At 40.2% G+C, this 230,686-nt stretch carries 195 protein-coding genes and 1 pseudogene (2 of these 196 only partly in view); 76 read left to right on the top strand and 120 right to left on the bottom strand.

All coding sequences use genetic code 11. The features are described 5' to 3' along the window. On the bottom strand, positions 1-2,099 hold the 5' portion of the coding sequence (locus tag BM192_RS12800; RefSeq protein ID WP_037440976.1) for a SusC/RagA family TonB-linked outer membrane protein. It extends 1,210 nt beyond the left edge of the window; only the first 2,099 of its 3,309 coding nucleotides appear in the window; its start codon is at positions 2,097-2,099; its stop codon lies beyond the left edge, outside the window. Positions 2,100-2,320: 221 nt separating this feature from the next. Between BM192_RS12800 and pdxA the strand changes: the two genes are divergently transcribed. The 13 genes from pdxA (at position 2,321) to BM192_RS12735 (ending at position 15,665) form a co-directional block, all read left to right on the top strand. Beyond that, positions 2,321-3,400: a 4-hydroxythreonine-4-phosphate dehydrogenase PdxA gene (gene pdxA, locus BM192_RS12795; RefSeq protein ID WP_037440972.1), complete on the top strand. Its 1,080-nt coding sequence runs from the start codon at positions 2,321-2,323 to the stop codon at positions 3,398-3,400. A gap of 119 nt (positions 3,401-3,519) precedes the next feature. Further along, positions 3,520-4,047 (top strand): YceD family protein, encoded by a 528-nt coding sequence (locus tag BM192_RS12790; protein ID WP_074589800.1) that lies wholly within the window; start codon positions 3,520-3,522, stop codon positions 4,045-4,047. Positions 4,048-4,065: 18 nt separating this feature from the next. After that, entirely contained in the window at positions 4,066-4,257 is a 192-nt protein-coding gene (gene rpmF, locus BM192_RS12785; RefSeq protein WP_073238280.1) for a 50S ribosomal protein L32, read from the top strand. A gap of 100 nt (positions 4,258-4,357) precedes the next feature. Continuing rightward, positions 4,358-5,296 carry a phosphate acyltransferase PlsX gene (gene plsX / locus BM192_RS12780; RefSeq protein ID WP_037440969.1) on the top strand — a complete coding sequence of 313 codons (939 nt, stop codon included), beginning with the start codon at positions 4,358-4,360 and terminating at the stop codon, positions 5,294-5,296. 13 nt (positions 5,297-5,309) lie between these two features. Next, complete coding sequence (locus BM192_RS12775) at positions 5,310-6,299, top strand: beta-ketoacyl-ACP synthase III (RefSeq protein ID WP_037440965.1); 990 nt, start codon at positions 5,310-5,312, stop codon at positions 6,297-6,299. 69 nt (positions 6,300-6,368) lie between these two features. After that, entirely contained in the window at positions 6,369-6,842 is a 474-nt protein-coding gene (accB, locus tag BM192_RS12770; RefSeq protein ID WP_037440962.1) for an acetyl-CoA carboxylase biotin carboxyl carrier protein, read from the top strand. 36 nt (positions 6,843-6,878) lie between these two features. Further along, a complete protein-coding gene (gene accC / locus BM192_RS12765) occupies positions 6,879-8,219 on the top strand; it encodes an acetyl-CoA carboxylase biotin carboxylase subunit (protein ID WP_037441045.1) in 1,341 nt (446 codons plus the stop codon). 82 nt (positions 8,220-8,301) lie between these two features. Next, positions 8,302-9,192 carry a twin-arginine translocase subunit TatC gene (tatC, locus tag BM192_RS12760; protein ID WP_037440959.1) on the top strand — a complete coding sequence of 297 codons (891 nt, stop codon included), beginning with the start codon at positions 8,302-8,304 and terminating at the stop codon, positions 9,190-9,192. A gap of 32 nt (positions 9,193-9,224) precedes the next feature. Beyond that, on the top strand, positions 9,225-9,662 hold the full coding sequence (rpiB, locus tag BM192_RS12755) for a ribose 5-phosphate isomerase B (protein WP_037440956.1): 438 nt from the start codon (positions 9,225-9,227) through the stop codon (positions 9,660-9,662). Positions 9,663-9,678: 16 nt separating this feature from the next. Beyond that, positions 9,679-11,301 carry a M28 family peptidase gene (locus BM192_RS12750; RefSeq protein WP_037443316.1) on the top strand — a complete coding sequence of 541 codons (1,623 nt, stop codon included), beginning with the start codon at positions 9,679-9,681 and terminating at the stop codon, positions 11,299-11,301. A gap of 115 nt (positions 11,302-11,416) precedes the next feature. Further along, complete coding sequence (locus BM192_RS12745) at positions 11,417-12,805, top strand: LutB/LldF family L-lactate oxidation iron-sulfur protein (RefSeq protein ID WP_037439266.1); 1,389 nt, start codon at positions 11,417-11,419, stop codon at positions 12,803-12,805. 5 nt (positions 12,806-12,810) lie between these two features. Then, positions 12,811-14,793 carry an alpha-ketoacid dehydrogenase subunit alpha/beta gene (locus BM192_RS12740; protein WP_037439264.1) on the top strand — a complete coding sequence of 661 codons (1,983 nt, stop codon included), beginning with the start codon at positions 12,811-12,813 and terminating at the stop codon, positions 14,791-14,793. A gap of 47 nt (positions 14,794-14,840) precedes the next feature. Then, positions 14,841-15,665, top strand: coding sequence for a hypothetical protein (locus BM192_RS12735; RefSeq protein WP_037439263.1), 825 nt, complete (start codon positions 14,841-14,843; stop codon positions 15,663-15,665). Here the strand turns inward: BM192_RS12735 and BM192_RS12730 are convergent. The 18 genes from BM192_RS12730 to BM192_RS12645 all read right to left on the bottom strand — a co-directional run bounded on the left by BM192_RS12730 (position 15,614) and on the right by BM192_RS12645 (position 33,494). After that, positions 15,614-16,198, bottom strand: a complete 585-nt coding sequence (locus BM192_RS12730; RefSeq protein WP_037439262.1) for a SprT-like domain-containing protein — start codon at positions 16,196-16,198, stop codon at positions 15,614-15,616. The two genes, BM192_RS12735 and BM192_RS12730, sit on opposite strands and share 52 nt — an antisense overlap. Before the next feature lie 109 nt (positions 16,199-16,307). After that, positions 16,308-18,425: a ferrous iron transport protein B gene (feoB, locus tag BM192_RS12725; protein ID WP_037439261.1), complete on the bottom strand. Its 2,118-nt coding sequence runs from the start codon at positions 18,423-18,425 to the stop codon at positions 16,308-16,310. Between the two features lie 5 nt (positions 18,426-18,430). Beyond that, positions 18,431-18,646, bottom strand: coding sequence for a FeoA family protein (locus BM192_RS12720; RefSeq protein ID WP_037439259.1), 216 nt, complete (start codon positions 18,644-18,646; stop codon positions 18,431-18,433). Between the two features lie 84 nt (positions 18,647-18,730). Then, positions 18,731-21,583, bottom strand: coding sequence for an outer membrane beta-barrel family protein (locus BM192_RS12715; protein WP_037439258.1), 2,853 nt, complete (start codon positions 21,581-21,583; stop codon positions 18,731-18,733). A gap of 138 nt (positions 21,584-21,721) precedes the next feature. Then, complete coding sequence (locus tag BM192_RS12710) at positions 21,722-22,153, bottom strand: VanZ family protein (RefSeq protein WP_037439256.1); 432 nt, start codon at positions 22,151-22,153, stop codon at positions 21,722-21,724. Between the two features lie 3 nt (positions 22,154-22,156). Next, entirely contained in the window at positions 22,157-22,537 is a 381-nt protein-coding gene (gene gcvH, locus BM192_RS12705) for a glycine cleavage system protein GcvH (protein ID WP_037439254.1), read from the bottom strand. 193 nt (positions 22,538-22,730) lie between these two features. Continuing rightward, positions 22,731-23,315, bottom strand: a complete 585-nt coding sequence (gene ruvA / locus BM192_RS12700) for a Holliday junction branch migration protein RuvA (protein ID WP_037439252.1) — start codon at positions 23,313-23,315, stop codon at positions 22,731-22,733. Positions 23,316-23,327: 12 nt separating this feature from the next. Beyond that, a complete protein-coding gene (locus BM192_RS12695) occupies positions 23,328-24,650 on the bottom strand; it encodes a lytic transglycosylase domain-containing protein (RefSeq protein ID WP_074964005.1) in 1,323 nt (440 codons plus the stop codon). A gap of 159 nt (positions 24,651-24,809) precedes the next feature. Next, complete coding sequence (gene gatA, locus BM192_RS12690; protein ID WP_037439250.1) at positions 24,810-26,240, bottom strand: Asp-tRNA(Asn)/Glu-tRNA(Gln) amidotransferase subunit GatA; 1,431 nt, start codon at positions 26,238-26,240, stop codon at positions 24,810-24,812. A 37-nt stretch (positions 26,241-26,277) separates the two neighbouring features. Next, the gene (locus tag BM192_RS12685; RefSeq protein ID WP_037439248.1) at positions 26,278-26,481 is read right to left on the bottom strand and encodes a Sec-independent protein translocase subunit TatA/TatB; all 204 of its coding nucleotides are present in this window, start codon (positions 26,479-26,481) and stop codon (positions 26,278-26,280) included. Between the two features lie 10 nt (positions 26,482-26,491). After that, a complete protein-coding gene (tatA, locus tag BM192_RS20650) occupies positions 26,492-26,932 on the bottom strand; it encodes a twin-arginine translocase TatA/TatE family subunit (protein ID WP_234797557.1) in 441 nt (146 codons plus the stop codon). 37 nt (positions 26,933-26,969) lie between these two features. Further along, positions 26,970-28,223, bottom strand: a complete 1,254-nt coding sequence (locus BM192_RS12675) for a murein hydrolase activator EnvC family protein (RefSeq protein ID WP_037439246.1) — start codon at positions 28,221-28,223, stop codon at positions 26,970-26,972. Between the two features lie 22 nt (positions 28,224-28,245). After that, on the bottom strand, positions 28,246-29,034 hold the full coding sequence (locus BM192_RS12670) for a lipoprotein insertase outer membrane protein LolB1 (protein ID WP_037439244.1): 789 nt from the start codon (positions 29,032-29,034) through the stop codon (positions 28,246-28,248). 41 nt (positions 29,035-29,075) lie between these two features. Then, positions 29,076-29,507, bottom strand: a complete 432-nt coding sequence (gene dut, locus BM192_RS12665; RefSeq protein WP_037439242.1) for a dUTP diphosphatase — start codon at positions 29,505-29,507, stop codon at positions 29,076-29,078. Between the two features lie 21 nt (positions 29,508-29,528). Next, positions 29,529-31,040: an oligosaccharide flippase family protein gene (locus BM192_RS12660; RefSeq protein ID WP_081857478.1), complete on the bottom strand. Its 1,512-nt coding sequence runs from the start codon at positions 31,038-31,040 to the stop codon at positions 29,529-29,531. 17 nt (positions 31,041-31,057) lie between these two features. After that, positions 31,058-31,336, bottom strand: a complete 279-nt coding sequence (locus tag BM192_RS12655) for an acylphosphatase (protein ID WP_037439240.1) — start codon at positions 31,334-31,336, stop codon at positions 31,058-31,060. Positions 31,337-31,366: 30 nt separating this feature from the next. Further along, the gene (locus BM192_RS12650) at positions 31,367-32,323 is read right to left on the bottom strand and encodes an NAD(P)H-dependent flavin oxidoreductase (protein ID WP_037439238.1); all 957 of its coding nucleotides are present in this window, start codon (positions 32,321-32,323) and stop codon (positions 31,367-31,369) included. 1 nt (position 32,324) lies between these two features. Then, positions 32,325-33,494 carry an amidohydrolase family protein gene (locus BM192_RS12645; RefSeq protein WP_037439236.1) on the bottom strand — a complete coding sequence of 390 codons (1,170 nt, stop codon included), beginning with the start codon at positions 33,492-33,494 and terminating at the stop codon, positions 32,325-32,327. 194 nt (positions 33,495-33,688) lie between these two features. On the opposite strand from BM192_RS12645, the gene rluF reads away from it, so the two are divergent. The 3 genes from rluF to BM192_RS12630 all read left to right on the top strand — a co-directional run bounded on the left by rluF (position 33,689) and on the right by BM192_RS12630 (position 36,627). Further along, positions 33,689-34,735, top strand: coding sequence for a 23S rRNA pseudouridine(2604) synthase RluF (rluF, locus tag BM192_RS12640; protein ID WP_037439229.1), 1,047 nt, complete (start codon positions 33,689-33,691; stop codon positions 34,733-34,735). A 101-nt stretch (positions 34,736-34,836) separates the two neighbouring features. After that, complete coding sequence (rlmN, locus tag BM192_RS12635) at positions 34,837-35,889, top strand: dual-specificity RNA methyltransferase RlmN (RefSeq protein WP_037439227.1); 1,053 nt, start codon at positions 34,837-34,839, stop codon at positions 35,887-35,889. Between the two features lie 231 nt (positions 35,890-36,120). Next, positions 36,121-36,627, top strand: coding sequence for a ComF family protein (locus BM192_RS12630; protein WP_083401134.1), 507 nt, complete (start codon positions 36,121-36,123; stop codon positions 36,625-36,627). A gap of 161 nt (positions 36,628-36,788) precedes the next feature. Here the strand turns inward: BM192_RS12630 and BM192_RS12625 are convergent, their stop codons facing one another. Further along, positions 36,789-39,575: a PAS domain S-box protein gene (locus BM192_RS12625; RefSeq protein ID WP_051759720.1), complete on the bottom strand. Its 2,787-nt coding sequence runs from the start codon at positions 39,573-39,575 to the stop codon at positions 36,789-36,791. Between the two features lie 20 nt (positions 39,576-39,595). Then, the gene (glyA, locus tag BM192_RS12620; protein WP_037439223.1) at positions 39,596-40,867 is read right to left on the bottom strand and encodes a serine hydroxymethyltransferase; all 1,272 of its coding nucleotides are present in this window, start codon (positions 40,865-40,867) and stop codon (positions 39,596-39,598) included. Positions 40,868-41,034: 167 nt separating this feature from the next. On the opposite strand from glyA, the gene dxs reads away from it, so the two are divergent. Further along, positions 41,035-42,963, top strand: a complete 1,929-nt coding sequence (dxs, locus tag BM192_RS12615; RefSeq protein ID WP_037439222.1) for a 1-deoxy-D-xylulose-5-phosphate synthase — start codon at positions 41,035-41,037, stop codon at positions 42,961-42,963. A 384-nt stretch (positions 42,964-43,347) separates the two neighbouring features. Here the strand turns inward: dxs and glmS are convergent, their stop codons facing one another. Then, positions 43,348-45,189 (bottom strand): glutamine--fructose-6-phosphate transaminase (isomerizing), encoded by a 1,842-nt coding sequence (gene glmS / locus BM192_RS12610; protein WP_037439221.1) that lies wholly within the window; start codon positions 45,187-45,189, stop codon positions 43,348-43,350. A gap of 345 nt (positions 45,190-45,534) precedes the next feature. Between glmS and BM192_RS12605 the strand changes: the two genes are divergently transcribed. The 8 genes from BM192_RS12605 to BM192_RS12570 all read left to right on the top strand — a co-directional run bounded on the left by BM192_RS12605 (position 45,535) and on the right by BM192_RS12570 (position 53,178). Continuing rightward, positions 45,535-45,846 (top strand): hypothetical protein, encoded by a 312-nt coding sequence (locus tag BM192_RS12605; RefSeq protein ID WP_037439219.1) that lies wholly within the window; start codon positions 45,535-45,537, stop codon positions 45,844-45,846. A gap of 276 nt (positions 45,847-46,122) precedes the next feature. After that, positions 46,123-48,261, top strand: a complete 2,139-nt coding sequence (gene katE / locus BM192_RS12600) for a catalase HPII (protein WP_037439217.1) — start codon at positions 46,123-46,125, stop codon at positions 48,259-48,261. A 13-nt stretch (positions 48,262-48,274) separates the two neighbouring features. Then, complete coding sequence (locus tag BM192_RS12595; protein ID WP_037439215.1) at positions 48,275-48,763, top strand: ankyrin repeat domain-containing protein; 489 nt, start codon at positions 48,275-48,277, stop codon at positions 48,761-48,763. Positions 48,764-48,913: 150 nt separating this feature from the next. After that, on the top strand, positions 48,914-49,540 hold the full coding sequence (locus BM192_RS12590; protein ID WP_037439213.1) for a hypothetical protein: 627 nt from the start codon (positions 48,914-48,916) through the stop codon (positions 49,538-49,540). Positions 49,541-49,598: 58 nt separating this feature from the next. Further along, the gene (locus tag BM192_RS12585; protein ID WP_051759719.1) at positions 49,599-50,399 is read left to right on the top strand and encodes a sensor histidine kinase; all 801 of its coding nucleotides are present in this window, start codon (positions 49,599-49,601) and stop codon (positions 50,397-50,399) included. A 73-nt stretch (positions 50,400-50,472) separates the two neighbouring features. Further along, entirely contained in the window at positions 50,473-51,009 is a 537-nt protein-coding gene (locus BM192_RS12580; RefSeq protein WP_037439210.1) for a hypothetical protein, read from the top strand. A 5-nt stretch (positions 51,010-51,014) separates the two neighbouring features. Next, positions 51,015-51,821, top strand: a complete 807-nt coding sequence (locus BM192_RS12575; protein ID WP_051759717.1) for a fimbrial biogenesis chaperone — start codon at positions 51,015-51,017, stop codon at positions 51,819-51,821. A 16-nt stretch (positions 51,822-51,837) separates the two neighbouring features. Further along, on the top strand, positions 51,838-53,178 hold the full coding sequence (locus BM192_RS12570) for a hypothetical protein (protein WP_037439207.1): 1,341 nt from the start codon (positions 51,838-51,840) through the stop codon (positions 53,176-53,178). Between the two features lie 26 nt (positions 53,179-53,204). Here the strand turns inward: BM192_RS12570 and BM192_RS12565 are convergent, their stop codons facing one another. The 4 genes from BM192_RS12565 to BM192_RS12550 all read right to left on the bottom strand — a co-directional run bounded on the left by BM192_RS12565 (position 53,205) and on the right by BM192_RS12550 (position 58,882). Further along, positions 53,205-55,982, bottom strand: coding sequence for a COG1470 family protein (locus tag BM192_RS12565; RefSeq protein ID WP_139218440.1), 2,778 nt, complete (start codon positions 55,980-55,982; stop codon positions 53,205-53,207). A 144-nt stretch (positions 55,983-56,126) separates the two neighbouring features. Continuing rightward, positions 56,127-56,735 (bottom strand): LuxR C-terminal-related transcriptional regulator, encoded by a 609-nt coding sequence (locus BM192_RS12560; RefSeq protein ID WP_051759715.1) that lies wholly within the window; start codon positions 56,733-56,735, stop codon positions 56,127-56,129. A gap of 155 nt (positions 56,736-56,890) precedes the next feature. Continuing rightward, entirely contained in the window at positions 56,891-57,280 is a 390-nt protein-coding gene (locus BM192_RS12555; RefSeq protein WP_074964002.1) for a response regulator, read from the bottom strand. A gap of 90 nt (positions 57,281-57,370) precedes the next feature. Next, positions 57,371-58,882 (bottom strand): sensor histidine kinase, encoded by a 1,512-nt coding sequence (locus tag BM192_RS12550; protein ID WP_074964001.1) that lies wholly within the window; start codon positions 58,880-58,882, stop codon positions 57,371-57,373. 199 nt (positions 58,883-59,081) lie between these two features. Here BM192_RS12550 and BM192_RS12545 point away from each other — a divergent pair, with 199 nt between their 5' ends. Then, complete coding sequence (locus BM192_RS12545; RefSeq protein WP_051760144.1) at positions 59,082-60,245, top strand: sensor histidine kinase; 1,164 nt, start codon at positions 59,082-59,084, stop codon at positions 60,243-60,245. On the opposite strand, the gene BM192_RS12540 is transcribed toward BM192_RS12545, so the two are convergent. Together BM192_RS12540 and BM192_RS12535 are read right to left on the bottom strand one after the other, a co-directional pair. After that, positions 60,231-61,454 carry a PAS domain S-box protein gene (locus BM192_RS12540; RefSeq protein WP_051760140.1) on the bottom strand — a complete coding sequence of 408 codons (1,224 nt, stop codon included), beginning with the start codon at positions 61,452-61,454 and terminating at the stop codon, positions 60,231-60,233. The genes BM192_RS12545 and BM192_RS12540 overlap by 15 nt on opposite strands. A 4-nt stretch (positions 61,455-61,458) precedes the next feature. Next, positions 61,459-62,367, bottom strand: a complete 909-nt coding sequence (locus tag BM192_RS12535; protein ID WP_037443403.1) for a nucleotidyltransferase family protein — start codon at positions 62,365-62,367, stop codon at positions 61,459-61,461. A gap of 105 nt (positions 62,368-62,472) precedes the next feature. On the opposite strand from BM192_RS12535, the gene BM192_RS12530 reads away from it, so the two are divergent. Then, complete coding sequence (locus tag BM192_RS12530) at positions 62,473-63,057, top strand: methyltransferase domain-containing protein (RefSeq protein ID WP_157282913.1); 585 nt, start codon at positions 62,473-62,475, stop codon at positions 63,055-63,057. A gap of 71 nt (positions 63,058-63,128) precedes the next feature. Beyond that, the gene (locus tag BM192_RS12525) at positions 63,129-64,394 is read left to right on the top strand and encodes a PAS domain S-box protein (RefSeq protein WP_074964000.1); all 1,266 of its coding nucleotides are present in this window, start codon (positions 63,129-63,131) and stop codon (positions 64,392-64,394) included. 13 nt (positions 64,395-64,407) lie between these two features. Here the strand turns inward: BM192_RS12525 and BM192_RS12520 are convergent, their stop codons facing one another. Next, positions 64,408-65,799 (bottom strand): undecaprenyl-phosphate glucose phosphotransferase, encoded by a 1,392-nt coding sequence (locus tag BM192_RS12520; protein WP_037441470.1) that lies wholly within the window; start codon positions 65,797-65,799, stop codon positions 64,408-64,410. A gap of 102 nt (positions 65,800-65,901) precedes the next feature. Here BM192_RS12520 and BM192_RS12515 point away from each other — a divergent pair, with 102 nt between their 5' ends. From BM192_RS12515 to BM192_RS12495, 5 genes are all read left to right on the top strand, one after another. Beyond that, positions 65,902-66,840: a glycosyltransferase family 2 protein gene (locus BM192_RS12515; protein WP_074963999.1), complete on the top strand. Its 939-nt coding sequence runs from the start codon at positions 65,902-65,904 to the stop codon at positions 66,838-66,840. Next, on the top strand, positions 66,837-68,225 hold the full coding sequence (locus BM192_RS12510; RefSeq protein WP_037441472.1) for a hypothetical protein: 1,389 nt from the start codon (positions 66,837-66,839) through the stop codon (positions 68,223-68,225). Before BM192_RS12515 ends, BM192_RS12510 begins: the two co-directional genes overlap by 4 nt. Next, positions 68,215-68,922, top strand: coding sequence for an acyltransferase (locus BM192_RS12505; RefSeq protein WP_037441474.1), 708 nt, complete (start codon positions 68,215-68,217; stop codon positions 68,920-68,922). The genes BM192_RS12510 and BM192_RS12505 overlap by 11 nt, the downstream gene beginning before the upstream one ends. Beyond that, a complete protein-coding gene (locus BM192_RS12500; protein WP_037441477.1) occupies positions 68,915-70,042 on the top strand; it encodes a glycosyltransferase family 4 protein in 1,128 nt (375 codons plus the stop codon). The genes BM192_RS12505 and BM192_RS12500 overlap by 8 nt, the downstream gene beginning before the upstream one ends. A 234-nt stretch (positions 70,043-70,276) precedes the next feature. Beyond that, positions 70,277-72,703, top strand: coding sequence for a TonB-dependent receptor domain-containing protein (locus BM192_RS12495; RefSeq protein WP_051759927.1), 2,427 nt, complete (start codon positions 70,277-70,279; stop codon positions 72,701-72,703). Between the two features lie 81 nt (positions 72,704-72,784). Here the strand turns inward: BM192_RS12495 and BM192_RS12490 are convergent, their stop codons facing one another. Then, on the bottom strand, positions 72,785-73,888 hold the full coding sequence (locus BM192_RS12490; protein WP_037441480.1) for a glycosyltransferase: 1,104 nt from the start codon (positions 73,886-73,888) through the stop codon (positions 72,785-72,787). Then, a complete protein-coding gene (locus BM192_RS12485; RefSeq protein ID WP_037441498.1) occupies positions 73,879-74,808 on the bottom strand; it encodes an SDR family oxidoreductase in 930 nt (309 codons plus the stop codon). The genes BM192_RS12490 and BM192_RS12485 overlap by 10 nt, the downstream gene beginning before the upstream one ends. Before the next feature lie 247 nt (positions 74,809-75,055). On the opposite strand from BM192_RS12485, the gene BM192_RS12480 reads away from it, so the two are divergent. The 4 genes from BM192_RS12480 (at position 75,056) to BM192_RS12465 (ending at position 81,468) form a co-directional block, all read left to right on the top strand. Beyond that, a complete protein-coding gene (locus BM192_RS12480; RefSeq protein ID WP_037441482.1) occupies positions 75,056-76,291 on the top strand; it encodes a glycosyltransferase family 4 protein in 1,236 nt (411 codons plus the stop codon). A gap of 80 nt (positions 76,292-76,371) precedes the next feature. Continuing rightward, entirely contained in the window at positions 76,372-78,021 is a 1,650-nt protein-coding gene (locus BM192_RS12475) for a capsule assembly Wzi family protein (RefSeq protein ID WP_037441484.1), read from the top strand. A 53-nt stretch (positions 78,022-78,074) separates the two neighbouring features. Next, on the top strand, positions 78,075-80,408 hold the full coding sequence (locus BM192_RS12470) for an SLBB domain-containing protein (protein WP_051759930.1): 2,334 nt from the start codon (positions 78,075-78,077) through the stop codon (positions 80,406-80,408). A 1-nt stretch (position 80,409) separates the two neighbouring features. Continuing rightward, complete coding sequence (locus BM192_RS12465) at positions 80,410-81,468, top strand: hypothetical protein (protein WP_037441486.1); 1,059 nt, start codon at positions 80,410-80,412, stop codon at positions 81,466-81,468. A gap of 39 nt (positions 81,469-81,507) precedes the next feature. Here BM192_RS12465 and BM192_RS12460 read toward each other — a convergent pair whose 3' ends face one another. Beyond that, positions 81,508-81,909, bottom strand: coding sequence for a hypothetical protein (locus tag BM192_RS12460; protein WP_037441488.1), 402 nt, complete (start codon positions 81,907-81,909; stop codon positions 81,508-81,510). Positions 81,910-82,243: 334 nt separating this feature from the next. Between BM192_RS12460 and BM192_RS12455 the strand changes: the two genes are divergently transcribed. Genes BM192_RS12455 through BM192_RS12445 form a run of 3 tightly spaced genes read left to right on the top strand, consistent with a single transcriptional unit; the run spans position 82,244 to position 85,712 of the window. Next, a complete protein-coding gene (locus tag BM192_RS12455) occupies positions 82,244-83,233 on the top strand; it encodes a helix-turn-helix transcriptional regulator (protein ID WP_037441489.1) in 990 nt (329 codons plus the stop codon). A gap of 4 nt (positions 83,234-83,237) precedes the next feature. Continuing rightward, positions 83,238-83,660, top strand: a complete 423-nt coding sequence (locus BM192_RS12450) for a response regulator (protein ID WP_037441491.1) — start codon at positions 83,238-83,240, stop codon at positions 83,658-83,660. A gap of 42 nt (positions 83,661-83,702) precedes the next feature. Continuing rightward, the gene (locus BM192_RS12445; RefSeq protein ID WP_051759932.1) at positions 83,703-85,712 is read left to right on the top strand and encodes a PAS domain-containing sensor histidine kinase; all 2,010 of its coding nucleotides are present in this window, start codon (positions 83,703-83,705) and stop codon (positions 85,710-85,712) included. Here the strand turns inward: BM192_RS12445 and BM192_RS12440 are convergent. From BM192_RS12440 to BM192_RS12365, 16 genes and pseudogenes are all read right to left on the bottom strand, one after another. Beyond that, complete coding sequence (locus tag BM192_RS12440) at positions 85,709-87,151, bottom strand: flippase (RefSeq protein ID WP_037441492.1); 1,443 nt, start codon at positions 87,149-87,151, stop codon at positions 85,709-85,711. The genes BM192_RS12445 and BM192_RS12440 overlap by 4 nt on opposite strands. Positions 87,152-87,168: 17 nt before the next feature. Beyond that, positions 87,169-88,917, bottom strand: a complete 1,749-nt coding sequence (locus tag BM192_RS12435; RefSeq protein ID WP_394364784.1) for a polysaccharide biosynthesis protein — start codon at positions 88,915-88,917, stop codon at positions 87,169-87,171. Positions 88,918-89,335: 418 nt separating this feature from the next. Further along, positions 89,336-90,574, bottom strand: a complete 1,239-nt coding sequence (locus tag BM192_RS12430; RefSeq protein ID WP_051760116.1) for a glycosyltransferase family 4 protein — start codon at positions 90,572-90,574, stop codon at positions 89,336-89,338. Positions 90,575-90,609: 35 nt separating this feature from the next. Then, complete coding sequence (gene wecB, locus BM192_RS12425) at positions 90,610-91,713, bottom strand: non-hydrolyzing UDP-N-acetylglucosamine 2-epimerase (protein ID WP_037443096.1); 1,104 nt, start codon at positions 91,711-91,713, stop codon at positions 90,610-90,612. 10 nt (positions 91,714-91,723) lie between these two features. Next, positions 91,724-92,767, bottom strand: coding sequence for a glycosyltransferase family 4 protein (locus tag BM192_RS12420; RefSeq protein ID WP_037443098.1), 1,044 nt, complete (start codon positions 92,765-92,767; stop codon positions 91,724-91,726). 3 nt (positions 92,768-92,770) lie between these two features. Then, complete coding sequence (locus tag BM192_RS12415; protein WP_139218439.1) at positions 92,771-94,843, bottom strand: glycoside hydrolase domain-containing protein; 2,073 nt, start codon at positions 94,841-94,843, stop codon at positions 92,771-92,773. Between the two features lie 2 nt (positions 94,844-94,845). Continuing rightward, positions 94,846-96,174: an O-antigen ligase family protein gene (locus BM192_RS12410; RefSeq protein ID WP_037443102.1), complete on the bottom strand. Its 1,329-nt coding sequence runs from the start codon at positions 96,172-96,174 to the stop codon at positions 94,846-94,848. Further along, positions 96,162-97,352, bottom strand: a complete 1,191-nt coding sequence (locus tag BM192_RS12405; protein ID WP_037443104.1) for a glycosyltransferase — start codon at positions 97,350-97,352, stop codon at positions 96,162-96,164. The genes BM192_RS12410 and BM192_RS12405 overlap by 13 nt, the downstream gene beginning before the upstream one ends. Further along, the gene (locus BM192_RS12400) at positions 97,349-98,572 is read right to left on the bottom strand and encodes a glycosyltransferase family 4 protein (RefSeq protein ID WP_051760118.1); all 1,224 of its coding nucleotides are present in this window, start codon (positions 98,570-98,572) and stop codon (positions 97,349-97,351) included. Before BM192_RS12400 ends, BM192_RS12405 begins: the two co-directional genes overlap by 4 nt. Position 98,573: 1 nt before the next feature. Then, entirely contained in the window at positions 98,574-99,719 is a 1,146-nt protein-coding gene (locus BM192_RS12395; protein ID WP_037443106.1) for a polysaccharide pyruvyl transferase family protein, read from the bottom strand. Positions 99,720-99,780: 61 nt separating this feature from the next. Continuing rightward, positions 99,781-99,930 (bottom strand): annotated as a pseudogene (locus BM192_RS21360) (DapH/DapD/GlmU-related protein); the annotation flags it as partial. Positions 99,931-100,247: 317 nt separating this feature from the next. Then, positions 100,248-101,693, bottom strand: a complete 1,446-nt coding sequence (locus BM192_RS12385; RefSeq protein WP_037443111.1) for an oligosaccharide flippase family protein — start codon at positions 101,691-101,693, stop codon at positions 100,248-100,250. Between the two features lies 1 nt (position 101,694). Next, positions 101,695-102,861, bottom strand: coding sequence for a non-hydrolyzing UDP-N-acetylglucosamine 2-epimerase (wecB, locus tag BM192_RS12380; RefSeq protein ID WP_316931014.1), 1,167 nt, complete (start codon positions 102,859-102,861; stop codon positions 101,695-101,697). A gap of 6 nt (positions 102,862-102,867) precedes the next feature. Further along, positions 102,868-104,169, bottom strand: coding sequence for a nucleotide sugar dehydrogenase (locus BM192_RS12375; RefSeq protein WP_037443113.1), 1,302 nt, complete (start codon positions 104,167-104,169; stop codon positions 102,868-102,870). A gap of 21 nt (positions 104,170-104,190) precedes the next feature. Beyond that, the gene (locus tag BM192_RS12370) at positions 104,191-106,560 is read right to left on the bottom strand and encodes a GumC family protein (protein WP_037443115.1); all 2,370 of its coding nucleotides are present in this window, start codon (positions 106,558-106,560) and stop codon (positions 104,191-104,193) included. Positions 106,561-106,570: 10 nt separating this feature from the next. After that, the gene (locus BM192_RS12365) at positions 106,571-107,251 is read right to left on the bottom strand and encodes a polysaccharide biosynthesis/export family protein (protein WP_234797556.1); all 681 of its coding nucleotides are present in this window, start codon (positions 107,249-107,251) and stop codon (positions 106,571-106,573) included. A gap of 320 nt (positions 107,252-107,571) precedes the next feature. Between BM192_RS12365 and BM192_RS12360 the strand changes: the two genes are divergently transcribed. Then, complete coding sequence (locus BM192_RS12360) at positions 107,572-108,240, top strand: tyrosine-protein phosphatase (RefSeq protein WP_139218438.1); 669 nt, start codon at positions 107,572-107,574, stop codon at positions 108,238-108,240. Between the two features lie 35 nt (positions 108,241-108,275). On the opposite strand, the gene BM192_RS12355 is transcribed toward BM192_RS12360, so the two are convergent. From BM192_RS12355 to BM192_RS12245, 23 genes are all read right to left on the bottom strand, one after another. Further along, on the bottom strand, positions 108,276-109,976 hold the full coding sequence (locus tag BM192_RS12355; RefSeq protein WP_037443120.1) for a capsule assembly Wzi family protein: 1,701 nt from the start codon (positions 109,974-109,976) through the stop codon (positions 108,276-108,278). Positions 109,977-109,987: 11 nt separating this feature from the next. Beyond that, on the bottom strand, positions 109,988-111,679 hold the full coding sequence (locus BM192_RS12350; protein ID WP_037443122.1) for a capsule assembly Wzi family protein: 1,692 nt from the start codon (positions 111,677-111,679) through the stop codon (positions 109,988-109,990). A gap of 8 nt (positions 111,680-111,687) precedes the next feature. Further along, on the bottom strand, positions 111,688-112,341 hold the full coding sequence (locus BM192_RS12345; protein WP_074963997.1) for a hypothetical protein: 654 nt from the start codon (positions 112,339-112,341) through the stop codon (positions 111,688-111,690). A gap of 51 nt (positions 112,342-112,392) precedes the next feature. After that, positions 112,393-113,358, bottom strand: coding sequence for an MraY family glycosyltransferase (locus tag BM192_RS12340; RefSeq protein WP_037443126.1), 966 nt, complete (start codon positions 113,356-113,358; stop codon positions 112,393-112,395). 5 nt (positions 113,359-113,363) lie between these two features. Continuing rightward, the gene (locus BM192_RS12335) at positions 113,364-114,242 is read right to left on the bottom strand and encodes an NAD-dependent epimerase/dehydratase family protein (protein WP_234797555.1); all 879 of its coding nucleotides are present in this window, start codon (positions 114,240-114,242) and stop codon (positions 113,364-113,366) included. Then, positions 114,239-115,234, bottom strand: coding sequence for a WaaS/CpsH family glycosyltransferase (locus BM192_RS12330; RefSeq protein WP_037443130.1), 996 nt, complete (start codon positions 115,232-115,234; stop codon positions 114,239-114,241). Before BM192_RS12330 ends, BM192_RS12335 begins: the two co-directional genes overlap by 4 nt. 11 nt (positions 115,235-115,245) lie before the next feature. After that, positions 115,246-116,379: an NAD-dependent epimerase/dehydratase family protein gene (locus BM192_RS12325; protein WP_037443132.1), complete on the bottom strand. Its 1,134-nt coding sequence runs from the start codon at positions 116,377-116,379 to the stop codon at positions 115,246-115,248. 33 nt (positions 116,380-116,412) lie between these two features. Continuing rightward, positions 116,413-118,722, bottom strand: coding sequence for a DUF4838 domain-containing protein (locus BM192_RS12320; RefSeq protein ID WP_037443134.1), 2,310 nt, complete (start codon positions 118,720-118,722; stop codon positions 116,413-116,415). A gap of 5 nt (positions 118,723-118,727) precedes the next feature. After that, positions 118,728-119,168 carry a DapH/DapD/GlmU-related protein gene (locus BM192_RS12315; protein ID WP_201771401.1) on the bottom strand — a complete coding sequence of 147 codons (441 nt, stop codon included), beginning with the start codon at positions 119,166-119,168 and terminating at the stop codon, positions 118,728-118,730. Positions 119,169-119,296: 128 nt separating this feature from the next. After that, positions 119,297-120,097: a glycosyltransferase family 2 protein gene (locus BM192_RS12310; protein WP_037443138.1), complete on the bottom strand. Its 801-nt coding sequence runs from the start codon at positions 120,095-120,097 to the stop codon at positions 119,297-119,299. A 2-nt stretch (positions 120,098-120,099) separates the two neighbouring features. Next, on the bottom strand, positions 120,100-121,182 hold the full coding sequence (locus tag BM192_RS12305) for a glycosyltransferase family 4 protein (protein WP_037443140.1): 1,083 nt from the start codon (positions 121,180-121,182) through the stop codon (positions 120,100-120,102). Positions 121,183-121,196: 14 nt separating this feature from the next. Beyond that, on the bottom strand, positions 121,197-122,237 hold the full coding sequence (locus BM192_RS12300) for an EpsG family protein (protein ID WP_074964010.1): 1,041 nt from the start codon (positions 122,235-122,237) through the stop codon (positions 121,197-121,199). A 38-nt stretch (positions 122,238-122,275) separates the two neighbouring features. Further along, entirely contained in the window at positions 122,276-123,190 is a 915-nt protein-coding gene (locus tag BM192_RS12295; RefSeq protein WP_037443144.1) for a glycosyltransferase family 2 protein, read from the bottom strand. Further along, positions 123,191-124,639 (bottom strand): flippase, encoded by a 1,449-nt coding sequence (locus BM192_RS12290; RefSeq protein WP_037443146.1) that lies wholly within the window; start codon positions 124,637-124,639, stop codon positions 123,191-123,193. It abuts the gene before it with no gap. 31 nt (positions 124,640-124,670) lie between these two features. Further along, entirely contained in the window at positions 124,671-125,771 is a 1,101-nt protein-coding gene (locus tag BM192_RS12285; RefSeq protein WP_037443148.1) for an LPS biosynthesis protein, read from the bottom strand. Between the two features lie 27 nt (positions 125,772-125,798). Beyond that, complete coding sequence (locus BM192_RS12280) at positions 125,799-128,396, bottom strand: SLBB domain-containing protein (RefSeq protein ID WP_037443150.1); 2,598 nt, start codon at positions 128,394-128,396, stop codon at positions 125,799-125,801. Between the two features lie 22 nt (positions 128,397-128,418). Beyond that, positions 128,419-129,555: a GDP-mannose 4,6-dehydratase gene (gene gmd / locus BM192_RS12275; RefSeq protein WP_037443153.1), complete on the bottom strand. Its 1,137-nt coding sequence runs from the start codon at positions 129,553-129,555 to the stop codon at positions 128,419-128,421. 158 nt (positions 129,556-129,713) lie between these two features. Next, positions 129,714-130,775 (bottom strand): dTDP-glucose 4,6-dehydratase, encoded by a 1,062-nt coding sequence (rfbB, locus tag BM192_RS12270; RefSeq protein ID WP_037443155.1) that lies wholly within the window; start codon positions 130,773-130,775, stop codon positions 129,714-129,716. A 2-nt stretch (positions 130,776-130,777) separates the two neighbouring features. Continuing rightward, on the bottom strand, positions 130,778-131,638 hold the full coding sequence (gene rfbA, locus BM192_RS12265; RefSeq protein ID WP_074963996.1) for a glucose-1-phosphate thymidylyltransferase RfbA: 861 nt from the start codon (positions 131,636-131,638) through the stop codon (positions 130,778-130,780). Positions 131,639-131,641: 3 nt separating this feature from the next. Beyond that, a complete protein-coding gene (rfbD, locus tag BM192_RS12260) occupies positions 131,642-132,493 on the bottom strand; it encodes a dTDP-4-dehydrorhamnose reductase (RefSeq protein WP_037441796.1) in 852 nt (283 codons plus the stop codon). A 153-nt stretch (positions 132,494-132,646) separates the two neighbouring features. After that, the gene (locus tag BM192_RS12255; RefSeq protein ID WP_037441798.1) at positions 132,647-133,306 is read right to left on the bottom strand and encodes a hypothetical protein; all 660 of its coding nucleotides are present in this window, start codon (positions 133,304-133,306) and stop codon (positions 132,647-132,649) included. Between the two features lie 60 nt (positions 133,307-133,366). After that, entirely contained in the window at positions 133,367-133,810 is a 444-nt protein-coding gene (locus BM192_RS12250; RefSeq protein WP_051759963.1) for a barstar family protein, read from the bottom strand. A gap of 5 nt (positions 133,811-133,815) precedes the next feature. Beyond that, the gene (locus tag BM192_RS12245; protein ID WP_051759965.1) at positions 133,816-134,169 is read right to left on the bottom strand and encodes a guanyl-specific ribonuclease; all 354 of its coding nucleotides are present in this window, start codon (positions 134,167-134,169) and stop codon (positions 133,816-133,818) included. A gap of 374 nt (positions 134,170-134,543) precedes the next feature. Between BM192_RS12245 and BM192_RS12240 the strand changes: the two genes are divergently transcribed. The 4 genes from BM192_RS12240 (at position 134,544) to BM192_RS12225 (ending at position 138,657) form a co-directional block, all read left to right on the top strand. Continuing rightward, positions 134,544-135,194 carry a DUF6266 family protein gene (locus BM192_RS12240; protein ID WP_037441800.1) on the top strand — a complete coding sequence of 217 codons (651 nt, stop codon included), beginning with the start codon at positions 134,544-134,546 and terminating at the stop codon, positions 135,192-135,194. A 26-nt stretch (positions 135,195-135,220) separates the two neighbouring features. After that, positions 135,221-135,508: a MerR family transcriptional regulator gene (locus BM192_RS12235; RefSeq protein ID WP_037441803.1), complete on the top strand. Its 288-nt coding sequence runs from the start codon at positions 135,221-135,223 to the stop codon at positions 135,506-135,508. Between the two features lie 291 nt (positions 135,509-135,799). Further along, positions 135,800-136,792, top strand: a complete 993-nt coding sequence (locus BM192_RS12230) for a PAS domain-containing protein (protein WP_037441805.1) — start codon at positions 135,800-135,802, stop codon at positions 136,790-136,792. Between the two features lie 119 nt (positions 136,793-136,911). Further along, positions 136,912-138,657 carry an ATP-binding protein gene (locus tag BM192_RS12225; RefSeq protein WP_081857524.1) on the top strand — a complete coding sequence of 582 codons (1,746 nt, stop codon included), beginning with the start codon at positions 136,912-136,914 and terminating at the stop codon, positions 138,655-138,657. 128 nt (positions 138,658-138,785) lie between these two features. Here the strand turns inward: BM192_RS12225 and BM192_RS12220 are convergent, their stop codons facing one another. Beyond that, positions 138,786-139,358: a hypothetical protein gene (locus BM192_RS12220; RefSeq protein WP_037441808.1), complete on the bottom strand. Its 573-nt coding sequence runs from the start codon at positions 139,356-139,358 to the stop codon at positions 138,786-138,788. A gap of 360 nt (positions 139,359-139,718) precedes the next feature. Here BM192_RS12220 and BM192_RS12215 point away from each other — a divergent pair, with 360 nt between their 5' ends. From BM192_RS12215 to BM192_RS12200, 5 genes are all read left to right on the top strand, one after another. Beyond that, the gene (locus BM192_RS12215; RefSeq protein ID WP_037441810.1) at positions 139,719-140,369 is read left to right on the top strand and encodes a DUF6266 family protein; all 651 of its coding nucleotides are present in this window, start codon (positions 139,719-139,721) and stop codon (positions 140,367-140,369) included. A 76-nt stretch (positions 140,370-140,445) separates the two neighbouring features. Continuing rightward, entirely contained in the window at positions 140,446-140,856 is a 411-nt protein-coding gene (locus BM192_RS20950; protein WP_051759967.1) for a hypothetical protein, read from the top strand. Next, a complete protein-coding gene (locus BM192_RS12210; RefSeq protein ID WP_037441812.1) occupies positions 140,775-141,353 on the top strand; it encodes a C40 family peptidase in 579 nt (192 codons plus the stop codon). Before BM192_RS20950 ends, BM192_RS12210 begins: the two co-directional genes overlap by 82 nt. Positions 141,354-141,666: 313 nt before the next feature. Further along, on the top strand, positions 141,667-144,726 hold the full coding sequence (locus BM192_RS12205) for a SusC/RagA family TonB-linked outer membrane protein (RefSeq protein WP_234797554.1): 3,060 nt from the start codon (positions 141,667-141,669) through the stop codon (positions 144,724-144,726). 11 nt (positions 144,727-144,737) lie between these two features. After that, positions 144,738-146,372, top strand: a complete 1,635-nt coding sequence (locus BM192_RS12200; protein WP_037441813.1) for a RagB/SusD family nutrient uptake outer membrane protein — start codon at positions 144,738-144,740, stop codon at positions 146,370-146,372. Positions 146,373-146,436: 64 nt separating this feature from the next. On the opposite strand, the gene BM192_RS12195 is transcribed toward BM192_RS12200, so the two are convergent. The 6 genes from BM192_RS12195 to BM192_RS12170 all read right to left on the bottom strand — a co-directional run bounded on the left by BM192_RS12195 (position 146,437) and on the right by BM192_RS12170 (position 158,530). Then, positions 146,437-148,857 carry a glutaminase family protein gene (locus tag BM192_RS12195; RefSeq protein WP_037441817.1) on the bottom strand — a complete coding sequence of 807 codons (2,421 nt, stop codon included), beginning with the start codon at positions 148,855-148,857 and terminating at the stop codon, positions 146,437-146,439. Between the two features lie 30 nt (positions 148,858-148,887). Next, complete coding sequence (locus tag BM192_RS12190; protein ID WP_037441819.1) at positions 148,888-151,164, bottom strand: GH92 family glycosyl hydrolase; 2,277 nt, start codon at positions 151,162-151,164, stop codon at positions 148,888-148,890. Beyond that, positions 151,158-152,963: a RagB/SusD family nutrient uptake outer membrane protein gene (locus BM192_RS12185; protein WP_037441822.1), complete on the bottom strand. Its 1,806-nt coding sequence runs from the start codon at positions 152,961-152,963 to the stop codon at positions 151,158-151,160. Before BM192_RS12185 ends, BM192_RS12190 begins: the two co-directional genes overlap by 7 nt. An 11-nt stretch (positions 152,964-152,974) precedes the next feature. Then, entirely contained in the window at positions 152,975-156,355 is a 3,381-nt protein-coding gene (locus tag BM192_RS12180; protein WP_051759969.1) for a SusC/RagA family TonB-linked outer membrane protein, read from the bottom strand. Between the two features lie 258 nt (positions 156,356-156,613). Continuing rightward, the gene (locus tag BM192_RS12175; RefSeq protein WP_051759971.1) at positions 156,614-157,846 is read right to left on the bottom strand and encodes a FecR family protein; all 1,233 of its coding nucleotides are present in this window, start codon (positions 157,844-157,846) and stop codon (positions 156,614-156,616) included. A gap of 84 nt (positions 157,847-157,930) precedes the next feature. Beyond that, positions 157,931-158,530 carry an RNA polymerase sigma factor gene (locus BM192_RS12170; protein ID WP_051759973.1) on the bottom strand — a complete coding sequence of 200 codons (600 nt, stop codon included), beginning with the start codon at positions 158,528-158,530 and terminating at the stop codon, positions 157,931-157,933. A gap of 148 nt (positions 158,531-158,678) precedes the next feature. Here BM192_RS12170 and BM192_RS12165 point away from each other — a divergent pair, with 148 nt between their 5' ends. After that, complete coding sequence (locus BM192_RS12165) at positions 158,679-159,272, top strand: HPP family protein (protein WP_037441824.1); 594 nt, start codon at positions 158,679-158,681, stop codon at positions 159,270-159,272. 2 nt (positions 159,273-159,274) lie between these two features. Here BM192_RS12165 and BM192_RS12160 read toward each other — a convergent pair whose 3' ends face one another. Genes BM192_RS12160 through BM192_RS12150 form a run of 3 tightly spaced genes read right to left on the bottom strand, consistent with a single transcriptional unit; the run spans position 159,275 to position 161,288 of the window. Beyond that, positions 159,275-159,895: a hypothetical protein gene (locus BM192_RS12160; protein WP_037441828.1), complete on the bottom strand. Its 621-nt coding sequence runs from the start codon at positions 159,893-159,895 to the stop codon at positions 159,275-159,277. Further along, positions 159,885-160,388, bottom strand: a complete 504-nt coding sequence (locus BM192_RS12155; protein ID WP_037441830.1) for an RNA polymerase sigma factor — start codon at positions 160,386-160,388, stop codon at positions 159,885-159,887. Before BM192_RS12155 ends, BM192_RS12160 begins: the two co-directional genes overlap by 11 nt. Before the next feature lie 3 nt (positions 160,389-160,391). Further along, positions 160,392-161,288, bottom strand: coding sequence for a TraB/GumN family protein (locus BM192_RS12150; protein WP_037441833.1), 897 nt, complete (start codon positions 161,286-161,288; stop codon positions 160,392-160,394). Between the two features lie 197 nt (positions 161,289-161,485). Between BM192_RS12150 and BM192_RS12145 the strand changes: the two genes are divergently transcribed. Together BM192_RS12145 and BM192_RS12140 are read left to right on the top strand one after the other, a co-directional pair. After that, positions 161,486-161,899 carry an OsmC family protein gene (locus BM192_RS12145; RefSeq protein ID WP_037442051.1) on the top strand — a complete coding sequence of 138 codons (414 nt, stop codon included), beginning with the start codon at positions 161,486-161,488 and terminating at the stop codon, positions 161,897-161,899. 63 nt (positions 161,900-161,962) lie between these two features. Beyond that, positions 161,963-162,943, top strand: coding sequence for an alpha/beta hydrolase (locus BM192_RS12140; RefSeq protein ID WP_037441836.1), 981 nt, complete (start codon positions 161,963-161,965; stop codon positions 162,941-162,943). A gap of 37 nt (positions 162,944-162,980) precedes the next feature. On the opposite strand, the gene BM192_RS20645 is transcribed toward BM192_RS12140, so the two are convergent. The 4 genes from BM192_RS20645 to BM192_RS20945 all read right to left on the bottom strand — a co-directional run bounded on the left by BM192_RS20645 (position 162,981) and on the right by BM192_RS20945 (position 168,280). Beyond that, positions 162,981-164,687, bottom strand: a complete 1,707-nt coding sequence (locus BM192_RS20645; protein WP_051759975.1) for an ATP-binding protein — start codon at positions 164,685-164,687, stop codon at positions 162,981-162,983. A gap of 194 nt (positions 164,688-164,881) precedes the next feature. Next, on the bottom strand, positions 164,882-167,299 hold the full coding sequence (locus BM192_RS12125) for a S9 family peptidase (protein ID WP_037441839.1): 2,418 nt from the start codon (positions 167,297-167,299) through the stop codon (positions 164,882-164,884). 141 nt (positions 167,300-167,440) lie between these two features. Next, positions 167,441-167,851, bottom strand: coding sequence for a GreA/GreB family elongation factor (locus BM192_RS12120; RefSeq protein ID WP_051759977.1), 411 nt, complete (start codon positions 167,849-167,851; stop codon positions 167,441-167,443). A gap of 279 nt (positions 167,852-168,130) precedes the next feature. Then, positions 168,131-168,280 (bottom strand): hypothetical protein, encoded by a 150-nt coding sequence (locus BM192_RS20945; RefSeq protein ID WP_157282874.1) that lies wholly within the window; start codon positions 168,278-168,280, stop codon positions 168,131-168,133. A gap of 189 nt (positions 168,281-168,469) precedes the next feature. Here BM192_RS20945 and BM192_RS12115 point away from each other — a divergent pair, with 189 nt between their 5' ends. After that, the gene (locus BM192_RS12115; RefSeq protein ID WP_037441842.1) at positions 168,470-169,825 is read left to right on the top strand and encodes an ATP-binding protein; all 1,356 of its coding nucleotides are present in this window, start codon (positions 168,470-168,472) and stop codon (positions 169,823-169,825) included. Positions 169,826-169,891: 66 nt separating this feature from the next. Here BM192_RS12115 and BM192_RS12110 read toward each other — a convergent pair whose 3' ends face one another. The 5 genes from BM192_RS12110 to BM192_RS12085 all read right to left on the bottom strand — a co-directional run bounded on the left by BM192_RS12110 (position 169,892) and on the right by BM192_RS12085 (position 176,835). After that, complete coding sequence (locus BM192_RS12110) at positions 169,892-171,319, bottom strand: SusD/RagB family nutrient-binding outer membrane lipoprotein (RefSeq protein ID WP_037442057.1); 1,428 nt, start codon at positions 171,317-171,319, stop codon at positions 169,892-169,894. 44 nt (positions 171,320-171,363) lie between these two features. Beyond that, positions 171,364-174,552 (bottom strand): SusC/RagA family TonB-linked outer membrane protein, encoded by a 3,189-nt coding sequence (locus BM192_RS12105; RefSeq protein ID WP_037441844.1) that lies wholly within the window; start codon positions 174,550-174,552, stop codon positions 171,364-171,366. 30 nt (positions 174,553-174,582) lie between these two features. Then, positions 174,583-175,818: a C40 family peptidase gene (locus BM192_RS12100; protein ID WP_051759979.1), complete on the bottom strand. Its 1,236-nt coding sequence runs from the start codon at positions 175,816-175,818 to the stop codon at positions 174,583-174,585. A 411-nt stretch (positions 175,819-176,229) separates the two neighbouring features. Beyond that, positions 176,230-176,526 carry a rhodanese-like domain-containing protein gene (locus BM192_RS12090; RefSeq protein WP_037441849.1) on the bottom strand — a complete coding sequence of 99 codons (297 nt, stop codon included), beginning with the start codon at positions 176,524-176,526 and terminating at the stop codon, positions 176,230-176,232. A 9-nt stretch (positions 176,527-176,535) separates the two neighbouring features. After that, positions 176,536-176,835 carry a hypothetical protein gene (locus tag BM192_RS12085; protein ID WP_234797553.1) on the bottom strand — a complete coding sequence of 100 codons (300 nt, stop codon included), beginning with the start codon at positions 176,833-176,835 and terminating at the stop codon, positions 176,536-176,538. A gap of 164 nt (positions 176,836-176,999) precedes the next feature. On the opposite strand from BM192_RS12085, the gene BM192_RS12080 reads away from it, so the two are divergent. Further along, on the top strand, positions 177,000-178,775 hold the full coding sequence (locus BM192_RS12080; RefSeq protein ID WP_037441854.1) for an aminopeptidase P family protein: 1,776 nt from the start codon (positions 177,000-177,002) through the stop codon (positions 178,773-178,775). Between the two features lie 99 nt (positions 178,776-178,874). Here BM192_RS12080 and rfbA (BM192_RS12075) read toward each other — a convergent pair whose 3' ends face one another. From rfbA (BM192_RS12075) to uvrB, 15 genes are all read right to left on the bottom strand, one after another. Further along, positions 178,875-179,735: a glucose-1-phosphate thymidylyltransferase RfbA gene (gene rfbA, locus BM192_RS12075; protein ID WP_037441857.1), complete on the bottom strand. Its 861-nt coding sequence runs from the start codon at positions 179,733-179,735 to the stop codon at positions 178,875-178,877. Positions 179,736-179,751: 16 nt separating this feature from the next. Further along, entirely contained in the window at positions 179,752-180,318 is a 567-nt protein-coding gene (locus tag BM192_RS12070) for a DUF3109 family protein (protein ID WP_037441860.1), read from the bottom strand. A gap of 3 nt (positions 180,319-180,321) precedes the next feature. Continuing rightward, complete coding sequence (locus tag BM192_RS12065) at positions 180,322-181,098, bottom strand: DUF3108 domain-containing protein (RefSeq protein WP_037442061.1); 777 nt, start codon at positions 181,096-181,098, stop codon at positions 180,322-180,324. A gap of 32 nt (positions 181,099-181,130) precedes the next feature. Continuing rightward, positions 181,131-181,646, bottom strand: a complete 516-nt coding sequence (locus tag BM192_RS12060) for a DUF2480 family protein (RefSeq protein ID WP_037442063.1) — start codon at positions 181,644-181,646, stop codon at positions 181,131-181,133. 64 nt (positions 181,647-181,710) lie between these two features. Beyond that, positions 181,711-183,798 (bottom strand): peptidylprolyl isomerase, encoded by a 2,088-nt coding sequence (locus BM192_RS12055; protein ID WP_317040251.1) that lies wholly within the window; start codon positions 183,796-183,798, stop codon positions 181,711-181,713. 136 nt (positions 183,799-183,934) lie between these two features. After that, positions 183,935-184,507, bottom strand: a complete 573-nt coding sequence (locus BM192_RS12050; RefSeq protein ID WP_234797552.1) for a hypothetical protein — start codon at positions 184,505-184,507, stop codon at positions 183,935-183,937. Next, the gene (locus tag BM192_RS12045; protein WP_037441865.1) at positions 184,507-185,832 is read right to left on the bottom strand and encodes a BamG family beta-barrel-assembly machinery protein; all 1,326 of its coding nucleotides are present in this window, start codon (positions 185,830-185,832) and stop codon (positions 184,507-184,509) included. Before BM192_RS12045 ends, BM192_RS12050 begins: the two co-directional genes overlap by 1 nt. Further along, entirely contained in the window at positions 185,816-186,571 is a 756-nt protein-coding gene (locus BM192_RS12040) for a type III pantothenate kinase (RefSeq protein WP_037441866.1), read from the bottom strand. Before BM192_RS12040 ends, BM192_RS12045 begins: the two co-directional genes overlap by 17 nt. A 107-nt stretch (positions 186,572-186,678) precedes the next feature. Beyond that, positions 186,679-187,521: a DUF6427 family protein gene (locus BM192_RS12035; protein WP_234797551.1), complete on the bottom strand. Its 843-nt coding sequence runs from the start codon at positions 187,519-187,521 to the stop codon at positions 186,679-186,681. Between the two features lie 168 nt (positions 187,522-187,689). Beyond that, the gene (locus BM192_RS12030) at positions 187,690-188,676 is read right to left on the bottom strand and encodes a glycosyltransferase family protein (protein WP_037441869.1); all 987 of its coding nucleotides are present in this window, start codon (positions 188,674-188,676) and stop codon (positions 187,690-187,692) included. A 1-nt stretch (position 188,677) separates the two neighbouring features. Then, a complete protein-coding gene (locus BM192_RS12025; protein ID WP_037442067.1) occupies positions 188,678-189,523 on the bottom strand; it encodes a UDP-2,3-diacylglucosamine diphosphatase in 846 nt (281 codons plus the stop codon). A gap of 370 nt (positions 189,524-189,893) precedes the next feature. Continuing rightward, positions 189,894-192,353: a hypothetical protein gene (locus BM192_RS12020; RefSeq protein ID WP_037441872.1), complete on the bottom strand. Its 2,460-nt coding sequence runs from the start codon at positions 192,351-192,353 to the stop codon at positions 189,894-189,896. 85 nt (positions 192,354-192,438) lie between these two features. Further along, the gene (locus BM192_RS12015) at positions 192,439-192,705 is read right to left on the bottom strand and encodes a DUF4834 family protein (protein ID WP_037441875.1); all 267 of its coding nucleotides are present in this window, start codon (positions 192,703-192,705) and stop codon (positions 192,439-192,441) included. Positions 192,706-192,935: 230 nt separating this feature from the next. Further along, entirely contained in the window at positions 192,936-193,133 is a 198-nt protein-coding gene (locus BM192_RS12010) for a YwbE family protein (RefSeq protein WP_037441876.1), read from the bottom strand. Between the two features lies 1 nt (position 193,134). Then, entirely contained in the window at positions 193,135-195,195 is a 2,061-nt protein-coding gene (gene uvrB / locus BM192_RS12005; RefSeq protein WP_037441878.1) for an excinuclease ABC subunit UvrB, read from the bottom strand. Positions 195,196-195,261: 66 nt separating this feature from the next. On the opposite strand from uvrB, the gene BM192_RS12000 reads away from it, so the two are divergent. Genes BM192_RS12000 through BM192_RS11970 form a run of 7 tightly spaced genes read left to right on the top strand, consistent with a single transcriptional unit; the run spans position 195,262 to position 201,180 of the window. Next, a complete protein-coding gene (locus BM192_RS12000) occupies positions 195,262-196,377 on the top strand; it encodes a DUF7033 domain-containing protein (RefSeq protein ID WP_037441880.1) in 1,116 nt (371 codons plus the stop codon). Continuing rightward, the gene (upp, locus tag BM192_RS11995) at positions 196,374-197,018 is read left to right on the top strand and encodes a uracil phosphoribosyltransferase (protein ID WP_037441882.1); all 645 of its coding nucleotides are present in this window, start codon (positions 196,374-196,376) and stop codon (positions 197,016-197,018) included. Before BM192_RS12000 ends, upp begins: the two co-directional genes overlap by 4 nt. Before the next feature lie 6 nt (positions 197,019-197,024). Beyond that, positions 197,025-197,714, top strand: coding sequence for a YjjG family noncanonical pyrimidine nucleotidase (locus BM192_RS11990; RefSeq protein ID WP_037441885.1), 690 nt, complete (start codon positions 197,025-197,027; stop codon positions 197,712-197,714). Between the two features lie 53 nt (positions 197,715-197,767). Next, the gene (locus BM192_RS11985) at positions 197,768-198,280 is read left to right on the top strand and encodes a DinB family protein (protein ID WP_074589666.1); all 513 of its coding nucleotides are present in this window, start codon (positions 197,768-197,770) and stop codon (positions 198,278-198,280) included. Positions 198,281-198,298: 18 nt separating this feature from the next. After that, the gene (locus BM192_RS11980; RefSeq protein WP_037441892.1) at positions 198,299-199,618 is read left to right on the top strand and encodes a flippase; all 1,320 of its coding nucleotides are present in this window, start codon (positions 198,299-198,301) and stop codon (positions 199,616-199,618) included. Beyond that, on the top strand, positions 199,615-200,262 hold the full coding sequence (locus BM192_RS11975) for a class I SAM-dependent methyltransferase (protein WP_037441894.1): 648 nt from the start codon (positions 199,615-199,617) through the stop codon (positions 200,260-200,262). Before BM192_RS11980 ends, BM192_RS11975 begins: the two co-directional genes overlap by 4 nt. Positions 200,263-200,268: 6 nt before the next feature. After that, entirely contained in the window at positions 200,269-201,180 is a 912-nt protein-coding gene (locus BM192_RS11970; RefSeq protein ID WP_037441896.1) for a glycosyltransferase family protein, read from the top strand. 4 nt (positions 201,181-201,184) lie between these two features. On the opposite strand, the gene BM192_RS11965 is transcribed toward BM192_RS11970, so the two are convergent. Next, positions 201,185-201,937: a class I SAM-dependent methyltransferase gene (locus BM192_RS11965; RefSeq protein WP_037442069.1), complete on the bottom strand. Its 753-nt coding sequence runs from the start codon at positions 201,935-201,937 to the stop codon at positions 201,185-201,187. Positions 201,938-202,078: 141 nt separating this feature from the next. On the opposite strand from BM192_RS11965, the gene BM192_RS11960 reads away from it, so the two are divergent. From BM192_RS11960 to BM192_RS11945, 4 genes are all read left to right on the top strand, one after another. Next, positions 202,079-203,353: a glycosyltransferase gene (locus tag BM192_RS11960; protein ID WP_037441898.1), complete on the top strand. Its 1,275-nt coding sequence runs from the start codon at positions 202,079-202,081 to the stop codon at positions 203,351-203,353. Between the two features lie 12 nt (positions 203,354-203,365). Continuing rightward, entirely contained in the window at positions 203,366-204,115 is a 750-nt protein-coding gene (locus BM192_RS11955) for a glycosyltransferase family 2 protein (RefSeq protein WP_037441901.1), read from the top strand. A 162-nt stretch (positions 204,116-204,277) separates the two neighbouring features. Further along, positions 204,278-204,841, top strand: coding sequence for a type 1 glutamine amidotransferase domain-containing protein (locus BM192_RS11950; RefSeq protein ID WP_037441903.1), 564 nt, complete (start codon positions 204,278-204,280; stop codon positions 204,839-204,841). 133 nt (positions 204,842-204,974) lie between these two features. Next, on the top strand, positions 204,975-205,238 hold the full coding sequence (locus BM192_RS11945) for a GNAT family N-acetyltransferase (RefSeq protein WP_051759981.1): 264 nt from the start codon (positions 204,975-204,977) through the stop codon (positions 205,236-205,238). A gap of 226 nt (positions 205,239-205,464) precedes the next feature. On the opposite strand, the gene BM192_RS11940 is transcribed toward BM192_RS11945, so the two are convergent. From BM192_RS11940 to typA, 4 genes are all read right to left on the bottom strand, one after another. Continuing rightward, the gene (locus tag BM192_RS11940) at positions 205,465-206,181 is read right to left on the bottom strand and encodes a 3-ketoacyl-ACP reductase (RefSeq protein ID WP_037441905.1); all 717 of its coding nucleotides are present in this window, start codon (positions 206,179-206,181) and stop codon (positions 205,465-205,467) included. A gap of 148 nt (positions 206,182-206,329) precedes the next feature. Beyond that, positions 206,330-209,602 carry a TonB-dependent receptor gene (locus BM192_RS11935; protein ID WP_037441908.1) on the bottom strand — a complete coding sequence of 1,091 codons (3,273 nt, stop codon included), beginning with the start codon at positions 209,600-209,602 and terminating at the stop codon, positions 206,330-206,332. A 56-nt stretch (positions 209,603-209,658) separates the two neighbouring features. Further along, on the bottom strand, positions 209,659-210,621 hold the full coding sequence (locus BM192_RS11930) for an MBL fold metallo-hydrolase (RefSeq protein ID WP_037441910.1): 963 nt from the start codon (positions 210,619-210,621) through the stop codon (positions 209,659-209,661). Positions 210,622-210,774: 153 nt separating this feature from the next. Beyond that, a complete protein-coding gene (gene typA, locus BM192_RS11925; protein WP_037441911.1) occupies positions 210,775-212,580 on the bottom strand; it encodes a translational GTPase TypA in 1,806 nt (601 codons plus the stop codon). A 234-nt stretch (positions 212,581-212,814) separates the two neighbouring features. Between typA and BM192_RS11920 the strand changes: the two genes are divergently transcribed. Further along, the gene (locus tag BM192_RS11920; protein WP_037441913.1) at positions 212,815-213,477 is read left to right on the top strand and encodes an NAD(P)H-binding protein; all 663 of its coding nucleotides are present in this window, start codon (positions 212,815-212,817) and stop codon (positions 213,475-213,477) included. A gap of 10 nt (positions 213,478-213,487) precedes the next feature. Here BM192_RS11920 and BM192_RS11915 read toward each other — a convergent pair whose 3' ends face one another. Then, entirely contained in the window at positions 213,488-214,285 is a 798-nt protein-coding gene (locus tag BM192_RS11915) for an alpha/beta hydrolase (RefSeq protein ID WP_037441915.1), read from the bottom strand. Between the two features lie 162 nt (positions 214,286-214,447). Here BM192_RS11915 and BM192_RS11910 point away from each other — a divergent pair, with 162 nt between their 5' ends. The 9 genes from BM192_RS11910 (at position 214,448) to BM192_RS11870 (ending at position 221,740) form a co-directional block, all read left to right on the top strand. After that, positions 214,448-215,161 (top strand): esterase family protein, encoded by a 714-nt coding sequence (locus BM192_RS11910; RefSeq protein ID WP_037441917.1) that lies wholly within the window; start codon positions 214,448-214,450, stop codon positions 215,159-215,161. Between the two features lie 59 nt (positions 215,162-215,220). Next, positions 215,221-216,243 carry an ATP-grasp domain-containing protein gene (locus tag BM192_RS11905; RefSeq protein WP_037441919.1) on the top strand — a complete coding sequence of 341 codons (1,023 nt, stop codon included), beginning with the start codon at positions 215,221-215,223 and terminating at the stop codon, positions 216,241-216,243. 35 nt (positions 216,244-216,278) lie between these two features. Next, positions 216,279-217,382 carry a carboxylate-amine ligase gene (locus tag BM192_RS11900; RefSeq protein ID WP_037441921.1) on the top strand — a complete coding sequence of 368 codons (1,104 nt, stop codon included), beginning with the start codon at positions 216,279-216,281 and terminating at the stop codon, positions 217,380-217,382. Between the two features lies 1 nt (position 217,383). Then, a complete protein-coding gene (locus tag BM192_RS11895; RefSeq protein WP_074589696.1) occupies positions 217,384-218,202 on the top strand; it encodes a type 1 glutamine amidotransferase in 819 nt (272 codons plus the stop codon). Positions 218,203-218,212: 10 nt separating this feature from the next. Then, positions 218,213-219,412 (top strand): hypothetical protein, encoded by a 1,200-nt coding sequence (locus BM192_RS11890; RefSeq protein ID WP_037441923.1) that lies wholly within the window; start codon positions 218,213-218,215, stop codon positions 219,410-219,412. 76 nt (positions 219,413-219,488) lie between these two features. Further along, positions 219,489-219,647 carry a FeoB-associated Cys-rich membrane protein gene (locus tag BM192_RS11885; protein ID WP_074589702.1) on the top strand — a complete coding sequence of 53 codons (159 nt, stop codon included), beginning with the start codon at positions 219,489-219,491 and terminating at the stop codon, positions 219,645-219,647. 11 nt (positions 219,648-219,658) lie between these two features. Then, positions 219,659-220,252, top strand: coding sequence for a Crp/Fnr family transcriptional regulator (locus tag BM192_RS11880; protein ID WP_037441925.1), 594 nt, complete (start codon positions 219,659-219,661; stop codon positions 220,250-220,252). 75 nt (positions 220,253-220,327) lie between these two features. Beyond that, on the top strand, positions 220,328-220,858 hold the full coding sequence (locus tag BM192_RS11875) for a YceI family protein (RefSeq protein WP_037441927.1): 531 nt from the start codon (positions 220,328-220,330) through the stop codon (positions 220,856-220,858). Between the two features lie 9 nt (positions 220,859-220,867). Continuing rightward, positions 220,868-221,740: a pirin family protein gene (locus BM192_RS11870; RefSeq protein ID WP_037441929.1), complete on the top strand. Its 873-nt coding sequence runs from the start codon at positions 220,868-220,870 to the stop codon at positions 221,738-221,740. Between the two features lie 48 nt (positions 221,741-221,788). On the opposite strand, the gene BM192_RS11865 is transcribed toward BM192_RS11870, so the two are convergent. From BM192_RS11865 to nuoL, 9 genes are all read right to left on the bottom strand, one after another. Beyond that, a complete protein-coding gene (locus BM192_RS11865) occupies positions 221,789-222,034 on the bottom strand; it encodes a hypothetical protein (protein WP_037441931.1) in 246 nt (81 codons plus the stop codon). Positions 222,035-222,100: 66 nt separating this feature from the next. Next, positions 222,101-222,580, bottom strand: coding sequence for a 2-C-methyl-D-erythritol 2,4-cyclodiphosphate synthase (gene ispF / locus BM192_RS11860; protein ID WP_037441933.1), 480 nt, complete (start codon positions 222,578-222,580; stop codon positions 222,101-222,103). A gap of 44 nt (positions 222,581-222,624) precedes the next feature. Next, entirely contained in the window at positions 222,625-223,335 is a 711-nt protein-coding gene (locus tag BM192_RS11855; protein WP_037441935.1) for a 16S rRNA (uracil(1498)-N(3))-methyltransferase, read from the bottom strand. 6 nt (positions 223,336-223,341) lie between these two features. Next, positions 223,342-224,667, bottom strand: a complete 1,326-nt coding sequence (locus BM192_RS11850) for a hemolysin family protein (protein ID WP_037441937.1) — start codon at positions 224,665-224,667, stop codon at positions 223,342-223,344. Further along, positions 224,667-225,218, bottom strand: coding sequence for an inorganic diphosphatase (locus BM192_RS11845; RefSeq protein ID WP_037441939.1), 552 nt, complete (start codon positions 225,216-225,218; stop codon positions 224,667-224,669). The genes BM192_RS11850 and BM192_RS11845 overlap by 1 nt, the downstream gene beginning before the upstream one ends. 6 nt (positions 225,219-225,224) lie before the next feature. Beyond that, positions 225,225-225,884, bottom strand: a complete 660-nt coding sequence (locus BM192_RS11840; protein WP_037441941.1) for a DedA family protein — start codon at positions 225,882-225,884, stop codon at positions 225,225-225,227. A gap of 45 nt (positions 225,885-225,929) precedes the next feature. Next, on the bottom strand, positions 225,930-227,303 hold the full coding sequence (locus BM192_RS11835) for an NADH-quinone oxidoreductase subunit N (protein ID WP_037441943.1): 1,374 nt from the start codon (positions 227,301-227,303) through the stop codon (positions 225,930-225,932). A gap of 4 nt (positions 227,304-227,307) precedes the next feature. Continuing rightward, positions 227,308-228,774, bottom strand: a complete 1,467-nt coding sequence (locus BM192_RS11830) for a complex I subunit 4 family protein (protein WP_037441945.1) — start codon at positions 228,772-228,774, stop codon at positions 227,308-227,310. Between the two features lie 21 nt (positions 228,775-228,795). Beyond that, on the bottom strand, positions 228,796-230,686 hold the 3' portion of the coding sequence (gene nuoL / locus BM192_RS11825; protein ID WP_037441947.1) for an NADH-quinone oxidoreductase subunit L. The gene runs 2 nt beyond the window's last position; the window shows 1,891 of its 1,893 coding nt (coding positions 3-1,893); only part of the start codon is in view: it crosses the right edge, with 1 base visible at position 230,686; its stop codon occupies positions 228,796-228,798.

The raw sequence follows: 230,686 nt of genomic DNA, 5'->3' as shown, positions 1-230,686 counted from the left end.
TAGGATGCAATGTTACCATTACCCAGCGAACCGTAGGATGCTCTCAACTTTAAATCAGATACAAGCTGGTCCGATACATTCCAGAAAGGCTCTTTATTGATTCTCCAACCCCCTGAAACCGATGGAAAAAATCCGTAACGCTGATTAGATGGGAATTTCGAAGACCCGTCATACCTGGCATTTACCTCTATCAGGTAACGATCTTTGAAGGAATAGTTCAATCTTGAAAATCCACCCAAAATTGCCCATTGCTCATAGCCGCCGCCAGTGGTGATAGATTGTCCAAGTGCAAGGTTTAAATCCGTTGCATCTTCAAAAATAAGTCCATTTCTTTGTACCGATACACGGTTATAAGTAGACTCTTCATAATTATAACCTGCCATTGCCTTCAGGTAATGGTCTGCACCAAACCTGTTTTCATACTCCGCATAAATATTGGTAGCCAGATACTTGGTTTCCTGCATATCGAAAAGCAAATCATTTGTCGCTGTTCCAACAAAAGAGGTTAAACCACGTGTGCTGCTATAAGGAACCTGAACTCTTTTTTGCTCTTTATCGTTATTCGTATTACGGAAAGTAAAATCTGCATTGACACGGAATTTATTATTGAAGAAATTACTCCTCAAGCTGGTAATATTTCTAAACACCTCCCGTTTCGTATCAATTCCGTTCTTCCCGTATATGAAATCTCCGATAGTATAAGCAGAGGCAAACGTTAGTGTACCGTCGGGATTAAATAAAGGAACTGTAGGTTTACCCTCGTCAGCGATGTTTCGCCAGATTCCTCCGCCTTCACCGACGTTGATCGGATTATGATACTTCATGATGGAATAATCTGCGTTGTTTTCTATACTCAACCAGGGAAATACCTGAACAGATCCGCGGGCACGAATATTTTTCATATCATAATCATCGCTGTTATACTTAAATAACCCTTCCTGCTTTAACATACGACCGGAAACCAGAAATGAAGCCTTATCGCTGCCACCGCTTACCGATAAGTTATTCTCAAGCGATGCCGTATTCTTTTTATACAATTCTGCATAGTAGTCAGTACTGCCATAATAAGTATACTCACCAGTAATCGGGTCTACTTCCACCTGGTTATAAGGCTGTCCGGATTCTGATCTTCTCTTAAATTCGTCCAGATATGCTTGTGAAAACTTCTGCGTCTTATTGGCATTCTGAGGAAAAGCTCCATCTCCGTTTATAAAAGCTTCGGCAAACATTTTCGACCAGGTATAACCGTCCGTTACATAGTCAGGAACCTGTAAAGGGCTTTTGATAGCGTAATTGGAAGAGTAACTAATGTTGGTACGTCCTTTAACTGCTTTCTTGGTTGTAATTAATACTACACCGAAAACTCCTCGCGCCCCGTAAATTGCAGCAGAGGCCGCATCTTTCAGGATTGAGACACTTTCGACGTCATTGGGGTTAAGTAAACTTGGATCACCTTCGAAACCATCTATAAGGACGAGTGCGCTACCACCCTGGCCGATTGAAGTTGTACCCCGGATATTATAACTTGGAGATTGAGTAGGTTTACCATCCATCATCTTAAGATTAAGATTGGGAAGCAAACCCTGCAGACCCTGGGTGAGGTTAGTAATTGGCCTGTTCTCTATATTCTTCGCCGTGATCTGATCTACCGCACCAGTTGAATTTTCCCGCTTCTGCGTTCCATAACCTACAACCAGTACTTCATTCAGCGATCCAGCCTCGCCTTTTAATACCACATTCAATGGTGTTGTTTCGCCTTCCCTGACCACAGTTCGCTCGTAATTCACCGTCGCATAGGAAATAAAACTAACGACAATATCGTACGTCCCTGCTGGTACAGTAATACTAAAGGAACCGTCGGGACTGCTTTGCACCGCCTTGTTTAATTGTTTAATGTGCACACTTGCCCCGGGCAGTGGTTCGCCTTTCTCATCAACGACCTTTCCACTGACTGTTCCGGATCCCTGCTTTGTTATTAAATAGGAAAGCCCCGGCGGATTCTCAGCTGCCATGGCAGGCACGGATACCGAGCTTACCAATAAGCATGCTGCAACGGCATACATTACATTTCTCTGTTTAAAGAGTAAAGGTTTTTTCATTTTCGCGTTCTTTAAAATATTTGCACTAAATAGTTTTAGCACACCTCAATCATAAATATTCCGCAAAACTACAGGCCCATTGTAAACCTGATGTTAACCTATTATAACCTCTAGACTCCGGATCAATAACATTTCCTGGAATGTTTAAAATCTCCACGCTTTGCAAAAACCACCGATCCTGTAATTTTTTCCGTATTTTGCGGACAAATTTCGATTTGAGCATGAGCAATAAGATTAAAATAGGTATTAGTATCGGTGATGTAAATGGTATAGGTCTGGAGGTCATTTTGAAGACTTTAGCGCATCAGAGCGTTTTAGACTTCTGTACAGTGATCGTTTACGGGCATACCAAAGTGGCTTCCTATCACAGGAAAGCGCTGGGCCTGGGAGATTTTAATTTCCAGGTAATCACTGACGCTGCATCGGCCAATCCCAAAAAAGCAAATATGATTAACTGCTGGGAAGAAGATGTGAAGATTGAGCTGGGCGCTTCTACTGAAACAGGCGGTAAATATGCCCTGCTTTCTTTGGAAAAAGCGACAGAAGATCTGGTAAGTGGTGCTATCGATGCACTGGTTACTGCACCGATCAATAAACATAATATTCAGTCTGAGAATTTTCAATTTGCCGGACATACGGAATATCTTCAGGAGCGTTGCGGCGCTAAAGACGTACTCATGTTCCTTGTTAGTGAAGAAATTCGGGTGGGTGTAGTCACCGGTCATATCCCGGTCGCACAGATTCCTGAAAAAATTACTAAAGAGGCTATTGTACAGAAGCTGCTTTTAATTAACCAGAGTCTGAAGAAGGATTTCTGGATCGAGAAGCCTAAAATTGCTGTCCTGGGATTGAATCCTCATGCAGGAGATAATGGTTTACTGGGTAAAGAGGAGCAGGAAACTATTATGCCGGCTATACAGACTGCTTTTGATAGTGGCGTAATCTGTTTTGGTCCTTATCCTGCAGATGGATTCTTCGGTAGTGGTACGTACAAGAAATTTGATGCTGTGCTGGCTATGTATCACGATCAGGGACTTATTCCTTTTAAGACCATTTCGTTTGGCCACGGCGTGAATTATACAGCAGGTATGAAGTTTGTAAGGACTTCTCCTGACCATGGCACAGGCTACGACATTGCTGGTAAGAACCTTGCAGATCCTTCTTCTTTCGTAGAAGCTATTTTTGCAGCAGTAGATATCGTGAGAAAACGCAGAGAACAGGAAGCGTTACTGAGTAATCAGCTTAGAACCGGCGGTAAAGTCATTGAAACAGCTTCCGACGTGAAGGATGATGCGAATTAGTTAGCGCTAAACGATTGACCTGATAAATCTTAATCAAGTTGGCCGGGCAATAATATTTGCAAAACATTTTATAAATGTCAAAATAATTCATACATTTGCGGGCTAAAATTTTGTTACAATTGAAACCTTTAAAGCAATTTTCAATTCCGTTTACAGGCTTAAAAATTGGCACACATCAATTTGATTTTGAGATTGATAACAGCTTTTTTGATGCTTTTGAATACTCGCTCGTTAAAAGCGGGGATCTTAAAGTAGATGTAGAACTGGATAAGCAGGAAACCATGCTAATTTTAAAAATCCGCGTAAGGGGAACAATAAAATTAGATTGTGACAAGTGTTTAGCTGAATTTGATTACCCTGTTGATGTAAGGGAAAGACAAATAGTCAAATTCGCTGAAGATGAGCTGGAAAGTGATGATCTGGAGATCATCGTCCTGAATAAAAAAGAAAGCAGCCTTGATATCGCTGAGATACTCTATGAGTTTATCAATGTATCAGTGCCTTATATTAAATTGTGCGAGCAGGCTGGTGCCACGTGTGACCAGGAAATGATAGCAAGACTGGAAAGTTTAGCTAACCCCGCTCAGCAGGAAGAAACAGATAACGATGCGGACCCGAGATGGGAAGCATTAAAAAAATTAAAATAATACTTAAATAAATCAGCAATGGCACATCCAAAACGCAAGATCTCTAAAAGCAGAAGAGATAAAAGAAGAACACACTATAAAGCGGTAGCTCCTTCTTTAGCTACTTGTCAGACAACCGGTGCAATCCATGTTCCACACCACGCATACAACGTTGACGGTAATTTATACTACAACGGTAAACTAGTTATTGAAAACACCTCAATAGGGTAATTTTCCTGAGAAATTGTTTGTGTTTTCAGCCGGTATAGGTTTATCTTAGGCGCTTGAAAAAAAAGGCAATAATGCTTTACTCACAAACTGATTTTTTACTATGAGAATAGGTCTCGATATAATGGGCGGAGACTATGCTCCCAAAGCAAATGTTTTGGGAGCAATAGCTGCTCATGAATTCTTATTGCCGAATGAACGACTCGTTCTCATTGGCGATACACAGCAGATTAAGCCGTTAATCGCTGAACAGGGTTTCAATCCCGATCACTTTGAATTCATACATACTGATGAAGTTGTAGGAATGGGTGAACATCCTACCAAAGCCATTACCCAAAAACCAAATTCCAGTATAGCTGTCGGTTTTTCCATGCTCAAAAAAGGCGAATTAGACGCTTTTGTCGGTGCAGGAAACTCTGGTGCAATGATGGTTGGTGCTGTCTTCAGTGTGAAGACAGTTCCCGGCATTATCAGGCCCTGCCTTTGCACAATCGTACCTAAGCTGGACGGCGGTCGCGGCTTAATGCTTGACGTAGGTGCCAATGCTGACTGTAAACCGGATACTTTACTGCAATTCGGTGTACTGGGCAGCCTGTACGCAGAAAATGTAATGCAGATCGATAATCCGAAGGTCGGACTAATTAATATTGGTGAAGAAGATGAAAAAGGAAATATGCTGAGTCTGGCTACTTTCCCATTAATGAAAGAATGCAATCTCTTTAATTTTGTTGGAAACATTGAAGGACGTGATCTGTTCAATCAAAAAGCCGATGTAATTGTCTGTGACGGGTTTACAGGTAATATTATGTTAAAGCTTGCAGAGTCATTTTATATCATGACCATCAAAAAAGGATTGAAAGACGAGTTCTTTGACAGGTTTAACTACGAGAATTATGGCGGAAGCCCTGTTCTTGGTGTAAATGCACCTGTAATTATTGGTCATGGTATCTCTACCCCTACTGCCGTAAAAAATATGGTATTCCAGGCGAGAGACATGATAACTACAGGTCTGGTAGATAAAATACAGGCCGCATTTAAATAAAATTAATCGAAAAATGAATAAGATTCACGCTGCAATTACTGCGGTTCAAGGTTACGTTCCTGAATATGTCCTTTCTAATCAAGAGTTAGAAACAATAGTAGACACAACAGATGAATGGATAACTTCTCGAACGGGTATTAAAGAGCGAAGAATATTAAAAGAGGAAGGCGCAGGCACTTCTGATATGGCTGTACATGCTGTAAACGGCCTGTTGAAAAAAAGAGGAATTACCGCAGAAGAAATTGATCTTATTATTTTCTGTACAACTACACCCGACCATCCTTTCCCGGCGACAGCCAACATCCTGGCCAACAAAATTGGTGCAGTGAATGCATGGGGTTTCGATCTTCAGGCTGCCTGTTCGGGTTTCATTTTCGGATTAACTACGGGTTCGCAGTTCATTGAGTCCGGCAAGCATCAGAAAGTATTGGTTGTGGGCGGCGATAAAATGTCTTCCATCGTTGATTATACCGACCGTGCTACCTGCATTATTTTTGGAGATGGCTGTGGTGCGGTATTACTGGAGCCTAATACAGAAGGTAATGGTATAATGGACGCTGTATTAAAAACTGATGGTTCCGGAGAACAGTTCCTACATCAGAAGGCTGGCGGTTCGGTTAAACCGGCTTCCCATGAAACTGTCGATCAGCGTGAGCATTTTGTCTACCAGGAAGGTAAAACCGTATTTAAATTTGCGGTAACCAATATGGCAGATGTAGCTGCGGAAATCATGGAAAGAAATAATCTGACTTCTGATGATGTAAAATGGCTTGTCCCTCACCAGGCTAACAAAAGAATTATTGATGCCACTGCTGCCAGAATGGGCGTGGGTTCAGAAAAAGTAATGATTAATATTGAGCGTTACGGTAATACAACCAACGGTACTATTCCTCTTTGTTTATGGGAATGGGAAAGTCAGTTGAAAAAAGGAGACAACATTGTTCTCGCTGCTTTCGGCGGTGGCTTCACCTGGGGTTCGGTTTACCTGAAGTGGGCTTATTAAAATACATAATAAAAACATTAACTTAGTGTCCTTAAAAAGACAGTAATCTTTTCAACAAAACACCAAAAAATGGATATCAAGCAAATTCAGGAACTCATTAAATTTGTTTCTCGTTCGGGCGTAAATGAAGTGGCAATTGAGCAGAAAGAGTTCAAAATCACTATCAAAACGAACCAGACACCGACCGTGATCAATACGACTGTACCTGTACAGACAGCACCTCAGGTTCTGCCTGCTGCACCGGTAGCACCACAGGCTACAGCTCCGGCTGCACCTGCACCGGCAGCTGATGACAGTTCCAAATATATCACAGTTAAATCTCCGATGATCGGTACTTTTTACCGCTCTTCAAGCCCTGATAAACCATCATTCGCAAATGTAGGTGATGAAATTACTTCAGGAAAAGTGATCTGTATTATTGAGGCCATGAAATTATTCAACGAGATTGAAAGTGAAGTTTCAGGCCGGATCGTTAAAGTTCTGGTAGAAAACGCTACTCCGGTAGAATATGATCAACCTTTATTTTTAGTAGAACCAATGTAATACTTGCCCCAGGCAGATTCACATTTTATCAAAGATATGTTTAAAAAAATATTAATTGCCAACAGGGGCGAGATTGCATTGCGCATTATTCGTACCTGTAAAGAAATGGGCATTAAAACTGTCGCGGTTTACTCTACAGCAGACCGGGAAAGTTTACACGTTCGTTTCGCGGATGAAGCTGTCTGCATCGGGCCTCCCCCGAGTAAAGACTCTTACCTGAGTATTCCTAATATTATTTCAGCAGCAGAATTAACTAATGCTGATGCAATACATCCGGGTTATGGATTTTTGTCTGAAAATGCAAAATTCTCTTCTGTTTGCAGAGATTACGGAATCAAATTTATTGGTGCTACTCCTGAGCAGATTAACTCAATGGGTGACAAAGCGTCGGCTAAGGAAACCATGAAAAAAGCTGGTGTTCCAACCATCCCAGGATCGCAAGGTCTGTTGCAAAGCGTAAAAGAAGGTATCGTTCTGGCCAATGAAATTGGTTATCCGGTAATTTTGAAAGCTACTGCCGGTGGCGGTGGCCGTGGTATGCGTGTGGTTTGGAAAGATGAAGATTTTGAGAACGCATGGGACAGCGCAAGACAGGAATCAGGTGCCGCTTTCGGAAACGATGGTTTATACCTGGAAAAATATATTGAAGATCCCCGTCATATTGAGATCCAGATTATTGGTGACCAATATGGTAAAGCATGCCATTTATCTGAACGTGACTGCTCTATTCAGCGTCGCCACCAGAAACTGGTAGAGGAAGCTCCTTCTCCGTTTATGACTCCTGAATTAAGGGAACGTATGGGCGAAGCTGCGATCAAAGGTGCTACTGCCGTTCAGTACGAAGGTGCAGGTACAATTGAATTCCTTGTAGATAAACACCGCAACTTCTATTTTATGGAGATGAACACCCGTATTCAGGTGGAGCACCCCGTTACAGAAGAGGTTATTAACTACGATTTGATCAAAGAACAGATTAAAGTAGCAAGCGGTATACCGATCTCAGGTAAAAACTACCTGCCGCATATGCATGCTATTGAATGCCGTATTAATGCAGAAGATCCGTTCAACAACTTCAGACCTTGTCCCGGAAAGATCACTAATTTCCATTCTCCGGGTGGTCATGGTGTACGTGTAGATACACATGTGTATGCAGGCTACCAGATTCCTTCAAACTACGATTCCATGATTGCCAAACTAATCTGTGTTGCACAGACGCGTGAAGAAGCAATCAGCACAATGGAGCGTGCTTTAAGTGAATTTGTAATTGAAGGTGTAAAAACGACTATTCCATTCCATTTGCAACTAATGAAAGACCCGAATTTCAGAGCTGGTAATTTTACCACGAAATTCATGGAAACTTTTGTTTTTTCTGAATAGAACAATCTAATTCTTATATTTAAAACCGAAATACCATTCTATTTAATTAGAATGGTATTTTTGTTTATACACAGAAAGCTACATGAGTGATAATAAAGCGCAGGACCTGATCGGGGCCATTAAAGAAAAAGGAAAGAAACTGGAAGCGGAGATGTCTTTCTTCGACCACATAGATGTATTAAGGAAGCATTTACTGCGATCACTGCTCGTTATTGTATTAATTACAATAGGCGCATTTTATTTCTACGACTTTATTTTCAACACAGTGATCATGGGTCCGAAAGACCCGAATTTCTGGACTTACCGCATGATGTGTAAACTGGTTGCGGCCTACCCTTCACTGGGTACAGAATTCTGCATCACCGAGATTAAAGGTAAAATTATTAATACAGAGATGGCCGGGCAGTTCACGCTGCAGATTAATTCCTGCGTAATGACAGGTGTGATCTTCGGTGTACCCTATATTCTGTTTGAGCTTTGGTTATTTATTAAGCCTGCGCTGCATGATAAAGAACGTAAATCGGCAAGTGGATTTGTATTCTTCTCTTCCCTGTTATTTTTAATCGGGATTATGTTCGGTTACTTCATTATTTGTCCGCTTTCCATCAACTTCCTGACTAACTTCTCCGTGAGTCCGATGATTGAGAACACGTTTACAATTGACTCCTATCTTTCTTCTGTAATGACCTTAACCATAGGTACAGGAATTATTTTTGAGCTGCCGGTACTGATCTACATCTTATCGCTGTTTGGTATCATGACACCAGCATTTATGCGTGCAAGCCGCCGTTATGCTATTGTTATAATCTTAATTATTGCAGCTATCGTAACTCCTACACCAGATATGGTAACCATGATGGTTGTTGCATTCCCACTGTTTATTTTATATGAACTGAGTATTTTCATCTCTGCCAGCATCGAACGTAAAAAGAATAAAGAATTATACGGAACAGTAAAAGCACCTTCCAACTAAACCAAAAAACCATTTATAATTTTTAACCTGTAATGCCCTTAAAAACCTTCAAAATCGCCATCGGTTCTGACCATGCCGGTTTCACGTACAAAGAAATGCTGAAAGAGTTTTTAGCTGATTTCCCGGTAACAGACTTTGGTCCGGCTTCTGCCAGCTCTGTTGATTATCCTGATTTTGCACACCCGGTAGCACTGGCGGTAGAAAGCGGTGAGGCGGAATTTGGAATCCTGATTTGCGGAAGCGGCAATGGTATAGCCATTGCAGCCAACAAACATCAGGGAATCCGTGCAGCAATCTGCTGGGAAAATGAGCTTGCAGCCTTATGCAGACAGCATAATAATGCAAATATTCTTTGTATTCCTGCCCGTTTTGTACGTCAGGAGCTGGTGCAGGAAATGGTGATGACCTTTTTACAAACTGAATTTGAAGGTGGCAGACATGCAGACCGTGTGAATAAAATATCCTGTTAACCCTGAATTATAAACTATGAACAAATCATTTTTAAGCACCAGTCTTGCTTTATTACTCTTTATCGGTGTTTCTGCACAGGATAAAACAGCAATAAAATTTAGCACGACGATCAACAAAGATCACGGCTATAAGCATTTATCAATACTGGCTTCTGATGAGTATGAAGGTCGTGAGACCGGTAAAAAAGGCGCCTGGATGGCCGCTGAGTATATTCGCAATCATTTTAAAAGCATAGGGCTTAAAGGGCCTGTCAATGGAGATTATTTTCAGCCGATAGACATGGTCAGCTACCAGCTTACGCAGACAGTATTATCTATCAACGGCGTAGCTAAAGAAGAGGGCAAGGATTTTGTAATTCCAACTTCCGGCGTCTCGCTGAAAGGTTTTGCCTTCCACGGTGACGATGTAGTTTTTGCAGGTTATGGCCTGAATAAAGATGGATATAATGATTTCGCCGGGATAGATGTAAAAGGTAAAGTGGTAATCATTTTCGCTTCGGGTGATCCAACGGCAAAAGGTGCTGCTGCCCCTGAAGACCGTGCAGCCAGAAGAAAAGCTATTTTAGCGCAACAGGCTAAAATCAAATACCTGGCAGACAATCAGGCATTGGCTGTATTACAGATTGACCCGACACTGGACAACCTGACCCCAGAATTAAAGGCTATGTATTCCGGCGCCGGCCAGGTAGGTCTCAAAACAGCAGAAAGAACAGCCAGAATGGAAAAAATGTCAACCTTCCCTTCTATCCTGATTTCTCCTGCAACTGCAGACGAGATCTTAAAGGCTGCAGGTACAACGTCTGCTGCTTTAAAAACTCAGATAGATACTGATGTTAAACCGGCATCACGTGCATTCCCTTTGACTGTTAGCGGCACTGCTGTTAAAGAAGAAGTAAAAATACGGGCAGAAAATGTATTGGGCTTCCTGGAAGGTTCTGATCCTGTTCTTAAAAATGAAGTATTGGTTATTACCGGCCACTACGATCACATTGGTTTAACCTTATCTGGTGAAGACAAAGTTAACAACGGTGCTGATGATGACGGATCTGGTACAACAGGTGTTTTAATGATTGCTGATGCTTTTGCAAAAGCCAAAAAGGCAGGTAAAGGTCCGAAAAGAAGTATCCTGTTCATGACGGTTGTCGGTGAGGAAAAAGGTTTATTGGGTTCTGAATGGTATTCAGAACATCCGGTATTCCCGCTGAATAAGACAATTGCCAACCTGAACATTGATATGATCGGCCGCGTAGATAAAGAGCATGAGCAAAATCCGGACTTCATTTATATTATTGGATCTGACATGCTAAGTTCGGATCTGAATGCAATCGGTATTAAAGCAAACGAGACTTATACAAAATTAAACCTGGACATGACCTATAATAACAGGACTGATCCTAACCAGTATTATTACCGTTCTGACCACTATAACTTTGCTAAACATGGCATCCCGGTAATTTTCTATTTTAACGGTGTACATGAAGATTATCACCAGCCAGGAGATGAAGTGGAGAAAATCCATTTCGACTTGTTAGCAAAAAGGGCACAACTGGTATATTTTACCGCATGGGACCTGGCTAACAGAGCCAAAAGACCGGCAGTTGATAAGAACGAAGACGGAACGCCTAAAACGGCCCAATAAATTAAACAAAAAAACCTGCCTCTAAACGGCAGGTTTTTTTGTTTAAGGTTCCCAAGAGAAGATAAAATTTTTATCTTGTTGTGCGTATAGTAACAATTTTATCTAAGTTTGAAACATGACGAAGATTGCTGAGGAGTTTTTGGTAAAGGCAGATGAAAAGGCATTTGATGTGGATCACCGCAATATAATTAACCACAATATTGGAAAATATAATGTGGCTGTTGAACGCGGTTTATCCAGGTTCGCAAACCTGGAAGCTTCCAAAAAGAAGGCCCATGTTATCAAATGGCGTGTAATGGAGAACCTGGACAAATTCCTTCCGGAATTTGAAGCCAACTTTCAACGTCGCGGAGGAAAAGTGATCTGGGCAAATGATGCGGCTGAAGCGCAACAGGAGATTTTAAATATCATCCGTAAAAATGGGGGTAAATCTGTCATCAAATCCAAATCGATGACTACCGAGGAAATTCATCTGAATGAGTTTCTGGAACAGCATGGGATTGATTCACTGGAAAGTGACCTGGGTGAATATATCGTTCAGCTTCTGGGGCAAAAGCCATATCATATTGTGACGCCTGCCATGCACCTGAGCAAGGAAGATATTGCCAAACTTTTTCATGAGAAATTCGGTACCCCACTGGATTACACACCGGAACAACTGACACAAAAAGCGCGGGAACTGCTACGCGAGAAATACCTGACTGCCGATATCGGTATTACAGGCGGCAATTTCCTGATCGCAGATACTGGCAGTATCGCCCTGACCGAAAATGAAGGCAACGCACGTCTGACAACAACATTTCCTAAAGTACATATTGCCATTGTCGGCATCGAAAAGGTTATCCCTACGATGGCCGACCTGGATCTTTTCTGGCCATTATTGTCCAGCCATGGAACAGGACAAAATTTAACGGTCTACAACACTATTCTGAGTGGCCCGAGACAGACACATGAGTCTGATGGTCCTGAACAGATGTATGTAATCTTGCTGGATAATGGCAGGACGAACCTACTGGCCCAGAAAGATCAGCGCCAGGCACTTTACTGCATCCGGTGCGGTGCTTGCCTGAATGCCTGCCCGGTATATAAAAATATCGGCGGCCATACTTATAATACAACTTACAGCGGACCTATCGGTTCTATCATCACACCGCATATGCAGGGTATGAAGGATTTTAAACACCTGAGTTATGCCTCCAGTTTATGCGGTAAGTGTTCTGAGGTCTGCCCTGTTAAAATAGACATTCATAAAATGCTCCTGCTAAATCGTCGCGACGCAGTAGAACAGCACGAAAATACCAAAACTGAAGATCTGAGCTGGAAAGTTTGGAATGCAGGAATGGCCAAACGTTCAAGAATGGATGTTTTTGGCGGCAAGATTAAAAATTTCTTCATGAAGCTTCTTTTCAAAAAGATGTGGGGAAAATACAGGGCTATGCCTGAAATAGCTGAAAAATCTTTCTCCAGCCAGTATCAGGATCACCAGAAAGCAAAAAATAAATAGGGATCATGTATTTCGACCGTAAAGATAAAAGCGATCAGACGCTGCTGGATTTCTATCAGCGCCTGCTTTTTCCCAGACTGGTCGAGGAAAAAATGCTAATCCTGCTCCGCCAGGGCCGTATAGGTAAATGGTTTTCCGGCATCGGTCAGGAAGCAATCGCTGTTGGCGCTACCCTGGCCATGGATTCTCAGGAGTATATTCTGCCAATGCACCGGAACCTCGGTGTTTTTACTACCCGGGATATTTCAATGCGCCGGCTAATGGCCCAGTGGCAAGGTAAAACAACAGGTTTTACCAAAGGCCGTGACCGGTCTTTTCATTTCGGCACTCAGGAACATCATATTATTGGAATGATCTCCCATCTCGGTCCGCAGCTCGCACTAGCAGACGGAATTGCCCTGGCCGACCTACTGAAAGGTAAAAAAAAAGCTACGCTCGTTTTTACCGGAGAAGGTGCTACAAGCGAAGGCGACTTCCACGAAGCACTGAATGTGGCCGCTGTCTGGAACCTGCCGGTTATCTTCCTCATCGAAAATAACGGATATGGTCTCTCCACTCCTGTCGCCGAACAATACCACTGCAAAAATCTGGTTGACAAAGCCGCAGGTTATGGAATGAAAGGGATTCAGATCGATGGAAATAATATCCTGGAGTTATACGATACAATCAATGCACTAGCTGTTTCCCTGCGAGAAAATCCGGAACCTGTACTGGTCGAATGTATGACATTCAGAATGCGGGGTCATGAAGAGGCCTCGGGTACCAAATATGTCCCTGCAGATTTACTGGAACAATGGGCAATCAAAGATCCGCTGAATAATTATGAGCGTTACCTGCTGGAAGAAGGAGTCCTCACTGAGCAGCAGGTTACTAAAATGAAAGTTGCTATGCATGCGGAAATTACATCGGGAATTGAACAGGCTTTTCTGGATCCTGAACCAAAAGCAGATCCTGATAGAGAACTCGCAGATATGTATGCCCCGGCATTGTCGCAGCCGGTTGCTCCACCTCAAAATGCACTAACTCCTAACCTTCGGTTCTTAGACGCTATTAGCGAAGCTTTAAGGATCGCTATGGAACAACATAGCAATCTGGTGCTGATGGGTCAGGATATCGCCGGATATGGCGGTGCTTTTAAAATAACCGCAGGACTGAGCGATTCGTTTGGAACTGCACGTGTACGCAATACACCGATTTGTGAATCGGCCATTGTCGGAGCCGGATTAGGTCTCTCCATAAATGGCTGCAAGGCGGTGGTGGAAATGCAATTTGCCGATTTTGTAAGCTGCGGATTCAATCAGATTGTCAATAATCTCGCTAAAACGCATTATCGCTGGGGAGAAAAAGCCGATGTTGTGATTCGCATGCCCACTGGTGCTGGTACTGGCGCAGGGCCTTTTCACTCGCAAAGTAATGAAGCCTGGTTTACCAAAACACCGGGGCTTAAAATTGTCTATCCTGCATTTCCACAGGAGGCTAAAGGACTATTGCTTGCCGCTATTGCCGATCCTAATCCTGTGCTTTTTTTTGAACATAAATCGCTCTACAGGAGATTGAGCGGCCCCGTGCCGGAGGGTTATTATACACTGGAGATTGGTAAAGCCATCCGCCGTAGAAATGGCACACAGTTTACACTGATCACCTATGGAATGGGTGTCCACTGGGCGATTGATTACCTGGATGCACATCCCGAACTTCAGGCGACTTTGCTTGATCTCTGCAGTCTGCAGCCCTGGGATAAAGCAGCCGTAAAACAGGCTGTGGCAGATACCGGAAGGGTGATTATTCTGCATGAAGACACTTTGAGCTCTGGATTCGGCGCTGAAATTTCTGCATGGATTGCTGAACATTGCTTTGAATTACTGGATGCGCCAGTGCTGCGTTGTGCCAGCCTTGATACAGCTATCCCAATGAATAAAAATCTAGAACACCAGTTTCTCGCTGCTTCCCAACTGGGACAAAAAATAGAGCAGCTCATGGCCTATTAGTGCATTGGCACGATAATAGACTGCTTCGTGATAATCACACACTGCACATGAAATTCAAGCTATTATCCGGTCTGGCAATTATTCTGCTTTTATTTTCTTCGTCCTGTAAGTATTTCCGGTCGAGCCATCCTCAGGCAGATATCCTGAGTGATGAAGTGGCCACCAATCTTAATGACAAGACTATTCTGAATTTTGCAGCTGGTATTGATCGTGAATTGCCCAAATTCAGAAAGCAGTTCAGCCTGATTTTCACTTCGGGTGATCTTTCTGTCTATACAGAAAAATACAGTGACTACAATAATAGTATGCTCTACCGGATCTACAGTAACAATGGAAGCCTCAATTCCTCTGTTAAAAGTTATTACTTCCGCGCGGACAGCCTCATGTTGATCAGGGAAAAAAGCAAATTCATGAATCAGGATGCGGAATTATTCAGGGACAGCAGAACTTACCTGCGCAACGGTATCGTTTTTGGCATGGATACCCGTACTGCCAGCTCAGCGGATGCTTTGCGTACGCTTCCTTTTTTACCGCTTTCTGCAGCTGAACTGAAACTGCGTGAGGATAATTTCGCAGATGACGTTAAAGGGATGAACGACGCGCTTACGGGTAAAGATAAATTTGAAATGGTATTTGATAATATCACAACTTATCCTGATGCCCGTTATATTATGCTGAAAAGTAAATCGCGAAGTAATTATAAGGCAGCAGTTCTGGTTGAACAAAAGGATACTTTCATTGACAGCCTGCTGAATTACCCCGGGAAATTCAGGGACACCCAGCTCAATTTTAAATGGAAAATAAACGATAAACAGGCTGTCTATGTACCCGTCTCTGCAATGAATACTTCTGCAAGCGGGCTGAATAAATAGATATTTCCATTGTCAAGGCATTCGCAACGATAACGTTTCCTCAATCTTTCCCCCTTTTTAAATCTTCTGCCGTCTTTAATGCGGAATACTGTATGGGTATCTAATTCTTCGAGCCTGGTATGGTCACCACGGCTGTCATATTTTTTTAAAGCACGTGATAAATGAAGATCTGTACAGCTGGAGGCAGAAGGATTGGTTAGATAAGTTGAAATTGCCTTTTCCAGGTCTTCCGGAAAAACCCGTTGTTCCAAAAATGGAATCATCATCTTTTTATAATTAGATTTCCACTCGGACCCATGTGGCTTTACCTTATGCTGAAATTCGTTCCAGGTTAACAGATGTGCGAATTCATGAACAGTGGTAACCAGAAATGCATACCGGTTGAGATTGTTATTTACAGAGATTTGATGTCCTGTCTGGCGAAAGGGGTGCCTGTAATCGCCGAGCTTAGTTGATCTGCTCTTCGAAATTTTAAACTCACACTGAAAATAATCGATCCATTTGGCGATCACCGGTGCGGCTTGTTCCGGCATGTACCTGGCTAAGACTTCTGCTTTTTCCAATTTATTTGTGCTTGATGAGCGATACTATTGTTTATGACCATGTTCCGCTTACAACGTAACATGGTCATAAAGATAGGATTTACCTTAATAACTGGTAGGCTATCAGGCTGGCAAAATAGGCTAATGCTGTCATATAAACTAATTGGATCATTGGCCATTTCCATGACTTAGTCTCGCGGTAAACAATTGCAACGGTACTCATACACTGCATTGCGAAGGCGTAGAAGAGCATAAGCGAGAATCCTGTGGCAAAGGTAAACAGTGGTAGTCCTGTATTGGCATCTGTTGCTCCTTTCAATTTATTTCTGATAGTTGTGGCTTCTTCATCTGCGCTGTCAACACTATAAATAGTGGCCATAGTGCCAACAAAGGCCTCCCTTGCAGCAAATGAGGTAATTAAAGCTATTCCTATCTTCCAGTCAAAGCCTAACGGTCTGATTGCAGGTTCTATAGTCTGGCCCAAGATACCTACGTAAGAATTTTCTAGTTTTTCTGCGGAACGATCACGCTCCAGTGTACTGATTGCTACGCTATCCTGCTGTAACTCGATTTTTTCGTATTTCTGATCAATTTTTTCAAAACGGTCTGAAGGACCGTAACTGGCCATAACCCATAATACTATAGAAATCGCAATAATTACCTTACCTGCTTCAAATACAAAAGTCTTAGACTTTTCATACATGGTTAACAGCACATTATTCCATCTCGGTTTCTGATAAACGGGCATCTCCATGATGAAGTATGATTTCTCTTTAGCCTTAATCAGGAATTTCATGACAAAAGCGACGAGTACTGCAGCTATTATACTAATCAGGTACATACCCATTAGCGTCAATGCCTGCAGGCTGATAAAACCGAGTACTTTTTCATCGGGAATAATCAATGAGATCAACAGGGTATATACAGGTAAGCGAGCAGAACAACTCACTAACGGCGCAACCATAATGGTGATAATTCTGTCCTTCCAGTTTTCTATATTCCTGGCACTCATGATAGATGGTACGGCACAGGCCAGACTTCCGATCATGGGAACGACTGACTTTCCGCTTAAACCGAATTTACGCATAATACGGTCCATCATAAAGGTAACCCTGGCCATATAACCGGTATCTTCCATAATGGATATCAGTGCAAATAGGATAGCGATTTGCGGAATGAAGATTACAATTCCACCTAAACCTGCCACAACACCATCCAATAACAGATCGGTGAGCATACCTTCCGGCAGGTGTTCATGTCCAAGGTCTGTTAAGCGTGCAAAACCCTCTTCAATCATATCCATCGGATAAGCAGACCAGGAGAAAATTGCATTAAAGACAAATAACAGAATGAGCAGGAAGATAGCGAAACCCCAGACTTTATGAGTCAGGACTTTATCTATCCGGTCACTCATAATGAATTTCTTCTGTGCACCAGTATCTGTAATAATACCGTTTAATATAGTACCCAGGTACCGATATCTGGCGACAGTTTCGGCAGTCTGTATTTTGGATGATTCAAAGTTATGTTCAGCTGCAATCTGGTTCAACTGCTGATGTTGCTCCGGGGTATAAATATCCAACTCGCTATGCTGGTGAAGCACCTGCAGCGCGAAATAAGGATTAGTTGTCTGGATTAATTGACCGGCTGCGGCAATGGCTTCGGGTGCTAAGACCTGAATATCTGTTCCCGGCTCTTGTGTAGGGATTGTCGGTGCATTAGCAATTGCATCTTTTAATTCTTTTAACCCGATATTATTTCTGGCAGAAATGGCTACAACCTGAACACCCAGATTTTTAGAAAGCTGATCGATGTCTATCGCAAGGCCTTCTTTTTTAGCCATGTCAGTCATATTCAGTGCTAAAATCACCGGGATCTGCAGGTCTGCAACCTGCGTGTACAACAGCAGGTTCCGGCGCAGATTGGTTGCATCGGCAACAAGTACAATCAGATCGGGATGACTGCGGTTCTCCCGGTCAGCCAGGATCTGGAATACTATACTCTCATCCTTACTTTTAGGATAGAGACTATAAGTGCCCGGCAAATCCACCACCTCAGCGGTTTTATGGTCACCAATTTTACAAAAACCTGTCTTCTTGTCGACGGTTATCCCGGGGAAGTTTCCAATCTTCTGGTTGAGCCCGGTTAATAGATTAAAGAGTGTCGATTTCCCTGTATTGGGGTTACCAACAAGTGCAATTTTCAGATCAGCAGCCAAATTTTCTAAGAGATTATAATTACAGATGCTTCATTTTTTCGTAAACAAAGCTGATATCCTGCAACCCGGATCGCGATAGGATCACCAAGCGGCGCAAAACGCTCCACTTCTACTATTTCTCCAGGCAAACAGCCCATTTCCATCAACTTTACTGACATTTCTAAATCTGTAAATGAGACAATTGTGCCTCTTTCTCCTGGAGTTAACTGTGAAAGGTTCATATCTTATATTAAGGCCGCAAGTTACCCTTTATCTATAATAAATACAAATAAGAACAAACCTTAGTCTGACTGGCCACTGAATTATTACATACCTCTTCTGCCACCACCAAAGCCACCACCGCCACGATTGCCTCCCGGGCCTTGCTGTCCGCCAGGGCCGTCAGATGGCCCCATGCGGTCGGTACGTTTGCCCCCCATCTGACTTAGAGAGTACGTAAATGAGAGCATTGCATACCGTTTCAGAACATTATACCTGATGTCTGTAATTGTATTATTTGACGAAGTTCTGGTAATTCCCTGATTCTGATTCAAAATATCATTCACCGCAAACTTGAATGTTCCACGGTTTTTAAAGAATTGCTTACTGATATAACTGTTAAGCAATGTATAATTGGTATCATACGCCTCACCTCTTCCGGTATTCTGATAGTAATCGACATCTACCGCTAAACGGATGTTTCCAGGAAACATATAGCTTACGTCAATAGTAGGATTAAGTGTATAATAAGTGGTATTGGCAGATGGTTGAGCTGAGTAAGTGGCCCGGTTAATGGAACCACCAATGCCAGCTGTCAAATCGAGTTTATCCATAGAGGATACCAGTCTGTACCTGTTGGTAACAGACACATCGTTGGTAATATTCTGAAGGGAGTTCGTGAAATTGACTCCTCTCGCATAGTTACCGCTTAAGTCTATATTCAGGTTGAGTTTGTTCCCTTTGATGATTGGCAAACCTAAGGAAGACCCTAAAGTCCCTGAATAAACGCCGTTGACGTTAACCGGTACAACTTCCAGTTTTCCAAAGTTCTCACTCGCCTGATCGGTTATGAGTGTACTGCTATTACCAAAGGCATTGAAAGTCTGGCTAAAGTTTGCAAAGACAAAAAGTGAACGGAATTTAGCAAAATCAAAATTATTATAAAATACGGTCAGATTATTACTGAAAGACGGTTTCAGATCTGGATTACCAATGGCTATACTTTGTGTGTTGGAATTATCCAGAATAGGTTGGATCTGGCTGATGCTCGGCTGCTGGGTATTTCCACGATAACGGATAACCAATCTTTTACTTTTACTGAAGTTATAGCGTAGCTGTGCTGTCGGAATAAAATTATAGAAGCTCTGGTTAAGCAGATTTCCGGTGGTCAGGTTATCATTTTTCCGATCTGTATGCTGTACGCCGACACCAACATTCCAGTTATATTTTGCACCTGTTTTATTTAGGCTGGTACCCAATGCATTGGTCATTGTCCGGTTTTCGTAGGTATTAGTATACGTGAAATCCGGAAGATCGTACTGACTGGTTAATGGGTTAAAATTAAAAGTCATACGCTCACTGCGATCGGTGCTGTACATATTCTGGTAATTGACTTCCAGGTTTAAAGTCTTATCCAGTGGCTCTGTATAAACTAATCTGGTGGTATTATTTAGTGATTTTGCATTCTGATCATTTAGTTGCCTGGTCTGCTCATTGGTTTCCACACCGCCATTAACCGTATTGTTCAATATATCATTATAGTTTGTAGCATCACTGTTATTGATACTGGTATTGACGTTTAGGGAAAGCGTACGTCCTGCTTTACTGAATTTTTTACGTAGTAACAGACTATTACTCAACGTAGGTGCTGTAGAATTAGTCCTGTAGGATTGTGTTCCTGTAGTTACATAACTTCCATAGTTATTCGTATAGATACTGTTCTGACTGAGGTCAGTTTCTGTATAAGTGACATTCGGCTGAACCCGGAGGGAAATTGTAGAGTCCAGTTTAGTGTCCAGCATGAAGTTAAATCTATGGTTTTTCTTGTCGGTCTGGCTGTTTAATGCTTCGTCAAAAGTGGTCCTGCTATCTCCTAGTAAGTTCTGTCTGAAACTTGTCTGCTGATTGTCTAATGCAGTTTTATTGAAAAAGTAACTGGCTGTGAGCTTTGTATCGTCTTTATAGATATCTGCAAAGTTTAATCCGATAGCGTTGGTTGTAGTAATTCCCTGCTGGCCGGCACCTGTATTTCCACCTCCCGGATTGAACCCCCCGCCACCGGATCTTCTTCCGCCACCACCACCACCGCCTGTGTTACCACCGCCGAAGCTTTGCTTGTTAACGTTATTAAATTGTCCAATCAATGAGAATTGCTGATCGTTTTTAAATTTATTGACATTCACACTCCCATCATAACGTCCATCCGTACCGCCACCGACACTGGAGTTACCGAAATAACCGTGCTTCATGTCTTTTTTAGTGGTTATATTAATAATTTTCTCCCTGTTACCGTCATCTACTCCTGTAAATTGTGCCTGATCGGATAGCAGGTCTATTACCTGAATCTTATCAATCATATCTGCCGGCAGGTTTTTAGTAGCCAGCAGAGGATCACTTCCAAAGAAGTCTTTGCCATCTACCCGAACCCTCGTCACTGTTTCACCCTGTGCTTTTACTGAACCGTCCTTAGCAACCTCTACTCCCGGAAGTTTCTTTAATACATCTTCAACAACAGCATTTTCCCTTACTTTAAATGCTCCTGCATTATATTCTACAGTATCTGTCTTAACGACTACAGGGGTTACTGCGCCAACAATTTCGACAGTTTTAAGGTCGAGACCGGTATTCTCCATCGACAGCGATCCGAGATTTACTTTCGGAGCGGCAACGGTTACGGTAAAATCTTTGTTTAAACTTTTCAGCCCGAGATAGGCTACAGAAACGCGATAAGAACCAGGAGCCAGTCCAGCTATGGTAAATGTCCCGTCGGGTTGGGTGTTAGTAACACCTGCAACGCTGGAATCAGTTAGGTTCTTAACTGCGACAGAAGCGAAATCAACAGCGAGTTGATCCTTTGAATTAACCACTTTACCGCTCACAGAGCCGTTCTTGGTTTGCGCGTAAATTGAAGAGCTGCTAATTAATATAAAAAGCAGAAGTAGGTTCCTGTAAAAATTCATTCTGTAGTCTCGTAAGGTTTTATTTTCAGACTACGAAATGGATAAATGGTTTGTTTAGTCCGTAGAAAATATTGAGTAACATTTTAAATACGTTTCAACACAGGAAAGAAAGGCCTTCAGCTCCGGGATATTTGAAATTTACTGACTGGTTTTTTTCGGGTGCAAATTGCCGTCTTTATCAAAATTGAACCTATGTAGCAAAACGTAGCTAAATACGCCCATAAAAACACCAATCATATCGCAACCAAGGTCCCACCATTCGGCAGAACGATAAGGAAAAAAGAAGTATTGGATAACTTCAACAGAAGCGCCCACGATAAAGGTCAACAAAATGATCTTAAAGATCGTAAGGGACCGGAAACTGTAATTATGCTGATTACTAATCTTTCCGTAAAACAATAAAATGGTTAGGACATAGAAAAATCCAAGGTGTACCAGTTTATCAAAACCTTGAAAGAAAATGCCCGAACCAGTGGATTCGGGCATTTTCATTGTACAAAGAATTAAGATGAACACCGTCCAAGCAAGCGCCCAGCGCTGATAGCTTAATGCTTTGAGTTTATTATTCATAAATTATGCGCCTACTAAAGCCTGATATGCTTCTGCAGTTAATAATCCTTCAATTTCTGATACATCAGCAATGTTTGCCTTTACCATCCAGCCATCTCCATACGGATCTGAATTCACCAGCTCAGGATTATCATTCAATGCAGCGTTAACTTCTGTGACTGTACCAGTGACAGGCATGTAAAGATCTGAAACGGTTTTAACAGCTTCTACAGTACCAAATACCTCATCTTTACTTACTTCTTCACCTACACTATTGATATCGATATAAACGATATCACCCAATTCGCGTTGCGCGAAATCTGTAATACCGATAAAAGCTTCATTACCATTTACTCTAACCCATTCGTGGTCTTTAGTGTACTTTAATTCTGATGGAAAGTTCATTTTCTAATATTTTGATTGTTCAAAGGTAATTATTATCCGTTGTATCGCAATTCTAATTCATCGTTATCCTTAAACTAAAAACAAAATCGCTTTAAGGGTTTTATTTATTATAACTAACCATATTGATCTGCTAAAATAGCTTAACGCTCAAATAGCGATTTAGTATATAATACGCTGATTTTTAAACCAGTTTTTATAAGTTTTTGAGTGCAATTTTGATCAGCTGTTCCACATTCAATTCATCCGTGGCATTTTTAATGGCCTGATCCAATGTCTTTTCAGCAGGAAGTTTCGCAAATCCCAACATCATCAGTGCAGAAAGCGCTTCTTCTCTGACCGTTGCATTTAAAGGAGCTGCGATAAGTGAACCTGTACCTTCTTTTTTCAGTTTATCCTGCAGTTCAAGAACCAGTCTTTGCGCAGATTTGACACCTATCCCTTTAATACGCTGAATTAAAGGTAAATCTGCATTAACAATTGCCGTCTGAATCTCCGCAGGTGTAATTGACGACAGCATCATTCTCCCCGTATTTGGTCCGATTCCGGAGACAGATATCAGATGGAGGAACATTCTGCGTTCACCCTCATCTAAAAAACCATACAAAGTATGTGCGTCTTCTTTAACATGCAACCAGACGAAAATTTTGCAGCGCTCTGCATCACCTAATGCTCCGTAGGTATTTAATGAAATATTGACATGATACCCAATTCCACCAGCTTCAACAACAATATAAGCAGGACACTTAAAAGTGAGCCTGCCATCTATATAATCATACATATCTTCTATTTTTTATAATACCCCGCCGTTTGCGGTTTTGGACTTACCCTTATAGGTAATGTACTTTTTCGATGTTCGCAATTCTTCTTTTTTTGCTACAGAACCCTTGGAAACAATAAGCCGCTGACCGGGAACAATCGTATTTCCCTTGAGATTATTCCAAACCTTAAGATCCTGAACTTCTACACGGTATTTGCCAGCAATCGCATGCAGGCTCTGTCCTGATCCTACTTTATGATAGACCGTCGCTTTCCCCTGGAGGTTACGCGAAGTATTCTTATTACGCTGCAATCTCCTGTCATCATTTGAAGCAAGTATTATGCGCGTATCTGCACTCACTGTGCTGTTATTTAATACGTCATAGATACCCGCAAATACGGCTGTATTTACCTTCGGCATAATAATACGCCGCGGAGTCTCAGAAGAACCATTTACAATCTTCTTTTTGTAAGAAGGATTCAAGGTGAAAAGATCGTCTTCGTCAATTTCCATAGCCTGAGCAAGTTCCGCCAATGAAACAAACCGTTCCACCTGAATTGTATCAGTCTTAATAGCGAATAAAGACTTCTGAGCTTTGATGTGATGCTGGTCTGCAAAATTCATTACGTAAACAGCTGCAATAAATGCAGGTACATAATTCCGGGTTTCTGCAGGAAGAAAGTTTCTGATTTCCCAAAAGTCACGACTGTTCGCCTTTGCAATGGCACGGTTTACATTTCCGGTACCACAATTATAGGCAGCAATAGCCAGCAACCAGTCACCGAGTTCTTTGTAAGCATCCCTAAAATAAGCTGCAGCTGCATAGCTTGCCTGAATGGGATCCTTCCTTTCATCGACAAAATTATCCATATTCAGTCCATAACCTTTAGCTGTACCAAACATAAACTGCCATAAACCGGTCGCGCCTACTCTGGAAATGGCATGAGAATTCATGGAAGATTCAATAATAGGAAGGAATTTAAGTTCTGCAGGCATATTATAAGCCTTTAGTGCATTTTCGAAAATTGGAAAATAATATTCAGACAGACCAAGCATTTTGCCCATCATGTCTTTACGTCCGCTGTAAACATCTATGTAACGCTGTACGGCTTCATTATAGGCGAGAGGGATCTGGCTTTGGATAGAATCAAGCCGCTTTTTATAGGTAAAGTTATAGTTATAGAACAGAGGGTTTTCCAGTACATCAGGCACTGCTGTCGTGTCGCCCTGATAAGCTGTCTGCAGTATACTAATCTTAGGAAGAGAGTCCAGTGCGGGTAATTGACGCTGAGCTTTCGCGGTAAGGGCGGCCATCAGACACAAAGAACCAGAAAGCAAAAGTACTTTTAGTTTCATAAGCTATTAAATATTTGTAGGAATGAAAGCTGTAAGAACCTTGAAATCCGGCCATAGAAAGGAAAACCATCAGTTGTAAGAATATTCTATCTGAAAATGAATATGTATCTGATGGTTTCATAGGCCTGTTCAAAACAGCTGTATTAATTAAAAATATGATTAGGTATAGGCTTCGGCTTTAAATCCGGCAGTAAAGGCAAGAAGAAGCCCCTCATTGAAGTGTTTTGCACTCAATTGAAGACTTAACGGCAAACCAGCCTGATTATTGCCAAGGGGAACGGCTATCGAAGGGATACCACTTAACGAGGGTAGAACTGTGAATATATCGGCCATATACATAACCAGAGGATCCTGCATATTTTCTCCGATCTTAAACGCAGGAGTTGGTGCAACTGGAGTAAGAATCAAATCGTAATTGGTAAATAATGCTTCTACCCGCTCCCTGATCAGACGTCTGACCTGCTGCGCTTTCTGGTAATAAGCATCGTAATAACCGGCGCTCAATACAAATGTACCTAGCATAATCCGCCGTTTCACCTCGGTACCAAAGCCTTCGGCTCTGGATTTTTTATATAAGCTATTTAGATTTTCAGCCTGCAGATTACGGTAACCATAATGCACACCGTCATATCTGGACAGGTTAGATGACGCTTCCGCCGCAGTAAGCACATAGTATGCAGGAACAAGGTAATCGAGCAGATCAAATGAGACTTCGTCTACCTGATGTCCCGCAGCTCTGAACCCGGCAATTGCCTGCAATATTGCATGCTTAGTTTCGGGATCAAGTGCCTCACTTTCCATCGTCTCTTTAAGGACCGCGATACGCTGTTTGCCAGGAGAATTCAGTTCTTCGCTGTAAACTGGAACTGACTTCGCAGAAACCGTACTATCGTACGCATCTGCTCCCGCTAAAATCTCCATTAACAGCGCTGCATCACTAACTGATGATGTTAGCGTTCCAACCTGATCGAAAGAAGAAGCATAAGCTATTACCCCATAACGGGAAATCCGACCATAGGTAGGTTTTAAACCGAAGCAACCGCAAAATGCTGCGGGCTGACGTACTGAACCACCTGTATCGGTACCTAATGCAGCCAGACAAAGATCTGCCTGAACCGCCACTGCAGAACCGCCGGAAGAACCTCCTGCAACCCTCTGGTTATCCGCCGCATTACGCACCGGACCAAAAAAAGAGGTTTCATTTGATCCGCCCATGGCGAATTCATCACAGTTAAGTCTGCCTATAATTACAGCGTCTTCAGCTAAAAGCCTGCTTACCACTGTAGAAGAATAAGGCGCTATAAATCCATCCAGCATTTTTGAGGATGCTGTTGTCTGATGGTCTTTATAAAGAATATTATCTTTAATCCCGATCACCATTCCAGCCAGACGCCCGGCTTTGCCAGCATTAATCTTTTCCTGTACAGCTACAGCCTGTTCAGTTGCAGAGGAGACAAACACTTCGTTGAAAGCATTGAGTTCCGGTTGTTCACGAATCTTATCCAGATAATAAGCCAGTAAATCGGGCATATTAAGCTGTTTACTTTCGATCAGTGATTGTACCTCCGTAAGAGATTTATACTTTTTCAAATTGTCAGGTGAGGTGAAATAGGTTTCCCGGTTAAGATTAAAGTGGTTTTTGTGTATTGTTGGTGTTTGATTCTACGGTTTCATCCGCACCATCTTTTCCATCTTTAAATTCTTTCACACCTTTACCTAATCCACGCATCAGTTCCGGAATTTTCTTACCGCCAAAAAGCAGCAGGACAACGACTAAAATGATTACGATTTCTGGAGTTCCCAGGGCTGCTAATATTGTTGTGTTTAACATGATATTTGGTTTAAATATTATTTTTCTGTGGTTCTGTTTCTGTAGTATGTTCCGCGGTGGCAGGAGCTGACGGATCTTCCGTTAAAGCATCCCCTTCCTGTACTGTACTTCTTGACATATCAACTGGTACTGCACCTTCCGGAGCTGGGTAAACAACCGGCTCTTCTGTTACCGGAGCAGTGGCTGCTGCCGTATACGAAGAAGCAGGAGTTTCATCCTTCTTCAGTTCATCATCAATATCCATCGCATTGATATTCCGGTGAATTTCTCTTTTGACACCTTCAGAAGCATCTTTAAAATCCTTAATTCCCTTACCAAGGCCTCTGGCCAGCTCAGGCAATTTCTTTCCTCCGAAAAGGAGTAAAACAACGGCCAGGATAAGCATGATTTCTCCGCCTCCCATATTTAAAAATTCTGTTATCGTACCTGAATACATATTATTAATTATCATTTATTATATACAAATATAAACATTTTAGCTGCAATTTTTATTTAGCTATCCAGGCCTCAGGATTCAGCTTTACCTGGCCTCTCATAATTTCAAAGTGAAGCATAGGGCCATCAGAGGTCGTGGCAACGGTACCGATAGTCTGACGCGTCTCTACTTTATCGCCTTTTGCAACATTTGCAGAACGTAAATTTTGATAGATAGTGAAGTAATCACCATGACGGATTGCGACTACGTAAATTCCTTGCATCATCGTTACAAATAAAACGTCGCCGCTAAAAACAGCCCGTACAGCGGCGCCATCTGCAGTCATTATATTCACTCCATCATTAGTATAACCTGCCTGTCCTTCCGTATGCCTGCCGAAGTTCTCTGTAATTGTACCAGATCCTACGGGCCATGGTAAACGGCCTCTGTTATTTTCAAATCCTGCAGAAAGCTTCGCAGCCTCCGGTGTAGCAGTCAAATAGTTTGTTGTCGTCTTTGGCTTCTCTGCAGGAGCAGGTTTATTGTCTGCTCTAGCTTTAGCTGCAGCAATCCTGGCTTCTTCTTCTGCACGTTTTCTTGCCAGAGCAATCTCACGCTGAATTGCATTCCGTATCTGCCTGTCTATTGCTGCCTGTTGTCTCTTCCGCGTAGCAATATCTTTACTAAATTGTTTTTCCTGCCTGCTGAACTTATTGAGTACTGAAGCCTGCTCAGTTTTGTTCTTAGCCAATTTATTCTGCTCATTCTCCTGTTCTTTCAGAAGATTACTCTTCTCTTTCAAACTTTTATCTAGAATAACGATCTTATACTTCAGGCTTTTTTCTGTACCCTGAATATAATCTGCCTGTTTCTTTCTATACTGACCGAACTGCTGCAGATACTTAATCCGCTTATATGCCTGATTAAAGTCACTCGCAGCGAAAATGAACATCATCTTATCATACGAGTTTCTGTTTCGCTGCGCAAATCTGATCATACCTGCATATTCTTTCTTCAACTGAGAAAGCTGGGTCTGTAAAGAATGTACGGTATTTGTGTTCTCATGGATTTCGCTATCAAGATTCTTGATTTCAGAATTGATCACGCCAATCTTACTCTGCATCAATCGAATCTTCGCATTCAGCGCATTAATCTCACCTAGAGTTAGTTTTTTACTCTGTGCGGCCTTATTCAGATTTTTCTGTAAAAGTTCAATTTCGCGCTGAATAGCTTCTTTCTTCTTTTTTAGTTGGGAACTGCTTTGTGCTACAGCAGAAGACGCAAACGTAACAAACAAAAGAAATAACAGTAATTTGTGTAGCTTCATTACATCAAAAGTATAAATTTTTTTAGTTTATTATCTCAAACCTCTTTGGAAGACTAAACGGAAAATCTAATTGAACATTGCGATCTATTTTTGTGAAGTCCAATGAGATATTGGTCTTTTTGTTACCGCTTTGCGAATTTATCCTCAATACCGTCGGCAAAACTGCATCGGTTACCTGCTGGTATTCTGAGTAGACGACCTTCATTGCCTGGCCTGCTTTGACATCATTAAGCAAAAGCTCCCCGGGTTTAAACAAAGTATTAAAAAGGATTGAGTAACCCAGTCCGGCTTGTCTTCCGTCAAGCTTAAAAACACCTGCGTCACTTTGAAGATCGACCTCGGGCAGCATAAGCTCAGCAATCGTATTGCCTGTAAGTACCGACTGTAGCATATTGAAGTTAAGCTGCGCTGTGCTAAAGCGATATAAATAGCTAAATGGTTTTCTGATTCCAACCGCCTGGATATTATTACGCACAAGAATACTATCGGGTGTAATCAATGCTCTGGCTACTTCAATACCTGCAATTGCCGTCAGGCTTACCCAGATCTTTTCATTCTTCTGAATACGTACTGTCATAGTTACCTGGTTTGAATTACCATTCATGTCCAGGGTAGCTTTGCCCCTCATAGATAAGGTATTAAATGGAATATCTTTCGAACGCAACATCCTGAGATTCTCCTCTTTCAACTTATTCACAGGCACTTTTGCCCCTTCATCAGGTACCTTCACTAATTGCTTTTTGGCCTTGCACGCAGTAAGCGTGGTAAAAACCAGTAGCAAAAGCCAATAATTTTTATGCACTATTCTCATCTTTTCCTCCCTTTAATCCTCCTCCCTTTCAGGAGAGCTGTTTATTTTCCGGTATGACCGTAACCGCCGGCTCCACGGTCTGTGTCCGACAGTTCTTCTACTGAATCCCACTGCACCGTTTCATGTTTTGCAATTACCATCTGCGCAATACGGTCTCCGTTTTGCACCACAAAATCCGTGTCAGATAAATTAATTAACAAAACTTTAATCTCACCGCGATAATCTGCATCAATTGTTCCGGGCGCATTAACAATGCTAATTCCATGCTTATAAGCCAAGCCGCTGCGTGGACGAATTTGAGCTTCAAATCCAACCGGAAGTTCAATATGCAGACCTGTTGGAATCAAAATACGCTGTAAAGGTTTAATTATAATTTCTGATTCAACAAAAGCTCTCATATCCATCCCTGCGGCATGAGCTGTTTCATACTGTGGCAAAGCCATTCCTGATTTGTTGATAATTTTAATCTGCATTATATATGTATTTAGTTCTTATTAATTCTGTTTTTTCCTGAACAGCAACGTCCGGAGCTGTTCTTTTTCTGCCCACCAGATAGCCGCCATAAAGGCTATCAGCATCGCATTTCCAATATAGATATTCCTATGGAATACCCAAAATGAGAGGATCACCAGTATCACTGATGTCAAAAGATAGATAATGATTCTTTTTAATTGATAGGGTATCGGATAATATTTCTGCCCCAGTACATAGGAGATGACCATCATACTGAGGTATGCAATCATAGAAACCCAGGCAGACCCCATATAGCTGAACTTTGGAATCAGTAGAAAATTTAGCACGATTGTTAACACGGCTCCTACCACCGAGATGTATAAACCGAAACGGGTCTGATCAGAAAGTCTGTACCAGATGGAAAGATTTGTATAAATACCCAGGCACACATACCCAAAAAGCAAAAAGGGTACCGCGGGCAAACCAACCCAATAACTGCCCGGATCGCCTTTACCCCGGACAATAAAATACTTAAGGATTTCAATATTAGCAACCAGCGCAACAAAAAGCAACGCCAGTACAATGACGAAATATTGAAGTATCATTGCATAGGTTTTCCGGGCATTGGCTTGTTTAGCATGGCTGAAGAAAAATGGCTCTGCCCCGAGTCTGAAGGCTGTAATGAAAATACTCATAAACATAGCGATCTTACAAACCGCTCCATAAATACCAACATCTACGTCTGCAATAGCTTTAGGCAGTAACTGACTAAGGACTATTTTATCGAGATTTTCGTTTACGATAAAGGAAAGATTGGCAATGAGTATCGGCCAGCTGTAAGAGAACATCTTTACAAAGAGTTTTTTATCGAATTTAAACCGCAGCTGAAGAAATTCCGGAAGCAGCATAATCATTGTTATCCCACTAGCCATCAAATTGGATATAAAAACATAACCCACCCATTTTGGTTGGTACCAGCTAGCTAACCAAACGCCCAATGCCCCATCCTGGCGGATAAGCATAGGAATAAGGAAAATAAAAATCAGGTTAAAGCCTACAAATCCGCCAATATTTAAAAATTTAATCAAACTGTATTTTAATGCTCTTCCGTCCGCCCTGATCTTGGCAAAAGGGATCACACAAATTGCATCGATGAACAACAGCCACACGAACAGTCGTATAAAGCCTTTGTATTCTTCAAGATTAGCGACAGTACCCCTATTAATCCAGCCGGCAATTAAATCGGTAAAGACTAAGCCACTGATGAGGAATAAGCCCGCAATAAATGCAATGCATATAAATGTGTTGTTATAAACCTCTTGTTTCTTATCCTCATATTTATTAAGGTAGCGGAAATAAGTCGTTTCCATCCCGAATGCAAGTATTGCATTGATCATAGAAGCATAACTGTACATTGTTGTGAAAATCCCGTAAACAGCCGGAGCATATACTTTCACGTATATGGGCGTTAGGATAAAATTGAGCAGCCTGGACAAGACGGTACTAATGCCGTAAACAGCAGTTTGACCCAGGAATTTCTTAATGACTGACACAGGCGGGGCTTAGATGTTTAGCGTTGTTTTTTAATAACCTCAAAATTACGATAGTTTTTGAGTTCAGCGGGTTCAGTTTCAACCTTTTCGATTATTGAACGGTCCGGACCTTCATTGCACCACTCCAAAAACACTTCCAGTAACGTATCGTCTCCTTCAGCCTCAATGTAAACGCTTCCGTCTTTCTCATTCTTAATAATTCCGCGAATCCCCATCTGATCGGCCACAACCTTAGTTGTATAACGAAATGATACACCCTGCACCCGGCCGGTAATTTTTATTCTTAAATGTTTCATTATTTTTAATTTCTAATCTATATGATGTTACTAGAGCTGGTTAAAATCCTGATTGCAAATCCTTTTTCTTGCCTCAAGGAATCCGCTCCAGATATCATTTAATATATCTGCGGCCGGTCTGATCTCACCTAGCATTGCTGATACCTGTCCGATCTCCAACTCTCCTTCTTTAAGGTCGCCTTCAAACATTCCCTTTTTAGCACGGGAACGACCAAGCAGGATGGCAAGTTCATCTGCATCTGCCCCGGCAGCTTCTGCCTGAGCAACCAGAACTGCAAATTCGTTCTTCAATAATCTTACAGGCACCAGCTTTTTTAACTGCAACCGGGTATCGCCTTCTGCTGAAGCGATTATACGTGCTTTAAATGCCTCATGTGCAGATGATTCTGCCGCCACAGCAAAAGCAGAACCTACCTGTACCCCGGAAGCACCTAATGCGAACGCCGCAAGCATACTTTTACCACAACCGATCCCTCCTGCAGCTATTACCGGAATCTTAAGCTTTGCGCATACCATCGGAATTAAACACAGAGTTGTTGTTTCTTCACGACCATTATGGCCACCTGCTTCAAATCCTTCCGCAATCACTGCATCTACACCACAAGATTCGGCCTTCAAAGCAAACTTCGTATTTGACACCACATGTACAACAGTCATCCCTTCTGCTTTTAACCGGGAGGTCCAGGTTGCAGGATTTCCAGCAGACGTAATTACAATTTTAATCCCTTCGTCAATCAATACTTGTATGAGAAGATCTATATCCGGATATAATAACGGCACATTTACACCAAATGGTTTGTCCGTCGCTAAAAAAGCTTTACGGATATGTGTCCGCAGTACTTCGGGATACATAGATCCTGCGCCAATAACACCCAGCCCACCAGAATTTGATACCGCCGCAGCTAATCTCCATCCACTGCACCAGACCATACCCGCCTGAATTACCGGATAACGGATTTGAAATAATTCGGTGACTTGTTTTATCATTTTATAAAATACGTTGAATCGCAGTCTCAGGCTGTAAAGTTCCTTCTTTCATATCGGTAATCAAATTAATTCCAGGCTTCTTTCCTATTTCAAAACTTCCCAACTGCTGATCAAATCCCAAAAACTTCGCACCATTCAGCGTCGCCCAACGAAGCAATTCATCAAAAGGTATAGCAGCCTGAAAATGTAAAGTCTTCATTTCTTCCAAAATACTTAACTGATGATTACTGCTTAGGCTATCTGTTCCCAAAGTTACCTTCAACCCTTCCTGTCTGAACAGCTTCAGATTGGGTAAACGTTTCTCTATATATAAATTAGCATTTGGACATAGGCACCAATAAATATCCTTTCCACTTTCTACAGCGAATTTTATATCCTGAGCACTGGTAAATGTATTATGCACTAATAATATCCGGACGTCGTCGGGCATTAAAGGCAAAAAATATTGAAGGGATGTGAGTTGCTGAGCTTGAAAAAAAGAAATGTCCAAACCCAAAAACTTGTAAAGGTCTAGGAAATGACCCTCTTTCCTTTGGAAGAACTGATTTTCTTCAGCTGTTTCCTGATTATGAATAGTGATGCATGTTGTATTACCTTCAGCACGGATAAGATCAAAAAGTGGTCTGGACACAGAATAAGGCGCATGTGGAGCAATAGCAGCTGTCAATGGCAGAAAATCTTGCTTAAGCTTCCTTACACGTGCAATAATTTCATCTGCCATAGCCGGGTTAAACCCCATGGTTTCTACAAAGGTCTGATAGTAAATAGCACTATCCATTTTTACTGACCTCGAAATCAACTGATTTGATATATCTCCCGCAGCGACAATACCATTTCTATACTGTTCTGCATCAGCCAGTTTCATAGCTTCTGATATTTCATTGTCATCGGCAGCTCTCTGCTCTATGATCTGCCGGACAAATCCGGGCAAACCTGTCCCTTCTTCAACCTTGCCCTTAAGATGCGAAAGCTCAAGGTGAACATGGGTATTCACCAGTCCGGGAACTAGCACTCCGTCCAGAAACCGGACATCTTCCAAATTCCTTTCCTTTGCCATACAGGCAGGAATAAGTTCAAGAATCCTGCCGTCATCATCTACCGAAATCACGCCATTCTCCAGTGGAGGGCTGCTAACAGGGCAGACTAAAGATGCCGATAAATAAATACTCATGCTGCAAATAACGGTTATTCTGCTGAAAGCTTAAAGAATGCACAATAAATATACTTCTTTATCAGATTCGTTTAATTAGCATAAAAAAGGTAAAAAATAGCATGTAAACACACTTATTCGTTAAACAACAGCTCATATACAGTAAATGCTGTATAAATTGATTATTTTTGCGAAATATTATTTTAAATAAAATTATGTCCGATCCTACAACCCGATTAAATAAATACATCAGCGAAAGCGGCCTGTGCTCTAGGAGAGCAGCAGACAGATACATTGAACAGGGAAATGTATTTATTAATGGAAGAAAAGCCAAGGTTGGAGACCAGGTCTTTTTTGGAGATGTAGTTTCTGTAAACGGACAAACTATTGAACCTAAAGAAGCAGAGAATTCAGTTCTGCTCGCTTTCAATAAACCGGTAGGGATAACCAGTACGACAGAAGCAGACGTAAAAAGTAATATAGTAGATTACGTTAATTATAGTGAACGCGTTTTTCCAATCGGAAGACTTGATAAGGATTCTCAAGGCCTTATATTCATGACTAACAACGGAGATTTGGTTAACAAAATCCTTCGTGCTGGAAATAGTCATGAAAAAGAATATGTCGTAACGGTCAATAAAACTATTACAGAACAGTTCCTTACAAATATGGCTAAAGGTGTTCCCGTATTAGGCGTGATGACTAAAAAATGTAAGGTTGTTAAAGAAAGTCCTTTCATTTTCAGAATCACATTGGTTCAGGGTCTCAACAGACAGATCAGAAGAATGTGCGAGCATTTCGGATTTGAAGTGACCAAACTGGAAAGAGTGAGAATTATGAACATCAGTCTGAAAGGTTTACCTGTCGGAGAATGGCGTGAGCTCACATCGGAGGAACAGGCCGAAATTAACCAGATGATCGCCAAATCAAGTGGAAGTGCAGCGCCAAAAAGAGTTGTAAAAAAATCAAAAGAAAAAGCAGTAGAGGAAGATTTGGTAAACGTTACGCCAAAATCCGGAAGAAAGCGCCCGTCAGCACCAGGAAAAGGTAAATCTATACCTGCCGGACGTACCGCAAGAGGTGGCAAAGGACCTTCTTCTCCTCGTTCAGGCAAACCAGCATCGGGTGGTTCTTCATTTCAAGCACCGGCAGCCGCAGCTACAGACTGGAATAAAAGCAACGGACCAAGCCGCAGGCCTGTAAAACCCGGTAAGGGCAGACAAGGCGCACCTGGTGCAAAAGTCAAAAGTCCAAAGCGCTAAGCTAAAAAACTGACATCCGGATTATTTATCAGCCCACTAAACTGGCTGATTACCTGCGTGTTTACTATTTTTATAATTATTTTTAAGTATTTTTGCATCAAATGGTTGCAACTACAAAAATCGATATTCGTTCTCTGGACCTTCCCGAATTACAACAGCATTTCGCGGAAATGAAAGAACCGGCCTACCGCGCTAAACAGGTTTACCAATGGTTATGGGAAAAATCTGCGCGTTCATTTGAAGAAATGAGCAACCTCTCTAAAGATCTTCGCAAGAAACTTGATGAAAATTATGCTATCAATGTCGTGTCGGTGCATCAGTCGCAATTCAGCAATGACCACACCATTAAAAATGCATTCCGTTTATACGATGGAAACATTGTAGAAGGTGTGCTAATTCCGATGGAAGAGAGAATGACTGCCTGTGTAAGTTCACAGGTTGGCTGCAGTCTTACCTGCAAATTTTGTGCAACTGGCTACATGGACAGAAAACGGAATCTCAATGCAGATGAGATCTATGATCAGGTCGTCCTTATTGACCAGCAGGCTAAACTCAATTACAAACTCCCGCTTACAAACATTGTATACATGGGTATGGGCGAACCGCTCCTGAACTATGCTAATATGATGAAATCCATTGAGCGCATTACCGCTCCGGATGGCCTGAATATGTCTTATAAAAGAATCACTGTATCTACTGCAGGTATCGCTAAGATGATCCGTAAACTTGGGGACGACGGTGCAAAGTTTAACCTTGCCTTGTCTTTACATGCTGCAGACGATGTAAAACGAAATGAAATTATGCCAATATCAGAACATAATTCATTGAAGGCACTGGCTGATGCTTTAAAATATTATTTCGCAAAAACTAAGAATCCTGTTACTTATGAATATATAGTATTCAATAATTTCAATGACGAAATTCAGGATGCAATGGATTTAGCCAGGTTCTGTAAACATGTTCCCTGCAAGGTAAACCTGATTGAATATAACCCTATTCAATTTGCGGATTTCATCAACGCAGAAGGAGATAAAATAGATGCCTTTGCAAAATATCTTAAAAGCCAGGGTGTAAATACAAATATCAGAAGAAGCCGCGGTAAAGATATTGACGCTGCCTGCGGACAACTGGCTGTAAAAGAAGAACAAAACTAAATGAGGTTAACATTATAATAAAAAGGGGCACTACATTCGTAGATGCCCCTTTTTACTTCTATATATTCTGACTTACTGGAACTCCTCTTGCCAAGATATTGCAGCGCATGTTCCATAGTATTGCAGACATCAGAAAGGCATATCTGCCTATACTGCTTGTACGACCTGCCCCTTACACGGTTTGAATTTTATAAAAACAACCCACTCTACAGATTATTCTGGGGTAGGGTTATGCTGCAGCAAGCCACTGCTTTACTATATTTTAAGCGATGCGGAAAAGCAAGAAAAATAATTCATCAATTAAAATATAAAGGTCAGTCGGACCTTGCTTATCAAATGGGTTTCATGCTCGGATTAACGATAAAACAATCCCATATATTCGAAGTCCCTGATTTTATCGTACCAGTGCCAGGCAGTGCCTCAAAAATACGAAGCCGCGGCTATAATCAATGTACATATATCGCTAATGGTGTGGCAGACGCCGCAAACAGTCATGTACGTGAAGATCTGCTTAAAACGGGAAAAAGTAAAAGCACACAAACCAGAAAAGGCCGGTACGCACGATACTTAAATGTAAAGGATGGTTTTATATCAAAAGCTGAGGAAAATCAGGAATTCTCCATCTTAATTGTAGATGACGTAGTTACCACTGGCGCAACACTGGAATCCTGTGCAAGAACTTTACAGGAAAGAGGCTTCAGTCGAATCAGTATTGCTGCCCTCGCCTGGACATCCTGATTCTGCATTACTCGCAATTAAAGTGCTACAATAAATAAAAAACCGGTTAACAGAATAAATCGTAATAAGTGCCGTTTATATATATGAGAGCGTTAATTTAGATGGTAAGGGTCGATATTTCTAATGGGAATATCGGCCCTTTATCCTTTTATAGGATAGCCTCAATCTTTCTGATAAAGAGGGTATTGTTCTGAAAAAACATCATACAGCAAATTCTTAATCTCATCAGGATTAAATGGTTTAAGAACATGTCCATTCATTCCGCATTCAATAAATTTAAAGTGATCATTTTTCAAAGTGGAAGCGGTAAGTGCTATAATCGGTAAAGATTTGTAATAATCTCCACGAATATCTCGTATTATACTCGTCGTTTCAAAACCGTCAATTCCCGGCATTTTTATATCCATAAATATCAGGTCAAAGTTTTCTTTCATGATCTTTTCAATGGCTTCGTAACCATTGATTGCAGATTCTACTTCTAGCCCCCATTTACTAAGAATTCTTTTCGCAATTAAAATATTGATGTCATTGTCGTCGACAACAAGAATCCGTCTGCCTATAAATATAGATATTCCGTTGTCCAAACCAGGTTGATCGGACTGTTCTGCAGCTTTATTAAAAGTAATTTCAAAGCTGAAGGTCGTACCCTGGCCTTCCTCACTTTCAACAGTTATTTCTGAATTAAAAAGCTTCAACAGTTTTTTGGTAATTGCGAGCCCTAATCCTGTTCCACCATACTTGCGGGATATATCCGTTTTAGCCTGCGTAAAAACCTCAAATATATAATGCTGTTTATCCTTAGGAATTCCAATCCCATTATCTTCTATTTCAAAACGCACTTTGACCTTTCGCTCATGATTTTCGAGCAGCATCATTCTCAACTGAACCACACCGTGATCTGTAAATTTAATAGCATTACCCAGAAAATTCATCAAAATCTGGTATAAACGGCTTTTGTCGCCGGTTAGCATATCAGGAATAGCAGGATCATATTTAAGCACCAACTCGTTTCCCCTCTTCCTGACGTTTACCTGTAAACTATTGATAATATCATTAGCTAGTGTTTTCAGGTTGAAAGGAAAGACTTCGAGTTCCATTTTACCTGTTTCCATCTTAGTAAAATCAAGAATATCATTTATGATATGCAAAAGGTTCTCCCCGGAGAATTTAAGCAAATTCAAGTCGTCAATCTGAGACGATTTGGGGTCGTTATCTAATAGTAAATGAGTCATTCCTATCACCGCGTTTAATGGCGTGCGAATTTCGTGGCTCATTACTGAAAGGAACATTTCTTTTGCCTGACTCAGCTTCAACGCTTGCTCCTTCGCTTCAATAGTCTCCTTTTCCACTTGTTTACGTTGCGTGATATCAGAAATCAGTTCGATCTGTCTTTCTACAACCCCCTTACTATCGATAATAGGTGTATTCGAGACAGACAGCCAGACAGCAGAACCATCTTTCTTCTCAGCAAGAACTTCGATAGTATAGCTTTGATTATTTTTGCTTTTAGCTCGCGCATCCGCTATCAGTTCCTGATCTTCAAAATGCGAGGAAATTACATCTCCCAGCATCCTTCCACGAAGTTCCTCCAAAGAGTAACCAGTTAGTCTTTCCAGACTCTGATTAACCCAGGTTATATTCCCTTCCTTATCCTGAAGGCTAACTCCTGTATCAGTCTTGCTAGCTACCAGCGAAAGTACCTGAAGCTCTTTTTCAGCTCTCTTTTTCTCTGTAATGTCAATAATAATTTCCACTTCGGTATCGACCTCGCCCTGATCATTCATCACGACTGTATTATATACAGATAACCAGATCTCTTGTTTGTCTTTCCGATAAGCCAACATGTCAATCGTGAAGGACTGCCGCTGCTCGGTCAGTTCTCTCACTCTTTCCAGAAGTGCTAAATCTGTATTGGGACCATTGATCATATCGCCAAGTCTTTTCCCTTTCAAATCTTCAAGAGTAAACCCTGTGATTTTTTCAAAAGCATCATTAACCCAGGTCACCCGGTTATTAGCATCGTTGATAATCACACCATTATTCACCTTACTAGCCACAAAAGATAATTTGGTCAGCTCCGCCTCTACTCTTTTACTTACAGTAATGTCCCGTCCATATATATAAAGGCGGTTACTTTTAGCGACAAGGTTCCAGCTGATCCATTTCACTGTATTCTTTTTAGTCACCAGACGAAAGTCAACTCTGAATTCTCTTTCCCTCCCTTTAAAAACTTTTCGGATGGTCTCAAGCATCAGCGGAATATCGTCTTCATAGCAAATATGAAGCGGATTCAAATTCATGGCCTCCTCAATATCATAACCCAGCAAGCTAGTTACAGCCTCATTGATATATCTGATTTTGCCATTAAAATCCATTACGCAGTGGATCTCAGGTGAAACCTTCGTTATTTCAAGTAATTCCTGAAAACGCCAGGTATTATAATCCAGTAATTGTTGCTTCTTAACCAGTTCAATTGTAACCATGACCTGACTAGCCAGACCCATTAGAATTTCTTTCTGATCTTCATGAAGTTCGCGGGGTTTGATATCAAACAGGCTAAGTGTACCAAAAACTTCGCCTTTGGCATCTGTCAATGGAACTCCTGCGTAATAACGAACAAATGGTTCCTGAGTTACCAGCCGCAGATTAGAGAATCTGTTATCTTCTAATGCATCCGGAACTTCAAAAAGCTCAAGGTTATTGAGTGTATAGCGGCATAGAAAATTTTCGATAGAGATATCCTGCGGGATAACGCAGTTCGAATATTTAACCCATTGCCTGTCTTTATCCAATAAGGTGATACAGACAATGGGTATATTAAAAATTGCAGACGTAAGCTGGGTTAGCCTTTCGAAAGATTTGTCTTCAGCAGCATATCCGGAACCCACTGCATCTGCAGCGTGTAAATTTCTATCGCCACCTGAATATAAACCTGAACTGAGAGACATGCTGGACCTGCAATTAATTATTATTTATAAAGTGGGAAATCGGATACCAGAGCAATAACCTGGCTTTTTACAGCTGCAAGGTGTGCTTCATCTTCAGGATTACTGATTACCTGATCGATAAGGTCTACAATTTTCTCCATATCTGCTTCTTTAAATCCTCTGGAAGTAATCGCAGCAGTTCCTACACGGATACCTGAAGTAACAAAGGGTGATTTGTCATCAAAAGGCACCATGTTCTTATTTACAGTAATATCTGCTTTTTCAAGTGCATTTTCAGCAACCTTACCTGTTATATTTTTATTTCGAAGATCGATAAGCATTAAGTGATTGTCTGTACCTCCTGAAATAATACCATAACCTCTGCTTACAAAAGCTTTAGCCATCGCCTGAGCATTGGACTGCACTTGTTTAATGTAAACCAGATAATCATCTGAAAGTGCCTCACCGAAAGCGATCGCCTTAGCCGCAATAATGTGCTCAAGCGGACCACCTTGTGTACCAGGGAATACAGCCATGTCCAAAACTGAAGACATCATTCTGGTCTCACCTTTAGGCGTTTTCAGTCCGAAAGGATTTTCGAAATCTTTACCCATCATTATCATTCCACCACGAGGGCCACGTAATGTTTTATGGGTAGTTGTAGTCACTATATGGCAGTGTGGTAGTGGGTTCTCTAACAATCCACGTGCAATAAAGCCGGCCGGATGAGAAATATCAGCCAACACCAAAGCACCAATTTTATCAGCTACACTACGGATAAATGCGTAATCCCACTCTCTGGAATAGGCAGATGCTCCACAAATAATTAGTTTCGGACGTTCTGCCAAAGCTACTTCTTCCAATTTTGCATAATCAATTCTACCGGTTTCTTTAACAACCCCGTAGAATAACGGTTGATATAATTTTCCAGAGAAATTAACAGGTGAACCATGTGTAAGGTGTCCCCCATGTGAAAGATCAAAACCCAGGATTTTATCTCCTGCCTGCAATACTGCCAGCATTACTGCGGCATTTGCTTGTGCACCAGAATGTGGCTGAACATTTACCCAAGCTGCATTAAATAACTGTTTAGCACGGTCTATTGCAATTTTCTCAACCTCATCGACAACTTCACAACCGCCATAATAACGTTTGCCCGGAAGACCTTCGGCATATTTATTAGTTAATACTGAGCCCGCAGCTTCCATTACCTGCTTACTCACAAAATTTTCTGAAGCAATCAGTTCAAGGCCATTTTCCTGACGGTCTAATTCCCTGTCAATCAAATCAAAAATTAAAGTATCTCGTTCCATTTATCAAAGTATATTTTCGTAAAATTAATCAATTTTTAGCTTAAAATAACAGTCAAAAAACGCATTTAATCAATTCGAATCAGTTCTGGCAACCTTATTGCCTAATAGTTTGCGGTTTTATTAACAATAATACCGTACTTTGTATATTGTTGTCTACTAAAAATTACATGGAAAACTTCAACTCTCCATTACTACCGAACATAAATTATCCTGCTGATCTTAAGCAGTATAAAGAAGAAGACCTGGAACAGATCAGTCAGGAACTGCGCCAATATATCATAGATGTAGTGAGCACGAATGGCGGTCATTTTGGTGCCAGTTTAGGTGTTGTAGAGCTTACAGTAGCCCTGCATTATGTATTAAACACACCCTATGACAAATTGGTCTGGGACGTTGGCCATCAGGCTTACGGACATAAGATTCTTACCGGCCGTAAGGATTTATTTCATACGAACCGGATCCTCAACGGTATCAGCGGCTTCCCGAAAATCTCAGAAAGCGAATATGATACATTTGGCGTAGGGCATTCTTCAACTTCTATTTCTGCAGCTTTAGGTATGGCTGTCGCATCCCATTACAAAGGAGAAAATGACAGGCAGCATGTAGCTGTTATCGGAGATGGTGCTATGACTGCAGGCCTGGCATTTGAAGGGCTCAACCATGCAGGGATTGAAAACTCTAATCTGCTGGTTATCCTCAATGATAACTGTATGTCCATTGACCCCAATGTTGGTGCATTAAAGGAATATCTAACGACCATTACAACGTCAAAGTCTTACAATCGCTTCAGAGATGATATTTCCAGTGTACTGATTAAATTATCGGAACTCGGACCTAACGCCCATAAATTTGTAAAGAAGATTGAGAAAAGTATTAAGGGTACTCTGCTCAAACAGAGTAATCTCTTTGAAGCGCTTAACTTCCGTTACTTCGGACCGGTAGATGGTCATGACGTTAAAAACCTGGCAGCTATCCTAAAAGATCTGAAAGATATTCCTGGCCCAAAACTACTGCATTGTGTAACTGTAAAAGGCAAAGGATTCGCGCTAGCGGAGAAAGATCAAACCAAATGGCACGCAGTCGGTCTGTTCGATAAAATTACTGGTGAGATTAAAAAATCTCTACCTGACAAACCTCAGCCACCAAAATATCAGGACGTATTCGGCCATACGTTGGTCGAACTCGCAGAACAAAATAAAAAAATAGTAGGTATTACACCAGCCATGCCTTCCGGTTCATCCATGAACATCATGATGAAAGCGATGCCTGAACGTGCTTTTGACGTCGGTATTGCCGAACAGCATGCAGTTACCTTCTCAGCTGGCCTGGCTACTCAGGGACTTGTTCCTTTCTGTAATATTTATTCCAGTTTTATGCAAAGGGCATATGACCAGGTAATTCACGACGTTGCTATACAGAACCTTAATGTTGTCTTCTGCCTTGACCGCGCAGGTCTTGCAGGTGCAGATGGTGCAACACATCATGGTGCTTACGACCTCGCTTACATGCGCTCCATACCAAACATGATTGTTTCTGCGCCTATGAACGAAGAAGAGTTAAGAAACATGATGTTTACAGCTCAACTGGAAGATCAAGGTCCTTTTTCTATTCGTTACCCAAGAGGAAATGGTGTGCTCACAGACTGGAAGCGCCCGTTAAAAGCGATGGAAGTTGGTAAAGGCAGGAAAATATGCGATGGTGAAGATGTCGCGATTCTTACGATAGGACATGTTGGCAATTTCGCTGTACAGGCCTGCAAAGAGCTAAATAGTGAAGGTATACATCCTGCACATTATGACATGCGTTTTGTTAAACCTCTTGACGAAGTTTTATTGCATGATGTATGCAAAAGATACCAGAAAATAATTACCGTTGAAGACGGTTGCCTCCAAGGCGGAATGGGTTCAGCAGTGTTAGAATTTATGGCTGACCATAACTATCATGTTCAGGTTGTACGTCTGGGAATTCCAGATGAATTCATTGAGCATGGAGAGCAGGCAGAGCTATGGAATATATGTGGTTACGATAAACAGGCAATTATGCAGACTATCCGCAAAATGACTGTAAGCAGAACAACCGCAACAATAGCATCCTAACTTATTTATCGGATTAAGACCAAAAAAGGTCGGAAAGAATTCTCTTTCCGACCTTTTTTCGTTCGCTGAAGAAGTATGGACATCTGCATTCACATTCGGATATTGTTAAAGCTTGAGACGGTATTGATAGGGTATTGATACGGTGTTGAGTCGGTGTTGATATACCCAATGACCGACTGAACACCCTATCAATACCGGCTCAATAGCCTTTTAGCGTAAAGCGAGCTAACCGGTATACTTATTTCAGGAATTAACAACATGGTTAAGGTCAGGCAGCTCTTAAATTCAAACATCGCTATGGCCTAAAGCCCTAATTGTGAAAAAAAAAAGAGGTCGATCATTTTATCAATGATGCGACCTCTTTAAAAATTTAGATTAGCTATACTATTCTACGGTAACAGATTTAGCCAGATTTCTCGGCTGATCTACATTACAACCTCTCATCAATGCAATGTGATAAGACAATAACTGCAATGGAATTGTAGCTAGCAGAGGCAAAAATGCTTCACTTGAGTCTGGAATTTCAATACAGTAATCAGCCATTTTACGAACTTCTGTATCGCCTTCGGTAACAATAGCGAGAACGATACCCTTTCTGGCTTTTACTTCTTGAATATTACTAATTACCTTTTCGTAAGAAGAGTTTTTCGTTGCAATAACTACAACTGGCATCTCTTCATCAATCAAAGCAATTGGACCATGTTTCATTTCTGCAGCAGGATAACCTTCAGCATGGATATATGAGATCTCTTTCAGTTTTAATGCACCTTCAAGAGCTACCGGGAAACCACTTCCACGTCCGAGGAAAAGACAATTACGGGAATCTTTGAACTTAGCAGCAATTTCTTCTATAAGCGCGTTTGATTCCAAGGCCTTCGCTACCTTATCAGGAATGCAGTCCAGTTCAGTTAGTAATTCAACTAATTTAGCCTGGGTTAAAGTACCTTTTTGCTGAGCCATATAGAACGCCATCAGCGTCAAGACCGTTACTTGTGCAGTAAATGCTTTTGTAGAAGCAACACCAATTTCTGGTCCGGCGTGGGTATAAACCCCTGCATGAGTCAAACGTGGAATAGACGACCCAACTACATTACAAACACCGAAGATGGTCGCTCCTTTTTCCTTAGCCATCTCTATAGCAGCCATCGTATCTGCAGTCTCACCGGACTGGGAAATTGCAATTACGACATCCTTCTCAGTAATAATTGGATTACGGTAGCGGAATTCAGAAGCATATTCAACTTCCACCGGTATGCGGGCATATTCTTCAATCAGATACTCGCCAACCAGACCGGCATGCCATGAGGTTCCACATGCTACGATAATAATTCTATCAATATTTTTAAGCTTATCAGCATACTCCTTTATACCACCTAGCTGCACCAAACCCTCATTAGGGTAGATACGTCCACGCATACAATCACGGATTGATCTGCTTTGCTCATATATTTCTTTGAGCATGAAATGTTCGTAACCGCCCTTCTCAAGCATGTCAAGTTTCATTTCAAGCTCCTGGATAACGGGTGTCTGAACTACGTTGTCTAATCTTTTCACCAACAGTTCCTCTCTGGTTACCAGAGCGATCTCGTTGTCGTTCATATAGATTACATTTTTAGTGTACTCTATAATAGGAGAAGCATCTGATGCAATGAAATATTCACCTTCGCCTACACCAATTACCATTGGACTTCCTTTACGGGCAGCAATTAACTGATCCGGATTATCCTGATCAACTATTACAATCGCGTAAGCACCAGTCACCTCCTGCAAAGCAAGTCTAACTGCTTCAAGCAAGTCAACATTTTCCAGTTTATAAATTTCTTCTATCAGGTGAATCAATACTTCAGTATCAGTATCGCTTTTAAATTCATGTCCCCTGGTTAACAGCTCTTCTTTAAGAACTGAATAGTTTTCTATAATTCCATTATGGATGATAGATAATCTACCATTATTGGATATATGTGGATGAGAATTCCTATCCGAAGGCTCACCATGGGTAGCCCAACGGGTATGTCCCATTCCAATAGTACCAGATTTATCTTTATCTGTACTGTATTTTTCAAGTTCAACAACTTTACCGGCTTTTTTGTAAATATTTAAGTCTCCGGCTTCGTTAATTAATGCAATACCTGCGCTATCATATCCACGGTATTCTAATCGCTTGAGGCCTTTCAGGACCACTGTCCAAGCCTGTCTATGTCCTATATATCCTACTATTCCACACATACTTTTATAAAAATTTTTGTAAAGCTAAACAATTCTAGAAATTCTGCTACTTCAAATTCAATGTTTTTTTTCAGGTATTTAAACCCTAATTTATCGATGTAACCCTACTGAAACACAGAAAGTTATTTTATTGCTACCTATATGGACAAAGTGTGGAATTTATCTACACCACCTTCCAAAATGGGCAACAATTAAACTACTGAATATCAAGTGTTTACTATAATTCTAGCAACAAGGCATTATTATGAACACTACGCTGGGCATAGCAACAATCATTTTAACCAATTGATGCCCTGTACACAGTAATCATACCAAAAAACAGGAATTCTATAAAAAACTACCATTATGAAAAATTTAATCTTAGGTGCAGCCATTTTAGCGTTTGCAGGAGTTTCTACAGTAAAAGCATCAGAAGTAAGTACACCTGTTGCTATTATTGCGCAGCAGGATAGCAGTACTAAAACTCCCGTTAAAATTGAAGAGCTTCCAGACGCAGTAAAATCAACCTTATCAGGAGACCAGTATAAAGACTGGGCACCCACAGGGGCTTTCAAAATAACGGAAGCAAATAAACCGACTTATTATCAGGTAGATGCAAAAAAAGGAGAAGAAACCGCTTCAATTAAAATTGGGGAAGATGGTGTAGTGATCCAATAATTTAAATCAAAATATACTATATCAGCAATTTAGGGTTTTCCACATTTCCCTGTGGAAAACGTGTTGATATCCACAAAAAGAAGGGCCGGTTGCATACGCAATCCGGCCCTTCACTATTTTTCATCGGTAGACATCACATTAACATAATTACTCTTCTAATGTTTCAATTTTGAAATAAATTTCAAACGTCTGTCCCATTCATATTATAATATTGAAAGATTTGAAACATTCCTTGTTATGGCTTTGTTAAGCAGCTGAACTCAAATCTCTTCGGTCATGAAAGAAAATGATAAAAAAAACAGTCAAAATGAAAAAGTTGATAAACTGCAACCCTTCTCGGAAAACGGTGATCAAGAGCACCTAAGTACGAACCAGGGCTTAAAGATTAATGACAATCAGAATTCTTTGAAAGCCGGCGAAAGAGGCCCGACTTTACTGGAAGACTTTATCATGCGTGAGAAAATTACGCATTTCGATCATGAAAGGATCCCGGAGCGGATTGTCCATGCAAGAGGATCAGGTGCACATGGAATTTTTGAGCTCTATGAATCACAACAAAACTATACAAAAGCCGGATTTCTAACAGATACCTCTCGTAAGACACCGGTATTTGTCAGGTTTTCTACTGTCGCAGGCTCCAGAGGTTCGACAGATCTGGCCAGAGATGTCCGTGGGTTTTCCGTTAAATTTTATACAGAAGAAGGAATTTATGATTTTGTAGGAAATAATATGCCTGTATTCTTCATACAGGATGCAATCAAATTTCCCGACCTGATCCATGCTGTTAAACCAGAACCACACAATGAGATACCTCAAGCAGCATCTGCTCATGATACTTTCTGGGACTTTATTTCCTTAATGCCCGAATCCACACATATGGTAATGTGGTTAATGTCGGACCGTGCTATACCAAGAAGTCTTAGAATGATGGAAGGATTCGGCGTCCATACCTTCAGACTAATTAACGAAGCCGGTGCATCTTCATTCGTTAAATTCCACTGGAAACCTTTATTAGGTGTACATTCTGTGGTTTGGGACGAAGCGAAAAAGATTTCAGGCAATGATCCAGACTTTCACCGCCGAGATCTGTGGGACGCGATAGAAAGTGGGACTTTTCCAGAGTGGGAACTAGGCTTACAGATTATATCTGAAGAGGATGAACATAAATTTGATTTTGACATACTGGACCCGACAAAATTAATTCCTGAAGAACTCGTTCCTGTAATTCCAGTCGGAAAGATGACTTTAAATAGAAATCCGGATAATTTCTTTGCGGAGACCGAACAGGTTGCTTTTCACCCGGGACATATTGTACCAGGCATTGATTTCACCAACGACCCACTCTTACAAGGTCGTTTATTTTCCTACACCGACACACAACTTTCACGTTTAGGCAGCCCAAATTTCCATGAAATCCCAATAAACAGGCCTATAAACGGTGTTCATAATAATCAGCGGGATGGCCATATGCGCCAAACCATTAATACCAGTAAAACCAGCTATGAACCTAATAGTATATCGGAAAACTATCCGGCGCAGGCTAAAGTTGCAGATGGTGGTTTCAGTTCGTATGAAGAACGAATAGATGCCCGCAAAATAAGAGCGCGAAGTGAAAGTTTCCGAGATCATTTCAGTCAGGCTAAGTTATTTTACAACAGCCAGTCTGAAGCTGAAAAAAATCATTTGACTGATGCCCTTCGTTTCGAACTTGGTAAAGTGGAAAGAGAGGAAATACGGAAAAGAATGGTGGGAATCCTTACACAAGTAGATTTAGAACTGGCTTCAAAAGTAGCTGAAGCACTCGGTCTGGAAGTGCCTTCAGGCCCAGAAAAACCTATTAATCATAGTGTACCTGCAGATGCATCACAAGAAGACTATGAAAGCAAAACGGGATCGAGTAAGATTAAAGTATCTGCTGCCCTAAGTATGGAAAACACAATAAAAGACACCATAAAAAGCAGACAAATTGCAGTTTTGGCTACTGATGGTGTAAATAGTGAGCAATTACAAGAGCTGATTAAAGCTGCTCAGGCGGGTTCCGCTCAGGCTAAGATAGTTGCTACTCACAACGGTCATATTAAAGATGACAAGGGCGTAATTCATAAGGTAGATTTTACATTTCTAACTACTGCATCGGTATTATTTGACGCAGTATACGTACCAGGTGGAAAATTAAGCGTAAATGCTATCAAGGCGGAAGCAGATGCACAGCATTTTGTAGTGGAAGCATTCAAGCACTGTAAAGCTATCGGATCGCAGGCCGAAGGGACTGAATGGATTAGCCAATTACTGCCAGATGGAAGTAATGGTAAGCCTGCCGGTGTTATCACAAATCAACCTGTACAGAAATTTCTTAATGCAGTGTCCCAGCACAGGTTCTGGGAAAGGGAGAAAAAACCAGATGTTCCAGCCTAATTAAATCTTTATCATGGGAAATTTAACAGATAATTTACTTCAGGCAGCAAGGATTGGTGACACACATTTTCTGCAGGCCATGATCACAAATGGGAATACAATAAATGTACATGACGCTAAAGGTTATACCCCTTTAATTATAGCCTGCTATAATAATCAGGCGGAAGCCGCCGCTTTACTTTTACAGTCGGGTGCCGATGTCAATTCAGTTGATGCCGGTGGCAATACTGCATTAATGGGCGTGAGTTTTAAAGGTTATGCAGAAATCGCAGAAATGCTCATTATGCATGGAGCAGATCTGAATATGCAACATGGTAATGGAGGTACAGCATTGATGTTTGCAGCCATGTTCGGAAGAAATGATATAATGGAAATCCTGCTAAGAAATGGTGCAAACCCAAATATTGTAGAATTCCGCGGTTTAACTGCACTGGACTTGGCAATCCAGCAAGGCAACCACGCGGGAGCGGAGATCCTTAGTCATACCGAAATCTATCATTAAATCAATTCATCCTTTAAAAATAAATAACATGACCAGATTAGAAATCCAACCGAAAAAATACAGAGGATACTTTTACTGGCTGATGGCCATAATTTTTATCGGTTTATTCGTCTTTTACTTTTACAGCAGAAATTTTTAACACCAGAAACTATGGAACAGGGTCAGCATCCGGAACTGGTTCAATTACTCGAAATCAGTAAAAGTGAATACGAAATTCGTGATGGACAACCAGATATTATCGGTTGGAAAGCTTTCAGCCCCGACGAATCTTTCGTCGGGGTTGTTACCGAATTACTAATTAGTACGACAGAGTCGATAGTCCGGTATTTGGTCCTTGATCTCAGTGACAACGAATGGGCTGCAGTTTCAAGATCAATTTGTTATCCTGTAGATTCGATTTTATTAGACGAACAAACTAGCAGGGTAATACTAGAATCGGTATCTGCCGTTTATCTTGATGAATTACCAGGATATGAACCTGGAAAACCGGTTCGTATACCCTTATCTTCTGAAAACACACCTTATCAATTAATTACCAGAACATATAATGAAGAGGCAACTGCAGAAGCGGCTGTTAAGTTTCTACTGGAGAAAAACGTATCACCATCTTCGATCCGGGTGACACCTTTCAATCCATTAAACAGCGTCACTGATTTGATGGGTAATACCAATACGGAATTTCTGGGAGATGGTTCAAGAGATGAGTATATACTAAGTGTAGCGGCAAGAAATGAAGCGGAAGCTGGTCAGTTAAATGAATGGTTAGATCGCTGCTAAAAGAATTTATCTTGAGATTGGGGCTCTCAGGTGGCAAGATGTTTGCCTCAATAAAGGTATGAATAACCCTAATATCAACCACACCGATCTCTCCCTGCTGGCTGTAAACTTCAGGGAATTTAAATCCAGAGCAAATCAAGACAGTGTAAAAGACCAGCTTATTCGGGAGCTAACCACCAGGAATCAATACCTGAACCAATTTGTTTACATCACTTCCCATAACCTCAGGGTACCATTAAAGAACCTTCGGGGGCTTCTTGACTTGCTTAATTTTGATTTATTAGACGAATATAACAGGGCTATTATTCAACTTTTCGGCGATTCCACTCAACATCTGGATGAAACAATCGAAGATCTGGTACACATGCTCAGTGCGCAAAACACCCCTATTCAACAAGCCGAGTTAGTTAGTATATCAGATTCTTTCGGAAAAGTATGTCTTGATTTCACCAAACAAATCCACACATTGGGAATTATTATACACACTGACTTTCAATGTGATACAATACATTTTACCAAAAGTTATATGGAAAGTGTATTAAATAATCTGATATCGAATTCGATTAAATATGCCCATCCTGAAAGGTTACTTGAAGTATCAATAACATCTATCTGCGGCCCAGGTAAAGAAGTTATTATAACTTTTTCAGACAATGGAGTTGGAATTGATATGGAAAAACATAAGGATAATATATTCGGGCTTAATCAACGTTTTCATACACACGTCGAAGGAAAAGGAATAGGCCTTTATATTACTAAAACTCAAATTGAGTCCTTAAAAGGCACAATTGAAGTAGAAAGCTGTGTAAATCAAGGAACTACTTTCAAAATTACGCTTCCTTCCTTATTCGATATGTAACATCAAAATGTGTCTTTAACGCCCAACTGAGAATATTGCAATTGATTAAATTTGTAGGTAAATAATATTTCCTATGAAAAAAATGTACTTATCATCCTTTGTCATTGCGATAGCTTTTACACTGTGCAGCATCAACTCCAAAGCGCAACAAACTGCGACCTCTGGACCAGTAGCGCTTACAATTTCAATTGAGGACGCAATCTCTATCACATTAGGCGGAACCCCGGCCGTATTGTTTGAATACAATTCTGCTGCGAGTTTCAATTCAAGCCCGAATGTTCCTAAAGTAAATCATTTCACGGTAGTTAGTAACAGAGCTTATACATTAGGGGTAAATGCAGACGCTCCTTTTACTCCGGCGACAGGTACTTCAGTTGTACCATTAAGTACCGTCCAAATATCTGTAACAGCAGCCAGACCTGCAGTTACAGGAACAACTACTGTGGCATTAGACCAAACTCTGGCTCAACTGGTTGCTACTGCACCGGCATCTACAGGAACAGAATTTGATATTAATTATAACATTCCAACATCTGCTTCTCAGGCTTTAATTACCGCAGCCGCTACAGATTATACTACCAACGTACTTTATACGGTAACGCAGTTATAGTTTCAATGAAATTATTCAAACTGCTTTCAAGTATTGGCCTTGTGCTTGCGTCCGCTTTGGATAGCAGTGCACAGGGCTTTTCAATTTCCCCGGCCCGTATATTTTTAACAGGTAATCCGGGAGAAACACTTAGTACTACCATTAATATCAGTAACTCTTCCGATCAGCAACTGTCCTTTAACACCAGGTTACAAGATTGGGATCGGGACAGTACGGGAACTAAAATTTACTACGCATCCGGAACAAAACCAAACTCCAATTCAAACTGGGTTTCACTAACTACAAACACAGTGACAATTGGCCCTGGAGAAACTATACAGGCTGCACTTACTATGCATGTTCCCAATGACGCCAGGGCGACGACTAACAGTATGCTGTTCTTTACGCAGATTGCACCCCAGGAGAAAAACAATGACCCTAATAAAAAAATTGGTATAAACGTATTAATGGAAGTAGGAGTTCAGCTCTATTACATACCGCCTGCATTAAATCATGGCGATCTGGAGTTTATTGATTTTCAAGATTTCGGTTTGAAGTCCGACTCTAAAGTCAGAAAAGTTGCTTTAAAAATTCATAATACCGGAGCAATTAATAAAGATGCTTTCGTGCGAATGGAATTGACGAATAAGGAGACAGGAGAAGAAATCAAGATAGCTGCTGTCCCATTGGCGATGTTACCTGAGGCAACGCAATGGGTATATATAGAATTACCTACAAACCTAAAAGGAAACTACTTGGCCGTAGCCTTACTAGATGCCGGAAAATCTTATGATCTTAAAGTTGCTGAAAAAGAAATTATATACACTCCTTAGCCTTATATACAGCCTTATGCTGACAAGTACGGCGATAGCACAGGTAACAATTAATCTTCCTGAATCTAGTATCCGCACACAATCAGACTATACAGCAGAGGCTATTGGCGGACCTTCTCTTAACGGTCTGCTAAGTCTGGTTCCCAATATAAATATAAAATCGAATCTTGCTAACTTCCCAATATCAAGCGGCGCTACAAGTATCCCTGCAGTACCACTCTCGCGTTTTTTCGTAAAAATTTATAGCATAGGTACACTCATATTATTGGGTTCAAGCGTTGAACAATTTCCTTCCAATACGGAGACCAAGTCAATTTACGGAGGGCTTGCGAGCGTATCTCCCGGACCTATCAAAAGTAACTACAGGGTTCAAATTGGGGGGTATGCATGGCATGCCGGGACCTTTTCGAACACAATTGTTTTTTCGTTAGCAGGTCTTCTGGGTTCAATTGGCACTCCAAATCAATTGATTAATATTGTCGTTCCTCCTTTTATTACCATGGAAACTACATCAGCGGACATCGCCTTAAACGTCAACACCTTAGATCAATTCAGGTCAACAGGCGTTACTGCAAATGGCAACTTAAATTATTTTACAACCGTCAATACTAATATTCGACTTAAAAGTACCGCTGCCAACTTTAGTTTCAATAAAACTTACCCGAACCTGCCTGTCCCCGTGAATGCCTCCACATTGCTTAATGTTAAGATCCCGACGTTTACTGCCGTCAATCCAAATACTGCCGATCAGAACGTCGCGACAAACGTAGTTGTTCCAATCGGCAACAAAAATCTAAATGCCCCTGCCTATACGATTACTGCAGCCAATTTGAAGACTAATTTTATTCAGGCAGGAATCTATACCCTCCCGATAACATATTCAATACCTCCGGTGACAACAAATGAATCAACAACGGCTTCAGTATCGGGCAATGCAACGGTTAACGTCGCAAGCATGTCAGAACTTATTATATCTCAACCTGCCGTCAAACTTATTTTTGGCAGTGCTAATGACTATAAAAATGGAGTTAGCGTAACAATGACCAATCATCTGAGGGTCAGCAGTACTGTTCCTTACGATATTACTGTTAAAGCTTCCGGAGCTACGCTCACATCTACCTCGGGTAATACCTTACCGGTAAATCTTATCAGGATAGAGGGAGCATCAGGTCAGTCGGGTATAACGCCCATCATATTATCGGCCACGGCTCAAAAACTAATGAATGCTTCAGCACCTGCCATAGACCGCCTTCTTAGTATCAAATACAGTATTCCATCTGCGCAGGCTGCACAGCTCCTCAATAAAGCAGGCGGCGATTATACGACAACAGTCACTTACACAATTGTCGCTCCCTAGAATCTCAGATATAGTTTATTGCCTGACTAAAAACGCGTCACACCTATCTTTCGGCGTTCATCAGTATAAATGAAAGTGAGTATATCCAATGGTGATCCTTTTAACGTAACCTCTTCAGCCGCGTTTTCAATAGAAAAAGGTAGACCCTTCGTTTCAATAGAGACCATATATTTATTTCTAGGCAGGTAGAATATAAAATTACCCCGGTCGTCCGTATAGGTTTGATGAACACGCCCGAATGGATCAGTTGCACTCACCTTTATTCCAGCAAGCACAGGAAAGTTATCCACATATTTATTTTTCTTCACGACTAACTTGCCTTGCAAAGCCTGTGTTTTTACAAGAGGTATCTGCAAGCTCTTATTTTTATCAGTAAATACGATTGTTGGCTCCTGCAAACTCCATCCTTTAGTATTATTTACGCTAATTACGTAACGTATTTTTTCTTCAACACCGAACTCAACATGCCCTTTTCTGTCCGTTTGTGCACTTTCTCCATTAATTTTCACGATTAATCCAGAAACATAAGGTTCGTCATTCTCTCTGATTCCATTTCCATTATGATCCTCAAAATAATTTAATTTTAGCTTTCTTAAAGCAGTGTTAATAGATCTTCCAAATTTTTTCTGTACTCCAAATCTCAACTGCCGGTAGTCAACATTAAAGTTATTCACATAGTTTTCCACAGGATTTTCCAAGTCTAACCGCTCTCCTCCAGCCGATGCATATTCCTGTCTGAAAATCCGCTGCCTGTTTACAGCATATTGCATCTCGGCTGTGATTATCCAGTTGTTTTTAAGCTCATACTTTGCAAAAGCGTTAGTTGTGTAATTATTATTGTGTGTATACCCATAATAATTATATAATGCAGAGAGGGCGAATTCTAATTTCCGCTCCCAGGCATAAATGCGAACATTCGGTCCGAAATTATACATTCTGTATTTCGTTTGGTTACCAATATTAAGTACATCTGTCAGATAATAAGGGTTAATCTGCATGGTACCTGTAAACCCAAGCAGGGGCATTGAGTAAGATGCGTTGATTTTCAATGAATGAAAAGGTGCCACCGGATTTCCCGACGTATTGAGATAAGTGTAACCATAATCGGCATTTACACTAACATTATATAATCCGCCTGTATAGCCCGTTAACAATTTCATACGGATAGAAGAAGCATCCCAGTCTGTATTTTCCGGATTTTTATATTCATATCCACTAGTCTGCAAACTTTGCCTCATCAGGTAAGGACTAAAATTCGTATAAACGGACCCTTTGCGGATTTGATAGCCCAGTCCGTAGTTATAAATTGCATTTTTAAAATCCCTAAACATTAGTATTCCTTCTTGCGGTTGAAATTTAGGCCGGTTAATCATTGCGTTACCAAAAACATATAAGCTTTTGTTACCCTCCTGGTCTAACTTCCAGTCTGCTCGCAGATCACTAAAAAACAAACCACGCTGTAAACCCGTAAAATATGGTGTACTGTAAAAACTATTAAAAGAGATATTAATATTATCAGTTTGACGCCGGTAATTAAATCCTCCGGAAGCACCCTGCTGGGCTTTAGTATTTTTTATAAAATTATGTTCAACCGTATAAGCAGCCTGTAAGGCTAATCTCTCTTGTCCAGATAAGATAAAGTCAGACCGAAATCCGATCTGATGAGCATTTAAACCGGTATAACGATCGTTGCTATAGATATATGAAGCCTTTCGCAAATTATTGCCCGGACTGTTCTCCTGATAATCTGCACCTAGAATCCGTGCCCCCTGCCTGTTGAAATTATTGCCGTTAAAAAGAAGATAATTGTTTTCCAATGCCATTGCCGATAGAACACCGCTTTGTGCTACACGCATATTGACTTTCAGACCCCGTCCATACAACTGAAAATCAGAGCTTTCGTAAATAGAGCCTGCTTTTATGCCCCAGGTTTTAGTCTGATAATCCAAATAAGAATCATAAACATTTACCGTTTTACTATCCTGCTGGCTATAACGATCCATGTTCAATCTGTATTCCAGGGTGGAACTACCATTAACCACAGTTTTACCATTTGTACGGAACTGAAAATAATCAGAACTACCATTAAGGTTACCATATAGAAGTGACACCGAATTAGGAGGATTAGATAATAGCGTACTGAACTGCCCCAGGTTTCTGGAGCTCGTGATACTGAATACTTTTAGCATCTTAACAGCTAATTGATTTCCAAGATCATCTATTGCTTTAATAGTCACAATAAAATCCTCTGAGCGTTTAAAGTTAGTTCGGTAGGCAGCCTCAAAAGGCAAGATCTGTTGTTCGCCAGGTTCAAGAGTCATACGCATAGTCTGTCCTGTGAACTCCAGGCCATCAGGAACACCACTAAGATTCAAAGTAAAAGTAAGCGGAACATATCCGTGATTGACTAGTCGCACCATAACCTGCGCACGGTCATTTAGCTGACTAAGGTAAACCTCATCCTGTTCGAGCCCTAAGCTTAAGCCCTCTGCGTCCGTAAGCTGCGTGTAAAAACTAGCATCGGATTGCATTAAAGATTTATCAGATGGAGCCGCACTGCGTAGACTTATGATGAAAGATTGCAGATTTTGTCGGATTGTCTGCCGGTTGGCCAGAAATTTCAGCGGGTATTTTTTGGCTTCACCAGCCTGTAGCACCAGACTGTCCGGTAAGCCAATAAGAGCCTTTGGCAAATTAGAATTCGGCCGGTCGTAATAAAGTACTGTCCGCTGACCACTCTCATTATGAACATTTAAAAAATTCGTGAAGGTTTGATCACTCTGTATACTGATTGTATCTCTCAAAAAAGCATATTTCACTTGTGCGGAGCCGTACAACCCGCTAAAAAGCAAAATAAACAGAAGGATTTTTGTTTTAGCGAAACCTTTCATCATCAAAGAACCGTCAACGCAAAACCAACATTTACAGCAAACTAAAATGCCTACCCGTCAGGAACGGTAGTGTGCGAGGAGCTCGCCCTTGCTGTTTATGTTAAGTTTCTTATAAGTTCTTTTGATATACTGACGAACGGTATCAAGAGAAATACCATATTTATAACCAATTAGCTTGTAGCTCAGTCCATTTCTCAATCCATCGACAATTTGCCTTTCCCTACGGCTTAAATTTGCCTGATAATCCAGACTCTGTTGTATTTGTTTCACCACTAACCGTGATACAGATGGACTGAACACCGAGCCTCCTTCATAGGTAACAACTATGGATGCAGCAACATCAGCGATGCTGGTTTCTTTAAGGAGGTAACCCATAGCCCCCACCCTTACGCATTCCAGCACACTTTCCTGATCTTTAATATCGCTATAAACAATAATATGAGTTTGAGGAAAACGCGCATAGATATAAGGAATCACTGCAGCGCCCCCACAGGATATATCAAGTAGGATTACATCCGGTCCTAGCGCCGGCTTTACAGTTTTGAGCTCATCTGTCGTTCCAACGTCCAGTGTAACCCGGAAATGCTGGTTATGTTGAAGTTCCAGTAAGCTTTTTATCCTGGATCTGCATTGCAGATTTAAATCGATAAGGCCAACTTTGATCATAAATTACGTTATTTAGTGCGAGACAATCTTGCGTTTGCCACTAAACTAAGCAATACTACAGGTCAAAGTATTATTCATTATGTTCATTAAATTAACGCAGGTTGAGAAGACTGAGCAGCCTTATTGCTGAGGTATCAGACGATCAAAATGAAACCCTATAAATTCTCCAGTATTTCAAGAAATTTTTCCTTCACAAGAGGTTTAATTATAAATTCGGTGACAACTGGAATACCTGCCGAACGATCCATTTCATATGGAGAAATGGAAGAAGATACAATGTAGAGTGGTACCCCGTCAAGAGGAAACCCGTCTAGCTTTTGGTATTCGTCCAGAAATTCCCAGCCATCCATAACCGGCATATTCAAATCCAAAAATATAACGTCAGGCAATAATTCGCTATTACCAGCAATATCTTGTAAATGAGAAATCGCTTGTTGCCCGTCAGCAAAGACCTGGACTGCAACATCTGCTGACACTTTCAAAATGGTCTTTTTTGTCAGAAAAACAAAAATCTCATCATCATCGATCAGCATGAACTTCTTCATATTCGTATTAATTATCAATTAGAGCATTAAGATACATATCATTTAGCTCAATAAGAATTTAGAGGCGACCTGTACATTGACGATTTTAGATTACAAGGCTTCGGAAGATTGATTAACAAACTCAATGGAGAATCTGGCACCCTGGTCAGGCTCGCTATCTACCCAAATAGTTCCCCCAATTGCTTCCACCTGTGTTTTGGTCATAAACAAACCCAACCCTTTTGCGCCAGGCCGGCGGTGAAACACTTTTCCAATTTTAAAGATATTATGCTTGTGCTTCAACAGGTCTATCCCTTGCCCGTTGTCCTGAACCGTTAAAACTATTTTATTCTTTTTAGCCTGTGTCAAGAGTTTTATTGACAAAGGCCTTTCGGGAGAATGATAGTGGATGGCGTTACTGATCAGATTATGAAAAATACTGGAAAGATACTTTTGCGGACAGTATAGAATCGGGGCATCTGAGAAATCTGCATGAATATTTCCATCAACTTTTTTAAGTTCGAAAAACAAGTTTCTTACAGTTTCACTAAGACAAGCGTTCAAATTCAGCTCATCCATCTTCAGATCCGTTTCCTGCCGAACCTGGATAGACTCCACCAATTCATTAAAAGTACTTTTCAGATTATCTATCACGGGTTCCATTTTCGAGATCAGCAGTTGCTGCTCACCCGGATCTTCCGATTCACGAATAAACTCCGTTAACATCCCCAGATTAATGAGGGGCCCTCTCAGGTTATGGGAAACAACATTACAAAAATCAATAGATTGCTTGTGCTGGACCGCGAGCTGCTCCATAATCTTACGCTGCTTGTTCTCCAGTTCTTTTCTTTCCGTGATATCTATTCCAAATCCTATAACCATTACAAGTTTTCCCTGATCGTCATTTACAGGAAACATTCTTCTTAGATGCGTCACTATGTTACCGTCGGCAGTTTTTTGATTTTCCTCCCAGCTAATCGTATTCCCTGTATCCTTAACTTGTTGAAATTGAGCCCGGCGTTCTATAGCTATAGCAGGGTCCCGCTTTCTGTAAACCGCGTATTCGAAATCGTCTTTTCCAATTATAAACTTCCTGAGTTCCTCATCTTTAATAGCACCAGGATTGGCAAATAGATACCGGTGTTCCGTGTCAAATACGACGATATCTGTAGGAATATTATTTAAGATACTTTCATAAAAGTCCCTAACGCTTCTATTAGCTACCGGAAGACGCATTTGCAGTAGGTAACCTAATTGTTTAGAAAGCAGTTTCAGTCCTTCCATCTGACCGGTTGTTAAATCCGTAGGTTGAGTAAAGGCGACTGTTAAATGACCTAGTAACAAATTTTCATTAAATTTTATAGGTTCCCTGTAAACTGAAGAATAGGATTTAAGTTGTTGATCAGCTCTTTCCAGATCAGCTATGTCAATTCCTGCGGCTGATTTACATAAATTTCTATCCTGATTTATAAAAGTTAGCGTTGCCGCCGGAGCTGCTGTAAGCAGACAAGCGAGCCGAACGATATTGTCGAATTCGTCCTCTGGTTCTGCATCTATAATCCCAAGTAAATGAAGAATAGCCGGGGTATTTGCTTGATCAGGAGTTGGAGACTGATTTATCATGGGCATTTTTGTATAAAACGGTCAACACAAAGCAAGTTATTGTTTTTTCTACAAATTTAAACCAGTTCCAAAACAAAGCACTGTTCATTTTGTTCAACAGAACGAATGTAGGGTCTGCAAGACTATTATTTTTGCAATCATTGTTCATAAAACAAGGAAATTATCAGTTACATTCGATAAATTAGAGTTTTAAAACGTTATGACACAAAACTTTAGGGATCATCCTTCAGCCGACAGCTCTCTCGGTGAGGAAGATATTGAAATGAATAATGAATACCTGACTCTCATGGAAAAATGCCGTGAAAAAGTCTTTCTAATAGATAAAAATGGTCAGATTACTCATTCTACTCAGGAAATCACTGCTCTATTCGGTTTTAGCAAGGCAGAATATCGACAACTTAAGATTATGAATATTGTTCACCCTGAAGATATCCAGCTTGCCGAAGAGCAAATGCGTCAGGTTTTAGCGGTATCTGGCAGAACAATTGAATACAGAATCAGGGTTTTAGATAATCGTGGAAGCTATCATTGGGTCGAAGGCCGGGTAACCAATTTACTGGAAGACGAGCAGGTAGGTGCGTTGGTCTCGCATTTTAGCGAAATTGACAAAAAAATCCATGAGGAAAAAGAGCAGGCGTTACTTATTCAAAACCTGACTAAGAGAAACCTTGACCTTAATCAGTTTGTTTATATTGTTTCCCATAACCTAAGAACTCCCCTATCTAACCTCTCCGGCCTGATTGACATTTTGGATATAGACCATCTTAACCAACATAATAAAGAAATAATTGATCTGTTCAAAACCTCGACAGAGAGACTCAACGAGACTATTACAGACCTCACTTATATTCTCAACCGGAAGAATGATCAAAGAGTTAAAATATCCAGGATAAATGTCTCTAAAATTATGGATAAAGTTTGTTCGTCATTTACCGAACAGATTGAAAATCTGCCAATTATTCTTCATTTAAATTTCACTAATAAACATGTACTGTTTAATAAAAGTTACCTCGAAAGCATATTGACTAATCTTTTGTCAAATGCTATCAAGTACAGGGATCAGTCCCGGACACTGGAGATTGGAGTTAGTCTCACGACCGACCAGAATGGAGAACGTGTACTGAAGTTTTCAGATAATGGTCTGGGAATTGACCTTGACACAAACCAGGATGAACTTTTTGGTTTGCACAAGCGTTTCCATAAACATGTCAATGGAAATGGGGTTGGTTTATTTATTACTAAAGCTCAGCTTACCTCACTAGGCGGAAATATAGAAGTAAGCAGCAAAGTTAACCAGGGTACGACATTTAGTATTACATTTTGCAATGACCTTATTAATCAGGATTTATTAGCTGAGTCCTGAACCATCTGCCTGGCCGATGATAGATTTGATGGCCATATTCAGTTTCTGAGATGAATCATTCAGAAAAGTTAAAGTTTCTTTAGTATCCTCTCCTGGATATTTAATCAAAAATTCGGTCAGACTCATAATATTGGCGAGCGGTGCTCTCACTAAATGACTCTGGATCCAGGCAATTTCCCGCAAATCCTGATTTTGCCGTTCAATTTCTTTGATATAATTAATACGTTCAGAAACATCTGTTGCAAGTACAAGCCTTGCTTCCTTATCTTCAAAATGAATCAGGTTTGTTTCAATTTCAACCGGAAAGACTTCACTGTTCTTTTTTCTATGGATTAGTATACCTGAATAATCCCTGTTACGGATCATGCTGGTTAAATCCATTAATTTACTATGCTCAGATTCCGGTCGTATATCAGTAATTTTCATGCTGAGAAATTCCTCTCTAGAATAACCATATTTTTCACATGCCGCGTTATTTACGTGCAAGAATCTGCTGGTTTCCATGTCAAATACGTACATCGGAACCGGATTAGCCTCAAAAGTATTTCTATAATACTTTTCTGAAGCATTTAATTTAACTGCCAGTGTAGCTTCCTTCTGGATAGTTTGCTCCAGCCCCTTCAGTACCTTGCTCACTAACATTACACTCAATAAGCTAACGAAAATCAAATTACCCGAATAAGAGACCCATAATGGCAGATCATAACTGTACAGCAATGGACTGTCGAAAATCTTATAGTAGATTACCAACCCAAATCCAGCACAAATCAATGCATTAACCCCCACCAGCCAGTAAGCTGCCGGGCGGGGGAAAATCATTGTTGAAAATATGGTCAGTACAATCAAGTAAAGCGCACCAGGACCTTCAGACCCAAGAAATGCGATGTACACGATGGCGAGCACATAAAGCAAAAAAAGCGCTATCACTTTTCTGGTCTGAATCATAATTTTTTTATTAAAAATTATTGGAATTAAAGTAACAACAAAAATAATATTGAAATACTGCACAAAATAACTCCCGGCAAAAAAGCTGTATGTCATCGACGAAACCATCACAATGATACTGAATATCAAACCATAGGTGATTGTGTTTGTGAATAACCTCTTTCGCCAGAACACATGATCCGCTTCCTTATGATCCGGATGAAGCAGTACAGCACTTTCTATTAATGCTTTAAATCTCCACCAATACTTTTTTAGACCAGTCATTTTTTTATATCCACAGATTTTGCGGATAAAGCCCTTTATCCGTTAGTTCCTGCAAAGCTGCTTTCACAACAGGCGCATCTTCTTTAAAAGTAACTCCAAACCAGATCGCCTGGGTAGGAATCATCTTAACAACTCCGTTTCCGGATTTTATCAATTCATCAGAAACTTCCGGAATCAAGAATTCTGCTTTGAGTTCATTCAAATTCTTGTCCAGGAACTTCTCATATTCTAAAGCCGACCAGTTCACAAAATCTGGTGTAAAACAGAAAAAGTTCATACTTACTTTGGTGTCAAGGGGCAGTTCAACATCTCCCTCCGGAGTTTTAGTAAATGCTTTACCCTCTCTCTTGTAAATCTCTCTTCTTTCAGTGATACCGGTCATTTCACCCGCAGCATTGACATGAATTTCTCCCCTTGTTACCGATCCATTATCGCTCAGCGTATTTTTCAGCTCGTAGCCAAGACAAGCATATACACCGTTGCTAACCGCGGTATTTAAAAAATCTGCGGCTTTCTCAAAAGCATCAAATCCATAAAAATCGTCAGCATTAATCACAGCAAAAGGCGCATCCAGAATTTCTTTGCAGCACAATAGTGCATGCGAAGTTCCAAAAGGCTTAACACGTTCTGCAGGAATTGCTCTGCCACCGCTATATTTTTCCAAAGACTGATAAACATACTCAGTCTCTATTCTGCCTTTCAATTTCGGCTCGATTACACCCTTAAATGCCTCAGCAAATTCCTCGCGGATAATAAATATTACTTTTCCAAATCCTGCTTTAATTGCATCATAGATGGAGTACTCCATAATCGTTTCACCCGAAGGGCCGAAAGATTCAGTTTGTTTGTTTCCACCGTATCTGCTTGCCATACCAGCAGCAAGTATTACCAGGGAAGGTTTTTTTAACGCCATAGAATGATAATTAAGTAAAATAAATATGCAAAAGTTACTCCATTTTTTTTGATTACGCGATCTTTGGCTTCTGAAAAGATGAATTCCTGGCCAAAAGCAGCAATTATGAATAAAGATATATTTTCCGGAGATGAAGCTTTTGACAGCTTATATTCCTTGAGGGCAAGGCAATTATCGGCCATTCACTGGACTCCAATGGAAATTGCTAAAAAAGCAGGCGCATTTTTATGTGCTGACGGCGGTAAGCATATTCTGGATATTGGCAGCGGTGTTGGTAAGTTTTGCATTATTGCTGCACATTTCAACAATGATTTCGTTTTCCATGGTATAGAACAAAGGAAGTCTCTAACAGACGAGGCATTAATTGCCCAAAAAGCAACAAACACCGGTAACGTAAACTTTATTCAGGGGAATTTTAACAACCTTAGAATGGAAGAATTCGACCACTTCTATTTTTATAATTCCTTCATGGAGAATCTCGATTATCATATCCCTATAGATAACCTTATTCCAACATCGGCAGAGATTTACACCGAGTATCTCCAGACCTTTCAGGATGTACTGGAAGACCGGAAACCGGGTACACGATTGGCTACCTACCATGCCGATGAACATTATATTCCCGGCAGTTATAAAAAAATAAACCATCGTCCGGGAAATCCACTAATCCTCTGGATTAAAAATAGTTAACTCGAAAAACGAACAAATACAACATTAAGTTGTTTTAAAATGACAATCCCAGCAGATTTACCAGATTCGCCATGAAACAACCTATATCACAAATTCCAAGAATTTGGTGGCTGCAGTATTTGAAATTTATCCGACATCGAATACCGGCCGTCGAAAATGGAGAATACTCCGGGTGGTCAGGATTGTCTTTTGTTTACGTTGTTGCATTTTCTATCCCTTTTTGTCTGCTTGCCATTGTGCCGAGAATCATTTACAGCCTTGGCAGGTCTGACCTTTACAACGCGCTTTTTGGTGCATTATTTCTGCTTTTTCTATTCTCTTTTTTATTAAATAAACGACCCGGCATTAACAGTAAGAAAGTCTTTTCTATAGGGATGATCTACCTGTTTTCTATTAATCTGCTTTTGCAGAACGGGACACAAGGACCCGGAATTTTATACGTTGTACTCGCCTCTGTTTTTTCTTCGATCCTATTCCACAAAAGCTATGCATATTATACTTTGCTGGTGAATGTGTTAATTCTATTTGTATTAGGCATGGACTTACGCTTGAATTGGTTCTCCTCTTACGTTTCGAGCGAATATGAACCGATCACCTGGTTTTTTTACAGCGCGAACCTGCTCTTCGTAAATCTTGCGTCGATTGTTCTTATACGCCGTGTAATTTCGCGTCTGGAAAGGATAATAAACAATGAAAATGAGCTTTTAGGACAGCTTGCAGATGAATCATTAGAAATTGCAGAATTAAATAACCGGCTTAAAGAATCAGAAGATTACTACAGATATTTATTCGCGTCCAATCCAATTCCAATGTACGTTTTCGATGTAGAAACATTCCATTTTATGCAGGTTAATGAAGCGTCTATTCAAATGTATGGCTATACCCGGGACGAATTGTTAACGATGACAATGTTGGATATCCGGCCACCGGAATACCGTGAATCAATTGAAGCACAGGTCAGGGAGGCTGGGAAAACCAAAGCACCCTATCTGACTCAAACTGTACATCGCAAAAAAGACAACACTGAGTTTTCGGTAGAAATCAGGAGTAATCCCATAGAAATCAATGGTCGCAAAGGAAGACTTGTTTTGGCCACAGATATCACAGAAAGACAACACTACATCAAAAGCATAGAAGCGCACAATAAACGACTGCAAGACATCGCCTGGATCCAGAGCCATCAAGTACGCGCACCACTTGCCAGAATCATGAGCCTGGTTACACTGCTAAAAGACATTGAGACTCAACCCGAAAGCCAGGAAATGTTAAATTATCTTGATATCTCTGCCAACGAGCTCAATGAGATCGTTACCAAAGTCATTCGTCGGGCAGAATAACTATAGAAACCCTTTAGGCGGCATTCTCATTACCAATGATCACATGCCATGCAGTTAGAAACACAATTTTCATGTCGAGCAGTAAAGACCAGTTCTCCAGATACCAGATATCGGCTTTCACCCGCTCCTCCATTGAATCCTGTGCGATAGTCTGACCCCGGAAGCCCTTCACCTGAGCCCATCCTGTAATTCCAGGCAACACGAGATGCCTCACCATAAACTGATCAATCAGTGCAGAGTATTCGGCCGTATGCTGCAGCATATGCGGCCTCGGTCCTACAACTGACATCTCGCCAAGAAAAACATTTATAAACTGAGGTAATTCATCAATACTATTTTTACGTATAAACGCACCCAGACGCGTAATTCGATCGTCCTTTTTCGTTGCCTGAACTAAATCAGCTTCGGCGTTGACAACCATGCTCCGGAATTTCAGACAATAAAAAGGCTCGTTGTCTTTACCCGATCGCAGCTGCCTGAAAAAGACAGGCCCGGGTGAACCAAGTTTTATCAATAAACCAAGCAATGGGATTACCCAGCTTAAAATAAAGATAATAACCAATGAAGAAATTAACAGATCAAAACCTCTCTTCAAAACCTGGTTAATCTTAATTTCCAGCGGCTCGGTCCTGGCACTCAAGATTGGAAGATGCCCAAACCACTGTACAGTTACGTTCTTTTTAAAGTAATCCTGAATGTCGGGCACCATTTTGAACCGGATCATTTCCCGGTCCGCTTCCCTCATCAACGAATGAATTTTTGGCAGACAGCTATCCGGCAGAACGCAGAAAACTTCCTTAATACGATTCTTTTTTGCGTACACGATTGCCTCATCCAGGTTACCCAATAAAGGTTGTTTTAAATCTATTGGAGAATTATCGTCAAAAAAGCCCACGACTTTATAACCGAGAATCATCTGCCCATCCATGTGTTTTTTTAACTCCTGACCTAGTGTATTGGCGCCAATAATAATTACAGGCTTATAATCAATTAGCTGTGCCCTCCATGCCCGTCTCCATAAAAGGAAGCCAATTTTACCGGTGAGAAACAGTATTGCGAATAATAAGAATGTAAGTAATATTGTCCTGCTGAAAACATCCAGTTCTGTGACTGTGACCATAAGCAGAACCAACACTAAACCAAATAACAAGAGCGAACCTAAAGCCTCTTTAATCGTCGGTATCGCGTCCTTAATAAACATATTACGGTACAATCCCGTAACCTGCGCCATATTAAACCAGACTACATTGGCCAGCATGATATGCAAAAACGAAATTTGAGGACGGTCCAGACTTTCCGGAAAAGTAAGCACAATAAAATAGCCGATAACCCCTGAAAGGTTGAGCAGAATTAAATCCAGGAAGATACCTATAGTCCTGTAATAGGCACCGTACTTATCGGTCATGAGATTGGAATATGCGCAAACTTACAATAAATATTTATTTCCTCGTGAGTTCAAAAGTATGTCGTTTTTGGCAATACGGTAGTTTTTGCAGAACTTTGAAACATGCCTAAGCCCGTTGCTCTGATCCTGCTGAACTGGAATACTCCTGAATATACGGCCAGTTGCATTACTTCCGTACAACAAAATTGCGACGCCGCAGATTACGATCTGATCATTGCAGACAACGGCTCTACCGATGGCTCACTAGGCAAACTCCGCACCCAGTTTCCCGATCTGATTTTTATAGATAATCAAACCAATCTCGGATATGCAGGTGGTAATAATACAGCATTACAATATGCATTAGACCATGGATATACCTATTCCCTGGTTATGAATAACGATACTACGGTAGGCCCCGGCATGATCAGGGGATTAATGAACCATCTCGATCAACATCCCCGGGCCGCAGCCGCACAACCTGCTATTTACTGGATGCATGAACCCGAAAAACTATGGAATGCCGAAGGACGTTTTCAACAGATAACTGGAAAAGTCTATGCAGTAAAAAAGCCAACCACTAAAGAGATGATCCTTGCAGAATGGCTTACCGGATGCTGTATTTTACTGAGGAATACAGTACTTAAAGAGTGCGGCCTGTTTAATTCCAGATTCTTTCTTTACTATGAAGACGTCGAATTATCATTCCGGCTCAGAGCTGCCGGATATGAGCTCCACTATCTCCCAAACCTGAGTATGTATCATGAGGCAGGAGCATCCGGAAAGGTAAGTGCGCAAAAAGAAGGAACACTCAACCCGGTAATTCATTATTATGTGAGCAGGAACCATCTCTGGTTTTTGCGCAAATATGGTAATCCCCTATTTTATCCCGTTATGTTTCTTTTTTACACACCATACTATACTGCGTTGTTAACCTATTTTTTGCTCCGGGGACGTAAAAAAAAGGCTTTAAGTTTATTTAATGGGCTGAAAGATGGATTATTCGAATCAGAAAAAGTAATTTGGCCAAAAATCGGCACTGCGCTTAAACCAAACTCATGATTGTTTTCCCACTGTTGTTCTTGTTATCTTTTATAATTGCAGTAAGAGAAATCATCAGGGGAAATACCCAGGAATTCCTGCTATTTCTGATTTTCGGGCTTTCTATCTATACCACAGCTATGTCCGTGGCCTTTATGATTGGGCTAAAAGATATCATTCCTGCATTTCAGTTCTTCAAAGAATTACTTATACTTACTGTCCTTGGCATAGGAATTATGAGCCTGCGGGAGAGACCTCGCTTTCATCTCATAGATTACCTGATCCTTTCCTTTTTACTTTACACATCTCTTTATGCAATTCTACCTTTGGGGGAGCAAAGTTTTGTGAACCGGTTAGTTGCGTTGAAAAGTACATCCTTTTTTGTAATTGTATACTTTGCTGGGAGGTTTTTCGACCCTAAAAAGATTTACGTTAATAAATATCTAAATTACATTGTACTGCTAACCATAGCTGCCGGAATTACGATATGCCTGGAAGTATTATTTAATCAGCACCTGCAAACCCTTACCGGATATGCAGACTACAGTTATTATTTCTTCAACTTTGAACCAAGTGGAAATTACGGGCTGAGCTGGACATTTGAATCCGAAGGCGGATTTAAACGCTTTGCAAGTTTCTTTGCCAATCCATTGGAAAATGCGGCAGCAACCTTACTCGCACTATGTGCAATCGGCGCATTGTATACCAGAGATGATAACCGCTTCATGCCAAATGTTTCCGGGTTACTTGCCCTCGCTTCGACCTTTGCCTGCATTACGTTTGCCATTTCCAGAGCCCCTTTTGCCAGTTATTTTCTCGTTATCTATATCTACGCATTACTTACGCGCAAAAAATATATCACGCACACCATTCACCTGGGTGTTGCAGCAGTCGCCCTGTACTTTATCTGGGTCCTGAGCAGCTTTGAAGACAAGGCAGATGGCATCGTTGAAGTCGTTATTAATACCCTTAACTTTAGTAACCCTTCAAGTGTCGGGCACGTTGTAGAGTGGATCCAGGGTATCGATGCGATGATCAGCAGCCCCTTTGGGCTTGGTTTGGGCACATCAGGACGTGTTGCCGGATCTTTGGGAGAGAACACCGGCGGAGAAAACCAGTTTATTATCATTGGCGTACAAGCAGGAATTCTCGCACTTCTATGCTATCTCTTTATTTATATAGGCTTTATCAGAACCGGGTTAAAATGGTTACCCGCACTTAGAGGCAAAGAGAGAAAAGTCTGTATGCTGGTTCTCTTATTGAAAATTGCGATCTTTATTCCTCTGTTAACCTCAGAAGTAGAGTCTTCATCTTATATATCCTATATGAATTGGTTCTTTTCGGGATTATTTATCAGTATTGTCATGCAATACTCCAAACCAAAGGAGATCCAACATGCTAATTGAGAAAATTATAAGAAGACTGAAGAACGACCCCGATTATAAATGGGAAAGTGTTTACAGCACCCGGGATCTCAGTATTATCAGTGGCCGGAGAGCTATACAAGTCATCAGAGGTATGTGGCAGAAAATATGGCTTAAGCGATCCTCGGGACTTCTTTTTATAGGAAGCCGCGTAAAGATCAGTCATGCCTATCAGCTTCAGTGCGGTAAGAATCTCATTCTCGAAGACAACGTTTTTATCAATGCCTTATCAGAAGAAGGAATTCAGTTCGGTGATAACGTTTCCATTGCACGCGATTCGATACTAATCTGTACCGGTGTCATTGCCCAAAGAGGTAAAGGCATTACTATAGGCAGTGGAACTGGTATCAATGCAAGGGCATATCTTGCAGGACAGGGCGGTATTACTATAGGAAAGGACGTCATCTTCGGACCCGATGTTAAAATATTCTCTGAAAACCATAATTATTCAGACCCGTTGCTTTCCATTAAAGCCCAGGGTGTAACCCGTAAAGGCGTTACTATCGGTGATAATTGCTGGCTTGGTGCCGGGGTCACTATTCTGGACGGCGTTAACCTGGGCCAGGGATGCGTCATTGCTGCCGGAAGTATTGTGAGCCGTTCTATTCCCGAAAACTCGATAGCAGCCGGCGTTCCCGCTAAAATTATTAAAAACAGAATAACCGGTGAACATGCATAAGAAACACTTGACTATTGGTGTCGACATCCGCGACCTCCAGACTGCAAAAACCGGAACCAGAACTTACCTCGAAGAGTTATGCAAAGCCCTGTATAAACTTTCCGGAGAAAATCTGACTATACATTTCCTGGATACCAAACTCAGCGCCGGACCCGGAGAATCAAAACTCTCTAAATACAGTAACCATTTTTTTTACCAACTCTGGAAACAAGTTGTTCTGCCACTCAAAGCTGCCAGGAAGCATTGTGACTTTGTACTTTGCACAGACAATTTTGTACCGCTTATCCACCTGGGGTACCAGACTGTGCCCGTTTTTCACGATGCATTTTTCTTTGAAAACCCAGAACATTATGGAAAACTCTGGCTCAGGCTTTACCATTTAACCGCCTTACCAGCTGCCCGTAAATCTGCATTTGTGATCACACCCACAGCCTATGCGCAAAAACAACTGGCACATTATACTAATATTCCGCAAGAGCATTTTAAAGTCGTTTACGAAGGTCCAAAAACACGTGTAAATCACCCTTCAGCAGCAGTCTTGCAACAATTCAGTCTCTTACCCCAACAATATATCCTGCATGTCGGATCACCATTTAAACGTAAAAACATTCCCGCATTGATCCGCGCATTTGCAGCTTTAAAAAAACAGAATCCCTCTTCAATAAAACTGGTACTTGCCGGTCCCGATCAGGGGCTGCAGGACAATACCGAATTCCTGCAAATTCAGCATGAAATCCAAAATTCAGATTATGCACAGGATATTATTATAACCGGCTATCTCAGTGAAGAAGAACTAGCTGGAATGTATACCTATGCCCTGTTCTATGTATTCCCATCGTTAAATGAAGGCTTTGGAATTCCGGTACTGGAAGCTTTTCAATATGGAATTCCAGTTATGGTTGCAGATAATACCTGCCTGCCTGAAGTAGGTGGTGATGCAGTCTTAACCTTCAACCCTAAAGACGATAACGACATTACGGAGAAGATGCAGTCTCTTCAGGAAAATGCGCAGCTCAGATCCACACTCATTCAGGCCGGAAAAACACGCCTCACCCAATTCTCATGGGATAAGGCAGCTGCAGAAATCATTCAGCTTTTTAACGAAAATCAGCGTTCTTAGCATCGCAGCCCCTTATATTCCGGCAACTAAATCATTTCTGTTTACTTTCTAAGATGTTAAATAATAGCGTTTAATGTTAAAAATTTAAGATGCATGTAACTTTTCTCAAAAGCCTTCGTCTTAATTACAAACGAACCAGAAAAGCTCAAGAAATTCACAGATAATTCACATTCAAGATAGGTATTGAATAAAAGATTATATAAAGTTCCTGCTTTTCAATAAACGCTTATTAAAATGAAAATATTTCTACCTGCCGTTCTTCTTATTTGTTATATTATTCCTTTAAAACTTAGCGCGCAGCAAAGTGCTAAGATCAGCGGAATTGTAAAAGATAATACACAAACAATTCCTTCCGCTACTGTCTTACTGTATTCAGCAAAAGACTCCAGCCTGGTAACTACAGCAATGACAGATATGGACGGTAAGTACAGTTTTAATGCCGCAGCCAATAAATATTATATCGTTGCAACCTCAGTCGGTTATTCCAAAGTAAGCTCTCCGGCTTTCGATTTTAAAGCCACAGCAGCCTATCAGGTACCTGCAATAACAATCGCCGAACTTTCCAAACAACTTAATGAAGTTTCAGTCACGGCGACTAAACCGGTTTTGGAACGCAGGGCAGATAAATTAATTTTCAATATAGATGCGACACCATCATCCGCAGGACTTACCGGACTAGAGATTCTTAAAAAGGCACCTGGGGTAACCGTAGATCAGAATGATAATATCGCGTTAGCCGGAAAAAGTAATGTCCTGGTTACTATAGACGGAAAACAATCTTACCTCAGTGGTGCAGATGTGGTTAACCTGCTTAAGTCAATGCAGAGCAGTCAGATTGAAAGTATAGAGATTATCAATAATCCCGGCGCGAGATATGAAGCTAATGCTACCGGTGGTATTATTAATATCAAAACCAAAAAGAGCAAGACAGAAGGATTTAACGGAAGTCTGAATGCGGGTACCGGATTCAACAAATATCTGAATGGTAATGGCGCATTAGACCTGAACTTCCGTAAAAAGAACTTTAACTTATTCGGATCTTATGGTTACTATCGCAATAAAGAAGAACAATATACTACCATCGACCGAAAAACAGCTAGTATCACAAATCCGGTTTACTTCAGTCAAAGAAATAAAGATACCTCGGTTTACGAATCCAATAACTTCAAGATCGGTACAGACATCTTTCTAACTAAGAACCATACGATCGGTGCATTGTTCAAAGGAAATATCAGTAACTATCACTCCAACGGGTTCAGTAAAGTAAACATCGGAAGATCTTTTACCGAAACCGACTCTCTGCTCAGAAGTACTGCAACCAATATAAATCCACGTAAAAATTACTCTTACAATATTAACTATAAAGGAGTGCTGGATACTGCAGGTCAGGAAATTACTATAGATGCCGACTATTCAAAAAACATCTCCGATGACGATGCGACGAATAGCAATATCTTCTATAACCCTAATGGAAGCTTTTATAAGAACGGTGAAATTTACAGAAGTTTCGCACCATCAAATATTGATATCAAGGCACTTAAAGCAGATTACACCTTACCTATCAATAAAAAATACAAACTCGATGCAGGATTTAAACTGTCCGATGTGAAGACCGATAACGACTACGTTTATGAGAACCGCGCAGAAAACGGCTGGGCATTTGACGCTGGAAAAAGTAACCGGTTTAAATACGATGAAAAAGTGAATGCTGCTTATACCACGTTCAATGCAACCTTCGGGAAATCATCAATTCAGGCAGGCTTGCGTTTGGAGAATACACATTCAACCGGCAATTCAATTACTCAGAATCTGGTTACCGACCGCAAATACACAGACCTGTTCCCATCCTTAAGTTTATCACAAAACTTCAATGCAGATAACGTATTGAACTTCTCTTACTCCAGAAAGATTAACCGCCCGAATTACAGAAACCTGAACCCTTTCGTATTCTATCTGGATCAATATACTTATAACCAGGGTAATCCTAACCTGACACCAGAATACTCCAATAACCTGGAAGCCTCTTACCTATATAAACAAAAATATAGTGTCGCTTTAAATTACAGCAGAACAACAGATGTCATCACACAAGTTTTATTACAGGATGAAGTCAGGAAATCTATGTTCCAGACCGTATTAAACCTCGCATCAGAACAAGTTGCTTCCTTAACGCTGAACTTCCCGGTTAAATTAACTGAGTGGTGGAATATGAATAACAACGTATTAGGCTATTACAAAGAAATTAAAGCGCCAGGATTAAGCGGTTCCAATCTGGACTCCAAACAATTCAGTGCTAATATTTACGCGCAGAACAACTTTACCATTACCAAGCTAATCAGCGCAGATGCCGGTATAATGTATAGCACACCGCAAATTCAGGGTGCATTAAAACTAAAGAGCATGTTTAATACCGATGCAGGCCTCCGTTATAACTTCCCTGACAAATCAGGAAATATCAAACTAGGTGTGAGCGATGTGTTTCATACACAAAAACCAAGAATCAGCAGTACACTTCCTGGAAATGACTACTACCTGGAACAATATGGTACCACTACAAGTGTGAGATTAAGCTTCACTTACCGTTTTGGAAAAATGAGTGTAAAATCTGCAAGAAACAGAAGTACAGGGTCAGATGACGAACAAAAACGTCTGAATAAATAGATAAATAAACCCTAAGCAAAGCAAAACGGGAATCTTTTAAAGAGATTCCCGTTTTTTTTATTTTCATTAAATTTTATCTGATTAGCTTCTTTCGAAGATACGTACATGCTCGTCGGCTACGTGCTCCCAGTTAAAGACTGACAGTGCACGCGCCTGTGCTCTTAAAGCAAGCGCCTGCATCTCTGGGTAATTATCCTCAGCAAAGTTAATTTCTTCTGTTAACGAAGCTATATTCCCTTTTTTAAACATACGCGCAGTATCCTGAACAGCATATTCATTCTCCTCAATATCACTTACAATAAGCGGTACACCTAATCCCATTACAGAAAGCACAACAGGAGAAAGACCCTCCACATCAGAGGCCTGGATATAACAGTAAGCATTTTTCATTAAAGTATTAACCTCATCTCCGTATAGAAAACCCGGGAAATAAACACGGTCATTTGCCAGATCAGTCAATTCCTTTTCATAAGGAGAAGGATTCGGAGAACCACCTATCAGCACCAGCTTCTTTTTACTAGAAGATGCTGTAAAACCCGGAATCAGGTAATGAAGCCCTTTATCAGGAATAAACCTGCCCACAAATAAATAGTAATCACCCGGTGTCAGGTTCAGTCGGTGCAGAATATCATTATTTTCAGGCCAGGCGGCAATTTCACTTCCGAATGGAATGAAAGCAAAAGTCTTGCGGAAGCGGTCTTCGAATAATTTTTTAGCAATAACATTATCGAATATCACCTCGTTAGGCAGATATGCGGTCATATATGCAGAAAACTGAAGATATAGCTTAGCATACCAGGACCATTTGTCCCTCTTCCAGTCGACGCCATCCTGGCTAATAAAAACCTTTTTACCAAACAATCTTAAAGGCAATGCCCAGATACTGTTTCCGCCGTTTTGGATGTGGACAATATCAGCTGTATTATTCCAGATGATATCACAAGTAGATTTGAAAGAATGGAGCAACGTATCAAAACCACTTCTTTTAATAGTTTTGATTGTTTTAATCTGTACACCTTTGTATACATTAATATCTACAAACACGTCCGGATACTGTCTGTTATAAGCAACAACCTGATGGCCCCTGCTTACCAGCCTTGGAAAAAGTTCCAATGCAAATTTATCAGCACCAGCGGCGCCCTTTGCAGGTGGAACAGATCTGAATCCGAAGGCAGCTATACGCATTTGCTACTCTCGAAGTGCTCTTTCACAAAGTCTCCGAAATAGTCGTTGACATACTCATCCAGAGCCACTTTCCAGTCACGCATTTTATTCATATCACGCAGATCAAGCTTTTTGTTGATCAATCGTTCTGAAGGCGGACGGGGTGCAAAATAAGTATCTTTAAAATAGTCAGAAGTCACTTCATGGATAGTCACCTCGTCCTGGAGACCCAGAATCCGAACCAGTTCTTCAGCAACCTCTTTACGGCTGGTTTCACCATTGCAGACCAGGTTATATAAACCCCAGTACTCTTTTTCAAACAGCAGCTTTACATTTTTTGCAAAATCAACCGTGAAAGTCGGTGTACCATCCTTGTCATTCACAATATGCAGGTCACGGGTACCCGTAGCCAGCTGTTTTATAATTTTATTGATGAATTTTTTATCTTTTTTAGGACCGCCTCCCATCATCCAGCCAGCACGGCAGATAATGTATCTTTCTGCATGTTCACGGACATAACGCTCTCCCATATATTTGGAACGCGCGTAATGGCCAAGCGGATTAGGCTCATCCCAGTCGTCGTAGAAATCTTTTTTACCGTCAAAAATTCCGGCAGTACTGATATATAAAACAGGGATTTGAAGCTCGTTTGCGATAATTACTGCGTTTTCAACCGCAGTAGTATTAGTCAGATAAGTATCATCAAGATTAACTTCGCAATATTCTAGATCTGTGTAAGCGCCTAAATGGAAAAGAAAGTCAGGTTTAAAATCGACTACATCTTTTTTATAATTATCAAAGTCTCTGAAATCAAGCAGACTAAGCCAGTCTTCATTTACATCTTTGTCCGTACATTTAATATCGTATTCTTCTTTGAATACGCGGTAAAAAGCTTCACCCAGCATTCCGCCTGCACCAGCGATATAAATTTTTTTCTTCATTACGAAATTAAGGTCATTTGGATCAATATCATAACCACGATCCAATGGCGAATCTAAAATATTGAGTCTTATCGTCCTTCCAAAATTAGCGTTTTTTTTTAATCATTAAATACTATAGTAGCAATTACGATCAAAAATGTATTATTTCTTCAATAATTTGATTAAATCAGGCATCTTTGGAGATCATTTTCATCCACACAGGTATAAAAATTATGCCATTTTTTCTCAATAAGTATAAATAAGACATATGAATATACTTGTCGCAAACTGGACATGGTATCCGAGCGGTGGTGACTGGACATACGTAGAAAATATAACCAGGCAATATATAGCTCATGGACATCAGATTATTCCTTTCTCTATGCAGGACGAAAGGAACTTCAGCAATGCATATTCACCCTTCTTTATTAGCCATATAGACTATAAAAAGGTCAATAAGGCCAGTCCCGGTGCTGCCTATAAAGTCATTAAAACAAGTATCTGGTCAAAAGAGGCGCAGCAGCAACTTGAGAAATTACTCGATACTGTTAAAATAGATTTTGCGCATATCAATGTCATTCATCATTATATTACGCCAATTATTCTTAAAATATTAAAAGAAAGAGGAATCCCGGTTATCTGGACTTTACACGAATACACACCTATTTGTCCGGAGAGCACTTTTATAAGTCATGGTCAGATTTGTGAAAAATGCAAAGGCGGTGCCTTTTATCATTGTATAACCAATAAATGTAAGAAAGGCTCCTTACCTGCAAGCCTGGTTGCTGCTACAGAAAACTATGTACATGCAGCATTGAATTGCTATCAATATGTAGATCACTATGTATGTCCTTCCGAGTTTTTATATCAGAAATTTCGCTCATTTAACTTCTTTCCAGAAAAACTGGTACAACTTTATCATGGGTACGATTATGCAGAAGTTGAAAGCGCAACCAGAAACCTTGGTCCGGCACCGGCTCAGAAGTATATTGTATTCGCAGGCAGGCTGGAAAAGATTAAGGGACCCTATACATTAATTAAAGCCGTAGCTAACCATCCCGACATCCAGCTCAGATTAATTGGAACAGGGACGCAGGAAGCAGAACTCCGGCAATATGTAGCAGAGCAGCAATTAACGAACGTCACCTTTTTAGGGAAATTGAAAAGAGCGGAGACACTTAAAGAAATTGGAAACGCAACATTTTTAGTTTGCCCCTCAGAATGGTACGAGGTGCTGGGTTTCACCGTAGTTGAGGCAATGGCGATGGGTAAACCCGTTATCGGTTCAGCAATCGGAGCTATTCCGGAGATGGTTATAGAAGGTAAAACAGGCATGCTTTTCCCACACGGAGACGTCACTGTTTTATCCGGTAGAATTCGCGAACTCTACGACAGGCCAGAGCAGATTGAGGAGATGGGAAAAAATGCTAAAACACACATACACAACCTGATCAACTCAGAAAAACACTATGCCGGATTACAAAAATTGATACCCGGACTATAAATAAATTTACGTGGGTCTGCGATTATTGTCCTATACTTGCGTTTTTATAACCTCAAAATTAAACATCTTCCAATTATACGATGAAATTTATCAAATACAGTCTAATCATAATTACCTGCCTCGTGTTTCAGCAACTCAACGCAATTGGCCAGGTTGTGTTCGAGAATCCAAAGAGCCCGGTATATCAGTATTTATCAAGACAGGCACAGATTGGCCGTATTGAATATAATGACCTGATTCAACCTATTAGCAGAAAAGACATTGCCGGATATCTGAAAGAACTCGAAGAACAAAAAGACAAACTGTCTTCCAGGGAGCAGAAAGAACTTGCCTTTTATCAGCAGGAATACTCAGAATTTGATAGCCCGTTAAAAGATACAACTACCTTTTTTCGGAAGGACCAGTACGACAGATGGAGATTTCTTTCTGTTAAAAACGATGACTTCTTTTTACGCGGAGACCCAGCAATGAGCTTCGAGACTATAAATGGGAAAGGCAAAAACGTATTCAGGACCGCCACGGGTCTGTCATTTTACGGACATGCCGGAAAGCACTTTTCCTTTCAGGCCTACTTCCAGGATATTACTGAGAAAGGGGATGGAATTGACAGTCTGAAAAGATTTACACCTGAAACCGGAATCCTGCGTACAGCCAATATTAATCCGAATGCTAAAACCGTTAACTTCAGTGATGTCAGAGGATCGGTAACCTATGCCTGGAAGAATGGATCCATCAGCGTGGGTAAAGACCAGATGCTGTGGGGCTACGGAGAAGGTGGCCGCATTGTACTCTCAGACAAAGCTCCATCCTACCCGATGATCCGCCTGGATTATGCCCCGGTAAAATGGCTTCGCTTTAACTATATGCATGCCTGGTTAAACTCTGCACTAATCGACTCTGCCAGATCATATGATAAAGGCAACGCGTTATTCGGTGAGAACAGGGAATTATATATCCGCAAGTACTTTGTTAGTCACACCCTAACCTTTCTACCCGCAAAAGGCCTTAGCCTGAGTGTTGGGGAGAGTATGGTGTACAGCGATGATTTTGATGCCGGATATCTTTTACCGGTCATGTTCTTTAAAGCATATGACCAATATCAGAGCAGGTATAAATTAACGACCGGAGCTAACGGACAATTCTTCTTTAATGTCAGCTCCAGAAACTTTATTCCCAAAACACATTTATATGCTTCCCTTTTCATAGATGAGATTCGTACAGGAAGTATTTTCGATAAAGAGAAAAGCAGAAATCAGCTCGGATATACCGTAGGTGCAAGCCGTACAGATGCAGTAATCCCATACCTTACAATAGGCGGGGAATATACCCGGATCAATCCATATGCTTATAACAACCTGATACCCGCACAGACTTATACTAACCAGAGCTATTTGCTGGGAGACTGGATGGGACAGAATGCAGACCGGATTATGGCCTGGGCTTCCTATAACCCACTACCACGTTTAAGTACGAGAGTTCAGTTCACTTATATCCGTAAAGGCAGAGACGGTGACCTTTTTGACCAGTATTGGGCAGAACCTCAGGCAAAGTTCCTGGACGAAGGACCTGTACAAACACAAAAACAATTACTTATTCAGGCCAACTACGAATTGCTGCATAAACTTTATATCAGGACCAGTTACCAGCGTCAAACCGGTGTAATTAACCCCGAAGTACAGACATCAGCAGTACCAAACGAATTCCGTCTGGCCGTATCATTCGGCTTTTAAGAAAAATGTACCGAATATCATATATTTGTAAAAACTAATATCACACCTCCTCCATGCGCATTAAATTTTTCACTATACTTTTATTGATCTGTATTGCTTTTACCCAAACCGGGAAATCCCAGGAATTGTCCCTGAGTAATATACAGAATGTGAAAATCAGTCAGCTTACTGATCAGCAGATTATTCAGGCCTGGACGAAACTAGAAGAAACCGGCATTCCAGAAAAAGAAGCTTATAAATTAATGGCGCAGAAAGGACTGCCGCCAGGAGAAGTTGAAGAATTCAAAAACAGGGTCACTTTATTAGGCTTAAACCAAAAAGGAGTGAAACCACCGGTCTCAGCAAATAAAGAGACGACCAATTTCACACGCGATACCGCTGTTACCGTCATTAAACCCGAGAAAAAATCGGAACCCGCAGCTCCAAAACCAGTACTCAATATTTACGGAATGGATTTCTTTAACCAGAGTACGGTTAAATTTGAACCAAACACCAATGCAGCTACACCAAAAGGTTATGTATTAGGCTCTGGTGACGAAGTAATTGTTTTGGTAACCGGAATGAATGAAACCACCATTAAGACTAAAGTAAGTCCGGATGGGAACCTTCAGATTCCATATGCTGGATTAGTTCATGTAAACGGACTCACTATAGAACAAGCGACAAGTCAGGTCCGCGGCAAACTAGCGAAGATCTACCCTGCGCTGAATAGCGGACAAACACAAGTAGCTATAAACCTGGGGAGTACCAGAAGTATTAAAGTAACACTCATTGGCGAAGTTAAAACACCAGGATCTTATACCCTATCATCCGTTTCCACACTTTTCAATGCCCTTTATAACTCAGGCGGACCAAGCGTTAACGGGTCATTGCGCCGCATAGAGCTCATCAGAAATAACAAAGTTTACCGCACAGTAGATTTTTACACCTTCCTTCAGAAAGGATTGATGGATGGAAATATTCGCTTAGAAGATCAGGATGTTATTCGCATTCCTGTTTATACCAAACGAGTAAGTATCACCGGCGAAGTTAAAAAACCAGCTATTTATGAATTAAAAGCCGGTGAACAATTAGATGCCCTGCTGGAATATGCAGGCGGCTATACAGACATCGCTTACCGCGGAACTGCTAAAATAGAACAGATCAATGCTATTGAAAGAGAAGTTAAAGACGTCCCTTCCAATTTATTCGGCGGTTATACACCGAGAAACGGAGATATTGTAGAAATCGGTGCCATTACCAACCGTTTTGCCAACCGGGTAATCCTGGAAGGATCAGTTTACCGCCCTGGTATTTATGAACTCACTGCAGGCTTCAGCCTGGGTGCATTACTGCAAAATGCACAAGGCTTAAAACCAGAAGCGTATATGGAAAGAGGTTATATCAAAAGAACCCTTCCAAACCTCGAAAAAGAATTTATCTCCTTTAACCCGGCCCTGGTTCTCAATGGCGGCAGCGATATCCCTTTAATGCGCGATGACTCCGTAATGATCCAGGATCGCTCAGACTTTGTCAGGAATCAGCAGGTAACCGTTAACGGAAACGTTCGTACACCGACCGTTTTCACTTATAGAAAAGGTATGAAACTGGCAGATGTGATCGCTATGTCAGGTGGCTTTACCGAATCGGCGGCAGAACACCATATTGAAATTTCAAGGATTATTGAGAACAAACAAGACAGCGTTGCCAACCAGTTGGTAGAAACTTTTACTGTTAACCTTGACCCTGCCAGCGGAACTGTTCCTGATATAGAATTAATGCCAATGGATTATATCTATATTCCACGCCTGGTTAACTATAGAACACTCGGCAATATCGCTGTAACAGGAGAAGTCTTGTTCCCCGGTGAATATGCCGTGCAACGCAGAGATGAGACAGCACAGGACTTCCTGAAACGTGCCGGAGGCATTACACCTTATGGTTCTTTAGAAAATGCACAGACCTTCCGTAACGGTGTCCGCGTAAACCTCGATCTGTCCAGCACCAGTAATAATGAACTGGTTAAAAAAAGTATGATCCTTTTACCCGGAGACAGTATTTATGTACCAAGAACTATCTCTTTCGTAGAAGTTGCAGGTGCGGTGAACAATCCGCAGTTTATCAGTTATAATGGTCGCAGATTTAAATACTATCTCAATGCGGCAGCTGGTAAAACAGAGAATGCGAGACTAAAAGGAGCCTACGTAAAATATCCGGATGGATTGAATAAACCAGTTACCAACTTTTTATTCTTCCGCAATTATCCAGCTATAAAACCAGGTAGTAAAATCGTTGTACCTGAGAAAAGCAAAAACGGTTCAATCTGGAGAATGGGATTAGGCGAAATCGGAGGAATTACTTCCGCAGTAACTGCTTTAATCAGTCTGATCGCTATTTTATCTAAATAACATGAATACTGAAAATACACCCTACCCATACGAGCCTGAATTCTCCTTTAAGAAACTGATTAGCGATAGGATCGATGACTTAAAATATGTACTGCAGTTTAAAAAATCATTGGCGCTTGTATTGCTGCTTGCGGCACTGGCAGGCGCCTTATTTGCCTGGAAATGGCCGGTAACCTATACAGCGAGATTAACCTTTGTAATAGACGACACTAAATCCAGTGGCGGAGGTGGCCTGGCCGCTATCGCCGGGCAGTTCGGATTTAACCTCGATGGCTTAAGTGGTGCCAGCGGAGTATTGGCAGGAGATAATGTGCAGGAACTGCTCAAGTCCAGAAGACTAATTAAAAACACCTTGCTATCACCTTATAACGATAAAGGCGATTTTTCCCTGGCCGATCAATATGCAAAGGCTTATAAACTAGATAAAAAGTGGTTAAAATATAGTACCAACGGTCAGGCGATCCGTTTTCCTGTCGGCGGCAAAAATTATACACGCACACAGGACAGCTTGCTGCATGAGATTACAAAATCGATTATAGAAGGCCAGTTCGGCGTCGCTAAAACAGATAAAAAGCTAAGTTTTTTTGAAGTCAACTCCACTATGCGCGACGAGAAACTCGCTTACCTGTTTTGTACCAGGATGATTAAGCAGGGAACAGACTTCTTTATTCAGACTAAAACAGGCAGGATGCGTAATAATGTTACACGCCTTCAGCACAGGGCAGACAGTATCGGCCGCATTCTGAATAAGAAAACACTCGCTGCGTCTTCGGCCAGTCAGAGCCTGCTCGACCTTAATCCGGCCTATACCAGTGCTAATGCCAATGTAGAAACAACAGAGCGCGATAAGATTATTCTGAGCACTGTATTTAGTGAAACCGTAAAAAACCTCGAAGCCAGTAAAATGATGCTTGCTCAGGAAACCCCAACTGTTCAGATTGTAGATGAGCCGGAGTTTCCGCTTAAAAAGAACAGGATGAAATATGCATCGACCATACTAATGTTTATGATAGGATTTACAGGTATTTATTCCATTTACCTGATTACAACACGAAAGTAAAATACAAAGCATAGATTAAATCCCCGAATAGGGGATTTTTTATTTACCCCCGGCAGACAGCTGCTTCAGCAGCTCTTTAGCGTAGTACTCCCGCCAGCTGAAGAAACGCAGCTCTTCATATTCCAGTTCCCATTGTACTAATAAATCATTCTGGGCGTTTATCTTCTGCTGGTGCTGCTCGACACTAGCTTTATATTCCGGAGGGATTGAATCCGAAATATCTTCCATATCCAAAGTAAAAGAATCATATTTTTTCCAGGAGAACTCTGCTTCACAAAAATACCTGAAGTAGCTGCAATATATATGTTTCGACTGTAGCCCATATACTTCATCGAGCGGTTCCGGAACTATTGGCTTCGGTCTTATGTCTACCTTAAACCAGGGCGGTATATCAGGTGCGCTGTTGGCCAGAGAAGACAACAATTTAAGTTTCTCCATCATGTTGGTCTGCTGCTTGTTCTAATTGTGTTCGGCTTTGGCTCATTGTAAGCTCCATATTTGTGTATCAGCCAGGCAATTTGCGGTATAAACCCGACCGAATAAGACATAAAAAATGCGCATCAGGCTTTTGACAGAATTTCGATCACAAACTATCAATAAAATATAAAATCACATCAAATGGTTAATTAAGATAAACTACTAAGAAGAATATCTATAAAAAATCTATCAAAAGATAGCAAACCTGTCCTATCCGGTAAAATACTAGTCTTTATAAGAGAGTAAAGATTGATAAAATTGACAATGGTTAGTTTATGCCCGAACAACATGAGATACTATGCAAAGGAACTGGAGATTTATATTTTTTAAAAAGCTTGAACCTAAAGCATATATAAACTACCTGAAAAGAAAAGAAAGCTACTCAAATTTATCATCAGAAGGACATGCCTACTCAAATCTCCACTTCACGTGGTCAGACATTTACTATGAACAAATCAATGAAGGATTCTGGCTTTTCTCCATGGAAACCGAAGAAAGAAGAGATACCTGTTATGTATTTCAGCCAAAGAAATCAATGAAAAACTATTATTCCATCAACTATTACCATTCAACAGGTAAACTAGGATATGAAGCGAATGGATCCCTGCACTGGACTAATAAAGTTGTGATTTTTGCCAATCCAGATACAACCCATAAAATCTATCTCAGAAAAGGAATGATCCTTAAATGCTGCCGGCTGGTATTTACCCAGGACTATCTCGATAAGCTTATAGATCTATCAGCCGGAGACCTATCTGATTTTGATTTAGCAAAGACGATCCTGGGAACCCATGCCGCCTATTCCAGAAATATTGAAGAGTCTGAAAATATTATCCTGAGAAGACTTCACTATATCCAGAAACACGAGAGAAAAAACTTCGATTACCATTTATCTGTTATAAAAAGTGCCTATGAAATAACTGATACTTTCTTCAAACTATCATTTCCTAAAACCTCTGCCGACCTTTCTCTGAGAGATAAATCAGATGTGATGGCGAGGGCCGCCATCCTGCTCGAAAGACACATTCAGGATAAATTCCCCGGCATTGCTGCATTAGCAGAAGATTGTCACGTATCGCCTACCAAGCTCAAGAGTCATTTTAAGAAGACCTATAAAGTAACTCCGCTAGAGTATTTCAGGAGATTACAAATGATATACGCTATGGATATGCTTCAAAAAAAAGAACTTAAAATAAAAGATCTGTCCCTCAATCTTGGATTTAAGAAGAGCAGCACCTTTAATTTCTGGTTTAAAAAGACAACTGGAAAACACGCATCAGAAATTTAAGCAAATGAAATCAACCACTACCCTGAATATCGTCATTGTAGATGATAACCTCATCTACCAGCGTATTATCAGTTATAGCCTAAAGCAGAATAGCTATAACATTCTGTTTCAAGCCGAAAATGGCCAGGATTGCCTGGATCAACTGCGACAAAGCGTGGTATTGCCCCACCTCATTATCCTAGATCTGGATATGCCTGTCATGAATGGATATGATACTGCTATTCATTTAAAAGCGAGCTGGCCGGCAATTAAGATTATTGCCTATTCTTCCACTGAAGATCCCAAAGCTTTCCAGAAGATAATGGCAAATGGTGCAGACCATTTTGTTTCAAAAGGAAATGATATACAAGAGCTTATCAGAAAGATTGCACAGCTGATTATTCCGGAAGTAAATGAAAATATCCAGAACGGGTGGCGGAAGGTTTGACATAAGATTTAAAGATATATCTTTGGTTTTATGATTTGCCAAATGAACAAACCTGCAAGCAGTCTGAGTAATGAGGAAATTCTGGATATCCTGTCTTTATCCAGAAAAGCAACCGCAATTTACACTTCCGAAAACATCGTCATCGAATTTGCCAATGATCAGATGATCAGTTTTTGGGGTAAAGACCGGAACGTAATCGGCCTTGAATTGGAGGTAGCCGTACCCGAATTAAAAGGGCAGCCGTTTATTGCGCTATTGCAACAGGTTTGGCGGACGGGAAATACTTATACAGCCGAAAATCAGTCAGCTGAACTCCGGGTAAATGGAAAACTGCAACGGTTTCACTTTAACTTTGAGTACAAGGCCATTAAAAATGAGCATGGAGAAGTTTACTCCATATTACATACCGCTACAGATGTTACGCAGCTAAACCTGGCAAAACAGGCCTTGGATACAGGCTTGCTCAGAGAGCAGGAACTCAACAGGAAACTACTATCTGCGAATGCCAGCCTAGGAAAAAGCCAGGATAAGTTTGCATCTCTAGTTAAAAATGCACCTGTGGCCATCACCTTTCTTCAGGGGCCGGAGTTATTGGTAGAACTCGTCAATAAGAAAATGCTCGAAATATGGGGCCGCAGAGAAGAACAAGTAATTAATCTTTCCATTCTGGATGAGACCAATCCTTTAATAGACCCCGAGCAGGTTAGATTAATCAACCGGGTATATGAAACCCAAGACCCTTACTACGGTTTTAGCGTTAAGATCAATATTCTATCCCCTTTCAGTGTAATTACAAGATACTTTGATTTAATTTATGAGCCGGTCCTGGACGTTGAGAATGAGGTTATAGGGGTTATGATTGTCGCGACAGACGTAACTGAGCACTCTTTAAGCTTTCAGCGGGAACAATCACTTGCCGAAGAATTAACGGCCAGTAATAATGAGCTCGCTGCGATTAATGAAGAGATGCATGCCTCCAATGAAGAATTGAATCGAAGAGAAGACCAGCTGCAGTTTATTATAGATGCGGCAGAAATAGGCATCTGGGATCTGGACCTCCGCAATCTGCAGTTATCCGGTAATGACCGTTTTAAATCGTGGCTTGGGTTATCCGAGCAAGATGCTATATCGCTCAGTGAGCTTTATAAAGTAATTCATAAAGACGATTACGCTCATGTATCCTCGGCAATAAAAGAAGCATTAAGGGAGCACTCCAGTGGGAAGTTTAATGTAGAATTTCAATTAAATATTCCCGGAGAACTCTTACCGAGGTATATCGCCGCTAAAGGAAAAGCAAGTTTCAATATTCAGCAGCAACCACTCAAATTCAGTGGTACGATGATGGATATTACCGAACGTAAACAAGATGAGCTACGTAAGAATGATTTTATTGGAATGGTTAGCCATGAACTTAAAACACCCCTCACCTCTCTAAACGGATATTCACAAATACTCCAGAGCCGGGCGAAGAAGAATCAGGATGAGTTCTCGGTAAATGCCCTTAAAAAGATTGGAACGCAGGTGAGCAAGATGACCGCACTAATCAATGGGTTTTTAAATATCTCGCGTCTGGAATCCGGAAAAATACATCTGGAGAAAAAGAAATTTAACCTTGATGAGCTCATTGCCGAAAACATTAAAGAATCCGAGCTGCTTACCGAAACACATCAAATTCTCTTCACACCATGTCCGCCCGTAGAAGTAGAGGCAGATAAGGATAAGATCAGCTCAGTGATCACTAATTTCATCAGTAATGCTGTCAAATACTCTCCAGCAGGAAAATTAATTGAGATCCAATGCGAAGTGAGCCCGTCAGAAGTCAGAGTCGGGGTTAAGGATCATGGAATGGGTATTAAAAAAGAAGATTCAGAAAGACTCTTTGAACGATTCTACCGGGTGAGAAATGGGCAGACACAGCTAATCTCCGGGTTCGGAATTGGTTTATACCTCAGTGCTGAAATTGTAAAAAGTCATTCCGGCAAGATCTGGGTAGAGAGCATCCCAGGAGAAGGATCTACATTCTTCTTTACGCTGCCCCTTAGCAGTACTTAAACCTTATTCTTAAGCATCAGCTTAGCTTTCAGAAAGTCGAGAACGCTGAACACAAAATAATTTCTGAACAAGAACAGCTGGGTGGCTACATAACAGATTGCGCAGCCGCCGATCCCCAGAATGAGCGTTAGAATGAGCGAAGTTCCATATATCCTGGCCATCCAGATTACCGGTATGAAAAGTATGGTGCTTAATAATGCCTTCCCCATTAAAGACCATTGATAAGTAAATTTAAAATGCTTTCTAATGAAGTAGAAGTACATCACAGAAACCAGTGTCTCCGCCGATAAGTTCGCTATTGAAGAACCCACCTCTTTCCAGACGGGTACCAGTAAGAAGTTGAGCAGTACACTGATCACCATACCGCAGATCACAGAAAAAAGCATTTCTTTATTTTTACCGGCGGGGATTAGAATGAGACATAGGAATAAGTGGCCGAAACCAATTACCACTGGCAGAAAAGATAGAAGCTGCATACTCAGGGTTGCAGGCAAGAATTCCTTTCCTGAGAAAAGTGCAATAAATTCTGGCGCGAAGAGCATTAGCCCCATGGCGATAGGAACAGAGAAAAAAGCGAGGAAACGGAAGTTCTCATTTAAGGTCTCCTGTACGCCTTCCAAATTTTCCTCGGCGAAATACTTTGCTATACGCGGAATGAGTACTACACCCATGGAGGTTACGAACGGAATTATTATTTTACTTAATTTGACGGCGGCGGTATATAATCCCACAGTTTTATTATTTGCTAATAATCCAAGCAGCACGGTGTCCATTTCTGTATACATGCTTGTAGCAAAAGTAGTACTCAAAATCATGAGGAGCGGAACGATGTGCCTGCGCAGTTTCAAATCTCTGAGCACCAGCTTCACACGCGACCTTGACAAAAATAAACTCAGCAGATTATTTCCCATAAAGGAGAAGATCATGATGAGCAGATAAATGCCGAAATCGTTGCGGTCCCTGATGAAAGTATACATTAATACCAGACCGATCAATTTAAACAATACAGAGCGCAGGGCAATCGAACGGAACTCTTCCATTCCGGTGTACAACCATTCAATGTAGGAGAAGCTCAGCAGAATAAGCAAGCCGGCAGCAATAAAGAGATTTCTGTCTGCCTGGAAATAAGGGAAGAAAAAGATCACCAGGAGATACGCAATCGTCAAAACGACACTAGTGATCACATTCACTATGAAAAGCTCAGAGAAGACAGCAGAACGAGCGTCAGGGTCATTCCTGCGCCTGGCAATCTCTTTCATACCATAAATAGGAATGCCCAGGCTGGCAACCAGGGCAAAATACATGGCAAAAGAATAAATAAACTGGACTTTACCGATCCCTTCCGGTCCCAGTATCCGGGACACATATGGAAAACTTAAAATGGGAAATAATAAGTTAGCTAGGGAAAGCAGTAGGTTATAGAAGTAGTTCTTTGCCATTTAGAAAGGCCGGAACGTTAAACTTTAGCGTCCAGGTTTTCGAAGATAGAGTTTTGACTCTTATATTCCTTAACCAGCTCTTTCATTAATCTTACAACTTGCATATCTTCAGACCTGCGTGCAGAATCAATTAGGTTATAGATCTGGTTTTGAATTTCATCAAACTCGTACTCGCGCACCTTACCGATCATAATTTTCGAGTGGTGCGTAGGCATTGTATTTTCGTTATCATTTAATAACTCTTCATATAACTTCTCACCAGGCCTCAAACCCGAATATTCAATGCGGATATCCTGATTAGGCACTAAACCAGCAAGCTGAATCATTTTTTTAGCGAGATCAACAATCTTAACTGACTTGCCCATATCAAAAACAAAGATCTCTCCACCCTCACCCATACAACCGGCTTCCAATACCAGGCGACAAGCCTCAGGAATGGTCATAAAGTAACGTGTAATCTCAGGATGCGTCACCGTGATTGGCCCACCTTTTTCGATTTGCGCTTTAAACCTAGGGATTACAGAACCGTTAGAGCCCAATACATTACCAAAACGGGTCGTAATGAATTTTGTGATAGGTTTAACATCTAGATCATTAATATAACTCAATCCATTACTAAAAACATGGTCTTTATGATGCAGGGAGTTATTTAAAGACTGTACATAAATTTCAGCGATCCTTTTAGAAGCGCCCATTACGTTCGTCGGATTCACGGCTTTGTCGGTAGAGATCATCACAAACTTCTGCACGCCATATTTGACTGCTTTGTCTGCAATAGTTTTCGTACCCAACACATTCGTTTTAATAGCTTCGCTAGGGTTGTCTTCCATTAGAGGCACATGCTTATATGCGCCGGCATGATATACGTAGTGCGGCTTAAAAGTACTAAACAGATTTTCCATCCGCTTGTCATCTCTTACATCACCAATAAAAGCATGGAAGTTCTTATTCTTGGTACTTTCAGTAAGCTCCAGGTACAGATCATGCAGACCAGTTTCACTCTGGTCACATAGAATTATTAGGCCGACATCAAACTTACTTAACTGCCTTACAATTTCAGATCCGATAGATCCGGCAGCTCCAGTAATTAAAATACGTTTGTCTTTTAGTTGACTACCTATACCATCAATATCTATAGTGATAGATTTACGGTTCAATAAATCTTCAATATTCAGTTTTTTTATCTGTCCCGGCTGAATCTTACCACCCGTCCATGCATTCGGAGGTGGGATATTTAAGACTTTAATACCATTCTCCAGACAGATGTCAACAATATTAGCCTGTACATCGGCAGGTATAGAGTAAGTGGCGAATATAATTTCTTCTAACTCGTGCTTGGCGATAATCTGTTCCAGGTTCTTCGCATCCAGAATTATAATCCCCTCAATAGTTTTCCCTACTTTACGGGTGTCATCATCCACGAAGGCAACAATCCTTTTGTTCACTTTAGGATCATGATCAAATGTACGTTTCGTCAAAATACCAGCTTCACCGGCACCGTAGATCATTACTTTTACCTTATCCAGCTTCATGTTTTTGATATACATGAAGAAGTATTTAATCAATATGCGGTAAGTGATAAGCAGACCAAAACAGGTTAATGCATTTACCACTAATACCGTTGTTGGAATAAGAGCATGTGAACCGGTGGCCACAAAGATCATATTCACTACGAAGTATAAGGAATTTGAAAATAAGATTGAGTATACAATGCGGAAAGAGTCCTGTGCGCTTGTATATCGGATAATACCGGAGTAGCTTTTCATTAGTATGAAAACTACGGCATTCAATGATGTTAGTATTAGCACATTTCTGCTAAACTCCACATAATCCAGGGCATTTAGATCAAAATTTAGCTTCAATAGGTACGCGAACGTTAGTGAAACTATACAGATCGCTAAGTCAAGCGTAAAGATTATCCAACGGGGAACTATATTTATTTGTGTAAACAAAATGCTCGATATTTATGTTTTGGTAAAACTACCTAAAAAAACCGTACCAAAAATGATGTTGAAACGATAATTCTTGAAAGAGATTATTTTATAACAACTTTTTTACTATATTAAAAACTAATAGTTAAGCCTACATTCAAATACAAATATATAATATCACTATACATTACTACCTGTTATTTTTTATTCGTTGACTAAATACAGACTTACGCTTATAAAGAGCTAGTATTGACTATATTAGTGAACATAATGAACAAAACAATAAACAACTAATTTTCGAACTGTGGACGCTAACTAACATCTTTAACATTTTATCAGCCAGAAAGTCTTTGTCAAAATATTTCTTTGCAACGAGTAAACCATTACGTCCCATTTCGGCCGTATTCTCCTGATTATCTTTCATTTGAATAAGTGTATCGGCTAATTGTTCCGGATCGTTCGGGTCTAAAGTGTAACCCACTTTATGCTCATTTAAAAAGTCCATCATCCATCCCTCCGTATTTTGTATCACAGGAATACCTGCAGCAAGGGATTCAAAGAACTTATTAGGAGATGAAGTATCCAATACAGGAGTTCCCTTTAACGGCACTAACGAAACAAAAGAATGCTGTATGTAAGCAATCAAATCATTCTTAGGCATTAAACCGAGCCTCACGAAATTGTTCACCCCATTTTGATTTGCGAGTTCAACCAATTCTTCTCGTTGCTGTCCCTCACCTACCATTAAAATAACGATATCTTCTCTTCCTCTATCTTTAAGGCACTTTGCTGCATCGTAAAGCCAGTAAGAATTATTTACCATCCCTATATTTCCTGTATAAATTGCGTAAGTTTTAGACTTAACCAATTTAGATTTAAAAGGTACCGGGGTGGAGAACAATTCGATATTTGCCGCATTAGTCACGTCGTCAACATTTGATATACCAAATCGTCGTTTAATATTCTTGGTCATCCCGGGCGAAAGTGTAACTATATGCGTAGATGCATTATAGCAAACCCGCTCGAACCAATAAGAAAACTTCTGGATTAGTGGATTAGAGATTATTCCCAATTCAATTGCTCCTTCGGGCCAAAGATCCCTGGTTTCAAATACTAATTTTCTGCCTCTAATATATCTGGCAATCAAACCTGGTAAACCTACGGTTATAGGCCCAGAAGAGGCAATAACTACATCTGCCTTAAGTGTTAGGGCATAGTAGCTGGAAAGAATACTGTAAAGTAAAAAGGACTTGATCCTTTTCAGAAAAGATTGTTTGTTATCTATTACGACGTTTAACACTTTTACATGAATTCCTTCAAAATATTGGTCTTCTATAAATTGTTCAGCTTTTAGATCTGACTTGCTGTAAACACTGGTTACCACTGTAACCTCATGACCTTCCTTAACCCACTCTTTTGCAAACTCGTAAACTCTTGTACCCCAAGAACCTTTTGGAGTAGAGAAGTATTGGTAAAAATATACTATCTTCATGAGTTTACATTGGCGAATAATTCCATATTCTAATCTTATTTTTTATTAATTCGATATAATTTAACCAATTCATCGACTATTCTTTCGGCAGTCTTCCCATCCCAAAGTTCTGGTATGGCCCCTTTTTTCCAATCGCCAGCAAATAATTTCTCCATTGCAGGAGCAATTGCATTCGGATCTGTCCCCAATAACTCGTTGGTTCCAATAGTGATTGTTTCAGGTCTCTCTGTATTGTCACGAAGCGTCATACAAGGAACAGCCATAACAGTTGTCTCTTCTGTAATTCCGCCTGAATCAGTTACAACAGCCTTTGCTCGCTCAACTAAATAATTAAATTCTAGATATCCTAGGGGTTCAATCAAGTGCATGTTATCAAAAGCTATGCCTAAACCCTCCAAAATTTTCGCTGTCCTAGGATGAACTGGAAATACCAGAGGTAAACCATGGGTGTTTTTTATAATTTCTTCGATAAGATTTTTCAACTTATATTCTTCATCAACATTTGCAGGGCGATGCAAAGTCATAATGATATAGTTTTTCTCCATTAAATTCAGTTCATCCCAAATCTCAGGTTTGTTGAATTTAGGCCTGTTCTTTAACAACGTGTCAATCATCGTGTTTCCAACGAAGAAGATCCTTTCTGATTCAACACCGGAATTTAAAAGATTTATATTCGCAACATCAGAGGTCGTAAAGAAATAATTAGTTATGCTGTCTGTTACTAGTCGATTAATCTCCTCTGGCATACTCCAATCACCCGAACGTATCCCCGCTTCAACATGTGCCACCTTAACATGAAGTTTTTGTGCTACAATAGCACAAGCCATAGTTGAAGTCACGTCACCGACAACTAATACAAGATCGGTAGGATTTTCTATCAGCTCTTTCTCAAAACGTACCATGATCGCTGCAGTTTGTTCAGCCTGTGAACCACCACCAGCTTCTAAATTTGAATGCGGGTCGGGAATTTCCAATTGCTCGAAAAAATCGCCAGACATCTTTTTGTCATAATGTTGACCGGTATGTATCAATCTGAAATCAATATCAAATTTTAGACTTCTCTTTTGTTGTATAGCATGAATGATAGGTGCAATCTTCATGAAATTTGGTCTGGCGCCAGCGATTATCGTAATATTCATTAACTAATTATTATTTATTTAAAATTGCTTCAAGAATTGGCCAAGCTGAATGATGGGAATATTCGTCACTTTTAAGTTTAGCATTAATCTTGAATTCACTTAAAAGTTCAGGATCGTTACACAATTTATCTAAATGAGCGAAGAATGCATTTTTATCGTCTACATCAAATAAAAAGCCTGTTTTTTTATCCTCAACAAACTCCGGAAGATACTTCCACCTAGAAACTACCACTGGTATTCCAGAGATATAAGCATCAACTATAGTTCCTGGAAATCCCTCTCCTGGATAAGTCGTTGGCAAAACTAGTACATCGTAATTTTGTAATGTTTCAAATACAACCTCTGGTTCAACAACGCCAAGGTATCTCACATTATCATACTTTTCTACATCCAGTAAAAAATCCAGACTGTCTTTATGATTAATAGGTCCATAAAAGTCTATTAATACTTTTTTACGAAGATTTTGTTGATTTGCCTTTGTATGTATTGCGTAATCTATAACCAAATCAATTCCTTTCAATTTGGTAACTCTAGCCATAAAAACAACTCTAAAAAAGTCATCATCATTATTAGAGGAAGGCTGAAATGCTTGGATTCTGAAATTTGTTAAAACATCTGCTTGAATCAAATTAAAATTCGAAATAAGCAGATTTTTTAAGGCATCACTTTCAACGAGAATGCCGTCAAATTTCTTAAAGGATTTGACCATTGAAGGATTTTTTAAAAGAAAATCATTTAACCAACCTCCAACAGCAATATAAACTATTCCGAACTTCTTAATTTTCTGGATGACGTCAATAATGGGATAAAAATGCTTTAAGTTATTTTGTCCAGGTAAGTAAACTACTTTTCTTGTCAGTAGAAGTTTCCCTATGGCAGTGAAAATACTAAATTTACTACTTTGAAACTCCTGTGTATCATAAAACTCAATATTCAATTCTGGTGACTCCTGAACTATTAAATCGTATATATTTCTAGTTTTTATTGTTTGACCATCTATTTGATTATTCTTAAAACCAAAATAACCGATGACTAACACATCTATATTTTTCATAAATTAGAGCGCATTAAGCATAATTCGTTTCGATTCGTCAGCTAAGGTAAGATCATCAGGGTTATCGATTACTTTCTTTACGAGAGCTTTAGCTTTCGCTATCCCCACATTTGATGAATAATTATTAATAATTTCATAATCTTCGATTCCCAATTTAAATGCCTCCCAACGTCTAGAGTTAATAATATTCTGATCATTAATATAAATAACGGAATAATTTACAGAGGATTTCAATTTTAAGGTTTTAATTACGTCATCATTCGGTGTTGCTTTATAATCTGAATAGTTCCAGAATCCAACGCCATTCAAATTATAATAAAAGGCCTTCCACGCCATCAATCTGTAATATGAATAAGGTGATAATAACTCAGCTTGCGGTTTAGCATCATAAATCCACTTCTGAACCTTTGGATCCGTAATAGTATTCGCCAACTCCATATTGTGTTTAGTATCAGCAAACTGAATTATATCTAAGTTATTGGCAATTTTATTAAAGCTGTTTGGCTGTATATTTTTATTACCTATCGTTGTATAAAATTTTATCCCAGGAATCTCTTTTTTCGCCCATTCCATAAGAACTGTTAAATCTTTAACATGGAGATCTGATATCTCATCATATGGATAGATATAAATATTCGATTTAAACCCAGCGCCCGAAACAATCGATTTAATAGAATTAAACCAGTTCTTAAAATCTTCTTTGGACTCAGCAGATAGATAACCCTTCTGGCTAAAATAGCCTACATTCTCTTTCGACAGAAAATTTACATACAGAATAATATTTTTAGTGTTTGACGGAACAAAATTTACAAGATAGTTTTTGAACTCAGAAAAATCACTACCATTTAGCCTCCCTAACTTTTCGGGTGGAACCACAATAGTATTTACATGGTGTGCAGATAAATTTTGTACAGCTTTAACTTTATACTTGCTAATAACAGGGCTATTTAAATAAGCCCAGACATTAGCATTTAAACTTAAATTATTAGTAGGAATGGTACCCTGAACAGAAGTATTAAATGGAATTTTAATATTCCCGCCGCTTGACGAGATCAAAATATTTGATTCGTCTTTTCCTTTACTAACACCTTTTAATTTCAGCATAAAAATTTTGGACTCACCAGCTTTTATCAAAATATCACTACCAAATGCTAACAGAGGGTCGGGAATTGATTTCTTACCTACCATTGAAGTGACATAAGGGAGCAAAAATAATTGAGCATTAAACGTATTTGCTTCACTAATTTTAAGGGTATACTTTGTGTCGTTTCCACCATTATTTGTTAGAACGAATGTTCTGTAATCCTCACCATTGACAGGAAAAGAGATTAGAGGATCTGTACTAGTCGAATTTTCAAACTTGAATGATGCCTGAGTTAAGGAAGACCACTGTGAACACCAATCAAATATCGTAGTTGCCTGGACTTTTTTCATTTTAGAAGAAACTGCAAACGACTGTTTTTGAGTTGAATCATTACTACCCAAAAGTGCATTCACTTTAATATCTATATCTGATCTTTGAATATCATTGGCGATGTTACCTGATTTTGCGCTATTTGCTTTAATAATCTCTATTTCATCTACAAAAGCATAAAGGCCCTGAGGAATTATAACTAACTGAAAATAACGGAATTTATTTGACGCTTTAATATTAAGTTCCAGTTCATGTAAATTGTACTTATCATCGCTATTTTTAAAGTTCGCAGATAAGTCTCCTAAATAGGAATATGAATTGTTATCTAATGATCCAAATACAAAAACATTAGAGGGAGAATAGACATTTGCTCTATTATAACTCCCTGTACTAAATTTAACTTTACCAACGACATTTGGAGTTTTGAGATCTATATTAACTATTATCTTACCAGTATTTTTCCATCCAACAGTACTTCGACTTTTCCAAAAATAACCTTGCGTTCTCTTACCATCTGTAAGTGAAGTCTTATCATTAGGAAGTGCGGTATCCTTATAATTAGGGTTGGGTGCCACTGAATATGGCTTATTTAAAGCCAGGTTCTGACCGAATACAAAAACTGATTGCAATAAAAATAATGCTAGTGTAATTACTCTGACCATAATCATATATTTCTCTCTGGTTCAACTAAATTCATGCCAGCACTAAGTTTAAAAACATAATCATGCACAGAAAGAGTTCCTACAATAGTTAACATCTTAAATACAGAATTAGTAAAAAGAGTATCAGTAGTAATACTAAACACGAACAAACCAGCCATTATAGCAGGAATACCGAAGTTCACGTTAGAAAATTTCCGTGTTACTTTTACAACTTGATTCTTCCAGATAAAATAGAAAAATTTAAAATAGACAAATGTTCCGATGATTCCGCCTGCAAGAAAACATGATAGAAATCCATTATGAGGTGTTGTTTTAAAAACACGTATAAAATTCTGCCACCCGTATCCAAATAGAGCATAAGTGAAATCATAATTGTTGTACAGTTTATTCCAGATAATAAATCTTTCTTCAGAAGAATTGTCCAATGCACCATTGTTAGAAGCAGTTGTTTGTAAAAAGCGATGCATAATTAGCTCACCTACACGATCCAAATAATTCTGGAATAATAAAAAACTTACGATTACTAGAATAAATGAATAAAAGAGTTGTTTTGAGGGTTTTTTGAAGAATAAAACTATTGTTGATGCCAATACAAAAAGCCAGCTAGCCCTAGACGTTGATATCACTAATGCATAAATGGTAAATAATAAGCCAAATACTAACATTATCGTCAATAAACGACTACTTTTTCGCCCAAATACCAACTCGGTGTAAATTAAAACATACCCAATTGCCAAAAACCCACCTAATTCCCACGGTCCTTTTAACGACCCGACTGCTCGAAATGCCACGTCTCCAGACAAAAGCACTTCAGTTGAGTCATAAAAGAAAGAAAAACTACTCGTATAATGATAAACAAGAATAGCAATAATGGACTGAAATACTGTTGCGATAATTAATGCTATTTTCCCTGACCTTATTTGCTCTTGCCTATTTATACTAGAACAATATATAATACAAATAAAATATGTATAAGCAAATAATAAGGCCGATTTCACAAAATCCATTAATACAAAATTAGAAAATGAATCCGCCCCGTAACCAACTAAATTTGTGACTACGTAAGTCAAAAATATCATGAGATTTAAGAGTCTCCAATGCCGTATTTCTATTATATGCGAAAATTTAGGTTTTCTTGATACTATCGCCAAACCAAAATGAAATAAGATAAAGATATCGTCTAGTCCGAAACCATCTCCTATGTTAATAAATGACAACTTATTGGGATAACAGAACACAAATATTGGCAATATGAAAAGAACATATTTCTTTTTATAAAAAGAAATAGCAAATAAAAAAACATAAAATATTGAAAATATTATTTCAAGCATAACATCTCGTATTTTTCTATTAAACAGGTAACGCTCTGTTCTAAATTGTATCTTGGAAGATCAGATATTTGTAAAGCCTTAGCCCTGAATTTATTATATAGATTACTATCGTTCACCAATAAATTGATATGTCTAGAAAATTCTTTTGGATCTAATTGGTTAATTATAAATCCAGAATGTCCATTTTCGATGATTTCTGACGGTCCACCACAATTGGTGCTTATCACGGGAACTCCAAAAGAATGGGCTTCGAGCACAACATTTCCAAATCCTTCTCTAGATAAAGTTGGATGAACAAGCAGAAAGAAACATGGCATAAAAAGAACCGGTTTTTTAAAGCTACCTACTATCGTTACTTTATCTCCAATACTTAATGCATTAATTTTATTAACGATAAATTCTTTAAATGCTAATTCCTTTGGATTATTAACGGGTGCTACAATAGCAAAATGAATATTATAATTGTCTAATGTTGTCTCTTTGATTATATCTAATAAGAACTCGAGCCCTTTGTCTTTAGAAAATCGGGTTACTGTGCCGATTACAATCTTATTTCTATTTATGTCCTGTAATCTTGACAGAACATTCTCTTCGTTACTATCCGCAGAAATGGTATGTTTCGCAATTCCGTTATACAATACAATTATTTTATCGGAATGCGGAAAATTAAATACTTTTAATACCGTATTAGAAATACCAATTATCAAATTAGATCTGCTATAGATTACCTTTCTATAAATCTTAAATCCAATTCCCCCTAAAAATTTAGTGTTTGCGATGGACCTAATATGAGATACCTTTCTAACTTTCCTGGGCGTAAAACATGCTATAAAATTATCATTTAGATAATGGGTGTGTAACACCTTAACATGATTATGTCTAATAAAACTATTAAGTTTTAAAACATCATAAATAAAATGATACACTAATAAAATAAGCCCAAAAAACTTATTTAATTCATTATTTGAATACTTATTAAGTACTTGGTTGAATCTTAAGTCGCAATAAACACTTTCGACGGCATCATCTAAATCTTCCCTATCTAAATGTTTATTATAAGATAATAGCGAAACATTAATGCCTAGTTTACTAAGACTAGTAGCAAGCTTCCTAATCGAAGTAATTGCTCCTACTGAAGTGCCACCATTGACCAAGTGTACTATTTTATTTCCAATCATTTACCTTTAAATAATTTAAAAAGCGGACGCAGAATGAAATTATATTGAATAATAATATTATTATAGCGATTTAAACCAAATCTAGAAAATTTAATAATGGAATTGGATAACGTCTTATTTACTGGTGATAAAACACGATTGTTTCTAGCTTCATCGATTAACTCCAGAAGTTTAACAGAATTTTTTTCCCAGCTTAACCTATTCTTTGCAAAATCATATGCTTCATCCTGAAGAAAACTTACCTCATCTTCGGACAAACTTGACACCTCATCTAAAATTTTAGTTAAATCATCTACATCCACCTCACTGACCGGCCAATAGTATCCGTCCGCCCGAGAGTAATACTTTTTTACGGGGATATTAAATTTATAATTGTCCGGAGAAAATTCATTCATAGGTGGATTATCAGTAACAACTGGAATCAGACCACATGCCATAGCCTCAGCAACAGTCAGGCCGATTCCATCTAGTCTGCTTGGGTAAACATAAGCCGTACCTAAATGGTAAAGTCCTGGTGCAGGAACAGACTTAACGATTATCTCTAATTTTCCTTCGTTTATTAGCTCATTAATAATAGAAGACAAATCGTTATTCCCAATTAAATCTAATGGTAGTTGAGAATGAATAATCAATTTCCATTTTCTTTTTGATTTCCAATATGCTTTGATCAGCAAATCAGTTCCTTTCCTAACAGGTGCCATACCAGAAGAATGAAAAAATGAGTTACTAGATGGAATAGCTGAACGTATGAATACGCTTGTATCTGTCCCCCATGGAATAAATCTCGCACCAGGATGCCATGAAAAAGTATCGTAATGCCGTTTAGTGTTACAAATTAGGTAGTCATATATTTCAAAAAAATCTATAGTAGTTTCCTTATAATAATCAACATAAGCAACTGTTTTTACACCCAACTCCTTACACCATAATAACGGTTCCAACCAATGCTGTTCATTGAAAATAATTATGTCAATTTTTGTATTTTCAATCCACTCTAAAAAATCTTTTTTTGCAATTGGAGTCGCAACTGTCGGTAACCAGAGCTCTTCTCCCCATGTAACATAGTCTTTATCCCATTTAGAATCACCCTTTCCTGTTCCTTCCCCACCTCTTGCGTAAATAAAAACTTTATCTCCACCTTTCTCTATTGTATCCATTAATTGTTTGGACACATATGCAGCTCCTCTTTCGAACCAAGTTGTAACTATTCCAATATTCATCTTAATTCACTAATTGAGTTTCAAATTCTTCAAACATTTTCACAGATAATTCAACTTGTCGATCTACGTCGATAACTAACTGCTTTTTTATCTGGCTATGGTTAAGTTCAATCTCATTTACTGACCCTATTAACGACTCCGCCTTAAAAGGTGATGACCATAAAAAGGAACTTGATTTAAATGTTTCATGAGCAAGAGAAAGTTTGGGTTCAATATCAATACAGATAGAAGGGATATTTAATAATGATGCAAAAATAAATCCATGGTACCTAGCCGTAATAAAAAGATCAAATTCATTTAAAACATTGAGAAAATCCGATATATTTTCCTTATTAGGATTCCAACATATAAATCGCTCACCTTTTTGTTCTAAAGTTTCAACCCAAGAAACATCCGAAAATTTAGAGAATACGATAAATGTAACATCATATTCTTTTCTTAAGTCTTTAAGACTTCGGAAAATCTGATCTTTATAGGAATTTTCATTTTTATCCCAATCTCTAACGACAATTCCAATTTTCTTCACCCCAACACTCTTTGCCTTCGGCAACTCGAATATATCAGGTAAAAAGCAGATATCCGCACCAAAAAAACTATTCTCAATTCCCCAATCTTCTAGATAGGAGCTGCTTTTTCGGTCTCTAACACTTAACCAATAAGCTTCTTTACAAAAATTTTTGGCATACATCTTTTTAGAATCATCACCATTGTCAAATGGCCCCAATCCGATACCTAGTGAGTAAATTCTGTTATACTGATCAGGTTCGTATTTCATAGAAGCGATCTTTAATTTAACGAGTACTTTCCCAACAGCAAGAGTAAAATCAGTTAATATCATCTTAACCTTCGACGCAAGACTCTTTCTAGTCTTATTTTTCTCACCAGTAAAGGAATAAAACAAAGTCCCTCCACCGAGAATAAAATTATCACATGTCACGCTTTTTCGGGTCAACCTGGGAAGTACGGTTGCTCTCGGAACAAGCTTCTTAAGATATGTGGGATTTAAACATAGAAACATCATATTTCGCTCTGCAAACTGCTTTTCGAATTTTTTATACAATACATACATCAGCGCATCGTCCCCAAAATTAAAGAGTCCATAACCACCTGATATTATATTTTTATACTTCTTCTGAGAAGGCACCATATTTTTTTATTTTAAGATAGATTCTATCTTTTGATTTTAATTCTTCGTATTTACTAGCATCTCGAGTGCCGATCACCTTGCCAGGATTTCCTACAACAATAGAAAACGGTAATACATCTTTTGTAACAACTGACCCCGCTCCAATAATTGCACCCTCTCCAATATTTACACCGGGTAATAAAGTGACTCCAGCTCCAATCCAGACATTCTCGTTAATAATGATCTGAGATTTAATTATTATATTATCATAGGGAATAGAAATATCCGATCTGAAATTATGTGTCCCACTTAAGCATTTAAAATAAGGCCCAATTAAGCTCCCCCGTTTAACTATTATTCCCCCGACCCCATTATAATATCCAAATGGTCCTAGATAGCAAAAATCCTCAATTTGAATATTTGATGCGTTTAAGAATACCGTTTTTATATCTATTTTGGCATCTTCGGGGATCTTGAGTCCTCTATAAGTATAAAGGTTTCTATAAAAAAACCCTTCTAATTTGGAGAAGGCTTTAAAAAAAAACTTTATCATTTCTCTTTTATTAATTTTTGAACAATTTTAACCAAGCATACCATTATAATGACGAAAATCAAAATTCTAGGTACAATTGGTAAGTAGTAACCAGCAAATCCGCCAATTATAGAAAGAATTGATAGAAGAAAGCCAATTTTCGAATACACTAGAGATCGGTCAATCAATTTTAATTTAATGTACAGAGGTATGAAAACAAGACTATTTATTAAATATGCAATCAAAAATGACAGTGCATAGCCAAATGCTTTAAGATCCTTAAGGAAATACAATGAAATAATCAATAATATTCCCCAAACTGCATTCCCCCAAAAAGAAATCCACATTTTTCCTGAAGCAACAAAGTTCTTAGCTATACCTTGCCGTTGACTAATTATAATTGTACATAAGCCGACCAATATCGCTGTACGCTCGACCTCCAAGCCTGCATACTTATTATGGTAAACAAGTGCAACAATTTCTGGAAATAATATCAGCGGTATGGAGAAGCCGACACCTATTAACCACGGTGCGTAATAATTAAATAATTCAAACTTAAGATTATTTTTATTAAAGTTTTTAATCGCAAATGGTAAAACAGCTTGACTAATTATACTTATCACAGCCAAGGTGATAGCGGTAATATTCGATATCGCATTGTACGTACCCAAACTTTCTAAACCATTACTCGTATTAATTATAACAGAATTAGAATACCAAGTTATTGGCATAACTACCAGCCCACTTAAAATGGCAGGTATACTAATTTTCAAAACATCATTAATGGTTTTTTTTAAGTTGGAGAAATGAATCTTAAAATCGATGGAATAAGTTCTTATGAAGTAATAACAAATTGCCCAGTTAAACAAACTACCTATTGCAAATCCAACTGCGTACCCCTCGAGCTTATAATATTTTGTAAGTACGATCGTAATTATAGCCGATAAAATAGAAGAAATTGATAAAGACTTCGCTGCATCTTTAAACTTCTGTAATCCGACTAAAATTCCGTTCTGCACCCCGTTTAGAGAGAGGAAGAGCACACTTATTGCTGTAATCTTTAAGGGAAGAATTAACTCTGGTCCACCACCCATTTTTACAGCTATAGGCTCGACAAAAATTACTAGGAAAAGTGATATGATAAAAGCTACAAGAAATGAAAAAGTTCTAATGACTATACCGTAATCACCTCTTTTATCTTTAAATTCATCTCCGGCAAAAAATTTTGTCGCGGCAATACCGAAACCGAAAGTTCCAAAAATTACAAATGTGCTAATAGTTGATCTTAAGAATCCCAATTGTCCATATTCTTCCTTTGTCAAAAAATAAGCGACGTATATAGAAGCGATAAGATTTGCAGTTCTTGCAACTATATTTCCAAAAAAATTCCAGAATATTCCTCTTATTAGATTACTCGATGTTAATTTGTTATTTAATTGCCTTATTTTATCAATAACGCTCATTTTACAGTGACCTAAAGAACTCAACAATTTTGGCAGAAGAATTTCCTTCTCCGAATGGATTTTTCTTTGTCTTAATATCTAAATATTCTGATTCATTCAAAATCAACTTATTGACTTCGGCTATTATAACGTCATAATCAGTTCCAACTAGCTTAACTGTCCCAGCCGCTACAGCCTCTGGTCTTTCAGTAGTATCGCGCATGACAAGAACTGGTTTCCCCAAACTCGGAGCTTCTTCTTGAATCCCGCCACTGTCAGTCATAATGATATATGAAAGGTCCATTAAATAGACAAAGGGTAAATAGTCCAGAGGTTCAATAATGATTATATTGGATAAGTTAGACGACACAATTATATCATTTACTGGCTTTCTAACATTAGGGTTTAAATGAACCGGATATAAAAAGTCTACTAACGGATGTTGTTTTGCCAATTCAACTATTGCGTTACATATAGCTTCAAAACCAGATCCGAAATTTTCACGTCTATGACCAGTAATTAAAACAAGTTTCCTTTTCTTATCTATCCATTCATTTAGAAGAGCACTACTGATTCCAGCATCTGCAAGGTTTTCATGTATTGATTCCAGTAACACCTGATCTTTCTTAATTCTTTCTAACACAAGGAATAGAGAATCTATGACAGTATTTCCAGTGACTAAAATATTTTTTTCGTCTATTCCTTCCGCCAATAAGTTATCCTTAGAAGTAGTGGTGGGAGAAAAATGGAACTCTGAAATCCTTCCTGTTATAGATCGATTCATCTCTTCCGGCCAAGGACTATATTTATTGTGAGTTCTTAGCCCGGCTTCTACGTGCGCAACAGGAATCTGCATATAAAAAGCACTTAACGCCGTAGCCATCGATGTTGTGGTATCACCATGTACTAAGACATAATCCGGTTTATATTCCTTGAAATATTCTTTTAAACCATTTAAAATAGTAGAAGTCACGTCAAACAAATCCTGACCATGCTTCATTATATTTAGATCTTTGTCCGGCTTAATATCAAAAATCCTAAGGACTTGGTCTAGCATCTCCCGGTGTTGCCCAGTGACACAGACCTTAAGCTCAAATTCATCCTTAAATTTTAGAAATTCCTTAACTACAGGCGCCATTTTTATTGCTTCTGGCCTTGTACCGAATACAATTAGTATTTTTTTCATCATTACAAATTATAAACGGCCATCAACAAGACTTCTATCTAAGCAAGCTTTTGTATCAAAAATAACTCCATTATTCCGTTTAATCTTCTGATAATCAAACCCTAAAAATTCAGAATGCGCTACTGCAACAATAACAGCATCGTAAACTGTGGAATCATCAAGGCTATTTAAAATATCTACATTATATTCATGTTTAACTTCAGCAATATTTGCCCATGGGTCGTATATATCTACCTCTAGTCCAAACTGTATTAGTTCATGATAAATATCTACTACACGTGTATTTCTTACATCTGGGCAATTCTCTTTAAAGGTAATCCCCATAATCAATGCTCTTGATCCTTTTATTTTATGATCTTTTTGGATCATAAGCTTTACTACTTTATCAGCCACAAATGGGCCCATATTATCGTTTACGCGTCTTCCCGAAAGGATAACCTGTGGATGATACCCTAATGATTGAGCTTTATGTGCCAAATAATATGGGTCTACACCGATACAATGTCCACCTACTAACCCCGGTTGATACTTTAAAAAATTCCACTTAGTACCTGCTGCCTCTATTACATCATTCGTATCAATTCCTATCCTATCAAAAATTAATGCTAATTCATTTACGAATGATATATTAACATCTCTTTGGGCATTCTCAATTGCTTTGGAAGCCTCAGCAACTTTAATACTAGGCGCTTTATGAGTACCAGCAGTTATAATTGATTTATATAAATCATCAACCTTAGTGGCAATTTCAGGAGTTGAGCCTGAAGTAACCTTCATAATTTTGGTTAAAGTATTAATCTTATCTCCTGGATTTATTCTTTCAGGAGAATAACCCACGAAAAAGTCCTGGTTAAACTTAAGTCCAGAGAACTTCTCTAGAACAGGTACACAATCTTCCTCAGTACAACCTGGATAAACCGTAGATTCATAAATAACCAGATCACCTGCGTTTAAAATACTCCCAAGCATTTCTGATGCTTTAATTAAAGGGGTTAAATCTGGTGACTTAAACTGGTCAATCGGAGTTGGGACTGTAACAATAAAAGTATTATAATTAGCCAAATCCTCAACTTTGTGAGAAAACGATAATCCGATGTTTTTTGCAGATTCTTTCTTAGAGGAGATTACCAATTTTAATTCTTTCAAATTAGCTTCCTGCGTACGATCTTTACCTGAGCTAAGCTCATCAACTCTCTCTTTATTAATATCAAAACCTAATACGTCATGTTTTTTAGCAAACTCTAAGGCTAAGGGAAGGCCAACATAACCTAAACCGATAATTGCAATTTTTGTACTATTTACGTCTGTCATTTTATGTTTCTTATATAATATTTAAAGTCGTTTTAATAGCGACTTAATCGTTTTTTTAAGATTGAACTTTTCATGTGTAACATCATCAGAATAATATCCGTAGCCATAGCCATAGCCATATTTTCCATCGACTACAACTCCATTTAATATTACATTCATTTTAGGGAATTTATTAGCCCTGTATAATAAGTTTAGATTATTAATTTGTTCCTTATATGTTACACCCTGACGGACTAAGTAAAGCGTTGCGTCAGCAAGACGCGACAGAATTTGTGCATCGGTTACTAATCCGATTGGAGGTGTGTCGATAAATATTTCATCGAAATTTCCTCTTAAATAATCCAGTAGAACTTCTATTTCAGTATTTACTAACAGCTCAGAAGGATTCGGTGGTATCGGACCGGATCCTATCACGAAAAAGTTGGGATGAACATTTGATGATTGAATAATTTCATTTATCTCAGCCTTGCCTATTAAGTAATTACTCAATCCTCTTTTATTCGTTAAATTTAGATACTGACTGACCTTTGGTTTACGTAAATCCAACTCAAGTAGAACTGTTTTCTTCCCACTTATAGCCATTGCTGTAGCAAGGTTACTAGTTACAAAGCTTTTTCCTTCGCCAGACATACTAGATGTTAACAGGGTAACTTTTCCGCGTCCTGGAGTAGCTTTTCCATGCAGGAACTGCATGTTAGTACGGATTGAACGGAATTGTTCAGCTATAGCCGTTCTGCTTTTTGAATCCACAACGATGGCACCAGAATTTTCATTGAAGAATATTTCACCCAAAATAGGTACCGAGGTAATGTTTAAAATATCAGATTTATTCTGTATTTTATTATTAATAATTTCTTTCCCATAGATATAACCTGCAGGCAATATAATTCCCATAATAAAGGCCACGAGAATAATAAGCGGCTTTTTCGGTTTGATGGGTTGCTTACCATAATAAGCCGGATCCACTATTCTGCTGTCAGCAACCGAGGAAGCGTATGATAATGCCGCCTCTTCTTTCTTCTGAAGTAAATAGAGATATAAAGTTTCCTTAATTGTCTGTTGCCTCTTAATGCTAATTAGTTGCCGTTCTTGACCTGGTATTTTTCTAATAGATCCTTGAAATTGGGAATTATTTCCTTGTAAACTATTTTTAGTATTATTTAGTGAATTGGATATATTTTGAATGTTGGCCTTTATTCCAGCTCTGGTTGTCTCGATCTGTTTTATAATAGGCTGTACTAACGGATTGTCAATTGTTGTAGTTGCGAGTAAACGATCTCTTTGCAATTGTAGCTCTGACAACTGATTGATTTGACTCAGTAGAACAGGATCATTTATCCCCAGTGTACTGGGAAGCTTTTCCTGTGCTGAATTTGAATTAACATAACGCTGTACATCATTAATTACACTAATTTGCAACTCTACTTCATTCAATTTGGCATCATTAGCTTTAACGTTATCCAAAAACAAATTTGCATCATTACTAATGTCAGTCAAACCTCTACTACTTTTGAAACCTTCTACATCTTTCTCTACTTCGGTTAATTCTCCGCTTATTAGCTTCAACCTCTCGTCTATAAACTGAATTGTGCTTTGGGTAGTTCTATTCTTGTCCGTTAACGCTGCTTCGTTATAAACTTGAACTAAGGTATTTAAGACGTCCATTCCTTTCTGAGGAACATTAGATTCAAAACTCAAATTTAAAACAGTTGATTGTTTAGATGAAAGAACAACATTTAGATTAGCTAAAAAGCCATCGGTGACAATTTGTGGATCAGAAAAAGTAATTGACAAATTCTGGAATTTAATTGGATTTGAAATAAGATCGACCCTATAAACTCCGAAAATATTTCTTTGTAATTGGCCTATTAAACCACCAGCTTTTTTTCCAGTTTCTTTATCTTCCAACTGATAGGTTGTAGTTGATGGAAATGTCAAGTTTAACGGCACACCATATATACTACTGTCTATTTTAACTACAGTAATATTTGCAGGTTTATTTGTGTAAATATCGGAATCAATAACACGTCCCTCAGATTTATAAGTAACAGACAAATTTAAGCGATCAACAACTTTTCGCATCAACGTCTTAGATTTCAATATTTCAATCTCATTATCTACTACTTTTGTAGATCCGAACATATCTAGCTCGTTTAATAAGTCTGCAGCGCCTGCAGTCGCCCCCTTTTTGTCATCTTTAATCAACAAGGTTGAATTGACAAGATAAATAGGACTATTATATCTGAGATAAAAAAAAGCGATGCCTATACACAATATTATACCAATTGCGAATAATGGCCAATGGTATAAATATTTACCAAGTAACTCTTTAATATTCAAACCTTGTTCTTCGTCCTCGTTATTTTGGTTAGTATTATTTTGGTTAGTCATTATAGATATTTTAAAAACGGCTAATGATTAGCGCAATTACAGATAGGGCTGAGAGAATAATACTCACATTTCGATAACTTGAGTCCACGCTAGCATACTTCGCGTTACCGGGTTGAATGTAAAGAACGTCGTTATTTTGAAGGTAATAGTAAGGGGAATTAAATATCTCCTTACTATGCATGTCTAATCTGATATATTGTCTTTTTCCCTCATTTTCACGAATTAACAACACATTATTGCGCAGTGCTGTTATACTTAAATCGCCAGCCATGCTCAGAGCTTCAGCAACAGATACACGCTCACTTTGTACAGGATATACGCCGGGTCTAGCAACGTCTCCTAAAACAGAGACTTTAAAATTCACTAACCGTAAACTAACGACAGGCTCTTTAAGATAAGTAGTTAACTTGCCTTGAATCAATTCTCGAGCAGAAGTAGTAGTTAGCCCATCGACCGAAACGGATCCGACGAGGGGTAATTGAATACGTCCATTTTTGTCCACTAGAAATCCATTAGCTGTTAAAGCGGGATTTATATTACTAGCCGAAGTTCCTTGAGCAGAACTGGTGTTACCCATATTAAAGATAGCAGATGCTTCGGGGTTTAAACTTGAGACTGTGATACCTAGAATATCGTCCTTTTGAATCTTCAGAACTGCATTATTTTGTATTTCTTCCTGTACATTCTCCATAGGTGGGAGATCCTGGAAATAGGGTACAGACTTATACTTGACACCACAAGAACTTAGAAATAAGATTATGGTTAATAAGTAGATGTTTCTTTTCATTAGCGCTTTTTGTACAATAATTTCCTCCAAATATACTCGAAATGAGACTATTTTTGACGTTTCAACTAGACATTTGGTAGTTTCGCTGCAATAAGCAATTACCATACCGGAATTTAGAAATAATTTTATTTATCTTAGGAATGTAAAATAAATCAACCCATTCCATGTTCTTCTTCAAGCGAAATAAACCTTCCCATTCCGATTTCAGTAAAATCGGCTTAGATATGCATTCCCACTTAATTCCCGGCGTAGACGACGGAGCAAAGGATGTTACAGACAGTATTGCCCTTCTCACCGGGCTAAAAGAGTTGGGATTTCACCACTTCATTACGACCCCACATACACTCCAGGATATACACCCGAATACATCAGAAATTTTACAGAGTGCGCACGCGTCATTAGCTGGAAAACTCCCTGAAAATATTACGCTAGAACTTTCATCGGAATATTATTTAGACGGGCAATTTCAGGAACAACTGGAAGCTGGGAAGCTAATGCCGATGAAGGATAATCGGATCTTAGTAGAATTTAGTCAGATTTCACGCCCACACGATCTGGAAGAAACTATTTTTGATTTAGGTATTAAAGGGTACCAGGTGATTCTGGCACACCCGGAAAGGTATTTGTTCTTTCATAGAGACTTTGGTTATTACAAACGACTCAAACAAATGGGAGTTGATCTACAGGTGAATGCGCTGTCGCTAACCAAACATTATGGTGAGCATGTTAAAAAAATCGCAGAGAAATTAATTGAAGCAGATATGATTGATTACTTTGGAACAGATACACATCATCTCAGACATATAGAAACATTGAAACAGGTTCCTTCCTCTAAACACTTCAACAGATTAGTAGACAGTGGCCTTTTAAAAAATGAAAGCTTGCTACCCTAGGGTAGCAAGCTTTCATTTTTTAATTTCTGTAGGATTTAGAAACGGTAAGTTAACCCTAATTCTCCATGAAAATTGAAGACATCGTTATTAGGAATATAATATCCTCCAGGTATAGGATCTTTCATTTTCCACTGATAATTCAGGGATTTGATTCCCTGGAGTTTTGCATTAAAAATTAAGTTTTTATAATTCCAGGTTCCTTTTGCTGCAAATGCAAAATCAACCCATCTTCTGCTGTTACTATTCAGATCTTCAATGTACTCTTCATAGAAATCTGCGTTGTGTTCAAATCTTTCAAATCCAAAACCTATACTTTTCAGGCCTTTTACCCAATTGATATCAAAAGATTGCAAATTACCTCCGGAGCCTGTACCTGCGCCCAGTACCTGCCCAAGATTGGTATAGCCCTGTCTGATTTGATAATGCTGATAAAATCCACCTGCAGGTCTCACCAACCGGTCAACAGTCTGCGACATCTGATTTATTTCTGCATTAACTTCTATAAATTCGTCTTTTTTCAATTTCAAAGGTATCATCTTCGAGAATCCAAAAATATATGATCTGCTATGTTCCGGCGATCCGGCAAAGTCTCTCAGGTTATATGCATTGTCATTTACACCGTATTCAAAATAAACTTCGGCATGAGCTTTTGGAAACAACCAGCGCGCATAAAATGATAATCTTTGATCCCGGTCAAACGGGTCTCCGTCAATCCCGGAATTAACTTTCTGAACTGGGGTAAAAAAAGGAAAGTAATCTTTAAAACCATTCAGATCGTCGTAGTAAGACATAAAGTCCCTTGTAAAACCTAAAAATAAACCAGGGATCCATTTCGGCTGATAATTGATGTTAAACCCGGTCAAATATCTTTCGTCATCTCTATATGGCTTAAATAATTCTCTTCCTGTAGAATTAGCAGTAACGTTCAAAGGTGTAAATCCTGAATTCTCCAGCTTCCCAGCAATAACCTGCATTTCAAATGAACCTATTGGTGTGCGAATTGGTTTTATTGTATTTAAAGTAAGGTGTTTAAAACCAGGCGCATTGTTAGTCATCATTATAGAGTTTCTTCTACCCGGCCCCCACCATAAATTCTCATTACTCAGGCCCAAGGACATAGGTCCTGCATTTAACCGGATACTGCTCTGACCCCAGAATAATTTATTATAACTCCCATTACCAAAACGCTCAGGAGAATCTTCTTTATTATAAAATGTATAATAATCACTAAGTTCCGCATCGCTCCGGCCTTCGGCAAAACCATCGAAACTCCTATTCTGAGCGTAGACATATTCCGGTCTTAACTGAATAGTTAACGGTCCTATCTTCGCATAAAACCCTCCACTAACCATCGTTTGATAACCTCTTGCAGGAATCATCGCGCCATCATTCCATCCATAAGGATGGTGAGAATTGAATTGATTCTGCCATGTAAATGGAAGAACCTGAAATTCTCCATGTCCATTAGCAAAACGATAATGTCCCGATGACTTCGTGATTCCTTCATTAACCAGACTACTATCAGGATCGAAAACATTCCTGACTTTAAATGCCACCGACGGCATCAAAGGACGAATGGAAAAGGAAACTGATGAATCTAGTTTACCTAATAACTGCTGGCGACGGTAATAATCTTCCAGCCCAGGTGTGCCTACCGGCACAGTCTGCGTGTATGCATTTTTACCTGCTAAAACTGAAAGCCCGATGGCAAAAATTACTTTGTATATCTTATTCATGTAATAGCGAATTAGAAGCGGTAGGTTAAACCAGCCTGCATTTGTAAATTGAAAGCATCACGACCATTTACCCAGATAATATCCCCGGGCTTTTGCAGCAGGTACCACTGATAATTTAGTGACTTAATCCCTTGCAATTTGGCATTGAATATGAAGTTTTTATAATTCCACTCTCCATTAAAACCCAGACTAAAATCTACCCAATGTCTCCTCGGATCAAGACTATCTTCATAAGCATAGTAGTAGAAATCATTATTATGCACATAGCGCTCCAACTGTATACCTAAACGTTTCAGACCTTTTACCCAGCTAACATCAAGCGACTGCATATTGCCACCTGGGCCAATACCTGCACCCAATACTTCACCCCTGTTTGTATAACCATGTCTGACGTGTTTATTTACGTACCAGCTATCGGCAGAACGAATATCCTCCGGAGAAGTCATTTGCATTTGTGTCGCTTCGATGCTGAATAATAAATTCTCATTGCGACTCTTATTGAAAGGAATCATTTTACGCATTCCGAAGATGTAAGCTCTATTCCTTGCGGGCTCAAGCATCTGGTTACGGTTATTTCCCTTATTATTATCATTTCCGTACTCGAAATATATCTCTGCCTGCTCTTCCGGCCATAACCATCTCATAAATACCGAGCTGCGAGTATCTCTTTGCTCTGTTGGCTCGTCTGCATTAACTTTTTTAGTTCCGGAAAAGAAAGGCAGGTAATCACCGAAACTATTTAGGTCCTGATGATAGGACTGTGCACTTCTGGTTAAGCCTAAAAATAAGCCCGGAACCCATTTCGGCTGATATGTTACAGCTAGGCCGGAAAGATATCTCCACTCATTCCCTTTAGGGACGTATAAGTTGTCTCCAAAAAAGTCTCTTTCTGGCTCCAATACGCCGAAACCGGAACTTTCCAGTCTTCCCGCGATGATTTGCCCTTCAAATGAACCGATTGCAGTCTTAACCGGCTTGCGGGTATTCAAAGTAAGGTGTTTAAAACCAGGTGCGCTATTACTCATTAATAATGAATTACGCATTCCCGGCCCCCACCACAGGTTCTCTGTTGACAAACCGAAGGAAACATCCTTATAGTTTAACCGGATACTACTTTGCCCCCAATATGCTTTTGAGTACTCTCCATTACCAAATCTCGCTGGTAGATCTATATTATTATAGAAATCATAATATCTGGCTGCAATAACTGGATAATGATCTTTATCAAACGTATCAAATTTATCATTTGTGGCTAATACAACCTCTGGGCGGAACTGAATACTTAATATTCCATACTCCAGATAAACACCCGCACTTACTAGACCCTGCAATCCTTTGGCAGGAATCATAGCCCCGTCATTCCATCCATAAGGGTGGTGTGAGTTGAATTGTGTTTGTACACTTAAAGGTAATAAACTGACTTTAAGTTTACCGTTTTTGGAAGTAAAAGCACTTTCGACATCCATTAGATTAAACCTTGTTTCCGAAGAATCAGGATAGAAAACATCTTTAGCCTTAAAACTTAGTTTCGGTAAAATTGGCCTGATCATAAAAGAAACCGAAGAATCTGCCAGACCCATCAGCTGTGCCCTCCGATAGTAATCTTCTATTCCAGGTGTGCCTACCGGGATAGTCTGTGTATAACCAATCTGTCCCGTAACACAAAATAGCAGGATAGAAAGGCTTATTTTTAAATATCTCATGAAAATTCTTATTTGAGGTTAATAACCCTGACTTTAATATTATCCACTGACCAGCTCTCGTCGCATTTAGGATCGCTAACATTTTTCTGCAGCAGCTTGTCGTCGCATTGAATCAATAAGCTGGCAGAAGTATGAGCAATACGTTTTTTGATTTTATACAAAGATGTTCCGGTTGGACTTTTCGCCTGCGCGCAGACACCTGGAAGTTTGACATTAACTGATCCGACTCTTGGATTCTGGTTATTATTTGGATAGTCTGCAGGATAAGATTGAGGGGGGCAAATATTACCAGGAACACACTCAGCATTAGAAAATGTAGTATTAATGTATGTTTTACCATCAACCTGCATTCTCCAGATATCAGGTCCGGCAACGTTATCCTGCATTTGTATATTTCCATCCCAGTTATCATGGATATAAAGATCAAAGGTTACTTCAACCATATCATGAGCAGGCAGGTCCTTTAAAGCGAGGTCGAAACCTCCATTATTAAACTGCCCTAAAACTTTGCCTCCATTAAATGTTCCAATTTCAGCTTTGGTTATACCGGTCAGATCGCCACTTTGAAAGTCATTCGAATAAACCTCAACGTCGCTGTTTACACTCTTCGCACAGGAAAAAAAGAAGGGTAAAGCTAGTATACAGAGTACTTTTTTTATCATATTTAAGATATAAGATGAATTGCTAAAAGCAAATCCATTTGCCGAGCAAATTTAGTGCCCTAATAATCGTACTTTTCCTTCTGTAAGAAAACGTAACGCAGTGAACAGCACTACTGAAACCAGGAGTACAAGTACTATATTCAGTACGGAATAAGGTAACCAAAGCACAAGAGCCACATTAAACAGCAATTGTCCTATACCGTAAATACCCGATACCAGCAGATGCGAGTATTTACGCTCGTTGGCCCAGTATTGGTAAAAATGACTTCTGTGTGCCTCGAAAATATTCTCTTTACGGATTAACCTGAAGATTATGGTTGTTACTGTGTCCAGCCCATAAAACAACAACAGCAGCAAATAACTGAAATTTTCCGTCTTGATAATTAGCGCAAGGATGAAAAATAGGAGAATGAAAGCAATACTTACACTACCTACATCTCCTGCAAAGCACTTGGCCTTGTTCCTGAAGTTGAAAAAGTTAAAAACAATCACAGAAAGAATAGCAACCATTAAAAAGGAAGACTCTGTGAATGCTGTAAAATGCAGATTGATATAATAAAGTGTCAGCAGGGTAACCAGCGCATAAAGTCCGGTTATTCCATTAATGCCATCCATAAAATTAATTGCATTCACACTTCCGATAACTAATACCAGGGCAAGAACTGTCCAGTAAAATGGTAATTCAAACAACCCAAGCTGATAAAACATTAGCGCAACTGCCAGCAAATGAAATACGATCCGTATTTTATTGCTGACGGGTTTCATATCATCCATAAAACTGATGAACGCAATTGCTAAAAGTCCTAAAAGGAAATATTCATATTGCAATCCAAACCAAAGTGGATATAGCAATAGGGATAAAGAAAAGATAATGCCACCACCTCTTAAAGTTATGGCAGTATGGGAACTGCGGTGGTTAGGTTTGTCAATAATATTAAAACGGTCTGCAAGACGGAAGTAAATAAGTTCAATCAGAAAAAGAAGAGCAAGAGCTATGAGTACCGAAACTAAAGACATAAATATTATTTAATTTTAAACCCTTCCAATACCTGAGTGGGTTTCCATTTCAAAAATTCTCTGGCCTTACTATCGTTAAAAGTCAGGTCCGAAGTTATTTTTCGTATTTTATTTGTATTAACAGGTGACTTTTCACCAATTAAATCACCAATCCTACCCATTAAATTCGCTATAAACGGAGGGATATTATTTGGTTTTGATTTTCCCAGTTGTCCGGCAATATTCTCAGAAAGCTCGGCAAAAGACGGATTATAACCGTCTGTTAAATTATACGTACCACCGATTTGTCCGGCTTTTTCAATTATAAGCGCGACATCCTGAGCCAAAACTACGCTTTTCCTAGCCTTTCCACCAGCAATATTTAAATAATAGCCCTTTGCTACACCTTTAATCATCGCGCCTAAATTGCCAGGTGGGTTAGGACCTGCAATAAGAGGTAGCCTTAAGATTGCACAACTCACATGGTTTTTGTCACACCACTCTTTTACAATCTCTTCCGCTTCAATCTTACTACTGCCATATGGTTCTGTAGCTGCAAGCGGTTCATTTTCAGAGATATCAATTCCACTATCTTTTCCGTAAACAGCAACTGAACTGATAAACACGAAAGATTTGGGAGGATTATGTATTAGTGCGTTCAATAAATGGATTGTTCCTTTTACATTTACATCAAAAAACGATTGTTTTTCTTCAGCCGTTTTGGGCACGGAATGGGCCTTACCTGCAGAATGAATAACCAGATCCACAGCCGGCAGCTCAGGACATGACTTAGAAAGGTCACATTGGATATCAGCCTGCCCCCTACCTAAAGTAACTATTTGTGCTTGCAGATTTTTTTTTATCTCAGTACCTAAAAATCCTGAATGGCCGGTTAATAAAATCATGATAAATTAAAGATTGTTCGTAACCATCCTTCTATACTATACTTATTTAGCACAGATTCTGAATAAGGAACGAAAGGTTTTTTGAAAAATTCCATATCAATAACTGGATTTTTTCTGTCAATCACTAAAATATTACTCTCCTGATAAAAATCGTAATTTTTCACATCGGAATTTGTTGTAATCAACTTTCGTTGAGAGCCCATTGTTTCAAAAGTTCTCATTGTAAGACCAGACTGTTTGGGATGATTAATATCTAAAACTGCACTAGATTGAGCTATCAAATTAGAAACATCACAGTGTTTTAGAGATTTAAATAAGATGTCTTTATATACGACCTGCCGAAAATCAGAGTCAACAATCTTTTTAGCTATAAAAAGAATTTTACTACTCATAAAAAAATAAGGGTAGACAACGAGTTTAGCACTATTGGTTGCAGCTATAATTTTCTTAACGAACTTATACCTGTCAGTATGGGCCGTTCCTATAAACAAAAGGTCATAAACAGGACTTATTATTTCAGATTTATAAGTATCAATGAAAAAGAGTGGTCGTAAAACCATGCTATAAGGTTTTACATCCTGTGCATCAAACGTAAATTTTCTATCGAAAAACGGTAGTAACTCATGGGTCTTGCGTCTGTTTTTTAGAGAATCCCACATATATAATATGAATTCAGCCTGGCTGTACTGTTTCTTGATTTTTTTTATACTTCTGAGATTTATAGACTCAGGATTAAGAAAAAAAACATAATCAACAGGTTGCCCTTTTGCAATCAGATCGTTTAATATAGAGTCGTAATATTTCTCAATTTTAGAACTGATAAAGTTCTTATTGAGTCGCAAAATAACTTTTGAAAAAAAATCATTTGATGGCCTGTCGTCAAACCAGATAACAGTTGCCCCAAGTTTCTCCAAATTTTTTTTGATTTCTTTTTCATAATCAAAAAAAGTTGGACAAAAAAACAAAATGCTTTTACCACAAAGATCTTCCATTTGTAAACCAGTTATTTATATAAACCCCGTGATTTCATCTCTTCGATAGATTTCGCATAGTTATCATCTTCTATTTCCTGCGTAGCAACCCATTCAGTAAAATTCTTCAAACCTTTATCAAAAGAATATTTAGGTTCAAAACCAAGCTTACTTCTAATTTTACTTAGATCGGCATAATTATGTCGGATATCTCCTATTCTATATTTACCAGTAATTGTTACAGTTGTATCAATACCATAATTACTGATTAATCCATTGGCAACGCTGATTATATCAGTGGGAACTCCTGTCCCAACATTAAATATTTCTCCATCAGCAGCATCTTCTTCTATTCCAAGTATTGTTGCATCTACGACATCATCGATATAAACGAAATCTCTGGTTTCTTTACCGTCCTCAAATATATTTATACCCTTACCATTTTTTATCTGAGTGGAAAAGATCGACAATATACCGGTATATGGATTTTTCAGAGACTGACCCGGACCATAAACATTCTGGTAACGGAAAGCAACTGGTGCAATGCCTAAAGTCGGGCATACAGTCATAATCATCTGTTCCTGATTTTGCTTAGTTATTCCATATACAGATGACGGATGAATTTTAGACTCTTCATCAGTTGCTACGAGTTCGAGATTATCACAGCCGCAATATTTAACATCGAAGTGCTTGGTATCCATATCACCAGATGTACGATGCTTAGGATAAATGAAACCAAAATCAGCATGTTTATATTTCCCTTCGCCGTAAATGGACCTGGAAGACGCCACTACCACTTTTTTAACCTGATGCGGTTGATTTGCAAGTATATCCAACATAATAGCCGTGCCGTTTATATTAACGTTTACATACTTTTCAATTTCATACATTGACTGTCCTGTCCCTGTTTCAGCAGCGCAATGAACAATTACGTCCTGATTTTTAATTGCCAACATCCAATCACTCTTTGAAGTGACGGATCCTTCTATAAAGTTGACTTTGTCTTTAATTTGATTATATAACCCAGAGCTTTTATCTGGATATTCTCCGTGAATTTGTGGAGATAAATTGTCAAGTACTGTCACCTGATAACCCTTAGAAATTAATTTTAAAGCTAAATTGGACCCTATAAACCCCGCCCCACCTGTTATTAATATATTTTTCATTTATTACCTATACCTATTTATTTCCTTACTGATTTATTTTTCAAGTTCAACCTTGTCGATCAAAAATCTCTGAACTTCTTTGTTTTGAGCGTTTACTGAAAACCAAATAATATAATTTGGCATCAAGTACATTTTGCCAAATGATACTTTCCGGTAGCCCCCAATTAAATCTGCAATTGGAATTTCCTTCGAAATTAAATATTTTTTGTGTACTTCATCATAAACTCCGACTGAAACAGTACTTTTTTGATCGATTTTACGATTTTCAGCGTTTAAGTTAATTTTCATAAAGCAATTTATCTTAACCTTCTCTTTAAAAATCGCTTCGTCAAACCCATTCAAGTTGACCCGAACGGCCCATTCATTTGTAGACCCAAGAATGCTGGCTGCTTTTTTATCAGAGGCTTCTACATCGGAAACAACTTCTGCCAACCTTCCCTCCTGATAAAAATCGAACTTATCCTGCTGAAGAATATACTTATTTCCATAAAGCGAAACATATTTTTTATGTTTTTTCTCCAAATCTGCTCTTAAGACATTTCTATATGTATGAAGAGCATTTTTAACATAAATATTATCGTATGTAAAGGTTTCCAAATTCTGAATAAACAAATCTATTTGATTCTGGCCAGCTAATGCGATAGAATTTGAACTAGCCTTTTCTCTTTCAGAAAAGTTCTGACCAGGAAATAGATATACTGCGGTAAATTCTAATGAAATTTTTTCTTTTTTAACGCGTAATAGCAATAAAGGATCTTTTGAAACTGCACTTAATGCCTTATTAAAAAGTAACAATCCTTGTTCTACTACAGAAGGCGTAATAAAAGAAACATCTTCATTAAATGTATTTAACCTGGACCCTGATTCCAAATATTCCTTTTCCACCAGATAATAATAAGATTTGATATATTCAGAGGCCGCTCCATAATAACCATCCATATATTCATTAACCAAATCTTTGTAATTTAAATTAGGATTCCATAGCAAACGTCCAGTTACCCAAGCTTGCATATCAGTAAAATATCCGTAACCTTCCGGGTTAGTATTATCTTCTATGAATACACCCTTAAAGTTATTACTCAATAAAAATTGAAGATCCTCCCTGAGATGGTGTAGGCCAGGATGCGGCAATAGCGGATGTGCGAAATTTGACTGATACCCCCAATAGAAGTTATCTTTTGATAGCTTAGCCCACTCAGTTATATTATCTCTTACTCTGGCATTATTTTCCGATTTAATAGAATGACCGACATCTGCATCAATCGGTGCAAAACGAATAATCACATTCGCGCGAGGTTTAGTTATTGCAGGTGCCTTTTCTGTTGAATAATAGGCTAGAGTTTCAATTCTTTTTTCGGGGTACTTTAATTCTACTGCCTGTGCAACTTTATTTATAAACTGCATGAGCAATCCGGAAACAGATCCCTCTGCCTTTATAACTTTCTGACAGTTATCACATTTACAATATTCTCTATTATCATTTTGAGAAACAGATACAATGTCATATGTTGGGTTTTCTCTTATCCATTCGAGGGTATTAATTATAAATTGTTTTTGTAACTCTTTATTAGTCAAACACAATTGCGTAGCCTGAGGAGCTGGCAAAGGTGTTTTTATAGTCGAGGGCAGGTCATTATTATTTGGATCGCTATACCATTCCGGATGGGTCGAAAAATACTTTGAAGGAGGTAATATGACGCTAAATGTATGTACAAATCCAAGTATACTTATCGAACCACCAGACGTTTGATCCAGGGGTAACCGATCTCCATTTTCATGCAGCGATAATGAATATTCTTCGCCATTTAGTGAATTATAAGTAAAATGACTACGGTAACGGAATGGCGGCGAATAAGAATAATCTATATCCGATAATACTATATTTTTTCTCTCAGGAATGTATTTAACTTCAGGTGTCCACCATCTACAATCTAGATTACGGGATAAAAATTCATATACTGCGTAAATTGTTCCCCTTTTTCCCTCACCGTAAAGGAGTAAATTAGTGCCGCTTCTTTTAATCATTACTCCGTCATTCTCCAAAGACTGTAATTCTCCAGCTTTAACCTCTTTCTTAAGAAATTTTGTGCTTCCAATAAATATGAAATTTTGCGTACTACCGGCATCAACTTCAGACTCCGTGATTATTTTAAAATTACAAGACGAAATGCTATCCAAATAATATTTAAGCTGCTGGGAAGCTTTTATTTCAGAGACAGTTGCCGACGACGGAAGTACAATAGAATACAGGGTTTTACCTTCGTTTGTCAACGTCAGACTACTCTGTGCATTTAAAGTTAAACACACAAGTACAATTAATCCAGTATATAATAATTTCCTCATATTCTTCAATTCAAGAATGTACCGTCTGGATTTGTCTTGTCCCAACTTAGTGTCGTTTTATTGTATCGCTTTACAACTTTCGCAGGTATACCCACTATTACCGAATAATCAGGAAAAACACCTCTTACAACTGAGCTTGCACCAACAATACATTGATCACCCAATATCGTACCAGCTTGAATTGCTACTCCGTACCCGATAAAGCAGTTATTACCTATGCGTGTTTCTTTGACGATCATTTTTTGCTCAAGTATATGTTTTCCAATTTCCTGGTAATCATGATCAATGTTTGTCACGAATGTATTCCCCAAAATTGTGGTATTACTACCTATCACTAAACTTCCTGCAGATGTAATGTGAAAATTCTGTCCTATAGAGATATTTTCTCCAAATTCTATGGTCCCGTTATGGTGCGTCTCTATCCGTAACCCCGGTAGTATTCTCACCCTCCTGTTAACGGTAACTCGGTTTAAACCCAATGTGAAAATCGGCACTCCAATATGTGAAGGAAATGAAAATTTCCTAAAAAATAGCGCGTAACACAATGTTATTATGCCCCAGTACAACTTATATATCATATTTTTCTTAGACTAGTTATTATTATCCTTCTTATATATTTCACTTTACTGAATGCGTATACAGCATAATAAAATGGCAAACTTATTAACCGATTTAAACGAGCCTCTTTTAGTGTTAACTCACTCCCTCGTTGCATGGCTTTCAAATTGGCAGAAAGACCGCTATGACCAAAACTTGGCTTGCCATCTCCAGTAAAAACTAATGACTCTGGTGAATAGTAGAAATTTGAATTAGCACAGTAGCGAACCCAGAGATTAGCATCCTCTCCATGCGTCATTTGTTCATTATATCCGCCGAATTTCTCAAATAGTTCTCTTTTAAAAATAGCTGTAGATGTTTGTGGATAAACTTTAATAAGTAACTCATTTACCGAAGCTTTATGAAGTGTGCTAATTTCCTTGCCCAATATTTTTAGATTTTCATTATTTCTACTACATCCCAAAAAGTCTATTAAATTATTATCGTTTAATATCTCGACTTGCCGTTCTATTTTTCGTGGCAGCCATTCATCATCAGAGTCAAGCAGTGCAATTAGCTTTCCAGTTGATTGCATCATTCCAACATTTCTGGCCTTCGAAACCCCTGAGTTCTTCTGATTAATTATAGTTATACTGATATTTTCCTTTAGCTGATTATCAATTATATTGTTAACAATATCAAGAGACTTATCAGTTGACCCATCATTAACGACTATAACTTCAAGTTCACCAGCGAAGGTTTGATTTAATACCGAATAAAGACACTTCCTAATTGATAAACTGGCATTATACATTGGTATTATTACAGAGATCTTCATTTTTAACTTAATATTTTAAACCATTTTTCTAAGATCACTTCGTCTGACCAGTCATTGCTTCGAGCATACGCATTGTTACCCATTTCAGTAATTAGATTTTTACTCTGAATTAATTCAAACAATTTATTTTCAAATTTCCCTGAATCATTCAACGGTACCAAATATCCATTAACATTATTCTCGATAATATCCCTCGGTCCTGAGGGACAGTCAAAACTTACGCATGGTATGCCGAAGGAAATAGCCTCAAGCAGAACCATTCCAAATCCTTCGCTAACTGATGTAAGAGCAAAAATCGACGCACTTTCATAGTAGGTCTCAATTAACTTAGTTGTAGCATTAAACTTAACAAACTCTTCAAGTTTATATTTTGCTACAAGCTCCCTTAATTCTTTTTCTAATTCACCGCTTCCTACTATATCCAGCGTCCAATCCTTACACCCACGTTTGTAAATTATATTACTCCAGATCTTTAACAGAATTTCTTGTTGTTTATCGGGAGTAAAACGGCCCACGTTTAAAACTCTCTTGTTAGTTTTTGACGCCAATGAATATGGCAAATTCGATCGGAAGTGAGGAATACAGATTGCGGGCATACCATCCTTGATATATAATTCAGTATCTGTCTTTGTCGGAACAATATATGTTCTACACCTTTTATAAAGCACCTTTTTAATGAGATTATATACTTGGTTGTAAGCGGATTTCGCACCATGTTCTGTAATAAGGACCTTACGCATATCACTTCCAGCGAGGCTAAACTCAAGTACGCTTAATGGATGTGCCAGGTAATAGAAATCATACTGATTTGACCTAAGGTAGGCCTTCAACTTTCCTGAATTGCGCACAACATTTTTAAATGCAGCAAAAATTCTACTTACTCTATTATGCATATTAAATTTAAGCTCATTATTAAGCGTGACGATCTTTACCGATTCATTAAGTCTATAGAATGAATTAGGCTCATCCTTGACAAGAATTGTAATATCGTACTTAACACTTAGTTTGTCACTTAACGTTGCGATAACTCTTTCTATACCTCCCGCGGGATGCATACTATTAAAATAGATTAAAATTTTTTCCATGATTTGTAGTAGTACTATTGCAAGAAGATTTTATATGGAAAAATATAGTCGCCTCTTCCCGCAACTTCAGCAAGAAGACTATAAAGACTATACCCATATACTCCAAATATCACAACATATAATAAATATGTGGTTTTCAGGCTTCCCTTAGAAAGGTAATCTATTACGTGGACCAGAAGAATCGATTCCGTCCAGAAGAAATACCATTTCATGCGATAAGCTAACTGCGGCAAGCCATTTAAGACAGTGCCTAATAAGATTCCAAAAACGAACAAATTGACGAGTAGATTAATCATCTCGTCTTTTGGTTTATATCTAAACTTAAGAAATATGAAAATAAAACCTAATAAGATCTGTTTGACCGACACAAAGGCGTATTCTTTCTCGGCTAAATACACGGCTACTTTATCTGCAGATACCCCTGGCACAGAAACAACGGTTAAAGCCATCTCTACCAGAGGGACAGTTATTTTGAATACATTAATAACACTACACACTGCAACCAGGGCAAGCAGGATTTTTTGCGAAAACTTGATATTGAACAAAAAATAACCTGGAATTAGAATAAGTGCCGTGACATGTATCTGCGCTGCTATTAGCATTAGTAGCAAAAAGGGAAGAAACTTACGCTGATATATAAATGGAATACTAACCATAAATATCGAAAGTGTAATTCCTTGTCTTATAGCAATGAAATCAAATAGAAAAAACAAACTTGTAAAATAGATTAATAAAGAAAGCCCGAAGTTAGGCGAGTATTTATTAAAAAAATAAGTTTTCAGCCCAACAGACACAGCTGCCATAAAAAACACAATACCCTGAAAGGGTATTCCTAATGTTTTAAAAATATTATTTATCCAATAATACCCAAATTCTATTCCCAAACTTGATGGATTGGACTTTGAAAAATTATAGATGTCGAGATAATTTTCATAATCGGGTTCGATATCGCCACGTAAGCCTACGAAACTTATTAAGATCAGGTTTACTAAAATAAATATCAGTAATTTCAGTTCTTTGGATAATCTAACCTGCGTTAGAATACTCAAGAGCATAAGAAATACAAATAAGATATAATAAACCATAACTCCGCCTATTTTTTTGATCTATAATCTTTAAAAGATTCATTTTCCCATTTAAGCAAACTCTTCCAATAAATCGCTTTGTTTTTTCTCCCTAATAATGAAAATGCAATTAAACGTTGCCATGCGATCAAACGATAAATTAAATGGGATAAATATATCTGATTCAGTTTACCTGTCTTCTTGTAGAATTTATATTTACTATCTAAGGATCGCTTGATCGAATTTTCTTTAATATTTTCAGATGCTCCTTCCAGATGAATGATTCTGGCTTCCGGCACAGAAAACACCTTGTGTCCGTTATTACGAATCCTGTATGTAAGCTCGGTTTCTTCATAATACATAAAAAAGTCTTTATCAAACCCGCCTACATCGTGAAATACCTTTTTCCTTATCATCATGTCAGCCCCTGAAATAAAACCATTTACTAACAGCGGAGAGTCTGTATAATTAAAGTTCAGATTCTTACCAAATTTCAATCTAGAAATCAAGTTCCCCAGAAAATAATCTAATTCAGCACCAAACCCAGGCATCAATTGTGAAAATGAAGTAGCAGGTAAAAGGTTAACATCATATAAGTTTCCGCCACAGATTGCTACCTCATTATTTTGCTTGAGAAAATCCAAAAGAATTTTTACAGCATTATTAATAAGCAAGGTATCTGAGTTTAGAAGAAATATGAATTGCCCTTTTGCAAAAGTTACCCCCAAATTATTGGCCCTGCCGAATCCCAGATTTTCAATACTGTCGATAAGCTTTACCTGCGAAAAATTAGTTTTAACACATTCTTTAGAACCGTCAGATGAAGCATTATCGACCACAATTATTTCAAAATCGACTTGTTCTGTCTGCGCATAAATTGACTCTATACAGGCATGTAAGAGTTGCCGTGTATTGTAATTAACAATTATTATAGAAACATCCATTTATTTATTTAGAAATTTATTTCTCACGTTAGCAATTTGTATAATCATTAGTTCATTTTTAACAATGAAATATTGAACTGCACTATATACAACCCCACATAACGGTACTGACAGGAGGCAAATAACAAGATGGTTAGATACTAAGAAGTGTCTTAAAATGTAAGTAATGGGTATAAAGGTAAGCGAAATAAGAGTCGTTTTTATGATCAGCTTATAGTTAAAAAGACGCTGAATCACAAATGAAGAAAAATATGCGAACCCACACATGACAGCTAATTCCGAAAGAACGTTTGCAACAGCAGCACCGAGGTAAGCAAAATGAGGTATTAATGCAAAATTAAGAACTAAACTGACAACAACACCGATCGCAACTGATATCGTTACCTGTCTGTCTCGTCCCGCTGGAGTTAATATCTGAATTGCCCACACGTTACTTAATCCGATGATCAGCACCACAGGGGCAAATATCTGCATGGGTAATATAGCATTTGAAAAATCCTCCCCTGAAAACATGATAATCAACTCAGGAGCCAACGCTATTAATCCGCAAGTCATTGGAATTCCCAAAAAAATGACGAAATCAAAACTATATTTCGCCAATCTTTGAACTTCTTCCATATTTTTACTCTTAAACGCCTGGGAGATTTGCGGTATTAGAACTACACCCAGCGAGGTTAAAACAGGGATAGTGATTTTGTTAATCTTCGACGCCGCCGTATAATAACCCACGTCTGTATAACCTTTCAGAAAACCAAGAATTACGGTATCCAAGAACGCATATACACTAATAGCGGCAACTGTACTGAATATATATATTAGAGGTTTAACATGCTTTTTTAACGAAATCTTCCTAATCAACCCTAAATTAAGATAACTTCTTGCTGACCATATATTCCAGATGTTATTTAAGACCATGGTTCCAATAGTGATCCATAAAAAATAAATGTCATCTGATTTTTGTTTAACGAGGATAAATAAGGCAATCAGTGCTATAGACTTAATCAGGAGTGATCTGATAGCAATAAATTTAAAGCGCTCTAATCCAGAAAAGAACCAATCGATATTACAAAATCCCAGGAGAACCATTAAGGTAGCTACCAGATAGAAATCGAAGTCTTTGTATAAAGATTTAATATTGATAACTAAAACAAGATATACACTCAAAAAAAGTACACTAGTAATAAAATTAAGCATCACCATTTCAGTAAAGAATTGCTTCAATTTTATGGAATGATGCCTTAATTTAGCCACTTCGCGTACCCCATATACCGGAATACCCAGAGCTGCAATAAGAACAAAATATTGCCCAAAACTAGTTACAAATTGAACTTTCCCGATTCCTTCTGGTCCTAATATCCTTGAGGCATAAGGGAAAGTGACAATTGGAAATATGATTGTACTAATCGTTAAAGCGAGATTGTATAAAAAATTTTTTTTAATTAAACTCAAAATATTTATATAAAACCAACAAACAACCTGTTTATTTTAATGTATCAACTACTGTTTTCCGAATCAATAAGAAAAACACTGTTAGAAAAGCGGCCAATACCATTCCTATTGCACAACCAATGAGCGGACTTATTCTTTTTATTTCTAAAGGAAGAATAGGTGCGTCAACTACCTGAATTAATGGTGTCTCCTTCAGCAGATTTAATTTTGAAAGCTCCAAATTCTTCTTTAATTCACTTAATACAGCCTTATTTGTTTCAGTGGTCACTTGCGATCGCTGCACAGGAGCAATCCTTTGAGCCTGTCTAGCACTGTTCAGATTTGGTGTCGCATCGACAATTGACGCGGCAGAGAAAATTGCTCCGTTCAACACAGCAAGTACAGAGTCTGTCTTATGCTGCAGAATAGCAATACTAGCCGACTGCTTCTTAGTTTTTGTTTGGATATAAAAGTCATTTACATTCTCAACCAGCTGTTCATTCAGCATTTTTGAAAATGCTTCATTTTTAGACTTAACCTCCACCTGAATAATATTCAGTTTTTTATCTGGTTTAGATACGTCCAGATAGTTTTTATTGATGTCTTTCACTATTGTACCTAACAGACTGTCCTGAACCCTGCTTTTACCACTTGATGATCTAAAAGAAGTATCACTCATTTTAAGAAAATGAACATCATGGATATTATTTTTTTTAGCCCATTTCTCCTTTAACTGATTAAAATCAATGTAAGCGTCAATTAACAAACCAGGCTTACCGCCAAACTTAACTTCAGTCAAAAGCGTTTTCTCGATCATAGACCTCGATTTGTATAATTCAGGAATATTATCTCCTTGAAACAAACCGCCCCCGCCGCCGCCGAGATCAATGCCAGCCATCGAGGCAAGTCCTGCGTACTGGGCAAGGCCCCCACCAGCTTTATCTGATTCCTCCAAAACGAACGTCGTAATTGCACGGTAGACTGGCTTCTGAAAGGAAAAATAGATAAATCCGGATATTCCTCCTGCAATGGCCAATAATATTATAGTTACCCATTTTGAAACAAGATAATTATACCACTCTCCGATTTTTTGCAGCAGCTCCTTTAAAGTATATTTTTCTTCGTAATTAGTGCTTGCTTCTCTATGTGACATATGCTAATTCTGACCTATTAAATTATATTATCTAAGTACACTGATAAGTACCGCAGCCACTGTAGCAAGCGCGGATGTAATACCAACCACACCAGCTACTCCTAGTTTTTCCCTGGGTGCACGTTTAGGCACAAATATCTCCGCTCCAGGCTTAACCTTTGGATAATTGTTAAAGAAAAGAAATTTATGATTCGCATCAACCGCACCGTTGGCATACTGGATGTACGCGCCTTTCTTATTTGCATTATACGTAAACCCTCCCGCACCGTTGATATAGGAAACCATACTCTTATTTGAGCTGTAAACTATATTTATCGGGCGAAGTACCTCACCGGTTACTTTCACGGTCTGTAATTGCTTAGGAACTTTAATTACATCGCCATCTTCAAGCAGAAGATCATATTTAGAAAGAGGTTTTTTCAAAATTCTAACTAAATCAATTCCGACTAAGTCGCTACCTAAGGTTTTAACTTCCTTAGCCAGTTGAGCTGTATCAACAACGGCCCCTTCGCCTTGTTGTAAACGCTTCAAATTAGCAAGCTTTTGCATTTCTTCCTCTTCTTTTTTCTTCGAAGCAGCTATCAAGGTTTTGGATTCTTTTTTCAAAATAGGATTACCATATTTATCTAACTTTACCTCCTCATCTTCCTCTGGCTTATCAGGACCGGGTCTTTTTAGCGAGGCTCCTTCGGCAAATGACAAAGCTGTTAGGCCGCCGGCACGTTTGATCAGATCAGAAATACGTTCGTCCTTACGAGTAATCGTATAAATACCAGGGTACAAGACTTCACCTTCAATCTTAACCTGCTGCTGTACCTGATACCCTTCGGAACTCCGTATTGACACGATATCGAAAGGTTGCAATACAGGGGCAGATTCCATTATTTGTAACTCTGGTGAAATGCTTACGTTAATAACTTCGGCGGTAATTGCATTAGCAGAGGTAGCATCACTATTTTTGATCCTTCTGGCAATCTCCACCCTATTCGGAGTAGCACCTTCCTTAAATCCACCCGCCATCTGTATTAACGATTCTAGCGTCATTCCTTCGGCAAAATCAAATTTCCCCGGATTTCTCACTTCACCTTTAATATCGACCTTATACTCGTCCCGCAAGTCAAATAAAGAAGATATTGTAACTTTATCTTCACGCTTAAGAACAATATCTTGTTCAGCGCCACTTAAAATTTTACTTACATCAAATGATTGCAGTGCCAATGTATTATCTGAGTTCAATCTTGATATATAACCTCTATTTAAAAATGCATCTTCTTTCAATCCATCAGCTTTCAGAATAAGTTGTTTTAAAGTCAAGCCGTTTTCCAGTTCATACTGCCCGGGACGAAATACAGCTCCGGTAATCTCAACACGATTTGCAAAACGGTCGAGAATCTGTTCTACAACATATTTATCTCCGTTCAACGGATTATATTTGCTGTAATCATCAGCAAATACATCAGTTATCCTTCTTTCTTTATTTGTGTTTTGCAGAACCTTAATTCTTGCGGTATAAGCTTTATTTGAGAAACCGCCCGCAAATCTGATTACATCTTCCAGACTTTCGGTATTCAGAACCTCAAATAAGGCAGGCCTTTTTACCTCTCCGGACATTTCAACTCTGGATTGATAAACCGGAATATTAATAATATCCTGATCTTGTAACCTAACGTTACCTTTCTGAATTCCATTCAGCAAAAAGTCATAAACGTCGATGGTGGCAATAACATTATTATTACGGACAACCTGTATCTTACGGAAAGATCCATTTTCATTCGGTCCGCCTGATGCATTTAAAGCATTGAAAACTGTAGATAAAGAGGATAAGGTATAGGATCCTGGTTTAACTACTTCTCCTAATATCGTTACTTTTATACTTCTGATATTTCCGAGGTTTATTGCAACTTGAGTTCTTCCACTTTTTAAGCCAGGGTATGTGCCACTCATTAAAGAGCGTAATTTAGAAGTTGCTTGTTCGATAGACAGACCACCAACTGAAATTAAGCCAACATACTGTAACCTGACATTACCGTCTGGGCTTACAGTCAATTTGTAATTGGCTTCGTTATCGCCAGTCAAATCAATGAGCAACTGATCATCAGGGCCAATTATATAACTTTTTGGTGTTGCCATTCTTAAATTTGGCTCAAACTTAATATTGCTGTTTGCAAATAGCTCTGCCCCAAAAATCTTTGGTATTAGGTTGCCAAAAGCATCCTTCAATTCTTTCTTTTTCTTCTGTTCTAAATCGTACTTTGTTTTTGTGGAATCTCTTGGTTCATCATCACCATATGATCTTTCAAAAGTATCATCAACTTCTGAAAATTCATTTTTTGTCTGATTTTTATTCTTTGGATCTTTATCAGAACCAGTTTGTATCTTAAGCTTTTCAACTCTCAGCCTTAATTTCTGAACTTCCTCCGGCTTCATTCCCTGAGCTGCAGCCATTTGTTCTAGCTGCACGTCAGTATACCCAACTGATTCGGCCTTTTGAATCAGCTGCTGGATCTGGGCATCAGTTAAATCGTCAACCCTTACATCAGAATAATTTGTCTGTGCATAAGCTCCAGTAGAGAAAGCTATAGCTATCACCAGAATTAAAGACGCAATAATTTTTTGAAAATTCATATAACGTAATCGTATTAAAATATTATTCGAAAGAATTCAAAGTGTTGAAACCACCCTTTTTCAGGTATTCATCTTTTCGCATCAATAGTAAATCTGCCTGCACCATATCCTCTACCAGCATAGCCAGATCATATTTAGGTTCCCAGCCTAATTGTTTTTTTGCTTTAGAAGGGTCTCCCAATAAAAGGTCAACTTCTGTCGGGCGGAAATATCTTGGATCTACGCGTACAATGGTTGTACCTAATTTAAGGTTGGCGTCATTTAGACCCAGTGCAATAACTTTGTCGGTATCAACGTCAATGATTACACCTTTTTCATGTTCATCTTTACCCGAGAACTCTACGTCAATTCCTAATTCGGCAAAGCTCATCTTAACAAATTCACGAACAGTTGTTGTTACACCAGTTGCAATTACATAATCTTCGGCCTTTTCTTGTTGTAAAATTAGCCACATCGCTTCTACATAATCTTTAGCATGGCCCCAATCGCGTTGCGCAGAAAGGTTACCTAAATAAAGACAGTTTTGCAGACCTAAAGCTATTTTAGCAGCAGCCCTGGTTATTTTACGGGTCACAAATGTTTCACCTCTTAACGGGCTTTCATGATTAAATAAAATCCCATTGGTCGCAAACATCCCGTAGGCCTCCCTATAATTAACCATAATCCAATAACCATATAATTTAGCAACGGCATATGGCGAACGTGGATAAAATGGTGTCGTCTCACTCTGCGGTACGGCTTGAACTAAGCCATAAAGCTCTGAAGTAGAGGCTTGATATATTTTTGTTTTCTTCTCCAACCCCAATATCCTTACTGCTTCCAGTAACCTCAATGTTCCGATTCCATCTGCATTAGCTGTATATTCCGGCATTTCGAAACTCACCTGCACATGGCTCATCGCAGCAAGGTTATAAATCTCGTCTGGCTGCGTTTCCTGGATAATCCGAATGAGGTTAGTAGAATCAGTCAAATCGCCAAAATGAAGTTTAAACCTCACAGCATGTTCATGCTGATCCTGGTACAGGTGATCTATACGTTCGGTATTAAATAATGAAGAACGTCTTTTCAATCCATGCACAAAATAACCCTTTTTCAAGAGAAACTCTGCCAGATAGGCCCCGTCCTGTCCCGTAACACCCGTTATCAAGGCAACTTTCATCAGCGTATATTATTAAATTAATTAAAGTCATTTCAACGTGCATAGGCGCTATTGAATAAATGACTTCGAAATGATTTCTTAACTAAGAAACAAATATAGAATTATTAATGATGCAATTTGAGTACAATTGGGCCAACGAAATGGTAACAGTCCAGCTATTATCTATCTTGATACTGAGATTCATAATATTTTTGATATTCTCCGCTAGTAATCTGGTCTACCCATTCTGCATTCTTCAAGTACCAGTCAACTGTTTTAGCCAAACCTTCTTCAAACTGCAGGCTAGGTATCCATCCTAGTTCTTCCTGTAATTTGGAACTGTCAATTGCATAACGCAAATCATGGCCGGCACGATCTGTTACATAAGTAATTAATTTCGCAGATTCTCCTTCTGGGCGGCCCAGCTTCTCATCCATTATTTTGCAAAGGAGATTGATGAGATCAATATTTTTCCACTCATTATGTCCACCAATGTTATAAGTCTGGCCAGATTCTGCTTTATGGAATATGACATCAATAGCACGCGCATGATCTTCTACCCAAAGCCAGTCACGTACGTTTTCTCCTTTACCATAAACTGGTACAGGCTTATTATTCTTTATATTATTGATTGCCAGAGGAATCAGTTTCTCCGGAAAGTGGTGCGAGCCATAATTGTTAGAACAATTTGATATGACTACATTCATACCATAAGTGTCCTGATAGGCCCTCACAAAATGATCAGAACTTGCTTTAGATGCCGAATACGGGCTGTGCGGATCGTAAGCAGTTTCTTCTGTAAACATACCAGTCTCTCCTAATGCACCATAAACCTCATCTGTAGACACATGATAAAAACGGTGAGCGCCATAATTATCTTTCCAGACTTCACGGGCAGCATTCAGCAAGTTAACCGTACCGATGACGTTCGTCATGACAAATTCCATAGGATTAGCGATAGAGCGGTCTACATGTGACTCGGCAGCCAAATGAAGAACAGCATAAGGCTGCAATTTTTTAAAAGTATCTAGTATGAACGCCGCATCGGTAATATCTCCCTTCAGGAAGGAATAATTATCTTTATGTTCAATATCTGTCAGATTTTCCAGATTCCCAGCATAAGTAAGCTTATCCAAATTTACAATCTGATACTCAGGATAATTTTTAACAAACCTCCGTACTACGTGTGATCCGATAAACCCTGCTCCGCCGGTAATAATGATAATATTATTGTTGTTCATTTTTACTTTAATAATTTTAATAAATAAGCTCCATAGCCACTTTTAACCAATGGGGTTGCAATTTCACCTAATTGCTCTTCGTTAATAAAACCCATTCGATAAGCAACTTCTTCTATTGCCCCTATTTTCAAGCCTTGTCTTTCTTCTATCACCTGCACAAATTCTCCAGCCTGCATTAAAGAAGCAAATGTTCCGGTATCGAGCCAGGCTGTCCCTCTGCTTAACATACCCACTTTTAAATTGCCCTGGGCTAAGTAGACTTTATTTACATCGGTAATTTCATATTCACCTCTTGGGCTGGGTTTAATATTCTTCGCAATTTCCACCACACTATTATCATAGAAATACAAACCAGGAACTGCGTAATCGGATTTAGGATTAACCGGCTTCTCCTCAATAGAAATAGCCCGATTATTTTCATTGAACTCCACTACACCATATCGTTCCGGATCTGAAACCCGATAGGCGAAAACGACACCGCCATTAGGGTCGGCACTCGACTGTAACAATTTAGCCATTCCATCTCCGTAAAAGATGTTATCTCCAAGTACTAAAGCAACTTTATCTGTTCCAATGAATTCCTCTCCAATAACGAAGGCTTGTGCCAGTCCATTTGGCTCATGCTGAACTGCATAACTGAATTTACAGCCCAATTTACTGCCATCGCCTAATAGTTTCTCGAAATTAGGCAGATCGTGGGGTGTTGAAATAATCAGAATCTCATTAATTCCTGCCAGCATTAATGTAGACAACGGATAATAGATCATCGGTTTATCATAAACAGGCATCATTTGTTTACTCATTACCAGCGTAAGCGGATGCAATCTGGTGCCACTACCACCAGCTAAAATAATTCCTTTCATCTATTATAAGTTTTGTATACAGGTATTCAGACTATCCCTCCAATAAGGGATTTCAATATTTAAAGCCTTTTTGATTTTGGATTTATCCAGTACCGAGAAGTGCGGACGCTTAGCTTTTGTGACAAAAGCAGCAGAAGAAACCGGACTGATTTTCATATCTATTTCTGCAAATTCAAATACAGCTTTTGCAAAATCATACCAGGAAGCAACGCCTTCGTTACTGTAATGATATAATCCATATACTGGCTTTTCTAATGATATAATTTTGATTATAACTTTTGCGAGGTCTATTGCATAAGTCGGCGTACCAACCTGATCGTAAATTACATTGAGCTGATCTCTGTTTTTAGAAAGATTCAACATGGTTTTAACGAAATTATTGGCTTTTTCGGAATATAACCAACTTGTTCTGATGGTATAATATTTTTCCAGTATCCCTTGAATCTCTTGTTCGCCTTTTAATTTAGAAAGACCATAAACATTAACTGGATTTACTGGAAGTTCTTCGGTTAGGGGAATACTATAATCGCCGTTGAACACAAAATCGGTAGAAATATGGATTAGTGTCGTATCATATAACCTGCATTGTTCAGCTAAATTCTTCACAGCATACTGATTTATTGCAAACGCCTGTTCCTGTTCATCTTCGGCAAGATCAACTGCAGTGTAAGCAGCACAATTAATGCAAAAAACAGGGGAGTAAGTCTTGAAAATGGCAGCCGTTTGATCCTTATCTGTGTAGTTCAAGTCTTTACTGGACAGGAAAACAAAATTATAATCCCATTTTTTCGACCGGGTAGTTTCCTGCAAACACTGCCCCAGCTGGCCCGTACCACCAACCACTATGATATTCATGCTCATTAATTAAAATTAAAACGTAATTCCCTGCAAAAATATCAAATTAACAGAGTAAGACGCTATGTTTTAACTAAAACCCTATTTTTTTTGTGAAAAAAATAATATTCAGGGTAGTATAAAATAATATCTGACAAATTTAGTCGTTATTTTTTACCTAAAATGAAACTGGACACCTACTGCGACCGGATTCAATAAGAACTCTCCTTTTTTAAACTTATGCGAATTCGTTGGCTGGTCTGCGCCGTCAGCAGTTGAACGCTCTTTTCCGAAAGCATAGAAGAATTCCATATTACTTTCCGCAAAGATGGATAGCTCTTTTATCGGACTAATCTTAATTCCGAGTACCGGCGTAACGGTGATTCCACGTTTTCTGAAATCTACTGCAGAAGGAACTCTTTCTGCCTGGAATCCTCTGCCATTAAATTCAGTTGAACGGTATCCTAAATCAAAGGCGAAATAAGGCTGGATACCTGTATAAGAAAAGTTTTTTTCGAAACCAGCCTTAAAAGCATAATCTTTCACTTTACCACTGGTTAGATCGCAGCCGGTACAGTTATTATCAAACTGCAGGGATTTATTGATATAATTACCGTTAAGCCTGTAACTGAAGAGCCCGTCATTAAATTTAATGATATAACTATTGAATTTGGTATTGATAAACTGATGATCTTTCACCTGATTGAAAAGTTGAGGAAGCTCGATATAGTTATAGCCCCGGACACCAAGACTAATTTTAGCGTCGCCATCTTTCTGTGCAAATGCAAATGTAGAGCAGCACATAAGTGCTATCAGTAGTAATTTTTTGATCATATAACAGGTTAGTAAGGTTTATTAGTCCAAAATGAGTTCAAATTCTATGCCCTTAATTGTTTAACCGAGATATCCCTGAACGGGAATATCCAGTTCTTCCAGATCTTCAATAGCCTCAGGACAGCGTTCTATATAAATCCGGAAATCTGCTCTGTCCCGGTAAGCTTCCTCTCCGGGATAATTCGGTACGTGCTGCCATTGCGAAGCGGTTTCTGCAAACAAACTCAATAAGGCTGCCTTACGGGATGGTTTCTCGCTCTTGAGGAAATCAGCATAATTACTGATCATGATCGCGAAGTTATTATCCTCTAGCCAGCTCATATCATTTAATATTTCCTCCAGGGAATCCAGGTTGTCACTAAAATAATCTGGAAAGCTGAATTTTTCCGCTAACAAAACTACAAATGTCTTCAGGTCCCTGCATTTTTCACCGTCGGCGACAGCCATATTATGCAGGGGCTTAATTAGTGATGCAGAATCATATATATAAAAACCATTCTTCATATCTCTCAAAATTTTATAAAATGCCTGTAGTGATCTGCAGTGTAATATCTTGATCCCCGGGCAGATAAGATCAATCGTTCCGGCCCCCTGTTCTTCCCCCTAATTTTCGGATTTACATCGTATTCTTTATAAGAATCCTGTACAGGTAGCAATCTTTCTCTGTTTTGAAATCTTCGTCCGCCAACATATCCGTCCATTGGCCGCCCGTTACGTTCGATATATCCGGCGATACGATATACTTTCTGCGGGACTTTTGATACTTGCTGTGTCTGTGCATTCAGATTCCCCTGAAAGGGGGTAAAAGAAATAAAACATAACAGGAAAAAGCCAATCCATTTATAATACCTAAGCGCTTTCATATGAGTTGAATTCTTCTGTTATCCAAAAATAACATTTAATACAGCTTTTCAAAATTTAGGTAATTAAATCGGTATGTTACTTTATAAAAATGCTGATTAAGTTAAGTTATAGTCTCCTGAGAGTGTTGTTAGAGCATTATTCTACCGTTGTCCTACTAAAACCCGGTCCAATCCTGGACTTAACCCGAGGTTGACCCGAGGTCGACCCGAACAACAGCATATTAATAATATAAATAATATATAGCTTATTAAGCTATTTAATAACTCAAAATACACTGAACGTGTCATTTTATTAAAAAATAATAATCGTTAATCAATAAATAATATCTACTTTGGGTTTAATCAATAGAGTATTTATTAAATGATCAAGAGAAATGCTATTTAAAAAACGCATCAAGAGAAGTACAAAGGACCCGAATCGAACTATTGAGTATTGCCTAAACAATAAAGGCGTCAAACGAAGAGCAGGCGAAAGGACAGCTCCAATTACCGACCAGGAGAAATCCGGTCAGCGAGCTATCGTTATAGTTAGCACTTTTATGTCTCATCTAAAATTTTTTATCCGAAAGGGATTTGAGCTAGAAGCTAGAAAAAATGGCCAGGTGCCACATAATATAGCAAAGGCCCAAAATCATTCTTTAATAATAAGCGGCAAATATCCAACCCTAACTATAGATTATTCAAAAGCATTATTGACCGTCGGCCAAATGCGAATGGCTCCAAATATGCACGCCGAATTACACATAGCTGGAATTTTGTTTAAATGGGATTATGACGCCAATATCCCTGGATGCAAACCTGATGATCAAGTAATGCTGGTGGCCTATTTCCCAGAGAAAGGCTATGGCATTGAATTGTTAAACGGAGAAAAACGTCACAAAGGTGAGCACTTACTAGAATTACCCGCATCTGTTAATCTTACAGAAGTACATACTTATATGTCTTTCATATCTGCGGATCATGGCTCCATTTCAAACAGCACTTATTTAGGCCAGTTCGATTGGCAAACTCCTTTAACCCCCTAACCAGATTACCACTAAAAACCCTAAACATGACTATAAAAGCAATTATTATGAAAATTAATAGGTTCACAGACCTGATCTATTATCTGATCGAACTGGCCGAACAGCAGATTATTAACCAGAATCTACAACCTGCATATGACCCTACAGATGAATTGCTGAGCCAGAAAGAAGCTGCACACCTGCTCCGTAAAGACCCGAGAACTATCCGCAGGTATGTAAGAGCAGGACTGGTCCGTCAGGTGATAATTGCCAATATGCCCTACTACAGCAAACACGAAATATACAAGCTGAAGTCTGTACCGGCAGAATTTTAAGATTTTACCAAGACCTGGCCAATTCAGTGTCAGGTCTTTAAATTTAAAATGAAGTTTTGCATGATACCAGCATCATGATAATCTAATAATGAATAATTTATGTTTTAATATATCATGGGATTTTATTGAAAAAAAAATTAAAAAAAAGCGTTATTTGGCTTTATTTTTGCTTTTTCGTAAACAACGTCTTTCCCCAATTAAATATTAGGATATTATGCTACTTGTTAAAGTCGCCGTCCGAATTTGATTTATCCGAAGAAGTTTTTAACGAAAATTTATGCAAAAGGATTAATGAATACGGATACGCTCAGCAAATATCTTAAAACGGACTTCCTATATGACCAACTGCCGGGTGGATTCATTTCGTACCTCCCTGATGGCAGTATTTTACGCGTAAATGAGACCTTCTGCAAATGGATGAATATTAGCAACGAGGACATTTGTAAATTAAACTTCAGGTCTATTCTTAACCAAGCTTCGGAACGTTATTATGATCGGGTAATCAATCCTATCCTTAATATAAATTGTGCGGCCAATGAAGTCAGTCTTACTTTTGATTCTCCAAATGGAGAAGTTGATGCTTTGTTTAATGCAGTGAGTTATAAAGATGAGTCGGGCGGCCTGATTTTAATCAATGCTAGCATAACAAAAATAACATACAGAGAAAATCATGAATTACTGTCCAATAGGCTACCAAACCAGATCTGGACGATTTCTGCTGATGGTGAGTGTATTTTTGTTAATGAAAAAGTGAAAGATTATTTTGGTGAACAGCCAATGAGCTTCTATACTGAATTTGGTGGTGTAGCGGAGGCAGACCGGGCCAAATGTCACGAAGCATGGAAATCTTCTCTGGAGAAAGGGAAAATTTTTGAAAGGGAAATCAGGCTGAAGGGCATAAGTGAAAAAGAAGAATGGTTTTTTGTTTCTATAATCCCGTATTTTAATAAAGAGGGGAAAATAGAATCGTGGTTTGGTTCATGTACAAATATCCACAAGCAGAAAATGCTCCAGATTGCCAACTATTCCTCTCTCAGTCTCAGCCTCACAAGCGCTCATAAAACACTGGCTGAAAACAGGCAGCTGTTCACTAATTTGGCCTACAGTCATTCTCACATGATACGGAAGCCACTCGCAAACATAATAGGCTTAACGCAACTATTGGAATACGAAGAACTAACGGAAGAAAGCCGCGATTTATTCAAAATGCTGCAAACTAGTGTTCAGGAACTAGACGAAATGATAAAAATTGCTTCCAACACAATGATTACGCCTACATACTAATTTTCCTATCTATCGCGTTTGCCTTGTTGTGCAGTTATTTTGCGGCAGGTGTATTTAGATCCTATTTACCTAACTTCACAAATTCTGGAACGTCATAATCGTACATTATTTGTTTATACATGAAAAAGAAGATATTTCGGCGCTATAAGTATATGAGTAGCGCTTTAAGCGACACCTCTCTTCTTAGTGCTCAGTTACGATTATTTACCCTGATGCTCTGCGCCAACATTATCAAGGGAGGCTTATATCTTTATGATGCTGTAATTAACCATGCTAACAATGGCAGTGGCCGTGCGATACGCCTAATGGTTTCATCGGCATTGATCATTCTTCTCCTGCGAAAGTTCCCCCGAATTGTACCCTGGGGAATACATTATGCAGTGATTGCTACCATCGCTCACGTCTACTATCGCGTATTTACGCCATCTGTCGGACCGGACATCGTTGCGATGCAAGCTATTTTTATGGTTATCCTTTCTTCATTTTTTGGACTAGGTAAAAAATGGGGTACCTTTTACACATTAATATCTGCTGCCTCGGTGATCCTTGTTCACTATATTCCTTCAAAATTCGCCGGGCTACAGCCGTTACCGCAAAATTTAAGTGATCTCTATATTTCGGTTAACTGGTTGGTGATCCTGCTTTCATGTTTTTATTTCTACGGGGTTCTTTATGAAAATATGAGGGCAAGCAAACTCTTGAATGTACAACTTGCAGAGGCGGCCGACGCCAAAAGCAACTTCTTATCGACAATGTCTCACGAACTGCGGACTCCTTTAAATTCGGTGATTGGTATAGCCGGCCTTTTAAAAAGTGACTATACTAATGTCCAGCAAAGAGAGCAGCTTGACGTACTTAAATTTTCTGCGGAAAGCCTTTTAACACTGATCAATAATATCCTCGATATTAATAAAATGCAATCGGGAAAACTGGAACTAGAGTCCACTTCTTTTTCATTGGAGTTACTTTTGAATGGTATTGCTAAAGGGATGGAGTTCAATGCACAGGAGAAAGGATTGAAATTTAACTTGTCTGTGAATAACCAGATTAAAGGTAAAAACTTCATAAGTGACCCCACACGCCTTAGTCAGGTCCTTTACAACCTGATTGGTAATGCTGTAAAGTTTACAGAGCATGGTGAAGTTACCTTAAGTACCGAAGTCGAGCAAAGTGACGCTTCGTATATAACAGTTAGATTTAATGTGACTGATACAGGGATTGGAATTTCTGACGATCAGTTAAAGCTTGTATTCGAACCTTTTCAACAAGCTACAGCGAGCACTACCCGCAAGTTTGGCGGGACAGGATTAGGACTGGCTATAGTTAAGCAGTTAGTGGAGATGTTTGGAAGTCAGATATGGGCAGAGAGCCAGTTGGGTAAAGGAACGAAATTTCATTTCAGTATCCGGTTACAGCTGGACAAGCAAAAATTGCCTGATACGCAAGGCTCTGCTCCCGAGGTTGCTGAAATATCTCTGAGTAGCCTGCGCATCTTGTTAGCAGAGGACAACATGATGAATATTTACTTTATGAAACAGCTGTTCAAACGCTGGAATATTTCTGCCGACATTGCAGAAAACGGAGCTGAAGTACTTGACTTGCTGGCGACCAACGATTATGATGTGGTATTGATGGATATGCATATGCCTGTAATGGATGGTGTACAGGCAACCCAGGAGATCAGAAAATTAACAAATCCGTTAAAAGCCACTGTTTATATTATTGCTTTAACAGCTTCAGTTTCCGATCAAGTGCAAAAGCGCGTAATAAGTGCCGGAATGAATGATTATCTGCAAAAGCCTTTTCAGCTAGAGGAACTTAGGATTAAGCTTGAACAGAGATTAGTTACGCCCGAGATCACCTGATGCGGTCAGGTGCCCCAGCTGCCCCCACTAACGGCGTAGTTTTACTCATCTTGAACATTAAAAATGGATTAGTGGAATTGCCCGCGACTTTTTTGCTGGTGACTGATCCAGTATCTCTGAAACAGATCTTAAATTTGATCAATAAACCTTTCATAAACTACCGTTAGAGCTAATTTTTGCCAGCCAGAACTTGTATACAAAGATTTGGAGGTCCTTACTTTTATATTCTGATTGGGTAAAATCTCTACCGAATCCGGCAATGGGAAGGATGAATCTATATTTTCCCTGGTCAATATTAGCTTTGATTGTTCTGGATTTATAGTAAAAGAAGACACTGTAGCCTGATTTACATAGTTGACGATAATACTGGGATCGTAAACGCTTGGCATTTTACCATCTACACTATCGAAATATTGATTCTGCCAAAACTGTGAGAAAACATACGATTTTACGTTATCACGGATAATTAATTCAAGATAAGAATCTTTTAATGTTGTTATCTCTTTTAACAGCTCAGTATTTGCAACGCCGTCAAAGTTAACATCCACCTGTTTGTCTACAGTTGCACTCACAATTGCATATTTGCCATTATACTTCTGTTTTAACTCATTTATTGAATGATCTTTTTTACATCCGAAAGCTAAAAATGTAGTTAAGAATAGCAAATTAAACCAAGAGCGATAATTATTGATCCGTTTCATAGGAATAAACTAATTTTAATTAAAATGTAATTATAATTAATCTAAATCTAACACTAATTTTAATTATAGATACTTTCCCATTCTAGCTAATTCTGCTAGCCTCATCTTTAAAAGATCATCAACCTCCAGAGCTTATCCTAATTCTGTATTAACTCATCAGATACGAGTTCATAATTTCAATACAAAATTGATTCTTTCGCCTATCTCACGGACAAAGCTGGACACCACCAGACAAACAAGGACACAACAGTCTGATTTATAGGATATTAAAATACACTGACATACATTCGTTTAACGAGTCGGAAGCTACCGGTAGCCAAACAGGCTTGAATTATTATTCATCATTAAACATTTAAAATTATGTCAAAAATTAAACCAGGTCAGATAGGTGACTTCAGTGGTAAAATCGGTCAGGTTGTGATCGCAAAATGGAGAAAATTAACAGTCGGCCGCAGTGCTCCAAAAAAATCGGGAAAGAGTCCTACAGAGCCGCAGGCCAGGCAACGTTCTAAATTCGGTCTGATGACTGCGTTTCTCGGGAAATTTGCAGAAGCTATAAATCTTGGCTTTCCGGCCTTAACCGGAAACCTGTCTGCGAGAAATGTCGCTACAAGCCTGAACATTAGAAATGCGATCGGCGGAATTGCCCCGGCCTATGTGATTGATTTCGCAAAGGTTCTATTGGGAAATGGTAAACTCAATGGTGTATTTAACCCGCTCGCAGAAAGTGTTCCTGCAGAGGCTGCTTTAAAAGTAGACTGGTCTATCAACGAGATTGATGCCCGGGGAACGAAGCCGGAAGATACCATCTGCATGATGGTCTACAATCCTGAAGATGGATCTTCATTGACTCATCAGTCTGTAGCCAAAAGGGAAGATCTGACGGCTACGCTTCGCCTTCCTTATTCCTATACAGGTCATGAGGTTCATGCATGGCTCATGCTCGTAGCCGAAGATGGTAAGTCTGCTTCGAGAAGTACTTACCTGGGTAAACATCTGATTATAGATTAAAATCCCAAACCCCGGCCGGATCGCCTGGCCGGGGTTCTTTAATGTTTATTTCACATTTCTCTTAAAGAAGATTCACATGTCTATATTATTTAATAAGAATCCCATAATTCTTCCGCTAAGTCTCAAAAAACAGGGCTTTTCTCTTAAACTCCAGCAATCTATTCACCCGGTAATCAGGTTGCTGCTTCTGCTGTTAACCATCTGGATCTTCGCACCGGAATGGCTGCACCGGCTGGATGAAACAGCTGCGTCTGTAGACCAGTCTGTATGGCTGCTGATTATTCTCAGCCTGATTACTTTCTTGCTAATACTACTTATCTGCTGGTGGCTAATGCAATATCTCTGGAGCAGCAAAACTATGCCAACTCCGCATCAACTGGCTTTACATTTTAAAACCCTCACATTATGGCAACAAATCAGCTTCTATTGGGCCTGTTTTGCTTTACTCTTGCTAACAGCATCAATATGCCTGGTGGCAATTTGTTAAAGGAACGGGCAGAAATTTACACTGCTGATGCGGCCACCGAGGATAACTGCAGGGCCGCAATCCTTAAAATCGCCCGCGCAGAACTCGGCGTCAGAGAGCTGACAGGCAAAAATGACGGCCCAAGAGTAGAGGAATATCTAGCGGTAGCGGGGCTAAAAAAGGGACAACCCTGGTGCGCTGCTTTCATAAGCTGGATATTCCGTCAGGAAGGTTTTCATGAGCCGATAACCGGATGGTCGCCTTCACTGTTTCCGGCCTCTCGTTTAACGTCTAAGTTAAAAGCGGCACAGGTATTTGGCATCTATATTCCGCAGAAAAAACGGATTGCACATGCTGGTATAATTGAAAGAATTCAAGGTGACTGGTACCTGAGTATTGAGGGGAATACGAACCTGTACGGGTCTATTGAAGGTGACGGAGTTTACCGAAGAAAGCGCCATACAAAAACTAGTTATCGTACAGCAGATTGGGTAAAAATGGTAAAAACAGGATGGTAAATAACAGTTTTTTTAAAACAATCATAACTCACTGTACAACAGATAATCAAGCTCTATATATAAGGGTAGTTGAGAATAAAAATACACACCCATATGAATGTTAGATTTTCAGAAATTAATTATTAATAATATATTGACGTCACTAAAACGTTTTAACACGAATTTCCAAATATAAATACTTATGAACCAACTACGTCCGATGCATACGTTTTTGAGTGGCACTAAATCGTTTTTCTGCGATAATTTCTGTGGCGATAAACGCATTCTTAAAAGTCAATTGACGCTTCTACTTCTTAAACAAAAAAATTAATTTATGAAACAAAAATTTACCAGATTAATGAAGCCTGGACTGCCGCTTTACAGTGGAATAGCCTTGCTTTCTTTGGGTTTATGCGCCCCGGAAATCCGGGCGGCAAATTTGCCGGCTGAACTCAACCCTACTACAGGCATCATGCCTTATCGCCAGGAACTGACCATCCAGGGAACAGTAAAAGACGAGACAGGTTTAGGCCTGCCGGGTGTAAGTATTAAGGTAAAAGGTACCCAAACCGTGGTCTCTACTGATGCCAATGGTAAGTATAGCATTAAAGTTCCGACTTCAGCTGCGATTTTAGTATTTAACTTTATCGGATATGAAGCTCAGGAAGCACCTGTAGGCACTAAAACAACTATAGATGTACAGTTAAAACCAAGCAGTACAACTTTAGAGAACGTAGAAATTGTGAGTGTTGGTTACGGAACACTTTCGAGTAAAGAAGTGACTTCTGCAGTTACCCACGTTAGTGCAGAGAAATTCAATCAGAGTGGTTCACGTAATCCTTTGGATCTGATCCAGGGTAAAGTTGCAGGTTTACAATTAACCAGAACTGGTGGATCTAACCCGAATTCGGGTGTTGCTACTCAATTAAGGGGTGCAGTATCTGTACAGGGTGCAGCAGCACCACTTTATGTAATTGATGGTATTCCGGGTGGTAATCCAGATTTACTTCAACAAGATGATATCGAATCGATCGACGTTTTAAAAGATGGTTCTGGTGCTGCTATCTATGGTACTAGTGCAAATGCCGGTGTAATTTTGATTACTACCAAAAAAGGCAAGCCAGGACCTCCTGTATTTAATTACAGCAGCTATTTCCGTAAAGAGTATATAAGAGACAGGCAGAAATTTCTTACTGCAGATGAATATCGTGAGAAAATTGCTTCGGGAGAATTGAAACAGCAGGATTTTGGCAGCAGCACAGATTTTTATGATGACATGATTAATCATAGCAATCTATCTATGAACCATAATCTTTCATTATCGGGAGGTACCGAAAAGAGCAGTTACCGTGCCAGTGTAAATTACAGGAATCTGGAAGGTATTGCTAAAGAGAATGGTCGTGAAGAATATACTCTGCGTTTAAATGTTAATCAAAAAGGTCTGAATGACCGCCTGAACGTGCAGTTAAACTTGGCTACAAATATAAACAAAGCCAATATGCTGGGTGGAAACGATGAATTGAATACGACACCGATATGGGAAAGTGAAATGGCCAAAAACCCAACTTTATCCAATTACAATCCAGACGGTACTTATCGTTTTGATCTAACCAGCACGAATTATTTTGCACGCCTGAAACAGGAAACTCAGTATCGCAAACAACAAACCAGCTCAGCAGATGGAAAGATAGACATGGAGATCATTGATGGTTTAAAAGCTTCGGTTTTTGGATCCGTTACCCGCAATAACTTCAACGATGGAGGTTACCGTTTAAAAGCTGGCGAAGACTCTATGGAAAACTCAGATTTCCCAGGTGGTGGATTTGCGATGAGGGGAATGGAGCTGGAGCAGAAGTATGCTTTAGAACCTACTATACAATATCAGAAAACTTTTGCCGAAAGACATAGCGTAACGGCTATTGGTGGTTACAGTTACCGCTATAATATAAGGGAGACTTCCTTGATGGAAAACCGTGGATTTATCAATGATAATTTCCATGAAGACCGCATGCAGGAAGGTGCCGCATTAGGCTTAGGTCTGGCAAAAATGGAAAGTGGAAAACAGGATGACACTTTAACAGCCTTCTTTGGTAGAATAAACTACGCATTAGATAATAAATACCTCCTGCAAGTAATCATGCGCCGTGAGGGTTCATCTAAATTTGGAGTGAACAACAGATGGGGTAATTTTCCTGCGGTTTCCGTAGGATGGAATGTCTCTGAGGAAAACTTCATGAAAGATATCAAGTTCATTAATTACCTGAAATTAAGAGGTGGTTATGGTGTGACTGGTAACACGCCCAATGATAATAACGTATCCAGGGTAACTATGGGGCCGGGTAACAAGTACCTTTTCCCTGATGGTAACTGGTACCAGACTTACGGACCAGATGCTAACCCCAACCCGAACTTGAAGTGGGAAACTAAAAGAGAGCTGAATATTGGTTTAGACTTCAAATTAGCAGACAACCGTTTATCGGGTTCCATAGATGTGTTTAAACGAACAACCAAAGATCTGTTAGATCGTTATACATCTCCGCAGCCACCTTATGTGCAAGACAAAATCTTTGCAAATGTGGGTACAATCTCTTCCAAAGGTATAGAGCTGGCTATTAGTTATGCTGCGATTAAAAATGACAACTTTTCATGGAGCATGGACGCTACTGCCAGTACAATCAAGAACGTTCTGGATTCCTATTCCAACGATCAATTCAAAGTACCATACCAACCATTCGGTGATATCGAAGGGGCTGGTGACCTGGGTAAGGCTATAACAACCTACGAAGGCGGTGAGGTCGGAATTTTCTACGGTAAACGTTTTGCAGGCTTTACACCTGAAGGGAAATGGTTATTCTATAACCGCAATGGCGAAGCTGTAACGAACGACAAGATTAATGTTTCTTATGATGAAGGTCTAACTGACTTAGCTCCGCTTGGCAGAGCAACACCTAAATACTATATGTCCTGGACCAATAATTTCAGATATAAAGATTTTGACCTGCGAATTTTCTTACGCGGTAAATTTGACTACAAAATCCTGAACACGACGGCCCTTACTTACGGTAACAAAACCTGGAGCGGAAATGTCTTAAAAGAAACATTCGGTAAATACGCTGATATCAATGATACTTATATGTATTCTGATTACTACCTGGAAAGTGGTTCCCATGTAAAAATTGATGAAGTAACTCTTGGCTATAATATCAAGTCTAAATCTAACTGGTTCCGTAATGCCAGAGTTTATATCACCGGACAAAATCTGGCGACCATTACCGGTTATTCTGGAAATGATCCCGATTTCGTTCAGGATACTGGCCTTGGCCCTGGTATCGATCTTAGAAATAGGTATCCAAATTCCCGCTCTTTCCTGGTTGGTCTTAATGTTGGATTTTAATTAAAGAAATAATGATAAACAAAGCTATATTATATACTGGTCTGATTGCCGTAGTAAGTCTTGCTAATGGCTGTACGAAATTAGATGAAAATGCGTACGATCAGATCATTGCAGATGATTTTTATAATAATAAAACTGAGGTTCTTTCTGCGGTATTGCGTCCTTATACGCATGCTGCAGCCTGGGTTTCACCTTCCGGTCAGGATAATTATTGGCGTGCATCAGAGCTTTCTGCAGATCAGTTAGCCTGGCCAACCAAAGGCCGTCACGGTGAAGACGGCGGTAAGTGGAAAAGATTACATTACCATACCTGGACCGTAGATGAAGCAGGTCTGAATAATTCCTGGGTACTCATGTTCTGGGGAATGGGTCTTTGTAACGACCCGATCGGTAATCTCGAAAAAAGAGAACCTGCCGCAATGGGAATTACTCCAACCGAGAAGCAGGAATATCTGGCAGAGTTGAAGTTATTAAGGGCATTCCATTATTTAAAACTAATGGATATGTTCGGTAATATTCCTGTAGTTACCCAAGTAGGTATTCCTATTAAACCAGAAACCCTTTCACGTAAAGAAGTCTTTGAGTTTGTAGAGAAGGAAATTAAAGACAATATCAATCTGGCCCCTAAGCTTTCTAGAAACATGATGGGCAGAATGACGCAGGCTGGTGCTTATGCCATGCTCGTTGAATTATATCTGAATGCAGAAGTCTACACTGGCGAAGCACGTTGGGATGATTGTATTGCCGCAGCAAATCAGCTGATTAGTGGTGCGGCTGGCGGCCAAAACGGTCCGGTTGCATTGGATGCTAATATCACTGATCAATTCAAAACCACCAATGACCTGTCTAAGGAAGTGTTATTTTCATTGGTGTATGATTACCAGATTGCACAGACACAGGTTCCATTTCCTGGCGAATTCTTTCACTTCCTGCAAAGAGAAATCTATGGTGGCGGTAGAAATGGGAATAATGGCGTCGTCCTGATTCCAGGTGTATTCACTACTTACGATGCGGCTGATGCCCGTAAAACAGGTTGGTTCCTCGAAGGCCCAATGGTGAAATTTTCTAATGGTCAACCTGTACTGGGTTCTGAAGAATATAATAAAGAGCCATTAGTTTTCGTAGATAATATCCGTAGAAACAAAACCAACTCAACTGTTTCTAACATGAGTGAAGGTGAAGAGAATTCTGGTGTCCGCTTTAATAAATATAAATTAGGGAATCAGGAAGTAGGTCCGACAGCGTCTGCTGCTGACCCTAAATACAACAGTAATGACTGGAATGTTTATCGTTTAAGCTGGGTGTACCTTTCTAAAGCAGAAGCAATCATGCGAAAAAGTGGTGGTAGCGCAACTTCAGAAGCTGTAGAATTAGTTAATGCAACTAAAAAACGTGCATTCACTGCCGAAGAGTGGCCGAAGAAAGCATATACTACTGGTACATTAACTATGGATGAGTTATTAGCAGAGCGTGGACGTGAATTGATCTTCGAAGGTTTCAGAAGAAATGACCTGATCCGTTTCGGTAAATTTACGACAGCATCATGGTGGGATCATAACCCATCTGCTACAAATCGGAACTTATTCCCGATTCCGCAGCGACAACGTGATCTGAACGAGAATATCACACAAAACCCGGGCTACTAAGTACCCGTTTATATATTAAATTTAGCTGAAGGGCTTCCGGAAAACCGGAAGCCCTTTTTGCTGCTTACTTAACCCCCCAATTATCGGCAAGCATCTTGATGAAGAAGCCTCCCACGACACTTCTGGCGCGGAAATTCATGACTTCTCCATTAGTAGTCTCATACCAGTCACTAAGTGGTACACGGCTTTCGCTTTCGGTGGCGAACCGGTAAACCGGGTTAACCAGCTTTTCAAAATTTTTCCGGTCATCTGTCAGTGTAGCTGTCCAGACGATCCAGTCTGATTTTGTATAGGTCTTGCGGCTGTCGAGCGGGATCCCGAATTTATTACCCTTCTTCAGATACCAGGCCACTTCTTTTTTGTATACTTCCTTCGGGAAAAGATTTAACCCCAATAATTTATCCCATACCAGATTATACTTCTGGCTCCAGGTATTCTTATCATCAAATACCAGGGCATAATGATCTCCTGCATCTGCTTGTTTAACCCATTTATCTGCCATTTCCTGCGCCGCCTGACGGTATTTGGCCGCTTCTGCTGTCTTACCTAATTTTTCGGCAAGCTGTGCATAACCGCCGATAGCAACGATAGCTTTTATTGAAAGGTTGGTATTGTGTGCAAGGTGACCGGCGAAATCGTCTGTGCAAAGCTGGTTATCGGGGTCAAAGCCTTCTTTAACGAGATAGTCCGTCCAGGTCGTTAAGATTTTCCAATGTTTTTCTGCATAAGCAGCATTGCCTTCTGCTTTGGCAATCGCTGCAGTTAAAATGAGCATATTACCGGCTTCTTCTACAGGCATATCTTCCCCGTAAGTCTGGCCATTCGCAAGTGGATAAGTACCCAGATCATGTGCAGGGTATGGTTTTGCCCATTTACCGCTTTCACTATAGTAGAAAATACCGTTCATCATTCCTTTTAGCAGATCGGGGTTATATAACAGGTATTGCGGTGCAGAGGGATAAGTAATGTCCACCGTATTAATGGATCCATTGCTAAAATTCTCTTTCGACATAAACAACAATTCTCCCTGAGGGGAACGAACTAAACGGTGCGCAGCAATGCTTTGTCTGTATGCGAGTTTACAGATCGCGGCATATTTCTCTCCGCCTGCTTTCACAGCTTTGGCATAAAGCTCCTTGTCGAAAGCGACGCTTTGCGCGCGTACCTTTTCATACTGGTTTTCCGCAAGCTGCAGCTGCGTGATGAAAGTCTGTGCCTGCTTTTTCTTCCAGAGCGGCTTAAGGTTCTGCTTGAAATACTGAATTGGGTTGATATCATCATAACCGAGCATGATGTGTTTTTCGACCGGAGCAACAGCTACCAGGCCAAAATTGATATTGGTATTTAGGTTAACCGATTTTTTGTTCAGCAATTTCAGCTGACCGGCCGGCAAACTGTTCAAGGTCTGTACAGCCTTATACTTTTCCGGAACGGCTACATACAGGTAACCCCAGTCTATCCTGACATTGTCCCCGGACTTTTGCAGCATGGGCTGTGCTACTGTACCGGTTTTCAGATAAGAGATGCCAGTTGCTTTACCTTTCCAGGCAGACACGGCCTGATCGGGCGTATTCACGGCCAGGTCTGATGAAGCTGTAAATACGACATTGACCTGATGCTTTCTGCCATCGGTAGCACGTACCATATAATTGATATAACTTACCGGCCGTTCGGTTAATTCCAGGCTGTTCAGTAATAAAGGTGAGAGAAAAGTGACTTCGAGGTTAACCCCACCACAGGTAAAGTTATAAATGGTCCTGGTAGCTTCTACTTTGACTGATGTCTGTCTTGCGATTAATTCGCCGCTTTTCTGTGGTATACTGGTTACGAGTGCTGCGTCTATATGTCTGCCGCCAGCAGTATTTTTCACGTGCATGGACAGTAAGTTCTTTCCTTTTTTCAATACAGACTTTTTCAGGGGGACATAGATATAATCATCTTCCCACCCATCTTTCTTAAAGATCTGCTCGCCATTCAGGTAGACAATTATATTATCGTCATGACTGATTTTCAGAAACAGATCCTGCTCTGGAACATCGGCAATTTCGATAGTCTTACGCAGATAGATTTCGTCCATATCCCAGCTGGTTTTAGCTTTGACAGGGTCATCTCCAAAGGGGGCTATGCCTGCATTCCAATCCTGATCATCAAAATCATTTGTATACCAGCCGGACTCCTGATGCTCAAAGGTATAACGGAAAGCAGCGTCTGGGGTCTTATCCAGATTCAGCAGCGGCTCATATTGTAAGGTTTGTTTACCCAGGAAGCGGTAGGATTTATTATCGACTTTTAAAATACCGGACAATGCCTGCTCTTTCCCCGTCCAGTGTTTGGTTACCGAAGCGTTCAGCTGATCGGTAAAAGACCAGATACTAAAATTGGAATGGTGGGTAATCAGCGGATAAGCTGGTGCGCGGTCGGTCTGCTGAGCTGAAAGCCTGCCGCTCAGAATGAGGCAGGTTAGTAAAAGGAATAGCTTTCTCATGAAGTATCTGTAATTTAATTTTTATATGATTTACGGTTTTGTACTTAGCGAAAATGGCCGGTCTGCGAGTTTTGTACCTCGCTGTTTCTCAGGCGAAGCGGACATTTCCAAACGGAGCAAACCACCATTGGTAATATCGCTATGTTTAACGTAGTTAGCTGCATAAGGTTTGCCATTCAGCGTCGCAGATTTGATATATACATGTTCTGCATCATTCCCATCTGCCTGAATAACAAACTGTTTACCGTTCTCTAAGTTAATAGTAATCTTTTTAAATGCCGGACTGCCTAAAACATACTGATCTGTTCCGGGCGTGACGCTGTAAAAGCCCAATGCACTCAATACGTACCAGGATGAGGTCTGGCCCTGATCTTCATCTCCGGGATAACCGTTCTCAGTGGCATTATAAAGTTTGGACATGATATTCCTGACCTGATACTGTGTTTTCCAGGGCTGACCGGAGTAAGTGTATAAATAAGGCATATGCTGAATGGGCTGGTTACCGTGTGCATACTGCCCCATATCTGCCATAACCATTTCGGTCATCTCATGAATCATACCGCCGTAACTGCCCACATTAACTGTATTTGGTGCAGTAAATACGGAATCCATACGGGTATTAAAGGCATCATCTCCGCCCATCAGGTCGATAAGGCCCTGAACGTCATGGAATACAGACCACTGCCAGTGCCAGGCATTGCCTTCGGTAAAAGGCCCACCCCATTCATAGGGGTCAAATGAGGCATTCCATTTCCCCTGACGATCTCGCCCACGCATAAATTTGGTTTGAGGATCCATTACATTTTTATAGTTATAGACTGTTTTTTTGAAGATATCCGAGTAAAATGTCTGACCGGTCATCTCAGCAAGCTGAAAACCGCAGAAATCGTCATAACTGTATTCGAGCGTTTTAGCAGTCGCCTCGCGGACTTCAGGATAAGGGACATAACCTAACTGATAATAATCTTTCCAGCCATCCCGTCCGTTCGCAGGCCCCCATGGCCCTTTATTGGTTGCTTCATGTAAATAAGCTTTTAGCGCTTGCTGCGGATCAAATGTCCTGATGCCTTTTGCCCAGGCATCTGTTAGCAGAGAAATTGCGTGATTCCCGATCATACTGCCGGCTTCACTGGGGAAAGACCAGGATGGCAGCCAGCCACACTGTTCCCAGGCAGAAATAAGTCCCTGCATATAGCGTCCGTGCATTTCGGGATGCATAATCGTATTTAGTGGGAATTGTGCCCTGAAGGTATCCCAGAACCCAGTGTCTGTGTACATATAGCCTTCATGTACCTTACCGTCATAAGGGCTGAAATAATAGGGTTTCCCATCTTTATCCAGCTCATAGAATTTGCGGGAGAACAGGCTTGCACGGAAAAAACAGGAATAAAAAGTTTCCTTGTCTTCTTTCGTTCCTCCTTCTACTTCGATTTTACCTAATGAGGCATTCCACACCGCAGCGGCCTTTCGCCTGGTATCTTCGAGTTGTTTATCGTTTCCGAGTTCAGTTTCCAGATTAAGCACAGCTTGTTCCGGACTGATATAGGAAGAGGCGACTTTAACCTGTACTTTCAGACCGGGTTTAAACTCGAGGTACGCTCCTTTACCTTTCCCTTCTGCGCTGAGATTACCGGTTTGAATGGTATTCTGCTTATTCTCCCAAGTACCATAAGCTTTAAAAGGCTGATCAAAGCGCATCACAAAGAAGTTCCGGAAACCTTCCTTAAATCCTTCGCCATTATTTACATAACCTGTAATGATCCGCTTAGCGACATCTATCTGCACGCCGCTTAAATTAGTATAACCGTCTAATACGAGAAAACTCTTTTTACCTTTCGGATAGCTGAAGCGCAGATGAGCTCCTCTCTCTGTAGGCGCGATCTCTGTCTGGAGCTGGTTCGCAAATTTAACCTGGTAATAATCGGGCTTCCCGGTTTCCTGATCATGACTGAAGGCAGTTGCCCGCTTGTCTTCGTCTACAACCAGACTGTCCAGCACGGGCATTAAGGAGAATACAGCGTAATCTCTTGACCAAGAACTGCATTGATGTGCCTGCTGAAAACCTCTGATCGTTTTTTTGTGGTACTGGTATTTCCAGCCATCTCCATTTTTACCGGTCTGTGGTGTCCAGGTGTTCATGCCAAAAGGTAATGCCGTAGTCGGATAGGTATTACCCCTGGTGAGCTCATGCGTGGAATTGGTTCCCTGTAAAGTGTTAACGTACTGAACGAGGTTTTTTTGCTGTGCCGAAAGACCGGCTCTGCTCAGGCCGATGGCCAGTAATAATATTGCTTTCTTTGTTACCATCCGGGATTTTGTATTAATTCTGAGTCTACGTTGACATCATTTGAAGGAATTGGAAACAGGTAATGTCTTTTAGTGAACACGCGTGTCTCGAAAGTAACCACATTCAGGAAACCGGGCAGGTTTTTACCAATATCCAGTCCTTTCATCGGTCCATTGTCTGTCTGTTCTGCTATTTTCCATCTGCGGGTATCAAAGAAGCGGACATTTTCAAATGCTAGTTCCGAGCGGCGTTCTTTGCGAATCGCGTCACGTACCTGGCTTTGCCCGCCTGGTGCTGGTAAATCTGCAGATCCGTAGATAGGAATGCCAGCACGTTCACGAATCAGGTTTACATATTTGAGAGCTTCACTGCTTCCTGGTTCTGCTTCGTTTATCGCTTCGGCATAGTCCAGAAATATATTAGCCAGCCTGTACAAAATAACGGGTCGTCTGCTGACATCCCAATTGCCCAGACCCATAGCCTTTCTGACAACATAACCTGTGGGGCAATAGTCGTTTCCGCCGGTTGCTTTACCTGAATTACCGGTATTATATAATTCGGTAGTAATCTCGCCTTCGTTAGTGTTTAACCAGGTACTCCCATTATAGGTAATATTTACATAGAACCTTGGTTCGCGCCCTACCCACTGATTGTAAATTCCGGCCTTAGTATATTTAGTTGCCTTTTCTGCAAATCCTGTAGTGAGATAACCGGATCCTGCATCATTAATATCTCTTCCATTGGCCGTAAAGAAGGCATCTACCTGTCCTTGTGTGGCCCCTAATGCTCCGGAACCTTTGAAGTCACGCGCATATCCGCTATGGTAAGGGGTCATCTCATATTGTCTGGCTGAAAGGGAAGATTCCGGTCTGGCCAGAATCACTTCTTTATTCCAGTCTGTTAAAAACACATCTCTGCAGGAAAGGTAAGGGTCATATTTGCCATCGGCATCGTTCTTACGGAACAGGTCGTATGTACCGGGGACGTATTTACTGATAAAGGCTTTATAAGCTGCTGCCGCTGCGGCCCATTTACCGGCATCAAAGCTGGAATTAATTAATTGTTTTCCATCGCGGTTCTGCAAAGCTGCAAAGTCTGCATTGCCGTTAAATAATGGACTGGCATTCAGCAAAAGTGCCTGTGCGCGGAAGGCCAGTGCTATTCCTTGTGTAATTCTTCCGTAGCTGTCGTCGTTAGCCGGCGTGACCGGGAGTTGCACTGCTACTTCTTCGAGTTCTTTAGTGATATAGGCGATGCACTCATCCATAGAACTTCTGGCGAGCTGCACGTCTGAGGCTGGCGCATCGGGTTCGATGATCTCATCTCCCATGAGAATAACCGGGCCATATAAGCGTACGAGGTAGAAGTAAAACATAGCGCGCAGTGCTTTTGCCTCTGCACGATATTGGTCTTTCAGCATTTGTGACATCTGAGGCACCTTGTCAATATTGGCCATAAAAAAGGTTGCTGAACGGATTCCGCGGTAATAATTACGCCAGTAATCGTTTACAAAACCAGAAGTGGCATCCCAGTTCCCAATGTTCATGCTATTGGACTGCACACCTCCCCAAAGAAACTCTGCTTCATCTGATCCGGCTGTCCATAATCCTGCATTACGGTCTCCACCGGGATTGCGCTGCCCGAATTCATCGGGGATATTATTATAAATGTTATTCAAAAATTTCTCTGAGGTCTGACGGTTTGCAAAAGTTTCATCAAGCGTAAGCCGGTCATTCGGTACCTGATCCAGAAATCCTTTTTTACAGGAACTGAATTGAATCAGCAGAAGAAGTGAAGTGATATATATAGCTTTTTTCATGTTTTCCAGTTTTAAAATTTAATGTTGAGTCCTAAGGATACATTGGCAGTCAGCGGATATTTATTTCCATTGGAGGTCTGCAGTTCGGGATCCCATAATTTAAATTTGCTGAAGGTGAGCAGATTGGTCCCGATTAAATAAACAGCCGCATTTTTCAGTCTCAGTTTCTCGGAAAAACGGGGCGGCAGGTTATAACTTAACTGTGCGGTTTTTAAACGTATAAAACTATTGTCTTTCACCCACCAGGAGCTTGCCTGCGTATTGTTAAAGTTCTGGTCTTCTCCATAAGCCAGTCTGGGATAGAAGACGTCCTGACTGGGGTTCTCTTCTGTCCAGCGGTTAGTGATATTGCTATAGGCATTGCTCAGCCCGCCACCGCCATTGAAAGGGAAAATAGCCGAGCCACCCAACATGATATCTGAATTATGCATAGACTGGAAAAGGGTACTCAAAGCGAAGCCTTTATAGGAGGCAGTGAAGCCAAAGCCTATAATCAGATTGGGTACGTCACCACGGCCGATACGGGTTTTATCGTAATCATTGATCAGTCCATCGCCATTGAGATCCTGATATTTGATATCTCCTGGTTTAATAAGCTGCTTTGATCCGGGTACAGCGCTGGCATCAATCTCTTCCTGGCTATCAAATAGTTTTTCGGCGATATAACCGTAACGGGACAGGATATTATCACCAATATGGCTCATCCAGGGATAGGCTTGTTCGGGGCGGTCATCATTAACGAGTTTATCTTTATTGTACGTGACATTTCCACGAATGCCGAGATCGACAGATCCTACCTTAACATTGTATTCTACAGTGGCATCAATACCTCTGTTATCCACTACACCCAAATTCCCATAAGGCGAGTTTACCAAACCTATAAAGCTGGGAACAGACTGGCGCTGCAGAAAGATTCCGGTTCTTTTCTCGCGGAACAGGTCAACCATAATGTATAAGTTGTCATTAAGGGTCCTGATCTCCATGCCCAGATCTTGCTTTCTTGATTCTGCCCATCTGATCTCCACGCCGTAGTCGGTAATATTAATTCCACCGCTGTTATTGAAGTTCTTGCCCAACTGATAGCCGGGGGCATTATCGGAAAGTAACGTGAGGTAGGCAAATCGCCGCCCGACGAGATCTCCATTGGCAATTTTACCAATTCCTGTGGTACCAATGGAGTACCGGAATTTCAGAAAGGATATCGATTTCTTGAGCCCTTCAAAAAACTTCTCATTGGACGCTACCCAGCCCAGACCTAATGCCGGAAAGGAGCCAAATCTATTCTCTGGCGCAAAAAGTTCGGAGCCGTTGTACCCGAAATTGAATTCTCCGAAATAGCGGTCATCATAAGAATAAGTAGCCCGGGTAGCCAAACCAACGAATCTTTCGGGAATGGAGGAGGTAAAGTCTCCAGCAAATGGATTGGTATAGTCCTGCGTATAACCCAACATTAAACCTCCAAAGCGGTGCTTACCAAAAGCGCGATCGTAATTAACTGCTCCTTCTGTATAAAATTTTCTGTTTCCTCCACGGGATGGTTCATAACTCAGATAATTTCCACCGCTGTTAAATGTCTGTACCAGGTTCAGGCTTCCATCTTCGTTATAGGGTTTATTAGTATCGGGGAAATACGTGCTTTCGCGTTTTGATCTTTTGATAGAGTTATTATTCTTAACATCAAAAGCAACCATTGCTGTCGCAGTAAGGCCCTCGGTCAGGAAATTGAGGTCTTGCGTTACTCTTAAATTGGTATACAACTGGTTATCAAATTCAGTCCTGTATCCTCTGCGTGTCAGGTCTGCATACGGGTTCCTGAAGCCACCGTTGGAAGCTTTACCCGGAATGAAATTGCCTGGATACATAACCGGATATTCTACGGGTGAGATATCCATTGCCGAACCAAAAATATCTTCTGTCTTCTCACCGGGATAGTTTCCATTGGATGCAAAGCCCTGCAGCCCGAGATCCATTTTAGTAGTTCCGGTTAGTTTCAGGTTAAGGTTACTCGTGAAATTATAACGTTTATAATCCAGCTTGGAATTATACTGGGAAAGGTCATCAGTTTTAAGGAATCCATCTTCATTATAATATGCAAGGGAAACATAATACTGTGCGTTATCGACTCCTCCGCTTGCATTCAGGTTGGCCCTGCGGTTGCGGCTAAACCTGTTGAAGATTTCTTTCATCCAGTCTACATTGGGATACAGCAGCGGATCTTCTCTTGAAGCGGTCTTCTGAATCAGTTCCTGCGAGAACTTTGGATCCATTCCCCTGCCAGCTGTGGCCTCATTAGCCATATTCATATAGGTGACGCCGTCTGCCATCTGCGGTCTTCTGGTAAACGTGCTGAAGCCTTCATTATAATCGAGAAAAATAGAGGGCTTACCGACTTTCCCTACTTTAGTCTTTACAATGATGACACCATTTGCACCCCTGACACCATAAACCGCGGTACCGGATGCATCTTTAAGGACGGTAAATGATTCAATATCTTCCGGATCGATATTATCGATAGACCGCTCGACTCCATCTACCAGAATAAGGGGTGCACTGGAATTTCCACCGAAGGTAGAGATTCCGCGGATCCAGATGTCAGCAGTGCTCCTGCCCGGCTCGCCGCTGCGTTGCACACCTACAACTCCAGCGATACGGCCGGCCAGTGACTGTGTAATGCTGGCAACGGGTAGTTTCAGTTCTTTCGCATCAATAGTGGACTGTGCTCCGGTTAAGGATACTTTACGCTGAGTGCCAAAACCAACGACAGCAACTTCTTCCAGCGCATTCTCTGATGGCACCAGGTTTACTGTGAGCGCTTTTTGGTTTCCGGCGACTATCTCCTGGCTCTGGTAACCGACATAACTGATAATCAGCACCGCCTGGGGCGAGGGTACATCAATGCTGAACGCACCGTTAATGTCTGTTGTCGTCGTCTGCAGCGTTCCTTTGATCTTAATACCCGCTCCGGGAATAGTGACTCCTTTTTCATCTTTCACAATTCCACGCAGGATCTGCTGCGCGGAAATCTGCGGGATTGTTTTTCGTAAGGTGAGCACAATTGTCCGGTCTACAATATGGTAGTCTACGGGCAGGTCACCAAGGCATGCCTTCAGCGCCTGATCCAGGCCTGCATCTTTAACATTTACTGTGATGGATTCTTTCTCTGTGTCAAAGCTGTTGCTGAGAAAAACATATCCGGTTTGTTGTTTAATAGCTTCCAGCGCAAGCGAAAGCGGCTGATTTTTTTGCCGGATCGAGATCCGCTGTGCACGAACTGCCGCGCTGACCTGAAGCAGGCCAAAAAGCAGAAATAAAGTGGTTAATTTCATGAGCAGTAGCAATTTCGATAAAGTCGGGTGTCGTATTTTACCCGGCTTGAAAGCTTGGTTTTTCATAGAAAACAATGGGTTTGGGCGCAGGGAACCTGATACTAATAGCTGTTTAAGGCTATTGTATGCTATGGTAAGGTTTCCTACTTTTGGTTGATTTGGGTTAATAGGCAATACTGTTTTATCCTTCTGGATGGGTTAGCTCAAATCATACTCCCGGACAATGCTCGAACATTGTCCGGTTTTTTTTTGGCTACCCTGGCCCGGCCTTAGCGCGGCTTTGTGTCTATTCTCTTCATAATTTATATTTGGTTAATATTTGGTTTATTTAGATCCGGTTATAATAATTCGTTTGATTTCCGGATTACGCACAGACTGAACGACCCGGAAATTTATACTAGCCATGCTCAGCAGCCTGAGTGCCTGTGTAGCATTCATATCCCTGTAAACTTCCCCGTTAAACTTCAGATCGGGTATTTTACCTTCATAGGCAACATCGATTGCATACCATCTTGAGAATTCTTGCATTACCTGCTTGATCCCTGCATTTTTAAATTTAAAAAGACCGTTCTTCCAGGCGAGTGCCATACTGGTATCAACCTGATGTATTTCGATCTGCTGACGGGCCGCCCCTCTTCCCACAGTGGCCTGTTCCCCGGGACGAATCTTACGGGAAGACTGATTCTGCTGGTGAATCCTGATACTCCCCTCTGCCAGTGTGGTTAAAGTTTTATCGTTTTCTGTGTAGGCCTGAATGTTGAAATGGGTACCCAGCACTTCCACCTCTTGATTTTGGGTGCTAACTATAAACGGGACTTTTCCTGCTTTTCCTATAGATGAAGCCACCTCGAAATAAGCCTCACCCTCTAAGCTGACCTTTCTTGGTTCTCCCGGAACAAATGAACTCGGGAAGCTGAATGTTGTAGATGCATTAAGCCAAACGCGTGTTCCATCGGGTAACTGCAGCTGAAACTTTCCGCCGGCAGGTGTCTTTAAAGTATGTATGGCGGGTATCTTTCTCTCTGATTGCCTGGCATCAACCGGAACGTAAACCAGTAATCCGCCCTGCTGCTTTCTTATTTTAAGGTTCTGATTCCGGAGAAATTCTCCTTCGGGCAACTCCGTCAGTGTGATGATCTTACCGTTCTCCACAGTTAGGGTTGCCTGATTAGTTCCCGGTTTCACGTTACCTGTATATTGCTGAAAGCTGATGTTTTTTCTGGAAGGAGTATTGGTTAGTGATAAATAACCTCCGGCTAGTAAAAGCAGTGCTGCTATCCCGATTATTAAGCGTTTAAGTTTTATAGTTTTCCCATTGAAAGTGGCACTATTGCTGTCGGATCTGAAGATTTCCTGCAGTATTTCTTCCTGCTGAATTTCACTTAAACCGTGTCCTGAGTATTGTTCATCTTGTATCGCAACCAGAAAATGGTGGATGAGGAGTTCATTTGCCGGGTCGGAAGCAAACCGCATAAATTCCAGGATTTCTGCTTCAGAGGCAGTCTGATCCAGGTATTTTTTGAAAAGAGGATAGTAATCTTTCCTTTCGGCGTTCATATAGTTTGAATTTGGTTCACACTACTGACGCAGCAAAAAGTAAACACGGGTAATGGAAATGAAAATATTTTTTACCGGGTGGGTTTACCAGTAACGGTAAAGGAGTAATAATAAAATTCCCTGCTCTGCCACACCAAAGTTTGAACGGATAGTTTGCAAGGCAAGCTTCATATGCTTATGCACGGTTCCTGAAGAAATATTGAGCCGGTCTGCTACTTCCTGGTATTTCAAACCTTGTTCATGGCATAACTGGTAAACCAGTTTCCTTTGCGGCGGAAGCATATTCACAATGGTATTGAGACGGTTCACAGATTCATCATAGAGAATTCTATCATCGGTGCTGACTTCACTCGCAGGGTCTTCCCCGGAAAGCTCTGTTTCCCTAATCCGTTGCTTTGCGATAGTGCGCAGTGCGGTATAACTTTCATTCCTGACTGCCCTGTTCAGATAAGCGCCGAAATTTTCTACTTCCCCCAATCTTTCCCTGCCCTGCCAGATTCGGATAAAGATAATCTGTACGACTTCAGTAGCTTTATCCTGAGATTTTAATAGCCTGAAAGCAAAATTGTAAACCATGGCCTGATGCTGATGAAAAAGCTCAGTGAAGGCTCTTTGATCACCTAAAACGATTTTGCACAACAAGAGGCGTTCCCTATCAAAAGGGTTGGATTCAGGATTATACATTTGGTTAGCTTAGGAATGGTTTACTCAATAATATGCATAATATTCGAAAGCTTGTTAAAGCAATTACATTTTTCGTGTCCGTTAAGGTGAAAAATGATGATGATCAGCGGATAATCCTACCCTTATTTCGTTTCTTTGCAACACGAAGATGAGAACAAAAATACGCCGGCATGCCAGGAAGGCACGTTACATTCTGTACAAGGAAACATTAATTGATTTCAAAGAGCACCTATGGACTTTCTTAGGCTCATTCTGCGGAATCGGTCTGTTGAGTCTGCTGCACAGCGACCACTTCACGGCAAATGACAACTTATTTCTGATTGCTTCATTCGGTGCGTCAGCAGTCCTGATTTTCGGAATTATTAACAGTCCGCTCGCTCAACCGCGCAACTTTATCGGAGGCCATGTGCTCTGTGCAATAGTCGGGGTTACTGTCCACAAGCTGATTCCGGGGGAGATATGGCTTGCTTCTGCGTTATCGGTTTCTTTATCAATTGTGCTGATGCAAATAACCAAAACACTACATCCTCCGGGTGGTGCTACTGCACTGCTGGCCAATATTGGTTCCGAAAAGGTTTTAAGCCTGGGTTACTGGTACGTTTTAAGTCCTGTACTTTCAGGTGCATTAATCTTATTGATGGTAGCGATTTTCTTTAATAACAGAACCAGCCACCGCTCCTATCCTGCGAATAAGCAATGGTATCTGTTCTGGAAAAGACGTCAGCGGAAGGCGCTAAAATAAGTTTATACTTCTTTAAGCTCGTCAATCAGCGTTTTAAGCTGACTGGCGTAGCGTCCGTACTGTTTAGAGACATATAGTTCTGTAATAATGGTAACTGAGACCATCACAACGATAAAGGTCGTGGTTGCCCATATTACCTGTGTATCTTTCAGGCCATGTTCCACAATCATTTTCATCAGTTTACCATCGCCTGCATTTAAAATAACTAATGCACCAAAAATCAGGGCAAAAGGTGAAAGTGAATAGGTAAATGATTTATACACTTCAATATTCAGTTTAAGATTATAATAGGTTTCATACAGACTGTCTTTAGTACTTAATGTACTTACATCCAATGTTTTGTAAAAAATAATTAGCTTAGCCAGGTAATATGTACACAAACTGAAGAATACGGCATACATACCGTAAAATGGTAAGTACAATGACTGGCTGAAATTTAGAAGTTGGGGGATAAAGGCTATCAATATCACGGAGATCACCTGCACATAAAATTCTCCATGCATTTTCCTTCTTAACTGTTCCACCGGCATATGTGCAGTTTTTAATTTCTCTATTGTTGCCGGTACTTTTATATCTGCTGCCTGCTCATCATTCCAGGCTGTTTTAAAATCATCAAAATTCATATCCTTGTAGTTTTATCAGTTCTTTAATTTTGTTTTTTGCCCGGTTTAGTTTTACCCGGACGTTTCCTTCTGTTATACCCAGACTTTCACCGATTTCCCGGGAGGAATAGTCTTCCAGATGATAAAAGATAATCGCTTTCTCGACTTTCTCCAGCTGTTGTACTGCCTGATAGAAATGCTTAAGCCTGGCTTCTTTTTCGTTATGCTGATCTTCTTCCTGCGCTATATTTTCGGGAAATTCGCCACTGGTATCTAGTTTCTTTTTCTCTTTCCTAAGAAAGATAATCGCCGTATTAAGTGCTACACGATACATCCAGGTAGAAAATTTACTATCGCCCTTGAAAGCTGCATATGATTTCCAAAGCTGGTATACGATTTCCTGAAACAGGTCCTGCTGATCATCCCGATCGTCCATATACATTTTGGTGATCTTATGAATGATGCCTTTATGCTGCTCAATCAATGAAAGAAATTCTTTTTCCCGGGTTTCCAATGTCTATTTAAATATAGGTTTAACCTGATATCCTTTAGCTCTTAACAAATGGATCATACCATTTTCGCCAGGCAGATGTGCCGCGCCTACTGCAAAGAAGTTTGTTTCCTTTTCCATCATTTGCGGCATCCGCTCTGCCCAATTGTGATTACGTTCCGTCAACATATATTTCACGGCAGTCTCATCCATAAACTGTGGTGCTGTTATCGTATCATAGACCTGTTGCAATTCTCCCGCCTGATACTTCTTGCCCATTGCTGTTAACATGTTTGTAAGCTGGTCATAGTTTTTGAAATCTGCAATAGTACGCTCGTCCGAATACGCTTTTTTGAGATAGTCGAGTTGCTCGGTTACACGCTCGATCTGACCGGTTGCAATTTTATTGTCCGCAGCAATCTTCAGAAACTCGAATTCGAAGGATTTGCTCTCTTTACAGGGTGCTGCCTTAGCTAAAAGCAGACTTGAAACTGTTTGCAAGGTTAGCATATCAAAGTTCTTAAGCGGCGCGCCTGCTTTAAGCTGCACCAGGGAATCTACAGTCCGGTAATCGGCGGCACTCAAGGTCTGGCTTAGTGGTTTCTCGCCCATCATACCCTTCTGTAATTCTGCAAGCGTTTCTTTATTACTGAAGTCGAGCTCCATAACCAGCCTGTCGCTTGATTTGATTTTCTCTGCCACTACTGGTTTAATTTCAAAGTTCTCAGCGCAAATCAAATGAATAGTGCCGAAAAGGTAAGATGGCTTCTGTAATCCTTTACCGCTAATTTCCCAAAGCATAGCCTTCTCTTTAATAGGTTCCAGAGCTGCTTTATTTTTAGTCTGTGCTTGTGCAGGGCCGTTTACTAAAGATAAACCAATTAGTGCGATGCCTGCTGCGAATATTTTGAATGTCTTTTTCATGTTCTGTTTTTATTTTAGGTTGGTTTACTCTCGGGCCCTGAAAGATTTTTTATACTCAATAAGTAGCTCATCTTTAACTTTCGTTACAGCACATTGAAAATATTTACATGTTTTTAGAAAAAAGCAGGAAACGACGTTTATCTGCGAACCTTACGACCCTACCTTTGTTTTATAAAAAACATTTAAAATTTAAAGGAATGAAACGTAAAGCAAACGCCGTCTGGAATGGCACCATTAAAGAAGGAAACGGACATCTGACAACAGCAAGCACCGTCTTAAATCAAACTCCATATTCATTTAACAGCCGCTTTGCAGAAGGCACCGGTACTAACCCGGAAGAACTGCTGGCTGCCGCCCATGCCGGTTGTTTTACTATGAAATTAAGTCTGGATCTTACCACGGCGGGTTATGTACCTGATGAACTAAAAACAGAATCTACCGTTACCCTGCTGGATGGAAAAATTACCCAGTCTTTATTGGTCCTTGAGGCCAAAGTTCCCGGAATAACAGAAGAAGAATTCCAGAAAATTGCTAAACAAGCTGAAGAAACATGTCCGGTTAGCCAGGCTTTCAGCTTTGAGATTGTTCTGCAGGCTACTCTTATTCAATAAACCACGGATTCAATAAAGCGGACAGACCAATCATTTAATATTTCATTGATAAAAAACAGTTTTATGGCACAGGAAAGAAAGTTTAAGGCAGAAGAGGATCCACAGATCTTTGCTGAGGTAAGGTCCTTTTTAAAAGGTCTTAATTCTGCCGGCGGTAAGCCTATGGAGGAATTAAGTCCGGCAGATGCCCGGCAAGTCCTGGTTGGCGCGCAAAAATCGGTACGATTCGATTATTCGGACATCGTGGAATCGGAACGCACAATCTCTCAAGGTGGATATGACGTGAAAATTCATATTACCAAACCAGAAGATGTAGTCGAAAATGCTCCGGTGTTCGTCTTTATTCATGGTGGCGGCTGGGTGCTCGGAGATTATGATACCCATCGAAGATTGGTACGTGATCTGGTCGTTCAAAGTGGTGCAGTAGCTGTTTTCCCAGACTATACGCCCTCGCCTGAGGCGCAATATCCAACTGCCATTAATGAAATCTATGCAACAGTTGAATGGTTGGCCGAAAATGGTAAAGAAATAGGTGTAGACGGCAAAAATATGGCTATCGCAGGAAATAGTGTCGGTGGAAATATGGCTACTGTCGTCGCCTTAATGGCTAAAGACAAAAAGGGTCCGGAGATTAAATTGCAGGTATTATTATGGCCGGTTACCGATGCAGATTTTGATACCGATTCTTATCATACTTACGCAGAAGGAAGATTCCTGACCAGAAATATGATGAAATGGTTCTGGGATAACTACCTGCCGGATACGGCAAAAAGAAATGAGATTTATGCCGCTCCGCTCAAAGCTGATACTGAAAGGCTAAAAGGCTTACCTCCTGCTCTGGTTCAGACCGCAGAAAATGATGTTTTAAGAGATGAGGGTGAAGCTTATGCCAGAAAACTGGATGAGGCAGGAGTTCCTGTAACGCTAACCAGATATGGTGGCCTGATCCATGATTACGGACTATTAAATCCAATCGCCGGAGTGCCTGCTATACAAACTTCAGTTTTGCAGGCCGCAGCAGTAATTAAATCAGCACTGAAATAATTAGAATTATGGGTTGATCTGCGGGTCGGCCCATTGTTTAACTTCCTGAAACCGGCAACTTGAAGAAAAATGTGGTGCCTTCTCCGGGCTTGCTCTCCACCCAGATCTGACCATGATGGCGCTGAATAATTTCCTTACTCAGATAAAGTCCGATACCAAAACCAGATATATGCTGAGTATATAGATTATCGACGCGGAAAAAACGGTCGAAGATCTTCGGTATGTCTTCTGGTTGAATTCCTATTCCATGGTCTTTGACACTCACTTGAATATGCTCGCCGACCTGTCTGCAACCCACATTCACTACCCCGCTTAAGGGGGCATATTTGATAGTATTGGTCATAAAATTATAGATAACCTGACCAATTTTATCTCTGTCTGCTCTTACCAGCATGATTCCTTCAGACGTTTCTGGAATGAAGTCATGTGTTGTACTGCTGCTACTTTTCACGTCTTCGATAGTATCAGAAACTAACTGGCAAATATCAAACTCTTTAATATTAAGCTTAATCTTGCCGGTTTCCAGACCAGAGAGATTAAGAAAACCATTAATTAGCGTCTGCATTTTAATAACCTGCTTCTCGACCTTACTTAGTGTATTACTGCTAAACTCATCTTCTTTTTTCACAGCTTTCTGATGCAGCATTTGGATATACCCTTTAAGTGATGTTAAAGGTGTTTTCAACTCATGGCTCACCATACCGATGAAATCATTCTTCCTGATCTCATCTTGTTTCTGCTCTGTGATATCGATAGTCACACCGGAAAAATGCCGGACCTGATGTTTAGGGTTATCATATAATCTGCCAACAGCAAGCAGCCATTTAATTTTCTGATCATTAAATCCGATGATTGGATATTCTACCCGGTACGGCGCCCCTTTTTTAACTGATTCGTAAGCCAGTCGTTTGACATCTTCCTGATAAGCGGGGTCAATCTGATTAATAATATCCTGCTCGCTGATCTGGTATCCTGCATCAAATCCGAATAACTCATTCATTCTTGCCGAGGCTGTAAATACCCTGCTGTCCAAATCCATATGCCAGGTACCAATAGATGCAGTATCTAATGCTACACGCAGTAATTCTTCGGCTTTAAATCTTTCCTGGCTGGTATGCACGAGCTCTTCATTCATTGCGAAGAGTTCTTCGTTCGCAGTAATCAATTCTTCGTTGAGTTCCTGCTCTCGCTTACGGCCATGGCCCTGAAACTTAATTTCGCTTTGTTTCTGCTGAAGAATCGTTAATCTCGCTTCTGTTTCATTACTGACCAGCTGAGCCAGATCCTGAAGTACCGCAGCGTCATTATCGCTGAATGTTCTTTCTTTCTGATCGATAAGGCACAATGTTCCTAAAGCATAACCTGCGCCGTTTAATATGGGTACTCCCGCATAGAACCGCAGCTGAACCGGTCCGGTAACCAACGGAAGATCTTTGATAAATGGTTCTGATAAGGGCTGTGTAAATACAGTGGGATCCTGACGCAAAATGGACAGTGCACAAATGCTTTCTGCACGCGGAACAGACTTTACTCCGGGCAGACCAACATTCGCTTTAAAAAACACCTCTTCTTTGTTAATAAAGGTAATCAGCACGATGGGAACCTGAAATATTTTAGCCGCAAGACCTGCGATGTGATCAAATGATGCTTCCGCTGCCGTATTTAAGATCTGATATTTCTCCAAAATTTCAACACGTTGACTATCATTGTCCGGGATAATACTCATCCCCAAATTATTATTCATTTATATTGTTTTGCATCTGCAACAGCAACAGCAATTTATGAACCAATTATAAAGCAGTGCTTTTAATTTGACAATTCCGGGTTCTCAATCTCTGGTTCAGCGCATTTCCCGCAGAGTTTCAGAGATAAAAAAAGAGGATGCCTTTTTTAGGTATCCTCTTTTCCACATGTTATTAACATCATGTTAATAACATCTTACTTCCTGTTTTTCACATATTTCTCTAACCAATTATCCTGCTCATAGAAGGTATGCAATATAGATTCACGGCTTCTGTAACCGTGGAATTCTTTAGGTAAAAGCACCAGGCGTACTGTACCTCCATGGCCTTTGATCGCGCTATATAAGCGTTCACTCTGGATTGGAAACGTACCTGAATTCTCGTCATCAATACCATGTGTTAGCAGAATCGGAGTTTTGATCTTATTCGCATAATTAAATGGTGACATTTTATTATACACATCTTCTGCCTCCCAGAATGTTCTGGACTCACCCTGGAAACCAAAAGGCGTAAGGGTTCTGTTATAAGCTCCGCTTCTTGCAATCCCTGCTGCAAACAGATCTGTATGCGCCAACAAATTAGCTGTCATGAAAGCACCGTAAGAGTGTCCTCCTACACCAATTCTCTTTCTGTCTACAACACCCAGGTCATCGGATACGTAATTAATGAGCGCTACTGCATTGGCTTCTATCTGCTCAAGGAAAGTATCATTTGGTTCTTCTTTACCTTCGCCCACAATAGGCATGTCTGCCTGGTCTAAGACAGCATAACCACGGGTTACCCAGAATACCGGAGAGCGGAAAGCCAGCCTTGTAAAGCGATACGGCGACCCTTTAACCTGTCCTGCTGCTGCCAGTGATTTGAACTCTCTTGGATAAGCCCAAACCAGTGCTGGTAATGGCCCGTCTGATTTCTTATATCCTTTTGGTAAATAAAGGGTTGCAGATAACTTTACACCGTCTTTACGTGGATAAGACAACAGTGATTTCTGTACGCCTTGTAAAGATGGATACGGGTCTGCGAATTGGGTTAATGCAGTTTCTTTTTTGCTTTTCAGGTCTGAAACCAGGTAGTTTGGTGCTTGTTCTGCAGATTCTCTGGAGAAATATAAAGACCCTGTGGCATGGTTATAATATACCGGCTCTTCGTAATAAGGAGCTTTAGATTTGAATAAGGTATCTTGTTTGTTATTAAGCAGGTTCCAGCGCATTAAAAATGGACGGTCTCCCTGTGGTGAAGCGCCACCTCCAATGGTGTAAACCACAGGATTTGCTTTATCCAGTAAAAGAGTTCCGCTTCTGCTGATAATTCCTTTGCTGGAAACAAAATCTCCCGGATCTGTATAAGTATCTTCTGAAGACCGCTGCGCAATGACTTTTACAGTTTTACCGGTTTCGGGATTAATAAGACTCATTTTTACAGTACGATCTTTTCTCCAGTTTTCTTTGAGGATAGCATACTGCTGATTTCCCCAGCTAATACCGCCATAACGCAGGTTTAGTTTAATCAGTTCTTTCGGCGCTTCCGTAAATGGTGCCTTAAGCGTGAACAGTGCATCTCGTACTTCTGTTTTTACCGAAGGGTCTCCTTTATCCTGAGCTTCTGCCCAGACTATAGTTGACGGCACATCTTTTCGCCACTCAAATGATCTTGGTCCGGTAGCTACCGCATCGAAGCCAGAGGGTAATTTCTCTGCTAATGGAGCATCGTACAATACTTTAACTGCTTTAGTATCCAGATTCAGAATACTCGCCTGATAAGGAAAGTAATATACAGGCACCAGGTACGAGTATGGTTTTTGTACAACCTCACTCAGCAGGTATTTTCCATCAGGAGAATAAGATGCCGAACGGTAAATTGCCGGCTCACCAATAAACTTTACGCCACCATCCAGGTTTACCTGAACTAATTGCGAACGGAGATAATATTCCATCAGCTCCTGATCGTAATTATTCTGAAGCAGGTTCTGATAGGTTCTCGAAGGTGTTACCACACCCAGGTTCTCCTGAACCACCGGCCCTGTTGGTACAATCGGCTGTACCGGCGCAGCTCCGCGGGAAGGGATAAACTGGGCTAATATAGACTTGCTGTCCGGGCTCCACTGTAAAGTAGTTCCGAAAGCATCATTCAAATGATCGCTGGTTAATCTTGTTGCAGCCATAGACTGCAGGTTTACAAACCAAAGTTCTACGCCTTTAAGCGTATTGTTACTGAATGCAAAATGCTGACCGTCTGGACTCCAGCTGATATTAGTTAAACGTAATTCTTTTGGTAATCCACTGATCTGCTGATCTTTTTTACTAATTAGGTTCTTAACGGTTATTCCATTGAAAACGCCCGAAAGCTCACCCTCTGTGGAGTTATTCGCGGGGTTTATTCTTAGTCCTGCCAGGCCAATAACGGGTTGTGCAACCTGTTCGATAGAGGCATAACCGGGAGTCTGCAAAATAAGCATCAGCTTACCGTCCGGACTGAATTGGACCGATGGACTCGTGGCTGCGTCTACCAGGTCTACAATACTTTTTGGTGGAAGCTGATAGCTTAAATTTTCTTGTGCATAACCGGTGACTGTCAGTCCCGTAGCCAGGCAAATACTGAGAAGAAAGGTCTTCATTTTCGATAAGTTTGGTTTGTTCGCCTAAATTACCTTTTTATGAAGGAACAGGGTTCAACAATTTAGTTACACGAATGCAAAAAGGCCCCCTTTTTTATGGAAAAGGGGGCCTAAAGTTCTACAATTGGAATTCTTCTGCGTTTAAGCAGTCTGATCGAAAGGCTCTACCTTCTCTATCCGGTATACTTTCAGGCCTTCGGGCATTTCCCACTGGATTTCAGCACCTTCCTGATAACCCAGCATGGCTACACCTATCGGGGAAAGAATTGAAATTGTATTATGTTTTCTTTTCGCTTTAGCAGGCGCCACCAGATGGTGAACATGAATACTTCCGGTTGATACTTCTTTTACGGTAACCTTAGTATCTACAGTTACTGTTCCTGCCGGGATTGCTTTGCGCAATACCTGCTCCGCGGAACGTAGTTCCAGTTCCAGCTTATCTTCATTGTACTTGCTCAGTTTTCTTCTTCTCAGGTGATCTTTCAGCAGATCAAAAATTCCACGTGATAAAATGATTGGTGTTTCTGTAATTTTAACGGCTGTTGTTTGCATAATTTTAAAGATTTAGAGCTGCCCTGCGGCCTGCTCCGGGTTTATAATTAAATTGAATTTTTAATCGTAAGCCTCTGGTCTTCTTTTAATTCTGCTTTTTTATATATAGTAAACTCCATTGCGGTTTCTCCAGCATGAATGCGGTTATTGAAAATAGAAATGTGATAATTAACAGCATAGGGTTACATGCCCTGTTGAGGGCATGCCGCAAATATTTCTTCATAAATAGATAGCTTCTTTAAGACCAGAAGGTGTACCCCATACCGCAAAGGATGGGGTTTAAGAAATAAAGTCTTTGCTGCTTTTCAGAAAGGAGTCGCCCAGTTTATACTGCTGCGATAAAAAACGGTGATACATCGCTTCAGCTGCCAGCATTTGATTGGCAAACTGAGCAAAAAATATATCATATGTCCGTTTTGTTGGATTCATTGATACAAAGGTAAGGTATTAACGGAGAATACCTTACTATTTCAGAAATACTCATCTTAAAGAACATATGAATCAATACAAACGAGCTTGTATTATTACAATAACAGCCCTAAACTGACTTTGTTTTGTTACAAAATTAACTTAAATTTGGTTTTGTTTTGTTACATACATTAGAACTTTAATCGTACTATGTCATTTAAAAGGAATATTGAAACTTACCTAAACAACTGGAAACTAAGTGATAATAGAAAACCTCTTATTATAAGAGGAGCCCGTCAGGTCGGAAAAACGACATTAATAAGAAGTTTCGCAAAAACTTACAGACATGCTATTATACTTAACCTTGAAAAGGTTAATGACCGCCGTTATTTTGAGAACTTTGACGATGTTCAAACAATTTTAGAAGCCCTGCTTTTAGCTAACAATATTCCCTCATCCGATATTGCAGATACACTTTTATTCATCGATGAAATACAGGAAAGTCCAAAAGCAATTCAGGTATTAAGATACTTCTATGAAGAAGTGCCCGGACTTCATGTAATTAGCGCGGGTTCACTTTTAGAGTTTGCGATGAGAAGGGTAAATAGCTTTCCGGTAGGCAGAGTAGAATTTCTATACCTATACCCGCTAAATTTTCAGGAATATTTAGAAGCTACAGGCAAACAAGAGTTGCTGAAATATCTGAATTCTGTTCCGGTAAAACCAGTCGCCCATCAATTATTAATGGATGCCTTTCATCGTTATGCAATCATCGGCGGAATGCCAGAGGTAATAAAAAGAGACGTTCAACATCAGAATCTTTCAGATTTACCAAGGACATATGAAAGTATTTGGGCTACTTATAAAAATGATGTGGAGAAATATACTTCTAACGACACAGAAAGGAAGATTATTAAGCATTTAATGGATACCGCTCCGTTATATCTCGATGAACGCATTAAGTTTCAGGGCTTCGGTAACTCCAATTACCGATCACGCGAAGTAGGAGAAGCATTCAGGACACTGGAGGATGCAAAAATTATACGTTTGATTTACCCTACAACAGACATGGTTCCACCTCTTAAAACTGATCTGAAGAAATCACCGCGTTTACAATTTTTAGATACAGGCCTAGTCAACTATTCGCTTGGTATACAACTGGAAATGTTGGCGATGAATGATTTGAATAGTGCTTATAAAGGTGCCGTTATACCGCATTTAGTAACACAGGAACTTATATCAATCCAAAGCATTTCAGCACATAAACCTAATTTTTGGGTAAGAGAAAAATCTCAATCAAATGCAGAGGTTGATTTACTTTATAGTCATCAAAATATGATTATACCCATAGAAATAAAATCAGGAAGTACTGGGAGTCTGAAATCACTTCACCAGTTCATTAATGCTTCAGACCATCATTATGCTGTCCGTATGTATGGAGGTAGTTTTAATATTGAAAAAGCAGTTACACCAGGTAAGAAACCCTATATACTGATGAATTTACCTTACTATGCGGCTACCTGCCTGCCTGCGTACATTGCATGGTTCGTTCAGCAGGAACTTTAAATATTTTTAAACAAAAAAGCGCCTGAAAAATGATTTCAGGCGCTTTTTTGCTTTTCAGATCCGGCTTTATTTATTTGGGTTATCCCACCATACTCTCGCATCGAGGTTATCCGATCCTCCATAAGGGAAGGAACTTACCGCCTGGTTATAATTATTGGTATTATTCAAACGTTCCTGAGTCGGGTAACCCTCTCTCCTGGGAATCTGCTTGTTATTATTATTCGGTGCCGGTGCTAATACCGGAAAGCCGGTTCTGCGCCATTCAGACCAGGATTCATACCCATTTAAAAAGAGATGCACCCAGCGTTGGGTTGCAATCTTACGGGTTCCTTCCGCTGCGGTATAAGCAACTTCCGGCTGCGTAAGGAAGTTATCAAGTCCGGTGACATCATTATTATTCCACTGTCTGACTGACGCTTCAATAGCTTGTTTATAGTTAGTTTCTGCAGCAGCATCTCCTCCCGGAATCCAGCCGGCTTTAGCAGCTTCTGCTTTCGCAAACAGCGCCTGTGCGTAAGTAACCAGATAAACGGGGGAAGTCTGCTTACGAAGATTGGAACCCAGCAGCGAATATTCTTCTACCTTTACCGCGTCACTTAAGCCATAAGCCAGGCCTACGTAATTCCCTTTCGCATTTTTATCTGCATAAGTGGCCAGACGCGGGTCGGCAGTGCCTTGCATCAGATCTACCAGCGGTTTACTAAGTGCATACCAGTTTCTCCCCTGACGGGTGTAAGAAGTATACCAGTAGTTCTCATTAGTTTCTTCTGCCAGGTGCTTATAAACGAAATTGGCAGCATTATTATCTATAATCCCTGCATTCAATGCTTTATTAAACTCCGTTTTCGCCTTATTTTCATTCACCTTGGACAGGCGTAAAGCCATCAGCATATGAATCGTATTGGCAAACTTTTTCCAGCTTAAAGATGCTCCACCATAAACGATATCATTTTTAATAGCACCTGTTGAATTGGTTAAAGTCGCATTTGCTTCGTCCAGCAGCAGGAACAGATTATCATAGATCTGTTCTTGTTTATCGTAGGCCGGATTTAAATTCTCACTGCCTTTCAGGGCCTGAGAATAAGGCAAATCTCCCCAACGATCCGTCAGATGCCAGAAGAAATACGCTTTCAGGATTTTAGCTACAGCGACCTGGTTCTCTACCGGGCCTTCATTTCCGTCGAGCGTCTTGGAATTAATTACACTTTCCAGGTTCATCAGCGGGCCGTAATACAAGGAATAGAAATTAAAATTAACAGTTGTATAACGGGCATCATCAATATAGGTGGTATTGGCTAAGTACTGAGGATACAAACTGCCATATGCATTATTTGCAATTCCGGGCAGATACATTTCTGAATTTGCAATGAGCTGCGTACCGGATACTTTTGCGGGTTTATTGGGGTTTGTATTGATGTCATCATCAAATTTGGTACATCCGGTAAAGCATACACCGGCTGCCAGTATGAGTATGTATTTATTAATTTTTCTCATGTGTCTTTCTTTTATGCATTCAGGTCGGACCTTCATGCCGTCAATTAAAATGTCAGGTTCAGGTTTACGCCGTAAGAACGAACTGTTGGTAATTGGCCTTTTTCTATCCAGCTGATAGAAGCTGCACCGGCAGAGAGATCTGAAGGATCCAGTCCTTTTGGTGCTTTCTGCCAGATCATCCATGGATTTCTAGCCATCAGCGCAATTCTTACTGCTTTGAACGGTAATTTCGTCAGCATTTTCTGATTCAGGTTATAAGCAATACTTACTTCCCGAAGTTTAATGTAGGAGGCATCCATAAGCCACTCTTCATAAACCTGTGTACCGAGTGTATTCCGGTAATAGTTCTTGGCATCGACATAGGCTGTTACTTCCTGCCCTGTTGCCTTAGAGATACCATTTACCTTTACACCCCCGCCTTCTGCAAGCGGATCACGTACATTTTTACCCTGATCATTCAGTGCTGCTGTCTCTGGTGCCTGACCTGATTTTACAGTGAGCATCTTACTCCAGCTAAAGAATTTACCCCCGGACTGGAAGTCAATCATTGCACCGACATCAAACCTGCCGATATGAAAGGTATTGGAGAAACCACCCGTGAATTTAGGTAATACGCTTCCAAAGTCATGGTTGGCTTCATAAAGCGGCAGATTATTAGCATCCAGCAGTATTTTACCCGTAGCTGCATCACGCTGATAAGCCTGACCAACCAGGTTACCAAATGGCTGCCCGGTGGTGGCATTCAGGTATACGTTTACTTTTGAATAGACGTTTGCATCCAGTTGATAGATATCGATTCCCGGATATAACTCTTTAATCATACTCTTATTACGGCTAAAGTTAACTGCGACATCCCAGCTAAAACCAGAAGAAACGACCGGTTTTCCATTTAAGGCAATCTCAATACCTCTATTTTCAATCTTTCCGGCATTAATTACTGAAGATTCATACCCACTCGCTCCTGACACTTTAAGCGGAATAATCTGGTCTGTATTCTGCTGTTTATACCAGGTAAATTCTATGCCCACACGGTTCTTAAGGAATCTCAAATCGATCCCTGTTTCTACAGAATGTGAGAATGAGGGCTTAATCTGCGGATTATTCAGCTGATCGGGAATATACTGTGTATTGGTGTTGGAGGTTTCTGTTTTATAGGTATTACCCGTCTCATAAAAGAACGCAGTCTGATAAGGAGAAAGATCAGACCCTGCAATTGCATAACCTGCTCTGATTTTACCATAACTTAAAGGTGCCCATTTAACCAGCTCACTGAACACAAAACTTCCGCTGACGGATGGATACCAGTAGGAATTATTGTCTTTTGGCAGTGCTGATGAAACATCATTACGGATAGTCGCATCCAGGAAGTAAGTGTCTTTATAGCCAACTGATCCTGTTGCATATACACTCCTTACTTCTTTTCTTCTTTGATAAGATACGGTCTCCGGTCTGTCTATAGAAGCTTCTATATTATAAAAACCAGGGCTGGACAGGCCGCCTCTGGTGGCTTGTCTGAGGTAAGTATATTTTTGGGTCAGAATGTTTGCACCTACATTTGCACTTACAGAAAGGTCATTCCAGCTTTTGGTATACTGACCTAAGAATTCGTAGTTATTCTCTGTATTCTGATATTTACCGGCTGTATATCCTTCGGTCTCAAACCCGCCTAAGGCTCTTTTACTGGTAATATTCTGCGTAAACATATCTGAACGGATAAATCCGCTTAATTTTAACTCTGGTATAACCTGATAAGTGGCGTTGATATCTCCGAAGAAACGGTCACGGTTATCGTTATTCAGGTTTTCATAAAGATCAAAGAACGGATTATTCCAGTCACTCGGTTTGTTATTGGCGATTAATCCGGTAGTCGTATTAGGATTTACATTCCAGTTTTTGATCGTTCCATCTGCGTATTTATAGTTTTTGAGTTCGTTCATATCTATATTCCGCTGGAACCACTGTACAGCACCTGTCCCTGAACCCTGATAACCTTCTGCAGGGCGCTGTCCATTATTATTCGCATAATTCAGGTTAGCACCAACGCTCAGTTTCGGAGTAAGATCCAGTGATCCGTTTACACCGAGGTTATTTCTTTTTAACCAGGTATTTGGCAGTACTCCTTGTGTATAAGCATTATTATAACTGAAGCGCAGAGCGGCATTTTCATTTCCTCCGGCTACCGAAATATTATTATTGAAAGTGTATCCGGTCTGGTATAGATCTTTAATGTTGTTTGGCTGAGGTACAAATGGAGTCTGCTGTCCGAAACGTTCATCCTGCGGATAGAAACTATAATACATTCTTACCGGTGTGCCATCCATTTTTGGTCCCCAGCTTTCGTCATTCCCATTTACATATTTCTGTCCGTTAGCCAGCGTCAGGAAGGTCTGGTTATTTCCCACACCATAGGTGTTTTGTAATGGCATAAAATTACCGGTCTTATCTATGGTAAATGCAGAACTGAACTGTACGTCTGTTTTTTTAGGACCTTTTTTCCCTTTTTTAGTCGTAATCAGAATTACACCATATTGGCCTCTTAAACCGTATAGTGCAGAAGCGGCCGGTCCTTTCAGGACATTCACAGATTCTATATCTTCTGAATTGATATCCTGCGCCAGGTTTCCATAATCGGCACCGTTAGAGGTAGTATTAGAGAAATTGGTATTGGAAATAGGCGTTCCATCGACTACCATCAGGGGCTGATCGTTCCCTGAAAGGGAGTTGGCTCCACGAATCTTAATCTTCTGCGTACCACCCATACTAGCACCGGATGACCCGGTAACCTGTACACCTGCAACTTTACCCGCCAGTGAACCTAATACATTCTGTTGTTTGGCTATAGTAAGATCTTCTCCTTTGACACTTTGAGTAGCATATCCGAGTGACTTTTCGGAACGTTTAATTCCCATCGCCGTAACGACAATTTCTGAGAGATTCTGGTCATCTGATTTCAACGCTATATTTACGGTATTACCCGAACCAACTGCCACTTCCTGCAACTGGAATCCGATAGAACGGAAAACAAGAACGGCTCCAGTGCCGGCCTTAATCGCATATTCTCCCTGTGAATTGGAAGAGGTTCCATTGCTGGTTCCTTTAACTGTAATGCTAACTCCGGGAAGTGGTTGTCCATCTTCTGAGGAAGTGATTTTACCCCGGATGTCTTTTTCCTGCGCCCGTAAAAGACCGGCGCAACAAAAGAATAGAATGAGTAGAGTAATGGTTTTTTTCATAAGTTTTGGTTTAGGTTGTTTTGGTTTATTTTATTTTTTGCCGGTATTCTGGTAAAAAGGATTGTCTTCTACCCGGCTGACCTGTGCACTGCCGACTGCGGTTAACATTCTTCTTGCACTCACCAGTGTGCGGGACTGAAAATCTGCATAATCAGCAGCCGATGGGATCATACTGTTGATTCTAACTAAGCCTGCCGCCTGAATAAATACGCCTTCTCCGATATAAATGGCTGTATGTGTAATCCGGGGATTCGCCACTCTTCCTTTGGACGATGCAAAAAAGAGTAAATCTCCGGCTTTGAGATTCTGGAGACTCTTCTGCAGATTTACGGTGTCTGCTTCATAAATATCGACTGCTTCTCCTACCAGTGCCTGTTGTGATGCATCTCTCGGCAAAACAATTCCGTTTAGAAAATAGGCACTTTTGGTAAAACCGCTGCAGTCTACACCTTTAATGGAGGTACCACCCCAGAGATAGGGCACACCGACAAATAATTTAGCAGTTTCCAAAATCTGATCTGCAGTAGGATTAGGTCTGCGAAGCCATTTATTATAGTCTACAGCATCTTTGGTATGGATATATCCTGCTCTCCCATCTGGATAAAGGATATGATAATATTTACCTTTCTTTCCGGTTATACTCAGGATATTTCCTTTAACCAGATCTGATACGCGCAGCGATTTTTCATCCGGCTCTGTATAAGAGAACCCATTATCAGCAATGTAAACTATCTTTTTCTCTTGTTCCCACTCTTTGAAACGGGCGTCATCCATCAATGCAATAGATTCATTTTCCAGCCAGGAGATATAGTTATCCGGGGACCGGACCAGGGAATAGCCACGTTGCTTTTTAAGAATCTGCAGCGGTGTACCTAAAATAGTCTGTGTGACCATCTCCGCAGCATGATCTGGTGTTTTACGATTATTACCGACCGAGAGTTTAACTACGCCGCGTGTTACTGCACCTGGCTCTGCCAATGGTAACAGAGTTTGCTTTATAATGGTACGAAGGCCAGCCTGGTTATAAGCGGCCTGTAATGCTGTAGTAGCGCCGGCTATGGTAGTTTCAAGATTGATGGTTACGGGATTTGTTCCTTCGAGTTCGTATTGAAACACATCTGTACGTTTGTCGGGCACCAATAATTTACCGGTGTTTTCTGTAAGCTGCCGAACCTGAAAGTATTGCGTACTATCGGGAGATTGAAAAGCCAGCGCATTCAGACTTCCTCCCAGAAGGAGAACCATCAGGATATTGCTATATTTCATGTTTTTGGTTAGATAAAGGTTTTATGGTATACTAAATGTAATTTTTTTTCATCCATAATTCCGTGATACAAATCAAAAAAATCGTTTTTAATAGAGAAATCACGTATTATTTTTGCTAAAAGGAACATTTTGCCTGCTTTCCAGGAAATACTCAGACCCAAAACCTGTATTACCCATGGCACAACCACAAATCTTTGTTCTTTAACCTGCGCTAAGGTTAAAAACTGTTAAATCATTTCGAAAAAAAATCTGAGTAAGACACCAATAGTTATCTTGTAATGATGGAAGCAAACATCATCTTAAAGGAATTATTCCTGATGTAATTGTAAATCCGACGATACAAGGCATAAGTTCCGGCCGGGACGAAATACTTGAGGCAGCTTTAAAGATGGCCGGGCATGAGTAAGCTTACTATAAAGATGGAAGACGAAGAATTCCGCCTTTTAAACTAAAGAAAGATTTATTCGGATAGGCTTCTTTCAAGATTTCCGCGGCAATTAAACTGCGTACCCCGGCATGACAGAATAAAATAACCTGATTCTGCAGCAGGAATGGGATGGACCGTTGCAATTCTGAAAGGGGAATTTTAACGAAAGGGAATCCTTTCGCTTCCGGCATTTCACCTGGCTCCCTTACGTCAATCACAAGATAAGAGGGATTATCCTTGATCAATAAAAAATCTGCTGGGCTGATTTCCGGGGCATCCATAACGTAAAACTACATCCGGTAACGTAAAGATACAGAGCGGCCTAAAGCCTGTGCCAGTTCGGGCTCAATTGCAAACTCGCCTTCTTCCTGCATCCATACTTTATTTGTATTCTTATGCAACGTAACAGTTTTTCCGTTTAATAATATTTTAAGCTCGGCCGTATCCTTTGTTATTCCGGCGCCATTTATAATCTCGTACACATAATCTGTGTCTTTGTACGTGATTCGCATTTTCAGTCCCATAATCTTCTTCTCGACCCCAAAGGTAATTAAAAAACCATTACTTTTCCTGAGTAGGGCAAACAACACTCAGGACCAGTAATGGCATAATTCATTGGGCGTAATATAACAGATCAGGGAGAAAAAACGAAATAAAATAGTAAGGAATTAAAAAACTCGCAGGAGCTATGTCTCGGAGGTGTCAATTAATTATTTAAATTTGGTCTTTTACATACATACCAGAACATTTGTATATGACATATCAGGAAAAATTAAGCGAAATACGTAAACAGATGAAGGCCGACCAGGTGGGCGCCTATATTATTCCTTCTGCCGATCCGCATATCAGTGAATACCTTCCCAAACATTATGAATGTATCCCCTATCTTTCTGGTTTTCACGGATCTGCCGGTACTTTGGTTATCACTGCCGATTTCGCAGGTTTATGGACGGATTTCCGCTATTTTGAACAGGCTACTGAACAACTTAGTGGCAGTGGATTTGAATTGGTTAAACAAAAAGTGCAACATGCGCCAGAATATATTCAATGGTTAAAGGATACATTACCTGCAGGTGCTACTGTAGCTGCAGATGAGAAATTATTATCTATTCTTCTGGGTGAATTAATAACTACAGAAATTGGTCTGGCCGACCTTCATTTGAGCCATAAAGACTATATCAGCCCGATCTGGCAGAACCGTCCTGAATTGCCTGTTGAACCGGCTTATTTAATCAGCGCGGAAGCAGCGGGAAAAACTGTGAAGGAGAAATTGACCGCAGTCCGCTTAGCAATGGAGCAGGCAGGTACTGATTTTCACCTGGTTTCTTCCCTTGATGATATGGCCTGGTTATTCAACATCCGTGGAAAAGATGTGAATTATAACCCGGTTGTACTGAGTTTTGCACTCATCAGCCAGGATCATGCGACTATATTTATCCAACCCGATAAATTGACAGAAGAGGATAAGATTGAGTTGCTGAAAAGTGGAACTGAGGTTCTCGCTTATACCGAAATTGAACGTTCTATCAGTCATATTCCTGCCGGAAGTAAAATCCTCCTTGATCCAAAAAGAAATTGCTATGCCTACCTCAAATTATTACCTGAGTCGGTTAAAATAAAACGCGCAACCAACCCGTCTACAGTATTAAAAGCGGTTAAAAATGAAACAGAAGTTCAGAATACACGTGAAGCCATGCGCAAAGATGGTATTGCAATCACGAGATTCCTGATCTGGCTGGAAGAAAACATTGGCAAAACGACGATCAACGAACTGTCGGCAGCGGCCAAACTCGGAGCATACCGTGCTGCTGACCCCGCCTATGCGGGCGATAGTTTTAACACAATCAGCGCCTATGCTGCTCATGCTGCATTACCGCATTACGGTGCTTCTGAAGAGAGCAATGTGCCCCTTTTAAACAAAGGTCTGTATCTGGTGGATTCAGGAGGCCAATATTTCTACGGTACGACTGATATTACACGCACGATACCTCTCGGCGAAACGACCGCAGAAGAGAAAAAAGATTATACGCTGGTACTGAAAGGTATGATCGAAGGCTGCAGATTGAAGTTTCCTGCAGGTACTAATGGATACCAGGTTGATGCTGTCTCAAGAAGACCGCTTTGGGAGCACGGAATCAACTATGGCCACGGAACAGGTCATGGTGTTGGATATTTCCTGAACGTGCATGAAGGTCCACAGGTTTTTAACCCTGCCGCAAATGCAGTAGCTGTAGAGCCAGGGATGATTACTTCTATTGAACCTGGTGTTTATCGTCCGGGCAGACACGGAATCAGAATTGAAAACCTGGTATATACCATCCCGGCTGAGAAGAATGAATTTAATGATTTCCTTGCATTTGAAACGTTAACTCTTGCCCCTATCCATACCGGAATATTACAAATGGAATTACTGGAAAAAGCACAGATAGAATGGTTAAACAGTTACCATGAGCTTGTTTATGAGAAACTAAGCCCGGGTCTAAACCCTGCCGAAGCAGCCTGGTTAAAAGAAGCAACCAAAGCTATTTAGCAAAAACAAAAAGAGAGGGACACATCAGGTATCCCTCTCTTTTTGTTAAGTTACGATTTGACTCCTGCATGTAGGTTGAACAGGCGAGTTATCTATATTTTATTTGACTTGTTTCAGCAGATAAGCGCCATAACCACTTTTCACAAGCGGTGTAGCAATAGCGATTAATTGTTCTTTACTGATAAAGCCCATTCTGTAAGCAACTTCTTCTATACATCCGATCTTCAGGCCCTGTCTTTCTTCGATCACCTGTACAAATTGTCCGGCCTGCATCAAAGAGGCAAATGTACCGGTATCCAGCCAGGCTGTTCCACGGCTCAAAACGCCTACCTTCAATTTACCCTGTTTCAGATATACTTTATTTACATCTGTAATCTCATATTCTCCGCGTGGTGACGGCTTTATGTTCTTCGCAATTTCTACTACGCTATTATCATAAAAATATAAACCGGGTACTGCATAATCTGATTTTGGAACGGCTGGTTTCTCTTCGATTGAAATTGCATTTTTATGCGCATCAAACTCAACTACTCCATATCTCTCCGGATCTGAAACGCGGTAAGCAAAAACGACTCCGCCTTCGGGATCACTACTGGACTGCAGCAATCTGGCCATCCCGTCTCCATAAAAAATATTGTCACCCAGTACCAGTGCAACTTTGTCGGTCCCGATAAAGTCAGCTCCAATTACAAAGGCCTGCGCAAGTCCATTTGGTTCCTGCTGCACAGCATAACTGAATTTGCATCCCAAAGCACTTCCGTCTCCCAATAATTTTTCAAAATTAGGCAGATCGTGAGGGGTAGAAATAATTAATATCTCTTTAATCCCAGCCAGCATTAAGGTTGATAATGGATAATAAATCATGGGTTTATCGTAAACAGGCATCATCTGCTTACTCATGACTAATGTTAGGGGGTGTAATCGCGTACCGCTCCCTCCTGCTAAAATAATTCCTTTCAAGACGTCTTAGTTTTGGTTATAGATTTGAAGATACACTATTTTCGAGTTCAGCATACCATTCCTCTCCATATTTTCTGATCAGCGGTCCTTTCAGAAACGTATATACTGGTACTTTAAGCTCACGCCCGAATACACAAGCATCGGAACAAATATGCCAACGGTCATAATTTAAAACATCAAACTCCGGATAGCTGGTTACCCGAATAGGGTAAAGGTGACAGGAAATCGGTTTCTGCCAATCTACAATACCTTGTTCATGGGCCTTTTCAATTGCACACTTGGTAATTCCGTTTTCAAAGGTTACATACGCACACTCTTTATTTCCATCTACACATGGGGTGGTCAGATCTCCATCAGAATCTATCACCGATGTTCCGTATTCCTCTATCGCCGCTATGCCTTTTGGCGCAAGCAGGTGCTTAATTTTCGGGTAAATTTCTTCCAGAATAGCTGTCTCTGCATGTTCCAATGGTGCACCGGAATCTCCTTCTACGCAGCAGATACCTTTACATTTATTTAAATTACACACAAAGTTTTCGCGGATAACATCTTCGTGAACCAGAGTGTTCTGTACTTCTATCATGATTTATTTTTCTTGGACTAAAGGATATTTTAAACCTTTGGCCGATTTAATTTCCATTGTAACAGCACCGACTAAGATCTCAACCTGTGCCTTTACAGGGACTCTGTTGCCATCATCTGTGATCCAGAGATATAATGCGCTGTCTTTTCTAAAGATTCTTCCTGGCTGGATGCTTGGACTGAACTTCAGACATCTGATCTTCCCAAGTTTACTTTTAACTACTTCTTTGCCAACATATTTAACCGTAAGGCTACTGATCTTATCGCCCAAAAAGTAATTCAGTTTAAATTCATCTCCTATTTTCAAACCCGATATGTCGAGACTACGCGCAAAATAATAGGCTGAAACGAGATCAAATGTCTGATTTGTTGGCGCTGTAAACGTACCCCGGTTACTTACTACCTTTTTACTTCCCTGAGTAAACCTGGCTTTATCCTGTCTCTTATAAGACGCCTCCCTGATATTTTCCTGATAGAAATATGGAGTCAGTGTCTTTTTATCTATATAGGAATCGTAATGATCCCTTATTTTGTAAAACACATCAAATGTGCCTGAAGTCTTTGCATCTACAACCAGATTATATACCGGCTGATTGTCAAACTTCATATCTGAATTTAAAACCTTAATCGTTGCTTCTGCGGCTGTAATGAAACCATAGCGCAGTTTGTACTCCAGCTCCTCCCCCGCCTGAAACACAGGTTCACTCTTTAAAGGAAGTTCCTGAGAGAATCCGCAAAAGGATAACAAAACGAAAAAGGAAAGCATGGTAATTTTTCTCATACCCCTGTAAAACAAAAAGTAATCCAAAATCATCAGGCCTTTCGTTTGAACAAAGGTACGGTAGAACAAGGTTCACCATACATTATGCTTTTAACAACCGGCGTAAGCAGGTTTGTAATCTCCACATAGGCGGCAACCGGAACGGTGACGTCAGCACAACCTTTGATTACAATACGTTCGTCCCTGAAAGATTCCAGATCTATTTTTGCAAGAGCCCTGGTAAATAATACCGCTTCCAGTGTTTCCAGATTACCAAAAACTACCTCGTTTGCATAAGGTTTCAGTTTTGTAGCGAGCAGCATATACGCCCAGGTAGGTACAATCGCGTCTGCACTGCAGATCACTGCGACGTTTTTGCCGGCATAGCTTTCCCACTCATGTGTCTTAATAAACTCTCTGAAATCCTTTTCACGTAACATTAAACCGTGAAACAGGTTATCTTTTATATCGTAGATTATTCTTTCTCCCTGGTCATAATATGATTCCAGGTTCAGCGTAATTAATCCACTGGCAGCAACTTTGTTGACTATATTTTCCTGAATTTCCATAACATTATTAAATAAAAAAAACCGGAAGCATCAGCTCCCGGTTTCAAAATTACGTAAAATAAGATTAATAGAATTTCACCCTATTGTCTTTTATCTCGCTTTTATCTTGCAGAGCCTGGAAAGCCGCACCTAAAGTACGTTGTCCCAATGCTTGCAGCATCATTTCTTTCTGTTTAAACGTATTACCCATTGGTGCAGGATTTGCAAAACCATTTACGGTAAATACATAAACACCATGCTCCCCATCTATTGGTTTAGAAATTTTGTTTACCGGTGAACCAAATACGGTTCCTACCAGTTTGTTTTCCTGAGCAGCTCCTGGAATTACAGGGTTTGAGAATACAATATTCTGCACTGGTGTAACAGTTCTTCCGACCTTCTGTGCAACCTGATTCAGGTTGGCAGCGCCTTGAGCAGCCTTAGCTAATTTATCTTTCAGCATCTTCGCTTTAACGGCATTGATAACCAATGGTTCGATATCTTTTTTAATAGATTCCAATGGAAGAACTCCTTTTGGCTTAACGTCAGTAACATGTGCTACAACAAACGCATTATCCATTTGGTACACTTCAGTTAACACATCGCCTTTTTTTGCTGCAAATCCATCACGGATTAACTGACGCGGATTATCAAGTCCCGGAGCATAACCCTGGCTACCTGTAATTCTTTCAGCCACACTAACTGTATATCCTTGTTTCTTTGCTTCAGCACTGAAGTTATCGTCTTTAACTGCATTCAGGAAAGCCGATGCTTTTTTATAAGCCTGATCTTTTGTTCTGCTGCTTGGTGTAAGGTTTTTTTCTATGTAAGCGATCTTAGCTACTTTAGAAGATCCGATTTGTTTTTCAATTTTCAAAAGGTGTACACCAAACTGTGAGGTAACAACTTTAAGATCACCTACCTGGCCATTAAATGCTGCATTCTCAAATTCAGGAACCATCATACCTCTGGAGAAAGCACCCAATTCACCACCTTTATCTTTCGAGCCATCTACACTATAGATTTTAGCTAATGCTGCAAAGTCGGCACCTTTCTGAATTAATGTTTTCAAAGAGTCAGCCATTTTTACCGCCTGATCAACACCACCCAATTTTGCTGCGTCTAGCAGAATATGGCTGGCTTTTACCGAATCTGGTGAAAAACGCACATCTTGTATTTTAGCCATTTTATAAGAACTTCCAGAGAATACCGGCCCGTAAAATGAACCTGCAGGAAGTGAAAATACTGCCGAATCAACTTGTGGGTCCAATTGTCCTTTAGTGATATAAGTATATGGAACTTTAACATCTGAATTGATTGCTGAAAACAATGAATCCGTTTTAGATGCCCTGAAATCTGCAGCCAATTTCTCTACCTGAGTTTTTACTGCTGCTGAATCTTCCTTAGTAGGATTTACGCTGAAAGCGACATATTCAAATGAACGTGTTTCTGCAGGATTATCAAATTTCTTTTTGTTATCGTTATAATAAGCTGAATAGTCTGCATCTGTAGGTTTCACAGCAGCATCCGGGATACTCGCATATTCAAGATTTACATAGCTGAAATCTGCCAGTTTATTTCTGTTGATATATTCATCAGTAGCTTCCAGAGTGGTTACATAAATTGAATTTTTAACCAGATTAGCATATTTCTGCTGTAAAGCCTGTTTCTCAATTTCAGCTTCCAGCAAATCCCATTGTTGTTTTAACTGCGGGTTAGATGATTGTTGCTTTAACGAGTTAATAACAGCGGCACGATCTACCTGTCCTGTCTGAGGATTACCGAAATACTGAACGATAAGCGGGCTGGGATTTTTACCCTGATAAAGATCAAATAATTCATCACCGGAAATATCCAGTCCTAAACGCTGGTATTCTTTTGAAAGCAAGATCGTAGCAAGTTCACCATTCCACGCATTGTCAACAGCCATAGCTGTCATTTGAGGATTGGCACTACCGCCGTATTGTTGTTTAAACTGCTGTAAATTCTGATCTACTTTAGGGCCGAAATCGTCAATGTTGATATCTTCACCATCCACAGTTCCGACAACTTTTTGAGAAGCAGCCCAAAATGGCTTACCTACGTTAATTGCATCACCGACTAAAAATGCAACAATTGCAAAACCGATGGTGCCAACTAAGATGATGCCCATGCGATTCCGCAAAAATGTCATAAAACCCATAATATCTATTATTTATATTTTTTTTAAGAGCGCGCAAGATACAACTTTTGCCAAAAAAAGAAAACAATAAAATGTATTTGAATAAGTATTTAAAAATTAAGGGAATAGGGTTTATGTAATCTAGCTATTATGGAGTCAGATCGCCCTTAACAAAGGTCTCCCCTGAGCCTTGTTCGAAATCTACAGAGCTGAAATCTTCGGGTGCACTGAAATTAACAGCGTTGAGAATTGTACCGTCTGGTCTGGTCACAATTCCACGTGGAGAGAAGTATTTTTTTTTGCGTTCGTCCCAGGTGAGCTCTTCCGTGTTAAAGGTCAGATCTTCACGAACTACTACGACATTCTTTTTGAAAATAGTAATCCCTTCTGTCTCTTTACGGATAGCATAATCAGAAGTGATTGTACCAGTAACTTTCTGCAGTGGATCGAAGAATGTTATTTTAACTCCTCCCGGCATCTCCTGATATTTACTTCCTTCAGAAGGGTTAACCTGATCCAGTACAGGCGCATAGCCTTTAGCTTTAACAACGGCAGAATCACTAAATGTAATGTCTACGCGCAGGGATCGGTCTCTGGTGAGCGTAACTTTTTTTGCGGATATTTTAGCCGCTTTTTTTAAGTCGTCTTCATTGCAGGAACTTAAAAAAAGCGGGATCATGCACAGTATAGCCAATCGGAAAAGTATACCGGCAGTTTGCATTAGTCAAATTTAAATCTTCTGAACCACATATCGTTAAGTGTGAATCCAAGGCGCAGATTGATAAAGTTTTCCTGCAATGCATTTGCCTGCATTGTGCCGCGTTTACCGATCTCAGTTGTAAAATTCACTTTATAGAACGCTCTTGTTGTCAGCGCGTTTGCCAAAGGTAATCCCAGACCGAAACTCAGTGCCATTTCTTTCACATCTTTATCGGCAAGTTTAATATAAGATTTATCATAGCTCAAGCCAAAACGGTAATCGACTCTTTTGAAATAACTATTAATGGAGGTAATATCTGGAGTAATCTGGCCACCGACCGATACACCGTAACTATCTTCTAATCCCTGATTAACCTTGTTTAAGCTAAATTTAGACCAGCTACCCATCCTGAAATCAGCACCTATAACCCATTTATTATCGCGTTGTAAGGCAATACCAAAATTATGCGTTAAAGGCACTCTCAGGCTTGACTTTCCCGATTTTAAAGAATCAATTGACTCTACCGTCGTGTTTCCAGTTCCATCAGTTTCGCTGCCTATCCTGTATTTCGAAGCAACATAGCTGCGGGTTGAATTAATATCATTTGCCGATGAGCCGGAATACCCGAAGTTCAGTGATGTTTTTGAATTTAATTTGATATCATACTGAATACCATAAGAGAAGTTAACTCCTCCGATACTATTTTCATTTCTCAGACGGGTAGCCATAGCTACAGGATCTTCAAACTCAACTCTTCTGTCCTGAATAATATTTCCGAAAAGGTACTCAACATTACCTCCGATACGTAAATGATCGCCTATCTGGTAACCATAACCGATATAAGCTTTTGTTAAACCACCCTCACCTGTATAAATATTAGACACATTTTGAGTAGCGGGATTTCCAGTATTTGAACCACTGGAAATTGTACCTTTTTCTGCAAAATCATAACCTACCTGAGAATAAGGCATTACACCAAAACTCATTGCCGACTTTTTAGTAATTGGCATTGCAATCGTCAAATGGCTCAGGGTTCCGTTAAAAGAACTGCTTTTATCAGACCCCCTGGACAGGTTAACAATACTTCCTGCCAGCCCCACATCAATGGTTGTTAAACGGATTCCACCATAAGACGCTGGATTCTGTACGTTAATATTGTTGTAGCCTGTTGGTTTATTGATAGCCGTAGATACTCCTCCCATAGCCCGAAACTGCGGAAGCGGAGAACCCATAAGATTACCAATTCCAAACCTTGAGTAAGGTGACTGACTAGTAATTTGTGCATTTACAGAAATGCTGGCCAGCAGAACTAAAACTGCAGTGATATAATTAATCTTTTTGTACATATTCGAATGCAATGACTTCGTTTAATCCTTTTAATACCAGATAAGGATCATGACTAATTTGAGAGGCATAATTGCTGTTTTTTAACTGATCAAGCAAAAATGCGGCATCTCCTCCTGTAATCACAACCTTCAGGTTTTTATATTTATTATTATGCAGGGCAATAAAACCCTCTACTTCATTTACTACTCCTTGTAATACGCCATTGGTAATAGCAGTATCGGTACTAATCCCATCGGGAATACGCTGAACTTCCCTGTCCCAGCCCACCAGAGGCAATTTACCGGTAAAATGGTGAAGAGCCTGGAAGCGCATTTGCACGCCTAAACTGATACTTCCTCCAAAATATCTTTCCTGATCGTCGAGCAGATCATAGGTTATACAGGTTCCTGCATCTATAACCAGGCAATTCTGCCCCGGAAAACCCTGATGAACAGCTATAATTTTAGCCCACCTGTCCTGACCCAGCGTTGACAGGGTCTGGTAATGGTTTTGGACACCGGTATTCAGCCGGGTCGAAAAAGGCAAATATTTCGTATTGGCTTTTAAAACCGAGATCAATTCAGGATCTTCAGGTTTCACACTCGAAAGCGCAGCATATTCTACGCCTTGTTCCTTTATAAAACTTGCCAGAGTGGCCTTATTCAGTTCGGGAACGCTTTGAAAAAAAACCAGCAGTTTACCTTTAAAAACAGCTAATTTAGTATTAGTGTTGCCTATATCAATAACCAGATTATGCATTAGCCTGTATGAACGTAACCTGCTCCGGGAAATTGACAACTCCAAACTTCATTTTACAAAGCTATTAATCTTTACCAAGTTTCAAGGTATCAAATTGTTAAAAAAGGTTAAACAAACAAAAAGAATTGGATCGCAATAACGAGTATCAGGAACAAACTTTCATAGAACCAGCGTTTTGTAGCATTAGAAAAATAATAAGCGAGCAAAACTGCACCTGGAGGAACACATAACAGGAAATGATAAAGTTTAAAGTTAGATTTCGTGTAGCAGCTTAAAATTGCAATCAGAAACATGAAGAAAAGCATCTGAAAAGCCTTTCTTGTACTAATAAAACTTCTAAAAAAGTTTTCTCTCAGCTGAATGAGGGCAAGAACCATCATGATAACCACCGGAAGGAGAACCAGATAATCATTATAGTGGATTGTAAACACCGAAGGGAACTTATTTTTTAATGGTAGCCAGATTTGATAAAACATATTCAAACTGTCATTCCAATAGTAAAATACGGCCAGAAAGAACGTTATACTGAGAAAACCGACGAGTCCGGAGATCCATTCTCTCCAGTTGAAACTTCTGTACAACAATAAACTCAGCCAGATCAGGAGCAACATCATCACAAAAGGAAAATAGATCAGTGTCCCTAATGCGATAAACAATCCAACATCAAACATGAGCATAATTGCATTCGGCGCTTTTCCGATTTTAAGCAATTTATCCATCACAAGAATCAGCAAAAAATTGCAGATCAGAACAGGGCTCAGTATCAGAAATGGATCGAATAAACTTGCACCTGTAATGTAAAGCAATGCAGGTAAGAAACTTGGTTTCGCAAGAAGTTGATGATTGTTGACGATCCGGTTAAAATAAATCGCCTGAATGTAGATTAAAACGCCGGCGAGCATGATATTTCCAGTCACAGACATCGAACTGCCCAGCGGAATCTGAATCATAAATTTAGTGTACGATTCCAAAAACTCGAAGTTCAGCCTTGGCGGTGGGTTTATTAAAAAAGCAATCCGCATAAAAAATGTATATGCAAAAAGCAGCAACAGGTTTATGGGGTTTAAAGTTTTGAATTGATTGATCATGCCATTGATAGATTGGCAAAGTAAAGAAATTTATCTGGCAAAAGAACTGACAAGTTTGTCAATCACAACCGATGTTTCATCTGGAAAATTATAACACCGGCCTTCCGGCATAGCAAGCCAGGAGCGTATAATTCCCTCCCATTTCTTTTGACCGGGCCAGATCACAGGAAAACCCATTTTCTCGAGTGCAAAAGCATTACAATGCTGTTCATACTGGGATTTCATTGGAATAACCAAGAGTTTTTTACCTAGAAACAATGCTTCAGATGGCCCTTCGAACCCGCCTCCGGTCAGCAGTCCGGCAGCAGAAGCCAGACTCGCATTAAACTGATCATGATGAACGGGTCGCACCCACACGTTAGCACTAACATACTCCTGACGGCTGTGTTTAGAAAACACATGCCACTGCTGATCTGAAAACTGATGCAGTAAGGGTAACAGATGCTTCTCATCCATTGCTGGTAAGTAAACTGTATAATGTCCTGCGTTGGTTATTTTGAGCTCTCTGATTGCCTTTCGGATCACAGGCGTATGAATAAAGTCGTCGTAGGGCTCGAAGTGGAACCCAATGTGCCTGGTGGCTGGTGCATAATATTTGAGGATCATTTTTTCCCAGCCTGCGCCCGTCGCTTTTGGAACAAGTGGTGAAAAGAAAGAAGCCTGATGGCTTAAAGCCACACTTGTAATGCCCTTCAATCTGCATGCCCAGGCTGTCACCGGCTCAAAATCGTTCAGCACAAGATCATAATCCTTAAGTGGGATACTACGCATGTCTCTAACCAGGCGCGGAAGGTTCATCTGCCTCCATGTCGCATAATGATCAACGCCACCCTTTTTTCCGAAAATAAAACTAAAGCCGTGAAGCTGATGCCGCACAGGTTGAGTTAATTTCACATCGGCCTGTGTGCCGCTGATTAAAAGATTCACCTCACCATACTGCTGTAAAACAGGGATAATTTCCCTGGCCCGGCTTATATGACCGTTTCCTGTTCCCTGTATGGCATAGAGTATCTTCATCTCAGCCTACTTTCATCTTTTGCAGCAAAAGACCTATATCTAGTTTACTGCGCAGATCTTCACTATCAGACAGTAAACCTTCTTCCTGCTCATCTTGTCCGAAGTCATGCTGCTCATACCTGAAAATACTCCAGGCCCCGTCCTGATACTCCAGAGCGGTCATGTTTTCCACCCAATCGCCGCTGTTCAAGTAAACAACCTGCCCCCCATCTGTTTTCACCTGCTTCATCTCCGGTTGATGGATATGTCCGCAGACCACATACTGATAGCCTTCCTCTACTGCAACCTCTGCAGCTGTCTGTTCAAAACTATTGATAAACTTAACTGCATCTTTAAACTTCGCCTTAATTTTTTTTGAGAAGCTCATTTTTTCCTTTCCCATTAATTTAAGAAACCAGTTCACACTGCTGTTTAACAAAATTAGACTGTCATAGCCTATGGCGCCCAATTTTGCGAGCCATTTAGAATGCTGCATCGTGACATCAAAAATATCGCCGTGAAAGAACCAGACTTTCTTCCCGTCTAATTCCAGCACAAGCTTATTTTCCAAGTGAAAACTGCCCATATTCATCCCCGCAAATTTGCGTAGCATCTCGTCGTGATTACCCGTCAGGTAATACACCGGAACACCTTCCACAACAAATTTCATTAGCTTTCGTACCACCTTCATATGCGTCTCCGGCCAGTACCTTTTACTGAACTGCCAGATATCAATGATATCGCCATTCAAAATAATCATCTTCGGCTTGATACTTTTCAGATACCTGAGCAACTCTCTGGCCTGGCAACCATAAGTACCCAGATGAACATCGGAGATCACGACAATTTCGACTACTCTTTTAGATATCATCCGTTTACGATAATTAGGATTATACACTAACACATATTAACTTATACAAAGATCAGTTTGGCAGGTTAAGTGAATGTTAAATAGAGATGATCATACGAACTTGTTAACATTGCTGAATACTGACGCGGTATTAAGTCGGTATTGACACGGTGTTGAATCGGTGTTGATTTACCATTTTACCGTATCAATACCGACTCAACACCGTATCAATACCCTTTCAATGTACTCCCAAATCAAAACAAAATCAGGAATTTGTCTCAGCTCAGTTCAAAAAAAAAGCAGTAACGAATCGTTACTGCTTTAAAATCTAGTTTCTATTTATTATAAAAGTCGCCGCAAATTCCCGGCCTTTCTAAAAGGGAATGTCTTAAGCTTTTTTCTTCTTCTGATCTGTGTAGAATGCAAAGCCTAAACCTGCAAGCAGGATCAAAGATCCGGCAAGTGATATTTTTTCACCCAGATAATAAGAAGTTGGATGGAAGACAAATTCTACTTTATGATTTCCTGCAGGCAGTTGCGCAGCACGCAAGATATAGTCAGCTCTGAAATAAGGCTTTTCGACACCATCTACCAGCATTTTCCAGCCCTTATCATAATATACTTCTGAGAATACAGCAACAACATCTCTAGGCGCACTGTAAGAGTACACCATATGATCAGGATGATAGCTATCCAGTTTAATCAAGGCAGAATTTCCAGGAACACCAGCGCGTGCGGTATCAAGTCTGTCTTTAAAGGCGATGTCTACAATCGCTTCTTTTTTAGGATCAAAACTGCTGACAGCTTTCATTTCCTCATCTGCATTTTTAACAAACTGAACGCGATCTACAAACCAGGCATTACCAGCAGCTGTAGCGTTACGCTGCATTTTATAGGCGCCTGTCTGGCGATCCTGAGTAATAATATATTTAGTATTCAACATATCCAGCACGTCTTGATTTACACTTTTCGTGAACTGGTGGTCGATTAATTCCTGAATACGTTTTAAACGGGCCGAATGTGCACCACCAACTGTTTTATGGAAATAGGATGCATCTGCATTAGTGAAGGTTGGGATTGAGGCGTCATAAACCCGGAAATCGGGATCCTTGTCGGCCATAATGAAAGTATCGACATCCCTTGGCTGATAATGATTATTTAAACTCGCTTTAGAAACGAAATTTGTATTATTCAGATATCTTTTATCTACCTGCCACATATCAATCAACGTAACAAAAGCCAGTAGACCGAACACGGCTTCCTTCTTCATCTTATCTGTAATTAATGCCCAGATTAATCCGAAACCAATAATCAAGAACAATAAAGTACGCATAGCGTCTGCGCGTGCAAATGCAGCGCGATCGTCTACCAATGCATTTCCAATCGCCAAAGCGATATTCCTGTCATTGCCGAAGTTCTGTGCAAGTGCATCCAGAAACTGCTGATGAGATGATGTTTTAAAGCTGAAAAATAACGTAGGGACCACCGCAACAATCAGCGCAAAGCCACCCGTAATTCCGAAAGACCAATATAACTTTTTCAGTATATATGCTTTATCATATTGCCCTTCCTGTGCCTCTTTAACTGCAAGTAAAGCCAGTATTGGGAACAAAAGCCCAATAACTGCGAGAATGGACTCAACAGCCCTGAACTTGTTATACAGCGGCACATAGTCGAAAAATATATCTGATATAAACGGGAAGTTTTTACCAAAAGAGAGGAGAAGGAACAAGATCGTAGTCGATAAAATCCACCATTTCATTCTGCTCTTTACGATAAAAAGGCCGAATATAAAAAGCATACAAATAATTGCTCCGAAGTAATAAGGACCTGCGGTAAATGGTTTCTCTCCCCAGTAAACAGGCAATTGCTGTGCGAAACCCGCAGCCTGCTCAGGTGTAGCGCCTACTTTGGCCAGTTCTTTAGCCACATTGGAATTAGCATCCAGACGTTCATTACCCCCTCCATATAAATCAGGAATCAGAAAAGTCAAAGATTCACCTACACCCTGGCTCCACTGATAGGCATAATCTTTTGGTAAGCCGTTATCTGGCTCGTACGAGTCTGCAGTAAGGTTTGATTTACCACGTATAGTTTCTTTACCGTACTCGTAAGTAGTCCAGAGATTACTTGCATTAACCATAACGGAAAGTACAATAGCTAATCCGAGGTAAGACAACACTTTGGTTAGTTCTTTCGTTTTATTGGCTTTTACTGCGTGATAGATTTCAATTCCGACATAAATTAGCAAAGCCAAGAGGAAATAATAGGTCATCTGAACGTGGTTCGCACGCAGATTTAATGCTAAAAAAAGTGCCGTAAGTGACGCACCCATCAGATACTTGCCTCTGAAAGTGAGAATAATACCTGCAAGAATCGGTGCAAAAAGACCTATAGCAAGGGCCTTGTTACTATGCCCCGCAGCAATAATAATAAAGTTGTAGGAGGTGAATGCAAAAGCAATCGCACCGGCTGCAGCGAGCCAGGGATTTATTTTCATTACACAGAATAGCAGATAGGCGCCCAAAAGATAAACCAGCACTGTTCCGACGGGATCAGGTAGTATATCCTTAATTATTGAGATCCCGTAAGTTGTTAAGTTTAGTGGATATTGAACCCAGATCTGGTACGCAGGCATTCCGCCGAACATCTGATTGGTCCATAACGGACCTTTGCCGTCTTTGGCTTTGTAATCCATTATCTCTTTCTGCATGGCTTTTGCCTGCAGCACATCACCTTGTGCAGGAGCCTTTCCCTGAAGAACAGGACTGAAATAAACGAAACATAAAATTACAAAAAACGCACAGATGGCCAGGTGTATGCCATTCCTTTTTAACCAATTATTCATTAAGGCTTGTTTAATTTAAACTAATCCCAAAAATATAAAATTGATACAGATTAGAAAGGAAATTTATGCATTCGGCAGAAATACTTTATTTCAGTTCTTCGTAATCGACAAAATCACCCAGTTTATCTGCGTTTCCCTGCTTTGGCTGTGGTGGTACATAGTCGATAGATATCTGACCTTCTGGTTTAGAAGGGCGGCGTTGCTGCTGTTGCTGCTGACCGGTGTAACCACTCTGCTGCTGCTGCATTTTTCCAAATATATTTCTGATCAGTAGCGGGAATATCAATCTTAAAAGAATGCGTATTACCCACAGGATCAGTATAGTGATAAAAAGAAATTTCAATAATCCCATTTGTTTTTTACTTTAAAATTTTCTTCTGTCTATATAGCAAAAGATTAGCTCCTGCCAGCTCAGTTCAAAAAACTGTCGCTGCTTTATAAATCGTGAAGAGAAAGCCGTTGGTACCGGCCTTAAACATCTTCACCTATAAATTTAAACAGGCTCTTTCAAATATAGACAGAAACCTGTGCTGATTATTACAAATAACTTCCAATTCTTGCACAAGAATTACAATTTGAAGCCTAATCTTCCACAATCTCGGCAACGCGACCGACTTGCCCATCTTCCAAACGAACCTTTATCCCTCTGGAATGATAAGGTGATGAGGTCAGCAGATTTGCCACTATACCCCTGGTTAACTTGCCGGTACGCTGATCTTTTTTTAATATTATTTCCACTTCCAGTCCAGGATAAATATCTGCTCTGTTTTTTCCGTCCATCTTATAATTTAATCTTTTTTGTTGTTTGCGCCCCGAATCTGTCCGCAAAAACTTTCTCCATTGCGAACATTTCATCCCTGAGGCGGGCAGCCATCAGGAAGTCCATATCTTTGGCTGCTTTAGCCATATCTTTTCGTGTTTTATCAATTGACTTCTGCATCTCAGCCTGCGTCATATACTGTACGATGGGGTCCGCAACCATACTTGCCTGGTCGACTTCAACGTAAGCCTTTTTCCTTTCCGCGTTCGCAGAAAAATCAAGCACAGAAGTTTGCTCGAGAATTGCTTCCCTGCTTTTCCCAACCGTTTTAGGAGTAATTCCATTTGCGAGGTTATAAGCCATTTGCTTTTCTCTTCTTCTACTGGTTTCATCCATAGTAACAGCCATGGAATCCGTGATTTTATCGGCATACAAAATTACACGACCCCTGTCGTTTCTTGCCGCACGTCCAATTGTTTGAATCAGGGAGCGTTCGGAACGCAGAAAACCTTCTTTATCTGCATCCAGAATAGCAACAAAGGAAACTTCCGGAAGATCCAGACCTTCCCGCAGCAGGTTAATCCCAATCAGCACATCAAATTCACCAAGTCTTAACCCTCTCAAAATCTCCACCCTTTCCAGGGTTTTTACCTCGGAGTGAATATATCTGCACTTGATATTAAGCCTGTCCATATATTTGGTTAGCTCTTCTGCCATGCGCTTGGTTAACGTAGTGACCAGCACGCGGTCACCCATCTTAATAGTTTTATCAATTTCATCCAGCAAATCGTCAACCTGATTAACTGCCGGTCTGACTTCAATCAGTGGATCCAGCAATCCTGTAGGACGAATAACCTGTTCTACTACAATACCGTCAGATTTCTGCAGTTCATAGTCTGCAGGAGTGGCACTGACATATATGGTCTGCGGAGCCAAACGTTCAAACTCCTCAAAATTCAGTGGACGATTATCCAGTGCAGAAGGCAAACGGAAACCATATTCTACCAGAGACATCTTTCTGGACCGGTCTCCACCGTACATTGCGCGGATCTGCGGCACGGTCACATGACTTTCATCTATAACCATCAGGTAATCATCAGGGAAGTAATCCAGTAAGCAGAAAGGACGCATCCCAGGTGATCTGCCGTCAAAAAATCTGGAATAATTCTCAATACCTGAACAGTAACCAAGTTCTTTCATCATCTCCACATCAAAATTCACCCGCTCCTCGAGTCTCTTCGCCTCCAGTAACTGCCTGTCTTCGATCAGTTGGTTTTTCCTCACCTCTAATTCCTGCTGAATTCCCCAGATCGAAGAAGCAAACCGGTCTTTCGGCGTTACAAAAAGGTTGGCCGGATAGACAGCCATATCTTCCAGTTTCTCCAACGTTTTTCCGGTAACGGGATCGATGACACTCAATTCTTCTATATCGTCACCAAAAAACGAAACCCGGTATGCCGTATCCAGATAGGCCGGAAAAATATCGACTGTATCGCCTTTTACACGGAACGTACCGCGTTTAAAATCATTGATTGTTCTTGCGTATAGAATCTCAACAAGGCTATGCAAAAATGAGTTTCTGGAAATTCGCGTACCTACAGCGAAACGGAATACAGAGCGGGAAAAGTCTTCCGGATTTCCCATACCATAAATACAGGAAATGGAAGATACAACTATGATATCCCTTCTTCCGGACATTAAAGCCGATGTTGTACGTAAACGTAATTTCTCAATTTCTTCGTTAATACTCAAATCCTTTTCGATATACGTATTACTGCTCGGCATATAAGCCTCCGGCTGATAATAGTCATAGTAGGAAACGAAATAATTGACCTGGTTTTCCGGAAAAAACTGCTTGAACTCGCCATAAAGCTGAGCAGCCAGCGTTTTATTATGACTGAGAATCAGAGTCGGTTTCTGAGTCTGTTCAATCACATTTGCCACTGTAAAAGTCTTTCCTGAACCGGTTACTCCCAGTAAGGTCTGATAGTGTTCATTATTGCGAACTCCGGTTACCAGCTGTTCTATGGCACCGGGCTGATCGCCTGTCGGTTTGTACTCAGAAGTCAGTTGAAATTTCATAGGTATTCAAAGATAAGGAATATTGATGTATTGATATGTCGTGATTATATCCTAAATTTATTGGCCATGAAGCTATTGGTATATGTCCCGCTGCTTACACCCAGAATAAAGTATATTTTTAACTTTATTTTCACTGACATACTTCATACACAGGTTGGCTTCAGTTCTAACCTGCAGGAGTATAACGAATCGGACCTGCCTAAAATTTCCTATGCAAGCAGACCGGTCAAAGATGAACTCTTTTTCAAACAGGATGAATTCCTACTGGGACACAGTATAAAGCCTCCTACGATCCGCACGTCCATTTATGGCGATATGATAGTCCCCTTTGCAGTGGAGGGTGGCATACTGCCTTTCGATATTTTTGCCGCATCTTTTTATTTTGTCAGCCGGTTTGAAGAATACCTACCGTTTGAGGCAGATGAAAATGGTAATTTTCCCGCTGAGCAGAGTTTGCAGAGTAAACTTAAACTCCTTGAGTTTCCGGTTATAGACGGATGGGCAATGTTACTCAAAAACATTTTACTTAAACAGTATCCGGGTCTGCATTTTGGCAAAAAGAAATTCGAGATCACCCCTTTGATTTGCCTTTATCCAAGTACAGCAGGCTCCTCTTTCAATCTGTTCAAGCAGGTTTTTACACATTTCGGAAGTTTACTGAAATTCAAAAAACAAGTGAGGACACAACCAGGAAAGCTTAGTAACCTGCAACTTTTTCTGGTAGGGCAGCATACGCAGCACAATCTCGATGCTGTGTATTTTTATCGTCCCGCACTGGAAGTAGACAGTGTGACCGACAGGCAGCTGGTTTTCCCTAACAGTTATCTGCACTTAATAAAACACGGCCTGCAGAAGGATTACAGAATGGGTTATCTGAATAAACCAGGGTTTCGTGCAGGTACCTGCACGCCTTTTTACTGGTATGATCTGCAGTTGGAAAAGATGACACATTTACGCATTCATCCGGTTCCTGTCAATGATCTTATTCTGAAGCAATCCCGAACATTCGATAAAGATAAAATCCACGATCAGTGGGGAACTATGATTAACCACGTCAGAAAACTAGAAGGCAGTTTTTATATGGTCTGGCATAAAGACACCTTGCCAGAATACGGTAAAGGAAAAGCAGGGAGGCAGCTATACGCACAATTATTAGCCGATTTTTCTAACTTTGCACCATGATATTTGAACTGAGTAAGACAAACTCCATTGCTAATACATATGTAGCTGAACTTCGTGATGAAACTATACAGAAAGACGCAATGCGCTTTCGTTACAATCTGGAGAGAATTGCTGCCTATTTCGCATTGGAAATCAGTAAATCAATGGATTATGAGCAGATAAATGTACAGACTTCGCTTGGTATGGCCCCGGCTGTAAAATTAAAAGAACAACCGGTACTGGCAACCATTCTCCGTGCAGGGCTTCCCATGCAGCAGGGACTTATCCAGATTTTTGACCGTGCTCCTTCTGCATTTATCACTGCCTACCGGAAAACGCATGACAATGGCATACCTGAGATCATGGTCGATTACGTTTCCACCCCAGACCTTACCGGCAAGACCCTGATCATGGCAGATCCGATGCTGGCTACAGGTTTATCTATGGTACTTTGCTGCAAAGAACTCCTGAAACGTTTTAAAATTAAAGAATTACATCTTGTAATTGCCATTGCAAGTGCCGCAGGCGTTGCCTATGTAAGAGAACATCTACCCGAAGCCAAATTATGGATTGGTGCGGTTGATGCAGATCTGGATTCCAAATCTTACATCATTCCCGGACTGGGAGATGCTGGAGACCTGGCCTACGGCAAAAAACTATAGAACTTCATGAAAAAACATATCTTTTTCGACCTTGATCATACGATCTGGGATTTTGATAAAAATGCAGAAGAAACACTTACTGAACTTTATGGCCGTTATTGCCTGGATCAGTATGGTTTAAACTCCTGTACAGATTTCATAAAAACATATACCCACAATAATCAGCTTTTATGGTCTGCCTATCATTTGGGCCAGATCACTAAAGAGACTTTAAGGTCAGAGCGTTTTTATAAAACATTTGTTGAGCTTGGAATTGCGCCGGAATTAGTTCCTCATGAATTTGAAGCCGACTATGTACGGTTGAGCCCGACAAAAAAACACTTATTTGATGGATCGTTCGATGTGTTAGGTTACTTGCAGGATAAGTATACTTTACACATTATTTCAAATGGCTTCAAGGAAACTACCTTAATGAAAATGGATCTTTGCCAGCTGAATCCTTATTTCACCAATGTTGTGATTTCGGAAGATGTGGGAGTAAACAAGCCAGACCCGGCCATATTTGAACATGCATTAAGCCTTGCAGGTGCAACCAAGGAAGAAAGTATCATGATCGGTGATAGCCTGGAGGCAGATATTAAAGGTGCACAATCTTACGGCATAGATGCGATTTTCTTTAATCCGATGAAACTCGAAAAACCGGCTTATGTAAACAAGCAGATCCATCATCTTGAAGAACTGATACAACTCTTTTAGCATCTTGATGTTTATCTGATGAACATAATCAGCTAACGCGACAAAACCAATCTATGCAGCACAACAAGGTATTCGATGAACTGAAAGAAATTACACAGACCTATAACCGCTTTCTGGAAAAGATTCCGGTTGCAGCCTTCCAGCAGACTCCTGCTTTCGGAGGTTGGTCTTACAGTGAGGTGTATTCGCATATATTTGATTCCAGTATTTTATCAATTCAGGCCGCAGCGTCCTGTAAAACTAACGGTGAGCTCAATAAACCTACATCTTTTGCGGTTAAGCTTGTCCTTTTTTTTGGAAGTTTTCCACCGGCTGCCCGGTATAAAGTACCGAAAAGACTAGAATCCAGGGTACATAAAATCAGTCCGGAAGAAGCCTCTGTTTTAATGCATAGTTTCCTGGTACAGCTCGAAAAATTTGCTCCGGTAATCCAGAATGCAGGAAGCAATTTAAAAGTTAAACATCCGCGTTTAGGTTTTCTGAATGCCACCCAATGGATGAGATTTACTGTAGTCCACCTGAAGCATCATATGAAACAACTTAGACGGATTGAGAAAAGAAGTTAATTTCACATCTTTGCACAGATGAAGATACCCGGTCTTAAAGGTTTTGATGAAGCTGCATTCCAGAAATATGTAAAGAATACGGGATGGCTAATGTTCGGCAAGATCCTGAGTATGTTCGTCGGCTTTATCATTGCACGGTATCTCGGTGCAAGTGCATTCGGGGAACTGAGCTTTGCAGATGCCTTTACAACTATTATTGCTGCTGTCGGCGCACTCGGTCTGGACAGTTTTATTATCCGTGAAATTATTAATGACCCGAAACGTAAGGAAGAGATCCTGGGGACTTCTCTCTTGTTGCGACTGAGCATAAACGCATTGCTTATTCCCATTACCGCAGGTATTTATCTCTTTTTTCATCGCAATTCTGAACAACCTGGCGATCCGTTAATCTGGATCATCGTAATTCTCGCATTCGCATCATTCTTTAAATCGTTTAATATAATTGACTCCTACTTCCAGTCTCAGGTTGCGTCAAAATACGTCGTCAAAGTGCAGAATATCTGCGTAATTCTATCCGCGGCGATTAAGGTATTCCTGGTTTACATGAATTTACCCCTCATCTGGTTTGCCGTTGCCCTCACTTTTGACAGCGTAATGCTGGCCGTCGGACTTATCATCATGTATCAGGCCAGAGGTGAAAATATTTTGCGCTGGACCTTTAGTAAAACCCGGGCATACAGCTTGTTGAAACAGTCATTTCCCCTTATCCTGTCTGCAGTAATGGTCTCTATTTATATGAAAATTGATCAGGTCATGTTAAAAGAAGTAGGCAGCGTTGAAGTGGGGATTTACAGCGCCGCAGCCAAAATCAGTGAAGCCTGGTACTTTATTCCAATTGCTATTGTAACTTCTGTATTTCCGGCAATCATTCATGCAAGAAAAACAGATCCCGAACGTTATCTAAAACGGCTGAGGAACCTTTACGATCTCTTGGTCTTTATTAGTCTGCCTGTTGCTATTATCGTGAGTTTTTTTGGGTCTGATATCATACATTTTTTATATACAGATAAGTATCAGGGTGCCGGAGATATGCTCTCCATACATATATGGTCCGGGATCTTTGTTTTCCTGGGTAGTGCGAGTTCACAATATCTGCTTGCCGAGGGGTTTACGTTAATTTCATTTCAGCGTACTGCCATGGGGGCAATTGTAAATATTCTTTTAAATTTATGGCTTATACCGCTATATGGCGGTGTTGGTGCATCCGTTGCAACATTGATAGCTTGTATGGTCTCGACCTTTTACCTGCTGCTGATTCCTAAAACAAGGGCTCAGGGCATAATGCTTTTAAAATCATTATTTTTGTTTACCGCATTTCAAAAAATATTTAAACGTTGAATAAACTTCAGGCATTTGCCACATTAATCACTAACCCGGACAGGCTGAAAGCCTTGTTATCATACGGGCATAAGGGCTATCTGGCCAGCATTGGCTGGTTCAAGGCTTTTGATCAGCAACAGGCGGTAGCTGCCAATGGCGATCCACTGCCTTGGGTAACGTATTCTTTTATTGATTTTATAACCCCGCGCGTACTTCCTGAAATGCGAATTTTCGAATACGGATCTGGAAGTTCTACTTTATTTTATGCCAAAAGAGTTAAGGAAGTGGTCTCAGTTGAACATGATCAGGCCTGGTTCGAAAAAATAAAAGGCACTAAACCTGCAAATGCAGAGTTGATTTACTGTGCCCTTAAACCAGATGGAGAATATGCACGTAAAGCAGCATCTCTTGACCGCCCGTTTGATCTGATTATTGTCGATGGCCGTGATCGTGTGAATTGTTGTATACATGGTGTCAGCGCATTAAGCAGTAGCGGAGTAATCGTCCTGGACGATTCCGAACGTCCGGAATACCAACCGGCGAGAGACTTTCTGATTAATGCAGGCTTCAGAGAACTTTCCTTCTCGGGTATTTCACCAGGTTTGTTTTATCTTAAGGCTACATCCGTGTTTTATCGTTCAGACAATTGTTTAGCTATCTAATAATTTATGCAGGTTTTCGCTCCCATAGCCCTTTTTGTATATAACAGACCGCAGCATACTGCGCGTACCTTAAAGTTCCTGCAACAGAATGAGCTGGCAGCAGAGAGTCGTTTATTTATTTTTTCTGACGGGCCTGCAAAAGAAAGTGATGAAGAACTGGTTGCCGAAGTACGGGAAATCTTAAAAAATACTGAGGGATTTAAATCCGTTGAAATATTGGAACGCAAGACTAATCTCGGGCTTGCAGATTCGGTAATTGCAGGCGTAAGCCAGCTTATTAAAAACTATGGACAGGTAATTGTCCTGGAAGACGATCTGATCACCTCTCCCTATACGCTTACTTACTTCAACGAAGCACTGCAACGGTACAAAAAAGAAGAAAAAGTCATGCATATCGGTGCCTATATGTACCCGTTGAAAGGTACGGATCTGCCTGAAACATTTTTTTACAGAGCAGCGTCAAGTTGGGGATGGGCAACCTGGGAAAGAGCATGGAACCACTTCGAGCCTGATATAGATGTTTTGATATCTAAATTCAGTCATCAGCAAAAAGCTGCATTTTCGATTGACAATCAGATGAATTTCTGGAAGCAGATGATAGAATTTAAAAAAGGAAAGAATAACAGCTGGGCGATCCGATGGTATGCATCAATTTTCCTGCAGGGTGGCTTAACTTTAAACCCATCACATTCCCTGGTGAATAACATTGGCCATGATGGTACTGGTGTGCATTCCGGTATCAATGAAATTTATAATGTAATCATTAACCCTAAGCCTATCCGGACTTTCCCTGAAAAGGTCGCAGAGAATAAGGAAGCTTACCTCGCTATCAAAGCATTCCTTGGTAACAGAAAAGGGAATATCTGGGAGAGGTTAAAAAGGTTCGTCAAACAAAAATTACATAATTTTAAAGCTTAGCGGCTTACAATTCCTTTTTTGCCTCTATCAGGATATAAGGAGAAAGTGCTTTTGAGTTAAAAGGAATAATCTTCGTAAGCACTTTGCCTGCAATCCAGGTGGCTTTTTTGAATAATCTTACAGCCACCGGCTTTTCCTTCTCTTGTTCCAGCCATAAACTAAAGTGTCCAAAATAGCGGGCTTCTTTTACGGTTAGTCCCTCCTGTTTACAAATACTGGCCAGAAGCTCCGGATCCATACAATGGATATTATGTTTCTCGTAATTCTCCCGATCAAATTTACGTTGGAACCAACCATTTAACGCCCTGAAATTCGGGAGCGTGATGAATAATGTGCCGCCAGGTTTAAGAAACTCCACATGCTTTTTGATAATATCCCCGGTATCATTAAAGTGTTCTATCAAACCGCAGGACAGCACCATATCATATTTACCCCGCTCCTGATGATTAAATAAATCTGCTTCTATAACGTGTATATCTCCGGCCTGCAATGCATTGGTCTCCAGCAGATCATCAGTTACCGGGGGGTGAATAAAATAATCCAGCAACGTGACATCCAGCTTAAAATATTTACGCAGAAAGACCGCATAATATCCAGGAAAACCACCCAGTTCAATGGCAGTTTTAATTTTTTCCCTGTCAATAATTTCCTCTAGTTCTTTATGAAACAGATAGTTTTCCGGTATTCGAAATGAAAGCCCTTTTTTACTAGTCCAATAATTCACCCAAAAATCTCTATCTGTTAATAGATTTACCATATTCAATTTGTTAGCTTTCTGATTATTATCCCCTCTACCTATAATCATGCCGGGACAAAGAGAACGTAATATGAAGCTAAATATATATCTTCCTGTCCGGGGAATTCACTGGAAAATATAATTATTTGTAATTTAGTCGCATTGAAAGTTATCCATATCAATACATACGAAGGGAATGGCGGAGCAGGACGTGCCTGTCTCCGGCTTAGTGACGCACTGAAAGCACACGGTACTGACTCTAGTGTTCTGGTATATTATCAGTTTCAAAAGAGTGAGAAATCCAGGGCATTCAGCCATTCCATATTCCAAAAAATCAGCGCTGTTTATCATATACTTGCAGAGCGTTATCTGTCTAAATTTCTGACAAAAGCAGCGCTCAAAACCCCTTTTTCCCTACAATGGTTCGGCAGCAATATAGCTAGTCATCCTGCGGTACAATCAGCTGATATTATCCACCTGCACTGGGTAAACCACGGCTTTCTTAAGCCATCTAACCTGGCTGATCTAGAGGAACTAAATAAGCCGATCGTCTGGACTTTTCATGACAGTAACGCCTTTACCGGTGGCTGCCATGTCCGCTATGCTTGTGAAAATTTCCATAAACAATGCGGTAACTGCCCCTTATTAAAAATGAGCGGTAAAAATGATCTGTCTCACTGGAACTGGCTAAAAAAGAAGAAGGGATATGCAAACCTCGATTTTCATATTATCGCCCCCAGTAACTGGATGGCATCTTCTGTCAGGTTTAGCAGCCTGATGGGTGTAAGGCCGCAAACGGTTATCCCAAACACCATTGAAACAAACGTCTTCAAACCGTATGTTAAATCAGAAGCCCGGAGAATCTTTAATATCGCACCTGAGAAATTTGTAATTCTGAGCGGATTTATGCCCTCAAAAAATGACAAACATAAAGGGACAGCATATCTTGTTGAAGCTTTGAACGATTTGGCTAAACGTCCGGATATCGACCCGGGAAATATAGAACTGCTAATCTTTGGTAATAAAGATGGCATAGAAATGCCCGAATTCCCTTTTAAAACCACGCTACTGGGAACTATCAGTGATGATACGCAGCTAGCGAAATGTTATTCGGCCGCCGATGCCTTCATTACACCGTCACTGGAGGATAATCTACCCAACACAGTAATGGAAAGCCTAGCCTGTGCTACGCCGGTAATCGCATTTAAAACGGGTGGCATCCCGGATATGGTTAATCACCTCGTAAATGGTTATCTGGCAGAATATGAATCGGCAGAAGATCTCGCTACCGGAATGGAATGGTTATACCATGAAGAGCACGCGCCTGAAATACAGAAAGAAGCGAGATTAACTATACTGAAATACTTTTCCGAGGAAGTAGTAGCTAAACAACATCAGCAATTATATCAGTCATTAATAGACGCCCATGTATATTAATCCAAATTCAAAATGCAGCCTACACTGAGTGTAATTACCATTGTCTATAATAATGTCCGTGACATCGAGAGAACTATCCGTTCTGTTTTGAGTCAATCCTATCCGCAGATCGAGTATATAATAATTGACGGAGCCTCTACAGACGGTACAAGAGAGGTGATTGCGAAATATGAGAATCGTATCAGCCAGTATATTTCAGAAAAGGATAAAGGAATCTATGATGCGATGAATAAAGGGATAGCAATGGCAAAGGGCGATTATATCCTGTTCATGAATTCAGGTGATGAAATATATGCAGCAAATACTGTCGAGAACGTCTTTGCAACTCGTCCTGGTGCCGACATCTACTACGGTGAAACTGAAATGTATAACGACAACTGGGAAAGTCTGGGCAGACGCAGACATCAAGTACCGCAATCCTTCACCTGGAAGAGCTTCAAATACGGCATGAATATCAGTCACCAGGCAATTTATGTTAGCCGGAAAATTGCAGAACCTTACAATCTGGAATACAAATACAGCGCGGACATAGACTGGATAATCAGGGCCGCAAAAAAGGCAAAGGTTATCGTTAATACCCACCAATACGTCGCAAAATACCTCGTTGGCGGCATATCCAAGCAAAAACACCGGGAGAGCCTTAAAGAACGGTTCCATATCTTCAGTAAATACTACGGCTTTGTTCCTAACCTGATAAACCATGGCATTATTGCTTTCAATCTGGCTCTTTATTATGTTAAGAACCGCAGAACGAATGATTAAATTCCAGCGATAGCAAGACTGCTCAGGGTTTGCAGGAACTATTATGGGTTTCAGAATGCTAACAGAAAAAGAAACCGAGCCCCTCTATAATTCCCAATTTCAGATAATGACAAACAATCTTTTTTCTGACTTGTAGTAATTGTACATCAAAATTCAATTATTATGGGAAGATTAAATAACCGCAACATAGCTGTACTTTCAGCAAATGGATTCGAAGAATCAGAGTTAACCAGCCCTGTTGCCAGACTTAAAGAAGAAGGTGCCTCCGTACATATAGTTTCCTTGGAAACAGGTAAAATACAAGGAATGAAAGACGATAAGGAATGGACCGTGGAAATTAACGTGGACCAGACAGTGAAAACTGCCAATCCAGATGACTACCAGGGTCTGCTGATTCCTGGAGGTGTCCTCAATCCGGATAGCCTGCGTAAAAATGAAGATGCCCTTAACTTTGTAAAGGCCTTTTTCAAAGCTGGTAAACCGGTCGCAGCCATTTGCCACGGACCACAGGTGCTGATCTCTGCGGAAGTTGTGGAAGGAAGAAAACTAACCTCCACCAAAACCATTAAAATAGACCTCGTAAATGCCGGGGCCCTATGGGAAGACTCGGAGGTCGTGGTCGACCAAGGTCTGGTAACCAGCCGCAGCCCCGCCGACCTGCCTGCCTTCAACGATAAAATCGTAGAAGAATTTGCAGAAGGTGTGCATGACGGGCAACATGCCTAATCACATTCCGACTAAATAAAAACCAAAATAAAAAAGGAGATTTATAGCTAAATCTCCTTTTTTATTTAACCTTACCCCCCGATACCAGCACCCGGCGCTATATTTAGTTCTTCACAACACCTTAAATAAAACCATGAAAATATTTATTGAAACCAGCAGACTACTTATAAGAGAGCTTACCCATACCGATTATCCTGGAATATTTGAGCTTGACTCCGACCCTGAAGTCCATCAATTCCTCGGTGGAAATCCTATAAGCAGCATCGAAGATGCTAAAAAAAGCATTGAATTGATCCGTACCCAATACATCCAAAACGGAATTGGCCGATGGGCCTCCCCGATCGAGACCTTTACTTACGAGGGCATACCTCACATCTGGTATGAAAAAAAGCAGTAAACAAATCCCTCCACAAAGCCTCTCAACCTGCCTAACTAAAAACCCTAAAAGCCTTCCATAAAGCCTCTCAACCTGCCTAACTTAAAAAACCTACCACATTACCTACCTAACTTACTCCCAGACCGGCATGATTCTCTTAATAATAAAATCTTCAATATGTTTCAAAAGGCCTTAGCGAGCTCTTCGCGAGGTGGAGCCGTCTTGAAACATATTGAAGATTTTATTATTAAGGATTAGTCGACCACACCCCCCCATCCTTCACAAAAACCCTGCGGTTCAGTTTCAGGTTGCTGACAATAAATTCGGCAAAATCTTCCGGTTGCATTACTTTGTCAGGGTTACCGTCCGTTAAATTAAGATCCTTTGCCATATCTGTGGAGACCGTACTTGGAGTTAGTGTGCTTACTCTGATATTATGCTTACGAACTTCCTGCATTAAAGATTCAGAAAGGCCGATCAGTCCAAATTTAGATGCGCTGTAAGCACTTGTGACGGCGGCGCCACGAAGACCGGCGGTAGAAGAAATATTAATGATATCTCCGGTTTTACGTTCGATCATTTCTGGAAGAAAGGCACGCGTAACATAATATACCCCAAAAAGGTTAACCTTTACAATCTCTTCCCACCTTGAAGGCTCAAGTTCCATAAAAGAACCGAACGAGCTGATGCCGGCATTATTAACTAAGATATCCAGATGCCCAAAAGCACTTTTAACCTGTTCTGCGGCAGCATTAACAGCGTCAATATCAGCAACGTTTGCAGTGACAACGACCGTTTTAACACCATAAGCCTTTAATTCATCGGCGACAAGATTCAGATCAGATTCTGTTCTTGCGAGCAATGCAATATTTACACCTTCCTGTGCAAGAGCAATAGCTACGGCACGTCCGATTCCTTTACCAGCACCGGTGATCAGTGCATTTTTTCCTTGTAATGATTCCATAATCGATTGAATAGACTGTAAAAATAAATAAAAATCGGGGCCAGCAGAATAATAAAGACATCCTGAAATTGAGATGAGATTTAATTAAAGCAAAACAGGGGTGACCTGTAAATACAGACACCCCTGTTTAAGCTATTTACTTAAAAGATTATTGATTAAATCTATATCTCAGACCGAGCTGAATTCTCCAGCGTGCAGTCTCATCAATGCTGCTTGAAAAAGTGTTTACCAGCGGCACACTGTTGTCTGCGTTTAAGTAAGGGAAAGAGAATGATGGTTTGCCGGTAGTAGCATCGACACCCTTAAAATTAAGCAATCCATTTGCCCGGTTGGCAAATTTCGGAACACCCCATGTTTTATTAATCATGTTTCCAAAATTGAAAACATCAAAAGTAAATTGCAGGGAGTGCTTTTTACCCTTAACACTTGTAAATAAGTCTTGGGCCAGGCGAATATCAAGCGTTCCGATCATATTGCCTACAAGCCCGTTCCTTTCGGCGTATTGTCCTCTCTTTTTGTTTAGATAGTTATCCTGGCTGATATAGCTATTTAACTGATTCCAAAGCTGGTCTGGTGTACGGGAATCATTCGCATTCTCCGGTACCAGTACAATATCAGCTTTATTTGCAGGTACAAAAATCAGGTCATTTCCACTTAAACCATCATTATTCAAGTCGTTACCATAAGTATAGGAATATCTGAAACCGTCCTGTAATTGGTAGAACATTGAAACTGTGGTACCCAAATGATTGATGTATTCCTTTCTGTAAACGACCGAAGCGATAAACCGGTTTTTAACCATGTAACTTGAATAAGACAGCGCGTCTGTATTCGGGCTGCCGGACACTTGACGATCTCTCCACATAGACTGTGCAATAGAGCCGCCGTCATTCACTGACCTTGAATCTGTATAAGTGTAACCAGCTGTTGCGAAGAAGCCTCCCGCGAATTCTTTGGATAATGTTCCTGTAAGCGACAAGCTACGTCCCTTATCAGTATTGGTCATTACAATCGCATCGGAAATATTAGGATTTGCTGGCGTAGGTGCCGCAGCGCCGTAAATTCTTGGGCTAGTATATCTAGGACGGTTGTCTGCCCCTTGTAAAAGCGTGTAGGCTGAAGTATTTAAATTCGCATTCCTGAAATAAACCGAGTTAATATCCTTTGAATATAGAGCCTCGATTGTTCCTGTGAAGCCGCCTGGCAGTTTTTGGTCAATCGCCAGATTGGACCGCCATACCTGCATAAATTTAAAATTCTGATCAGTTACTGCGAGGTTGTAGGTGGTGTTATTGGCAGAAGTTGAGTTATTCACATTTCTGTAGGCATCAACATCAGGTGTAAATGGTCTGTTTTTTGGATTTGTGATTGATTCCGAACCAAATTGAACACCGTTATTACCCGCCTGGTTGGAAACCCAAACTAAAGGAGGCCTTCCCGTGAATAAACCGGTACCACCTCTTACCTGTGTTAGCCCCTCATTATTCACGTTCCAGTTAAAGCCCAGACGTGGTGACCATAAAATTGAGCTTTTTGGGAATCTGCCGACGTCAATTTTCTCGCCGTTTTCAAAAGACAGGTTCTCTACATTCGGGTTACTGACCGAGGCGGGTGAAGAAACATGCGTTAAGTCTGCACGTAGCCCACCGGTTATTTTTAGCTGGTCACTAACTGTGTAAGCATCCTGGATATATAATCCGTACATATTTGACTGAATTTCGGCATAAGGGAATGATCCGTCAGGCGTCACAGAATACTGAACCTGGTATTTGGATGCATTTGAAACTCCGGTATTTGCACTGTTATAGAAGTCTGCCAGACTATTAAAAGTATAAGCGCCATAATAGTTCGGAGCAAAACCATTGCGCGTCCTGTAGCCCTCGTAATTAGCGCCGATTGTAATTTCATGGCGGCCGGCATAGATATTAAAGTTATTGGTAACCTGATAAACCTTGGTTTTTAAGGTATTAAATGCAGTGAAAGGCTCGTAACCGAAAGCAGTATAGGAACTGCCGTCAGGATTCATGATATCTACAAGAGGGAAAGGTTTGTTACCCTTTGACTCCCGGAAATCATTCATATTATTGTAACCTACTGTCAGCTGATTGGAGAACTTGTTACTAAAACGTGTTCGGAATTCAAGGTTGACATTATCCATGTTATTATTAATACCGTATCCGGCAGACTGAAAAGGAAGACCGAGCTGTGAGGGCTGGCGATTATTCTTTGGTGCGCCGCTATTGCTCGGTAAAATGTCTTTGAAGGACCGGAAGTAGAAATACTTTAAACTTAAGGTATTCTTGTCGTCAATATTATAATCCAGTTTGGCAGATAATTTATCACTTCTTGTGTTCAGTGCATAATTCTCATACGCACCTGCCTCATAACCCAGTGTTTGGAGATATGAACTCAATTTATCCAGGTCCTCTCCTTTTGCCTGAGAAACATTGGGGCCGGTACTTCCACCTCTGGAGGCTATAAATCCTGTTCCTGGATCGGAGCGTCTTTCCAGCTCACCGCTTACGAAAAAGAATAATTTATTTTTTATAATGGGCCCGCCTAAAGTGAATCCATAACCTTTAAGACTAAAGTTATTTACGGGTGTTTTTAGTCCGGCGTAGTTATAATCACTAACCAGGTCCTGGTTCCGGTAATAGGTATTTAAAGATCCCTGAAACTCATTTGTACCACTTCTGGTTACGGCATTAATTGCCGCTCCTGTAAATCCGCTCTGACGGATATCATAAGGCGCGATATTCACCGTAATTTCCTCAAAAGCATCCATATTGATCGGCTGTGATCCGGTCTGGCTGCCAATTGTACCCTGCAAGCCAAATGCATTATTAAATAAGGCTCCATCCACTGTAAAATTATTAGCCAGGTTACTTCTGCCTGCGATGCTGGGACTTCCGAACTGTAGTGAAAACTGAGGGGTAAGTTTAACAAAGTCGGTAAAACTCCTGTTTAAAGTTGGCATATTCTGTATAACAGTTCTCGAGATATTCTGAGATGCACCCGTTCGCCCGGAATTAAAAACTTTACTCTGTTTACCGGTCACAGTGACTTCAGATAAAGTACTGGCATCTTCATTTAAGATGACATTTAAAGTTGAACTTTGGCCCAATGCTAATTTTTCAACACGCTGGGTCTGATTTTGAAAGCCGACAAAAGTCACTGTAATTGAGTACGGGCCGCCGATGCGCATTGCCGGTAAATTGTAGCGTCCGTCCAGCCGGGTTGATGTTGCGTATCTCGAACCGGATGGCTCATGAATGGCAATAACTGTAGCCCCTGAAATTGGTCCTTTTGTATCGGTGACCAGACCATTTATAGAGGCGGTTGTTTCATTTTGTGCTACAGCATCTATCTTTAAGAAGAGTAAAAATAAGAAAGCTGTAAAAAGAAGTAATGTTTTTTTCATGGATGCATTTTTTTCAAAAATACATGCATGAACAGCGGATAAATGTTTGGATTATATTACCTTATTGTTAACTGTTTTCCTTGTTCGGGAAAGACGAGTTTGAGCTTGTGCAGATTGTCTGCAATCAGTTGCTTCTTTACTTTTTCTGCGTTTGCGTGAGGAGGTTTAGTATGCGTTACAATAAAAGTAAGCTTTTTGAAAGCTTCGGGTTCAGTCAGCGCACGGAGCTGACTAAGCTCAGCATGAAAAAGCTTTGGAGTCAGATGGCCGAACAACTGATTGTTTGGTTGTTCGTTCGGAAAGGAAACTTCAAGAAATACGGCCTTTAACTGACCTGAGTTAATCAATGGAGCAACCGCTTTCCACAGCGTAATTAATTTATTGGATTTTTCAATCTCATCTGCACCGGTATCCCCGAGATATAACAGGAAACTATTATTTGAACTAACTAAAAACGCTGTGCTTTTATAAGGATTTCCATGACTGAGTTCATAAGCCTGAACTTTCATTTCTGTATCTGCAAGCGGATAAACAACACCCTGTTCCAGTGTGACATATGAATATTTTTTCAACTGCGGCTTTTCGCCCTCATTTGTGAAATTCGCCCAGGCATCCCATGTAAAGTATTTATCTCTGAGAACATGAAGTACAGGAGATATTCCATAAATATTTTTTGATGTATCTGCTGGTGAATTGATAATTAATCCAGCCACATGATCCAGATGGGCATGCGAGATCAGATAACCTTTTATTTTTTTTCGCTGAATTTCTTCGATATTTCCTTTGAAGGTCCTGCGGCTAACTGCCTTCTGTATTCCTGCCTTTATGGTTCCGGCATCCAGACAAACATAGTTTTCACTACCGGCAGGTGCGACCATATAAGCAGATAAATTGCTTTCATCATCTCCGCCTTTAACACCGAGTGGAATTATTTTAAAACCGGTGTTGGATTGCTGCGACCAAACACTAGCCGTATTGATTAACAAAAAAGCAAGGACTGCACAAAATTTCCGAAGCATATAAACCAGTATTAGTACTGCTGCACAAAATACGAAATCTACCTGACGTGCTATGTTAAAAAAACATTAGCAGATTATCTGCCAGAAAAAAAAAGCTTATAAAAAAAGCCTGTAAGAAAACTTACAGGCTTTAAATAAAAATATCAATATATCCTATTGGAATTTTTTAGCGTTGATTTTACGCTCGTTTTCAGTAAGATAAATCTTACGTAGACGCATACTAACAGGAGTAATCTCAATATACTCATCTGCCTGAATGTATTCCATTGCTTCCTCTAAAGAGAATTTAATTGCAGGAGCAATACGTGAATTATCATCAGTACCGGAAGCACGCATGTTCGTTAACGCTTTACCTTTAACAATGTTAACAACCAGGTCATTATCACGGATGTGTTCACCCATAATCTGTCCTTCGTAAACATCTACACCCGGATCAACGAAGAAACGGCCACGATCTTGCAGTTTATCAATAGAATAAGCAGTTGTACTGCCTTTTTCCATAGAAACCAATACACCATTCAACCTGCCTGGGATAGTACCTTTCCAAGGCTCGTAAGACTTAAAACGGTGAGCCATGATAGCTTCACCACCAGTTGCAGTTAATACGTTGTTTCTTAATCCAATGATACCACGTGCAGGAATTTCAAATTCTAAATGCTGCAGGTCGCCTTTTGGCTCCATAACCAATAATTCACCTTTACGTTGTGTAACCAGCTCAATTACTTTACCGGATACTTCAGCAGGTACGTCTACGATTAAAGTTTCAATCGGCTCACATTTCTTACCATCAATTTCTTTGATAATAACTTGTGGCTGACCAACCTGAATTTCGTAACCTTCACGACGCATAGTCTCAATTAATACTGATAAATGGAGAATACCCCTTCCGTATACCAGGTATGAATCAGGAGATTCCGTTTCCACAACCTTTAAAGCAAGGTTTTTTTCCATCTCTTTGTATAAACGCTCTTTAATACGCTGAGAAGTTACAAATTTACCTTCTTTACCGAAGAAAGGTGAGTTGTTGATTGTGAACAGCATGTTCATAGTCGGCTCATCAATCTTAATAACAGGTAATTGCTCAGGAGCTTCGAAATCTGCAATAGTATCACCGATATCGAAACCATCAATACCTACTACTGCACAGATATCACCCGAGTGAACCTCAGTAGCACGAACTTTACCTAAACCTTCGAAAGTATATAATTCTTTCACTCTTGATTTAACGATTTTTCCATCACGTTTGATCAGGGTAACCGGCATATTTTCTTTGATCACGCCACGGTGTACACGACCTACAGCGATACGACCAACGAAAGAAGAGTAATCCAATGAAGTAATTTGCATCTGAAGCGTTCCGTCGTTAGTTGGTGCAGCAGGAATATGCTCAACAACAGCATCCATTAAAGCAAAGATGTCTGTAGTTGGTTTAGTATAATCTGTACTCATCCAGCCTTGTTTCGAAGAACCGTAGATTACAGGGAAGTCTAACTGATCTTCTGTTGCTTCAAGGTTGAAGAACAATTCGAAAATCTGTTCGTAAACTTCTTCCGGACGACAATTTTCTTTATCGACTTTATTAACAACAACAATTGGCTTCAATCCTAAAGCCAAAGCTTTTTGCGTTACAAAACGCGTTTGAGGCATTGCACCTTCAAAAGCATCACACAACAACAGTACACCATCAGCCATTTTCAATACACGCTCAACCTCACCACCGAAATCGGCGTGACCAGGTGTATCGATAATATTGATTTTAATATCCTTGTACATAACAGATACGTTTTTGGATACGATCGTAATTCCACGCTCTCTCTCCAAGTCGTTGTTATCAAGTATTAAATCACCTGATTGTTCGTTATCACGAAAAATCGAACAAGTGTGTAAAATCTTATCAACCAATGTAGTTTTACCGTGGTCAACGTGTGCTATAATAGCTATGTTTCTTATTTTTTGCATAAAATGCGCCTAAATTTTGGCGCAAAGATAACGTAAATAATTGACATATCAGCCTATCAATTAGGGTAATGTCGTGTTTTTCTTCAAAAAAATACATGCCGCTCATTGCCTTTTTTCACCCTTATAACCGGTCTTTATAAAACTCTAAAAAAAAATACATTCAAACTATAACATCATTATATTGTTCTATTTCTGCTTAAATATGCCTGATAAAAAGATCCTAAGTATAGCTAAATGAAAAAGACTGCAATAATTATGGGCGCGACCGGATCCGTAGGTACAGCCCTGGTCCGCTTACTACTTGATGACCCACGTTACTCCACCGTACTCGTTTTACTCAGGCGCGAAATGCCATTAAGTCACCCGAAGCTTAAACAGTTACTCATCAGCTTCGATAAGATTAAAGATTACGCAGATCAGATTAAAGGCGACACGGTCTTTTGCTGTATCGGCACCACGGCAGCGCAGACCCCGGACAAAAATGAATATCGGAAAATAGACTTCAAATACCCGCTGGACCTCGCCTGGATTGCACAGGAAAATGGAGCTACAAGTTATCACCTGGTTTCAGCAATGGGCGCAGATGTAACATCGAAAGTGTTCTATAGTAAAACCAAAGGCCAGCTCGAGGAAGAACTCAAGAAAATACCTTATGAAAGTATTCACATATACCGGCCTTCATTGCTGGATGCTAAAAGACAGCAATACAGGTTCGCCGAAGATCTGCTAAACCGGATTATGCGCGTCGTAAATCCATTGCTGGTCGGTGGACTGAAAAAATACAGGAGTATTAAGGCCGAATGCGTAGCTACGGCCATGCTTCGATACTCACTGGAACAGAAAAAAGGAATTTTTACACATAAATCTGATCAGATTCAGAAAACGTGCGATAGCTAAGCCAGGAAACCTATCTGCCGAAAGCCCATATTAAAAAAGCAGGCATAGCTTTCGCCCAGCTTTTCAAATCGTGTTTACCGCCAACCATTTCATAGTAAAATATATGACCAGGTCTGCTATAGTCTTTGCTTAGCAGCTCCCGGATAATGTCGATCGTGTCATCAATGGAATCAATAATTCCATTTTTGTTTCTATCCGCAGTTTCATCCTCAGTTCCAGTCATCAGCCAGAATTTAAGCGCAGGCTTACCTGCAGTCTGCCTAATCACCTCATGCATAATCCTGTCCTGTTCGGTATAATTCTCTTTCAAATCTTTACTACGCCACCAGAACGAACCGGAGAAAACGCCTGTAAGATCAAAATTTTCCGGATTTTTCCATGCAATATCAAAAGCCGCTAATCCGCCTAAAGAATAACCCGCAATCCCCTTTTTACCTTGTATAGGCATGCCACAGAAAGCCGCGATATAGGGTAACAATTCCTGATTTACAAAAGAGGCATAAGCTCCGGCCCTAGCTCCCCTGCCAGCGTAATCCGGTATACCGGCAACACCGTACTCCATAACCCTGTCTGCCGATGCGTGTACCGCAACTACCAGTAATGGTTCTATTTTCTGATCTGAATAAAGAGCTGCCAGCATCTCCTCAAGGCCCATCTGCTCAGCATCCTGCCCATCATTCAATAAAAGGAGATTCAGTTTTTCATTTCCCATCAAATCTTCAGGGAAAAATAGATCCAATTGCACCTCCCTGTCTAAAAATACGGAATTCAGCGTCCTGCTTTGATGTCCTGAATGTTGATTTAGCATGTTATTTTCACTCAAATTATCGTTTACACTTATTCGTTTCCGCGGGCAAAATTAAGAAAACATGTGTGTTTCTTAGTATTATCCTGATTATTAGGAGAAAATCTTAAAACATTTGCGCTTTGAACCGGATTTACATATATTCATTATATAAATCGTTTAGGCGTGAAAGAAGAATATAAAAAATGGTATAGTCCAAACCTAAGCACTGAAACAGAGCTTTTGATATTTGGCCATAGCGGACACCCTGTTCTACTTTTCCCAACGAGTCAGGGGCGTTACTATGAGCAGAAAGACTTCGGAATAATCGAAGCAGCCCAACACTATATCGACGCAGGTATAGTTAAAATCTATTGCCCAGACAGCATTGATGCCTGGAGTTGGTATAACAGGTCTCTACACCCCGCAGACAGAGCTAAAAACCATTATTGGTATGACAAAATGCTTAAGGAGGAGCTATTCCCCATGGCATGTCAGGACACCGGTATGGAACGCGTAATCACAGCCGGGTGTAGTTTTGGAGGTTATCATGCAGCGAACTTTGCTTTTAAATACCCCGGGCTGGTCAGCCATCTGTTCAGTATGAGTGGCACATTTGACATTACTTCGCAGACAGATGGTTTCTATAATGGAGATATCTACTACAATAACCCGGTAGATTTCTTGCCAAATGATCTGGACCCGGAACTCTGGAATCTCAATATTATTTTGGGAACAGGAGAAAAAGATATCTGCCGACCCTTTAATGAAAGAATGTCTTCCATATTATCCCAAAAGGGAATCCAGCATTGGCTGGATGTCAGACCAAATGCCGTACATGACTGGCCACTCTGGAAAACACAGTTTCCCGATTATCTTTCCCGTATCCAACCCTTATAAATAATTCTTAATATATAGCCTGTAGATATCTTAAGCATTAAAATTCAATTTTAAAACACATGAAAAAAATAGGTATTCTATTTGGGCAGGAAAGATCTTTTCCAGAAGCCTTTGTCAAACGGGTCAACGAACTAGGAGGCGATGAATTTCGTGCTGAATTTGTCAATATTCACAAAATCCTGCAGGCAGAGCCTTTAGATTATGCAGTGATTATTGACCGCATTTCACAAGACGTACCCTTCTATAGAGCCGCACTTAAAAATGCAGCAATTACTGGAACAGCTGTGATTAACAACCCATTTTGGTGGAGTGCAGATGAAAAATTCTTTAACAATGCCCTTGCCGTGAAGCTGGGAATTCCGGTACCGAAAACCGCTTTGATCCCTTCTTATGAAAGACCGGACGACACTTCAGAACAATCATTCAGTAATCTCGCATTCCCTATGGACTGGGAAGGTATTTTTGAATATACCGGATTTCCCGCCTATATGAAACCATTTGATGGCGGCGGCTGGAAGGAGGTTTACAAACTGCATGATAAAGAAGATTTCTTTGATAAGCATAGTAAAACCAAGCAGTATGTCATGATGCTGCAGGAAGAAATTATATTTGATGAATATTACAGGTGCTACTGTATAGGCGGAAAATACGTGCGTATTATGCAATATGAACCACGTAATCCATTTCACCTGCGTTACGTGGTCGACTCACCGCCATCCAGCCCCCAGTTATTAAAGAAAATAGAGAAATATGTTATTCAGTTAAATGAATACCTGGGTTACGACTTTAATACTGTTGAATTCGCCGTACGGGACGGTATTCCCTACGCAATCGACTTCTGTAATCCGGCACCCGATGCTGAAGTGACCAGTGTGGGCCAGGAAAATTTTGACTGGGTAGTTGATACCGCGGCAAAGTATGCAATAGAAAGGGCACAATTACACCAGGACGGACAAGATAATTTAACCTGGGGAGCCTATATTAAAGCAGCGGCATCAGGCATCCCTTTGGTCAGTAAACCCAAACCTGCAGCAAAAAAAAGCACAGTAAAAAGTGCTAAAACCACAAAGAATACTAAATAACAACCAAATACAGTACACAGCAGGAGGATAGCCAGATGAATGAGTTTACATTGGGTATAGAGGAAGAATACATGGTGATTGACCCGGTGACCCGGGAACTGACATCCCATGATCAGAAAATAGTTGAAGCTGCACAAAAGATCCATAAAGATCAGGTAAAAGCTGAGATGCACCAGGCCGTGGTAGAAGTGGGCACAGGAATCTGCAAGAATACAACAGAAGCCAGAAAAGAAATCTCCATGCTACGCCATACTGTCTCCAGGCTTGCCGGCGAACAGGGCTTGCGTATTGGAGCTGCCGGCACGCACCCTTTTTCTCTTTGGGAAAAACAACTGATCACAGAACATCCGAGATATAGTGAGATAGTTAACGAACTACAGGAAGCTGCACGCTCAAACCTAATCTTCGGCCTGCATGTCCATGTCGGATTTCAGTCCAGGGAATTAGCCATTCATATTGCGAATCAGGTTCGGTATTTCCTTCCACACGTTTTCGCACTTTCGACCAACTCACCTTTTTGGGAAGGAAGAAATACAGGCTATAAGTCATTCAGGACAAAAATATTTGATAAGTTCCCAAGAACGGGAATTCCGGATATCTTTAATAGCATAGAAGACTATGATAGTTATGTGAAGCTGCTGATAAAAACCAATAGTATCGATAATGCTAAAAAAATCTGGTGGGACATTCGTGTACATCCATTTTTTGAAACTATTGAATTCCGGATTTGTGACTGTCCAATGCTGGTAGATGAGACGATGGCTTTTGTCGCAATTTTTCAATCTTTATGTGCTAAACTTTATAAGCTGCGTTTGCAGAACATGAAGTACATTAGCTATTCCAGGGCATTGATTAATGAAAACAAATGGAGAGCAGCAAGGTATGGAATCGACGGAAATCTAATCGATTTTGGTAAAGAGATGGAGATTAATGCACGAAATCTGATTCTTGAATTGTTAGATTTTGTAGATGACGTAGTAGATGAACTGGGCTGCAGGGACGACATAAACTATGTGCATAAAATATTAGAAAATGGCACAGGAGCTGACAGGCAACTTGCTGTTTACAATCAAACAGGAAGTTTTGAATCGGTAGTAGACTATATAACCAGCCAGACATTGATAGGCACAAACGGATAAGATGACAGATAAAAAAATTGTAAGAGTTGCCGTAATAGATATGAATAACCAGTTCCCAAATCAGGGACTGAGAGGGATTTTGGGGGTGCTGTCAACCTTCGAGAAGAATCATGGACTCACACTCCAGGCTAGCGTATTCGATCTCAGAGCAAAACATGAGCTTCCCGGAACTGATTTTGATATATATATTTCAAGCGGTGGTCCTGGAAGCCCGTTTGATGGCGAAGGGGAAGAGTGGGAACGGGTGTTTTTCAGACTGCTGGATGAACTGGACGACTATAACAATCTGAACCCCGTCAAAAAACACGTGTTCTTAATCTGTCATTCCTTTCAGATGGCCTGCCGAAAATATAATGTTGGTCTGGTCACCAAGAGAAAATCCAATTCTTTCGGGATATTTCCAGTGACCCTCACCGAAAAAGGCGAACAGGATTTACTGTACGCAGGCTTAAAAAATCCATTTTACGCAGTTGACAGCAGAGACTGGCAGGTAATTGATAATTCAGACGAACCCTCATCTGTTTCCACGGCGACAGTGCTGGCAATCGAAAAAGAAAGGCCGCATATTGATCTGGAACGCTGCATGATGTCCGTAAGGTTTTCACCACATATGGTAGGTACGCAGTTTCATCCGGAAGCCGACCCTGTACGCATGAAAGCATACCTGACTGAAAAAGAAAAAAAGGAAGCTATAATTACTGTCCATGGAGAAGAAAAATATCAGGATATGATGGATAGCCTGGAAAACCCGGAACATATCTACCTGACTCAAACCCATATCCTTCCAAATTTTTTAGCGGCTGCAATTTCAGGCCTTTGACTAATTAACTATGATACCTAAATACCGGAAAGCCTTCAATGAATCCTTCTCTGAAGAGAAATATGCTGAATTTATTGGCGAACTGGAGGCTGGGTATCGCCCTGTTCCAATTCGCTTTGCGGAGACACCTATATTTTTGCCGGATGCTTTTAAAGAAAAGCTGATCGATGCCGGAGCAGAAATTCTCCGAATAATCAAGAATCCGGACTTTAAAGCGCAAACGGAAAATGCTATTCCAGCAGAATGGTTTGTACCAGGCGAAAATGATCACCCACATTTTCTGGCCTTCGATTTTGCAGTATGCCGGGATCAGGGAGGAGAACTAGTGCCCAGATTAATTGAATTACAGGGATTTCCTTCCCTTTATGCATTTCAGATGCACCTGGCAGAGACTTATATAAAGGTTTTTCAATTGGAGGACATAGCGCATTTAACTCCGTTTTTTAATGGAATGGATAGTGTTTCCTTCACAGAGCTCCTGCGGGAAGTTATACTTGGGCCATGTCAGCCAGAGGAAGTTGCCCTGATGGACGTTAATGCAGCAGAACAGAAGACGGCTATCGACTTCTTCGTTACCGCCGGAATTCTCGGGATACCGGTGCTCTCACTGACTGATATTTTCCAGGAAGATAAACAGCTTTTTTATTTAAAGGATGGACAAAAAATAAGGCTTAAGCGGATTTACAACCGCCTGATCTTTGACGAGGTTGCAAACCAGCAGGATTTATTCAACCAAAGCTTTGACCCCAGGGAAGAACTGGATATTGAATGGATTACACACCCAAACTGGTTTTACCGGATCAGCAAATATACCATGCCCCTGCTTAAAAATGAGTTTGTACCTGAAACGACTTTCGTCAGCGAGTTGCAGGAGATTCCTGCAGACCTGGAAAACTATGTCTTAAAACCTTTGTTTTCATTCGCCGGGATGGGCGTAATTATAGATGTAACTGAGCAGGATATTACAGATATTCAACAGCCGGAGAACTGGATCCTGCAGAGAAAGGTTAACTACGAGCCTATTGTTCAGGCACCAGATGGGTTAATAAAAGCAGAAATCCGGTTACTCTATCTGTGGCCGGATGGAAAGGAGCCTACGTTATGCATTAACCTGGCCAGACTAAGCAGGGGGAAAATGATTGGCGTAAGGTATAATCAGGACTTTGACTGGGTGGGTGGAACGGTGGGCCTCATGGAGAGTCTAAATTGACATTTTAAAGACTACTGGGTCAATAGGATTACATAGATTTGTCTCTAATGTTTATCTGACCTTCAAAATATACATTATGGATTTACAAACAATATTAGTCGGACTACTATTTGCAGCTGCCTTATTCTACATCGGAAGAATAATTTACAGGGCTGTCTCACCTAAAAGCAATGGATGTGGATCTAACTGCAAATGCGGAGTTGATTTTTCAAATATCGAAACACCTAAAAAATAGATTATATCTATATGCCCTTCATAAATCAGTTTAAAGCCTATTTACAGCAGAAGATCGCTTTAACAGACGAACAATTTGAGCTGATTTCAGGCGGAATAACTGTGAAGACATTTGCAAAAAACCAGGTGATCCTTAGTCCAGGCGAAACCAGTATCAAAACCTATTTCGTTGTTGAAGGCTTAATGCGTTCTTACTCAATGGACAGCAAAGGCAAAATACATATCATTCAATTTGCACCTGAGCACTGGCTTCTGTCTGAAAGAAATAGCTTTTTTAATCAACCATCAGATTTTTATATCGATACCACGGAGCCCGTTACAGCGCTGGTAATTCCGAGAAACTTCTTTATGGAAGCCTCAGTCCATGTGCCCTGTATTCAAGATCTGAATATCACTATGCTGAATAATTCGATCCGTTTCATGCAAAAGAGAATTAACATGCTGCTTAGTGCCACTGCTGAAGAAAGGTATCTTGACTTTATTAAGCTGTACCCGAATCTCACGCTGAGAGTACCCCAATGGATGATTGCCTCGTATCTTGGGATTACACCTGAGTCTTTAAGCCGCGTTCGTAAAGACCTCGCCCACAAACATTTTAACAAGTAGATTTCTTATCATACATCAACATCCGTTTATAAAACCGGCCCTATATTTGTCTTATTAAAAAAAAACAATAAGATTATGGCAACTCAAAAATGGATACTTGATCCCGCACACAGCGAGCTTCAATTTAAAGTAAAACACTTAATGATCTCTACTGTAACTGGTAGCTTCAGTGATTTTTCTGCTGAGATAACAACAGAAGATGCAGATTTCAACCATGCACAAGTTTCTTTTAAAGCTTCAGTTGACACCATTAATACAGGTAATAAAGATCGCGACGGACATCTAAAAGGTGGCGATTTCTTTGACGCAGAAACACATCCTGAAATTACTTTCAAATCGTCTTCATTTGAAAAAGATGGCAGCGACTATATTCTTCAGGGCGATCTAACTATAAAAGGTGTGACCAAACCGGTTAAACTTCAGGCTGAATTCGGAGGTACTGCTGTAGACCCTTGGGGAAATACTAAAGCTGGCTTTACCATTTCAGGTAAGATCAACCGTACTGACTTCGGCCTTACTTATAATGCTGCACTGGAAACAGGTGGCGTAATGTTAGGTGAAGAAGTTAAAATCGCTGGTGAGCTTCAGTTTGCTCAGCAGGCATAAGCAACAATCATGGAAAACAAGATTAAATCTGTCTTCTCCATATTAGATGCACCACAGCCTCATATGGTTGGAGATGGCTTCCGGGTAAGTAATTTCTTTCCCGGAGGTTATAAAATAAAAATGAGCCCTTTCTTTTTGCTGGATTATAACGCAAAAGTCTTACTGCCGCCAACCGATGAACTACGCGGTGTAGGCGTACACCCTCACCGGGGGTTTGAAACCGTAACTATTGCTTATCACGGTGCAGTAGCACATCATGACAGCGCCGGCAATAGTGGCATCATTTACCCGGGAGACGTTCAATGGATGACAGCTGCCGGAGGTATTTTACATAAGGAGTATCACGAAAAAGAATTCAGTGCAAAAGGAGGACCTTTTCAAATGGTGCAGCTGTGGGTAAACCTACCGGCAAAAGACAAGATGAGCAAACCGAAATACCAGGCTATTGAGCACAAAGACCTGGCTATAGCGGAGCTTACAGACAATGGCGGGGAGGTAGAAATTATTGCAGGAACTTATAATGGCGTAACCGGTCCGGCTACAACTTTCACTCCGCTACACGTTTATAATGCAAAAATCAAAGCCGGTAAGAGCGCAGTTTTCAACTTTCCGGCGGCTTATAATACTGGTTTTCTAGTGATAGAAGGTGAAATCAGCATCAACGGACAGGAGAATGCAGGCGCAAGCCAGTTCATTTATTTTAAAAATGATGGCGAGGAAATCAGTGTGGAAGCAAAAGAAGACAGTTTAATTCTGGTCCTTAGCGGCGAACCTATTCAAGAGCCAATTGCCCAATATGGCCCCTTTCTGATGAATAATCAACAAGAAATTAAACAGGCTATAAGTGACTATAACGAAGGTAAATTTGGATACCTGGAATAAAATCTGCTCAGCTACGAAAAGCTGAGCAGATTTCTGTTTTAAGAATTATTATTTTTTCACCCCGGATTCCGTTGCTTTTGGCTTATCGGGGAATTGACCTGTATCGGTCTGTAAACTATCAATCAGGGCTTTGCCCGAAGAATCCTGTGAATTCTCCTGGACTTTTGGTCTTTCTACAGTATCAATACTAATGGAATCAGGCACGCGCTCACTTCCTTTATCGCCCATCGTACAAGAGCTTACCGAAAATAATAGCGCTGTGACCAGTACGCTGTAAATCATAGGAATTTTCATCTTTAATAATTTAGGTTCAGAGATGATATCATCAGAAAATATAACTTCTGCAACCTTAAATTGTTTTTAGTTTTTCTGGATGAGACAAACTGCGTAGGCAACCACCCCCTCTTCTCTTCCTATAAAACCCATAGTTTCATTTGTTGTAGCTTTAATTGAGATATCTTCCTCTGAAATTGCTATTGCTGAAGCGATATTTGCTTTCATCTGCGGAATATGCGGGTTAATTTTAGGTGCTTCCAGACATAACATTGCATCTATATTGCCGATCTCCCAACCTTTTTCAGTTATCAGTTTTACGGTTTCCTGCAACAGTAGTATACTACTTACACCTTTCCACTGCGGATCTGTATTTTTAAAATGGAAGCCGATATCTCCTAGATTAGCGGCGCCCAGCAAGGCATCACAAATCGCATGCAACAAAACGTCAGCGTCAGAATGCCCGAAAGCTCCTTTATGATGGCCAAGATCAACACCACCTATGATAAAAGGATGCGCGTCTTTTAACTGGTGAACGTCAAAACCAAAACCTACCTTAATTTTCATACCTATTAATTTAAACAGCCAAAGATAGCAAACTAAGGTGTCTTTTAACGGTTGATGTAACTCGCTTCAAAGCAAGCAGCTAATGCTGCCGTTTCCGTACGCAGGCGCGTCTCTCCCAAACTCAGCGCTTTGTATCCAGCCGCCAATGCCATTTCGATCTCCTGCGGGCTAAAATCACCTTCAGGACCAATTAGAATTAAGTAGTTACCTCCAGGGACTGCAACTTGCTGAATAAACTGCTTTTCCTCTCCAGGCAGACAATGGGCAATCATTTTAAATCCATTAAGACTAGACTGTGCATCAATAAGCTCTTTGAAAGTAGCAGCTGCATTTAGCTGTGGATGAAAGGCCTGTAAAGACTGCTTCACTGCAGCAGTAATTACCTTATTCAGGCGCTCGTCCTTGACGATCTTTCTTTCGGAACGCTCACAGATCAGCGGTGTTACTTCATCTATGCCGATTTCTGTAGCTTTCTCCAGAAACCATTCGAGCCGGTCTATATTTTTAGTAGGAGCAACTGCGATATGCAGACTATAATTTCGTTTTTGATAATCCTGTACATGGTTTACAACCCTCAGAATTACATTACGCTTGGTCTGTGCGGTTATTTCAGCCTCATACAAACCACCTTTTCCGTCAATTAAATGTACCAGCTGTCCAGTGGACAGTCTAAGCACCTTCATACAGTGCCGACTTTCCTCTTCGTTCAGGATATAATCAGATCCACTGATATCCGGGGTATAAAATACGTGCATTGAAAATTAGTGTTTGTCTACCATGTCGTCTGGTCTAATCACCAGCTCGAGCTTAATGGTTTCTATATTCTGTTCGGTTTTCTTCAGGATGGTGAATAAATAACCATAACACTCTTCGCTGTCTCCAACATCTGGAATTTTGCCAAATGCATGCGAAACCAGTCCACCTACAGTATCAAAGTCCAGATCTTCGGGTAAATCATGCGGGAGATGCTCATTCACATCATAGACCGTTGCATATGCATTGATTACAAATTCTGTTTCAGAGATCCGCTCTACTGTCGGTTTTTCCTCATCATATTCGTCCTGAATCTCTCCAACAATCTCCTCCACAATATCTTCCAGAGTAACCATACCTGCTGTACCACCGAACTCATCGATTACAATAGCGATCTGAATGCGTTTCTGTTGCAGTTCACTTAACAGGTCATTAATTTTTTTGGTCTCCGGGATAAAGTAAGGCTTACGGATAATATCTTTCAGAGACCACTCCTTATTAAAAGCCAATAAAGGAAGTACGTCTTTAGCGTGAATAATACCGATAATCTTATCAATTACGTCATCATACACCGGTAAACGGGAATAACCTTCGGCAATAATCATCTGAATGACTTCTTCCTTCGGACTTCCCAATTCAATACCCTGTATTTTAGTACGGGGTACCATGATATTTTTAACGACACGTTCATTAAAATCAAATACGTTTCTGATCAGTTCGTGTTCGTTGGTATCCAGGGCACCACTTTCTTTTCCCTGATCCAGTAAGTAATACAGTTCTTCTGTACTGTGTACAGTATCATGCCCACCTACATTGGAGATACCAAATCCTTTTAAAATAATATTTGCAAAGCCATTCAGCGCCCAGATAAATGGTCTGAAAACCACATAAAATATCTGAAGAGGAACAGCGACAAATAACGTTGTTGCCACCGGCTTCTGTATCGCTACAGATTTAGGTGCAAGCTCACCGAATACAATATGCATAACGGTAATAAAACCGAATGCAATAATTGGTGATGCAGTTTTGCTGAATGACTCAATAAATTGTGGAGTCTGGTTTAATGCAGTCAATAGATTATGCAACAAATGCTCCATAACCGATTCACCGACCCAACCAAGGCCTAATGAAGCTAATGTAATACCCAGCTGCGTTGCAGCCAGGTATCCATCAAGATGTTGTGTAATGTATTTGGCAATATTAGCAACCCTGTTCCCGGATTTAGCTTGAATTTCAATCTGTGATGCCCTGACTTTTACAATTGCAAATTCAGCGGCAACAAAGAAGCCGTTTAACAGGACTAGGAAGAAGGTTAAAAATATTTGAAAGCCCATTAAGAGTTTGTTCTAAATGTACTATTGTAAAGTTCAATACTTTCTTCAATTACCTTATAAGCATATGAAACACCCATTAGTTTTTCAACTGTAACATTCTTTTCTTCTAAAGCTTTGTAATCCTGGAAAAAGCGAACAATTTCTTTCATTGTATGCGGCGGCAATTCATCAATATCATTGATATAATTAACTGACATATCGTTTTTGGCAACGGCGATAATTTTATCATCCTGCTCGCCATTGTCAACCATATGCATTACACCAATAACTTTAGCTTCAACCAAAGATAGAGGATAAACGTCAACAGAGCACAAAACAAGAATATCAAGCGGATCGTTATCATCGCAATAGGTTTGCGGAATAAATCCATAATTAGCCGGATACATTACAGAAGAGAAAAGTACGCGGTCTAATTTAATCAGATTGGAATCTTTATCAATTTCGTATTTCGCTTTTGATCCTTTTGGAATTTCAATAATTGCATTTACCGATTCCGGTAAGTTCGCTCCCGGCGAAACGCTATGCCAGGGGTGGTTTTTGTCTATACTCATTTTCTATTACTCAGTGTTTGAATTTTCTTCGATATTATTCTTTTCTACCCTTTTTTTCAAAAATGTGATAATCAGCGGGATAGTTGTAATCACAATAAAACCTACTATAATATACAGCAGGTAATCATTAATTTCCTTTTCAAACTTCTTGCCAAGGAAATAACCTAGCAAAGTTAAAGAAGTGATCCATAAAAAACCACCACTTATATTATATAATGCAAACTTTTTAAAATCCAATTTAACTACTCCTGCAAAGATAGGTGCAAAAGTTCTGACGATAGGCACGAACCTACCCATGATAAGCGCGAAGGCGCCCTGCTTGTTATAATATACTTCTGCTGCTTTCAGATACTTCTTCTTGAAGAAGAATGAGTCCTTTCTATCATATAAAACCGGCCCTGTTTTCTTACCAAACCAGTATCCGGTAAAATTACCAGAAACAGCTGCTACAAAAAGGCCGGCTATAAGCACATAAATATTTACATCAAGTTTGCCGGTAGCGACAAACATTCCTGCCAGAAACAAAAGATAATCCCCCGGTAAAAAGAAACCAAAGAATAAACCTGTTTCCGCAAAGATGACGAACATGACTACATAAAAACCACCTTCTTTAAGTAATTTTTCAGGATCAATGAACTGATGTAAGGTGTTCCAGAAGTCGTGCATAATTCAAGTATTCGTAAAACTACAAATAATTTTCCTGAGATATGCTTATATCAGATTTAAAATTACTGCGGGATAAACACCTAGAACAAGGGTAATTATAACCGACAGGATCAGAACAAGCTTGTATTGAACAGGTGCATTCAACTCCACTTCAGGACCTTCTTTAAAGTACATGGCGACAATAACTTTCAGGTAATAATAGAATCCGATCAGTGCATTTAAAATAGCAAAGGCTACCAGATAAATGTGGTATTCTGTCATTACGTTCAAAAACATCAAGTACTTACCGATAAAGCCAGCAGTAAGTGGAATACCAGCCAGCGAAAGCATGGAGATAGTTAAAGCGAGTGCCACAAATGGATTCTTTTTAGCCAGACCGTTATAACTTTCAAATCCGTCACCCCCGGTTTTCTGTTTAACCAGAATTAATACGGCAAAAGCGATAATACTTGCAAACGTATAAGCTGCAGCATAAACAATTACATTATTCGATGAGTTACCTGTTAAAGTAACCAAAGAGAAAAGCAAGTATCCTGCATGCGAAATACTGGAATAAGCAAGCATTCGTTTGAAGTTCTTCTGGAATAAAGCCGTCACATTACCAATAAATAAAGTGATGAATACAATTGCCAGCAAAGGCGGCATCCAGAAATCATGCAGCGGTGCGAAAGTACCACCGAATAATCTTAAGAAAGCTGCAAAACCCGCAGTTTTCACTACTGTAGACATGAAAGCAGTAATTAGTGAAGGAGAGCCTTCATAAACATCAGGAGTCCAGAAATGAAAAGGAGCAGCACCCAATTTAAAACATAATCCAACCATGATCAGGATCATTCCCGGATAAAACAAAGGAGAAACTGACTGGTGGTTACTAATTAGATATTTGTTAATAGCATCCAGGCTAAATGAACCTGTAGCACCGTATATCAAAGCAATACCGAATAATAAGAAACCTGTAGAGAAAGCACCCATCAGAAAATATTTCAGAGAAGCCTCATTCGAAGCGAAATCTTTCTTTCTGATACCCGCAAGGATATAAAGCGCTACAGACATGATCTCAATACCAATGAATAGCATTGACATGTTGGTGTAGGATAGAATAATCACCATACCCGACAGCGCAAAAAGGATCAGCGTATAGTATTCAGCTACATTTTCACTGTGCTCGGCAAAATAATTCTGAGTCAGTAAAAAGATAAATATCGTTCCCAGAATGATCAATGACGAGAAGGCAATCGCAAAATTGTCCATTTCCATCATTCCATAATAAACTATATTGGTATCCCATGCCGTCACTGCGAATGCCAGAGCAGTCACCAGCCCGACAAGGGTAAGTGGTAATAAAGCTTTTTTTGCTTTGAATAAACCCGCATAAAGCACCGCAAGAGCAGTAACAACAATTGTTATAATGATATTCATTTCCTTATTTTACCGATGTTAATTTTTGATTGACCTGTTCTAATAATTGTTGTACTGAAGCTTCAGACAAATGAAGAAAAGGTTTAGGATACACACCCAGTGCGATAACAAGCACGCAGATAATTACCAGAACCAATTGTTCCGAACCCTGGATATCTCTAAAACCAGCTGTTAATGTATTTGTCTCGCCAAGCATGATCTGCTGATACATTCTGAACATATAAACCGCTCCGAAGATCACTGAAAGACCTGCAAATACCACTGCCCAGATATTATATTGATAGATTCCGGTCAACAGCAGGAATTCTCCCACAAAACCATTCGTTCCCGGCAGAGCAACTGATCCCAATACAATGATCAGAAAAGCAATTGCCAATTTCGGGGCCGTTTTAGCAATACCACCCAGTTCAGCAATCGTATTGGTTTTCATTCTGCTGAAAATAATGTCCAGCACAAAGAAAAGACCAACTACGTTAATACCATGACTCAACATTTGGAATATAGCACCTTGCATACCCTGCGCATTTAAAGCAAAGATACCGGCAGCGATAATACCTACGTGAGCAATGGAAGAATAAGCAACTAATCTTTTAGCATTACGTTGTGTGAAAGCGATCAGCGAAGCGTAAACCACACCAATCACAGAAAGCACCATTACTGTAGAACCCCAGTCATTCAGACCTAGTGGGGCAATTGGAAGTAACCAGCGGATTACACCGTATACACCCATCTTAAGCATAATACCCGACAATAACATGGTACCTGCTGCAGGCGCTTCAGTATAAGTATCCGGCTGCCAGGTGTGGAAAGGAAATACAGGCATTTTAATTGCAAAAGCAATAAAGAAAGCCCAGAAGATCCAGCCCTGCTGTTCAGCATCCAGGTTAAGCTGATAGAAAGCCTGGATTTCAAAATTGTCAGCTGGATTCTGCAGATACAGGTAAATAATACCCAGTAACATAAACAGTGAACCAGCGATCGTGTAAACGAAAAATTTCATATTCACTTTAATCCTGTCTTTTCCACCCCAGATAGCGCAGATAAAGTATATTGGAATTAAAGCAGCTTCCCATCCGATATAAAACAGAAAGGCGTCCAGTGCAGTGAATACTATCAGTAAACCAGCCTGCATAAACAGGATCAGCGCGAAAAACGACTGAGGTTTAGGATATTCATGCTTAAAAGCGGCCAGAATAATAATCGGTATCAGGACATTAGTCAGTAAAATCGTGATTAAACTGATTCCGTCAATACCAGCGTGAAAATGAATACCCAGATCAGCGATCCAGGGTACATTAACTTCAAACTGCGTACTTGCGTCCGGTACAAACTGTGCAGTGATGATCAGACCAACAGCCAGTGAAAGCAATCCGGAAACCAGCGCCACGTACTTGGCGGCATTACCGGTGAAGGCTGTAACCAGCGCTCCGGCAAGGGGAAGAAATATTAGAAGTATTAAAAGTTGTTCCATTATGTTTATTTGGACGATCTTTTATAGAGATAAATATGTATACAATAACAGGGATATAATTCCGGCGACCATCATAAAGATGTAGAAACCGATATTACCCGACTGAAGCAAACGGATGCCCTTACTTGCTTCACTGGTGCTCCAGCCTAATCCATTGACAATCCCGTCAACAATTTTCGTATCCACAACTTTGTAAAAGAAGCGGGACAGCGCATCAAGAGGTCTTCTCACTAAAAGATCGTAGACCTCGTCAATATAAAATTTATGATAAGACAGGTTAGCCAGTGCCGATCGTTTACCCTGGTCTGCCACGGGCAGATCACTTTGTTTAACGTATTTCACGAAAGCATAAGCAATTGCCACGATCACACCCACCACAGAAACAGCCATCAGCATGTATTCCGTAACATGAGACAGAGCAGAGCCATGTGCAGGAATTACCGGAGATAACCACCCGGCAAGCCAGTGATGGCCACCCAGTACTTCAGGGATACCAATAATACCACCTACTGCAGATAATACCGCCAGAATGATCAATGGAATAGTCATACTTGAAGGAGATTCATGAATCTTCTCTTCGGCATGATGGGTTCCACGATAAGTACCATAAAAAGTTAAGAATAACATTCTGAACATATAAAATGCAGTCAGGAATGCAGTAAACACTGCAATACCCCACATGAACTGGTTATGCTCATATACATGCGCCAGGATCTCGTCTTTGGAGAAGAAACCCGAGAAAGGCGGTAGGCCGGCAATAGCAATAGTACCAATTAGCATGGTAGCAAAAGTAACCGGCAATTTCTTACGCAGACCACCCATATGACGCATATCCTGTTCGTGATGCATAGCATGAATGACAGACCCTGCGCACAGGAATAATAGCGCTTTGAAGAAAGCATGTGTAATAACGTGGAAGAAAGAACCAGTATACGCACCAACGCCCAGACCCAGGAACATATATCCGAGTTGAGATACGGTAGAATAAGCAAGTACTTTTTTAATATCAGTTTGTGTCAGGGCAACCAGTGCACCTAGTACGGCAGTGGCCAAACCAATAATAGCGATCAGATGCTGCACTACCGGAGCCAGGTCGAATAAAATGTGTGAGCGAGCAATCATATAGATACCTGCAGTAACCATTGTAGCCGCGTGAATCAGAGCCGAAACCGGCGTTGGACCAGCCATCGCATCCGGTAACCAGGTAAATAATGGAATCTGAGCAGACTTACCGCAGGCAGCGATAAACAGTAGAAGTGCAATTAAAGCTAGTGTGCTGTCGCCAGGCATTAACTCAGCAACCTGAGGGAAGACCTTTGCATATTCGATACTGCCAAAGGTCGTAAAGATCATAAATATTGCGATCAGGAAACCCAGATCACCGATACGGTTCATTACAAAAGCTTTCTTAGCTGCAGTTGCATAACTACTGTTCGTATACCAGAAGCCGATCAGCAGGTAAGAACAAAGTCCTACCCCTTCCCATCCGATGAACATCACCAGGTAGTTAGATCCTAGAACCAGTAGAAGCATAAAAAAGATAAACAGATTCAGATAGCTGAAAAACTTTCCGAAACCTGCATCATCGTGCATATAACCAATAGAATAAATATGAATCAGGAATCCGATCCCGGTTATAATCAACAGCATGATTGAACTCAGCGGATCTACCAGAAAAGATAAGGGAACCTGAAGCGTACCAGCGCTAATCCAGTCAAAAAGGAAAATTTCATGAGATTTTACAGGATCATTACCCAGGGCTAAAAAGATACTCACACTGATCAGGAAAGAAATAAATATCACTCCACTTCCAATAAATCCGATCAGGGATTTAGACAATGTGTTTCTCCCCAGACCATTGATAACAAAGCCTAAAAGAGGAATTAACGGGACCAGCCAAACTAAATTTATC

This window comes from Pedobacter antarcticus (genome assembly GCF_900112985.1).
GTDB classification, from domain to species: domain Bacteria; phylum Bacteroidota; class Bacteroidia; order Sphingobacteriales; family Sphingobacteriaceae; genus Pedobacter; species Pedobacter antarcticus.
This window is presented reverse-complemented; position numbering and strand designations above follow the sequence as displayed.

Excerpts from the sequence above, each read along its gene's own strand:
- pdxA (WP_037440972.1), top strand. The coding sequence starts at position 2,321 with ATGAGCAATAAGATTAAAATAGGTATTAGTATCGGTGATGTAAATGGT.
- rpmF (WP_073238280.1), top strand. The coding sequence starts at position 4,066 with ATGGCACATCCAAAACGCAAGATCTCTAAAAGCAGAAGAGATAAAAGA.
- plsX (WP_037440969.1), top strand. The coding sequence starts at position 4,358 with ATGAGAATAGGTCTCGATATAATGGGCGGAGACTATGCTCCCAAAGCA.
- BM192_RS12775 (WP_037440965.1), top strand. The coding sequence starts at position 5,310 with ATGAATAAGATTCACGCTGCAATTACTGCGGTTCAAGGTTACGTTCCT.
- accB (WP_037440962.1), top strand. The coding sequence starts at position 6,369 with ATGGATATCAAGCAAATTCAGGAACTCATTAAATTTGTTTCTCGTTCG.
- accC (WP_037441045.1), top strand. The coding sequence starts at position 6,879 with ATGTTTAAAAAAATATTAATTGCCAACAGGGGCGAGATTGCATTGCGC.
- tatC (WP_037440959.1), top strand. The coding sequence starts at position 8,302 with ATGAGTGATAATAAAGCGCAGGACCTGATCGGGGCCATTAAAGAAAAA.
- rpiB (WP_037440956.1), top strand. The coding sequence starts at position 9,225 with ATGCCCTTAAAAACCTTCAAAATCGCCATCGGTTCTGACCATGCCGGT.
- BM192_RS12750 (WP_037443316.1), top strand. The coding sequence starts at position 9,679 with ATGAACAAATCATTTTTAAGCACCAGTCTTGCTTTATTACTCTTTATC.
- BM192_RS12745 (WP_037439266.1), top strand. The coding sequence starts at position 11,417 with ATGACGAAGATTGCTGAGGAGTTTTTGGTAAAGGCAGATGAAAAGGCA.
- BM192_RS12740 (WP_037439264.1), top strand. The coding sequence starts at position 12,811 with ATGTATTTCGACCGTAAAGATAAAAGCGATCAGACGCTGCTGGATTTC.
- BM192_RS12735 (WP_037439263.1), top strand. The coding sequence starts at position 14,841 with ATGAAATTCAAGCTATTATCCGGTCTGGCAATTATTCTGCTTTTATTT.
- BM192_RS12730 (WP_037439262.1), bottom strand. The coding sequence starts at position 16,198 with ATGCCGGAACAAGCCGCACCGGTGATCGCCAAATGGATCGATTATTTT.
- BM192_RS12720 (WP_037439259.1), bottom strand. The coding sequence starts at position 18,646 with ATGAACCTTTCACAGTTAACTCCAGGAGAAAGAGGCACAATTGTCTCA.
- BM192_RS12715 (WP_037439258.1), bottom strand. The coding sequence starts at position 21,583 with ATGAATTTTTACAGGAACCTACTTCTGCTTTTTATATTAATTAGCAGC.
- BM192_RS12710 (WP_037439256.1), bottom strand. The coding sequence starts at position 22,153 with ATGAATAATAAACTCAAAGCATTAAGCTATCAGCGCTGGGCGCTTGCT.
- gcvH (WP_037439254.1), bottom strand. The coding sequence starts at position 22,537 with ATGAACTTTCCATCAGAATTAAAGTACACTAAAGACCACGAATGGGTT.
- ruvA (WP_037439252.1), bottom strand. The coding sequence starts at position 23,315 with ATGTATGATTATATAGATGGCAGGCTCACTTTTAAGTGTCCTGCTTAT.
- BM192_RS12695 (WP_074964005.1), bottom strand. The coding sequence starts at position 24,650 with ATGAAACTAAAAGTACTTTTGCTTTCTGGTTCTTTGTGTCTGATGGCC.
- BM192_RS12685 (WP_037439248.1), bottom strand. The coding sequence starts at position 26,481 with ATGTTAAACACAACAATATTAGCAGCCCTGGGAACTCCAGAAATCGTA.
- tatA (WP_234797557.1), bottom strand. The coding sequence starts at position 26,932 with ATGATAATTAATAATATGTATTCAGGTACGATAACAGAATTTTTAAAT.
- BM192_RS12675 (WP_037439246.1), bottom strand. The coding sequence starts at position 28,223 with ATGAAGCTACACAAATTACTGTTATTTCTTTTGTTTGTTACGTTTGCG.
- BM192_RS12670 (WP_037439244.1), bottom strand. The coding sequence starts at position 29,034 with ATGAGAATAGTGCATAAAAATTATTGGCTTTTGCTACTGGTTTTTACC.
- dut (WP_037439242.1), bottom strand. The coding sequence starts at position 29,507 with ATGCAGATTAAAATTATCAACAAATCAGGAATGGCTTTGCCACAGTAT.
- BM192_RS12655 (WP_037439240.1), bottom strand. The coding sequence starts at position 31,336 with ATGAAACATTTAAGAATAAAAATTACCGGCCGGGTGCAGGGTGTATCA.
- BM192_RS12650 (WP_037439238.1), bottom strand. The coding sequence starts at position 32,323 with ATGATAAAACAAGTCACCGAATTATTTCAAATCCGTTATCCGGTAATT.
- BM192_RS12645 (WP_037439236.1), bottom strand. The coding sequence starts at position 33,494 with ATGAGTATTTATTTATCGGCATCTTTAGTCTGCCCTGTTAGCAGCCCT.
- rluF (WP_037439229.1), top strand. The coding sequence starts at position 33,689 with ATGTCCGATCCTACAACCCGATTAAATAAATACATCAGCGAAAGCGGC.
- rlmN (WP_037439227.1), top strand. The coding sequence starts at position 34,837 with ATGGTTGCAACTACAAAAATCGATATTCGTTCTCTGGACCTTCCCGAA.
- BM192_RS12630 (WP_083401134.1), top strand. The coding sequence starts at position 36,121 with ATGCTGCAGCAAGCCACTGCTTTACTATATTTTAAGCGATGCGGAAAA.
- BM192_RS12625 (WP_051759720.1), bottom strand. The coding sequence starts at position 39,575 with ATGTCTCTCAGTTCAGGTTTATATTCAGGTGGCGATAGAAATTTACAC.
- glyA (WP_037439223.1), bottom strand. The coding sequence starts at position 40,867 with ATGGAACGAGATACTTTAATTTTTGATTTGATTGACAGGGAATTAGAC.
- dxs (WP_037439222.1), top strand. The coding sequence starts at position 41,035 with ATGGAAAACTTCAACTCTCCATTACTACCGAACATAAATTATCCTGCT.
- glmS (WP_037439221.1), bottom strand. The coding sequence starts at position 45,189 with ATGTGTGGAATAGTAGGATATATAGGACATAGACAGGCTTGGACAGTG.
- BM192_RS12605 (WP_037439219.1), top strand. The coding sequence starts at position 45,535 with ATGAAAAATTTAATCTTAGGTGCAGCCATTTTAGCGTTTGCAGGAGTT.
- katE (WP_037439217.1), top strand. The coding sequence starts at position 46,123 with ATGAAAGAAAATGATAAAAAAAACAGTCAAAATGAAAAAGTTGATAAA.
- BM192_RS12595 (WP_037439215.1), top strand. The coding sequence starts at position 48,275 with ATGGGAAATTTAACAGATAATTTACTTCAGGCAGCAAGGATTGGTGAC.
- BM192_RS12590 (WP_037439213.1), top strand. The coding sequence starts at position 48,914 with ATGGAACAGGGTCAGCATCCGGAACTGGTTCAATTACTCGAAATCAGT.
- BM192_RS12585 (WP_051759719.1), top strand. The coding sequence starts at position 49,599 with ATGAATAACCCTAATATCAACCACACCGATCTCTCCCTGCTGGCTGTA.
- BM192_RS12580 (WP_037439210.1), top strand. The coding sequence starts at position 50,473 with ATGAAAAAAATGTACTTATCATCCTTTGTCATTGCGATAGCTTTTACA.
- BM192_RS12575 (WP_051759717.1), top strand. The coding sequence starts at position 51,015 with ATGAAATTATTCAAACTGCTTTCAAGTATTGGCCTTGTGCTTGCGTCC.
- BM192_RS12570 (WP_037439207.1), top strand. The coding sequence starts at position 51,838 with ATGCTGACAAGTACGGCGATAGCACAGGTAACAATTAATCTTCCTGAA.
- BM192_RS12560 (WP_051759715.1), bottom strand. The coding sequence starts at position 56,735 with ATGATCAAAGTTGGCCTTATCGATTTAAATCTGCAATGCAGATCCAGG.
- BM192_RS12555 (WP_074964002.1), bottom strand. The coding sequence starts at position 57,280 with ATGAAGAAGTTCATGCTGATCGATGATGATGAGATTTTTGTTTTTCTG.
- BM192_RS12550 (WP_074964001.1), bottom strand. The coding sequence starts at position 58,882 with ATGATAAATCAGTCTCCAACTCCTGATCAAGCAAATACCCCGGCTATT.
- BM192_RS12545 (WP_051760144.1), top strand. The coding sequence starts at position 59,082 with ATGACACAAAACTTTAGGGATCATCCTTCAGCCGACAGCTCTCTCGGT.
- BM192_RS12540 (WP_051760140.1), bottom strand. The coding sequence starts at position 61,454 with ATGACTGGTCTAAAAAAGTATTGGTGGAGATTTAAAGCATTAATAGAA.
- BM192_RS12535 (WP_037443403.1), bottom strand. The coding sequence starts at position 62,367 with ATGGCGTTAAAAAAACCTTCCCTGGTAATACTTGCTGCTGGTATGGCA.
- BM192_RS12530 (WP_157282913.1), top strand. The coding sequence starts at position 62,473 with ATGAATAAAGATATATTTTCCGGAGATGAAGCTTTTGACAGCTTATAT.
- BM192_RS12525 (WP_074964000.1), top strand. The coding sequence starts at position 63,129 with ATGAAACAACCTATATCACAAATTCCAAGAATTTGGTGGCTGCAGTAT.
- BM192_RS12520 (WP_037441470.1), bottom strand. The coding sequence starts at position 65,799 with ATGACCGATAAGTACGGTGCCTATTACAGGACTATAGGTATCTTCCTG.
- BM192_RS12515 (WP_074963999.1), top strand. The coding sequence starts at position 65,902 with ATGCCTAAGCCCGTTGCTCTGATCCTGCTGAACTGGAATACTCCTGAA.
- BM192_RS12510 (WP_037441472.1), top strand. The coding sequence starts at position 66,837 with ATGATTGTTTTCCCACTGTTGTTCTTGTTATCTTTTATAATTGCAGTA.
- BM192_RS12505 (WP_037441474.1), top strand. The coding sequence starts at position 68,215 with ATGCTAATTGAGAAAATTATAAGAAGACTGAAGAACGACCCCGATTAT.
- BM192_RS12500 (WP_037441477.1), top strand. The coding sequence starts at position 68,915 with ATGCATAAGAAACACTTGACTATTGGTGTCGACATCCGCGACCTCCAG.
- BM192_RS12495 (WP_051759927.1), top strand. The coding sequence starts at position 70,277 with ATGAAAATATTTCTACCTGCCGTTCTTCTTATTTGTTATATTATTCCT.
- BM192_RS12490 (WP_037441480.1), bottom strand. The coding sequence starts at position 73,888 with ATGCGTATAGCTGCCTTCGGATTCAGATCTGTTCCACCTGCAAAGGGC.
- BM192_RS12485 (WP_037441498.1), bottom strand. The coding sequence starts at position 74,808 with ATGAAGAAAAAAATTTATATCGCTGGTGCAGGCGGAATGCTGGGTGAA.
- BM192_RS12480 (WP_037441482.1), top strand. The coding sequence starts at position 75,056 with ATGAATATACTTGTCGCAAACTGGACATGGTATCCGAGCGGTGGTGAC.
- BM192_RS12475 (WP_037441484.1), top strand. The coding sequence starts at position 76,372 with ATGAAATTTATCAAATACAGTCTAATCATAATTACCTGCCTCGTGTTT.
- BM192_RS12470 (WP_051759930.1), top strand. The coding sequence starts at position 78,075 with ATGCGCATTAAATTTTTCACTATACTTTTATTGATCTGTATTGCTTTT.
- BM192_RS12465 (WP_037441486.1), top strand. The coding sequence starts at position 80,410 with ATGAATACTGAAAATACACCCTACCCATACGAGCCTGAATTCTCCTTT.
- BM192_RS12460 (WP_037441488.1), bottom strand. The coding sequence starts at position 81,909 with ATGATGGAGAAACTTAAATTGTTGTCTTCTCTGGCCAACAGCGCACCT.
- BM192_RS12455 (WP_037441489.1), top strand. The coding sequence starts at position 82,244 with ATGCAAAGGAACTGGAGATTTATATTTTTTAAAAAGCTTGAACCTAAA.
- BM192_RS12450 (WP_037441491.1), top strand. The coding sequence starts at position 83,238 with ATGAAATCAACCACTACCCTGAATATCGTCATTGTAGATGATAACCTC.
- BM192_RS12445 (WP_051759932.1), top strand. The coding sequence starts at position 83,703 with ATGAACAAACCTGCAAGCAGTCTGAGTAATGAGGAAATTCTGGATATC.
- BM192_RS12440 (WP_037441492.1), bottom strand. The coding sequence starts at position 87,151 with ATGGCAAAGAACTACTTCTATAACCTACTGCTTTCCCTAGCTAACTTA.
- BM192_RS12435 (WP_394364784.1), bottom strand. The coding sequence starts at position 88,917 with ATGAAAAGCTACTCCGGTATTATCCGATATACAAGCGCACAGGACTCT.
- BM192_RS12430 (WP_051760116.1), bottom strand. The coding sequence starts at position 90,574 with ATGAAGATAGTATATTTTTACCAATACTTCTCTACTCCAAAAGGTTCT.
- wecB (WP_037443096.1), bottom strand. The coding sequence starts at position 91,713 with ATGAATATTACGATAATCGCTGGCGCCAGACCAAATTTCATGAAGATT.
- BM192_RS12420 (WP_037443098.1), bottom strand. The coding sequence starts at position 92,767 with ATGAAAAATATAGATGTGTTAGTCATCGGTTATTTTGGTTTTAAGAAT.
- BM192_RS12415 (WP_139218439.1), bottom strand. The coding sequence starts at position 94,843 with ATGGTCAGAGTAATTACACTAGCATTATTTTTATTGCAATCAGTTTTT.
- BM192_RS12410 (WP_037443102.1), bottom strand. The coding sequence starts at position 96,174 with ATGCTTGAAATAATATTTTCAATATTTTATGTTTTTTTATTTGCTATT.
- BM192_RS12405 (WP_037443104.1), bottom strand. The coding sequence starts at position 97,352 with ATGATTGGAAATAAAATAGTACACTTGGTCAATGGTGGCACTTCAGTA.
- BM192_RS12400 (WP_051760118.1), bottom strand. The coding sequence starts at position 98,572 with ATGAATATTGGAATAGTTACAACTTGGTTCGAAAGAGGAGCTGCATAT.
- BM192_RS12395 (WP_037443106.1), bottom strand. The coding sequence starts at position 99,719 with ATGGTGCCTTCTCAGAAGAAGTATAAAAATATAATATCAGGTGGTTAT.
- BM192_RS12385 (WP_037443111.1), bottom strand. The coding sequence starts at position 101,693 with ATGAGCGTTATTGATAAAATAAGGCAATTAAATAACAAATTAACATCG.
- wecB (WP_316931014.1), bottom strand. The coding sequence starts at position 102,861 with ATGATGAAAAAAATACTAATTGTATTCGGTACAAGGCCAGAAGCAATA.
- BM192_RS12375 (WP_037443113.1), bottom strand. The coding sequence starts at position 104,169 with ATGACAGACGTAAATAGTACAAAAATTGCAATTATCGGTTTAGGTTAT.
- BM192_RS12370 (WP_037443115.1), bottom strand. The coding sequence starts at position 106,560 with ATGACTAACCAAAATAATACTAACCAAAATAACGAGGACGAAGAACAA.
- BM192_RS12365 (WP_234797556.1), bottom strand. The coding sequence starts at position 107,251 with ATGGAGAATGTACAGGAAGAAATACAAAATAATGCAGTTCTGAAGATT.
- BM192_RS12360 (WP_139218438.1), top strand. The coding sequence starts at position 107,572 with ATGCATTCCCACTTAATTCCCGGCGTAGACGACGGAGCAAAGGATGTT.
- BM192_RS12355 (WP_037443120.1), bottom strand. The coding sequence starts at position 109,976 with ATGAATAAGATATACAAAGTAATTTTTGCCATCGGGCTTTCAGTTTTA.
- BM192_RS12350 (WP_037443122.1), bottom strand. The coding sequence starts at position 111,679 with ATGAGATATTTAAAAATAAGCCTTTCTATCCTGCTATTTTGTGTTACG.
- BM192_RS12345 (WP_074963997.1), bottom strand. The coding sequence starts at position 112,341 with ATGATAAAAAAAGTACTCTGTATACTAGCTTTACCCTTCTTTTTTTCC.
- BM192_RS12340 (WP_037443126.1), bottom strand. The coding sequence starts at position 113,358 with ATGTCTTTAGTTTCGGTACTCATAGCTCTTGCTCTTCTTTTTCTGATT.
- BM192_RS12335 (WP_234797555.1), bottom strand. The coding sequence starts at position 114,242 with ATGATTTTATTAACCGGCCATTCAGGATTTTTAGGTACTGAGATAAAA.
- BM192_RS12330 (WP_037443130.1), bottom strand. The coding sequence starts at position 115,234 with ATGGAAGATCTTTGTGGTAAAAGCATTTTGTTTTTTTGTCCAACTTTT.
- BM192_RS12325 (WP_037443132.1), bottom strand. The coding sequence starts at position 116,379 with ATGAAAAATATATTAATAACAGGTGGGGCGGGGTTTATAGGGTCCAAT.
- BM192_RS12320 (WP_037443134.1), bottom strand. The coding sequence starts at position 118,722 with ATGAGGAAATTATTATATACTGGATTAATTGTACTTGTGTGTTTAACT.
- BM192_RS12310 (WP_037443138.1), bottom strand. The coding sequence starts at position 120,097 with ATGAAGATCTCTGTAATAATACCAATGTATAATGCCAGTTTATCAATT.
- BM192_RS12305 (WP_037443140.1), bottom strand. The coding sequence starts at position 121,182 with ATGGAAAAAATTTTAATCTATTTTAATAGTATGCATCCCGCGGGAGGT.
- BM192_RS12300 (WP_074964010.1), bottom strand. The coding sequence starts at position 122,237 with ATGCTCTTGAGTATTCTAACGCAGGTTAGATTATCCAAAGAACTGAAA.
- BM192_RS12295 (WP_037443144.1), bottom strand. The coding sequence starts at position 123,190 with ATGGATGTTTCTATAATAATTGTTAATTACAATACACGGCAACTCTTA.
- BM192_RS12285 (WP_037443148.1), bottom strand. The coding sequence starts at position 125,771 with ATGTCACATAGAGAAGCAAGCACTAATTACGAAGAAAAATATACTTTA.
- BM192_RS12280 (WP_037443150.1), bottom strand. The coding sequence starts at position 128,396 with ATGAATTTTCAAAAAATTATTGCGTCTTTAATTCTGGTGATAGCTATA.
- gmd (WP_037443153.1), bottom strand. The coding sequence starts at position 129,555 with ATGAAAGTTGCCTTGATAACGGGTGTTACGGGACAGGACGGGGCCTAT.
- rfbB (WP_037443155.1), bottom strand. The coding sequence starts at position 130,775 with ATGAACAACAATAATATTATCATTATTACCGGCGGAGCAGGGTTTATC.
- rfbA (WP_074963996.1), bottom strand. The coding sequence starts at position 131,638 with ATGAAAGGAATTATTTTAGCTGGTGGTAGTGGCACCAGATTGCATCCG.
- rfbD (WP_037441796.1), bottom strand. The coding sequence starts at position 132,493 with ATGAATATCATAGTGGTTGGTGGTACGGGCCAGCTGGGGCAGTGTTTG.
- BM192_RS12255 (WP_037441798.1), bottom strand. The coding sequence starts at position 133,306 with ATGATCAAAAAATTACTACTGATAGCACTTATGTGCTGCTCTACATTT.
- BM192_RS12250 (WP_051759963.1), bottom strand. The coding sequence starts at position 133,810 with ATGAAGAATGGTTTTTATATATATGATTCTGCATCACTAATTAAGCCC.
- BM192_RS12245 (WP_051759965.1), bottom strand. The coding sequence starts at position 134,169 with ATGAAAGCGCTTAGGTATTATAAATGGATTGGCTTTTTCCTGTTATGT.
- BM192_RS12240 (WP_037441800.1), top strand. The coding sequence starts at position 134,544 with ATGCTATTTAAAAAACGCATCAAGAGAAGTACAAAGGACCCGAATCGA.
- BM192_RS12235 (WP_037441803.1), top strand. The coding sequence starts at position 135,221 with ATGACTATAAAAGCAATTATTATGAAAATTAATAGGTTCACAGACCTG.
- BM192_RS12230 (WP_037441805.1), top strand. The coding sequence starts at position 135,800 with ATGAATACGGATACGCTCAGCAAATATCTTAAAACGGACTTCCTATAT.
- BM192_RS12225 (WP_081857524.1), top strand. The coding sequence starts at position 136,912 with ATGAAAAAGAAGATATTTCGGCGCTATAAGTATATGAGTAGCGCTTTA.
- BM192_RS12220 (WP_037441808.1), bottom strand. The coding sequence starts at position 139,358 with ATGAAACGGATCAATAATTATCGCTCTTGGTTTAATTTGCTATTCTTA.
- BM192_RS12215 (WP_037441810.1), top strand. The coding sequence starts at position 139,719 with ATGTCAAAAATTAAACCAGGTCAGATAGGTGACTTCAGTGGTAAAATC.
- BM192_RS20950 (WP_051759967.1), top strand. The coding sequence starts at position 140,446 with ATGTCTATATTATTTAATAAGAATCCCATAATTCTTCCGCTAAGTCTC.
- BM192_RS12210 (WP_037441812.1), top strand. The coding sequence starts at position 140,775 with ATGGCAACAAATCAGCTTCTATTGGGCCTGTTTTGCTTTACTCTTGCT.
- BM192_RS12205 (WP_234797554.1), top strand. The coding sequence starts at position 141,667 with ATGAAACAAAAATTTACCAGATTAATGAAGCCTGGACTGCCGCTTTAC.
- BM192_RS12200 (WP_037441813.1), top strand. The coding sequence starts at position 144,738 with ATGATAAACAAAGCTATATTATATACTGGTCTGATTGCCGTAGTAAGT.
- BM192_RS12195 (WP_037441817.1), bottom strand. The coding sequence starts at position 148,857 with ATGAGAAAGCTATTCCTTTTACTAACCTGCCTCATTCTGAGCGGCAGG.
- BM192_RS12190 (WP_037441819.1), bottom strand. The coding sequence starts at position 151,164 with ATGGTAACAAAGAAAGCAATATTATTACTGGCCATCGGCCTGAGCAGA.
- BM192_RS12185 (WP_037441822.1), bottom strand. The coding sequence starts at position 152,963 with ATGAAAAAAGCTATATATATCACTTCACTTCTTCTGCTGATTCAATTC.
- BM192_RS12180 (WP_051759969.1), bottom strand. The coding sequence starts at position 156,355 with ATGAAAAACCAAGCTTTCAAGCCGGGTAAAATACGACACCCGACTTTA.
- BM192_RS12175 (WP_051759971.1), bottom strand. The coding sequence starts at position 157,846 with ATGAACGCCGAAAGGAAAGATTACTATCCTCTTTTCAAAAAATACCTG.
- BM192_RS12170 (WP_051759973.1), bottom strand. The coding sequence starts at position 158,530 with ATGTATAATCCTGAATCCAACCCTTTTGATAGGGAACGCCTCTTGTTG.
- BM192_RS12165 (WP_037441824.1), top strand. The coding sequence starts at position 158,679 with ATGAGAACAAAAATACGCCGGCATGCCAGGAAGGCACGTTACATTCTG.
- BM192_RS12160 (WP_037441828.1), bottom strand. The coding sequence starts at position 159,895 with ATGAATTTTGATGATTTTAAAACAGCCTGGAATGATGAGCAGGCAGCA.
- BM192_RS12150 (WP_037441833.1), bottom strand. The coding sequence starts at position 161,288 with ATGAAAAAGACATTCAAAATATTCGCAGCAGGCATCGCACTAATTGGT.
- BM192_RS12145 (WP_037442051.1), top strand. The coding sequence starts at position 161,486 with ATGAAACGTAAAGCAAACGCCGTCTGGAATGGCACCATTAAAGAAGGA.
- BM192_RS12140 (WP_037441836.1), top strand. The coding sequence starts at position 161,963 with ATGGCACAGGAAAGAAAGTTTAAGGCAGAAGAGGATCCACAGATCTTT.
- BM192_RS20645 (WP_051759975.1), bottom strand. The coding sequence starts at position 164,687 with ATGAATAATAATTTGGGGATGAGTATTATCCCGGACAATGATAGTCAA.
- BM192_RS12125 (WP_037441839.1), bottom strand. The coding sequence starts at position 167,299 with ATGAAGACCTTTCTTCTCAGTATTTGCCTGGCTACGGGACTGACAGTC.
- BM192_RS12120 (WP_051759977.1), bottom strand. The coding sequence starts at position 167,851 with ATGCAAACAACAGCCGTTAAAATTACAGAAACACCAATCATTTTATCA.
- BM192_RS20945 (WP_157282874.1), bottom strand. The coding sequence starts at position 168,280 with ATGAATCCAACAAAACGGACATATGATATATTTTTTGCTCAGTTTGCC.
- BM192_RS12115 (WP_037441842.1), top strand. The coding sequence starts at position 168,470 with ATGTCATTTAAAAGGAATATTGAAACTTACCTAAACAACTGGAAACTA.
- BM192_RS12110 (WP_037442057.1), bottom strand. The coding sequence starts at position 171,319 with ATGAGAAAAATTAATAAATACATACTCATACTGGCAGCCGGTGTATGC.
- BM192_RS12105 (WP_037441844.1), bottom strand. The coding sequence starts at position 174,552 with ATGAAAAAAACCATTACTCTACTCATTCTATTCTTTTGTTGCGCCGGT.
- BM192_RS12100 (WP_051759979.1), bottom strand. The coding sequence starts at position 175,818 with ATGAAATATAGCAATATCCTGATGGTTCTCCTTCTGGGAGGAAGTCTG.
- BM192_RS12090 (WP_037441849.1), bottom strand. The coding sequence starts at position 176,526 with ATGGATGCCCCGGAAATCAGCCCAGCAGATTTTTTATTGATCAAGGAT.
- BM192_RS12080 (WP_037441854.1), top strand. The coding sequence starts at position 177,000 with ATGACATATCAGGAAAAATTAAGCGAAATACGTAAACAGATGAAGGCC.
- BM192_RS12070 (WP_037441860.1), bottom strand. The coding sequence starts at position 180,318 with ATGATAGAAGTACAGAACACTCTGGTTCACGAAGATGTTATCCGCGAA.
- BM192_RS12065 (WP_037442061.1), bottom strand. The coding sequence starts at position 181,098 with ATGAGAAAAATTACCATGCTTTCCTTTTTCGTTTTGTTATCCTTTTGC.
- BM192_RS12060 (WP_037442063.1), bottom strand. The coding sequence starts at position 181,646 with ATGGAAATTCAGGAAAATATAGTCAACAAAGTTGCTGCCAGTGGATTA.
- BM192_RS12055 (WP_317040251.1), bottom strand. The coding sequence starts at position 183,798 with ATGACATTTTTGCGGAATCGCATGGGCATCATCTTAGTTGGCACCATC.
- BM192_RS12050 (WP_234797552.1), bottom strand. The coding sequence starts at position 184,507 with ATGCAAACTGCCGGTATACTTTTCCGATTGGCTATACTGTGCATGATC.
- BM192_RS12045 (WP_037441865.1), bottom strand. The coding sequence starts at position 185,832 with ATGTACAAAAAGATTAATTATATCACTGCAGTTTTAGTTCTGCTGGCC.
- BM192_RS12040 (WP_037441866.1), bottom strand. The coding sequence starts at position 186,571 with ATGCATAATCTGGTTATTGATATAGGCAACACTAATACTAAATTAGCT.
- BM192_RS12035 (WP_234797551.1), bottom strand. The coding sequence starts at position 187,521 with ATGATTCAGATTCCGCTGGGCAGTTCGATGTCTGTGACTGGAAATATC.
- BM192_RS12030 (WP_037441869.1), bottom strand. The coding sequence starts at position 188,676 with ATGAAGATACTCTATGCCATACAGGGAACAGGAAACGGTCATATAAGC.
- BM192_RS12020 (WP_037441872.1), bottom strand. The coding sequence starts at position 192,353 with ATGAATAATTGGTTAAAAAGGAATGGCATACACCTGGCCATCTGTGCG.
- BM192_RS12015 (WP_037441875.1), bottom strand. The coding sequence starts at position 192,705 with ATGGGATTATTGAAATTTCTTTTTATCACTATACTGATCCTGTGGGTA.
- BM192_RS12010 (WP_037441876.1), bottom strand. The coding sequence starts at position 193,133 with ATGGACGGAAAAAACAGAGCAGATATTTATCCTGGACTGGAAGTGGAA.
- uvrB (WP_037441878.1), bottom strand. The coding sequence starts at position 195,195 with ATGAAATTTCAACTGACTTCTGAGTACAAACCGACAGGCGATCAGCCC.
- BM192_RS12000 (WP_037441880.1), top strand. The coding sequence starts at position 195,262 with ATGAAGCTATTGGTATATGTCCCGCTGCTTACACCCAGAATAAAGTAT.
- upp (WP_037441882.1), top strand. The coding sequence starts at position 196,374 with ATGATATTTGAACTGAGTAAGACAAACTCCATTGCTAATACATATGTA.
- BM192_RS11990 (WP_037441885.1), top strand. The coding sequence starts at position 197,025 with ATGAAAAAACATATCTTTTTCGACCTTGATCATACGATCTGGGATTTT.
- BM192_RS11985 (WP_074589666.1), top strand. The coding sequence starts at position 197,768 with ATGCAGCACAACAAGGTATTCGATGAACTGAAAGAAATTACACAGACC.
- BM192_RS11980 (WP_037441892.1), top strand. The coding sequence starts at position 198,299 with ATGAAGATACCCGGTCTTAAAGGTTTTGATGAAGCTGCATTCCAGAAA.
- BM192_RS11970 (WP_037441896.1), top strand. The coding sequence starts at position 200,269 with ATGCAGGTTTTCGCTCCCATAGCCCTTTTTGTATATAACAGACCGCAG.
- BM192_RS11965 (WP_037442069.1), bottom strand. The coding sequence starts at position 201,937 with ATGGTAAATCTATTAACAGATAGAGATTTTTGGGTGAATTATTGGACT.
- BM192_RS11955 (WP_037441901.1), top strand. The coding sequence starts at position 203,366 with ATGCAGCCTACACTGAGTGTAATTACCATTGTCTATAATAATGTCCGT.
- BM192_RS11950 (WP_037441903.1), top strand. The coding sequence starts at position 204,278 with ATGGGAAGATTAAATAACCGCAACATAGCTGTACTTTCAGCAAATGGA.
- BM192_RS11945 (WP_051759981.1), top strand. The coding sequence starts at position 204,975 with ATGAAAATATTTATTGAAACCAGCAGACTACTTATAAGAGAGCTTACC.
- BM192_RS11940 (WP_037441905.1), bottom strand. The coding sequence starts at position 206,181 with ATGGAATCATTACAAGGAAAAAATGCACTGATCACCGGTGCTGGTAAA.
- BM192_RS11935 (WP_037441908.1), bottom strand. The coding sequence starts at position 209,602 with ATGAAAAAAACATTACTTCTTTTTACAGCTTTCTTATTTTTACTCTTC.
- BM192_RS11930 (WP_037441910.1), bottom strand. The coding sequence starts at position 210,621 with ATGCTTCGGAAATTTTGTGCAGTCCTTGCTTTTTTGTTAATCAATACG.
- typA (WP_037441911.1), bottom strand. The coding sequence starts at position 212,580 with ATGCAAAAAATAAGAAACATAGCTATTATAGCACACGTTGACCACGGT.
- BM192_RS11920 (WP_037441913.1), top strand. The coding sequence starts at position 212,815 with ATGAAAAAGACTGCAATAATTATGGGCGCGACCGGATCCGTAGGTACA.
- BM192_RS11915 (WP_037441915.1), bottom strand. The coding sequence starts at position 214,285 with ATGCTAAATCAACATTCAGGACATCAAAGCAGGACGCTGAATTCCGTA.
- BM192_RS11905 (WP_037441919.1), top strand. The coding sequence starts at position 215,221 with ATGAAAAAAATAGGTATTCTATTTGGGCAGGAAAGATCTTTTCCAGAA.
- BM192_RS11900 (WP_037441921.1), top strand. The coding sequence starts at position 216,279 with ATGAATGAGTTTACATTGGGTATAGAGGAAGAATACATGGTGATTGAC.
- BM192_RS11895 (WP_074589696.1), top strand. The coding sequence starts at position 217,384 with ATGACAGATAAAAAAATTGTAAGAGTTGCCGTAATAGATATGAATAAC.
- BM192_RS11890 (WP_037441923.1), top strand. The coding sequence starts at position 218,213 with ATGATACCTAAATACCGGAAAGCCTTCAATGAATCCTTCTCTGAAGAG.
- BM192_RS11885 (WP_074589702.1), top strand. The coding sequence starts at position 219,489 with ATGGATTTACAAACAATATTAGTCGGACTACTATTTGCAGCTGCCTTA.
- BM192_RS11880 (WP_037441925.1), top strand. The coding sequence starts at position 219,659 with ATGCCCTTCATAAATCAGTTTAAAGCCTATTTACAGCAGAAGATCGCT.
- BM192_RS11875 (WP_037441927.1), top strand. The coding sequence starts at position 220,328 with ATGGCAACTCAAAAATGGATACTTGATCCCGCACACAGCGAGCTTCAA.
- BM192_RS11870 (WP_037441929.1), top strand. The coding sequence starts at position 220,868 with ATGGAAAACAAGATTAAATCTGTCTTCTCCATATTAGATGCACCACAG.
- BM192_RS11865 (WP_037441931.1), bottom strand. The coding sequence starts at position 222,034 with ATGAAAATTCCTATGATTTACAGCGTACTGGTCACAGCGCTATTATTT.
- ispF (WP_037441933.1), bottom strand. The coding sequence starts at position 222,580 with ATGAAAATTAAGGTAGGTTTTGGTTTTGACGTTCACCAGTTAAAAGAC.
- BM192_RS11855 (WP_037441935.1), bottom strand. The coding sequence starts at position 223,335 with ATGCACGTATTTTATACCCCGGATATCAGTGGATCTGATTATATCCTG.
- BM192_RS11850 (WP_037441937.1), bottom strand. The coding sequence starts at position 224,667 with ATGGGCTTTCAAATATTTTTAACCTTCTTCCTAGTCCTGTTAAACGGC.
- BM192_RS11845 (WP_037441939.1), bottom strand. The coding sequence starts at position 225,218 with ATGAGTATAGACAAAAACCACCCCTGGCATAGCGTTTCGCCGGGAGCG.
- BM192_RS11840 (WP_037441941.1), bottom strand. The coding sequence starts at position 225,884 with ATGCACGACTTCTGGAACACCTTACATCAGTTCATTGATCCTGAAAAA.
- BM192_RS11835 (WP_037441943.1), bottom strand. The coding sequence starts at position 227,303 with ATGAATATCATTATAACAATTGTTGTTACTGCTCTTGCGGTGCTTTAT.
- BM192_RS11830 (WP_037441945.1), bottom strand. The coding sequence starts at position 228,774 with ATGGAACAACTTTTAATACTTCTAATATTTCTTCCCCTTGCCGGAGCG.